The sequence below is a fragment of the Metabacillus indicus genome (genome assembly GCF_046603695.1).
In the GTDB taxonomy this organism is placed as follows: domain Bacteria; phylum Bacillota; class Bacilli; order Bacillales; family Bacillaceae; genus Bacillus_P; species Bacillus_P indicus.
The window spans coordinates 3,834,429-4,065,114 of the sequence record NZ_CP176757.1; the positions used below are offsets into that span (position 1 = coordinate 3,834,429).

A 230,686-nucleotide genomic window follows, 5' to 3' on the forward strand; every position below is an offset into this window, starting at 1 on the left:
CAAACAGATAAAGATATTAAGGTATACAGGTATTTCGGGCACGAATACACTCCTGCATTCCAGTCAGAAAAGCTTGGTTTCCTTCAAAAGCATCTGAAGGGTATTGAGGTCAGGGCCTAAAAAAAGCGGACAGCTATTAACAGCTGTCCGTTTTCTATATTTTAAGGTACAAAAAAATCATAGATGCTATCATCAGCAGCTGTGATTTTCACAATTATTCACGCGGATCACACATGCGAAACAATTAACATGCATTCCCCTTCAATCACAAATTCCTCCACTCCTGCCGGCAGAAGGAAATGAGCCCCCTTAGGCAGAGGATAGGAATCTTCTCCGTGGTGAAGCGTCCCTTCTCCATCAATCACACTGCACATCTGGAACGGATGCTTTTGTGTAAAGCTTGCTTTCCCTTGAATATCCCACTTATACACCGTGAAATACTGTTCTTTTACAAACGTAGTAATGGTCACGCCATCACACTCTTCTACTTTCTGTTCGGCGAGTCCGTCCACATGCGGGACCGTGCTCACCTCAATCGCCTTCTCCAAATGCAGCTCCCGCTTCTCGCCCTTGTCATCTGTCCGGTCATAATCATAAACTCGGTACGTCGTATCAGAGCTTTGCTGCGTTTCAAGTACAAGAGTACCTTCACAAAGCGCGTGGATGGTTCCACTTGGCACGTAGAAGAAGTCGCCCGGCTTAATCTTCACTCGGCGCAGCAGGGAATCCCATTCTCCGTTTTCCACCTTTTTCACAAGCTCTTCCTTTGAAGAAGCGGTGTGGCCGTAGATCATGTCGGCTCCTTCTTTGCAGTCGATGATGTACCAGCACTCGGTTTTGCCGAGCTCGCCGTTTTCGTTGGCGTGAGCATATTCGTCGTCAGGGTGAACCTGAACGGAGAGGTCGCTGTTTGCGTCGAGAATTTTAGTCAGCAAAGGAAACTTGCTTCCTTTCGCTCCCCCGAATAAGTCCCGGTGACCGTCCCACAGGTCGCCGAGTGTTTTTCCCGCATGTTCGCCGCCGGCAACGGTGCTTTGTCCGTTTGGATGACCGGAGATGGCCCAGCATTCTCCGACGGTTTCTGATGCGATTTCGTAGTTAAACTGATCTCTTAAAGCCGTTCCGCCCCAAATGCGGTCCTGGAAGTGCGGCTTTAAAAAGAGCGGTGAGTGATTCATTGACCGTTCATCCCCTTATGAAGTCTGCGAATCTATGAAATTCGTTCTTTACCCGTTACGGATTCAAGCACCTCATCCAGCTGCAATTCTGCGCATGCCATGGAGGTGTCCGCTACTCCGTAGTACATTTTAATGGTATTTCCTTCAACAATAGTCCCGCAGGAAAACACCACATTCCCAAAGAAGCCCTCTACTTCGTAGTCTGCTTCCGGTTCGAGAATCGGAAGCTCAGACCGGCCGATCACTTTAGACGGATCTTTTAAATCCAGCAAGGCCGCCCCCATGCAGTACCTATCTTCTATTGAAGCACCGTGATAAAGGATGAGCCAGCCCTCTTCGGTCTTGATTGGAACCGCTCCGCCCCCAATCCGTCCGTTGTCCCACTTGCCTTCCCGCAGCCCGAACAGGTGCTGATGATTTCCCCAGTAGAGAAGGTTATCTGATTCTGCCAGCCAAATTTCAGGCGATCCAGTCGCTTTCGGCACCGGCCGGTGAAGCGCATAATACTTTCCTCCGATCTTCTCAGGGAAGATAGCGACATCTTTGTTTTCCGGCGCGAAAATCATTCCATGCCTTGTAATGGATACAAAGTCTTCCGTTGATACCATGGACTCGCCTGCTCCAAGCGGTGAAACAGCTGTGAAATAAATATAGTATCTGCCGTCTAAATAAGTAATGCGCGCGTCCTCAAGTCCGAACGCCTCCAGCTGGTCGCCCGGATACACAAACGGTCCCTCATCCACCGTAAAATGACGGCCGTCTTTGCTGCGGGCAATCCGCAAGTAAGACAAGGACGTTAAGTAAACCCACTGGGCATCCCCTTTTAAGCGAATCACTCTTGAGTCTGAAAAATCATACGCCGGGTCACTCAAGGAAAATTCAAGAATATCAAGACTCCTGGTTTCATGATTATAAACAGGCGCTTTCACGCAATCTGCATCAGTGCTGATTGGCCGTTCCGCAACACGCAGAAGCATAATCGTTTCACCACGGTACGTCGTGACCCCTGCATTAAATGCGCCAATTACTTCAAACCCCTCGTGATACGGCTTCACATCTTCAGGCGCAATTAGAGGATTCTGTTCATAGCGGTATACATTCATGTCTTTCTCTCCTGTCTGAATTCGTTATGCTTCATATGGTAAAAATGGATCGTCGATTGTAATTTTCTGCGCTTCAGCGTCACTGATTCCAGCATAAAGATCCGCCGTGCCGTCTTCTTTCCTGACAAGCCCCCCGCTGAATACAACATCAGCCAAGTCAGGCCGTTTTGCTTCACCTGGGAGAAAATTATCTCTTACTGCAATCAGCGAAATATCTGAGAACGCTTCTGTTTCAGGATCCAGCACAAACGTCATCGGATAATAATGACGGTTTCCTTCTTCGTCAAAGCTTGCAATATGGCCTAGCACCCCGAGCAACCCGTTTGATAGGAGATGAACCTCGTTCACTCCTCCCCATTCGTCGTCTGTAAATTGACCTGAGAGAAGCGGCACATCATCAATCAGCTCCACCGTCAAATCTTCTAACCTGTCAATCTTGGCAAAGCCGATCTTTCCTCGTCCTCCCTTATCTCCCTGAGGACGGGTAAAGACTCCAATTCTATGATCTTTCAGCTCCACAAGGCGCAAATCCTTCATGCCATCTGGACCAACCGCAAATTTTGAAAGAGAGGAAATCGTTTTCCCTTTATAAAACACCGTTCTCCATCCCAATGCATCTTTTATCTCCGGATGCGGAAAGATTTCCACTCCTCCAAGCACCAATTCCCCGCCTATTCTCGTGAAAAATGGATCCTGCAGCTCAAAGACAGGCGAATTCGGACGTACCATCCATTCACCGCCTCGATTAACAAAAAAGTACACGTGCGAATGCTCGGTGTCCCTGCTTTCTACTCTGCCTGCAATCACAAGCTCCCCGTCATCTTCAAAAGGAGCCGTAATATTGTAAACGTCCCTGCTGCCTGTTCCAGAAAAGTGCAGCTTTTCGGCTCCGAATGCCTGTTTTCCCGCCTGATAGTCTGCGAGAAGCTCCCTGCAACTTTTCACATCCCTTTTAACTAGATGGTGTCCCATCTCCACAACCCTCATTTCCTGTAACGTTACAAAAATACTTTGTAACATTTCGTTAAGTTATTCCAAATATACAAGATACACAGTATTTTGACAAGCGCTTTCAATTCAGAAAATTCTAATTGACACATTTAACTAAACATGAAATAATCATGACAAATACAATTTGTAACGTTATATTTTATCTCTGTCACTTAAAATGATAGCGCTAACAACAAAAGGGGGATGAGGAGAAATGAAAAAGGGGTTATTTAAGAAGTTTGCAGCCGTATCAGCTACCGCTGCTTTATTAATCGGCTTGATCGGGTGCTCAAGTGAAGCAGGAACAGAAAAAACGGCAGACGGCAAAGTAGAGCTTAAGGTGGGAACCTGGGCAGGAGCTGCTGAGCTTCAGGAGTTTCAGGAGGTCGTTGACAAGGTCAATAAAGAATCTGACAGCTACAAACTGTCTATCCAGAGCATTCCCGCAGATTACTATAAAAAGATTCAAACGATGGCTTCAGCCAAACAGGCACCAGACTTGTTCTGGCTCTCTCAGGAATACATTCCGATGTACGCTGACTTAGGCGTCATCGCACCAATCGATGAAGCAGCAAAAGACGTAGATTTCGATGATTATTATGAAGGAGCTTTAAACATCGGCAAGTTTGATGACAAACTGTTCGGACTTCCATGGATCAACCAGCCGGTTATGCTCTACTACAACAAAAAGATGTTTGAGGAAAACGGCGTCGCTCTTCCTGATGGAAGCTGGACGTGGGAAGACTTTGACAAAGCCGCTTCTGCTCTGACAAAGGATACAAACGGCGACGGTAAAACGGATCAATTCGGAACGGTCATTGACGGCTGGCCGAATGTGGCCAACTGGATCTGGTCATACGGCGGAGAAATCATCACAGCGGATGGAGAAGTGAAAATTGATTCCTCTGAATCCATCGAGGGCATCAAGATGATGGATCAGTTAATCAATGAAAGCAAAGTAACACCGAACAAAACACAGGCACAGAATACTGGCGGACCTGAAATGTTCAAAACAGGAAAAGTTGCGATGTTCTTCGGAGGTGCCGGAGATGACCTTGAAAAACAGGTTGGCGACCAATTTGAAATTGGCATGACGCAAATGCCTGTCGGAACTGAAGAAGTCACGTCAAGCTGGATTGCACACACGGTGATGTCCAGTGCAACAAAGGACAAGGACGCAGCGGCAGACGCACTCATTGATCTGACAAACGCTGTTCACGATTGGAAGATCCTCCCTCCTGTTAAATCAAAAATTGACAAGGTGGCGGAAATCCGCCCTGAAAAAGAATATGCCCTGGAAGAAATGAAAAAGGGCTCTGAAATCTCAAGAGGCTTCAACAACCAGCCAAAGCAGAACGAAATCGACAATGCCATCTGGCTTCAGCTTTACGAACCGATTCTATTAAACAAAAAAGATCCTGAGCAGGCAGCGAAGGATGCTGCTGAAGAAATCAGAAAGATCGTCGGACAATAAATTGGAAAGCCCTCAGGCAAACGTCCTGAGGGCTGACTTCTAAAGAGGTTGATACGATGAAACAACGACTTGGCAAATACGAAGGCTACCTATTTATCTCCCCGTGGATACTGGGATTTTTCATCTTTACCGTTTTCCCGATCGGATTCGCTTTTTATATTGGCTTTACAGACTGGAATTCATTCACAGCGCCGACCTTCATCGGCTTTGACAACTATATTGCTTTATTCAACGATCCAAGCTTCCTTAACTCATTGAAAGTAACGGCCGTTTTCGCTGCATTCGCCATCCCGCTTGGCATTATCTCTTCCCTTACCATTGCAGCTGTCGTCAATATAAAAGTAAAAGGCATCTACATTTTCAGAACAGCCTTATACATGCCTGCCATCGTCTCAGGTGTTTCCATCGCCCTCCTTTGGCGCTGGATACTGGATCCTGAGTACGGATTAATCAATCTGTTATTATCATATATCGGCATTTCCGGCCCGAACTGGCTCGGAGATCCAAGCTGGGTGCTGCCTTCCTACATTATGATGGCCATCTGGGGCGCAGGCGGCGGCATGCTGACGTACCTTGCCGGACTACAGGACATCCCTGCAAGTCTGTATGAGTCAGCCGACATCGACGGAGCCAACTGGATGCATAAGTTCAGGCATATCACGATTCCAATGCTGAGCCCTGTCATCTTCTACAACCTGGTCATGGGCATCATTGGTTCCTTTAAAAAATTCAATGACGCTTATATTATCGGAGGCGCAGGCAACCAGGGCCAATTTTTCATGGTGTACCTGTACGAAAATGCGTTCAGCTACTACAAAATGGGCTATGCAACCGCTATGGCCTGGATGCTGTTCGTCATTATCCTGGTCCTGACGCTGCTCGTGTTCAGATCCTCCTCTCTATGGGTGTTCTATCAGGGAGAAGGCCAGGACGCAGCAAAAAAGAAAAAGCGCAAACTCTTCAAAACGAAACCAAAGCAATTGGACGCTTAAAAGCGCGGGCATCCCGCTGCCTGTCAGCCGGATTGGCTCCAGCCAGAACGCCTGCGCCTGTATAAGCCGCAACGATAAAGAAAGATGCAGGTGAAACAGATGAGCTTAACGATTCCTCAACGAAAACGAATACAGAATACCTTTGTTTATACCTTTCTGATCGCGACATCCATCGCTACCATCCTTCCGCTGTTTTGGATGATTTCCACCTCGCTGAAATCAGGGGACGTTGTCTTCCAGATTCCGCCGCAGTGGTTTCCGGAAACCCTGCAGTGGGAGAATTACAAACGCGCGGTCACGGATATTCCGTTCTTCCTCTACTTGAAAAATACGGTTGTCATTACAGGCTTCAGAATGTTTGCAGAGGTATTTGTCTCTGCCTTTGTGGCCTACGGCTTTGCCAGATTCAACTTTCCGGGCAAAAACATCTGGTTTTTCATCCTGCTGTCAACGATTATGCTGCCGGGTGAAATCACGATGATTCCGGTCTTTATCATGTTCAGCAAAATCGGCTGGATTGACACCTTCTATCCATTGATTGTTCCCGCTTTCTTTGGAGGCCAGGCAGTATTCATCTTCCTGCTGAGGCAGTTCTTCGCCTCAATCCCGAAAGAGCTGGAAGAATCCGCTCTGATTGACGGTGCGAGCCGCTTCCAGATTTTCTACCGGATTTTCCTGCCGCTTTCAAAGCCGGCGCTGATTACGATTGCCCTCTTTTCGTTCCAGGGTTCGTGGAACGATTTGCTCGGGCCGCTCATGTATTTAAACAGCTCGGACAAATTCACCCTGCAGCTCGGACTTGCGATGTTTAACGGCATGACCAAAGTCGAATGGGGACCGCTTATGGCCGCATCTCTGCTTGTCTTAATTCCGACCATCGCCATCTTTTTCTCCCTGCAGAAATACTTTGTTGAAGGCATCACCGTTACAGGTATAAAAGGATAAGGAGTTTTGCCGAATGATGAAGCAGCTGAACCAACAGACACTCTCACTGAAAATCCTCCAGTACGGCTACTGGTTTCTCGTCAGCAACCTCTTTTTTTCAATCAGTTTGCTACCAGCCGCAGCCGTGCTGATGATAGAATGGAACGAGAAAAACCTTCTCTTGTGGCTCATGCTCTATGTCAGTCTTCTCCCTGCCGGACCGGCGGCCGCCGCTCTTTTCGGCACTATGGGAAAGCTCATGCGCGAAGGAAACATCTCTGTCACATCGGATTACTTGAGAGCTTTAAAAGAAAACGGAGAGCACGCTATGATTCTATGGAGCGTCCTGCTGCTGATCAGCCTGTTTCTGCTCGCGGATATCACATTAGTAGAAGGAATGAATGAAATCTTCCGTTCGGTCCTATATGTTCTATTGATCTTAAATGTGATCATTATCTTTTATCTTTATCCTCTGCTGTCACGCTTTGACATCAGCAGGATGGAAGCTGTGCGGATTGCTGTCGGCCTTACTTTCCTAAGAATAAAAAACACGCTCTTAATCATGAGTGCACTTGCAGCTTGGGGCATCTGTGTCTACTTTTTTCAGCTTTACGCAATCACCCTGCTGCTCAGCCCGCTCTTTTACGCCATCATGACTATTCATAAAGGACTATTTGCAGAAATCGAAGAAAATACAGAAACTCTACAAAACACACAGGTGGTCAAATGAAGAAAATTACCATGCAGGACATTGCAGATAAACTGAACATATCTAAAAACACCGTCTCCCAGGCGCTCACCGGAAAACCAGGCGTGAGCGAAGAGACACGGATGCTCGTCCAAAAAACAGCAGATGCACTTGGCTACTCCTATCCAAGTACCAGAAAGAACAGCAGCATCGGACAGACAGGAACCATCGCTCTCATTGCCTCAATCAGAGCTTTCTCATTCAAAAGCTTCTTCGGAGAAATCTACCTGAGCATCGAAAAAGAACTCAAATCAAGAGGCATGAACCTGCTGATACACTCAGTCGATGAAGAAGCAGCAGAAACCCTCAAGCTCCCGTCCATCATCGAAGAAAAATCCGTCGATGGTGTCCTGATTCTGTCCCATCTCACAACCGACTATATAAACAAAGTGCTGGAAACCGGCTTGCCAACCGTCATGATCGACCATCACGACCCGCTCAACCAAGCAGACGCCATCCTTACCAATAACCGCTTCGGCGGCTACGAAATGGTACGGCACCTCATCGAACAGGGCCACAAAAGAATTGGCTTCATGGGAAACATCGACTACTCCCCAAGCTACCAGGAACGCTGGGAAGGCTACCAGCTCGCCCTAAGACGCCACGGACTCGAACAAAACAAACACTGGATGAACTTGCAGGCAGAAGAAAGCGAAGAAAACATTACCTCCTTCCTCTCAAACCTGGAGGACGGGAACAAGCCAACCGCCTGGTTCTGCGTCAACGACGGATTGGGTTTCCTGACCATGACAACCCTGCAGCGGCTTGGATACTCAGTACCCTCTGACGCAGCCGTAGCAAGCTTTGACAACGGTCAGCTGTCACAAATCGCAAACCCGAAAATCTCTACAATGGATATTGACTTGAATCTATTTGGAAGAAAAGCTGTCGAGCAGCTGTTTTGGAGAATGGAGAATAAAGAGGAGCCTTTTCAGGAGACGTTGCTGCCGGCTAGGCTGATTTTACGAGGGTCAAGCTTAACTAAATAGCAAAAGGGTAAGAGAGCAATCCCTCTTACCCTTTTGACTTTAAATATGAGAAACAATCAAACTGCAACTTCCATCAATCTCAAACTCATCTACCCCAGCCGGAAGAATAAAATGAGCGCCTTTTGAAAGAGTGTGTGTTTCGCCCTGATGAACAAGTTTACCATCTCCATCAATGACACTGCAGATCAGGAAAGGCTGCTCCTTTAAAAAAGATGCCTGTCCGTTCACTTCCCATTTGTAGACGGTAAAGTACTCTTCTTCTACAAAGGTCGTAATCGTCACATTCTTCAATTGAGCAACCGCCGGCTGTGCTTCGCGGTCCACATGAGGGACTGTACTCACCTCAATTGCCTTCTCCAAATGCAGCTCCCGCTTCTCGCCTTTATCGTCTGTCCGGTCATAATCATAGACACGATATGTTGTATCAGAGCTTTGCTGCGTCTCAAGAACAAGTGTGCCTTCACACAGCGCATGAATCGTTCCGCTCGGCACATAGAAGAAGTCGCCAGGCTTAATCTTTACGCGGCGGAGCAGAGAGTTCCACTCACCATTTTCCACCATCTTGACAAGCTCTTCTTTTGAGGAAGCGGTGTGACCGTAGATCATGTCGGCTCCCTCTTTGCAGTCGATGATGTACCAGCATTCGGTTTTGCCGAGCTCGCCGTTTTCGTTGGTGTGAGCATATTCATCGTCAGGGTGAACCTGGACGGAGAGGTCGTTATTAGCGTCGAGAATTTTTGTCAGCAAAGGAAATTTGCTTCCCTCAACTCCTCCAAAAATCTCACGGTTCTCGTCCCACAGCTGGCCAAGTGTTTTGCCGGCATGCTCACCGGATGCAATTATGCTCTGTCCGTTCGGATGAGCGGAGATTGCCCAGCATTCACCTGTTAGATCAGATGATATTTCGTAGTTAAATTGATCTCTCAATGAGGTCCCGCCCCAGATGCGTTCCTGGAAGACGGGGTTTAAAAACAGGGGTGACTGTGTCACGTTCGTTCCTTCTTTCTTTCCATCATTTTCCATGTGTTCTATACGGAAGCAGCAACGATGCTGTGTACTCTTTCCATAAGAGCATCTTGGATTGCTTTTAGTGACTCTTGGCTCTTCTCAAGTGAATCGCCCTTTACCCCAAAATAGAATTTAGCCTTAGGCTCTGTACCGGAAGGACGCAGAGTAAACCACGATTCATCTTCAAGGTAATACTTCAATACGTTGGATTTAGGAAGGTTGATCATCTCAGTGGTTCCGCTGATTGTATTAATCTTTTTACTAGATTCATAATCTTCTACAACCGACACCTTTAATCCCACTATTTCCACTGGTGGATTATCTCGGAAGGAATTCATAATAGATTGGATTTGCTCAGCGCCATCTTTCCCTTTCAGAGTCAATGACTGAAGAGATTCCTGATAGAATCCGTACTCTTCAAAAATCTCAAGCAAGCCTTCGTACATGGACATGCCCTTCGCTTTATAGTAGGCAGCAACTTCTGCCGCGAACAAAGCTGACTGAACGGCATCTTTATCACGAACAAAATCCCCAATCAAATAGCCGTAGCTTTCCTCATAGCCGAACTGATACACATACTCTCCAGATTTTTCGAATTCATTGATCTTTTCGCCAATGAACTTAAAGCCTGTCAGTGTATCAATCGTTGGAATGCCAAAGCTTCCAGCAATCGCACGTCCAATTTCAGACGTAACAACCGTCTTCACTACGACACCATTTTCAGGAAGCAAGCCCTTCGCTTTTTTCTGTGAAAGCAGATAATGTAGCATCAGCGCACCCATCTGGTTTCCTGTAAGAACGACATACTCTCCCTCACTGTTTTTGACCGCCACACCAAGACGGTCGGCATCCGGATCTGTTCCCATCAAAATGTCAGCATCTTGCTCTTTTCCGTATTGAATCGCCAGCTCAAACGCCTCATGCTCTTCCGGATTTGGTGACGTGACCGTTGAAAAGTCAGGATCAGGAAGCTCCTGCTCCTTGACGACTGTTACATGCTCAAAACCGAAGGACTCCAGTCCCCTTCTCACAAGCTTGTTCGCTGTTCCGTGCAAAGGAGTAAATACAATCTTCAAGTCGCTTCCGGCCGTTTCGTTCAGCTGAATCGTTTTCAGCTGTTGGAGGTAGGCAGCATCAACCTTTTCTCCGATGTAAACCAGTAATCCCTCATCAAGCAGCGTTTGCTCATCCGATACAGGAATCAAAAGCTCATTTTCAATTGCATCAATGTACGAGCTAATTTGATCAACCGCTCCTGGAGGAAGCTGCCCTCCATCCTCGCCGTAAACCTTGAATCCGTTATATTCAGGAGGATTGTGGCTTGCTGTAATGACAATCCCTGCAAAAGCATTCAGGTAGCGAACTGCAAAAGACAGTTCCGGAGTAGGTCGCAGCTCATCAAAAACATACGTCGTGACGCCATGATGGCCGAGCGTTTTAGCAACTTCCAGCGCAAACTCAGGAGACTTGTGCCGAGAGTCATACGCAACGACAACTCCTCTTGTTTTTGCAAGCTCACCTTGATCCTCAATGTACTTGGCCAGACCTTCCGTTGCTTTGCGGATGGTATACGTATTCAATCGATTCGTACCCGGTCCAAGCTCCCCGCGGATGCCGCCAGTTCCAAATTCTGCATTTTTATAAAAGGAATCTTCTGCTCGTTTAGGATCATGCTGGATGTGAAGAAGCGACGTTTTCAAGTCTTCCTCCAATTCATCAAAAGCCAGCCATTTTTCTAGTTGTTCGTTCCAGTTCATTGGTTTTTTGCCTCACATTTATCAATTTTGGACACAAGTAAATAAGGCTGCACCGGTAGGATGCAGCCTTTGAAAGATTCAGCCCTTTACTGGCACTCTTGTTTGATGCCAGTTCCAGGCGGTTGAAATGATTTGTTCCAGAGAGTATTCAGTTTTCCATCCAAGCTCTTTGTATATCTTGTCCGAAGAAGCAACAAGCCTCGCTGGATCACCAGCTCTTCTGTCAGCCATTACAACATTTGCTTTTTTACCGGTTACGTTCTCACACATCTCAACTACTTCTTTAACCGAATAGCCCAGACCATTGCCAAGGTTATAGGTAGCCGTCTCTTTCTTTCCTTCAAGCAACGCTTCCAGTGCAAGGATATGAGCATGGGCAAGGTCCGTTACGTGAATGTAATCGCGAATGCACGTGCCATCCTCTGTCTCATAATCTGAACCGAAAATAGAGATGCTTTCTCTCTGGCCAAGAAGATGCTGCAGGATTAATGGAATAAGATGCGTTTCTGGATCGTGCTCTTCACCAATCTTTCCTGACTCAAAGGCACCTGCTGCATTAAAGTAGCGCAGAACAACATATTTCAGGTCATTCGCTTTAGCAAGGTCAGAAAGAATATTCTCTACCATCAATTTCGACTGGCCGTAAGGATTAATCGGATTTGTCGCCGTATCTTCCGTAATCATGACTACATTCGGAATGCCATATGTAGCTGCTGTTGATGAAAAGATGAATTTGTTAATTCCAAACTCCAGCATGGTTTGAAGCAACGTGAGTGTGGAAGAAACATTATTCATATAATACTTCATTGGATTGGTTACCGACTCACCCACTAAGCTGCTTGCAGCAAAATGCATAACAGCTTCAATCGGATACTGAGAAAAAAGAGCCTTCAAGTCATCTTTATTTCCGAGATCACCTTCCACGAAAACAGCTCTTTCGTCCACTGCCCATCGATGTCCGGTTGATAAATTATCAAGAATAACAACCTCTTTTGATTTTAGCAGTTCTTTCACTACATGACTGCCTATATAGCCGGCGCCTCCGATGACTAAAATCATATTATAGCCCCTCCTTTTCAGTGTTCGCTTCTATCTCAAGAATATCAATTACACTCTCAGCCAGAAGCCCGACCTCATTCAGGTGTTCAAGTTTCGCTTTTTTAATGTATGTCTCTAAATTTAAGTCATCTAAATCTTCCCAAGTAATCAATTCGCACAAACGGTGAACCTCCAAATATGCAATGGTATTTTGATCTTCATTCATACCCGGTCGATTAATGATAGCCAGGGAAGTACCGTTTCCGGCCGCTTCGCTGATGGTTCCCCAGCCCGCTTTAGAAATCACTAAATCAGCCGCTGCCACAAAGTTTTGGACCTCTGTATAGGATGAAGGGATTTTATGTACATTTGGATGGTCAATCGTCATATTGCTCGATACGACAAAGATACAATTCTCTCGATTCCATAGGGGAAGTTTCGTGATATCACCCATATCAATTTTCATCCCAATTGGCAGAAATACAAGATGCTTGTCGCCTTGAGGATCGAGAGAGTCACGGATCCTTCTTACTTCTGTTTCACTTACTCTTCTGCTAAAAAAGCCAAATGACTGATTGTCTTTAGTGCCCCACTGAGGTTCCACACTTCCTGCTAATGAGAAGAAATAATCCATCTTATCATAACTGTCAGCAAAAGCCGCCAACAGCTCCTGATTGATGACATTCTTATAAGCAGTATGCCAGGTGAAATTGGAAATCCCCAGTGACGGTAACTGCAAGCTTTCAGCCACTTCCAAAGCAAGCGGTGAAATGTCAGAGATAATTAGGTCAACATCATAGTCTTGCAAAAACGCAGCTTCTGCAGAAACGACGTCCGGAAGAGTTTTTAAATAGTATCTGCAAGCTTCATTAAGAGCAGCTGAATCGATATCTAATGACTGTTCCTTCAGGACATAACCGACATCCGTCGAAGCACGATGATAAACAATCCTGTCTCCGTGCTCTTGCAGAGAATCCATTATAAAATCCATGGCGAAGGAGTTGCAGATCACAACTCTTACTTCACTATGATTCATCAGCTCCCGAATAAGTGCTGTGGAACGGGTGGCATGTCCATAGCCATATTCAGAAATATAGTAAGCAATGGTCTTCATCGTTTAGACAATAACCTGTGCCTGTGAGCTGTAGTAATGAAGAAGGATTTCTTCCCAGTCAGCATACAACCTGATAAAGTCTGTATCGACTACTTCTTTTCCTGTCTGCACTTCAATGAACTCAAGCTCTTTAATGGCGCGAATCGCATGCTTTTTCCCGACAGGTATATGAATGATGTCTCCTGCTTTAACACGGCGGATGCTGTCGTTTAGTACAAGTTCACCCTCACCGCGGACAATTGTCCAAACTTCATTTCGAAGGTTGTGATAGTGATAAGTAGAGTTCTTACCGGCATTGATGCAAATGCGTTTCGTCACCATTTCTTCGTTTTCATATTTTGCATAATCCAGAACCTTCGACCAGCCCCAGATTCGCTCTTCATACATAGGAGGGTTATTAAAACCGCCGATCAGATCCTTAATTTTTGGACTTGATGCCTTATCTGCAACCAGAATTCCATCCGGGCTGGCAGCCACTACAATATCAGATAATCCAACCACCGTAACTGGAATTTCCAGTTCATTAACTAAATGCGTGTTCTCTGAATCATTCGAAATAATCCCTTTTCCGATTTGAGCAGTAGCCATTTCTTCGGTAAGGGTATTCCATGTACCAAGATCCTTCCAGTATCCTTCATATGGAACAGCAACGATGTGTTTGGCCTTCTCTACTACCTCATAATCGAAGCTGATCTTAGGAAGATCGCTGTAGTGCGCAGAAAGAACATCATAAGTAATCGGCAGCTGCTTCGCCTCAAGAATATCAATCAGGTAGCGCAGTTTAAATGCAAATACGCCGCAGTTCCAGAGAGCATGCTGCTCGATCAACGTAACAGCCTTTTCCTCACTCGGCTTTTCCGTAAAACGCTCAACATGATAGAAACCATCCTCTTCTCTTTCAGGCACAATGTAACCATATTTAGATGAAGGGTACGTTGGTTTAACCCCAATTAAAGCTAAATCAGCATCGGAGCTTTGTAACACACTATCCAGTACCTTCACACGTTCAAAGAAGTTGTCATGCACGTACGGATCGACTGGCAGCACAATCACCGTTTCATCCAAATCTGTATGCTTTTCAGAAAATAAAAAAGAACCGGCAAGAGCAATCGCAGGGAAAGTGTCTCTTCGTTCCGGTTCAATAATCAAAGGTACATCCGTACCTAATTGAGTATAAATCATTTCAGTCTGTGTTTTTGACGTTGCGATCACAGCAGAATCAGACAACCCAACGGTCTCCAACTGATTCCATACACGCTGCACCATGGACTGGCGCGTGCCTTCCTGGTCCTCCAGCACTTTTAAAAACTGTTTGGATCGTGTGTCGTTTGACAGGGGCCAGAGGCGTTTGCCTGAGCCACCTGAGAGTAGTACTAGTTTCATATGGACCTCCTTATCAAATCTTCTAACAACTATAGTATATACTTTATACAAAAAACATTCTAAATATAATGTATTTATAATACCAGTGCATATTTGCAAGTTAAATCATGATGGTCTTCTTAACGGTAGTTTTCAGTTTTTAAAGTTACAACAATTTTATCACTTTACCGGGGTTTCCTACTATGACACTATTAGGCGGAAACTTACCACTTACAACTGCACCAGCACCAACTACACAACCATCTCCAAGTTCTGTACCTTTCAAAATTAGTGCATTACATCCTACAAAACAATTTTTCCCAATAATTATGGAGCTTGTGCCAATTTTTTCTTTAATGTCTGCATTACGATCTTCTGCTTCGATTGGGTGAAAATCATTGTCTAAAATTTTCGCATTACCACCAATTAAAGTATTTTCACCAATTACAATAAGCTTCCTCGCATAAATGGTTGCTCCGGAAATCCCCACATTATTACCAATCTCAATTTTAGCACCCGGTACTCTAGCTACTATAATAGTGCGAGAGTATAAACCTACTAAATTAGATAAGAAAGATGATTTGATAGTTACTTTTCTGCCTATATTAATACTTGCTCCTTTTTTGTTATATATTATCGGTAAACCTTGCAAACTTAAACCAGAGCCAAATTTAATCTTTAATAATCGCATAACTAGTTTGTAGTAGTTTGCGTTCATAATTAACCTCCTTGAACGGAAATAATTAAATGCAGTTTTAATGACAGTAAGAATAAATTATTGCGATTTATTCTTACTTGCAGCTATCTTATTAAAAATTGTTTTGAGAATTGACTTTATCAACGACAAGCTAAATTTAAACTCCTCTCTCCTACCGTAGACTACCATTAAAATTAGTGTTACTAAAATACTGGATATAGTAAAATTTAATATGAGATTTTCTATTAAAATCCCAGCCACTTTGTCAACGGTAATCATGGTAATGATACAGATTAAACTGTCTACGACATATGTTTTATAATAAGATAAAATTGACTTATTAAACCCATATTTAAATACTACGAAAGGTTCCCACCAAACGTTTGTAACCATATTACTTAGCAATGTGCCAATAAGGATCCCAAATATACCCATATTAAACACCGAAACTAAGATAAGAGAAATAAATAGATTAAATACCGCCTCTACTAGAGATTTCCATTTTATTTTCCAAAATAAACCGTATGAATTGATGTATACAATTGAAGGCTGCCTCATTTGTACTACATAAAAATTAATCACTATCATTAATACTATTTGTTGACTTAACAAATATTTTTCACCAATCCAAATTATTATAAACGGATTAATAAACACATAAAGGAATACCACAGAATAAAATGTCGTTACGAAATTTATAAAATAAACCTTTTTAAATATTTCGTATGAATGCTCTTTAGACCCAATAGCTGTTAAATTTCCAACGCTTGCAGTAATGGCCTCAATCCCTTGTAGTGTAACAGCTTTAAGGGTATTTGAAATTAACACATAGTTTGAATAAAGTCCAACGGAAGCTATACCGACATATGCTGATATAAGTAAATTGTCTGTTCCACTTACTACTACTGATCCTAACTTATGTGACATCATTGCTATGATATTTTTAGAAATTTCTCTTTTTTCTTCATTGTCAACCTTTGCTTTTTTATATTTTTTTAAGTACGGGTACATTTTATTTGCCTTTATAGAAATAAAAATATTAGATAGCAAAGTACACAGAATCTGTGTAACTAAATACAAATAAATATTCGACGTTAAGACTAGTAAAAATATCTGTAGGATATTTTGAATAATACTAAATAGAATAATGTTCAATTTATTGAGATAACCGTATTGATTAGCTATAATTATGGATCTTTTAAACGTAAAAAAATAGCTAATAACTGTATTAGCTAGATATAAAATATATAATCTCTCTAAATTGGATACCTCTGTATTTCCTTTAACCATTATTTCAAGAAATGGTATTATACTAATTCCTACCAAACCTATGAATAAACCTATAGAAATGTACAGTTTTTTATACAAGTTCATCAGTGCTGCAATTTTTATTTCGTTACCCTCTGCAATTGGTTTATACATTGAATAGACAATTGCTGTTCCAACACCTAATTCTGCAAGAGATAATATAGTTAGAATGTTTATAAATAAACCATTTATTCCTAAAAATTCAACACCTAAATATTTAATAAAAAAAGTTCTTGTTATAAAACTCAGAAGAATACTTAATAATTGCGCGGCTATTGCAACAGTCGAATTTTTAAAAGATTTGTAAGTTCTTGACCCATTCATTGCTCATTTTTTATCCCTTCTTTTAACTCATTCAATATCTTTATAAATTCATCGTAAAATGTATTTCTACAATAATACGAGTTTACTGTCTCTATAGCATTTCTTTCTAACTCGGTTCTTTCTATTGGATTGTTAAAGTAATATACTACCTTTTCTGCAATTTCTGATACAATATTTTCCGCGGTAAGTAGTACACCATCATTTCCTTTAAAAATTTCTGGAATACCACCTCTATTGGTTGTTATGACTAATTTTCCCAACGCCATAGATTCTATAATAGTTAAACCAAATGGTTCATTCCAAATGGAAGGCAATACAACTGTATCTGATATTTGTAAAGTATTCGCTAAATTCTCATGAGGAATATAACCCGTAAATTTAATTTTTGATTCTATGTCTTTAGCTTCGGCTTCAAGTTTTTTTACAAATTCTGTCTTATATTCAGAAGCAAACCAGGAAGAACCTATAACCATTAACTTTATGTTTGAATCTTCTATTAATTTAAATGCCTTTACAAGTTCCATAACGCCTTTTTCTTCAACTATTCTACCAACAAATGTTACTATGAAATCGTTCTTTCCAAACCCTAACTCTTTTCTAATTATATCTTTGCTAATTTTGGGGCTTAAAATAAATTCTTCAGAAACACAATTATACAAAATTTTTATTGGAGTACTAATATAACCATGATTATTCAATATCTCATTTTTTATATATTTGCTAACCGTAACTATACAGTCGTAATTTTCAAAAACATGTGAACTATATTCTTTTATATGACTATTATGCAAGTGTAAAATAAATTTTGCTTTTAGTATTTTATTAAAACTTCGTATAAAATTAGGCTTGTTTTCTATTATAATAAAATCATAATTGCTCTCACTGTTAAGGATTACCTTCTTTACTTTTTGTATATATATATAATCTTTAATTTTATTTATCAACCTTTGTATTCTACCAAATGAATTTGGTATCAAATTATTTAGAGTTTCAATAATAATACTTTTTTTAACGGTTATTAATTTGTATCCAATATTATCTGTATCGCCGATCTCCTTATCATAGCAACTAAATAAATCTATATTCAAATCTTTTTTTACACTATTCTCCATTAGAAGATCCTTGATTAATGTTTCAACAGCTCCACCTTTAATTGGTGGAACTGGCAATCTCCCAGGCGATATAATTCCAATTTTCATTTTTTTACCCCATTCACTTTAGTAAGCTTATAAAAGAGGAAAGTGCTTTTTCATTTAATAAAATACTACTTTGTGACGTATTACTTTTAATCAAGTTTAATGTTACAGGATCATTAATTAAAGAGAAGATTTTATTAACTATTTCGACAACCTCTTTCTCTACTATCCATCCATTATAGTTATTTTTTATTATGTTAGATGCAGAATCGTAGTTTGTAACGATACAAGGAGTCGAAACATACAAAGATTCAATCAGAACCATACTATATGCTTCATAATCAGATGTTTGGACAAAAAGATCTGCATGTTGCATAAAAGGAATAGGATTTTCTTTCCTTCCAACAAAATCTAATACATCATCTACTCCTAGCTGCACCGCTTTTTGCTTTAATTCAAGTAAATCAGGTCCATCCCCAACTACTGTCCATGTCCAATTTTGTAAACCCCTAATCTTTAGTAATTTACAACAATCCAGTATTCTGTCAATGCGTTTTTGTTGATTTTCTATCCTAGCTACTGTCACTAGATTAAACTTATTGACATCATAGGGAGAATACATAGATTTTTTTTCGTTAATACTAGGAAAATACAAAGTGTTAGTTATCACTTTTGATTTGTATTTGTAATCAAAAATAATTTCATCGAATATATCTTTACAAGCTTTACTAACATTTACTATATATTTAAAATTCCTGTATTTCTTTTCACAAATATCTCTTGTTAGACCATGCTCACGGGCATCATTATGTACCCATGCAATTTTACTCTCTGACTGTACACATTTATCTACGAAATCTTCGCAGCCACCGCTGTATACATCTCGATACATATCATTAGAAAAAGAAATTGCTATATCAAAATTATCTTTAAGCTTCATAAATTTTATACATGCCAAAAGTATTGGTCTATATCCAATTAATTTTTTTATTGTTTTAATTAAAATAACTCCTGCCATTTCAGTACGACTTAACTTTGCAGCCAAGTCCTTATAACCCATTAGGCAGTATTCAATAATCTTATTACCCTTAATAATTTTTACGTGTGACGGTATTTGTGTAGAAGGTGAAATATAGTTTCCAAGTACGCAAATATACACTTTATTATTTGTATCTCTTAAATTGTTAATAAGATTAAGAAGTGAAGACTCAATACCACCTATCCCTTTAAGAACACCTACGACAAATAAAATTTTCAACATAGCACCTCATTAAAACGTTTTGATTTTTTTTATTTTCCCATTCCTAACCATGTGAATTTCATTCATCATAACCAATAGGCTTATAAACAGCATATTTTTAGTAAAACTCCACAAAAGAGTCACCCATGTATAGCACATAGTGAAACTAAGCAAAACCGCAATCATAGTATATAAATATTTTTTGGAGAAATCTTTTGTTAATTTACTTTTGTAATCAAATATGACAAGCATTTTCATCAATATTACATAAAAGAAAATGGAGATAAGTGGGCCTAAAAATATTCCACCATAGAACAAACTAGTTGCAGATAACGGCAGCATTTGATAAGAATTTGTATGCATTTGATGAACAATAGGGCTACTTATAGTGTTTGGAAATATATTCAGTATAAATTCAAACCCTGGCAAATACGAAATAAAACAATTTAGGATAAAGTCTTTTATAAACGTAGAAAAAGGTAATGATTGACCGTGTGCATAATACGAATCATATCCTGACGCTAATGACCATGGACCCCCGACATATGATTCTATGGTATTTGATAGCTGCGCTAAGTTCATCTCGTTTTGAGAAGATTCTGTATAACTCACGCCAAACTGTTTAATGTAAATCATACTAATCATTATTAATGCAGTAATTGGTATTAATCCACCTACCATTAATTTTCTATACCGAGGGAACACTGCATATAAGACATAAATAGTAGCGATAGCCGTTTGTAGTACAAAGGACCTATTATACCCGAAAAATATCGACATATTTAAGAAGCCTACAATAATAGCAAGCAGAACCCATAATACATTATTACTTTTAGTATATTTTTTATAGAATAATACAGTAAGCATCATAAACATAAACATTTTTATTACTTGTATTGCTAAGATTCCAAAAGCATCAGTAGATGGATTTTCATACTTCTCTTCCATCGTAAAGAAGGTAACTGTTGACAGAACTTGTTGCAGATCTCTAGTTGATAAAACTACTAAAAATGCGAAAAAACCAATTAGCCCGAAAGCTGACATCCCCATATTCGATTTCTTCTCATCCAAAACATTAATTGTTTTGATTGCCTCCATCTTTTTGGAATAATATGATATAGCAGCAAAACATACAATAAGTTCTATTATTGACATAATTATCGCAAAAACATAACCGTTATATGATACGTTAATCATAGGCATTGTGATAGGCAGAGTGTTATATCTACCATTAGTTAACGCTATCATCAAAGGTAAGATATCATACCTTATAAACATAATTAAAAAGAATATTTTTAATGCAATTCCCCCTCTAGAATACATATAAAATCTATTAAATACTTGTATGCAAATTCCAAATACAGCTGGTAGTAAAAATAAACCTTCCAAACCTGTTCTAAAATTTATTTCTTCGAAGAATACAATTATAGAAATTACAAAAGAGGATATACTCAAAATATTATTCCATGCAAAACGAATAATCGAATAATTAGATACAAAATTACTACTGCTCATCTATCTACCTCATATTATAATATCTTATTTGGTTTTTGATTTTTCTGATTATTGATCTATCTAAAACTTTCTTGAGATTACTCTGAATTAAGCCATTAAGTTCTACATTATTTTCAAAGTTATAAAAAGATTGTCCGTCTAATTCAACGTTAAATCTTGCTGATGTTGGATCACAATGAGTTCCTGAACCATCAGTTCCGATATTTGAAACGTAGGATTTTGTAGGATAAACTGTATATCGGTTCTGGAAAGCTTGATTATAACACCATCTAATGGCCCAAGAATCTATCTTTCCAGCCATATGATGCCTAAGCATTTTATCAAGATCAGTCCCACCTTTACAAAAATGATGAATTTTTCGTAGATTCCATTTATAATTTTTATAGTCTTTTATTTCCCAGTCAATCGTGTTCCAGCGATCTAACCAAGTTGCCCAACCCCAACTAGAAGAACGACTTGCAAAAAAAACAGATTTATCATAAGAATATGGAATACTTATTGGAAATTTATATCCACTAATTGACCATATTTTTTCGTTTTCTTCGTAAAAATTTAATGCATCATTCATAAAATTCAAAAAAAACGGGGATACTAATATATCATCTTCTAACACAATAACTTTTCCGTGATTTTCTAATATATTTGTAACACCACCAATTACTGACTGTGCTAGACCCTTATTTTTCTCTGAGTATACTACGGTAACTTTTTTAAATCCCTCCGCTTTGGAAATAAACTTTCGAACCATTTTTACATTTTCTTCTTGACTTTCTCCTTTTGCAGCATCAGAAAAAATAAATAACTCAGTTTCTTTTGCAAGATTATTATTTTGTAAATATTTAATAGTTTTTATTGTATGATCAAGTCTGTTATATACAAAAAGGGCTACCGGTGCTAATTTTCCCATATTTTATTTATCTCCCATACATATTTATACTCAAATAATAAAGCTCCTTTAAGTTTAAAAATCATTAATAATAGTTTTGCGAATTTGATTTTGTTTAGGGTATACTACTGTGTTTTTTTCAATATTTCCTTTCACAGTGGCACCAGCCCCAATAACTGCACCGTCTCCAATCACAGTACCACGCAGTATTGTGACATTTGAACCTACCCACACGTTATTACCAATTATTACATCATCTAATAAATAATGATTGCCTCTCAAGTTGTTTAGATGACTATAGTTATGATCATGGTCCACAATAACAACATTTGGACCAAATAAGCAATCATTTCCTATCACCACATTTTTCATAACGGTAATTGTACAACCTTGGTTGAAAAAGCTAGTTCCAATTTTCAATTTTCCAGATTCGACTCTAATTGAAACATTTCGTCTTGTAAAGATACTGCTTCCTAATTCAATTACCCCTCTACCTATAGCTATTTCAGTACTAGGATGTAAGTTTTGTATTAGACCACTTTTTATTCTTTGGGGGTAAATTAGTTTTAAAATTACAAACCGCAAAACATTATAAATTAGAATAATTAATTTCGATGGTTTCTGCTTTATAATTTTTTTAAGTAGTTCACCCATTTCTTCCACCATTTATTATCTCCTCATATATCTTTAATAGTGTTTTAAGGTTTTTTTCTTTATTATGAGTTTCCTGAGCGTGTTTTTGAGCTCTGGCTCCAAACTTTTCTGCAATACTAATATTTTTAAAATACTTCTTAACATAATAAGCAAGCATATAAGGTGCATCTCCTTGATATATATATCCTTCTTTATTATGTTCTATCAGGTTCTTTACTCCACCTACGTCTGATGAAACACATGGAACACCCAGCAACATTGCTTCACCTAATGAATTTGGCGAATTCTCAATAGTAGAAGGTGAAACAAATACATTGCTTTTTAAAAATCTTTCTTTCATTTGCATTTCCGTGAGCTGGCCTGTAAAAGTTACTTTATCTTCTAATCCATTTTTTTTAATTAGTGATTTAATATACAGAGCAAAGGAAGATATTTTGAGCTTTGAGTATATGGAATCTGTTCTTGTTAAATCATTTCCCGCAATATAAAGATGAGTGTTTGGAAATTCTCTAATTATTTCTGGCAAAGCTTTGAGCATAAAATGAAGTCCTTTAATTGGTGTTGCAGCTTGACTCATAAAGATGGAGTGCTTTTCACATGATGCATGGTCCCAAGTTCCGGTATAGAATGAATCTCTTAGAGATTCATTGCAAAAATGGTATTTAACTCCAGGGTTTATTTCTTTTGTACACGCTTCGTCCCAATCGGTTCTTCCTATTACATGCCCTATATTTTTGATGGTTTCAATCTCAAATTTACCGCGCTCCTTTAACCTTTTCGATTGATTAAGAAGATTTCCTCTTGCTATATTACTAATAGAAAAGCTTTTGAGATTTTTATATGGAATGCCAGAGTTAAAGTGCATCCAATAGAACGAAGTTAGTCCTTGTATATTTACTACAGTTCTATCTGGCTTTTTAAAAGCTTTTGCAGCTACTAATGAATGGGGGTATTCTGTTCCGAAAATGTGCAGAATATCGGGATTAACTGAATTAACAATATTTTCAATCTGCTTTTCCATTAGAGGTGACGTTTTTAATTGATCCTCTACTGGTAGGAAACCAAAAACCTTTGGTTGAGAAAAAGCATAATAACTTATATTTCCGACCTTACCCTTTTTAGTTTCTTTAAGCCCCAATATGGGAAAACAGATGTGCAACTCTATATCTTTATTCATCTCCAAAGAGTTTGCAAAACCTATTAACCAACCACAAATATTTGGTACATTCACTTGCAAATCATTTGCTATTCTTGGAATTGGCACATTACATACCCATAAAATTCGTTTCATATCTTCACCTTGAACTTTCATCAACAAATTTCCAAATACTATTGCATTGAGCAATTATATTTTTTTGACTTATAATAAAATCTTTCGCTTCAGTGCCAATTCTTTTCCGAACACCTTCATCCATATCAAAAACTTTTTTTATTGTCTTAATTATGCTTTCTTCTGTCTCTTTTTCAATAATGAAAAGGTGGTTTAAGTAGTCAGATGGTATTCCTTTTAACTTAAACGACATTACGGGAATACCTGTAGCCATGTATTCGAATAACTTTGAAGGGAAACAGTAAGTAGAAGCTTTTTCCGAGGGTAACCTCATATTTATTAATAGAGAAGCATTCCGTTGCTTATTTAAGACATCCTGTCTAGATGGTAAAAACCCATAAAATTTTATTCTAGAATCTTTAATTGCACAATCTTTTATATAGTCTTCAGCATTTCCCCCACCTGTGAGCCAAAGTTCTAAAGTTGGATCATCGATTTTCATGAATGCATCTAATAGCATAGCAATGCCATATTGAAAATCAAGTTTTCCAGAATACATAATTGATTGTTTATCATAATCTATTTTTTTAACGGTATTAAATTTCTTTTCTGATTCTGATGCATTATACAACCCTTCCATTAGGATCCACTTATCATTTGTGATTTCTAAGAATTGGGCCATTTTTGATGCATATAGAATAAAACCATCAAATTTCTCCTGCATTCTTTTAATTTGCACAAAATCAATTTTTTTAAGAAAAGCTTTTATCTTACTTTGCCCTAAATCCATGAATTGTGGTAAATCTGTTACGATGAGATATAACTTTGCATTGGGTATGATTTTTTTTATCTCAATAGCCGTAGCCATTGCAGGAGATCTCATGGAATAAACAAAAATGATAAGCTCTTCGTTATTGTATCTCCCTTCAACCCAATTTCTTGCAGCTTTTTTCATCGCATTTTTACAAGTTATCCTATTTATATATTTATCATTTCTGTAGCCAACGCTAATATTTAATGCATTTTTATTATGTGACCACTTGACCTCCTTTACTGTTCTATCTTTATAGATAGGATACGGCGGCAGTACACTGCCATTGATGGAATCAAAAACAAGGCCTGTGACTTTTTCTAATCCAGTTAATATATTTTGTTGCGATACTTGTGCTGATGCCAGATTATATCCTTTTTCTGATTTGAGTTTAAATTCTTCTTCACTTTCTAGACAACCAATCCATAATAGTCTTTTATTTGACATTGATCTACTACCTTTCAACAGGATTTGATTTCTTTGATATACTTCATAATACTTACATCTTTAGTTAAATGATTCTCTAGATATTCTCTACCCGCTTTTCCCATCTCCACATATTCATTGCGGCTTATTGATAATATTCTATCAATATTCTTTTCGAAAGTATGATAGTCCCCTGGATTTGATACTATCCCACACTTAGTTTCTTCTATTATTAAACGTGCCTCTGATCCTTTCTCTAACACACCTAAAATTGGCTTTCCAGCCGCCATAATGCCATAAAGCTTACTTGGTACAGATACACCCTTAATTCCAGCTGCGGAAATGCACATTTGTATATCACATGCATTTAAACTATATACTAAATCCTTTTTTTCTTGGTATGGGATAAATAAGATATTTTCCATATTGTATTTATCTTTTAATTCAATTAACTTTTCTTTAACAGTACCCTCCCCTACAAAAACAAAGACGATTTCCTTGCCATCAATAGTTTTTACTCCTGCAGGGAATTTCCTTAGAACTCGCATTATATTTTCTAGATCATAATACAAACCAATGTTGCCAGAATACATGATGATAAATTTGTCTTCTAATCTATACTTTTTCTTAAAGTCTAATACTTTTCTATTATCTGTAGACAAAGGATAAATTTCTTTCTCGTCAATCCAGTTATTAACAAATGAGTGATTAGGTACTCTTTTGTTTATAAACCTCGCTTTTAATGTTTCAACCATATCTCGACCAACAACAATAACTTTATCAGCTTGATTACAACTAAATTTATCGAACCACATCATTGCATTCAAAATCATCTTATTTTTACTGTATCCAACAGCCATTGTCTGCTCGGGGTTGAAATCTTGAATGTTGTAAATGTATTTGGCACGTTTCATCCATTTGCCCCAAACGCCAAGTAAACCTCCTAAAATGGGAGGCTGAGAAATAGAAAACACATAATCCATATTACCAACTCTAAGTGTTGCAATCATTGCCCCAAAGTAATATGAAAAAATGTTTTTGACTCTACTATATTTATTGTTCTTTGAAAACTCAGGAACACGAATTCGAACAACATTCACACCATTAAGCTCTTCTTTATAAAACATTTTATTTTTATATTTAGATGCAATCTTTCCAGTATAAGATGGAACGACACAAATTATGGTAATATCAAACACTTCAAGCATACCTTCTGCCAATTCTTTTAAAATTTGTCCTGTGGAAGCTACATCAGGAGTATAATAGTGCGCATATATTAAAATTTTTTCTTTTTTTTTCATTTGAAATCTCTTTCCTATAAGTAGGCATACACTCAATGAAATAATTACAAAAAAACAGAATGCATGAACCTCTTTTAATTTGTATTTTTATATCGTTTTAGATAAGCGAAATATCCATATTATCTGATTTCTAAAGATAATCCTCCCCATAAAAAAAGAGCGCCTCTTATCGCCCTAGGTACAGCATCTTGCAAAACCAGGATCAAAAGAAGTTAGCCCTTAATAATTAATATCAGTATAAAATATATATAATCATGATTTAATCAAACATTCGTTTTATTTTCTCTTCCTTTTCAACCTTCTTCATATCTGCTTCAACCATAATTTGAACTAACTCTTCAAAGGAAGTTTTAGTAGGGTTCCAGTCCAATAAAGTTTTTGCCTTCGTCGGATCCCCCAACAATTGTTCTACTTCAGCTGGACGGAAGAACTTAGGATCAACTTCTACAATGACTTCACCAGTTGCTTTGTTGATACCTTTTTCCTCAACGCCTTGTCCTGTCCATTCAATCTCAATGCCAGTATGTTTAAATGCTAATTGAACAAACTCACGTACAGAGTGCATTTCACCTGTAGCGATAACAAAATCTTCCGGTTTATCATGCTGCAAGATTAACCACATGCACTCAACATAGTCTTTTGCGTAACCCCAGTCACGAAGAGATTCTAAGTTACCTAGCATCAATTTGTCTTGCTTTCCTTGGGCAATACGAGAGGCTGCCAAAGTGATTTTTCTTGTTACGAATGTTTCTCCTCGGCGTTCTGACTCATGATTAAACAAAATACCGTTTACTGCGAACATATTGTACGATTCACGGTAGTTTTTGGTAATCCAGAAGCCGTAAATTTTAGCTACCCCGTATGGAGAACGCGGGTAAAATGGCGTTGTTTCTTTTTGCGGCACTTCCTGTACTTTGCCGTATAGTTCAGAAGTAGACGCTTGATAGACGCGTGTTTTATCCGTTAAACCTAAAATACGAACCGCTTCAAGAATGTTAAGTGTACCTTTGGCATCAACATCTAGTGTGTATCCAGGCATGTCAAAGGAAACACGTACGTGCGATTGTGCTGCAAGGTTGTAAATTTCGTCTGGTATAATTTCACCGATAATACGGGTTACGTTTAATGCATCAGTAACATCACCGTAGTGTAGGTGGAAATTTGAATGGTTTAAGAACGCGCTTGCTCCTTCTTCTGTTAAAAGATCTTCTAATCGCTCTTGGTTATATGAAGAGCTGCGGCGGATTAATCCGTGTACTTCATAGCCTCTTTCAAGCAGAAATTCTGCCAAATATGATCCGTCTTGTCCTGTTACGCCTGTGATTAGTGCCTTTTTCATGATTGCCTCCAAGTTTAAGTTCTTATTGTTTAATTAGTTCGTTTTGCAAAAACCACGTATACGCTTTTTGTAATCCCTCATCAAGGGATGTAGTTGCTTTCCACCCTAAGCTGTTAATCCGGGACACGTCTACCAGCTTTCGTGGCGTACCGTCAGGTTTAGATGTATCGAAACGAATTTCGCCCTCAAACCCAACTACTTCTTTCACTTTTGCTGCAAGCTCACCTATCGGTAAATCGTCTCCGACACCGATGTTTACAATGTCATTGCCTACATAATTCTTCATTAAGAAAAGACAAGCATCTGCAAGGTCATCTGAATACAAGAATTCTCTCTTGGGTGAACCTGTTCCCCATACTTCAACAAATTCCGTTTTGTTATCCTTTGCTTCGTGAAACTTTCTAATAAGAGCCGGAAGAACATGTGATGTATGTAAATCAAAATTATCATTTTCACCATAAAGATTAGTAGGCATTGCAGAGATATACTTCGTGCCATACTGCCGATTATATGATTGGCACATCTTAATACCTGCAATTTTAGCAATCGCATATGGTTCATTTGTCGGCTCTAGCTCACCTGTTAAAAGATAGTCTTCTTTAAGAGGCTGTGGCGCCAATTTTGGATAGATGCATGTGCTTCCCAAAAAAAGAAGCTTTTCAACATTATTTTTATAAGCCGCATCAATCACATTTGTCTGAATCATTAAGTTATCTCTAATGAAATCTGCCGGATATTCGTTGTTTGCTACGATTCCGCCAACTTTCGCTGCTGCGAGGAATACGTAATTGATCTTTTCCTGTTCAAAGAAAGCATACACTTGCTTTGGATCCCGTAGGTCGAGTTCAGTACTAGTTTTATACACTAGGTTTGTATAACCTTCTGATTGCAATTTTCTTAAGATAGCTGATCCTACTAAGCCTCTGTGACCAGCCACATAAATTTTAGCGTGTTTTTCCATTTTCATTTCACCCTGTCCTAAAATGCATTTTTCGATCCAAATAGTACTATGACTGTTTTACATAGGATTTTGATATCTGTCATGACCGACTGATGTTTAATGTAATATAGGTCCATCTCAACCATTTCCTGAAAACCTACACTGTTTCTGGCACTGACCTGCCATACTCCTGTGCAGCCGGGCGTAACCAATAACCGCTGTTTATCATAATCCGTGTAATCAGCAACCTCTCTCGGGAGAGGAGGACGGGGTCCCACGAGACTCATATCACCCTTTAGAACATTAAACAGCTGCGGCAACTCATCAATGCTCGTTTTCCTGATGAACTTCCCAACCTTTGTTATTCTCGGGTCGTTTTTCATCTTAAACATCGCACCGGTTACTTCATTTAAAGAAAGCAAGTCTTTCAGTCTTTCTTCCGCATCGCTTACCATTGATCTAAATTTGAACATATTAAACTCTTCTCCATTTTTCCCTACTCGTTTCTGAGTGAAAAAAACAGGTCCTTTTGGATCTTCAAGCTTAATCAATATCGCTACAACAAGAAATAAAAGACTTAAAAGTATAATTCCAAGAAGTGCTCCTGTAACGTCCATAGAGCGCTTGACAAGTTTGTATGTAGACGTTGTTGTACCAAAATCAACTGCTGACTGATGATGCGGTGACTGTGCCGTACTTTCCTTTGCCCACTCTGACATTTCCGCGCCACTTCCTTAATTCGATAATTTTAGACTTTCCTGTTCAACCAGTTTTTGCATGAGTTCAACCAGATCATTTTTAAGGTCTTCATGCTGCAGGGCAAATTCAATGGTCGTCTGGATAAAGCCGAATTTTTCACCCACATCATATCGCTTCCCGGCAAAATCATAAGCGTAGACATGCTGCTGCTCGTTTAGTTTCTGAATTGCATCTGTCAGCTGAATTTCGCCGCCGGCACCTGTCTCTTGGTTTTCCAGAAGTTCAAAAATCTCAGGGGTTAAAACATAACGTCCCATAATTGCCAGGTTTGAAGGAGCTGTACCTTGCTTTGGCTTTTCTACAAACCGGTTTACTTGATAAAGCTTGCCTTCTTTATTCAAAGGATCAATAATACCATAACGGTGCGTTTGATCATCGCCAACCGTCTGAACACCGATGACGGACGAACCAGTATTGTCATATTCGTTAATTAGTTGCTTTAAGCACGGAGTTTCAGCTTGTACAATATCGTCCCCTAGTAATACTGCAAACGGTTCGTTCCCGATAAATTTACGTGCGCACCATACGGCATGCCCAAGACCTTTTGGTTCTTTTTGACGAATGTAGTGAAGGTTAATTCCAGATGAATGTCTTACTTTTTCAAGCAAGTCATACTTTTCTTTTTCTATGAGATTTTGTTCCAGTTCAAAGTTGTGATCAAAATGATCTTCAATTGCCCTTTTCCCTTTGCCTGTTACAATAATAAGGTCTTCAATTCCAGATTCGATGGCTTCTTCAATGATATATTGAATTGTCGGCTTATCGACAATCGGAAGCATTTCCTTTGGCATCGCTTTTGTTGCAGGTAAAAAACGAGTCCCTAAGCCAGCAGCTGGAATAATAGCCTTTCTTACTTTTTTCAATTAAAACGCCCCTTTTATTTAATTAACAGCAGTTAATTTCAACGTATTTATCGTTTTTCTTCCCATTGAGTGATACTCAAGATTGTGGTTCTTAACCACCTCAAGATCATAGCAATTACGGCCATCAAAGATAATAGGTGATTTCATTTCTTCCTGGAATACGTTCAAATCCAAGTCCTTAAATTCATTCCACTCTGTTAGAATTAATACAGCATCTGCATCCATTAAGGCTTCAGCTGCGTTTGAAGTATAATTCACTTTTGTATCCAGGATCTTTTTCGCATTTGACATTGCAACAGGATCATATGCGAAAACGTTAGCACCTTTTTCGATTAAGTGTTTAGAAATGACAATTGAAGCTGCTTCTCTCATATCATCTGTGTTTGGTTTGAAAGCTAGACCCAGAATCGCTATCTTTTTGTCTTTTAAACTTTCAAACCTGTCTTCTAGCTTATTCATCAGGATTTCCTGCTGTTTTTGATTAACCCGGACTACACCCTTTAATAGGTCAAAATCGTATTCTACATTTCCTGCAATCTGAATAAGTGCTTTCGTATCCTTTGGAAAACAGGATCCACCGTATCCTATACCGGCATTCAGGAACTGAGAGCCAATTCTGCTGTCCTGTCCCATTCCATTTGCTACATCTTCAACGTTTGCATTCAATTTTTCGCAGATGTTTGATATCTCATTAATAAAACTGATTTTTGTTGCAAGGAATGCATTTGCTGCGTATTTAATCATTTCTGCGCTGCGGATATCCGTCTTGAATATTGGAAGTCCGAATGGCTGGTTGATTTCTTCTAAGATCGCTACCGCTTTCTCTGAACTCGACCCAATGACAATTCGATCGCCATTGAAAGAGTCATAGATAGCAGATCCTTCACGCAAGAACTCCGGATTCGATACAATCTCAATTTTCACATCATGAACTAAGTGATTTTGGATGACATCTTTAATCCAGTCATTTGTTCCAACAGGAACCGTACTTTTTGTGACGACAACAACATCCTGATTCACTTGTGCAGCAATATCTTTTGCCACTAGCTCAACAAATGTCAGATTCGCTGAACCATCTTCTTTTTCGGGTGTGCCTACAGCGATGTAAATGACATCAGCACCATTAAAACCCTCAGCATGATTTGTAGTGAAAAACAATTTCCTTTCATTAATGTTCTTCAGCATGAGTTCATCCAGACCCGGTTCAAAGATTGGAGATATACCCGCTTTCATTTTTTCAACTTTTTTAGGGTCAATATCAATACATGTGACAGTGTGGCCAATCTCAGACAAACAGGTGCCAGTTACAAGACCGACATATCCAGTTCCTACAACTGCAATTTTCATGTTCATTCACCTTTTTCCTAACATTTATCATTTAAAATAGTTAACGGAAAAGCATTCTCACCGTAACAATCTTTCGTTAACCATCTTTATTATTAATAAAGTTGGGCATCAAACCCACCCTCACACCACACCTATGACGACAGGCGTCTAAGGTCTCTCACCCACAATGCAGCCGAGTGCCTCCTTTGATAATGGTGGAGGAGGCATCACCAGGTCTTTATTAAAAGATTCCCAAAAACTTCTTTTTCTTTATTTTCATCGGATCCATTCTGTAAGCTGTTAAGTTTTGTACTAGGAGTTCAGCATTTTCTTTAAACAGGTACTCTGCTTGCGACCCAAATTCTTTATTAAGAACGTTGTATCCATCAGTCAATCTGAACGGACGATTTTTTAAGCTGTGTACATCCGATGCAAGGAAATGGGCAAGCTGTGCTTCAACCAGCTGCAGGGTGAATTTTTTAATATTTTTCCCAAAATGTCCTGTGATGCTGGATGAAGTAATCTGTGTAAGTGTTCCTTTGCTGACAAGCTTGTAAAGAAGATCAGGGTTTTCAATGAATTCTGCGTTTCGTTCTGGATGAACGATAATTGGTGTGAGTCCCTTGAGCTGAACATCATACAGCATTTGTTCCGTGTATCTAGGTACGTGGCCGGATGGAAGCTCGATAAAAATATAGTTTGTATGATTAAGCGGCAGAATGACGTCGGTTTCTAATTCATTCATTAAGTCTCCATGAATTCGTGTTTCCTGCCCAGGCAAGATGGTTAGAGGAATGGTTTCATTTCGAAGTAGTGTATTTAGTAATTCAACATTTTTCAGAATACTTTGTTTGCCGTTTATGTATTTGCCGTTTTGATGATGGGGGGTGGCAATGATTGTCGTAATGCCCTCCTTAACTGCCGCCTTGGCAATTTGGATGGCTTCTTCAGCAGTCGCAGCCCCGTCGTCTACACCGGGTAATATGTGTGAGTGAATATCAATCATTTGAACCACCATCCATGACAATTGAATAGGTATTATGGTTCATAATACCCATTCGTAATTTAGAGTACTTTCGCGCTTTGAAAAAGGTTTTAACAAGTGGAAATATTTACCTTGTTGCGTAGTAATAGTATTGATTATCCTGCTGTTTTTTGTTATTCAAGACTGTCCCAATTATTCTGGCCTGAGACTGAAGCAGCGCCTCTTTCGCTTTTACTGCTCCTTCAAGCTCCGTTTTGCCGCTGCTTATGACGAGTACGACACCGTCAACTGCGTTAGACAGGATTTGTGCATCAGTTACGACTAATACAGGCGGTGTATCAAAAATGATTAGATCGTAGTCCATTTTCGCGTCTTCAATCAGCTGTTTCATGCCCTTTGATGCCAAAAGTTCAGACGGGTTAGGAGGAATCGGCCCGCTTGTGAGCAAGTAAAGGTTTTTCTGCTCTGTGTATTTAACCGCCTGTGACAAAGAAGATTGTCTCGTTAACACGTTTGTCAGGCCTGCGTGGTTGTCCACTTTAAATGTGTAGTGTGCGGTTGGTTTTCTTAGGTCTGAGTCTATTAATAGAACTTTTTTTCCCTGCTGGGCGAATACAACGGCTGTGTTTGCTGCGGTTGTCGACTTTCCTTCGCCCGGTCCAGCTGAAGTTACAATGATTGAGAAGATTTCTTCATCAACAGTTGAAAATTGGATATTGGTGCGAATGGTTCTGTATTGTTCCGCTACCGGCGATCGTGGTGTCGTCATGGATACCAGACTTCTGTTCTGCAGATGGAATAAGTGTTTACGATCTTTACGAGCCAACCGTCTCACCTCTTGTGTTTGAGATTTGTGTTTCAACGTTCTTTTGGTTTCTTTGTTCCTGTTCAATGTCTATGCGGGTTACTGCTCCTAATACGGGGAGGCCTAAATGTTTTTCAATGTCTTCTTCTGTTTTGATCGTGTTATCTAGGTATTCAAGAAGGAATGAAAGACCTACACCTGCCATAAGACCTACAACCAGGGCAATCGCAATGTTCATCAGCGGCTTAGGCTGGATCGGTGACGGATCCGTTCCGAGCTCTGCTTTCGAAAGAATGCTGACATTGTTGACATTCATAATTTTAGCAATGTCTTTTTGGAAAACCGTCGCAATGGTGTTGGCAATTGCTGCTGCCTGTTTAGGATCTTCGTCCTGCACAGAAATGTTCACGACCTGGGAGTCTTGCTCACTTCCAACTGTAACATTTGCATTTAATTGACCACTGGACATGTCCAGATTAAGTTGCTGGATGACCTTGTCTAATATCGCTGGACTCTTGATAATTACGTTGTAGGTATTGATCAGCTGTAAATTTGTTTGAACTTCATTATACTGTACTGCCTGCTGATCACTTTTCGCCTGATTTACGAGAATTTGAGTAGAAGATTGGTAGATTGGAGTAAGTACGAAAAAGCTGATAAGTCCGCTTGTAGCTGCTGCGATGGCTGTGATAATGATGATGAGTGAAAGACGTTTCCTTAGCGTTTGAAACAGCTCTTTCAAGCTGATGGTTTCTTCCATGGTGACCTCCGTTTGATATGTATTAGAAAAAGTACAAACAAATTATAATAAAAGACCTAGATGTTTGCTACAAATTATTACAGTAAAAGTGATATTTTTCTCATTTTTTATTATTAATCTGTTTTTCGTGAACAATAATGACAATTATAACAAGGATTTGTAAATTGTGTATGAATTTTTTACAAATTAAAAAGGAGACCCGCAAAAACGCGAATCTCCTGACGAATTATAAGTTATTTGCTAAAACGGTTACAAGTGCTGTCAGTGCGATTGTCAAAACCGGAATGGTTACCGTCATGACGCGCTTTCTAAGCTCTCTCTTCCGTTCCATTTCTTCCGGTGTAATCCATTGTCCCATTAAAAAAACCCCCTCGAAACTTGTCGACAAATGTCTAAATGTTTATGTCTTAATTATCGGTGAGGCCTTTCATAAGTTTAATAGAACTTTCGGAATAATAAGACGAAAAAAGTCCGCACTCTTTTTCTTGCGGACTTTTTTCGGTGTTCATTTATTAAGACGCATATACTTTTCTGAATTGGAGGATCAGCTCATCGAGCAGTTCTTTGGTGGTAATTTCATTTGAATGCTCGCCTTTCTGGTAGGCGCTCATTAAAATTTGCAGAAGTTCTTCTTGTTTCAAACTGTTTTCTTTCATTCTACAAATTTCCTTTCTCTTATTTTACAAAAATATACAACAAGCAGATTATACTGCGTTTTGTGTCGGCTGGCAACTATATTATAGCGTTCGTGTCGAACTAATGTTTATGTCCCCGAATTTTCTTTCCGCTAAACCTGAAATTGAAATGTTGTGGAAGGTTTTCTCCTTTTGGCAATTTCAGTTATAATAAAGAGATGTACTTACGATGGATATCAAAACATTTTTATTTTACATAAAACAAAAAGGAGCGGTACGCCATGCTTCAGCACGAACTGGATAAAGAACTGATCCTGCAAGCGGGTGAGCAGCTGCAGGATATGCTTTCGCCGAATTCGGAGGATGATCGGCAGCTGATGAAAAAGGGCTTGATGCTGTACCGGCAGGGCAGTGTTTATAATGTGAAGATTGACGGGCACACGGTGAAGGCGAATGTGCAGGATGTGACGCCTGTTCGGGTGGTGCTTGAGCTTGATTTTTTCACGATGAGTTCGTGCACGTGCCCAGCGGCTTTTCCATGCCGTCATGCTGCGGCTGCCTTTCTTTATTTATATGCAAGTACGGAAGCAGTCGGAACGTATATGGACGCCTGGAATACCAAGGCCCAGAAGGCGATTCTGGCCCAGTTGAAGCCTGCGAGCAAGCTGGTTCCTTCTGTGAGCTGGAAGGAAGATTCGCTTGAGAGCTGGCTGGCCTTTTTTGAGTTTGAATATGAACGCTGGGCGGAGAACCGCCCGCGGACCGTGCAGCAGCTTCAGAGCCTGTACAATCACTACTATCCTGCACTTAAGAAGAAGGCTCCGAAAGATGCAGATCTCAGGCGGTTTTATTTGATTCACGCGAATCTTGCCGTTCTGTTTCAAATGCTTCGTCTGCTTAATGAGACGAAGCCCGGGGAGCATTTGTTGCATAATGTGTATCATTCTTATCTTGAAGAGTGCATTGATACGATTACGTATGAACTCCGTGAGATGCGGAAGTTTGCGCTGCCGTTTTCGATTGACGGTTTGCTGAAGGATAGTATAGAAGTTTTCCGGAGACTTCTAGATGTGAGCGACTATATGCAATATGAACGACTGAGTGTATATCGCTCGCTTTGGACCGGCATTCTGAATCAGAAGAAGTGGGTAACCGAAGAGGCGGAGTGGCTGCAAGATAAGCAAAGCTCGGAGGTGAAGCCTGAGTACGGGCTTGCCCTTCTGCATATGGAGTATTTGCTTGGTAATGACGATGTCCTGTTTGAGAAAATGGAGATGTTTTCGAATGCGGGCTTTGTCGTTTTGTACGACTGGGTGGAGGATATTATTTCCCGGAAAAACTGGAAACGTGCCGGCAAGTGGTTTTCTCATATGCACGGAAAGATTGATGCGTATATCAACAGCGAGCTTCCATATGAAGAAAAGCGGAAAGCGATACGGTATTATCTTGATCTGCTCGCTGACTATTCGATGCAGTCAAAGGATGAGCGATTGTATGAGAATGCGTGCCGCGCTTCCCTCCCGTTCAGTTATGCGGAGTATCATCATTTCTTGGTTAATCGAAAGCAGTTTAAGACATGGGCGGAGCTGCAGCTGCTCCTTGGGTTTGAATTGTATGAGATCGACCGCGATTTACTGAAGGTTGTTGAGAAGGAAAGCCCGGAGTCGCTGCTGACTGTGTATCACCATGCGATACGCCATGAAATTGCCCAGAAAACGCGGAGCAATTATAAATTTGCCGTGCGGTACTTGAAAAAAGCGCGCACGTTATATAAGAAGCTGAAGAAGGAAAGTCAATTTGAGATCTATCTTGGGAAGCTTGCGCATGAGCACCGACGCCTGCGGGCTTTTCAGGAGGAGCTGAAGAGAGGAAAGTTGATTCATGCTGAATGATTTGAAGATCTCCGTTCACACCGAACAAATCGAGAATTTTCACTTTTACATCTGGTGTACGACAAAGGATGAGAAAGTGCTCGGCACCAATCATATGAGGCGCTATCTTTTCGCCTGGCATGAATCGTCTTTCTACGGATCAATGCTTGAGGACGTGAGCTATATCGGGGTCCCTTCTGTGCTCCTGTCGCCGTGGATGATGGTCGAGCTGATCGGAAAAGACACGACGAACTCACTTGCAGATGTTGAATACAGCGGAGATGCTGTCTCGCTGATCGATGCGGCTGAAGCGATATACGACTGTATCGTATCGGGCGATTTTATGCCGGATTATGAGCGCTGGAAAAGCGGTGCGTTCGGATGGCGCGATACGGCCGGTGAGCTTGAAGGGTTTACGGCTGACTGGCTGTCGGCTGCTGTAAATGATTTGATTGAACAGAACACTGACCTCGGCGTAGCGTGGGGCGATATAGTGAATACTTACAGCGCTGCCGAGACGTTTGAAGGTCATTTCTTGGATGAACGCGACTGGCTTGAGAAAATCGGCTACCTTGTTGATGATGCTCCGTTTACAATTGGCCTGCGGCTGAATGAGCCGGATTACGACGGGGATGACTGGAAGCTGGAATTGTTTCTGCGTGACCGGAAGAACCCGGATTCGTTTCACCTTTTCCAGGGGCTGAAGGATCTTCCTGCTCCATGGGGCAGTTATATGGACAGGATTGAACGAGAGCAGCAGCGCTTTGAGGAGATTGTGCCATGGCTGTCGTTTAAGAATGGAAACACGCATATATCAGAGGATGAGGCGTGGCTCTTCCTGACGAGCGCGAGTGAAACGTTTGTGAATACAGGCGTGGAGATCCTTCTACCGTCGTGGTGGCAGGTTGTGCGCGACTCTAAGGTCATGCTGAAGGCGAAGATGTCTTCCTCCCCTCGCGGCCAGTCCTTTGTCGGCATGAGCTCGCTGATCGACTTTAACTGGCGGTTTTCGACCAACGGTGTTGAGCTGAGCGAAGATGAGTTCATGCAGATGGTGAACGCGAACCGACGGCTTGTGAATTTTAAAGGACAGTGGATCAAGCTTGACCCTGCTTTTATCAAGCATGTGCAGTCGATTTTGAAAAAGGCGGAAAAAGAAGGCCTGCATTTTTCCGATATTCTGCAGCAGGAGCTTGCAGATACGCGCGATGATGAGGACGAGGTTATGGATGCGCGCGCGTTTGCGAATATACACATTGAGCTGAACAAGCAGATGAAGTCGATGCTGCGCCAGCTGACGCAGACAACAGATATTCCGAAGCACGATGTGCCTGCTTCCTTTAGAGGTGAGCTGCGTCCATATCAGCAGCAAGGAGTCGACTGGCTGCTGTTTCTCCGGAAGTTCAAGTTTGGCGGATGTTTGGCAGATGATATGGGTCTGGGGAAAACGATTCAGATGATTGCTTATTTTGCTTATGTCCTTGAGCATGAGAACATGAAGGCGCCATTTTTGATCATTGCACCGACCTCTGTTCTCGGCAACTGGCAGAAGGAAATTGAGAAGTTTGGGCCGGATATGAAGGTTCATCTCCACTATGGTCCGAACCGTGCAAAAGGTGAGGATTTTGCGGCGTCGATTGCCGGTGCCGATATTGTGCTGACGTCATACGGCCTGTCTCACGCAGATCACGAGGAGATTGCAACTGTTCCATGGAGCACGATTTGCCTGGATGAGGCGCAGAACATTAAAAACGCTCATACGAAGCAGTCGCGGGCCATCCGCAAGCTGAAGGGCCATCACCATATCGCCCTCACAGGAACCCCGATGGAAAACCGCCTGACGGAATTGTGGTCAATTTTTGATTTTATCAATACCGGATTTTTGGGCAGTCTGCATAGCTTTCATAAAAAGTTTGTGCTGCCGATTGAGAAGGACCGCGATCCGAAGATCATCGGCAACCTGCAGCAGCTGATCAAGCCTTTCCTGCTCCGCCGCACGAAGCGCGATGAGCAGGTCGCGCTGAATCTTCCTGAGAAACAGGAGCAAAAGGAGTACATCCCGCTCACCGTTGAGCAGGCATCGCTCTATGAGCAGCTTGTAAAGGATACTTTCGCGCAGGTCTCGCAGCTTGCAGGGATGCAGCGGAAGGCGCTTATTTTGAAGATGCTTGGGAAGCTAAAGCAGATCTGCAACCACCCTGCGCTTTATTTGAAGGAAGAGCGTGCAGCATCAGTGACTACGCGATCACATAAAATCGAGAAGCTGCTGGAGCTCGTCGGCGCGATTCGCGAGCAGGATGAGAGTCTGCTGATTTTCACCCAGTATATCGGGATGGGAGAAATGATTCAGTCGCTGCTTGAGCGCGAATTCGGCGAAAAGGTGCTGTTCTTGAACGGAAGTGTGCCTAAGGCTGCGCGCGATAAGATGGTGGAGCAGTTCCAGAACCGGGAGTATACGATTCTGATACTGTCCCTGAAGGCTGGAGGAACCGGTCTGAATCTGACGGCCGCCAATCACGTCGTCCACTACGACCGCTGGTGGAATCCCGCTGTCGAGAACCAGGCAACCGACCGCGCATACCGGATTGGCCAGAGCCGCTTCGTTCACGTGCACAAGCTAATCACAACCGGCACGATCGAAGAGAAAATCGACGTCATGCTGGACAAAAAACAGTCCCTGAATGATGAGATCATCCAGAGCGAAAGCTGGATCACCGAGCTTTCTACCGACGAACTCGAAGAGCTCTTTACCCTATCCATGAGCTAGGAGGCGCGCGACATGGCCAAGAAGAAAGAACAGGAAAAACCGAAAGAAAAAGACACCATGAGTCCCGAATGGCGCAAGCTGTATGAGCTGATTGGGAAGAAGGTTGGGAAATAGATTTGTGTGTGAGACCAGTTCCTTTTGGGGGCTGGTTTTTTGTTGAAAATTGAATGTTCATTAATATTTTTAAGACTTCTTCTAAAATGCTAAAAAAACGCATGGTTAATAACATGTAAAATAAAGGGAATATATTATCAGTGTCGAATTTTAGACTAGTGAAGTTAGGAGGAGCGTTCAATGTCCAATAAAATTAGAAGAAAAATTCATTTTTTTCATTTTGAATTTTTAGAGAGTAATCCTGGTTCCAATGCATTTATTCAACACTCTAAACCGATGGACACTATTAAAGAAATATCCCAGTTTCAATTTTTAGGAGAAAGAGCAGATTCAAGATTTAAATATCATTCGAATGGCGATGTAACTTTTTTAATAGATGCACATATAGACAGTGAAGTAATTAAAGGTAAATTCGCTATTTCAAGAAGAAGTGCTCTTCCAGAATTAGAAACCGGGGGACAATTGAAACCCTTAGATATTCCGATTAATAGTGGTTTAGCTGAAATTACTCATTTTATTTACTTTCCTAAACAAAAAGTAATTGGTGTAGAATTTAACTTTTATGGTCCTAGGGCTAGCAGCTTAAAGAATTATCTTTTAGAAAAAAGTAACTTATGTAGCATGCCTTTTGAATACATAGAATTAAATCCAATTCTTAATCAAGATCTTGATGTGACCTTACAAGATGTAGGGGAAGTAAATTTATTTACAATGGAAATATCCAGAAATGAGTTAGGGGTAGTAAATGAATTAAATCAAGATTTGCATAGTGCTTTTGAAGCTGCAGCAAAAGTGTCTGAAGATGCTGAATCAGTAGAAGTAATTTTACGTAAGAAAAAGTACTCTAGAGGTGGATTTAGGTTTCCGCTTTCCAAGAATAAACTTAAAGAATTCCTCTCAATAGGCGACAACAGACAAGCAATAAACAGACTTAAAATTAATGCCGAATCTCGATCGGAAGAAAATAATAAAACCTTTGATTTGTTGGAGGATAAGATGATTACTTCCAAAAAAGTCACTTCCATAGGGGGAAGAAGTAGGTCGGTAGATTCAAATAGTATGTTCGATAAAATTGAAGAGGCGTTTACTGAACTATCCCCAAATTTCAATTCGGAAAGCTGAGAAAGTATGTTTAAAATTTATAGAAGACACTTTTTGAAGATAGAACTTAGTTTATCAATTATATTGATACTAATAACAATTTTAATCGTTGGGAAATCGATAGGTTTTGATCATTTTACCGAGATGTTAGTAAGCATAAGAGCCACTTTGTATGGAACAATTGCAGCTGTAGCAGGTGCATTACTAGGGTTCGTTATCACAGGATTATCAGTTTTACTAACAGCTAATTCTACACCTCAATTGGATATGTTGCGAAAGAGCAAGCACTATAAAACAATCTTTAAAGTATTTTTTAGTACAAGTAGATTTCTAGGATTATTGCTTCTGTTTGCATTAGTTGGTTTAATTTTTGATAAAGATACGCATCCAATCTTAGTTTTGACTTACCTAACTTGCTGGGGGGTTATTATTGTTACCTTTAGAATTCTACGTTGCTTATGGGTATTAGAAAAAATTGTTGATTTATATATTCATAAAGAATTCTAGAATGAATTCGGCTTAGCGAGTTCAATTTTTATCAAGCAAAACAACAATGACGCTTAATAAAAGCGTCTATTTTTAATAAATGACCAGCCAGATCAATCCGGCCGGCCAAAGTGTGTGGGTAAACGGGGCATTCCTTGATTCTCTGTCTGTGAGGGAGGTGCAGCCTGTTCTTTACTGCGGCTGGGTTTGCTGCAGCTGCTGCGGTTTTTCGGTAACGGCCAGTTCGCGGGTTTGTCCGCCCATGAAGCGGACGGAATCGGCTACGACTTCGGTGACGTAGACGCGCTTGCCTTCTGAGTTTTCGTAGTTGCGGGTTTGAATGCGGCCGGAGACGCCGACGATGGAGCCTTTACGGCAGTAGTTTGCCGTGTTTTCTGCGGTTTTTCTCCAGAGGGTGCAGTTGACGAAGTCTGCTTCCATGACACCTGATGCGTTCTTAAAGGTGCGGTTGACTGCAAGTGTGATGTTGGCGACGGGGGCACCGTCTGCTGTGTAGCGCATTTCCGGATCTTTCGTTAAGCGTCCGACGAGCACAACTGAATTGATCACGTGATTCCTCCTTTCCTTAGCTTGCATGACCATTGTAACGGGTTTTTGAGCCAAGGAAAAATCGTGAAAATCAGATTTTGCCGGGAGATAATGAAGTTTTTACTTTAGGAAAATATCGTTTTGAATTGGATTAAGCGTCATTCATTTCGCATATAGCTATTTTTTATGAAGCTGAAAAAGATAGGATTGCTGATCACTGCCTGAAAATGTGATGCTTTGGAGAATGGTTTGAAAGGCCTTTGATGTCATGAGCTGTTCTTCGACAGGTTCCTGTTCATAGCGGTTTGTTTCATTCGTCCACATGTATGAGTGGATGGATAGGTGATTTTTAAATAAGTCCAATAGAATTCGGACCATTTGCTGCTTGTTTTGTGCTTCATAGAGAATTTCTACTGCGGATTCCCTGTTGACCTGAAAATGGTGGTGCTTTACTTTTCCGCAGGTGATTTCCCCTACTCTAAGTGTCATCGGCATGTCAGCCGGTCCCTCCCGCACAAATCCTCCTGATGCCTGAAGGTCTTTCACTGAAATGGTTTTAAGTTTGAAGGTTTCCACTGATCATCCTCTTTTCTTAAATGTTTACTATTCCAAAATAGCAAATGATAAAGAGTTTGAAAAACTCACATAATGGGTATATTTACTTATTTATTGTCAAAAAGTGTCATACATCTCTTTCATACTCGGTTATCCTCCTCTAGAAATGGTTTTCCTCCCTTTTTCTGTATATTCGGGCTTGTGTTCAGTTTTCGCACATTCATTCTTTTGCCCGTAAACTGAACAGTGGCGCCGGACCAGCTACTTTACGATATGAGTAAAGTGCTTGAAACACGGAAATGAAGGTGCTCCTGATGAAAGAACTGGAAACACTGAAGAAGAACATGAAATTCTACAGGCAGGAATACGGCTGGTCGCAGGAGGATCTGGCTGCGCGGATGAACGTGTCCCGCTCGGTTGTGTCGCGCCTTGAGACAGGGGAACAGGCACCAGAGCTCAATTATCTGATTTCACTTAGCAACGCGTTTGAAGTCAGCATCGATCAGCTGCTTGGCCGTGAAGATATTGAAAATACGATCCTGCATGAGGTTTATGAGCGGTATGAAACGAAGCACCAGCTATCTGAGATTGTAGAATATTTAGTAAAAACGCCTCAGATGCTTGAACAGCTCGAACGCCTGATGCTGATGAAATCCAAGAACCGGAAGCATGCGGAGAACGTCATTGTGCATGCGATTCAGGAGATACAGAAGATAATTGAATAATTCGGCTCATCCCTTCCTTTGGTGTCCCGCTCCCCTCGTATGGTATAATGTAACAATAACCATATGAGAACGATAAACTGGACCAAGGAGGGTGTTTATGAAAACGTTTAGACTTGTGGGACTGACAATTGAACTTGAGGGAGAAAACGGTGTAAGCTTTGACGAGATTTCCCTATCGGACGGACTGATTATCAACAAAGAAGACGGCGAAAATCATTGGATGATCGAAGCGCTGCTTCCGAAAGATCAGAATGAATACTTTGAATTGCTGTCAAAGCAGCAGGATGAACTCCGCCTCTATGTCACCATATCCAAAAAAACGAACAAGCCCGCGGAAATTATGGCAAACATCAAATCCATTATGGTCCTTGAAGAGCATATATCTGTTTTATTTGAAGGCCGCATGCTCGCCCGAAAATCAAAAAGCGAGCCGGAAAAAGTCCTTGGCGACCTGCTCACCAAAGGCATCCAGGGCGACGAACTCCTCCACGCCTTCAGACAAAAACTCAACGAACAGCGAGAAATCAACACCAAAAAGTCCCCTCAGCCATGAAGGGACTTTTTGTTTTGCCTATTTCATGTCGTTCTTCATATCTTCTTCCATGTGCTTCTCATCTTTTTGCATCTCATCTTCCATCTTGCCTTCATCTTCCTGCATATCCTCTTCCATATCCTGCTCCATGTCGTCTTCCGTCTCTTCCTCAGCCGGAGGCGTCTCGTCGTTCGGCACTTCCTCCTCCATATTGTTATCCTCCGGAGGCGCCGGATCCTGATCATCCTGACATCCCGCTGCAAGCATCATTGCGAGCAGAGATCCTGCTGCTAGCAGGTACCATTTCTTTTTCATGTTGGGTTGCTCCTTTCGTGGTGGTTTGTTCGGGGTTAGGGTGTGTTATTGTGGAGGATTTTATGTGAGTGCGGGCAGAAGATAGGCTCTGTTTCGGTAGGTGCCTGTGTGAGGGAGATTGAGGGAAGCTAAAAGTTTAGAGGCTGAAAAGGTAGAGGATACTTGTAGAAACTCCCTGACTTGTCTGTTTGTAATTGATGTGCCAAGTAAAAGAACATAATCGTCCAGCGTATTAAGATGCGCTGTTTTCGTAAGGCAGCCGCACTTTTTGCATGTCCACATGCCGCTGATCTTTCGCATCGGTATGGCGCTGCAAGATGTAGGGAACATGAAGGTTTTTCAGCTTTTTTGAAAGCTTGACGAGTTCTTTTTGGGCTATGAGCGGTTCCCTGTAACGTGTTCTAAGGAGGGTAATCTTCTCTTCAAGAGCGGCGGCGTGAATGACCGTCTTGACGACTATATCGGAGTAGGCGGGGATAGATTTGATGATGGTTGCAGGGTTGCTGATAACAACAAAAGAGTGAACCGGAATCCTGTATAGTTTCGCCCAGCTTTCCAGATAATGCGCTTGCCGTTTCACCTGAACAATCGGACACGAAAACGCCTCTTCCTTCCCGTTCAAGGTACGGATCAGCTGCCCGAACGGCTGATCAAAGCATAGTGTGCCGCTCATGTTCTTTACTTCCAGGATGACAAAGAATACAGGTGTAAGAATCTGTATATCCATTTGGTAAAATGAACTGTTCTGCTGCATTCTTATATCATATAAGACAAGAAATTCCTTGCTCAGCATCGGAGCCAAGTGATAGCCCACTGACTGCTCTCCTCGGTAGCCTGCCATCCTTCTGGCATATTCGTCCTCCACCCTGCGTCTTTCCCTGTGATGACTGGGCAGCCTTCTCAACAATGCCTCAAGCTTCCTGAGCCTAATTGACGGCTGCAATTCTTTTACGATCAACTTATCACTCCTTCGTTGAGTATTCACTTGTAGCAGTTCTCTGTTATGTTTGATAATCCTCTCTTCAGGTGAAACATTTTTGGTCGGTTTCCGGACTATACTTTGCCTTTTGCTTGATACTCAGTCTTTGTTACTTGCCTAAATGCCTCTTTTTCTTGATAAAGCAGACCCTTTACTTGCTGCAAACAGCTATTTACTTGAAAACTTCCAGACGCCTCCTAAATTCCAGTGTTATAACTACATATTCGCTCACTGCTCGAAGACGGTTTTGGGCATTCGGATCTTCAAAATTGGTTCGCGGCCAACACTTCGTCCTTTACTTGCCACTCAGCGTGGAATACTTGCCAAAATGCCTCTTTTTCTTGAAAAAGCAGACCCTTTACTTGCCGCAATCCGTTGTTTACTTGAAAACTTCCAGACGTCTCCTAAATCCCAGTGTTATAACTACGTATTCGCTCACTGCTCGAAGACGCTTTTGGGCATTCTGATCTTCAAAATTGGTTCGCGGCCAACACTTCGTTCTTTACTTGCCTCTCGGCGCGGAATACTTGCCTAAATACCTCTTTTTCTTGAAAAACTGACCCTTTACTTGCTGCAAACAGCTATTTACTTGAAATTTTCCAGACGCCTCCTAAATTACAGTGTTCAAACTACGTATATGATTCCTGCTCGAAGACGCTTTTGGGCATTCCGATCTTCAAAGTTGGTTCGTGGGCCACACTTCGTCCTTTACTTGCCACTCAGCGCGGAATACTTGCCTAAATACCTCTTTTTCTTGAAAAAGCAGACCCTTTACTTGCCGCAATCCGTTGTTTACTTGAAATATCCCAGCTGCCTCCTAATTTAGGCGAACAAAAAAACGACCCCACCCAGGATCGTCCTTCAAACCACTATTCTTTTTTCTCACCCAATGCAAACATCAGCTCAGTTTCACATACTACTTCACCGTTCACAGTAGCAACGCCTTTTCCTTTGCCGAGGGAGCCGCGTAGGCGGATGATTTCGACTTCAAGGCGGAGCTGGTCGCCTGGTGTGACTTGCTTTTTGAAGCGGCAGTTGTCGATGCCTGCGAAGAATGCGAGGCGGCCGCGGTTTTCTTCTTTGATAAGCATGGCGACGGCGCCTACCTGGGCCAGTGCTTCTACGATCAGGACACCCGGCATGACAGGGTATTCCGGGAAGTGTCCGTTGAAGAATTCTTCGTTTGCCGTTACGTTTTTGATTCCGATGGCGCGCTTGCCTTCATCGACTTCGAGGACTTTGTCCACAAGCAGGAACGGGTAGCGGTGTGGAATGATTTCTTTGATTTGATTGATGTCGAGCATTTTTAGGACCTCCTCCTAGTACAACCTAATAGTTCTATTATACACAAAAAGGAGGGGTTCGCCCTCCTTATTTTTCGGATTCTTTTTCGACCAGGTCGATGACGTGCTGCCACGTCTGTTTATCGAAGACATCTGATGGTTTTCCGTCGCCGAGTACACCGTATCCAATCATCGCGCCGCTGGTGACAGCAATGGCCATGAAAAGAAGCAAAAGAATAATGCGCAGCCAGATCGGAATCAGCCTGATTCTGATTTTAGGACTTTTTTCGCTCTTTTCTTCGCTTTTCTTGTTCTGTTTCACATGTTCACGAGACTGTTCGTTTGCACTCACTGTAAAAAACCCCTTATCTGACGCTATTGATTAACCCGAGCATTTGATCGCCCATGGTGATTGATTTTGAGTTCAGTTGATAAGACCGCTGCGCAATCATGAGGTCGGTCATTTCTTTTGACAGATCGACGTTGGACATTTCAAGGGCACCCTGTTTGATGCCGACTTGTTCCGGTTCCAGGAAGGCAACCGTTCCATTTGGAGCGATCTCTTTTAAAGCGTACCGATTTCCGCCCTGTTTTTCAAGCATTGTTTGCTGGGTAATTCCTACAATTCCAAGCTGAACCGTTTCTCCGGACGGATTTGCAGTCAATCTGCCGCCAGCTGATACGGTACTGTTTTTAAAAGAAGCATCCAAAAAAATCGGATTCTGATTCACATCTAAAACAGCGTGCCCCTCAGAAGTGACAAGCTGAAGACGTCCGTCTTGAGCCGGATTCAGATACAGTGCTCCATCTCTTGTATACTGAATTTCCCCGCCTGCTTCTACCTGCAGAAATTGTCCAGGCTTAGTCAGCGCAAAATCAAGCTCGCGGCCGGTTGTCTTAATACCTCCTTGTGAAAAGGCAGTCTGAGCCGTCAGCACCGCACCTGATCCGGAGCGCACACCAAGAGGAGTCGATCTCCCATCAAGGCTGTCATGCGGATCTCCATTATTCATTTGCTGATGCAGCAGATCAGAAAAGCCGGTTGTCGTGCGTTTATAGCCCTGAGTGTCGATGTTGGCCATGTTGTTTCCAATCAGGTCAAGCTGCTGCTGCAGCTGACCGAGTGTGTTTGATGCGGTGATCATAGATCGCAGCATACTTTTCCTCCTATCTGACTCTGCCGATTTCGTTGACGGCTTTGTCCATGCTTCTGTCGTAGGCCTGAAGCACTTTCTGGTTCGCTTCAAAGGCGCGGTAAGCGGTCATCATTTCTGTGTAGGATCTTGATACGTCCACATTGGATCCTTCAAGGAAGCCCTGTTTAAGCTGATAGGCAACGTCCGGGTTGCCGGCAGCCGCACCTAGTTCCGTTCCTTCCTCTGTCCGGTATAAACCGTTTCCTTCTTTCACAAGACCTGCTGTATTATCGGAAAAAAAGATACCAATCTGCGACTCTGCCGCACCATTTACTCTGACCGTGCCGTCCGGCAATATCTCAAACTCGTCAGATGCAAGGGCAATCGGCTGTCCGTCCGTTCCAAGCACAGGATTGCCTGCAAGGGAGAGCTGTCCGTTCTCGTTTCTTGTAAACTGCCCGTTACGCGTGTAGCGGACCTCGCCGTCCGGAAGCTGCACGCCGAACATCAGCGTGCCGTTTTCAGGCACAGCCGTTTGAAGCAAAGCTATATCTGTATTTAACCCAGTTTCGCGCAGGTCGCCCTGAGCAAACTGGGGAATCATTTCCTGAAGATAGACACCTGTGTTGATTGAGCCGACTTCTTGAGGCAGCTTGTTATCCTGCACTCTTTTCAGAAGCATTTCAGGAAACGCCTTGAGCGCAGCCTGATCTGTTTTATAACCGGGGGTATTGGCGTTTGCAATATTATTGGAGAGCATTTCCGTTCTCCGCTGCTGGGCGAGCATTCCCGCCGATGCAGTATAAAAGCCTCTTAGCATCGTTCCACCTCTTAAGAGTATTTAGGCAATTTTCTCTATTTTTCATTATAGCGGAGTTCACAGCTCCGCACAGTATAAATTTGTAAATCACATAAAGTTATGCTGCTACACTCTTAAAATCGGCTGGGAGGGCGAAAGGTTTAGGGGAATAGGTGAAAATGTTCTGTCTCCATAGTGATATAATCTGTTTATCTTATACATTGGGAGGACTGAAAAAATGAAGGATTCAGGAACCATTTTATCTGAAGTGAAATCTGATCCATCGCTTGAAAAAATGATACAAGATAGCAAAGAAGATTATACAAAAGGAAATACTTCTACAACAGCAGAACTGATCGACTTTCTAAGAAACAAAAAACACCAGCCCAAAGACTGATGTTTCTCACACATTATACAATTTTGCGTCTAGTCAGACGGTCAACGTTATCAAGCATGATGCCTGTGCCGATTGCTACACAGTCCATTGGGTTTTCTGCTATTAAGACAGGAACCTTTAATTCTTCTGCCATTAACTGATCAAGGCCGTTCAGGAGGGCTCCGCCGCCTGTTAAGATAATGCCGCGGTCAATGATGTCCGCAGAAAGTTCAGGCGGAGTGCGCTCAAGTACGCTTTTAGCCGTTTGAACGATGAGGGCTACTGATTCGCGCAGTGCGCCTTCAACCTCTTCAGAGTTGACTGTAATGGTTCTTGGCAGACCTGACACCATGTCACGTCCGCGAATAGCGATTTCCTCGTTGCGTGCGCCTGGGAATACTGTCGCGACTTGCGTTTTGATATCCTCAGCCGTACGTTCACCAATCAAGAGCTTGTACTCTTTTTTGATGTAGTTCAAAATTTCCATGTCGAACTTGTCCCCAGCCATCTTAATAGAAGAGGCGGTGACAATATCGCCCATTGAAAGAACTGCGACATCCGTCGTTCCACCGCCAATATCTACAACCATATTTCCGCTAGGCTGAAAAATATCCATACCGGCGCCGATAGCGGCAACCTTTGGCTCTTCTTCAAGAAATACGTCTTTTCCGCCGCTTTTTTCAGCAGCTTCCTTGATGGCTTTCTGTTCAACAGAGGTAATGTTCGTCGGACAGCAAATAAGCATCCGGGGTTTCGTAAATAAACCCTTTACATTTAATTTGTTGATGAAGTGCTTGAGCATCGCTTCTGTTACTTCAAAATCCGCGATGACCCCGTCTTTCAATGGACGGATCGCAACAATATTCCCAGGAGTACGTCCAACCATTCTTCTGGCTTCCTCGCCAACAGCAAGAACCTTGCCAGTATTCTTATCCAGTGCAACTACAGACGGCTCGTTCAGAACGATGCCTTTTCCTTTTACATGAATTAGTACATTTGCAGTACCAAGGTCAATTCCAATATCCCTTGCAAACATTCTTTCCATATCCTCCTTGCAATCTGATCCCAGCATTTCCTACTTTGTGCCCTAATTACATATTGTATCACAATTTACTAAAAAAAGGTTGAAATTGTAAAAGGTTTTGTAGGGATTTGTCGAAATTGCAAGAAAGACAGGCAGAATTCTTATTTCACAGGCTCTTCTTGTAAAATATCCTCTTTCCGGTACTTCAGCTTCGTCGCTTCCCCGCCCCTTAAATGACGGATGGATTTATGATAATCAAGAATTTCTTTTACTTCATTCGCAAGCTCTGGATTGATTTCAGGCAGCCTTTCGGTTAAATCCTTATGGACAGTACTTTTAGAAACGCCAAATTCCTTCGCAATCACGCGAACAGTTTTCTTCGTCTCCACGATATACTTTCCAATCTTGATAGTACGTTCTTTGATGTAATCGTGCACACCACTCGACCTCCCTAAAATGGATGTGAGAAGTGTGAAATGAGACTCGCACCAAGACGCAGCTGCGCCTATGTATAAAACTTACGATCCCTCACCTCAGACACTCTCTTTGTTAGGTTTGTAACATTTTATTAGCTTGGTTGAAGATATATGCTAAAAAGTCAAGAGGGACAAGGGATTTGTGCGAATTTTTTTATAATTTGTGTTTTGAGGCACTTTGAAATTGTATTTTAGGGCTCTGGCGGAGTGGGTATTTCCAAAGAAATTTGTCGAGGTTTTGAAAAGGGCACATTTATGAAGGATGCGCGTTGTTGTTTAGTAGACGTCTGGAAATTTTCTAGTAAACTGCTGTTTCCGGCAATTAACGGTTCTGCTTTTTCAAGTAAAAGGGGTATTCCGGCAAGTATTCCGCTTATTGGCAAGTAAACGTCCTGGATTGCCCTCACAACTCGTTTTCATGCGTTTGAATGCACAAAAACCCTCTTCGAGCAGGACACATGTTTAAAGGGTGCACAACGCCATTTAGGAGGCGTCTGGAAATTTTCTAGTAAACTGCTGGTTGCGGCAAGTAACGGATCTAGTTTTTCAAGTAACAGAGGTATTCCGGCAAGTATTCCGCGCGGTGAGGCATGTAAACGACCTGAATTGCCCGCACAACCCGTTTGCAAGGGTTTGAATGCACAAAACATTCTTCGAGCAGGACACATGTATAAAGAATGCACGCTGCCATTTAGGAGGCATCCGGAAATTTTCTAGTAAAATGCTATCTGCAGCAAGTAACAGATCTGCTTTTTCTAGAAAAAGAGGTATGCCGGCAACTAAACGCCAAGTATCTAAAAACAAACAAAAAAATAGTCTATCCCTAAGCGGATAGACAATCTATAGAGTGATGCTTATTATGCGTTTTTTGTGCTGATTGAAGCTTCGGACTGCTCGTCAGAGTTGCCTTTTTCTTTGCCCTCTTTACCAGCGTCTTCTTTTTCTTTGCCTTCTTCAGAACCTTTTTCATCTTCGGTTCCTTTTTCAGCATCTTCAGTGCCTTTTTCTTCTTCAGCACCTTTTTCTTCTTCAGCGCCCTTTTCTTCCTCAGCGCCTTTTTCTGCGTCTTCAGTACCTTCTTCTTCTTTAGCAGGTGCTTCTTTTTCAGCGTTGATTTCGTTCAATGCTGAAACTGGCTTATCCATGTAATCAACTGGATTTACTGCTGTACCGTCTTTGCGGATTTCAAAGTGAACGTGTACGCCATCTTCTTCGTGGATCAGGCTTTTTCCAGCTTGTCCGAGGATTTCGTTTTGCTCGACTTCGTCACCGGCTGCGACAGTCATGCTTGATAATGATTGGTAAACTGTAGTTACGCCGTCTTTGTGCTCGATTTCAATGACATTTCCGAGTAATGGGTCTTTTTCAGCTTTTGTAACTGTACCGCTTAGAGCAGCTGCGACATCGAATTCCTTGCCGTCTTCTCTTGCCAGGTCAATTCCTTTGCTAGGCTCGTACGTATTATTATAGGAAACGAGTGCTGCTTCTTGCTCTTCTGCTGTTGCATCTGCTTCATAGAAGCTGCGGATGACAGATACTGCATCTGCATCGGCTACCGGCATTGCGAAGTTTTCTACTGCTGAGTTCACTTCACGTGTCGGCTCATCCTGATACGATGTTCCATAATCACTTGGATCGTTTGCTGAGTTACCATTACCGATTGACTGGTACCATAACACGGCTGTCAAAATCAATGCTGCACTGACTAAGTAGATTGCTGGGAATACCCAACGCTTTCTGAAAAATTGTTGCATTTTTGAGTTTTGAGAAGTACGTTTAGTTTCTTCCTCTCTCATTTTATCATCACCTCAGCAATCATTCTGAACAGAATTCTGAAAATATATACATCCGCAGCTAAAAATTTCAAATAGTTATTTTTTGCTGCGGATTATAAAATTATGTATGGATTCTAAAATTTTTTCTGCACACGTGGTATACTATTTTCCATCAGCACGCTAAAGGAGCACGTTAATGAAGAAGCCGTTTTTTAAATGGGCGCTCACGATTGCCCCCATTCTCTATATGATCCTGATTTGGATTCTTTCAAGCCTCCCGGCGGATGCCATCATTAAGACGCCATTTTCGTTTGACCGCTTAATGAAGGAATCGCTTCACTTAATTGAATTCGGGATTCTCTACTGGCTCATCGCGCTGGCGTTTGCCGCAAACGGACGATGGACTGCAAAGGCAAGTATCCTCGCAGCCGCAATCTCCATTCTGTACGGGGCTACTGATGAAATTCACCAGTACTTTGTTCCGTACCGCTCCGCGACCGTGATTGATCTGGTCAAGGATGCCATTGGTGTACTTGTGTCTTTCTACATAATGAAGGTAACGTATTTTGCAGAGCGCCCTTCGTTTATTACCTCTCTTTTTAAAAAGTTAAATGATTCGGAGTGATCATCTATGAGTTTTCCTATTCGAAAAGCTGTCCGCAGCGACTTGCCTGCCATCGTTGAGATCTACAACTCGACAATCCAAAGCAGAGCGGTGACAGCAGACCTGACTCCGGTTACGGTTGCCGACCGTGAAGCCTGGTTCAACAACCACACGGACATGCGCCCGATATGGGTGATGACGGATGAAGACAAAGTGGTGGCATGGCTCAGCTTTGAATCCTTCCACGGACGGGCTGCCTACCAATATACCGCTGAAGTCAGCATCTATATTGATCAAAACGTGCGCGGAAAAGGCATCGGCACAACGTTTTTACAGGCTGCACTCGATGCATGCCCTGAGCTCGGCATCAAAACCCTGCTAGGACTTGTATTCGGGCACAACGAAGCGAGCCTGCGCCTGTTCAAGCGCTTCGGCTTTGAACAGTGGGCGAACATGCCGCGTGTTGCGGAGCTCGATGGAGTGGAGCGCGATTTAGTGATAGTAGGGAAACGAGTGGTTCAATAGGAAAACGCGCCTTTGGAGGGCGCGTTTTTTGTCTCCTTTTAGTTAAAAATCAGTGCAAAAACCCGCAGGACCCCTCCCGCGGGCAAAAACTCAATTTTTGGCTGTGTACAGGGCAATAAACGGTTCGGCGCTGCCGACTTTGGCGCCCTGGTAGTAGTAGCTGACGATGTCTTTGTACTTTTTGCCGTCCTGGGCCATGAAGTTGGCGCCGTATTGGCTCATGCCGACGCCGTGGCCGAAGCCTTTTGTGGTGATGACCACCTGGTCGCCTTTGAGCTGCCAGGCGAAGTCGCTTGAGCGGAGGCCGAGTTTTTCGCGGATTTCGCGGCCGCTGAGCTTTTTGCCGTTGAAGTCGACCTGGGCAACCCGTTTGCCGGACGTGCGCTCAATCACTTTGCCGACTTCTCCTCCCGAACCGAGCTTCACTCCGAGTTTTTTCTCAAAGTCACGTACGCTGATGACCGTTTGGTCGTGATATTTAGGGGATTTTTCATCCCACGGACTTTCTACGCTTTTTAAGTAAGGCAGGGCTGCCGTCCAGTATTCATCCGAGTTTTCGGTGTAGCCGTTGCTGGTCGAGAAAAAGGAGGCGTCGATCGGCTTATTATCATAAGTCAGGATTTGGCCCTGAGTGGATGCCACCGCATTGTAGATCTTTGTCATTTTCCAGTTATAATCCTTGCCCCACTGTTTTTTCAGCTGGTCGTTGTTTTTGTAAACCTGATGGGAGGTTGTGTCACTGACGACCGCTCCTTCAGGAACCTTCGGCAGCTTATCAAACATCATCTGCTTCACCACATACGTCCTCGCTGCGAGCGCCTGCGCCTTCAACGCTTCTTCTTCAAAATCAGCCGGCATTTCCGAGGCGACTACGCCGATGACATATTCTTCGAGCGGAATGTTTTCAATTTTCTCCGAGCTGCTTCGGTACACTGGTACATCGATCATGGATTTTCCAAGCATAAGCTGTTCACCCTTTTTGTTTTGAAGGTCTTCTGATAGTTCTCCGCTTGATGGATCGTTCATAAAGGGGGCTACGAGGAGTGTTGGGATCATTAATATGATGAGAAATAATCCGGCGAGTACTAAAACGATTGGTTTCAAAGATTTCATCTGGGCCTCCATATCCGATATGTCGTTTACCGTCTCTGTTCAATTCTATGGAGGTGGACAACCGTTTATGACTCCAAACATTGGAAAGTTCACGCACTTCTCTTATTCATTTCGGCATGCCGCGGCGATTTCCTTCGACAATCTCAGCGCTCTTTTTCACGATGAAAAGAACGAGTATGGCAGCAAGCGTCCCGGTTAGATCATAGAGCATATCGACGATTCTGCCGCTGCGGTTTGTGTACAGCTGAAGAAATTCTGATGAAACCGCAAGAAAGAGAGCCCAAAGAAGAGCCGTGCGCATACGATACAGAAACGCCATGATCAGTGTGAAAAAGAAGAAGTACAGCGCGTGTCCCGTCTTGGAAAATACATAAAATGTGCTTTGCCAATCGATATCCGCGGTCATCAGCAAATCTGAATAATCAGGATTGCTCCTGAAGATAAATCCGATATAGTCCCCAGTCAGAAGCGACTGCAGATCGCTCGTAAATGAAAACAATGAAAATGCGGTAATCAGGCAGCATGCAATGAAAAATTTCATTTCTTTCCCTCCTCCGCATTCATCGTGGTCATTTACGGTATTTTTTATAAGTATCTATGTATAAATCATAAGGAAAACACCCAAACTAATAAAGTCTTTCTTTTTAAGAAAAACAAAAAGAAACCGGAGTAGATCTACCCCGGCTTCCTGAAAAAATACGTATCAATTTATGCGTTCATGTCACTGACAGCTTTTTCTGATTTCACAGTGCTTTCTTCCGTGATGCGTTCAATGTCCGCACCGATGGAAGCAAGTTTTCCGTGGAAGTCTACGTAGCCGCGGTCAACGTGCTTAAGCTCCGTTACACGCGTGTAGCCTTCAGATACTAAGCCAGCAAGAACAAGTGCTGCACCAGCGCGCAGGTCTGTTGCTGCAACTTCAGCGCCTTGCATGTTGGCTGGACCATTGATGATGACAGAACGGCCCTCAATTTTAATTTCTCCATTCATGCGCCGGAATTCTTCCACGTGCATGAAGCGGTTTTCAAAAACCGTCTCCGTGATCATAGAAGTGCCTTCAGCTTTCAGCAGCAATGCCATCATTTGTGATTGCATGTCTGTCGGGAAGCCGGGATGCGGCATAGTCTTGATGTCAATGGCTTTTAGTTTTTCAGGGCCAATGACACGAAGTCCGTCTTCCTCTTCAGTGATTTGGATACCCATTTCTTCCATTTTCGCAATTAAAGATGCTAAATGTTCTGGCACAGCGCCGCGAACAAGCACATTTCCGCCTGTGATTGCTGCTGCTACCATGAATGTACCAGCTTCAATGCGGTCAGGAATGATGTGATGCTTAACGCCTGTCAGTTTTTCCACACCTTCAATGCGGATTGTTCCAGTTCCGGCTCCGCGCACTTTGCCGCCCATCGCGTTGATGTAGTTGGCAAGGTCAACGATTTCCGGTTCTTTTGCTACGTTCTCAAGGATGGTTGTTCCTTCAGCTAGAGCCGCAGCCATGATGATGTTTTCAGTTGCTCCAACACTTGGGAAATCAAGGTAGATTTTGGCGCCGCGAAGTCTTCCTTTGACTTCAGCGTCGATGAATCCGTTACCTACTTTAATTGTTGCTCCCATTGCTTCAAAGCCTTTTAAATGCTGGTCAATTGGACGTGATCCGATCGCACATCCGCCTGGCAGAGCCACGCGTGCACGGCCGTTTCTTGCTAGTAATGGCCCCATGACCAATACAGAAGCGCGCATTTTGCGCACATATTCAAAAGGAGCTTCCATATTTAGCTCGTTTGATGCATCTACAAACACTTGGTTATTTTCAAAGTGAACTTCTGCACCAAGATGGCGCAGCACTTCATTGATTGTATACACATCGGAGAGCGTAGGCACATCACAGATTATGCTTTTTTGTTCACTGGCTAATAAAGATGCAGCGATTACTGGTAAAACGGCATTTTTAGCACCTTCTACTTTTACAGTACCGTTTAACTTACGACCGCCGCGGACGATGATTTTTTCCAAGGTCTTCCCCTCCGCGTCCCAATTTCTATATATTAATATTCAGACGTTATGATTGGGGTTCCTACTGTAACGCTAGTATTACCGCCCAATCCTGCGCTTCTGAGCGCAATTTGAATGTTCATGCTGCCTGAGTCTGCCGGAATCACATGATTCCAATCCGTCGTGAGTGCGGATACTGATATGAACGACTTCTCTTTAAGCTGTTCCACCGGCACCGCGTTAAATTGTTTAAGCAAAGCTTCCACTTTAGGTTGCAAAACACTACTCATCTTATCATCAAGCTGTCCATTGACACAAGTGAAAATTGTAGGATTTTCATGGAAAATGTCGAAGCTTCTGGCCTGCGCATGCCCATAGATCTTCGCCCATTTTTTTCCGGAACCCTCTCCGCTCAGCTCATACAAGATATACGATTGCTGAAATCCATTTGTGTCGGTAGTTTGAATCTGGAGCTTTTCGGTAAATCCCGAATCCTTGTCGAAAAAGGTCCCTGTCATCTTATGTAGTTTGCCGTCCACACGGTCCTCGGACCACTTAAACTGACGAAATTGATTTTGGAAAAGTTTCACTGTATCTTCAAAAGAACGAGTCTCGTCTGAAACCATCTTCTTAGAATACATTGACCATTTTTTTACATCAATTCCCTGTGCTTCCATGCCCTCTACAATGGTTTCAAGCTCCGTTTCCTTCTTTGCTCCGAATGTCTGGTGTGCAGCAAATGCACCTGTAAAAAAAATAAGAAACATCATAATTGCAAGACTGACTTTTTTCATTATATCCCCACGTCCTCTCCCTAGTAACAGTGTTACCGTTTGAGACCGCGGCATACGTGGAAAAAGTCGTCATTGTTAGACAAGCTCGTGCTGTTCACTTCCTAATCTGTAGGACATATTCCCCTGTTGTCAGTTGCCTAAACGTACGAAAACAAAGAAAAGATGATTTCAGCATGCTTGTCTGATCTATTGGCTAAGTGAATTGGCTGTGTCAGTGTTGCAAGAAACCGGTAAAAAAGGCCCTAAAATAAAAAAGGGAGCTGGCGGGACCATATTAAATAATCAAGAAAAAAATTGCTGACTGCGCCTGAGATGGCGATCGTGAGCAGGATCAGCAGCGCACGCGCTTGCATGACCTTCCCTTTTTTCATGGCTTTTTCGATATGAAGCGCCTGCAGTGCCCACCAGGTAACCGGAATGAACACGAGGTGAGACATAAGGCCAAGCAATGCCTGCTGATTAAAATCAAGCATAGGTTAAAACAACTCCTATATGTAGCTATTTTTCGAAAAGAAGGCTTTTGCTTTTCTTCTTTTTAAAGCAAAAAAAAGAAGAGGCTTTTACACCTCCTCTATTATATAAAATTCTGTGCGTGAGTTGATGATTTTTTTGACAAGATTCGTGGCAAATTTATGAAATGTTTGCGTTTAGAAAATCAAACGCCGCACCCGGGAAGATTCCGAGTAGGATGGTCGCAGCGACGCAGACGGCGGTTACGATGATGAGCGGCGCGCTCCATGTGAACGGCTCGTCGGTTTCTTTTTTCCGGAAGAAGACCTGTGTCAGGATTCCGAAGTAGTAGAAGTACGAGATGACGGTTGCGGCGATCATGATGCTTGCCAGGACGATTTGCGGCGTGCTGTTTGTGAATGCGTTCATGAAGATGGTTACTTTTCCGATAAAGCCGGCTGTTCCGGGCAGTCCTGCGAGAGAGAGCAGGAAAATGGCGACGGCGATGCCTGCTGCCGGAGATCTGCGGTAAAGACCGGCAAAGGCCGAGATGTCTTCAGATCCTGTTTTGCGGGAGACAGCTTGAACGATAGCAAAGATTCCAACGTTCATGATGACGTACGCAAGCAGGTAGAACCAGATGGCATCAAAGTAGAAGTAGCCTCCAAACGCGACGAAGCCGACAAGGACGTACCCCGCATGGGCAATCGATGAATAGGCGAGCATGCGCTTGATGTTTTTCTGCATGAGGGCGACGGTGTTTCCGACAATCATGGTCACAGCGGCCAGGATCGCGATAAAGCCTTGAAGCGACTGGAGAATCGACTGCATGCCGCCTTCGTCTGGAATGTTCCCGAAGACGGAAAGGCAGATTCTTAAAATGATGACGAAGCCTGCCGTTTTTGAGACGACGCTCAGGAATGCCGTAACAGGTGTCGGTGCGCCTTCATAAACGTCAGGCGCCCACATGTGAAAAGGCACGGTAGCAATTTTAAAGGATAAGCCGACAAAGACGAGCAGAAATGAGATGGACGCTATGTAAACGTAGCCTGATTCCGTCAGCCCGTTCAGCTGAGGAATCATTTCAGACAGGCTCGTCGTTCCTGTCAGTCCGTAGATATAGCTCATCCCAAACAGCGTAATCGCCGTTGAAATGCCGCCGTTAATGACGTATTTCATGGCCGATTCGTTTGATTTTAAATCCCGCTTTCTGAGGCCGGCCAGTATATAGGAAGAAATGGACAGCAGTTCAAGTCCGGTGAACAGGGTGATTAAGTCCCTGCTTGAGGCCATCATCATCGCGCCGAGAAGGGCGGCAAGAAGCAGGTAATAAAATTCTCCCCGCTCTTTCATTCCCTCGCGCGGCTCATAGTCGATGGCGAGCAGAAAAATCAGCGCCCCCCCAAGGAGCAGGATAAATTTGAACGCTTTTGCGAAGGAGTCGAGGACAAAGGTGTCATAGAGAATGACGGCATCCTCTGCCCCGATCATGAGCGCAAGGCTGACAATCGCGCCGACAATTCCGGCAAGTCCAAGCCATCCGAGCCACCTGCGGCTGCTTCCCTCTTTCATGAAAAGGTCGACAAGCGACAGGATGAGGGCGGTCCCGAGAATGATGAACTCCGGCATCATCGCGCCCCAGTTATAGCTGAGCAAGGTTTCCATATCCATGATTCATCACCCTCCTATCCCTTTCATGATTGTTTCTATCGTCAGCTGCAGCGGGACGGAAAGTCCATTTGGAAACACGCCGATCAGCACAATCAGCAGCAGCAGAATGGAAACCGGAACGACTTCATGCCATTTCAGGTCATACAGTTTCTCATTCTTCTCCGCTCCAAACGTGATGGAAAGCACCGCTCTCAGCAAATAGGCAGCTGTCAGGATAATCCCGATCGCCCCTATTGCACCGAGCTCCGGATGCTGATCAAAGACACCCATGAACGCAGTCAGCTCGCTGATGAAGCCAGACATCCCCGGCAGTCCGAGCGACGCCATGGCTCCTGCGAGGAGAAAGCCGGCTGCAAGCGGCATCGATTTTGCAAGGCCTGAGAGCTTGCCGAGCTCCGTTGTCCCGGTTCGTTCCAATAGAACACCCACGAGGAAAAACAGCAGCGCTGAAATCAGTCCGTGCGAGACGACCTGAAAAATCGCCCCTTGAATCCCCGCTTGATTTAATGCGCCAAGACCAATGAGCACAATGCCCATATGCGAAATACTTGAGTAAGCAAGGACCATTCTGAGTTCGTTTTGAATGAGCGCAAGGAACGCGCCGTACAGCAGGTTCACAAGTCCGAGCACAATGACGATCGTGCCAAGCTTTGAAAACTCGGCAGGGAACAGTCCAAGTCCGAACTTGATCAAACCGTACGCCCCAATTTTCAAAAGAATGCCTGAATGCAGCATGACGATCGGCGGCGGCGCCTGAACGTGCACCCTGAGCATCCAAGTGTGCAGCGGGAAAATCGGCAGCTTTACGCCAAATGCAATAAGCAAGGCAATCAGCAGGCCAAGCCTGAAATCCTCCGACATCGGCCCGATCAGCTGAACATCCGGCGTCGTCATGAGCTGTGTGAGCAGCGCAAGATTGGTCGTTCCTGTTTTTGAAAAAAGAAGGACAATCACAATCAGCAGGATGGCAGACCCAAACCCGTTATATAGAAGAAACTGATAGGCTGCCTTTTCCCGCGCAGCGAAGCCCCACTTGCCGACGAGGAAGAACATCGGGATCAGCGTGATTTCAAAAAAGATGAAAAAGAGCACGAGATTCTGCGCAAGGAAAACGCCGAGCATTCCGGTTTCCAGAAGCAGAAGCAGCATGAAGTAGCCCTTCCAGTCCTTCTTTATCGAAACCGATGCGGCAGCAGCCAAAGCGGCAAGAATGGATGTTAAAAGCACCATGACAAGCGAGAATCCGTCCAGGGCAAGCTCGTAGTCGACCGTGAACACGCCGGGCTGCATCTCATGGTACTGGCCAAACGTGATCCAGCGGACCTTTTCAGAAAACCGCTCAAGCTCTTCCCCTCCAAGATACTGGGCAAACACAATGCCAGACAGCAGGACGGCAGGAAGAGTCGCGAGGAATCCAACCAGCTTCAGGGAGGATTCCTGATCGCGTTTCATAAATGAGAGTACGAGAATGCCGAGGACAGGCGAGAAAACAAGGGCTGTCAGCAAAATTGAAGTCATTATAAGTTCCCTCCTGTCACAGCGTACAGCACAAGCAGCAGGGCAAGCCCGACAAATGCAACCGTTCCGTACATCTGAACCTGCCCATTCTGCATTTTTGAACCGAGTGCCCCTGCAGAGCGGACGATTCCGGCCACTCCTTTTACGGCACCTTCTACAAGGAATTTCTCCAGGTACTTGCAGAGCATGCTGACCGTGTTCGTCAGCCAGACCACAGTGACACTGTAAAGCTCATCGATAAAGTATTTGTTTTTCAGGACCGAATGGATCATTGGCACGCGGGCTCTTGTTTTTTCCGGCGAAATGGAACCCTTATTGTACATGAGATAAGCAAGCAGAATGCCGAGCAGTGATACGGCAGTTGCAACAATCATGATCCAGGCCGGACCTTCGATATGCCCGTGGCCTAGCTGAGGCGCGCCTTCTGTCAGCCAGTCTCCGAGGAACGTTCCGAACCAAGGCGTATTGACGTAGCCTGAAAAAACGGCAAGTACGGCAAGCACGCTCATCGGAATCAGCATGGAAGACGGTGATTCATGAACAGATGCAAGTTCGGTTTTCGGACGTCCCGTAAAGACGAGGAAGAAGAGCCTGAACATGTAAAAGGCAGTAAAGAAAGCAGCAATGACCGCGAGCCAGAACAGCGCAGGGTTTCCATGCTCCCAGGCGGCGATGAGAATTTCATCTTTACTGAAGAAGCCTGAAAAGAGCGGAACACCGCTGATGGCAAGGGTACCGATTAAAAACAGCGGGCCGGTGAATTTGAGTTTTTTCCAAAGACCGCCCATCTCGTCAATGTTCTGAGTGTGGACGGCGTGGATGACGCTTCCGGCTGCAAGGAACAGCAGCGCTTTGAAAAAGGCGTGCGTCATCAGATGGAAGACGCCGGCGACATAGCCTGCAGAACCAAGGGCAAGCATCATGTAGCCGAGCTGACTTACAGTCGAATAGGCAAGCACCCGCTTGATGTCTTTTTGAACAAGCCCAATGCTTGCGGCAAAGATAGCGGTGAATGCGCCAATCGTTGCAACAACCAGAAGCGCCGTTTCACTTGCGGCAAACAGCGGATACATGAGGGCGACAAGGTATACCCCCGCTGCAACCATCGTAGCGGCGTGGATGAGGGCGGAAACCGGCGTCGGCCCCTCCATCGCATCAGGCAGCCACGAATGAAGCGGGAACTGGCCGGATTTCCCGATGGCCCCGATGAAAATCAGGATGCCTGTCAGGGTGATCATATCGAGTGAAAGCATACCATCTGCCACACTTGCAAAAATGCGGTCATATTCAAAGCTGCCGACCTGCCAGAACAGGAGCAGCATCCCGACAAACAGGCCGACATCGCCAATCCTTGTCATAATGAACGCTTTTCTCGCAGCAGCCTTCGCTTCTTCTTTGTAAAAGTAGAATCCGATCAAAAGGAAGGATCCGACGCCGACAAGCTCCCAGAAAATATAGAGCTGCAGCAGATTGGTCGTCATGACGAGCCCGAGCATGCTGAAGGTGAATAGGCCAAGATAGGCATAAAACACATGAAAACGGGGATCTCCGTGCATGTATCCTTTGGAATAAATATGTACAGCTAAGCTGACGAGCGTGACGATCACAAGCATCAGGGCATTCAGAGGCGTAATTTCAAAGCCTGCCGTAAGCTCCATGCTGCCGATTGTGAGCCACACAGCTTCTGCTTTATAGGTGTTTTGTGAGAACCGGTCTGCGAGCACCGCAAGAGCACCGGCGAATGAGAGGGTCATCAGGATGCCTCCCACATAGACGCTTCCTTCTTTCAGCCGTTTCCCGAACAGGAGCAGCACGAGAAAGGAGACAAGCGGAAACAGCGGGATGATCCAGGCGTATGGCATCATTGTATTCAATCCCCTTCTTGTTAGAGGTGTTAATGCTTCATAGATTCATAGTCATCAATATTGACAGATCTCCGGTTGCGGTAAAGGGCAAACAAGATGGCAAGTCCAACGGCCGCCTCCGCTGCAGCAATCGTGATCGTAAAAAGCGAAAACACCTGGCCGGTAATGGACGGAATCACTCCGTACTTGCTGAAGGCAACCAGATTGATATTGGCCGCATTCAGCATCAGCTCAATCGAGATCAAAACGATCACAGTGTTCCGCTTCGTCAGGGCCCCGTACAGTCCGATGCAAAAGAGAATCAGAGCGAGCACAAGAAAGGCTGATAATGGAATCGAGCTCATTTTTCGTCCTCCTCTTTTTCATCTTTTCTCGCGAGGATAATGGCCCCGATTAACGCCACAAGCAGGAGAACAGACGTCAGTTCAAACGGAATGACAAAGTGGGAATAAAGCGAGATTCCGATTTGCTCCGTATTTTTCACATGCAGATCTGCCTGCTCTTCCCCGAGCTGCAAATCATAGATTCCGAGATACATCACGAGGGCAAACGCCGCAATCCCAAGAAACACGATGAGCTTTTTTCCGATGCCGGCAGACGGCTCATCTTCGTCCTGATGACGCGTCAGCATGATCCCAAACAGCATGATGATCGTGATCGCACCCGAGTAAATCAGAATCTGGACCGCAGCCACAAACTCCGCCGAAAGAAGAACGTACAGACCGGCGATACTCACAAATGTGAACACAAGGGATACAACCATATGAACCACTTTCGTCACATTCAACATGAGAATGCCGCCGCCGATGGCCACCATGGCGAGTGCGACAAAGGCAACAAACTCTCCGGTTATACTCACACCTTATTCTCCTCCCTGATGTTCTCATCATTTTCATCGAGCCACTCCAGATTCTTAAACAGCTGGTCGCGGCTGTACTCGGCAAGCTCGAAATTGTTCGTCATCACAATCGCTTCTGTCGGACATACCTCCGTGCAAAGATCGCAGAGGATGCAAATTTCAAAATTAATATCGTACGTGTCGATGATCTTCCCTTTTTTCGCCGGATCAGGATGCTTCTTGCCAGTCAGCTCAATGCAGTCAGTCGGGCAAATAGCCGCACACTGATTGCACACAATGCACTTTTCCGGATAAAACTTCTGAATGCCCCGGAACCGGTCAGGCAGGGCAAGCGCCTCATTCGGGTAATCATACGTCACTTTCTTCTTCGTCAGGCTGTTCAGGGTATACGTCAAACCTTTTGCTAAACCTCGCATGTTATCACCCCTTGTTTGGTTGCTGATTGTTATATGGATTGCGGCTGGCACGCGGTTTACTTGCCGGGATCCCTGTTTTACTTGCCAGAATGCCTCTTTTTCTTGAAAAAATGTGCTGTTTACTTGCCAGGACAGCGGGTTTACTTGAATTTTTCCAGTTACCTCCTAATTCCAAGTGTCCGTCCGTATGTAAACTGCTATTTAAAGAAAATCTCCTTCACAATCGCTGTTACAAATATATTCGCGAGTGCGACCGGCAGGAGCACTTTCCAGCCGAACTCCATGAGCTGGTCGGCGCGGATCCTCGGGAAGGTGACGCGGAACCAGATCAGGATGAAGATCACAACGCTGAATTTCAGTCCGAACCAGATGGCGCCCGGGATGAAATCAAGAAAGGCAACAGGCTGCCAGCCGCCGAGGAAGAGCACAGTCGTCAGCGATGCCATGGCGAAAAAGTATACGTATTCCGATAGCATGAAGAACGCCCAGCGGAAGCCGGAATATTCGACATGGTAGCCGGCGACGAGTTCTGATTCTGCCTCAGGCAAGTCAAACGGTGTCCTGTTCAGCTCTGCGACAGATGCAATCAAGAAGATCAAAAAGCCAATCGGCTGCAGGAAAATAAACCAAACATTCTCCTGTGCATCGACGATTGTGTTCAAGTTCAGACTTCCGGATAAAAGCACGACGCCGATAACTGACATAACTAGCGGGATTTCGTAGGAAATCATCTGGGCAGCCGCCCGCATGCCGCCGAGAAGCGAGTATTTGTTGTTCGACGCCCAGCCGCCGGTGACAATGCCGATTGTCGTCAGCCCGGAAATGGCGATGTAAAATAGCAAACCCACTCCAAGATCCGCAAATTGAAAGGAATCTGTAAAGGGGATTGTTGAAAGTACGATAAAAGCAGGTGCAAAGGCAATGACAGGCGCGAGAATGAAAAGCGGTTTATCTGCAAGCTTTGGAATCGTGTCCTCTTTTATCAGGAGCTTCAGAACATCAGCCACTGTCTGCAGCAGGCCCCACCTGCCGCCTACCTGATTCGGTCCGATCCTGCCCTGCATGAAGCCCATGACTTTTCGTTCAGCCAGGATGCCGTAGGTGACAAATCCAAGGACAACGAACAGGAAAGCTGTTGCGAGTCCGAAAAAAATAGCGAAATTGCCGAGGCCTGGGGACGATTGCAGCAGATCCTGCACCATCAGCCGTCCACCTCCCCGAGCACGATGTCAATGGCGCCGAGAATGGTTATTAGGTTCGCCATGTTTTCTCCCTGAAGCAGCTTAGGCAGGATTTGCAAATTGTAAAAAGACGGACGTCTGAATTTCAGGCGGTACGGCTCTTTTTTTCCGTCACTGGCGATATAGCAGCCGATCTCGCCGCGCGGGGATTCAATCCGAACATACGCCTCTCCCTTTGGAGCCTTAATGATTTTCGGCACCTTAGCCATAATCGGCCCGTCACCGGGAAACTGTTCAACCGCCTGCTCCAGTATTTTCAGGGACTCCTCGATTTCAGCCATCCGGCACTCATAGCGGGCAAAAGCGTCGCCTTTTGTCCGGACCGGAACGTCAAAATCAAAACGGTCGTAGATGGAATACGGCTCATCTTTTCGGAGATCCCATTTCACGCCGGTACAGCGTAGATTGGCGCCGCTCAGGGAGTACTCAAGAGCCTCTTCTTTTGTATAAATACCGACTTCTTTAACACGGTTCAGGAAAATCTCGTTCCCTGACACGAGATCGTGATAGCCTTTCAGCTGCTCTCTCATGTAAGGAATAAACTCGGCGACCTTCTCGATCCAACCCTCCGGTGCATCCCACTTCACTCCGCCTACACGCATGTAGTTAAACGTCAGTCTCGCGCCCGACAGTTCTGTCAGCAGATTAATAATCATTTCCCGCTCGCGGAAGGCATATAAAAACGGGCTTACCGCCCCGATATCAAGCAAATACGTGCCCCACCATACAAGATGGCTCGCGACCCGGCCGAGCTCCATCGCAATGACGCGCAAATAATCCGCGCGTTCCGGAACCTGAATGCCAGCCATCGTCTCCACTGCGTGACAAATCACGTAGTTGTTGGTCATTGCAGACAGGTAATCCATTCGGTCTGTGTAAGGAATGATCTGCGTGTACTGCAGATTTTCCGCGAGTTTTTCCGTGCCTCTATGTAAATAGCCGATCACCGGTGTAGCCTCTTTAATGATTTCTCCGTCAATTTTTATGACCAGCCTGAATACGCCGTGCGTACTCGGATGCTGCGGGCCGACATTCAGGAGCATTTCTTCTGTCCGGATCAAAAGCTACACCTCCACATCATAAGGTTCATAATCTTTTCTGAGAGGATGCCCGACCCAGTCATCCGGCATCATGATTCTCGTTAAATTCGGATGGTCCGTAAAGCGGATGCCGAGCAGGTCGTAGGCCTCGCGCTCAGGCCAGTCCGCGCCTTTCCAAAGAGGCACAAGCGACTGGATTTCTGGCTGGTCCCGGTCAAGCTTCACCTTCAGCACAACGGTGTGCCTGTGTGTATAGGAAAAGAGGTACGCGTAGATTTCCATATGGGTCTGAAAGTCGGTTCCATGCAGTTCGGACACATAATCAAACTGTAATTCTTCCTGCTCTTTCAGCAGTTTTGCTATCGTAAAATAGGATTCTTTCTTTGCAGTAAGGGTAGGAACATCTTTCGACAGCCTATTGATGCCTGACTCTTCCAGGACACCCCGGCCAAGATGCGTTTCAATGACGTTGATGTATTTCTGCAGGATCGGTTCATTCGGTGAGGGTTCTTCTTGCTGCGGTTCTTCCTTGACTGCCATCTGCTTCGCTTTAGCAGCAGCGGCAGCCTTTGCCTTGGCAGCTGCAATCGCTTTTGCCTTTTCTTTCGCCAGGTCGTCTTCTGACAAGTTTTCACGGGATGCTTTTGCCTTTGCGGCTGCAGCGGCTTTTGCTTTGGCGGCTGCGACTGCTTTTTGCTTTGCTAATGCAAGGTCATCTCCTGATGATTCGCTTCCCCCCGCTTCTTTCGCTTTCTGCTTGGCGAGTGCGGCGGCTTTCGCCTTTGCTGCGGCAACGGCTTTTTGCTTTGCTAATGCGAGGTCGTCTCCTGGAGTATCGCTTTCTCCCGCTTCTTTCTCTTTCTGCTTGGCAAGTGCTGCGGCTTTTGCCTTTGCTGCTGCGGCAGCTTTTTGTTTTGCTAATGCCTTGTCGTCTCCTAAGGATTCGCTTTCCCCCGCTTCTTTCGCTTTTTGCTTCGCGATGGCTTCGGCTTTTGCTTTGGCGGCTGCGACAGCTTTTTGCTTCGCTAATGCCAGGTCGTCTCCTGATAATTCGCTTCCGCCCGCTTCTTTCGCTTTCTGCTTAGCGAGTGCGGCGGCTTTTGCTTTGGCGGCTGCGGCGGCCTTTTGTTTGGCTAGAGAGTCTTCGCTTGCGGGTGCGTTTCCGGCCTGCTTTTCAGCAAGCTTTTTCAGGGCAGCCTCCTTTGCCTTTTGAGCGGCTTCTCTCTTTTGCTGCTGGAGGTCCTTTTCATCGCTCATGGATTATCTCACTCCCTGTTTTTGCCTCGTAACGGATTTTTTCTTTCAACTTGTTGATTCCGTAGATGAGGGCGGCAGGATTAGGCGGACAGCCCGGGATATAGACGTCAACCGGCACGATCTGGTCGACCCCTTTTACGACGGCGTAGGATTTGATGTACGGTCCGCCTGCTGTTGCACAAGAACCCATGGCAATGACCCATTTCGGTTCAGGCATCTGGTCGTACAGACGTTTTAAGACCGGGGCCATTTTTTTCGTAACGGTCCCTGACACGATCATGACATCCGATTGCCGGGGCGACGTTCTGAAAAACGAGCCAAAACGGTCGAGGTCATAGTGTGATGAGCCGACACCCATCATTTCGATGGCACAGCATGCAAGGCCGAATGTCAGCGGCCAGAGTGAATTGCTTCTCGCCCAGCCCTTTAAATCCTCAAGTGTCGTCAAAAAGACGCTGCGCTTGAGTTCTTCCAATTCATCCTGAGGGATATTCGTTAGCTTTAAGTCCATTTCAGCACCTTCTTCTTCCATGCGTAGACTAGCCCGATCACGAGCATGATGACAAAAATAAGCATTTCAATCAGAGCAAAAACACCAAGCTTCTCATACGCGACAGCCCACGGATACAAAAACACCGTTTCTACGTCAAAAATGACAAACATCAGACCAAACATATAGTACCGGACGTTAAATTGAACGCGTGAATCATGAAATGGATCAATCCCGCTCTCGTAAGTAGTAGCTTTTGCCTCACTAGGCTTGTGCGGCCTCAAAACCCGGCCGATTCCAAGTGCCACGACCGGCAGCAGAATACCAAGCAGCAGGAAAACAACAACAATTAAGTAGTTATTCAAATAGACGTTGAGTGATTCCATCCCTTTCCCCCGTTATGTGAAAGTTGGTGAAACTTTTCTAATATTCAAAATGTAACCGCTAACATTATAACACTGTTGCCCAAAACGTGTCGATAAGGGATATTTTCATAAGAGCATATCCAGTTTCATCCTCTTTTGTAGCATTGCTGTAAGCTGCTCATTTATGGCCTTCAGGATGTTATACTAGCTCATGAATAAAAGACGCGAGGTGACAGAATGCCAGAATCATATCAGCATGACTTTGAAACAGATTACGGCAAAAATCTGCCTGTGTTTGAATCAGAAGAAGCGGCTAAAATCTATTTTTATGAACAGCGGAAAGAGAACTTGTCTCTTTTAGAAGATATATATGCAGAACTTGGCTTACCATTAACCTTTTCTCCAAAAAGTTTGATTGAACTTGAAGAAGTCTACTTTTCTTTTTTTAAAGAAAATAAATTCCGTGATTTTCAACTAACGGTTGCCGATCTTGAGGAATGCATGAGCATTTACTTTGGTGAGGTGGCAGTGATACATCTTGATCATGCTGCATGGGCTGTGAAGGAATACTCGTTCACAGAGAATGCGTATGTGTCAGGAATCCAGTGCGGGCGCACCGTCACGTACTTTTCAAATCTGTTTGAGAATCATTTTATGTCTGCGAAAGATGCGTCTGAGCAGAAGATATATGAGATGTATCAAAAATATGAGCGAAAAAGCAAAAAGCTGGGACCAAACTGAGTGTTTGGTTCTTTTTTGTGCGCGGGATTGTTAGACCCGGTTTTTGGATCGTTAGAATGCTGATTTGGATTGTTAGAGCACGAGTTTGGATTGTTAGGCGCTCAAATAGGCTCTCTATCAGCACTATTTTTTCAAAAAAGGAGCAAATCCGGCCGGAATAACGATTTCCGGCCGGATTCTTTTAGCATTCGACGGCCACTCTGCGCTTTTCTGCATTGGACTTGATCGCCGCTTCATTAACTGCGGTCAGGAACAGGGCATCCTCATTCGTAATGAATGGCGCTGCATCAGACAGGATCGAATCCGCCCATTGCTCCATTGGAATCGGCAATTCTTCAGGCAGATTCTCCACAATGCGGACGCCTTCTGCATTCCGAAGCTCAATTTTCCCGTCCTGAATCAGGAGACATCCTTCTGTTCCGTAAAGTTCCAGGGAAAACGGACTGCCAAATGAAACGAACGATGTTTCCAGGACGGCTGTGGCACCGTTCTCATACGTGACAAGCACCGAGGCCTGGTCCTCCACTTCCTTGCCGTATACATAATCAAAATGCGCGGAAACTTCTTTCGGTTTTCCCGCAAGCCGGTTCATTAAATAGATAGGATGTGCACCAAGGTCGATCAGCGCACCGCCGCCGCATTGCTCGGCGTTGTAGAAGTGTTCAGGCAGCCATCCCTGCGGATTTTCTGCTGTTGGAACCGATCCGTTATGGGCTACACGGCATCTCGCGTTTTTCACTTCTCCGAGCAGGCCTTCCTTTACCGCTTTTTCAGCATAAAGGTAATAGTCCGTGCTCAGTCTTGGCATAGAAACAACCAGGGAAACTCCTGCTTCCTCTACCGCCTTGAAAATTTCTTTGCAGTCTGCTGCTGTCAGTGCAAGCACTTTTTCTGTGAAAATGTGCTTACCGTGTTCTGCTGCCTTCACAATGACTTCCTTATGCATATTTGTCGGAGTGTCTACCACGACTCCCTTAATTTCCTGGTTCCCGAGAACTGCCTCGAGGCTCGCCTCAAACGGCACTCCAAGTTCATTTGCCCACTTCACTCCGCGCTCTTTGTCTTCATCCCAGACCATCGCAATTTCCACTTTCGAACTGTTATGTATATCCCGTGCATAATCAACGGCATGCACGTGCCACTTGCTCAGCATCGCTGCTTTTATCATGTCTGTTCCCTCCTAAACGTTGTCCCTATACTATTTCCGTTTCGCACCGCTGATTTCCTTTTCCTTATTTGGATAAAATGAAAAGAAAAGCGCACAAAAAGGTTTCCCGTCTGGATAAAAGAGGGAATATCCCTGTATGACTTCTAGGAGGAAAATGAATGAAACTGCATAATGGTTCACTTTATTGGCCAAAAACGATCAGCAGTACACAAAAATATCCCGAGCTCCGCGAATCCCTTACATGCGATGTTCTCATTGTTGGCGGGGGGATGTCCGGCGCCTTGTGCGCCCACACTCTTTCTGCCTATAATCTGAAAACCGTGCTCGTTGAAAAAAGAATTGTGGGAAGCGGAAGTTCGTCTGCCAACACCGGGCTGCTTCAATTTTCAAATGACAAAATGCTGCATGAATTTATAAAGGAAATCGGCAAGGATCAGGCCGTGCGTTTTTATAAGATGTGCTTAAAAGCGGTGGACGAGCTTGAGAAAACGGCAAGGAGCCTGTCTAAGCCGGTCGAATTTAACAGACGGAAAAGCCTGTATTATGCGAGCGACTCAGGAGATGTGTCAAAGCTGAAAAAAGAGTTCAAGGCGCTTTCCAAGCATGGGTTTCCAGTCTCTTTTTTAGAAGAAGATGAGATTGAAGAACGGTTTGGTTTTAAAAAGCCTGCTGCGCTTCTGACTGGCGGGGATGCAGAGGTAAATCCATACAAATTTGCTCAGACCCTGCTCGAAGATGCCCATACCCGCGGCGTGCAAATTTATGAGAACACGGCTGTTGAAGAGGGTGACCGCGAGGGAGAGTATGTCGTTATGCACACTCCGCACGGAACCATCCGGGCAAAGAATGTCGTTTACTCAACCGGGTATGAAACGATACCATTTGCCAAAAAGCTGGGTGCGGATGTAAACAGAACATATGCGATTGCCACAACACCTGTTGCCTCTTTAGAAAAGTGGGAGGATAAAAGCTTAATCTGGGAGACGAAACGGCCCTACTTTTATATGAGGACAACGGTCGACGGAAGAATCGTTGCCGGCGGACTTGATGAAGACAAGATGGAAGCTCCGAGCAATGATGACATCATCCGCGAGCGCGGCCGGCGCCTGCTAGATAAAATCAAGGAGCATTATCCTTCATATGACATGGAGGTCGACTCCGCCTGGGGAGCAAGCTTCGGCGAATCAGATGATGGCCTTCCCTTCATCGGACAGCATCCGAAAAAAGACAATATCTACTATTGTCTAGGGTTCGGCGGCAACGGCACGGTCTATTCGATGCTTGGAGCAGAAATCATCAAAGATCTGATTTTATACCAGTCCCATCCGGATGCAGACATTGTCCGGCTGGACAGATAGGGAAAGCTGCGGCTTTCCTTTTTTGTGTTTTTCTGCAGCAAAAAACCGGCACAAGGCCGGCTTTTCCATCATTTTTGCTTTTCATCATAATATTGAACGGGATACATGGAGCCTTCTGAGACCATTGTGTTGTCATCGATGTCTTCCGGATCCGGATGTCCCGCTTTTTCAACAGGGAATGAATCTGTGTTTTTGCGCGAGAAATAAGGAATTTTATTTTTCGTGCTTTGTACAAATTCCGTTACCTTTTCACGGTTTGCTTTGTCCTTCAGTAAATAGGATGTGACGCCGACTCCGACTGTCGAGATCGCAATGCCTGAAATTAATGCTTTTTGTCTCATGCTTGATGCTCCTTCCGTTTTGCATATTTTTAAGTGTTTCTTACTTTTACCCGCTTATCAAATTGCAAAACATGGGGGCTTACGATTTCAGGATCGATTCGGCACTTAAAGCCGTTTCGTTCATAAGGTCTGCGATTTTTTTATTATCATCACTGAGGGTTTCAATCGTCGCACTCATCTCCTGCATGCTGGCGGAGGCCTGCTCAATGATCGCCGCAAGTTCATTGGTTGAACGCTCGACATTTGCCGTGTTTGTCTCTACGTCACCAGAGATAGCTTCAAAGCCTGTGAAGCTTTCTGTCATATTGGCCAATTTCTCTTTCAGCTGCTGGAAATTCTCGTGGACTTCCCGGGTTGCCTCGAGGCTTGTCAGCAGGTTGGCGCTGCTTGCCGCCATTTTTTCTTCTGCTTCCCCGCTCGTTTGATTCACCTGTTTCAGATTTTCCGTGATTTTTTTATTGGCATCATTCGTTAATTCGGCAAGCTTGCGGATTTCCTGGGCAACGACCGAAAATCCTTTGCCGGCCTCTCCCGCTCTTGCCGCTTCGATTGATGCATTTAATGCCAGAAGATTTGTCTGTTCAGTAATCTGGCGGATTGTGTTTGTGAACTGATTGGTTTCTTCAATCTTCAGGTTCAGGTTTTTAAACGTCGTATTTAAAGCCGTCACGATTTGATTCAGTTCATTCATTTCTGTCATCAGCCTGCTCACTTTTTCACCGCTCCTGTCCGCAATGCGGCTGGCCTGTCTGGAGTCTTCGTTCAACAGGGAAGAAATCTCGTTCAGCTCGTTCATGGAAAGCATGTTGTTGTGGGCACTTTCCGCAATTTCACTGATTTGCTCGCTCTGGATCTGGCTGCCGGCAGAAACTTCATTAATGGCAATCGTCATTTCTGCCTGGGCGCGTGTATTCATCTGCACTCTCTCGTTCGCTTTGGACACACTGTCAGCAATCCGGGAAGCGGCCTGTTCAAGCTTATGTCTCTGTTCTTCTTTTCGGCCTGCTTCAGCTTCGGCATCCGCTATGAACTGCTGCAGGACCTTGAACTGTTTTTTATTCAGATGGATGAGCACGCCAAGCAGGACCCCTGTTAAAAGATAGGCAAGAACAATGGCGCCCATGCTGCCTGAAATGATTTCCTGTTCTGCAGAGGGCACCGATGCATTGACAAAAAGGGTCACTAGGCCAAGGCCAAATCCAGTTGCAAAAACTGTAGAGTAGTAAGGCACCGCTGAAAAAACGGCCTGAAAAAAGAGGACTGTAATAAGTGCAAGATTCGCGCCGGTTATAAAGACTGAGGCGCATGCAAGAAGATAAATCATCACAACAGTGAAGTACGGGAACAGCCTGTCCCTTTTCAAATAACGGAACAAAACATAAAAACCGATCAGTAGCACACAGTCAGCTGAATAGATCGGTACCTGCTCCATCTGCCCCGTGACCAGGACGTAAATCAGTGCAAATAAAGATGACGCTCCAAACGTAAACAGCATCAGCTTGTTTTTGCTCAATAAATCATCGTGTTTTACCTTTTCAATCGCTGTCATACATGTTCTCCCCTGTGTTCAAGTTGGTTTACTTACTATATCGACAGCGCTTACAGATTTTTTATATAACGAAAAAAAGAACTCCAAATGAAACTGGAGTTCCTTATCTTATTCCATTAAAGCCCATTTAACTGAAAAACTAATTTGATCTAACTGACAACATTTTTTTAAGTATTCTAATTTGACCTCTATGGTTAATTTCATCTTCAAAGACATGAAACCAGATAAAATAATGATTAGATGGATGGTTATCCCATAATCTATTTTCATACAGCCATTGATCATTTAATTTCGCAAATTCCCTTAGAGTTCTTTTTCGTACTTCTTCAAGTTTTGTAATGTAAAAATCTAAGGCGTTACCTCTAATATTTTGCCTCCCTTTTTCACCAAGATTATATGGGTCTCCCCATTCAGCCATCTCTTTTTGATTCGGGGTTCTACCATCAAAAATCTCGATTTGAAATCCCTTTTCAATTGCAGCAATATGTAATAACAATGCTCCTATGCTATTAGAATCCTTGTTTGGCAAAAAGTCTAACTCTTCAACAGTTAAACCATTTACAGCCTCTAAAGTTGTTTTTCTAGCATATTCCATCTGTGAAACCAAATGACCTATTTGATGTGTAAAACCTTGTAACTCAGTAATCTTATAATCCACTAAAAAAGCACCCACTTTTCTTTTTAATACAGATATAACTAGACTGCACAATTCCTTAATTTGAAAAGGCAATTACACTGTGCTGCAGAAACGAATTTTATATTTCTAGTCTATTTTCTAATATAGTTTTGACCCTATTACTTTCTTCATGCTTATTTATGTATTCAAAAAAACCAATTCGATTTCCCCAAGGGTCATTAAATGTAGACCATCTAACGGGGACTTCTTCTCTAGAAAATATTTCAAAAGAATCGACATTTAATTTTTTGCTCATTCTACTTTTTTCGTTTTCAATTGACAATACTCCAAAACGAATTGGTCCACTCCCTTCGGTCGTTGTGCCTTCAGAAACCTGAAGCCAGCACCCGGGAATAATCTCCCATTCCGCAAATCCTTCATGTGGTATAAAATCAGGGTCTTTATTTAATAAAACTTTGTACCACTTTAACCCTTCGGTAAAATCAGATACACGGACTTGATAAGTCACTTCAAAAATCAATGTATATTCCCTCCTTAATTGAAGAATTAAAACTATTCCTTGTTTAACATTCCTGCCCTCTAATTAAATAACTTATATTTCCATTTTAGCATAATCATAATATCCTGCTTTAATGATATAAATGAAAAAGCACACCATTATAACCGTTAAATGGTGTGCGGATTATTTTGCGCTTCACTGTCTTTCACCTTTGAGCCGTCCCTGTTACTCATTCAGCGCTTCTTTTTATTCCTGCTATAGATATCAAACCAAACCGCAAGAACCAGAATACTTCCTTTTACAATCAGCTGCCAGTACGCATCAATGTTCATGATGCTCATGCCGTTATCCAGGCTCGCCATTACGAGTGCTCCAATGATCGCTCCCGGGATGGTTCCGATTCCGCCCATCAAGCTTGTGCCCCCGATAACGCAGGCTGCGATTGCATCGAGCTCATACATGTTTCCTGCTCCAACGGTTGCCGCGTTAACACGAGCCGTCAGGACAAGACCTGCGATGGCTGCAAGTGTATTTCCAAGAACAAAAACGAGGAGAATTCTGCGCTTTATGTTAATGCCTGAGAGCACAGCGGCTTCGGGATTGCCCCCAATGGCATACACCTGTCTGCCGAATACCGTCTTTTTGGCGATAAAGTGAAAAAGAACAGCGAGTATGATGACCGTGATAAATGGCACCGGAATTCCCTGGTACTGATTCATCAAGTAAATGAACGTAAAAATCAGAAGTCCGAGGCCCACTGAAGCAATCAGCGTCCAGTTCATGGAAAGAACATCAAATCCATACTTGATGCGCGCGTTTCTTTGTCTGATCAAAAAGTACACGGCAAGGATAAACGCAATAGCTCCCATGATAAGACCTGCAGCAGGCGTCACATATCCCTGTCCGATGATTTTGAGGCTGGGTGAAAGCGGAGCTACCGTCATGCTTCCGGTTATACCGGTCAGTATTCCCCGGAAAATAAGCATCCCTCCGAGTGTGACGATAAAGGCAGGTACGGCCCTGTATGCAATCCACCAGCCCTGCCATAGACCAATCAGCGCACCCAATACCACTGTTGCAATAATAACGGGTATCGTATCCCAGCCAAGCCAGACGTTCAGGATCGCTGCTACGCCTCCCGTCAGTCCGACAAGCGAGCCGACTGAGAGGTCAATCTGTCCGGACACGATGATCAGGACCATTCCTATTGCAAGGATCGACGTTACGGACATCTGCAAAAAGAGATTGGATAAGTTCCGCGGGGTAAGAAAGGTATCATTTAAGACGGAAAATAAAATCCAGATGATGAGAAGGGCGCCAATCATGGAGTAAGCGCGGATATCGATTGTAAACAAATTGATTTTCTTTTCTTTTACTGCTGGCTGTTTCACGGTTTCGGGATTTGTGCTCATCCTGCAAGTCCTCCTGTCGCTGCTCTCATAATGTTTTCCTGGGTGGCATTTTCTGCATGGAATTCACCTGTGAATTTCCCTTCTGACATCACCAGAATTCTGTTGCTCATGCCAAGTACTTCAGGCAGCTCAGACGAAATCATGATGATGGCCACTCCCTCGTTTACGAGCTCATTCATAATGTGATAGATTTCAAGCTTCGCTCCAACGTCAATTCCCCTCGTCGGTTCATCAAGGATCAAAATTTTAGGTTTCGTCATCAGCCATTTTCCAATGACAACCTTCTGCTGGTTCCCCCCGCTCAGTGTGCCGGTGACTGTTTCAACAGATGGCGCTTTTATTCTCAGCTGTTTTAAATACTGGTTCCCGCTGCGGATTTCTTCATTCCGGTTGATGACGCCGAGGGATGAGACGCGCCTCAGGCTCGGAAGCGTCACGTTGTTCTGGATATCCATGTTCAGGACAAGTCCGAATTTTTTCCGGTCCTCCGATACGAGCGCAAGTCCGTTTTCGATTGCCTGCTTGACGGATTTGTTATTCGCACTCTTCCCGTCGATCTCCACACTGCCTTCTGAATAGCCCGCGTAAGCGCCGAACAAGCTCATCACAAGCTCCGTTCTTCCTGAACCCATCAGCCCTGCAATCCCAAGGATTTCTCCTTTTTTCACTTGGAATGAGACGGAATCAATGACTTTTTTCCCTGGCATATCAGGATGATAAACCGTGTAGTCCTCAACCTTCAGAATGGTCTCTTTCGGGTTTGCGGCCATACGGGGATAGCGGTCTTTGATTTCGCGTCCCACCATGTATGCGATGACTTTGTCTTCCGTGAGATCGGCCGTTTTTTGGGAAGTGACCGTTTTTCCGTCGCGGAGAACCGTGATCGTATCGGCAATATCAAACACTTCTCCGAGCTTGTGGGAGATGTAGATGCAGGTGACGCCCCGCTCCCTGAATTCTTTTAGGATCGCAAGCAGAATTTTGACTTCCTGTTCAGTCAGTGCAGCAGTCGGTTCATCTAAAATCAGGATCTTGGCCTTTTTTGAAAGAGCCTTTGCAATTTCGACAAGCTGCTGCTGGCCGATGCCGAGTGTTCCGGTAATTGTATCGGGGCTTACGCCTTTCAGACCGACCTCAGCAAGCCATTTCTCGCACATCTGAATCATCTTATTTTGATCGATAATGCCGAAGGTTGCGGGCTCATTGCCGAGAATGAGATTTTCTGCCACCGTCATTTGCCGGACAAGAGCGAGCTCCTGATAAATGATGGAGATGCCCGCTTTTTCTGCATCCTTAATCGTTTTAAAAGACTGCACTTCTCCGTCCAGCGTTATCTCGCCTGAGTAAGAGCCTGAAGGATACAGCCCGCTCAGCACCTTCATAAGCGTGGATTTTCCGGCACCGTTCTCTCCGCAGAGCGCATGGATTTCGCCTTTTTCCACTTGAAACGTGACGTCATCAAGAGCCTTCACGCCTGGAAATTCTTTCGTAATACTCGTCATTTCAAGAACAGATGACACGACTTCCCCCTCCAATTCATTAAAATGTCTAGAAAAAAATGCGGAATTATCGAGAATTCCGCATTTTTCAATGTATGGTACAGCTTTAAAGGTTTCACGCTTGCGTTGGGTATGCAGAGGATCGGCACTCGCCTGAGTGTTACCACTTTTGCATACCCAACGACTGGATTTGTGGCGGCACTTGCCTGAATGGTGCCACTTTCACATACCACCAGAAACGATTTGTGGCGGCACTCGCCTTAGTGATGCCACTTTTGCATACTTACAGACACGATTTGTGGCGGCACTTGCCTGAGTGATGCCACTTTTGCATACTCACAGACTTGATTTGTGGCGGCACTTGCCTGAGTGGTGCCACTTTTGTATACTCACAGACACGATTTGTGGCGGCACTTGCCTGAGTGGTGCCACTTTCACATACCACCAGACAAGATTTGTGGCGGCACTTGCCTGAGTGATGCCACTTTTGCATACCGACAGACACAATTTGTGGCGGCACTCGCCTGAGTGGTGCCACTTTCACATACCACCAGACCTGATTTGTGGCGGCACTTGCCTGAGTGGTGCCACTTTCACATACCACCAGACACGATTTGTGGCGGCACTTGCCTGAGTGATGCCACTTTTGGACACCCACAGACACGATTTGTGGCGGCACTCGCCGGAGTGGTGCCACTTTTGCATACCCAACGACTGGATTTGTGGCGGCACTCGCCGGAGTGATGTCACTTTTGCTTACCCACCGATTGGATTTGTGGCTGCGCCCTGGTCTTTCTTGTGCCCCAGCCCTTTACTTGTACACATCCTCTTTCTTATGAAACCCGTCTTTAATGATGGTGTCATCGATGTTGTCTTTGTTTACCGGTACCGGGTCAAGCAGAAGTGATGGGACATCGATTTTTCCATTGTTCACTTTACCGTTTGTTTCAACCTCTTCGCCATTGGCCATTTTCACTGCAAGGTCAGCAACGGTTTCTGCAATCAGGTTGATTGGCTTGTAAACCGTCATCGTCTGTGTGCCTTCTACGATCCGCTGTGCAGCCGCAAGCTCGGCATCCTGTCCTGAAACTGGAATCTTTCCTGCAAGACCTTGTGCAGCAAGAGCCTGAATCACACCGCCTGCCGTACCGTCATTTGCTGCTACAACAGCATCGACTTTGTTGTTGTTCGCTGTAAGAGCATTTTCCATATTGGCAAGGGCATTTGCCGGATCCCACTCTTCTGTCCACTGGTCATAGACGACTTTAATGTCGCCGCTGTCAATTAGAGGCTGCAGGACGTTCATTTGCCCCTTTTTGAAAAGATGGGCATTGTTGTCTGTATCCGCGCCTTCAATCAGTACATAGTTCCCTTTGGGAACTAGCTCAGTGATGGCTGTTGCCTGCATTTCTCCTACACGCTCATTGTCAAAGGATACATAGAGATCAACATCCGAATTTTTAATCAGACGGTCATATGAGATGACTTTCACATCTTCCTGGTGAGCCATTTCTACGATGGACGCGGCAACCTCAGCGTTATGAGGCACCACTACCAGAATGTCTACACCCTGGCTGATCAGGTTTTCAGCCTGTGCAATTTGTTTCGCATCGTCCCCGTTTGCTGATTGAACATTTACTTTTGCGCCAAGCTCCTCAGCTTTTGCCACAAATAGATCACGGTCGCGCTGCCAGCGTTCTTCTTCAAGCGTGTCCATTGAGAATCCGATGACAAGCTCATCATCCTTGCCCGCCTTTTCGCCGTCGCCTTTGGTTGGCTCTGAGCCGGAGCTGACACAAGCAGTAAGACCAAACACAAACATCATCAGCATTAGTAGCATTAACCCTTTCTTCATTTCCCCATTCCCCCTTGGAATTTCAATCTTACAAGACTAACTTTATCACCTTTGTAAGCGGTTTATTTAATGTGATTTCTGTACTTTTTTAAGATATATAGCATTATTTTCAGAATGATAGTAACCGCTTTCTTTTCTCCTAAAAAAGACTGTACCTCCAATTGTTTATTAGCGGTACAGTCTTTGCCGGTCAATGAGAATGAGCCTCTTCTTTTTCCTCATAAACATATGGCTGTGAAGGAGGATCTATTTTTGAGATTTCTTTAATTTGCAGATAGGGAATCTCAGTGGATGAATACACAGTAGTCTGCAGCTCTCCCGAGACACTGACCCACTGACGGTCGTTAAAATCCGCTGCATTTTCTGTCGCGGAAAAAAGACCGTATAACCCGTCATGTTCATCTTTGCAGCACGGATCACCGCTTCTTGCAACGACAAACTGTGTCTGTTTAAAATCCTTTTCCCGGTGGACAAATCCAGTCAGTTCAATCTGTTTCCCCTCAAATTCTTTCGGAAAACGGTCCAGAACATCCAGGACGGAGGTGTAATTTTCATTTGTAAGAATGATTGTATCCATCTTCAGTAGTTCATTTTTTTGATTCTGGTAATAATCATCCGGCTTCTCTTCTGCATGATGATCACCTTCAAGCTCAGGCTTATACTTTTCATCCAGCTCTTCCATATAGCTGTCCGGGTCTTCTAAATACTCTTTCGCATTTGCGAAAGGCTCTTCTGTTTTCTGTGCAGCTTCTTGCTTTTCCGGCTCTGCTTTTTCCGGCTGCATGCTCATTCCAAAAATTAAAACAATACTTCCTATTATGACAAGACCGATAGCGGCCATTAAGAAATTTTTCACTTGATTAACTCCCACTCCATTTATAAGAATTGCTCTTTACAGTGTAACAAAAAAGAAAGGAGTTTCGTTAAGAAGAAACTCCCAATCACTTATCTTTTTGTCCGATAGAGACCAGCGAATCCTTATACTGACTGGGAGATTTTTTGCATACTTTTTTAAATACTCTGCTGAAGTAGTTCGGGTCGTTATAGCCGACCTCAAAAGCAATTTCCTTTAAGCTGCGGGAGCCTTTTTCCATCAGCTTTTTTGCTTTTTCAATCCGGCATTTTGTCAAATAATCGATATAGCTGATGCCGAGTTCTTCTTTGAAAATCTTGCTCACGTACTGCGGAGATAGGTTAAATTCCTTTGCCATTGCCTCAAGCGACAAATCGGTGTGGCAGTTTTTCCTGATATGCTGCTTCATGCGGTTCGGGATATCCTCCTGAAGATTTTCAGTCACCCGCTTGTATTGGCTCATGACATCTTCCAGGATAAAATTCACTTCTGTTTTCATTTGCAAATAAGAGGCTGCGCTGAATGAAAAGACTGGCTTTCTGATCACAAAGCCCATTTCATCCAAGTAGCGAATCATTAATGTCATCGTGTCATAGACTTTTTGCTCTGCTTCAGCAAGGGGGTGCTGAAATTTCTCAAAATAAGCGGTCATTGCCTGAAAATGACTGCGCACTCCTTCCCACTCCCCGATCCGTAATTCCTCGAGAATCAGCTCTTCAATGTGGTGCATGTCTCTGTCTTTGATTCTTTCGTTGGAAATGATATCGCTGTAAAAGCTGTATCTTGCTTTAGAACCTGCTGATATAGAGGCACGGAGCGCTTCGTAGTACGACTGTCTGATTTGCTCGAGCGCAGGGTAGGCCTTGCCGATTCCAATCGCTGCTGATGCAGAAAATACACCGCTTAGGTTATGCAGGATTTTTTGCACGAGCGATACCGCGTTCCGGCGGTACTGGTGAATCTCTCCTTCTGCAAACACAATAATCGGCACCTGCAGGCCGGACATCGGCCCTACCCAGCCTTTTGTATGCAGCTGAATGGTCCGTTTCAGCTCTCCGTACATTTGCTCGAGCCGTCCGGTGAGCGTATCCTGGGAAAAGTGAATGAGGATCACATAGGATGGCTGCTTCTGATCAACATTCAATAGGCCCATGCATTCATGGAGATGAACGTCGTGAACATGGTCAAATAAAAGCTGTGTGACGAGGTCCGCCTCTACGATCGGTATCATTTTCTGCATGCGTTCTTCTGTTTGCTGCTTTCGTTCGGATTCGAGCCTGTCTTTTTTAATATCATCAATGACCTTTTGAATGGTAGAGAGAATGACCTCCCGCTTGCTCGGCTTCAGCAGATAATCCTTTACCCCGAGCCGCAGCGCCTGCTGGGCATAGTCAAACGTATCGTAGGACGATACAATCAGGATTTTAGCGTCCGGCACGATTTTCTGGATTTCCTTGATGGCTTCAAGACCATTGATGCCGGGCATTTTTATATCCATGAGCAGAATGTCAGGCTTATGCTCTGCCGCAAGTTCAATCGCTCTCCTGCCGTTTTCCGCCATCCCGACAATTTGAATGTCTCTGAATTCTGTTTCAATGATTTTCTTTAACGCAATTCTTTCAATCTCTTCATCTTCCGTGATTAAGAGCTTCATCTCTTTCACTCCTCTGAAGGAAATTTGACGGCGATGACAGTGCCCTCAGCAGACGACTGAATGTTCATCACATCCCGTTTATTTGTAAAAAGGCGCAGTCTCTGTACAACGTTTCTCAGGCCGATTCCGGTTGATTTGCTTTGAATGATCCCTGTCTGCTGCTCCGACAGCACCTGCTCCTTCACGGAATCCGTCATCCCAAGGCCATGGTCTTCCACGGAAACAACAACCTCTCCGTCCTCTCTAAACACCTTTATTCCAATGTATCCGCCTTCCTCAAAAGGCTCCACACCGTATTTAAACGCGTTCTCAACAATCGGCTGCAGAAAAAACGGCGGAACTTCATAGTCCAGGCAGGCTTCTTCAATTGTAAAATCATAGGAAATCCGTGATGAGAACCGCGCTTTTAAAATCGTCAAGTATTCCTTTACAAGTTCAAGCTCATCCTTGAGCGATACATTTTCATCAACACTTCGGAGGTTATACCTCAGAAGGTTTGCGACTGTCGATATTAAGTCGCTGGTCTCTAGGGCATTCTCCAAATAGGCTTTTTTCGACAGGGTATTCAGCGTATTGAACAGGAAATGCGGATTGATCTGATTGTGCAGCCTCTTTAACTCACTTTCTTTTAAAAGCAGCTGATACTCTTTGATTTCTTTTTCAAGCTTGGCTTTCTCCTGAATTTCGGCAACCAGCTCTTTGATGTTTTCACGCATTCTGTCAAACGTCTTGGCCAAAAACGATATTTCATCGTTGCTTTTAACCCTGATCGGATGATCAAAGTTCCCCGCCGCCACCTCTTTTGCCCCTTGAGTTAAAAGATAGATCGAGCGGGTGATGCCTTTTGAGAACCAGTACGAAAATCCAATCGAAATGATCAGAACGATCCCGAGAATCCAGAGGCCGAGAGACCGGAGCCTGCTTGTGACTTCAATCATCGATTCATAAAATTGCTTCTGATTCGTCAGTTCTTTTTTAAACAGCAGCAGCGTCGTTTCATCGATGAATTTGGAAATCTGCAGCGCTTCATCGTAGGCAGCCTGCGAGTTCTGGCGCTTATCGAGCTTATGCATCATCATCGTTAAATCCATCGCCTCAATCTGGCTGTCTAGCATGAAAATATAATCTGTTAAAGCAATCGCATTCGCCTGGTTTTTAAGCTGATCCAGCTTTTTTTTAGAGTCGTTCAGTCTTTTGCGGTGCATCTCATAGCTTGCCTGATTGGCAGGAGAAGGTGTGCTGACATACTGGCTGAGCTTTGCAAGCGCGGTCTGGCTAGTCGTCGAGACATGATTTAACAGCAAATACCGTTCAAGAATATTGTTGTACTCATAAATAGATTTCTGGTTAATATAGCTGATGGCTGTCCAGAAGGCGCCCATGATCATGATAATGATGAGCGACATCGTGAGGATTTTTCTCTGAATTCTCGTCACGGTCTGCTTCCCTCCGTCATGACCCCTGTTTTGGTGTAAGTCGTGACGGGCAGAGGCAGGTCCTTCTTTTCAAGCCATTTCACCATGGTTTCGACGCCTTTTTCACCCATTAAGGCATGACTGTGGCTGATTGTGCCTTCAATCTTTCCGCTCCGCAAAAGATTCATCGTTTCCTGGGTATTATCAAATGTATAGACCTTAAACCCCGAAAGGGCCGATCTCGCTTCAATTGTCCGGACGATGATGTCCCCGTCATCCACTCCCGTCCCTATCAGCACCTTCATGGACGGGTACTGATTGAGGAGCTCATTGGTCTGGTCCTCTGCATGCTGCTTATTGGTCTCAGCCAGTTTAATAGAGGATCCCTTAAGGCTGTCCATCAGCCCTTTCATTCTTTCGTTTTCAATAGATGTCACCATGTTCCCTTTGATGATGCCGATGGTTTCATTGACTGAAAGTGTCTTTTTTAAGTAGTTTCCAAGCTCGAGGCCGGTCTCATAGTGATTGGATCCGATGTAGGATTTCCGGAGACTGTCAGGCAGGTCAGCCATGATTGTCACCACCGGAATCCCCTGTACCGTGGCCTTTTGGATCGTCTCTTTAAAAGAAGCATCGTCAATGCCGAGCAGCAAGATGCCGTCAACCTTGGAGGAGATGGCCATATTCATCGCTTTTTGCAGCTCTTCGTTATCAGGCAGATTGGTCCCTTTAATGTCGAGGCTGACCTTAGCCTGAACGGCGGCCGATTCTACCCCTGTGATCACCTGATTCCAGTAGGCATCGCCAAGAAAGGGAGAGATCAGCACCAGCCGGTACCGGTACTCCTCCGCTTCAGCCTGCGCAGAAAACGATTGACTCGATTGATAGATTTGAAATAGCTGATAGATTGGAAAAAGAGAAAGAAGAATAAAAGCAAATAGAACCAGTTTTATACGACGTTTCATGAAATCACCATATTTATAGGACTTTTCATTCATTATAAGGGATTGGCCGGTATTGTAAACGCTTTTATTTTTAGCGTTGTGATCATATTTGGGGCTGCTGCTTTGGGAAACAGTCCAATTTTGAACGGGTACGGTCCAAAACAGGCTGCTAACAATCCAAACCAGTTGTTTAACAAGCCAAAACTGCCATCTAACAAGCCAAACTTATGCCCTAACAAGCCAGCGAGGAAACTAGTGGGGAATCCTTTCAAATTCAGCCCAAAACAAAAACCCCCGGGAATCCCGAGGGTTATATGTCAAATCTTATTCTGTGATACGTTAATACGATTCATTGCCCGGCGCAGTGCAAGCTCGGCGCGCTTGAAATCGATGTCGTCTTTGTTTGTGTTCAGACGTTCTTCAGCGCGGTCCTTTGCTGCTTGTGCACGAGTTAGATCAATATCTTCTACAGTCTCGGCAGCCTGTGCCAAGATTGTGACTTTGTCAGGCCGTACTTCTAAAAAGCCGCCGCTAACAGCCACGAGTTCCGTGGATTTTCCTGTTTTCAACCGGACTGCTCCGATTTGAAGAGGAGCTACCAGCGGAATATGACCTGGCAAGATTCCAAGCTCACCGCTTTGAGCTTTTACACTTACCATTTCGACGTCTGCATCGTAAACTGGGCCATCGGGAGTAACGACATTGACTTGTACTGTCTTCATACTCTATACCCTCCTGCGTCCCAAAATTAGACTTCTACACCCATGCTCTTCGCACTTTCGATTACATCTTCAATGCGTCCTACGAGACGGAATGCATCTTCAGGAAGATGGTCGTATTTGCCTTCAAGGATTTCCTTGAAGCCTTTAACTGTTTCTTTAACAGGAACGTAAGAACCTGCTTGACCAGTAAACTGCTCAGCAACGTGGAAGTTTTGGGATAAGAAGAATTGAACTCGGCGTGCACGGTGCACGACTAATTTATCTTCATCAGAAAGCTCATCCATACCAAGGATGGCAATGATATCCTGAAGTTCTTTGTAACGCTGCAGTGTTTGCTGTACTTGACGTGCAACCGCATAGTGCTCTTCTCCAACAATTTCAGGAGACAATGCGCGTGATGTCGAAGCAAGCGGATCCACCGCCGGGTAGATACCCATTTCAGATAGTTTACGCTCAAGGTTCGTTGTTGCATCCAAGTGAGCGAATGTTGTTGCAGGAGCCGGATCCGTATAGTCATCGGCAGGTACATAGATCGCCTGGATCGATGTAACAGAACCAACGTTAGTAGACGTGATACGCTCCTGAAGCTGACCCATTTCAGTTGCAAGTGTCGGCTGGTAACCTACCGCAGAAGGCATACGGCCAAGAAGGGCTGATACCTCTGAACCTGCTTGCGTGAAACGGAAGATGTTATCCATGAAGAAAAGAACGTCTTGTCCTTGGTCATCACGGAAGAATTCAGCCATTGTAAGACCTGTAAGTGCAACACGCATACGTGCGCCAGGCGGCTCATTCATCTGTCCGAATACCATGGCAGTCTTCTTGATAACACCAGAGTCTGTCATTTCATGGTAAAGGTCGTTTCCTTCACGAGTACGCTCACCTACGCCGGCGAATACAGAGATACCGCCATGCTCCTGAGCGATGTTGTTGATAAGCTCCTGGATAAGTACTGTTTTACCTACACCCGCACCACCGAAAAGACCGATTTTTCCGCCTTTGATGTATGGAGCAAGAAGGTCAACTACTTTAATTCCAGTTTCAAGAATTTCTACCTCAGTAGAAAGCTGATCGAATTTTGGTGCCTGTCTGTGGATTGGATCACGACGAGATTCAGCAGGAATTGCTGCATCCAAATCGATATTGTCTCCAAGTACGTTGAATACACGTCCAAGTGTAACGTCTCCAACAGGTACAGAGATTGCAGCACCTGTATCCAGTACTTCACTTCCGCGAACAAGGCCGTCTGTTGATGCCATCGCAACGGTACGAACTGTGTCGTCACCTAGGTGAAGGGCAACTTCCAATGTTAATTCTGACGCAGCTTCGCCTTCAGTGCGTCCTTGGAAAGTAACTTTAAGGGCGTTATAGATTTCAGGAAGCTGACCGCTTTGGAACTTTACGTCAACAACCGGACCCATAACTTGAGTAACGCGTCCTTTATTCATCGTTTTCCCTCCTAACTTGCTGTCTGAAAGCCCTTAATGGGCATAATTTCTATTCGAGTGCCGCAGCTCCGCCGACGATCTCCGTAATTTCCTGAGTGATCGCAGCCTGACGTGCACGGTTGTATGAAAGAGTAAGACTGTTGATAAGTTCTTTTGCATTGTCCGTCGCATTTTTCATTGCCGTCATACGGGCAGCATGCTCCGAAGCTTTGCTGTCTAAAAGTGCTCCGTAGATGAGACTTTCAGCATATTGTGGTAATAACACTTCTAAAATCTCTTCCTCAGAAGGTTCGAATTCATAAGATGTTTTCTTTGCTGATGTCACTTCAATGTCAGAAAGAGGAAGAAGCTTTTTCTCTGTTACGTCCTGCTGGATGACACTTACGAAATGGTTGTAGTACACATAGATTTCGTCAAATGTTCCATCATTGAACATATTTACAGTATTTGCTGCAAGATCTTTAATCTCGGCAAACGACGTGTCGTCTGCAATGCCTGTTACTTCAAGAGCGATTTGCACGCCTCGTTTCTTGAAGAATTCGCGTCCGATCTTACCCATAGCGATAACAGCATACTCATCTTTTGACGAATGGCGCTTTTGGATTGCCTGGTACACAGTACGAAGAACGTTACTGTTGAGAGCACCTGCAAGTCCGCGGTCAGACGTAATGACGAGGTAAGCCGTTTTCTTCACCGGACGGCTGACAAGCATTGGATGGGATACACCCGTGCTGCCAAGAGCGATGTTTGCAACCACCTCTTGAATCTTATCCATGTAAGGCACAAATGACTTCGCATTGTTTTCGGCACGGTTCAGCTTCGCTGCTGAAACCATCTCCATCGCCTTTGTAATCTGGCTCGTCTTCTTTGTTGAGGTGATTCTTGATTTAATGTCGCGTAATGATGCCAAAGGTTCTCACCACCTTTTTATAAAAATCAACCTGATTCATTTACGTGAAGATAAAGTATGAAGGCAAACCTTCATACTTTACCAAGTTTATTCAGAAATCGCGAATGTCTTTTTGAATGCCGTGATCGCAGCCTGGAAGTCGCTGTCTTCAGGAAGATTTCCAGTTGTGCGGATATGATCAAGCATCGCTTTATTGTTTTGCTCGAGGAATGAGAAGTACTCTTCTTCAAAGCGTTTGATATCTTCTACTGGAATGTCATCCAGGAATCCTTTAGTCAATGCATAAAGAATGGCAACCTGCTTCTCAACTGCAAGCGGTTTGTTCAAGCCCTGCTTTAGAACTTCAACAGTACGCGCACCGCGGTTAAGTTTAGCCTGAGTCGCTTTATCAAGGTCAGAACCGAATTGAGCGAATGCTTCAAGCTCACGGTATGAAGCAAGGTCAAGACGCAGTGTACCTGATACTTTTTTCATTGCTTTGATCTGAGCAGATCCTCCAACACGTGATACGGAAAGACCGGCGTTAACCGCTGGACGCACACCTGAGAAGAAAAGGTCAGACTGAAGGAAAATCTGTCCATCAGTGATGGAGATAACGTTTGTCGGGATGTATGCCGATACATCGCCCGCCTGTGTTTCAATGAATGGAAGAGCAGTCAGTGAACCTGCGCCTTTTGCATCACTGAGTTTTGCAGCACGCTCAAGAAGGCGTGAATGCAAGTAGAATACGTCACCAGGATATGCTTCACGACCTGGAGGACGGCGAAGGAGCAACGAAAGTTCACGGTATGCAGATGCCTGCTTAGTTAAGTCATCATACACAACAAGAACGTGCTTGCCGTTGTACATGAAATGCTCACCCATTGTTACACCTGCATAAGGAGCTAAGAATAATAGCGGTGCAGGCTGTGAAGCAGATGCCGTAACAACGATTGTGTAATCTAATGCGCCATTTTTACGCAGTGTTTCAACTACGCCGCGGACAGTCGATTCTTTTTGTCCAATTGCAACATAGATACAGATCATGTTTTCGTCTTTTTGGTTAAGGATTGTATCGATTGCTACAGATGTTTTACCAGTCTGGCGGTCACCGATGATAAGCTCACGCTGTCCGCGTCCGATTGGAATAAGAGCGTCAATCGCTTTAATTCCTGTTTGAAGCGGTTCATGAACAGATTTACGATCCATAACGCCTGGAGCAGGGCTCTCGATTGGGCGTGTATGTTTTGTTTCGATTGGACCAAGGCCGTCAACAGGCTGTCCCAGAGAGTTTACAACGCGTCCGATCAGTTCCTCACCTACAGGAACCTCCATGATGCGTCCAGTGCGGCGCACTTCGTCGCCTTCACGGATGTCTGCGTATGGTCCGAGGATGATGATACCCACGTTGTTTGACTCAAGGTTCTGAGCCATACCCATTACGCCGTTTGAAAATTCAACAAGCTCTCCAGCCATGACATTGTCGAGGCCATGAGCACGGGCGATACCGTCACCAATCTGGATAACTGTACCTACATCACTAACTTTGATATCAGACTGATAGCTTTCGATTTGCTTTTTAATCAGTGCACTAATTTCTTCTGCTTTGATGCTCATGAGTTTCACCCCTATCTACGATCTTTTTGCAACTAATTGTCGCTCTATACGTTCAAGCTTACCGCTTATACTTCCATCATAAATGCGATTGCCGATACGAAGCTTGACTCCGCCGATCAGATTCTGATCAATTACGTTTCTTAAACGAAGTGAAGTTTTGCCGATTTTTTTGGCAAACGTATCAGACAGCGCTGTTAATTCATCCTGATCAAGCAGCCTTACAGAGTAGACAATCGCATCCTCTGTGCCGCGCTCGTCATTTGCAAGTTTCACAAAATGCTCAGCAAGCTCAGGAATCACGCTGATTCGCTGACGCTCAATCAATAGAAGAACCGTACTTAAAACAGGTTGAGATAAAGAAGCGAACGCTTCACTCATCATGGATTTTTTCTTTTCTAGCAGCACTTTTGGATGTGTAAGCACGTTCAGTAATTCAGGATTCTCCGCTGTTACCTTCTGGATGACAAGCAGTTCCTCTTCAATCTGGTCAATCGTGCGGTTTTCCTTAGCGATTTGAAAAAGAGCCAATGCATAGCGAGCTGCAACTATTTCTTTACTCATCGACCTTCGCCTACCTCTTTGATATAATCGTGGATAAGCTTTTCTTGTTCTTTCTCATTCAATTCTTTTTCAATTACTTTCGTAGCAATTAAAATAGAAAGTGATGCAACTTGCTCACGGAGAGCTGTAATGGCCTGCTCTTTTTCCGTCGCAATTTCTTTAAGCGCAGATTGTTTGATGCGTTCTGCCTCTGAACGAGCTACCAGAATAATATCTTCCTTTTGCTTTTCACCAAGCTTCTTCGCACTCTCCACTAAACTTTGCGCTTCTGTTCTTGCCTGTTTTAAAAGTTCACGCTGTTCTTCAGCAAGCTTCTTTGCTTCCGCATGCTTTGCTTCAGACGCATTAATTTCACTTGCGATGTGCTCTTCACGCTGTTTCATGATGCCCATGACTGGTCCAAGAGCATATTTTCTCAGCAATGCGAGTAAGATTAAGAAGATAACCAGCTGGAATAAAATATCTCCAGTGTTTAATGTTAAACCTGCACCTGCTCCAACAACTAAGTTTGACGTTACCATTGCCCGGTTTCACTCCCTTCAAGTGTTCCATGATGGGTTACTATGAAAAAAAGCTCGAGATTGTACGTTTTGATTCTCGGCCGAATCTTTCCTGCATGAATATAAAAACATAAAGCAATGGCGAAGAAGGGTCAAACACGATCTTCGCCATTTATGTAGAGACAGGAGTCTCTTTATTAACTTCCAAGTACGATAAACGCGATAACTACTCCGATGATCGGAAGTGCCTCAACTAGTGCGATACCGATGAACATGATTGTTTGAAGCTTACCTTGAAGTTCAGGCTGACGAGCAACACCTTCTACTGTACGTGAAACGATAAGACCATTACCAATACCAGCACCAAGTGCCGCTAAGCCGATTGCAATTGCAGCTGCGATTAAATTCATTATTTAAATCCCCTCTCAAAATAGTAAAAGTTTTTTTAAACAGTTGTTACCTATTAATTAGTGGTCGCTGCTCACTTTGTGAGACATATAAACCATAGTTAACATGACAAAGATAAATGCTTGGATCGAACCTACAAAAATACTGAACGCCTGCCATACCATCATTGGAAGTGCGGCTGATACAGCGCCGAGCACGCCTGTTGTAGCAAGGCCAGCCAGAAGACCCAGAAGGATTTCACCAGCATAGATGTTACCGTAAAGACGAAGACCAAGCGTTAATGTGTTGGCAAACTCTTCAATGATCTTGATCGGGAAAAGAAACGCCATCGGACGGAAGAAATCCTTCCCATATTCAGATGTTCCTTTCATTTTCACACCGTAGTAGTGTGTAAGAGCCACGATCATGACTGCAAGAGTAAGTGTAATCGTCGGATCTGCTGTCGGTGATTTCCACCATAGCTCGTGGTTAACTGCAATTGAGAACGGCAGTCCCAGCATATTTGAGACAAATATGTACATTAACAGGGTAACGCCGAGCGTGAGAAATCGTCCGCCGGTATGCCAGTCCATTGAACTGTTGATGATTCCTTTAACGAAATCGACCACCCATTCAAAGAAGTTCTGCATGCCTGTCGGCTTCATCGCCATTCTGCGTGTTGACATTACCGCAATCAGAAATACGATAACACTGGCAACAGTGATCATTAAAACGTTGGATAAGTTAAAAGTAAGACCTAAAAACTCAACTATAGGAGCTCCGTGATGCAATAGATTCACCTCTCTTCCGGCTAAGCGCGTGAGTGTTGGAAAACATAATCTATCATAATGACGATATAAACTGTCATTAATCCAATAATGACACTAACCATATTCAGGTATTCCGGATACTTCATGGCAAGGAGTGCAGCGAGTCCCGCTGACGCAAGCCTTGTTGCCGTACCAAGTGACCTGACCTTCTTATTCTGCTGAACAGCCTCACCAAATTGCAGTTGTTTGCGGACCATTGACCATAAGTTAAACAAGCTGAGTGATGTTCCGAGCGCAAGCCCCAAAAAGACAGACTGATGCCCTGTGAATCCCCAGCCCAAGGCATAAAGAGACAGCAGGAGGAACATATATTTCCGGTATCTTCGGTACATCTGGTGCAAATCAAACATGAATGATTCAGTCTCCTGAAAAAAAGTGGTGGACAAGCTTGATCATGGCAGTAATTCCTGCTGCCAGGCCTATGAAAAGGCCGATGATCATAAAAAGCGGTTCAGTATGGAAATATCGGTCGAGCCATCTTCCTGAAAAGATGCCAATTAGTGTTGAACCGACTAGCTGAGACAGAATGCCTGTCATAAGGGCCATTGCCTGCATGGGATGACGCTCTTTTTTGCGCATTCGACCGCCTCGCTAATAGATTAATAAAGGGTTTATCTGGGGATAGAAACGGGTAATTGAAAGCGTTATGAAAACCTTATCATTTACCCTCGTCTAGCATACAATAGGCTCTATTTAATGTCAATTGCTTTAAAACCAAAAACTTGACAATCAAAAAAGCCTATCACAAAAAGTTCACAATTACTTAGTTTCCCAGTTTTCCCTTGGGATTTTCAAAGATAAGGTCCGTTTCAAACGTGTCTTCCCTGTCCCCTTTTCTGGCAAAAACGACTGCTTTGTAAAGCCCGTCTTCAAGACCCAGATCCTTTTGTCTGAACGTCTTTTTAACGGCCCCCTTCTGAAGATCCCTGCCCCAGTCCAGAAACGCCACAAACCTAAGTGTGTCCGGATCATAGAGTGCGATGCCCATTTCATCCGCGCCTCCCGGCAAGTACAATTCATACTGATAGACTCCTGCCGAATCTCCGAATCCGAACTCAAAGCCCATCACCCGCGGGTAATCCGGTTCATCCACTACAAACAAGTACGGAAGCTCCCTGACCGTTTCGTCGGCTTCTGCTTTAATCCATCCCTGATGCAGGCCTTTTTCCAGCTTGTTTGCATAGATATTCACTTTTACGTATACATCCTTTTTTCCGCCTGGTTCAACTGCCGTTTTCTCGGGCATGTCCCACTGCAGACCATTCTTATAGAAAGGATAGGAAAACGAATAGACGACTTCTTTGTCTGATTGATTATCCAGTGTCAGCTTTACCTTTTTCTGAGTGCTTCCCCCGCCTTTTGTAATAACCTGGCCAAACGACAGCGCCCCCGGATACATCAGTGCTTCTGTTTCAAGTGCCCTCATAACGTCTATTCGTCCGGCACCTTGTTCGATCGGCTGATAATAGTCCGCCTTTTTCCCGCTCAGAGGCTTGGATGAATTCATGAGGGCAGCCTTGATCTGCTCCGGTTTCCATTCCGGATGGGCCTGCTTGATTAGTGCGGCCGCCCCTGCCACATGAGGTGCTGACATACTTGTACCCTGGAGGCTTAAATACCCTTCTGGCACTGTGCTGTCAATCGCTACTCCAGGAGCTACAACGTCAGGCTTGATTTCCCATGTCCGGGTGACTGGGCCCCTTGAACTGAAATCAGCCATCTGATCTGATTCGTTCCGGTAAACCGTTCGGATCACCGGTTTTTCGTTCAGCTGTTTTTTCAGCCACAAGCCGTCCTCTTTTGAAATGGAGACAACCGGAATGTTTGCCGGAAGTTCAAGATTGCCCGCAAAGCTACCTTTCATATTGTTATAGATAACAACCGCTTTCGCGCCGATCTTTTCAGCAAAAAGAGCTTTTTCGGTAAAAGTGATTTTCCCGCGTTCAACAAGCACTACCTTCCCTTTCATGTCTGGAGAATACTGATGTTCCTCGCCAATTCCGGCAAATACCATCTCTTCTCCCTGGTGCAGCGTCCACTCTTTTGCACCAGCCATCTGAGTGACCGGTATTTCTCTCCTTGAGCCGCTTGCTGTGAGGTAGGGAATCCGCTGCGGAGGAGTTGAGGCGCCAACAGAAATAGCCTTGCTGGACGTCCCAGGCGAACCGACTGTCCAGACACCGGGACCGGAATTACCGGTGGATACAACCGCTGTGATGCCGTGCTCTACCGCGCGGTCAAGCGCAAGACTGGTCGGCCAGTCCGGTCCATTGACCATATTGCCGAGCGACAAATTCAGCACATCCACCTTGTCTTCAATCGCTTTTTCAATCGCTGCAATGACCTGTTCGCTTGTCCCAAAGCCTCCAGGGCCGAGTGCGCGGTATGCAATGATTTCCGCTTCAGGCGCTACCCCCTTCAGCCTGCCGTTTGCCGCAATAATCCCTGCCACATGTGTGCCATGGAGAGTTTCAGTGCCGTCAGTCGCTTTTGTCTCCATTGGATCATCATCACCGTCAATGATGTCTGTCCCGCCGGCATAGCTGCGGTATAAGTCGGGATGAGTATAATCAATGCCCGTATCAATGATGCCTACTTTTACTCCCTCTCCTGTCAGGCGGTGCTGCTTTGAATCAAAGAGCCCCCTCACATCGTCACCGCCTATGAACGGTACACTTTCTTCAAGATCCACCTGATAAGACGCGACCGGACTGGCATGGATAATATGTGGCTCCTTTTGGAGAGCCATTAAATCGTTATGGCTGCCTTCAAGCGAATAGCCGCTGAACACTTTTTCGAACGTCCGGCGGATTTTCACTCGGGGATAGTTTACTTTGATTTTTTCAGAGAAGTCCTGCGCATGAGCTTTCTCTACAATGATCATTACTGTTTCTGTGCGGCTGGGAGATACGTCCGGAATGGAAGGCACTTCCGGATAGGTTACTGCACTTGTATGTATTGGAAAAATGGAAGCCATGAGAAAAATAGAGAGAATGAATTTGCTTGTCATCACCGTCACCTCTCTTTTATCCTTCTCAAATGGGTATAAAAAAATCCCCCTTGTAAAAGGGGGATTTATTGTTCACTTAGTTCCAAACATACGGTCTCCGGCATCACCTAGGCCAGGAACGATATATCCGTGATCATTTAATTTTTCATCAAGTGCCGCGATGTAGATGTCGACATCAGGATGAGCTTCTTTCACAATTTCAACGCCTTCAGGAGCTGCAATCAAGCACATGAACTTGATGTTCTTGGCGCCGCGCTTTTTCACGCTGTTAATCGCCTCTACTGCTGAGCCGCCTGTAGCAAGCATTGGGTCGACGACGATGAACTCGCGCTCTTCTACGTCTGATGGAAGCTTCACGTAATATTCAACCGGTTTTAGCGTCTCCGGATCACGGTAAAGCCCTACATGTCCAACTTTTGCAGCCGGAATCAATTTAAGGATTCCGTCAACCATTCCAAGACCGGCACGCAGAATTGGAACAATCGCAAGCTTTTTGCCTGCAAGAACCATGGATTTTGCTACTTGTACAGGTGTTTCAACCTCTACTTCTTCAAGAGGCATGTCTCTTGTGATTTCAAACATCATCAGGCTCGCCACTTCATCAACCAGCTCGCGAAACTCTTTCGTGCCTGTTTTGACGTCGCGGATATATGTCAGTTTATGCTGTATAAGTGGATGATCAAACACGTAAACTTTGCCCATCAGCTCATCTCCTTTTCTAATGCACTTCAATAGATTTTACAGAAAAAGAAGAGCCGTTTCAAGGAGGATGGGAGATTTATTTTATGGGTTTATATGGATTGGCAACTTTCATAGAACATACACAATTTGAAAAACCATCTATGTTAACATAAAGCTATACTGGCTATACATTCACTTTTTTGGAGATGAACGATAGATGACAACCGGTTTTATCATTCTGACAATTGCAATTAGTTTGCTTAAAGTAATTATAGCAAGCCCGCCAACCTTCGTTGTTGAATGGCTGCTCGGCAAATTCGCCCTTCATTCCAAGCTCAGTGAAGAGAGCGCCACTGTAACCCTCAGTGGAAAGCGTTTAGAAGGCGAAGAAAAAACTCAATTTATCCGCATGTTTAATGAAGCAACATTTTTTGATAAATACAATGAATACAATCTGCCTGCAAGCAAAACGGGCACTCCTTTTATTATTGATGTAAATACGGGAAAAAGGGGTGTAACGCTGTCTGTGTATATTTACAGCGGCCATGCAGATGTATTCAAGCACGGGAAAAAGAAAACAGTGGCTTATAGCCTGCGGTCTGAGAGTCTGCAAGAATGTTGAATGCAGCAGCTGAAATGGCCATATTTATAACCTAGTCAAAGCTGCCGGCAACGTGTCCGGCAGCTTTTTTTTGCTTTGCAGCATTTAATTTTGAAAGCTTGAAACGGATGTTCCCGGTCCGCTTGCCGGAGTTGTGTAGACGTGGTTTGAGCCGCTTTCCCATACAACGTTTCCTGCGGCGTCTTTTTTAATAAATTTGAATTCGACTGAGCGTCCGGACGGCACACTTACGTCATAGTACCAGCTAGGATATTTGGTGATGACCTGGTTGTAGAAAGGTCCGACTGCTTTTGCGGCATCCCAGTTTCCAAGTTCGCTTACGTTTCCTACTATATAAATGGCCTGGCCGAGATTGGTGGAAGCGCCGTTTACAATAAAGCGGACGGATGACTGCTTGCCTGAAAGAACTTCAACCGGTCCGTACGTGCCGCTTGCCGCACCGCCTGATGTGACGACAGATACCTGGTAGTTTCCGGCTGATACAGCTGGAATTTTAACGGTGATTTCCGTATTGGACCATGAAACGACAGAGGCATTGACGGTTCCGAATTTCACAGTGCCTGCTGTGGACCCGAATGATTCCCCGCTGATGGTTACAGTTGTTCCAGGCGCTCCCATAACAGGTCCCACTTGTCCGATTGATGGGGCTGCTGCGCTTCCATTAAAGGAATAGACAGCTGCTTCTCCAGGCGAGAGGTCAAAAGCTGATACTGCTCCTCCGCTTCCTACTGAAATGCTGCTTCCTCCGAGGACTGCTGTGAGCTGATCAGTATACGTGCCCGCAGGAAGGGTTGATGTAAGGCCGCTGATGTTGTAAGATGCTGTTTTGCTTTTGTTGACCGCTGTTAAAACGACGTCTTTTCCGAATGTTCGTTCATAAACATAAACGTCGTTATTGATCCATTTTTCTTTTGTTTTTCCATAGCCTAACGCCTGATTGTTTTTGCGGAGAGCAGCAAGCTTGCTGATGATCTGGTAGGCTTTTGTTGTTTTGTTGAAGGATGTTTGCTTTTTACGGTTGTTTGGATCGCCGTTCCCTGTCATGTACTGCTCTGTTCCGTAGTAAATATTCGGTACACCGCGCGAGGTAAGCATCACAGCTAGGGCAAGGTCTGTATTTTTCACATCGGCCCCGTCAAAATGGAAACGGTCCATATCATGGTTATCAAGGAATGTCACCTGATCGGCGGTCTGCTCATACTTCGCTTCTGATTCTGCAATCATGGCATTAAAACCGTACCAGTTGTCAGAACCGTTGCGCAGCACCTGTCTCAGCTTCTGGCCGTAGCGGAAATCAAGCAGGGACATGCCTGTGCTGTTGGCAAAGTTATAGTAATTCTGATCAACTTCATTTTCTCCAAGGAACCATTCTCCGAAAGTAAACACCGGCTTGTGGCTGTAAATCGTCTCCATAAAGGTCTTCTGCCAGCCAAACGGCATATGTTTCACAGCATCGACGCGGATCCCGTCGATTCCCATATCAAGCCACAGTTTGACGGCATCTTTCATATACGTGTCGACAGTAGGATTCTGATGATTAAAGTCAGCGAGATCATAGAGATTCCTGTAGATTCCGTCTTCAATAGATGAAAAGTTTGTTCCGCCATTATGATGGAACAGCCCTTTTGTATCACTTGTATAGCCGCCGACAAGCGTGCCGTTGTCATAAAGCTTTCCGTTTTCCATATAGGACGGCGTATCCTCTGAAGCTGGCGATGTATGGTTCGGTGCAAAATCGATGATGACCTTTATCCCTTTCTGGTGAGCTGTGTTTATAAGTGTCTGAAACTCCTGCATCGTCCCGTAGAAAGGATTGGTCTTTTTAAAATCCCGTCCCCAGTATCCGTGATAGGAAGTTGTTCCCGCCGCATCATTCAGAACGGTATAGACATTTTCAACAGGCTGGGATATCCAAAGAGCGGTAATCCCTAGATCCGTGAAATAGCCGTCATTCAGTTTATTGATGATTCCCTGCCAGTCTCCCCCGCAGTATTTTCTGAGATTTGAACAGTCAGAGCTGAAAAGAGACCCTGTAGGATTGTTCGCCGGATTTCCGTCAACGAACCGATCCGTCATAATTTGATAGATGACATCATTTGAGTAATTGACTTTATTACTTATGGAAGCGTTTGCATAATGGTCTGTAAAAGGTCCAAAACTGCCTAACACAAGTGCTGCCGCAAAACCTAGACTTACCGCTTTTTTCAACATTTCCCCATCTCCCCTGCTAGTAATGATAAGAATACGAGATTTAACTGCCCTCCTTTTCCCAAAAATAAAACCCCGCTATTCATAATTGAATAACGGGGTTGTTGTCCGGAGACAATGCATGGCCCTCAAGTTAAGATGATCGCGCTCGCTGTTTTTATCTATCCTGATCGTAATAAGTTTTCAGAATATACACAAACTTCTATTTTCCTATTTTCTAAAAATGAAAGTTGTGTCCATTTGCCTATTCTTTTTTTGGCACAGATTTACAATTTCATGAAATTCATAGACTTCTACCTGCTTAACGTTTAAAATCATCAAAGAGTGTTTTTTAATAAGAGAGACATGAGGTGAATGGAATTTTGAATTTGTGGGAGATTTTTGTTGCAGTTGTACTTGGCATTGTTGAAGGATTAACAGAGTTTGCACCGGTATCTTCTACTGGACATATGATTATATTTGATGATCTGCTGTTTCAGTCCAAAGAATTGTATGGCCAGCAAGTTGCCAATACATTTAAAATTGTGATTCAGCTCGGATCCATTCTTGCGGTTGTCATCATTTTCAGAGAACGATTCATCAGCCTGCTCGGGCTTAAAAAAGAAACAGCAAAAGAAAAGCAGACAAAATTAAAGCTGTCTCAAGTGTTTGTCGGCCTGCTGCCTGCAGGAATCTTTGGTCTTTTGTTTGAAGACTATATTGATGAACATCTATTTTCCATTAACACGGTTTTAATCGGACTTGTCGTCGGTGCTTTCCTGATGATTGCGGCCGATTTTGTACAGAAAAAACGAACGGTTACAACTGAAACAGTGGACAAAATCACGTATAAACAGGCCCTTATGGTCGGCCTGATTCAGTGTTTATCGCTGTGGCCCGGTTTTTCCCGTTCAGGCTCTACGATTTCCGGAGGCGTCATGCTCGGAATGAACCACAGAACGGCATCAGATTTCACGTTTATTATGGCCGTGCCGATCATGGCCGGAGCAAGCGGGCTTTCCCTTTTGAAAAACTGGGAGTACTTCACCCTTGATGCCCTGCCGTTTTTCATTGCCGGGTTCATCAGTGCATTTGTTGTTGCCCTGATTTCGATTAAATTCTTCCTGGCCCTTATCAACAAAGTTAAGCTCGTGCCGTTTGCGATTTACCGTATCGTGCTTGCAGCCGTTATTTATTTCGTATTCTTGTAAGAGAAAAAGAGCAAATCCGCAGGGATTTGCTCTTTTTGTATGGAAAAATCACACGTATAAATCGAATTTAGCCGTAAGTGTTTCAACACGGTTTTTCGCTTCTTCGAGTTTCGCCTCGTCTTCATGGTTGCTGAGAGCAAGAACCATAATAGAAGCAATCTCGTCCATGTCCTCAAGACCGAAGCCTCTGCTTGTTACTGCAGCCGTTCCAATGCGCACGCCGCTTGTTACAAACGGGCTTTCAGGATCAAATGGAATCGTGTTTTTGTTCACTGTAATACCGACATCATCAAGTACTTTCTCAGCCACTTTTCCAGTCAGGCCAAGTGAGCGGACATCGATCAAAATGAGGTGGTTGTCCGTTCCGTCAGATACGAGATTCAGACCCTGGCTTTTCAGGCCTTCTGCCAGGCGGTTTGCATTCGCAATAATGTTTGATGCATACGTTTTGAACTCATCCTGCAGGACTTCTCCAAACGAAACAGCTTTTGCAGCGATCACATGCATAAGCGGACCGCCCTGAATGCCAGGGAAGATGGATTTGTCGATTTTTTTAGCATATTCTTCTTTGCAGAGAATCATACCGCCGCGCGGACCGCGAAGCGTTTTATGCGTTGTTGTTGTCACAAAATCAGCGTAAGGAACAGGGTTTTCATGAAGGCCTGCAGCCACGAGGCCTGCAATGTGGGCCATATCGACCATAAAGTAAGCGCCGACTTCATCTGCAATTTCACGGAATTTCTTGAAGTCAATGGCACGCGGATAAGCACTCGCACCTGCTACAATCAGCTTAGGCTTGTGAAGGCGTGCTTTTTCAAGGACGTCCTCGTAATTGATGCGGTGTGTTTCTTTATCAACGCCGTACTCAACGAAATTATACTGAACTCCGCTGAAGTTAACCGGGCTGCCGTGAGTTAAATGGCCGCCGTGTGAAAGGTTCATACCTAGAACAGTATCTCCATGCTCAAGAATCGTAAAGTAAACAGCCATATTCGCCTGTGCACCTGAATGAGGCTGCACGTTGACATGCTCAGCACCAAAGATTTCTTTCGCGCGGTCTCTTGCAATGTTTTCCACAACATCTACGTGCTCACAGCCGCCATAATAGCGGCGTCCCGGATAGCCTTCTGCATATTTGTTCGTTAACACAGAGCCCTGGGCTTCCATGACTGCTTCTGTTACGAAGTTTTCAGACGCGATCAGCTCAATTTTCGTGCGCTGGCGCTGCAGTTCATCCTGGATTGCTTCAAATACACTAGTATCCTGCTTGCTTAAATGTTTCATGCTAAGAATCCCCCTATCCAATTCAAACGATTTTGCTGACAGTTTCACATTTTCATTCATCTACATTGTACACGTTCAGAAAGCAGAATGTAATAGATTTATGCGTGATTTTCGTTCAATTGCGTTATTTTTGATAAAAAAGCACTAAAATAACGAATAAAACACTATTATATAATTTTATCGTTCGTATTTATCACGTACATTGTTTATTCTCTTTTTTTGAAGAAGAATAGACCGCTCTCTCTCCGCCAATCAGCTTGGGACGGGTTTTGGCCATCGTTACATGGGCATGTCCGACTTGATTTAAAGAGCTTCTCACCGGAACCGCCACATGCTTAAGGTGCATGCCGATAAAGGTATCACCTATGTCAATTCCGCCGTCTGCCTTGATAAATTCAACAACGGCAGGATTTTTAAAGACTGAATAGGCGTAAGTGGCCATCGCCCCTCCCGCTCTGCGGACAGGTGTCACCGTTACTTCATCAAGCCCGTGTTTTTCAGCCGTTTCCTGCTCCACCACAAGGGCCCGGTTTAAATGTTCACAGCACTGAAAAGCGAGATGCACGCCAGTCCGCTCTTTAAAAGCCTCAAGCTCTGAAAAGATCATCTCTGCCACTTGTTCAGTCCCTGCTGTACCAATCTTTTCGCCGATCACTTCGCTCGTGCTGCATCCGACCGCAAACACCATGCCGGGTCTGAAAGAGGACTGCTCCTCCAAGTCGGCAAGCATGGTTCCAAGCTGAACCTTCCACTCCTGAATGTCAGTCATTTTCTCTTCACCCTCAGAGCTTATTTTCAAACTCAGTGATTTTATTCACGCGGTTTTCATGCCGGCCGCCTTCAAACTCTGTTGTCAGCCAGATTTTCGCTATTTCGCGTGCAAGTCCGGGTCCGATTACGCGCTCTCCCATTGCAAGCATGTTGCTGTTGTTGTGCTCGCGCGTTGCTTTCGCACTGAACGTATCATGCACAAGCGCACAGCGGATGCCCTTCACTTTGTTGGCAGAAATACTCATGCCGATACCTGTTCCGCAAATCAGAATCCCGCGGTCAAATTCCCCGTTTGCCACTTTTTCAGCAACAGGAAGTGCATAGTCCGGATAATCAACAGACGTTTCGCACTCACAGCCGAAATCTTCATATGGAATATTCATCTCATCCATCAAGCTTTTTATTTCCTCGCGCAGTCTAAGACCGCCGTGATCAGATGCAATTGCAATTTTCATGAAAATACCCTCCACTTTGATTAGTCTTTGAGCTTATCCATTAATCGTCCAATCATCTTCTCCAGTTCTTCGCGTGTCATTCTGTACACATCAAGCGACCCGCCGAAAGGATCCATGACATCCCGGCGCGCAAGCTCATCTTCAGCCGTAAATTCTGAAAGCGTAAACGTTTTTTCAATTGCCTGCGGATACCTTTCAAAAATCAGCTCTTTATGGCTTTCTGTCATCGTCAAAATGTAGGTTGCCCATTTAATATGCTCCCCGTTCAGCAGAGACGACTGATGACTGCAGGCAATGCCCTTTTCATCGAGCGCCTGTTTGGCAAAATGCGAAGCATCGCTGCCGTCGCTTGCAAATACACCGGCAGACTTAACGGACAGCTGCCTGTCTTCTTTCATATGATTCAACAATGCTTCAGCCATCGGGCTTCTGCATGTATTTCCCGTACAAACAAAAAGGATATTCGTCATTCGTGTTCCCCCTTTTCTGTTATTATAACCTGAAAAACGCCGGGAACATAGTGACCGGGCTTCTTATCATTTTTGCATGAAAAAAATAGAAGTTATGCCGATTTTAACGCACAAAAAAAGCCCGTTTCCGGACCCTTTTCTACATTGGAAAAATAAGCTTCAGTCCAAAGCCAAGCAGGATACTGCCGCCAAGCGCTTCGCCGTATGTACCAAGCCAAGTTTGTACGCGTCTGCCAATCAGCAGGCCGGTCCACGTGAGAAGCATACTCACAACACCAAACATCAAAATGGTCAAAAGCGTTCTTGCCCCGTAAATCCCAAGCGTCAGGCCAACTGAAAAACTGTCTAAGCTGACACTCAGCGCGAAAAAAAGCAAGCCGAATCCAACTGGAGTGATCATTGATTCCTGGTCCTTTTTAAACGAGGCCAGAATCATCTGGACGCCAAGAATGATAAGCAGCGCCCCGCCTGCAAGCGAAGCAATATGGCCAAATGTTCCTGAGAGCACTTTGCCGATCCACATGCCGGCGAGCGGCATCCATATATGAAACAGGCCGATTGTCAGGCCAATATAAAAAATCTGCCGAAGCCTGAGTTTGATCATCCCCATGCCAAGTCCGACCGAAAATGCATCCATTCCAAGCGCAAATGCCATCATAAACAACGTAATCAGTTCGCCAATTAATGCTTCGAGATTCATATACAAGCCTCCCCGGACACGCCTCAATCAAACTTATGCATGTCCGGTAAGGCTTAGAACATTTCTATTTTCCGGTTTGGATCATTCGCCCTATTCCTTTATTAAACGGTGGCCTGCCGCCTTCATGAGCCTGTTCATCACTGCCTGGCCCACACCGGCTGATGAAAAACTTTCGCTGAAAATACAGTCTACATCCGTTTCATTAAATGCTCTTAGAACGTCATAAAGCTCTGAAGCGACTGTATGCATATCTGCTCTGCTTCCGCAGGAAAAGACCACATCTGCCTCATAGTTTCCTGCCGTCTCTTTTGCAGAGAGAACGCCGACTTTTTTCCCTTCGCTTTTTGCCTCGCTGATTAATCCCTGAAGGAAAGAAGGCGTGCCGTCAACAATCGTCATCGGTGCAGCGGGGGCATAGTGTGTATATTTCATTCCCGGTGATTTCGGCGCCTGTGTCTCGTCGGTCAGCGCCCGGTCAACGGTCACTTCTCCGATCAGTGCTTGGAGCTGTTCCTTAGTAACGCCGCCCGGTCTCAGGATGACAGGGATTTGCTGTGTACAGTCCAAAACGGTGGATTCCACGCCTACGCCTGTTGAACCGCCGTCTACGATTCCGGCAATTCTTCCATTTAAATCATCAAATACATGTGACGCGCGCGTCGGGCTTGGTTTTCCCGAGAGATTCGCACTCGGTGCTGCTACTGGAAGATTCGCTTCCTTTATAAGAGCAAGCGCAAGCGGATGATCCGGCATTCTCACTGCGACTGTATCAAGCCCCGCTGTTACACGGTCTGACAAACCGGCTTTTTTAGGCAATACAAATGTAATTGGCCCCGGCCAAAGAGCCTCAATCAATTTATCCACATAAACAGGCACATGCGCCGCAACTTCATGCAGCTGCTTAATGGATGCGATGTGGACAATCAGTGGATTATCACTCGGTCTGCCTTTCGCCTCATAGATTTTACCCACAGCTTCGTCCGATTTTGCGTTGGCGCCAAGGCCGTAAACGGTCTCCGTAGGAAAAGCAACAACCTCATTTTCCCTTAATTGTGCTGCTGCCTGTGCAATTTGTGGATAACTTGAAGATAAATCCTCCAAATTATCCACAATCCAAACATTTGTCTTCATTTTCCTTACTCTCCTGTCTAACATGTGAATAACTTAGTATTTCCCGCACTTTTCATTCATTCCTCATGAAAGTATAAAAGAACCCCTAAAAGAATACAAGCCTTATCCACAAAATGTGGATAAGGCGAGTGAATTAGTGGATAACTATGTGGATATATCCACATCAGGATGTTTTTGCCATCACTTCTGCATGTTCCTTGCTGAAAGACTCCTTAAAATGCGCTGACTGCAGCAAATGCTGCGGAATGTTCTTTTTTTCCACAGCCTGAAAGCCAATGATGCTTAGAAAATCAACTGCACTTCTGCTGTTTGCCACAAGGTAACAGCTCCCCAACCCCTTCTCTTTCGCGAGTGCATAAACACTTTCAAAAAGAGAAAGCAGGTGGGCCTGGTTCATAGACTCCGACACGGCAAGCGAGCGCAGCAGGCCGTCTCCGCCTACCGGTTCAACACCAAGCGTAGCTGTAATCTGTCCATCACTTTCAAGCAGGGCAAAATACTCCACAAACTCTTCGATTCCGTCCGATCTCAAGCCTGCTTTCTCAATAAACGCTTTTATAGCCTGTACATCCTTTTTTCCAGCAATTCTTAACTGATAGTACATCCAATCCCCCCGTTTTTCGTTTCTACTTCAACTCTATGACGAAAAATGATGGGATATGACCCGAGATATATTCCAGTATTGAAAAAAAGAGAGACGCACGGTCAAACCGTACGCCTTTCAGGAAAATACTCCTTCAAACCACTCTACTAAAAAGAATTTCACTTCTACTTGTTCTTTTTCCTCTTCTTCATCCACAATCAGGGAAGTCATCTCTTCAGATGCTTTTTCAACTGTCTCTTCTTCATCTGCAAGCAATGAAGCAAGCTCCTCAGATGCATCTGCCTCTTCAGCAGCAGGCGCTGCTTCTTCCTCAAGTTCAGCTGCCTGAACTGCCTGCCCGTTTGAAAAATCAAGGAAACATAGAGGCGGGAACAGTACACACCACCAGTTAGCGCCTTTTCCTTCGCCGAGCGTAATCAAAATCGCTTCATAATCACCGGCAGGGTAAATGTAGCTGCCGTACATCTTCGTCGGAAAGCTTACATTATTGAAATCAACCGTAAACTCCTGAACCATGTTCTCTCTCACAAGTGTCGCCTGGACAATCTTCTCAATCTCAGGAAGCCTTGACTTGATCAGCTCTCTTGCCTCTTCAACCGATGTCAGCTTCTCTACCCAAACAGTGATTTCCTTGTTTACCTCATCGCGGATCTTGCGCTTCAGCACCTGATCCTCTTCAGAATCACTATTTGCAAGAATCCGCAGGCGAATCGCCTCTTCCGGAATGACAACCGCCTCATTCACCTGCTGCGCACCAGCTGCAAGCGGCTCCTTATAAACGTTCATAACCGCCCCGATCATTAATAATGAAATATATATAAATGCCATATAATGTTTCTTCATTTTCATCACCATCCCCTTCTAGCAACCAGTATGGACAGGGAGGCAGAATCTTAAACTAGCTTTTTGAAAACTAGTAATCTATTTTTTTGGAGTGTTGTTTCGTGAATATGGGAGATTGAGCTGTCCTATGCAGTCCAGGAAGGCAAATCAAGTGAAAAAATCAACTGATAAATGCCCAAGATCTTGCTAGAAAAAGAGGTAGTTTGGGGTTGGGATGGGGTTTGGGTGTAAAAAAAATCGCCTCAATCATGAGGCGCTCCTTCTACAACAGCAAATACCATTCTGTCCTTGCCGTTGATGTCGTATCTAACTTCAGCCTGTGCGTGCGGAAGCTGTTCCAGCAGCAGCGCTTTAACGTCTTCGCCCTGTCCGGCTCCGACTTCGAATGCAATCAAGGCACGCGTACTGATGACGCGCGGGATGTCAGCTGCCAGTCTGCGGTAAAAGTCCAGTCCGTCCGCTCCGCCTGCAAGGGCGCGGTGGGGTTCATGGTCCCTTACGACCGGTGAAAGCTCAAGCACTTCTGCATCCGGGATATAAGGAGGGTTTGAGACAACCACATCCATTTTCGTTCCGCTTTCCATCAGCGGCGCAAGCAAGTCTCCATGCATGAATTCCACTTCAGCCCCAAGGCTTTCTGCGTTCATGCTTGCGACTTCGAGGGATTCTGGTGCGATATCGACAGCCCTTACTTTAAAAGCCGGATTTTCAAGTGCAAGGGAAATCGCAATGGCTCCGCTGCCTGTCCCAATGTCGGCTGCGGCAATCGTATCATAGCCTTTAAACAGGCTTTTCGCTTTAAGCAAAATCCCCTCAACCAGTTCCTCTGTTTCAGGGCGCGGAATTAACACTTCTTTATTGACCGTAAATGAACGGCCGTAAAACTCTTCTGATCCAATCATGTGCTGTACAGGAACTCCATCTGCATGACGGTGAACGTCTGCTTTGAATGGTTCCCAGACTCCGTCGGGCAGGTCCATCCTCAAGGAGGCAAGCATTTCCGAACGGCTCATGTTCAGATGGTGGCGAAGCAGGAGCTCTCCCGCATTATGATCACGCTCTGCTTCTGCCAAAAAAGAAGAAGCCCACTTCAGGGCTTCGTACACCTTAATCATGCTTAACGGTCTGCCTGGTCGAGTCTGCTTGACTGATCCTCTACGATTAGAGCATCGACAAACTCATCCAGTTTCCCCTGCAGAATTTGATCAAGCTTTTGGATCGTCAGGCCAATGCGGTGGTCTGTTACACGGTTTTGCGGGAAGTTGTACGTGCGGATCCGTTCTGAACGGTCACCTGTTCCAACAGCAAGCTTGCGGTTTTGATCGTATTCAGCCTGTGCCTCGCGCTGGAATTTGTCATATACGCGCGCGCGAAGTACTTTCATGGCTTTTTCTTTGTTTTTAATCTGTGACTTTTCATCCTGGCAGGACACCACTGTTCCTGTCGGCAAATGCGTCAGGCGTACGGCCGACATTGTCGTGTTGACACTCTGTCCGCCCGGTCCGCTTGAAGTAAATGTATCGACGCGGATATCTTTATCGTGAATTTCCACTTCCACTTCCTCCGCTTCCGGAAGGCAGACAACCGTCGCTGTGGACGTGTGAATTCTTCCGCCGGATTCTGTTTCAGGGACACGCTGCACACGGTGTGCACCGTTTTCATATTTTAGCTTCGAGAATGCGCCGTTTCCATTGATCATAAAGATGATCTCTTTATAGCCGCCGACACCGGTAGTGTTGGCTTCCATAACTTCTGTCTTCCACCCTTGAGCTTCGGCAAAACGGCTGTACATGCGGTAAAGGTCTCCTGCAAACAGAGCTGCCTCATCTCCGCCTGCAGCGCCGCGGATCTCCATGATAACGTTTTTGTCATCGTTCGGGTCCTTTGGAATCAGAAGAATCTTCAGGCGTGCAGCCAGGTCTTTCTCCTGTGACTGCAGCTCAGAAAGCTCCTCCTTCACCATGTCGCGCATGTCAGCGTCAAGCTTGTCATCAAGCATGGCTTTGGCGTCGTCAATCTGTTCTTTTACTGATTTATATTCACGGTATACGTCAACTGTTTCCTGCAAATCGGATTGTTCTTTTGAATATTCGCGGAGCTTCTTTGAATCGTTGATAATATCAGGATCCATCAGTAGTCCGTTTAGCTTTTCGTAGCGGTCTTCTACGGATTGTAAGCGGTCCAGCACGTTATTCACCTCTATTTTCGTCCATAACGTTATAATTATAGTATAGGTTATTGAAAGCGTCAAAAGCAAATTACGGGAAAAGCGGAGCCGACTGTTCAGGCCTGGCAGTCAGATAAGAAATCACACGGAAAGTCCGGGTTTAGACTTTTCGGGGGATTTTGTTCTGACAGAAGGACTAGGAGGCGGAGCTGGACAATAGAAAAGCGGAAGTGCTCGTTTAGCTCCGGGAGTCAGATAAGGAAGCGGCGGAAAAGGCGCTTTTTGCCTTTACCGACGATTTCGTTCTGACAGAGGAGTTGAGCGATGGAGCTGGACACAGAAAAGAAAGGACCAATACCATGAACATCAAAAAAGTGCACCACATCGCCATTATTTGTACAGATTATGAGGTTTCAAAGGATTTTTATGTGAACAAGCTTGGTTTTGGCATTCTAAACGAGGCTTACAGGGCAGAAAGAGATTCATACAAGCTTGATCTGGCTGTCAGCGATCACACTCAAATTGAGCTGTTTTCTTTCCCCTCCCCTCCTGAGCGCCCTTCGCGTCCCGAGGCGGCAGGTCTCAGACACCTTGCTTTCTCTGTTGAAAATATAGATGACGCAGTCGCAGAGCTGAATGCGCTTGGCATTGAGACAGAACCGATCCGGGTGGATGAGTTTACAGACAGGAAGTTTACGTTTTTCCAGGATCCGGACGGGCTGCCGCTTGAGTTGTATGAGGATTAAGTCGAAAGAGCTTGCGGAATTCGTAAAATCAGCACTTTCTTTGGCGAATTGATTCTTCTTTTGTCTGGCCGGAAGGGATCAGACTTTCTCTTATCGAACATGTTGATCATCGTGTTTTGTATGTTTCGGGAAAACTGGACAAGGGGGAATGGAGATGAATACAAGCCAGGTTGCCAAACTGCTGGGTGTTTCGCCGAAAACCGTTCAGCGCTGGGTGAAGCAGCTGAATCTTCAAATGGAGCGCAATGAGCTTGGTCATTACTTTTTTACAGAAGAGGACATTGGCACACTTCGTGATATTAAGGATCAGCTTAATCAGGGAATTCTTTTTCAGGAAGTAAAAGTAACGGAAAAAAAACCGCCTAGAAAAGCGGTCGTAAAAATAGCGGAAGCGCCCCCCGCTGATCTTAATTATGAAGAAATCATGCAAAAGCTTAAGGCACTGGATCAAAAAATCAGCAGCAAGGCAGACAGCGTCGTCTCCTATCAGCTGCTGCAGCACCGGAGAGAAATCGAAGAATTGAACAGCCGCATTGAAGAGCTTGAAGCTAAGGTAGAGACACTTGAAAAGCAGAAAGAAAAGCATCCGATGGAGCACGCGCTCGTGTTTGACCATGTAAAACCGCCTAAAAAACAAAAAAGAAGAAGTCTGATCAGTTCTCTTTTCAGCTTCTAAAAAAAACAAAAACTCGTTTAAACAGAAACGAGTTTTTTATTTTGCCTCCAAGTCGACGTGGACGTCATATCTCGGGATGATGTTCTGCATTTTTCTCTGAAGTTCTTTCTGTTTATCCGCCATTTCATGATCAGACATCTCTTTTGAGGACACAACATCCACGCTGATTTTCCCGCCGTTCATCGTGATGTTCTCAATTTTCAATGACGGGTCATTGCGGATGACCTCATGAAGCTTATCCATTTCATCCTCATTCTGCTCCCTGTTTTTGGACAGATTCAGAAAGTTCGGGTTCTGCTCGGTTGTTCCCCTGTTGTTTGAAACACCCTCCCCTGTCCTCTTCAGTTCGCTTCCTTTGTCTGATTCAGGCTGTATCTCTGATTGATTTGATGGATTGTCGCATGCCCCGAGAACCAGGATTAAAAAAAGGATCCATAACATTTTCATAAAAACACCTCCATTTGTAAGGTGCCCAAAAGAGTATGAAAAAAAGCTGCCCTTTGAAAAATTGGGGCAGCTTTCATCTTTATGACAAATTTTGAGTTTCCGGCTCTGATTGTTTTGACTGAGCCGGCTTTTCCGGCACCTCGTGGTGGTGGCGGCATCTTGGTTCGTACGATTCAGAAGCACCGACCAGTATGATCGGATCATGGTAGGATGCAGGCTTTCCGTTGATCAGCCTCTGCGTTCTGCTAGCTGGTGAACCGCACACTGAACAGACGGCCTGAAGCTTTGTGACAAGCTCCGCAACGGCCATTAACGCAGGAACGGTGCCAAATGGCTCTCCTCTGAAATCCTGGTCAAGCCCTGCAGCGATGACGCGGTAGCCCTGGTTGGCAAGTGATGTGATGACCTGGACAATTTCGTCGTCAAAAAATTGCACTTCATCAACCGCAATCACGTCTGTTTCTGGTGTAATGTATTTAAAAAGGTCGCTTGAAGAAGCAACGGCATGACTGATGACGGCCGTGCCATTATGCGAAACAACCTCATCTTCACTGTAGCGATTGTCGATGGCAGGCTTGAATACTTTCACTTCCTGCTTGGCAAACTGCGCACGGCGGACTCTTCTGATCAGTTCTTCAGATTTACCTGAGAACATGCTTCCGCAGATGACCTCAAGCCACCCGCTTTGTTTCATAACATACATGAAAACGGCCTCCCCCTTCATTTCTTAAACGTTGTTCTATGGCCCCGAGCCTTTTGCTGCTTTCTATCTTTAAATGAACGGAATGCCGTTCATTGTAAGGTTCCATATGTACATGGATACTGCTTATTATGGCTGTTTTTCCCAAAAATAGCGGGAAACGGCGTAAAAAAACAGGCAAGACAGAAATCTCGCCTGTTTCCTTCAATCTATAATTATTTAAGACCGTATTTTTTGTTGAAGCGATCAACACGACCGTCAGCAGAAGCGAACTTTTGACGTCCTGTGTAGAATGGATGGCACTCAGAGCAAACCTCGATGCGCACCTCGTCTTTTACAGAACCAGTTTCAAATTCATTTCCGCAAGCACATTTAACCATAACTTTTTTGTAGTTAGGATGGATAGCTGCTTTCATTCCGTTTCATCTCCTTCCGCCCTGATTCGTTTACCGAACCAGAGTTATCATTTCCAGAAGAGGTTCTTCCGGAAAAGCACATAAAAAAAGTATAACAAGCTTCCAGTTAATTTGCAACTAATTTTACAATCGTTTTCCGGAAACGCCTGCTGCCTTCCATTCCGCATCAAGAATGCTGAAGAATTCTTCGTTGGATTTAGAGTTGCGCAGTTTTTTCAGGAACTTTTCTGCAAAATCAGGCGAATCTGACATCGATTTGCGGATGGCCCACAGCTTCTCAAGGTGATCTTTCGGAATAAGAAGTTCTTCTTTTCGTGTACCTGAGCGGCGAATATCGATTGCCGGGAAGATGCGTTTTTCTGCAAGGGAACGGTCAAGATGAAGCTCCATATTGCCTGTTCCTTTAAACTCTTCATAAATTACATCATCCATACGGGAACCTGTATCAACAAGAGCAGTCGCAAGAATGGTCAGGCTTCCGCCCTCTTCGATATTCCGGGCAGCACCGAAGAAGCGCTTTGGACGATGGAACGCAGCCGGATCAATCCCGCCTGAGAGTGTACGTCCGCTTGGCGGAATCACAAGGTTGTACGCACGCGCAAGACGTGTAATGCTGTCCATAAGGATAATAACGTCCTTCTTATGCTCGACAAGGCGCATTGCTCGCTCAAGAACAAGCTCAGCCACCTTGATGTGGTTTTCAGGAACCTCATCAAACGTTGAGCTGACAACGTCTCCTGCTACAGAACGCTCAATGTCCGTTACTTCCTCAGGACGTTCGTCAATGAGGAGAACAATCAGTTCAGCTTCCGGATGATTTGTCGTCACGCTGTTGGCAATTTCTTTCAGCAGCATCGTTTTACCTGCTTTTGGAGGCGCAACGATAAGTCCGCGCTGTCCGAATCCCACAGGAGCAATCACGTCCATGATGCGTGTTGAAAGGTCGCTTGGTTTTGTTTCAAGGATGATTTGGCGGTTCGGATAAAGCGGCGTCAAAGCCGGGAAATGAACACGCTCTTTCGCAGACTCAGGGTCATCTCCGTTAACGGCTTCCACATGAAGCAGGCCGTAGTAACGCTCGTTTTCCTTTGGCGGACGTACTTTTCCGGACACCTTGTCCCCATTGCGCAAATCAAAACGGCGGATCTGTGAAGCCGAAATATAAATATCCTCAGAGCTTGGGGAATAGTTGATGGGTCTTAAGAACCCGAATCCTTCAGACTGAATGATTTCAAGAACGCCTTCCATGAACAATAAGTCCTCTTGCTCAGCGTTCGCTTTTAAAATGGCAAAAATCAATTCTTTTTTCGTCAGCTTGCTGTAATACGACACTTTGTAATGACGTGCAAGCTCATATAATTCTTTTAATTTCAGATGTTCGAGATTGGAAATAGAAACCTCGCTCATAACAGCACCACACTTTATAAATTATAAATACAGTTGTTCTTCCATCTATATGCGAGAAAAAAACTAGTAAATGGATCAGATATAGAGAAGAAAGAGAAGATAGGCTAGAAGTAGGAAAAGCAGTGTGAAAGGCAGCCCTTTCAATTTACGCAGCACTCTTTAGTTTTACCTTATTTGATGGATTTAATCAATATCTTTTGAGTTTTGAAACATGATTGAAACAAACGAAAAAACAGCCGGAAATAGAACAAACCATTTCTATACCCGGCTGTCTGCAGCTTGGCTGCGTTTTACTTTATGACAAGGTTCGGTTTTTTGCTTAGGCTGTGGGTTCCGTCGATGAAGCGGACGGTTCCTGATTTGGCACGCATGACGAGGGATTGAGTCGTTCCCGCGGTGCCTGTAAACTGAACGCCTTTCAGCAGCTCGCCGTCGGTAACGCCGGTTGCTGCGAAGATGGCGTCATCGCCTTTTACAAGGTCCTCCATGCGGAGAACTTTGCTTGTGTCGATGCCCATTTTCTCGCATCGTGCGATTTCTTCGTCATTTTGCGGAAGAAGCTTGCCCTGGATTTCTCCGCCGAGGCATTTTAGGGCAACTGCCGCAAGTACGCCTTCAGGTGCGCCGCCTGAACCGAACAGGATGTCGACTCCTGTGTGGTCAAAAGCTGTATTGATGGCACCTGCGACATCACCGTCATTGATGAGCTTGATGCGTGCGCCTGCATCGCGAAGCTCTTTAATGATATGCTCGTGTCTTTCGCGGTTTAAGATTGTGGCAACGACATCTTCCACATTTTTGTTTTTAGCTTTTGCAACCGCCTTAAGGTTGTCAATGATTGGAGCGTTTATATCAATGCAGCCTACTGCTTCAGGACCGACTGCAATTTTGTCCATGTACATATCCGGTGCATTCAAAAGGTTGCCGTGGTCTGCGATGGCGATAACAGCAAGGGCATTCCAGCCGCCGGAAGCAACGATATTTGTTCCTTCAAGCGGATCAACAGCCACGTCAACGCGCGGGCCATAGCCTGTCCCAAGCTTTTCACCGATATAAAGCATCGGCGCTTCATCCATTTCGCCTTCCCCGATTACAACCGTTCCTTTCATCGGAATGGTGTCAAAAACATCTCTCATGGCTGATGTTGCAGCGTCATCTGCTTCGTCTTTTTTCCCGCGTCCCATCCAGCGTGCAGATGCAAGTGCCGCTGCTTCTGTTACACGGACTAGCTCCATTGATAAACTTCTCTCCATTGTTTCTTCCTCCCCATGTATCCCCTGTTGTTATAGGTATCTATTTACTTAAGAACTTTGAAGCTGTTCTATTTCCTGTTCTGTCAGCTTTTCGCGCCAGATTGTCGCGCCAAGGCTTGTCAGTTTTTCTTCAAGCTGGCTGTATCCGCGGTCGATATGCTCAAGACCTGTTACCTCGGTTACACCTTCTGCCATCAGGCCTGCGGCAACTAAGGCAGCTCCTGCGCGAAGATCACTCGCTTTCACTTTCGCACCCTGAAGCTTTGTCGGGCCTGTAACAATAGCAGATCTGCCTTCCACTTTAATTTTGGCTCCCATTCTTCTGAGCTCATCAATATGCTTAAAGCGCGCAGAATAGATTGTATCTGTCACGACACTTGTTCCGGTAGACTTTGTAAGAAGTGACGTAAACGGCTGCTGCAGATCGGTAGGAAAACCAGGATAGACGAGTGTTTTAATATCTACAGCTTTCAGTTCCTTCTGTCCGCCGACTATCCAGATCTGTTCGTTGTTTGTTTCAACATGAATCCCCATCTCTCTGAATTTTGCAATGAGAGATTCAAGGTGAAGCGGAATAACGTTGTCAATCAGCACTTCCTGCGCCATGGCAGCTCCAATAATCATGTACGTGCCGGCTTCGATCCGGTCAGGGATAATAGAGTGTCTGCAGCCGTGAAGGCTTTCAACCCCGTCGATACGGATTACATCCGTTCCGGCTCCCTTAATTCTTGCACCCATGCTTGATAAAAGCGTGGCGACATCGATGATCTCAGGTTCCTTTGCTGCATTCTCAATAATGGTCTGTCCTTTAGCAAGCACAGCTGCAAGCATGATATTGATAGTTGCACCAACACTGACGACATCAAGATAAATGCGGGCCCCTTTAAGCTCCTCGGCACGCAGATAGATTGCGCCCTGTTCATTTGTGACCTGTGCTCCGAGAGCTTCAAAGCCTTTAATATGCTGATCAATCGGACGCGGACCAAGATGGCATCCTCCAGGAAGGCCGATCACTGCCTTTTTGAAGCGTCCGAGCATCGCTCCCATCAAGTAGTAGGAAGCACGGAGCTTTTTCACTTTTCCGCTTGGCAGAGGCATTGAAATCATTTCCGCAGGATTCACATACATCTCGTTATTCTTAAATTCTGCGGTTCCCCCGATTTCCTCAAGCAAGTCCTTTAAAATATGTACATCTGAAATATCGGGCAAACCTTCAATGGTGACGGGTGACTGTGCAAGTATTGTCGCCGGAATAAGGGCAACCGCACTGTTTTTGGCGCCGCTGATGCTTACCGTCCCTTTTAAAGGGTAACCGCCTGCTATTTTTAATTTTTCCATGATAGTCTCCTTTCTCAAAGAAGTTGGCTTTTCGATGTCTTGTCAGGTTTCGCCCTCTCAGTTTCTTTCAGAACTGAAAAGCCGGCTCCTTTTTTGAAAAGCCATCATGTTATGAGAATAAAATGGTGGTACTGTGACCAAAATCAAGCTGACGTTTCGGGTTGAGACGAAAGAGCAACAAAAAATGCCTCTTTTCAACAAATATTTTCCATTAATCCGACAAAGAATACAAGTTCAAGTTTTTTTTCTTTAACCTATTATGACATATGAAATTATTTTAGTGCACGATATGGTTCCTGTGGAGGCATGTAAATGAGGGTCATTGCCTGAATGGATGGAAGAATCGCATTGTTTTATTTATTGCGGACTGAGTTTCAATATTCTTCATGGTCTGCTTTTCTCATTCTCCAGCTCCGCTTTTCTAGTAGAGAATGGCAAGCCTAGGCTTGCCATTCCTGTTATCTATTTGTCTTGCAATCTATTGCTGTCTGCTGTTCCAGTCTGCCAGAAATTTTTCGATGCCCTGATCTGTCAGGGGATGTTTGCAGAGCTGTTTGATGACACTGAATGGAATGGTCGCAATATTGGCGCCGTGCAGCGCTGCTTCTGTCACGTGCATTGGATGTCTGATTGATGCCGCGATAATCTTTGATTCAATTCCGTGTAAATCAAAGATCTGTGCGATCGTAGAAATCAGCTCCATGCCATTTTGGCCGATATCATCAAGACGTCCGACAAACGGTGAAACATATGTCGCTCCTGCTCTTGCAGCAAGAAGCGCCTGGTTCGCGTTGAAAATCAGGGTCACATTCGTTTTGATGCCAAGGTCCGTTAAGGCTTTTACTGCTTTTAAGCCGTCCGGCGTCATTGGCACTTTCACTGTGATATTAGGGGCAATTTCAGCAAGCTCTTTGCCTTCTTCAATCATTTCCTCTGCCTTTAAGGAAATGACTTCAGCACTGACAGACCCGGATACGATTCCGGTAATCTCTCTAAGGCGGTCATGGAAGGATACATTCTCTTTAGCTACTAAGCTCGGATTTGTGGTTACTCCGGACAGGACACCGAGAGCCTGTGCTTCTTTAATTTCTTCGACATTTGCTGTATCAATGAAAAATAACATTCTGCCATCCTCCTAAGATATCAGAAAAATAGAACTTGTTTACGCTTACTTTCAATCAGAAAGGAAACCGCCTTTTCGTTTCCTGTGTATCAGAGGCGGTTTTCTATTTTAAAACAAATTATGCTCTACCAGCAGAACCGAATTCTTTCATCTTGCCTGCAACTGTTGCTTTGATTGCATCGCGAGCAGGTCCAAGATATTTGCGCGGGTCATATTCGTTCGGCTTAGCTGCAAGTGTTTCGCGGACAGCTTTAGCAGAAGCAATTTGGTTTTCAGTGTTTACGTTGATTTTAGCTGTACCGAAAGAGATTGCTTTTTGGATATCGTGAGTCGGGATACCCGTTCCGCCGTGAAGAACTAGAGGCATGCCAGTAGCTTTGCCGATTTCTTCCATCTCTTTGAAGCCAAGGTTAGGCTCGCCTTTGTAAGGGCCGTGTACAGATCCAAGTGCAGGAGCAAGGCAGTCGATGCCAGTGCGGTTAACAAGCTCTTCACACTCTTTAGGGTCAGCGTAGATAACGCCTTCTGCAATAATGTCGTCCTCTTGTCCGCCTACTGTTCCAAGCTCAGCTTCAACAGAAACGCCTTTTGAATGCGCATATTCAACAACTTTAGCTGTTGTTTCAATGTTCTCTTCAAATGGGTGGTGAGAAGCGTCGATCATTACAGATGTGAAACCTGCATCGATTGCTTCTTTACATTTGTCAAAGCTTGAACCGTGGTCAAGGTGAATCGCAACAGGAACTGTTACGTTCAGGTCTTCCATAAGACCTTCAACCATTTTTACAACTGTTTTGAAGCCGCTCATGTAACGTGCAGCGCCCTCGGATACACCAAGGATAACCGGTGATTTTTCTTCTTCAGCAGCTTGAAGAATCGCTTGAGTGAACTCAAGGTTGTTCAGGTTAAACTGACCTACAGCGTAACCTTCTTCTTTTGCTTTATTCAACATTTCTGTCATTGATACTAAAGGCATGTCGAAATATCCTCCCTATGCAGCTAATTTGCTAAACCCGAAAAGCTTACGTAACATCTAGCATGACCAGAACGATTGCAATGTATGTAATCTGATTAAAATGTACACGGGCTTTTCTCATTCACTAGCATACCAACTTCTGAGAAAAACGGCAACTTTTCGACATAAGTTTGCCGATTTAGGGAGGCTTCAGTTCGAGCGGATCGGAAGGTACTTGCGGACAGCGTCGCGGATCTCGTCAATATCAAACGGTTTTGCGAAATGCGTTAGAGCCCCAAGGTCTTTCGCCTCCTGAATCATGTCCAGTTCACCGTATGCAGTCATGATAATGACGCGGATATCCGGCTCGACCACTCTCATTCTTTTCAGGATTTCTATTCCATCCATACCAGGAATTTTCATATCAAGAAGCACCAGATCCGGCTTATGCTTGTCTACAATTTCCAGAGCCTGAAAACCGTTTGCTGCCTGGAAGGTCTGATATCCCGCTTTTTGAAACACTTCGTTTAATAAAATACGGATTCCATATTGATCGTCTACAATTAAGATTTTTTCATTCATCTTCCTGCACCTCTTCATATTTGGATTATCCAGCTATTCTGCCGGTCAGCATGTATTGCAAGGAACCAAAACGTCCGGAAAACTGCTTACATCATAAAAGCAAATAAGGCGCGAAACGCATGCCGGATTTGCCTTTCTTTAGTATAAAACAGTCCGGTGAAACATACGATAGTTATTCGGTTGTGTGTATTCTTATTCCTGCTTAAACTTATCGACAAATTTCTGAACCTGTCCGGTTAGGTATTGGCTCTCTCATTCGTTATAATGGAGTCGTAAAGGAGTGTTCAGACAGATGATGAAGATATTTATGACCCAGTTAACCGGCCATTTCAGCCGCATTCATGAGCAGGAAGAAGAAGCCATTGAAGACGGCGCAAGACTGCTTGCCCAGGCTGCAGTCGGAAGCGGCACGATTTATGTGCACGGCTTTGGAGAGCTTGATGGGATTACGCTCGAAGCGACATCAGGTTCAAACCCTCTTCCAAGTGCAAAGCCTCTTTTCCTTGAGGACGGCACGATGAATGAACTGACAGATGCTGACCGCGTGCTTCTTTTCTCGCACCGTTCAAATGACAAAGAAGCGGTTGAGCTTGCGAAAAAGCTTCGCGAAGATATGATTGGGACCACGGCAGTCTCCTGCTATATGAAAGAAGAACCTGGCGGCTTGGAAGAGCTTGCAGATGTCCATATTGATTCAAAGCTGAAAAAAGCGCTGATTCCGGATGAAGACGGCAGCCGCTACGGCTACCCCGCTCTGATGACATCCCTTTTTGCCTATTATGCCCTGAGTTTTACGATGAAAGAGATGGTAAGTGAGTACGAGTAAGAAAACAAAGCATTCATGTAAAAAACCCCTGACAGTCCGAACTGTCAGGGGTTTTGCTTTTATTATTTCTTTTCAGATGCTGTAAGCGATGCATTGATAAACTCGCGGAACAGCGGCTGCGGTCTTGTCGGTCTTGATGTGAATTCCGGATGGAACTGGGAAGCCACGAACCAAGGATGATCTTTAAGCTCAATGATTTCAACAAGTCTGCCGTCAGGGCTTGTACCAGAGAAGATGAAGCCTGCATCTTCCATAGCCTGGCGATATTCATTGTTGAACTCATAACGGTGACGGTGACGCTCATAGATCACTTCGTCCTGGTAAGCTTCAAATGCACGTGAAGACGTGTCAAGCTTAGCCGGGTAAAGTCCAAGGCGCAGTGTGCCCCCAAGGTCTTCGATGTCTTTCTGCTCAGGAAGCAGGTCAATGACAGGATATGGCGTAGCGACGTCAAGCTCAGAAGAATGTGCTCCTTCAAGGCCAAGAACGTTGCGTGCATATTCAATAGAAGCAACCTGCATGCCAAGGCAGATTCCAAAGAACGGCACCTTGTTTTCGCGCGCATATTGAGTTGCAAGAATTTTACCTTCTACGCCGCGGTCTCCGAATCCGCCTGGGACAAGGATTCCGTCTACATCAGAAAGAAGCTCCTGTGCATTAAGAGCATTTACTTCTTCTGCATTGATCCATTTGATGCTGATATCTGCATCAAACGCATAGCCTGCATGACGAAGAGCTTCAACCACAGAAATGTAGGCATCCTGAAGTTCAACGTATTTTCCAACGATGGCAATTCGCACGTTTTTCGAAAGGTTGGTTACTTTTTGAACAAGTTCAATCCACTCAGACATTTCAGGCTCGCGTGAATCAAGTTTTAAATGATCGCAAGTGATTTGATCAAGATGCTGTTCCTGAAGCGCCAATGGAATAGAGTAAAGCGTATCTGCATCACGGCACTCGATAACTGCGTTAGTATCAATGTCGCAGAAAAGAGCAATTTTGTCCTTCATATCCTGTGAAATCGGCATTTCTGTACGCAGAACAATCACGTTTGGCTGGATGCCGAGGCTTCTTAATTCTTTTACGCTGTGCTGTGTCGGCTTTGTTTTCATCTCGCCTGCTGCCTTGATGTAAGGAACAAGTGTACAGTGAATGTACATCACGTTGTCGCGGCCGATATCGCTCTTCATCTGACGGATTGCTTCAAGGAATGGAAGGGATTCGATGTCCCCTACTGTTCCGCCGATTTCTGTAATGACAACGTCTGCGTTTGTTTCTTTTCCTGCACGGAAGACGCGGTCTTTGATTTCATTTGTAATATGCGGGATAACCTGTACTGTTCCGCCAAGATAGTCGCCGCGGCGCTCTTTTTTAAGGACAGAAGAGTAAATTTTACCAGTCGTGACGTTGCTGTATTTATTTAAATTAATATCGATGAAACGCTCATAGTGACCAAGGTCAAGGTCTGTTTCTGCTCCGTCGTCTGTTACGAAAACCTCACCGTGCTGATACGGACTCATTGTTCCCGGATCCACGTTGATGTACGGGTCAAACTTCTGGATTGTCACCTTTAATCCTCTGTTTTTAAGCAAGCGTCCAAGAGAAGCAGCTGTAATCCCTTTACCAAGTGAGGATACAACGCCTCCTGTAACAAAAATATATTTTGTCATGTGTTCTTCTTCTCCCTTCAAAAGATGTATAAGATTAATGTGCACAAAAGAAAACATTCCCAATCGAATGGGAACGATTTATCTTTTATAAGTGTTGTCAGGGGGTCTTTCATGCCTAAAAAAAGGAAAAGCGCCTATGTCAGCCTGAAGGCTTAACTGCGCTAAAAAAAGAAAGCTCCCTTGCGCGTTGCGAAAGGGAGCATGGTATATATAAACCATTGGTATAGCTTTTAAAGAGCCCAAATAAGATTCTACCTAGTTGGCCCACTAAAGTCAAGACGATTATTTATCTTCTTCGTCTTCTTCAAGATCCTCATCAAGGTCTTCGTCAAGCTCTTCCTCGTCAAGATCGAAATCTTCGTCTTCAATGACTTCGTCGATTTCTTCTGCATCATCTTCGAGATCATCGTCTTCTAGATCGTCGTCCGTATCATCTTCATACTCTTCGATGTCATCGTATTCAAGTTCTTCTTCATCCACTTCATCGAAGTCTTCAAGCTCAAGCTCATCAACCACTTTTTTCGCTTTTTTCTTCTTAGGTTTTGCAACAGGCACAACCTCTTCTTCGATTTGCTCGTACGGGTACCAGCTGCGCAGTCCCCAAGTGTTTTCTCCAACACAAATATAACGGCCGTCGATGTTAAGATCTGTGTAGAATTGTGAAATTTTATCTTCTACCTGGCTTTTCGTAAGACCGATAATCTGGCTGATTTCTTTTACCAGGTCCAAGAAAACGTACGGCTGTTTCTTTTCAGTCATCAGGTCGTAGGCTACTTCAACCATTGACAATTCTTTAAGCTGGTCCTTAGAATATTGTGAAATACTCAAAGTGAGGCACTCCCTTTCTAGTCGTTCATCTATTTGTAGATAAGAGCAGGTTCTATTCTCATCTATTAAGAAATCCGGAAGTGAGATTGCTAGTACTGTCCGAATCCTATGTATTCAAGTCATACCATTCATTATAAACAAATTCTAACACTTTATGCTACCTTAATCTTCTTCCTTCTAATAAAATGGAATAATTTTTGTCAAAACTGCGCAGACTCTCGTTTTTAAAGTGTCTTTTCCAAAAGACTGTTGAACTTTGGTTTCAGTTGTACCCGTTCCCTTGCGCTCCAGTCACTTGCTTTCCGCTGCAGTTCACCGGAGTTTTGAGCATTATACTTTGACGGCTCCAACGACAATACTTCCAATTTGCAAGGTAATAGAAAAATCCGGACTATTTAAACCTCAGTCCGGATTAGTATTTGCAGTTACCTATCAGCGGCCATTATTCAGCTGCTTAAAGTTGTTCTGCAGTTCTTCAAGGCGCACTCTTCCTTGTTCGCGAAGCTGTTTGTTTTCGTCTTCGATGGCTTTTGTTTCGTGCATGCCTTTTAGGATGATGCTCCATGTTTCTTCGATTGTTTCCATTTTAATGCCGGGGCTTCCTGCAAGTCTTGCAATATCCACACTCTGTTTTGATATATTTTGTGCGTTTCGGAGAAGCATTTCATTTGTGCGCTTTTCAAGCTCGTTCATTGAATCTGCGACGAGTTTCTGTCTTTTGGCTGCTATGGCGTTGATCAGGCCGGTTTTAAAAATAGGAATCGTAGTGACAAACGCAGAATTGATTTTCCCGATCAGCTTTGTGTTCCCTCTTTGCAGGAGGCGGATTTGCGGTGCGGACTGGTAGGCTACCTGTTTGGCAAGTTCGAGATCATAGACCCGCTGTTCAAGCACCTCAATTGAGTTCCGCATCGTATCAAGCTCCATTTGGGCGAGCTGGTTGCCCTCCGCTGCTTTTGCTTCTAATGCCGGAAGCTGCTGCTTTAGTTCAGCTGCTTTCATATCTCCGGCGACAATGTATTTTTCAAGCTCCATGTAGTAGTTGAAATTCTGTTCATAAAGCTGCTCAAGCGTATTTGTTGAACGCTTCATCTCATCCTCGTATTTCACAATTTCAAGGTAGACTTTATCAATTTCGCCGCCCATTGTCTGATACTTTGACATGATTTTCTCCACCAGCTTCTGTCCGCGGCTGAAGAATTTTTTTATGCCCTTTTGCTCGGCAAAGTCTTTCGGATCAAAGCGGTCCATGATTCTCCCGAGGTGTTTCAGGAGGGCGCTTGATTCTTCCATGCTGCTTGACTTCATGGTGTTCAGGATTTTTCCTGAAAAAGCTGAAATTTCATCAGCAGGTGCTTTTCCGTATTCAAGGATTGCCACCTGGTTCTTGTGATCAATGCTCTCTGCAAGTTTTTGAACCTCAGGCTCTTTTTGAAGCTGAAGCTTCATATTGTTCGGTCCTTGTTCGAGAACCTCTTCCATCTGATCCGTTTTGCTGAGTCCAGGTACTTGAGACATACGCGAAATCCTCCTTTAATATGGTTTGGATGCCTGTTCAAACAGGTATTTCTTCTCGCATAAATAATGCTGCTTAAAAGATTTTCCGGATGAATTTCTTGAATTTCGACGGCTCCTGATAGACTTCATTAAAGCTCATTTCCTCCAGCCAGTGGCTGTCGTAATGCTTTTCATCGACAAAATTTTCAATGTCGTTGTGGCCGGGAGGATTGCAGATCACGATATCCAGTCCGAATTCATTCATCAGCAGAAGCATCGCAGCGTCTGAGCGCGTCATGTAGCCATTGTTTTCATTATTATAAAGAATGAGCCGGGGCACATGCTGGGAGTAATCAAAATTCTGCATCAGTTTTATCAGGCTTTCCGGAATATTCATCGCCTGATTGAACAGGTAAAGCTGCAGATCATAAGGACTTTCCTGTTCCAGCCTTTTAAGCTTTGGATCAGCACAATACCTTGAAATCGCATCAGCCAGCCCCTTTTGAAGGCCGGTCGGAAGGTTTGAATACTTCCACCAGTGGCTTCCCATCATTTTATCAGCCTGCAGCACTTGATTTTCGTTCAGGGCATTCTGGTAATGAAAATGCGGATTGCCTTTAGCTTCCCAAGTAAACGGAAAGTACTTGACGACAGCCGCATGTTCATAGTCAGCGAGGTCCTGAATTTTGCCCCAGTATGAGCGTCTGTTTTTTGTCACCCCGAAGATTTTCGAGAAAATAGCGGGTATATGAACCATGTTGTCCCGGACTTCAAAGTCTGGACGCAGAAATGCTCTTTCCTTTATAAGAATAAAAAGTTCATCATACGTTGTTTTCAGCGTCCGTGCATTGGGGGAATAATTTCTGAATTGCCATGGCTTATAAAGCATGGATTCGTCTGAATGAAGAACCTGGTCAATTTGTTTTGAAGCTTTGTATGCTACAGTTGATGTGCGCTCCGGCCTCACCTTTGGAAACGCTGTCAGTTCGTGAGTCCCCGGAAAACGGACGATTTTGCTGACCGCTTCTTCCGGATCTTCCTCCTTCAGGATATCTGTCCCCTCCGGATGGGCAATGATGACATCGCATCCGAACCGGATCAGGAAATGAAGGAAGAACTGTTCGCTTTTCGTTGCATTTCCGTACCAGAAAAACGCAGGCTGCCGGACGCCGTCTGTTTTTTGCAGCTCAGGATGCAGGTGGTTCCAGGTCCATTTAATCAAATCAACAATGATGCGCCGGAAATCAGCGCTGTCATTCGCTTTATCAAGAAAGAATCGCGAAAGCATGTGAATGACACAAGTCCGCAGGTGGCGGTTTAACTCCGGATCGGAGAGAACCGGAAGAAGGCGGTCTCTGTCCATAAAAGCAACAAACCGGTTCACGGAGAGCTTTTCGTTTTTATGCAGAAGCAGCAGGTTCTGTATCGCCTGAAATTTTTCCTGCGGGATGTTTTTATCCAGAGATTCACTTAGAAAATGCACACCGAGTTCTTCGTGATGAACAAGGTCAAATAGCATTTGATAGTATTCGTCATCTGTTAATGGTGTTCCAAGCAGCCTGACGGCGACTTGCGGAATTTTCACTTCAGAGGGAGTGTTCACATAATCCGGACGCTCAGGCAGCGGCATAAAAAGAAGAGTCTGCCAGTCTGTGTCCAGATGTTCTGCAGGCGCAGGCTTATATGTTCTGATCATCTCTCTTCCCTCCTCTGAAAATATATCTCCACGTTACTTTCCGTTTCGTCTTTTTTCGCCAAAGACTCGGCACATTCCTTCACTCGTAACCACCCATGTTTTTCCGAACTTCCGGATGGTGCCCGGCGGAAACTGATTGACCCTTTTTCTGAGGGCAGAATCATCAATTCCCCATTCCTTGCAGGCCTGAGCGGAACTCATTATATTTTCATCCAATAGATTGGTCTTCGTTTTTTCTGCTGTTACCAAGACGTTCACTCCAATAAGAACTGAAGAAAATCAGCCGTGAAGCCATAGGTACCCTGCTTCTATTGTACCACTTTATACAGGTAAATATTTCTATTTACTGTGGACAGGGTTGATTTTCGCCAGGACATTTTCCAGAATTTCCTCTGAAGCGAAGATTCCATTTTTCGACGTTCTCTGAATGGCCCCTGACAGTCTTGCGCCTGACTCGCCAAGTTCGCCGTGCAGCGGTGAAAAGGCAAGATCGGCTTCTTCAAGCATGCAAAGGTCAAGCAGGGAGTCGCCGGCTGTCATCACGGTTTTTGCACCGGCAGCTTCTTTCACATAGGCAACGGCATCCCATTTATTGATCGGTTTCGGCACAAAATACAGCTTTCTTCCCTGCAGTGAATGCTTCCATCCGTTACGGTCCGCCCAGAGAATAAACTCCTGAAGGCGCGCCTCGGGAATATTTCCGCGTTCGATAATGTTGTATAAAAAGAGATTCTCGGCATTTTTCTGCTTCAGCACCCAGTCATCAGAAGCAATCTCCTGAAATTTAAGGGAAACATCCTCCAAACTTGTGCACTCATCTTTCATGCGTGCTTCAAGATGCTGTTTCCACTCTTCGTCAAGCTTTCCCTCTTTGAAAACATGTCCGCCGTTGCTCGTTACAGCGTAGCGCGGAAGGATTTCCTGCTGAAAGATGGAGATCCGCCCGTATTGGGACGGGGTTCTGGTTGTTACAGGAACAAACGTCATCTGTCCGGCTATTTCCTTCAGCATGGAAATCGCTTTTTTCGTCATGAACGAAATTTCCTGGCCGTCGAGAGTTTCAATCAATTGAATATCCTCTTCGCCAACCGGTTCACGGAACGATCTTCTCGAATAAATGAGCGTCTGATCCAGATCACTTGCAAAAATCACAGCAGTACCTCCTAGTTTAAGGGCTTAATAATCCCGCAGCATGAGTAAGACATATTCTTATATTCGATGACAGGGACGTTCCGTTCTTTTGCCAGCAGGAAGATATGCTCGAGGTCTTTATTGCCTAAATCCTTCACAAGGATCTTCCATGGCACTCTTCTGAGCAGTACACGCGTCGTCTCTCCCACACCCGGCTTCACATGGTGGATGTTTTCAATGCCAAACTCGTCCTGAATTTGCTTTATATCCTGAATCCCTTTCCATGTCGGCGTCCGGTCCTCTTTATCAAGCATCGAAACCTGCTTTGAGATCTCCTCTTTCACATTAGGAAACTCTGAGACTACTACGTCAATGAAATGATTGGACACGTCTTCCGGCAGCAGTTCCTCGTAATACTTTGCACCATGGAAATCATCCGGACCGATGAAGTTATCATTCAGGACCGTTCTGCTGACCAAGCCTGATACAGTTGAGTTCAGGCAGGCGCTCGGAATCAGGAAATCCTCTCTTGTCCCGTAAATGTCCGTGCAATAACCGGGATCTGCAAGTACCGCAAGCGAGTCATCAATGGCAAGGCCGTGTTTGCTGTTGAATTCCTCCATCGCTTCCCTAAGCTCTCTTGTAATGGCTCCTTTTCCTGTCCAGCCATCCACAAACTGCACGCTTTCATCCGGATGGTTCCGGGCGATATAATTCATGGCGTTGGCATCAATGCCGCGCCCTCTCACAATGGAGACACTGTAATGAGGAACATCGATTTGATGCACCTCCTGCAAGTACCGCTTCATCAGAATTCCTACCGGAGTGCCTGCACGTGCAAGCGAAACGAGCACGATGCTTTTCCCCTTCAGTTTCAAAATCTGTTCTGACACCGTACCAACAGCAGCTGCAAGCTTTTGTTTATACATGTCTAATGAATGGTGAAAAAGCTGCAGATATTCATCAGTCGGCTTATATTCAATTGGAAGCATCTCAGAATAATGTGTTCCGCTCTGAACAGCCTGTTCCCGTTCGAGTGTTGATTTTTCAAGACTAATTTGGCTCAAGTCCTTCAGCAGGAAAACAACGTCCTTTTCTGAATAACTTCCCATTGCTGCCGGCTTCGGCAATTGCTGCTCCACCTTACTCATCAGATGCACTTCCTTTTTGGTTTGTACTGAAAAAAACAAAATGAATGACCGGAATAACAGATTTCAGCTGATTAAGCATCGTCTGCAATCTCTCTTCAGGAACAGAACGTTCGAAGAAGACAAAAACTTCATCATACTGGCCCTCTGTGACATTGTAGAAAAAGTTTGCTGTTTCCCCGTCTTCGGGATTTGAAAAAGGGAACGCGCTTTTCACGGCATAATCTTCCCTGCTCACAGGGTGAATCGGGCTTCTTGTCGTAGACTGATAAAAGATGCCGTCCCCCATGTAAGAGGCTGTTTTCATCGGAATGTACATAAATTCCCCTGTACCGAGACAAAGGGTTCTTTTTCCTTTTCTGGCGTCTCTCAGCCTCGCTGCCGCCTTCAGGCAATAAATATCTGCCTCCAATTGCTCTTCATCTGTCAGACCGAACCTTCCCGTATGCGTCACATAGGGTGAAGACAGCTGCTCTGACGCACATGACGTAAGGTCGCCTTCTTCCGGAGAAATGACGATCTGCATAATTTCTGCATCACGTGAAGACAGAGATTCGCTTCGGGATTTGCTTTCTGCAACCGGATCCCCGTTTGCTGTAATCAGTCCCGTTACAAGAGAAACCTCATGAATGACAATGCCAAGCCGTTTCTCTGTATCTCTGAATCTCTTTTGATCTTCCTCTGAACGCCAGTCGAGGATGGATACGACCGTATATTCGCCGCGCGGGAATTTTTCCTGAATCGATTCAATGATATTCAGCGCCGTTTTCCCTGTTGTGACTTCATCATCAACAAGAACGATCGGCCTCGTGTTATCAAAAAGCTTTTCATCTACATAGCACCGGTGTGAAGTGGCGTGAGAATGCTCCTCTTCAAAGTTAATAATAGATTCCAATCCAGACACCAGTTCTCTTGTCGTATGGAAAAAAGCTGCATTTCTGAAGTTCTCAAACACCGCATGGCCAAGGGCTGTCGCTGTTTCTGCAAACCCGATAAATAAAGCCGGTTCAGCTAATGAATGACGGTATTCGCTTTTCTTTACCTGTCCGCCCATCAAACCTGCAAGAATCTGATCCCGCTCCGGGTGCGTTTGTGCCTCAACGACTTCCATGTATCTGGCTGCAAGCGCCTGACCAGTAAGAAGAGCAAGCGAAGGATCAACAGGAATATGCTTGCCGAGAACGGTGCTGACAAACAGAAACGAGCGCTTTTTGTTAATGCGCGCTGCCATCTGAAAGAGCCTGTCCAGCGGAAGAAGATAAGGATTTCCGGTCAATTCGATGTCTACTGAAAGCTGACCCAGAAGGTCAAATGTATAGCTGTTCGTTTGCGGTTTCGCTGATAAGGTCGATAAATGATTGCTGCTCATGGAACACCCCGTATAGTTTAGATTTCAAGATGATTTTCCGCGCCCAATTGTAATGGGGTTTAATTTCATTCATTTTGTTTGAAAATTCGCTTCGGATCACACCGTTGTAAGACTGCGCCTGATCGAGGATGGAGGATGCGTCCAAATATTCCTCTCTTGTGACCGCGTTCAGCGCATTGACGATTTTAATATGAAGCGGATGTATGATTGTTTTTCCTACAAGCCCGTTCGTATTATCCAGAACGATTTCATGAATAAGTCCGTCGTCATAACGGTCGATGAGATTCGCTCTGAATTCAAGTCCTTCATGGCCATATGCCTGCTGGAAAGGGGTTTGTCTGATCTGCGGCTTTAAAATCCGCTGTCCGCCCCCAAAATACTCCCACACCGGACCTGAGATGACGTACTCTTTTTCACAGCGGCCGAAAACATTGATAATGTCTGTAATGCAGTCCCTGATAACTGAAATATCGTAGATGGTCGTATCCCTGCTTCGCCTGATTCCAAACAGACCGGACAAGTCTGTGCCTCCAAGCCTTACATTCAGCACATACTCATAAAAATCATCAAGAATCGCTTTAATGCCAAGCAGTTCGTTCATCCGTGTTTCTTTATAAATAATTTCTTTTGTTTCAAGAATCGGCATTCCGTAAAGCGTCACAGAAGAATCGGATGCGATTTCCTGCAGCGCCGTGTAATACCCTCTTCCGTTTTCAGATGTGAATTTCGGAAAGACAAATCCGCTGATCAGCTGAATGTGATGCTTAAGCTTCCGGGCCACCCGCTGCATCTGTTCCCGGCTTCTGATTCTGATAAAAATAAGCGGAAGATTTCTCTGGTCAAACTGCCCTTTCAGCACACTGTCTGAAATAGTCCCGATTTGGCTGACGGTATTTGCTTCTGCTGTCTCAACTTCTGTATCGCCGATGGAATCTTCAAGACAAATGACCATCGATGTCAGTCCTTCGTGCTTTCCATTAAGAAATTTACCAGATAGTACATCTCCTGCAATGGCTGTCCGGCTGCCAGGCATATAAAGAGTAGCGCCCAGAGCATAGGCAAGCATTTCCCGTTCGGTCTCCTTAGAAAAGTGAATCGGCTCATATAAAAAAATCTCGCTGCGTTTTTCCTTGCTTAAATACTGAAAATGTTTCAAGATTGTTCCTCCATTCAGGGACCGTGCGTGATGTACTAAGTGGTAAATGCCTTATTAAAAGCGGAACCTTCCGTTTAGCTCCGACAGACAGAAAAGAAATCACCCGAAAAGTCCGCTTTTAGACTTTTTGGGGGATTTTGTTCTGGCGGAGGAGCTGGAAGGTGGAGCTGGACACTATTAAAAGCGGAATCGCCCGGATGGCCGGGCGATTCGCCGCCTTGCTGTTCTTTCAAAGCTTTGAAAAAGGCGCGTTGTTTTATAAAAACAACGCACCCCTTCATGTTTATTTACACTTCTGCAATTAAACGTCCAAGCCGTAGTCTTTTACAAGTGAACCAAGACCGCCCTGGTAGCCGCTTCCGATTGCATTGAATTTCCACTCTGCGCCGTGACGGTAAAGTTCGCCTACAACGACTGCAGTCTCAATAGAGAAGTCTTCTCCCAAGTCATAGCGGATAAGCTCTGAGTTGCTGTCTTCGTTCAGGATGCGCACGTAAGCATTGGAAACTTGTCCAAAGTTCTGGCTGCGTGCTTCTGCATCATGAATTGTGATTGTGAACGCAATTTTGCTGATAGAAGCAGGAACTTGTGAAAGGTTAACTTTGATGACTTCATCGTCACCAGAACCTTCGCCTGTACGGTTGTCGCCAGTATGCTCAACTGATCCGTTTCCGCCAACAAGGTTGTTGTAAAAAATGAAATCTGCTTCGCTTGCTGCTTTGCCGTTTTCATCCAATAAGAAAACAGATGTGTCAAGGTCAAAGTCATTTCCGCCGTCATACTTGTTAGTATCCCAGCCAAGACCGACCAATACTTTTGTTAAACCAGGGTTTGTTTTTGTTAAATCGATTTTCTGACCTTTAGATAAGCTGATTGCCATTTTGAATTCGACTCCTTTTATCCTGTTATTTTTTATGTCTTTCAGAATCCCGTGTCAGGATTCCGGAAAGAAATTATGCGTGACGGTTTGCAATTTCTGTAATAGAAGCGTCTTTTGTTCCAGAACCGACTGCTGCGAATTTCCACTCGCCGCCATGACGGTAGATTTCTCCCGGGATAAGGGATGTCATATCTGAGTAATTGTCGCTTAAGTTATAGTGTACAAGCTCTGTGCGGCTTGCAGAATCCACTACACGGATAAAGGCATTTTGAATCATGCCGAAATGCTGTTTTCTTTGGACAGCCTGATAGATGTTTACAACAAACACAAGTTTGTGAACATTTGCAGGAACCTTGCTCAGATCGATCAGCACTTGCTCATCGTCTCCATCGCCGTCTCCTGTCAGGTTGTCTCCGGTATGTTTAACTGAACCGCATTTGCTTGTCAGGTTGCCAAAATAAATGACGCTCTTTTTATCAAGCAGACGGTCGTTTTCATCAAGCATCAATACTGAAGCATCGCAGTCAACGTTGCTTCCGCCGCCTCCGAAGAGTCCGCCAAAAAGCCCGCCGCTTTTTTGCTGGACAGGATCCCATCCTAGTCCGACCATGATATTTTTAAGACCGGCATTTCCTTTTGTCAGATCGATTTTCTGACCCTTTTGCAGTGTAATTGCCATTTCTTCACTCTCCCTTTCTGGGTAATGGGGAAACTTGCAAACAGAGACCTGAGCCATACTTCTTTATGTATTATTCGGTCTATTGTCACGATAACGTGACCACAAGTCTTATACTACCAATATCTGAGCAAATTTCAACTAAAAACCTTTTACAGGTCCGCACTATTTCATACGTTTTAAAAGAGGAAAAGTTTCATAGAAGCTAAGATAAAATAATTTCCTTTTCCAGGAAAGTTGCTTTTATATCAAGCTTTGTCTCCTGCTTTTCTACTTTTTCGCCGAGCAGCAGTTTTACAGCCAGATACGGGAAGTTCACTCCGGAGAGGCAGCTGAAATACAGGCCGCCCGACATCCGCGGATTGATTTCAAGCAGCTTCGGAAGCCCCTGGTTATATTTGACCTGGATATTAAAAATGTAGTCCAGCTTAAACTCCTCAGTGAAAGCCTCTGCAAGCTCGATTAATTCTTTGTTGTTTTCAAGAATCCGGATTCTTCCTCCGCCTTTCCTGCGAGGCACCGCTGCGATGAGTTCGCCACTTTTGGCAAGGCAGTCAATGCTGTATTCTTCTCCTTCGAGAAACTCCATGACCATAAGCTCCGGGAACTCTCCGGCAGCCTTCAGCCCGTCATAGACTCTCTGAAACGGAATCCGGTAGCTCGGCGCCATCACTTCTTTAAGGGGATCAACATTGTCATCAATGATTCTAAACCCGTATCCTCCCTCTCCGACCACAGGCTTATAGCAGACACCCAGTCCTTCGTTTTTCAATTTTTCATATGTATCTTTAAATTCTTCGGGTGTTTTTGCTGTATAAAAGGAAGGGATCTCAAACAAGCCCTTTTCCCTGCAAATCTCGTAAAAATCATCTTTATTATCTATTGCCTCAAGCAGCTCAGCGTCTCTATTGACTAATACCTTTACACCGAGCTCTTCAAACTTGTCCAGCGCTTTTGCAATCGGCAGCATTTTATATCTTGGAACGAACAGCTGAATGCCATGTTTACGGCAGAAATCCAGGCAGTACTGAACGTACTCCCCGTCTGTATCAAACTTGGGCTCAACCTCTGAGTAATCGCAGTTTGCAAGCATGACATGGTCAGCATCCGGGTGTGTGCCGTACACTTCAAACTTAATCCCGTCTTCATTATTCCGGATCATGTCAATGTAATGATAGGCAACCGAGAACCAGCGGTTGAACCAGATTTTATATGTACTCATTTTTCAGAAAAACCCCTCTCTTCGGAACAGTCCGAAGTTTTCTATTTCTTTCATTTTACATAAAACGGGAAGATAAGTCATTGGGAAAAAATTTCTTTGAGAGTAGTGGCATTAATCCTGTAATTCTTCTTTTTGATGGTTCTATTCTTCCCTATTAGTGCCATCAAACAAAACATTCTTCTTTTTGATGGTACTGCTCTCCCGGATAAGCACCATCAACCAGAACATTCTTCCTTTTGATGGTACCGTTCTCCTTTATAAGTGCCATCAACCAGTACAGTCTTCCTTTTTATGGTTCTATTCTGCACGATAAGTGCCATCAACCAGTACAGTCTTCCTTTTTATGGTTCCGTTCTCCTTTATAAGTACCATCAACCACAACATTCTTCCTTTTGATGGTACCGTTCTCCCTTATAAGTGCCATCAACCAGTAAATTCTCCCTTTTGATGGTTCTGTTCTTCGAGATAAGTGCCACCAACCAAAACATTCTTCCTTTTGATGGTTCTATTCTCCCCGATAAGTGCCATCAACCAATACATTCTTCCTTTTGATGGTTCTATTCTCACCGATAAGCGCCATCAACCAGAACATTCTTCTTTTTGATGGTTCCGTTCTCCCGGATAAGTACCATCAACCAGAACAATCTCCCTTTTGATGGTTCTATTCTCCAGGATAAATGCCATCAATCCAAGAACTTCTCTTCTTGATGGCACCATTCTCCAAAATCAGTAATCTCCTAACACAAAAAGAAGCTCCCCGCTAAACCGGGAAGCTTCCTGTTTCTACATATTTCTGCGGTACTGTCCGCCTACTTCATATAGTGCCTGTGTGATCTGGCCGAGACTTGCGTAGTTGACGGTCTCCATCAGTTCAGCAAAGATGTTCTGGTTGTGGATGGCAGCCTGCTTCAGTTTTTCGATGGCTGCATCAGCTTGAGCGGCATTGCGTTCCTGGAATGCTTTCAAGTTTTGAATCTGTGTTTCTTTTTCTTCTTTAGAGGCCCGGGCTACTTCCATGTTGTCAACGGATTCTTCAGATGGCTTGTTCGGATTGATATACGTGTTGACGCCGATGATCGGGAGTTCTCCTGAATGCTTCTGCATTTCATAGTACATGGATTCATCCTGGATCTTTCCTCGCTGGTACTGGGTTTCCATTGCACCGAGCACTCCGCCGCGCTCGTTGATGCTGTCGAATTCTTTAAGGACAGCTTCTTCTACAAGGTCTGTCAATTCTTCAATGATGAAGGAGCCCTGAAGCGGATTTTCGTTTTTGGCGAGTCCGTGCTCTTTTGTGATGATGAGTTGAATGGCCATGGCTCTGCGGACCGATTCTTCTGTCGGTGTCGTGATAGCTTCATCGTACGCATTTGTGTGCAGAGAGTTGCAGTTATCCTGAAGGGCCATTAGAGCCTGCAGCGTTGTGCGGATATCGTTAAAGTCGATTTCCTGGGCGTGCAGGGAACGGCCGGATGTCTGAACATGATATTTCAGCTTCTGGCTCCGTTCGTTTGCCCCGTATTTTTCCCTCATAACGGTTGACCAGATGCGGCGTGCCACACGTCCGATGACGGTGTATTCCGGATCAAGGCCGTTGCTGAAAAAGAAAGAGAGGTTCGGCGCAAAATCATCGATTTTCATGCCTCTGCTTAAATAGTATTCGACATACGTAAACCCGTTTGCGAGTGTAAACGCAAGCTGTGAAATCGGGTTCGCTCCCGCTTCTGCAATATGATACCCGGAAATGGAGACAGAGTAATAGTTTCTCACTTTTTCATTTATAAAGTACTCCTGGATATCCCCCATCATTTTCAGGGCAAATTCTGTTGAGAAGATGCAGGTATTCTGTCCCTGGTCTTCTTTCAGAATATCCGCCTGAACCGTTCCGCGGACGGTTTGAAGGGTTCTTTCCTTCACCTGCCCCATCTCTTCTACTGTCAGCTCGCGTCCAAGCTCAGTCCGCTGCTTTTCGGCCTGCTGGGCAATAGCCGTGTTCATGAACATGGCAAGGATGATGGGTGCAGGTCCATTGATTGTCATTGATACAGATGTGGCCGGCGCGCACAAATCAAAGCCTGCATACAGCTTTTTCATGTCATCAAGCGTACAGATACTTACTCCGCTCTCGCCGATTTTCCCGTAGATGTCAGGACGGTATGCAGGGTCTTCCCCGTAGAGTGTAACAGAGTCAAAGGCCGTGCTCAGGCGTTTTGCCGGGTCATCCTTTGAAAGGTAATGAAAACGGCGGTTCGTCCGTTCCGGCGTTCCTTCCCCTGCAAACTGCCGCTTCGGATCTTCTTCCGCCCGCTTGAACGGGAAAACGCCGGCTGTATACGGGAATGCTCCAGGTACATTTTCTTTGTAGACCCACTTTAGAATTTCCCCGTAGTCTTTGTATTTTGGAAGCGAGACTTTCGGGATGGCGAGTCCTGACAGGGAAACCGTCTTTAATGATGTCACAATTTCTCTGTCGCGGATTTTTGTCACAAACTGATCCGTTTCATATTTCTCCCTGAGCTCTCCCCAGCCTTCAAGGATCCGCTTTGATTCCGGAGAAAGTTCCTCTTCCGTTTTCTTTTTAATCGCTTCAAGTGAGGCAATCACCTCAGGTGCCCCGTTCTCCTCTTTGACACTCTCAATGGCGCCCTGAATCTGGAACAGTCTTCTGGCAGTATCAGCCTGATATTCGGCACTTTTGTGGTAGTTCCGGACAGATTCGCTGATTTCTCTTAAATAGTAGCGGCGGTCTGTCGGAATGATGACATTCTGTTTTTCAACATCTTTGACAATAGGCAGACTTGAAGACCAGTTTTTATTTTTCTTTTTGTTGATAAGGTCAAGCAGGGCTACAAACAGGGTGTTTGTGCCGGGATCGTTGAACTGGCTTGCAATCGTTCCGTAAACCGGAAGATCCTCAGCCGGACTTTCAAACAGCATATGGCTGCGCTGGTACTGCTTTTGCACCTGGCGCTTTGCATCCTGTGATCCTTTACGTTCAAATTTATTGATGACAATCAAGTCCGCGTAGTCGATCATGTCGATTTTTTCAAGCTGGGAAGGCGCACCGAATTCGCTTGTCATGACATACATGGACATGTCGCAAATCTCAGTGATGGCAGCATCCCCCTGCCCGATTCCGCTCGTTTCTACAATAATCAAATCATAGCCGGCTGCTTTCACAACGGCGATGGCATCATGGATGGCAAGCGACAGTTCTGATCTTGACTGTCTCGTCGCAAGACTTCTCATATACACGCGCGGTGAGAAAATCGCATTCATCCTGATTCTGTCACCAAGAAGAGCTCCGCCTGTTTTCTGTTTTGTCGGGTCAATGGAAATGACGGCAATCTTAATTTCAGGCACTTCATTTAAAAAACGTCTGATTAATTCATCAGTCAGTGAACTTTTTCCTGCTCCGCCGGTACCGGTAATCCCAAGGACAGGTGCATCAGATGAAAGCTGCTTGACCTCTGAAATGACTTTTTCTGCTGCCGCTGCCGCTTCCTGCCTGCTGCCGATTTGCGATTCAGCAACCGTGATCAGTTTTGCGATTGCTCCGGCATCGCCTGTTTTCAGCTTCTCCATCTCATCCTCAAGCTTTGCAGCTGTCTGGAAATCGCATTCTTTCATCATGAGTTCAATCATGCCCTGCAGACCGAGCTCTCTCCCGTCCTCAGGAGAAAAAATGCGGGCAATCCCGTATTCATGCAGCTCCTTGATTTCACGCGGAAGGATGACCCCGCCTCCTCCGCCATAAAGCCTGATATGTGAAGCGCCTCTTTCTTTTAAAAGGTCATACATATATTTGAAAAACTCCACGTGCCCGCCTTGATAAGAAGAAATGGCGATTCCCTGCGCGTCTTCCTGGATCGCTGCATTGACGATTTCTTCAACCGAACGGTTATGTCCGAGGTGAATGACTTCTGCGCCGCTCGCCTGGAGAATTCTCCTCATAATGTTGATCGATGCATCGTGTCCGTCAAACAAACTGGATGCCGTTACAAAACGAACGGCATGTTTCGGTTTATAGGTTTCCTTTGTATGCATGCTGGCCGCATCCCCTTTATTGTCGTTATTCCGGCTGATTTCCGCTTTTTTGTATCCCCCGCAGAATCAGCTTGGTCTGAACTTCAATGTATTCCTCAAGCGTATAGTTCCTCTGAAGGGCCCACCTTCTGAAGCCCCACATTTGTCCCTGAACGAAGATGTTGTGGGCAAGCAGCTGTCTTTCCGTTGCTGTAAGCGAGATTTCCCCTTTATCCGCACAGCCTGCTATCACCTTTTCAAACATCCCGACCATTTCAATTTCTTTTTGAAGCACATAAGGAAGCGCGTCACGGGACAGTGACTTCGCTTCCTGGTACATGACGAGAACCTCATCCTGCATCTCATCCACCACTCTGAAGTAGTTTGCGATGGCAAGCTTGAGACTCTCAATTGTTCCAAGCTTCATGTCGATGTTTTTCTCCAGCCTGTCGCGCACCTGATCATAGATCGTATCGCAGACCAGGTAGAGGACGTCTTCCTTCTGCCTGATATATTCGTAGAGCGTGCCGATGCTGAAGCCTGCCGCTTTGGCAATTTCCCTTGTGGTTGTGCGGTGGAATCCCTTTTGTTTAAAAAGATGAACCGCCCCTTTAATCATCTGGTCACGCCGCTTTTCCACAAGCCTCTCATCTTTGACAGAGGCATGCACTTCCCGTTTAGACATGTTCCACCGCCTCCCTGTTTTGGCCCCTTTATTTTGTCAGCATGCGCGAAATGACAAGTCTCTGAATCTCCTGAGTGCCTTCATAGATCTGGGTAATCTTCGCATCTCTCATGTAGCGTTCAACCGGATAATCCTTCGTATAGCCGTAGCCGCCGAATACCTGAACCGCTTCTGTCGTGACTTTCATAGCCGTATCTCCGGCAAACAGTTTGGACATGGCTGATTCTTTTCCGTACGGAAGGCCCTCAGACTCAAGCCATGCAGCCTGATAGGTTAATAGACGCGATGCTTCAATTGTTGTCGCCATATCAGCAAGTTTAAAGCCGATACCCTGCTGCTGCGCAATCGGCTTGCCGAACTGCTGGCGCTCTTTTGCATAGGCAACAGATGCATCAAGGGCTCCCTGTGCGATTCCGACAGCCTGGGCAGCGATGCCGTTTCGGCCGCCGTCAAGAGTCATCATGGCAATTTTAAAGCCTTCGCCCTCTTGACCGAGAAGGTTTTCTTTTGGAACGATGCAGTCTTCAAACATGATTTCTGTTGTAGGTGATGAGCGGATGCCGAGCTTGCTTTCTTTTTTGCCGACGGAGAAGCCTTTAAAGTCCTTCTCGACGATGAATGCGCTCGTTCCTTTATGCTTGCTTGAAGGATCTGTGACGGCAAAAACAACATACGTATCTGCTATGCCGCCGTTTGTGATGAAAATTTTCGATCCGTTAAGCACATAATGATCGCCGTTCAGTTTGGCAGTTGTTCTCATGCCGCCGGCGTCTGATCCGGAACCGGGCTCTGTCAGTCCGTAAGCGCCGATTTTCTCTCCTTGTGCCATTGGTTTTAAGTACTTTTGTTTTTGCTCTTCTGTACCGAATTTGTAAACCGGCCAGCCTGCAAGCGATGTGTGGGCAGAAAGTGTTACTCCGATGGAAGCGCACACTCTTGAAAGTTCTTCTACGGCTATGACGTATGCCAGGTAGTCGCTGCCGATGCCGCCGTACTCTTCCGGCCATGGGATTCCTGTCAGGCCTAGTTCAGCCATTTTGTCGAACAGCTCACGGTCGAAGCGCTCTTCTTCGTCGCGTTCTGCAGCTGTAGGCTCAACCTCGTTTTTAGCGAAATCTCTTACCATTTTGCGGATCATTTCATGTTCATCTGACAGTTTGAAAAACATTGCGTTCATCTCCCGTGTTCATTTATTGGTTGTTAATTCAGCATTGTTAATTTGGTGTTCTGGAATCGTTCCTTTCCGCTCCAGGAACTTGCTTTCCGCGGGGAGGGATGGGAGCCTCCTCGGCCAGCCTGCGGGGTCTCCCATTCCCTCTTCATCCCGCAGGAGTCAAGTTCCTTCCGCTGCAATCCACTATTGTGCAAGTGCAAACAGAAAGCGTCCACCTTTACGAAAATATCCTTCTGCTTTACCCCTTAGTTAAATGCTTGCTGATGACGATTCTTTGAATCTCGCTCGTGCCTTCGTAGATTTCGCAGACTTTGGCATCGCGGAAGTAGCGTTCGACGGGGTAGTCTTTTGTGTAGCCATAGCCGCCGAAGACCTGGATGGCTTCTGTTGCTGTTTCCATGGCTGTTTTTGAGGCGAACAGCTTTGCCATGGAAGCTTCTTTGCCGCACGGCATGCCGTTTTCTCTCATGAATGCCGCTCTGTATGTCAGCAGTTCTGATGCCTCGACGGCTGTCGCCATGTCGGAAAGCTTGAAGCCGATTCCCTGCTGGGATGAGATCGGCCTTCCAAACTGGACGCGCTCTTTTGCGTATTCAACCGATTTTTCAAAGGCGGCCTGGGCAATACCGAGAGACTGGGCAGCAATTCCGATGCGCCCGACGTCAAGGTTGGCCATCGCAATTTTGAAGCCTTCGCCTTCTTCGGCGAGCAGATTTTCAGCAGGCACTTCAGCATCTTCAAAAGAAAGCTGAACCGTTCTTGAACCGTACAGACCCATTTTATGTTCGTCTTTTCCGATGACAAGGCCTTTTGTGTTTTTCTCGACGATAAATGCAGAAATCCCTTTTAGGCCCGCCTCAGCGTTTGTAGAAGCGAAAACAATGTACGTATCTGCTTCCCCGCCGTTTGTAATAAACACTTTTGAACCGTTCAGAATGTAGGTGCCGTCTTTTTTGACTGCTTTTGTTTTGAGGCTGCCTGCATCAGATCCTGATCCCGGTTCAGTCAGGCAGAATGCGCCGAGGTACTCGCCGCTTGCAAGCTTTGGAATGTACTTGTTTTTCTGCTCTTCCGTTCCGAAATAAAGGATCGGATTTGTTCCAACCGATGTATGGACGCTCAGGATGACCCCGACTGTCGCACTGACCTTTGAAAGTTCATGAATGGCAATAATGTAGGATGTAAAGTCCATTCCGGCTCCGCCGTACTGCTCCGGCACAGGGATACCCATCAGGCCGAGAGATCCCATTTTCCGGAGAATGTCCCGGGGGAATTCTCCCTTTTCCATCCTTTCGACAAACGGTTCGATTTCAGCCTGGGCAAAATCCCTGACCATTTTCCTCATCATTTCCTGTTCTTCCGTGAAGCGAATATTCATATCCCGTCCCCCTGTGATGTCCATCTACCCTTCGTATGAATAGAATCCTCTGCCTGTTTTGCGTCCGAGCCAGCCAGCTTTCACATATTTTCTGAGAAGCGGACATGGGCGGTATTTGTCGTCGCCGAAGCCTTCGTGCAGCGTTTCCATAATGTAGAGGCATGTATCAAGACCGATAAAGTCAGCAAGCGTCAGCGGCCCCATCGGATGGTTCATGCCAAGCTTCATCACTTCATCAATCGCTTCCTTCTCTGCCACCCCTTCATAAAGCGTATAGATCGCTTCATTGATCATCGGCATCAGGATGCGGTTTGAAACAAATCCAGGGAAATCATTGACCTCAACCGGGATTTTATTCAGCGTTTTCGTCATATCTTCTATCGACTGATACACTTCATCTGCTGTTGCAAGGCCCCGGATAATTTCAACAAGCTTCATGACAGGAACAGGATTCATAAAGTGCATGCCGATGACTTTTTCCGGACGGTTTGTTGCTGCTGCAATTTCCGTGATCGGCAGGGAAGAAGTGTTTGTTGCGAGAATCGTCGTTTCCGGCGTGATTTTATCAAGCTTTGCGAATATGTCTGTTTTGATCGCCATGTTCTCGACAGCTGCTTCAATGACAAGGTCCGTCCCGGCTGCGTCCTGCAAATCTGCTGACGGCTTGAGCCTGCTTAAGATCTCCTGTTTCTGATCTGCTGTGAGCTTCTGCTTATCTACCTGCCGCTGAAGGTTTTTTTCAATAGAGGCGAGTCCTTTTAAAACAAATTCCTCTTTCAGGTCGTTGACTAAAACGTTATATCCTGCCATTGCGCAAACCTGCGCGATGCCTGACCCCATCTGTCCTGCCCCGATTACCATTACGTTTTGAATACTCATCGATATCCCTCCTGCATTTAAACTTCCACCATAATCGCGTCGCCCTGGCCTCCGCCGCTGCAGATGGCCGCAATGCCGATGCCGCCGCCGCGACGTTTCAGCTCGTGAATCAATGTGATGATAATCCGCGCTCCGCTTGCCCCGATCGGGTGTCCGAGTGCCACAGCTCCGCCGTTTACGTTCACTTTCTCAGGGTCAAGACCGGCAAGTTGATTGCTTGCAAGAGCAACCGCCGAGAACGCCTCGTTTATTTCAAATAAATCGATTTCTTCAAGCTTTCTGCCCGTTTTCTTTAAAAGCTCAAGAATGACAAGACCTGGCGTCTTTGGAAAATCCTTCGCTTCAAGGGCAATCGCCGTGTGGCCAAGGATTGCTGCCAGCGGCTGCTTTCCTTCTTTTTGAGCCCGTTCCTCGCTCATGAGAACAAGAGCGCCTGCCCCGTCATTCACTCCAGGGGCGTTGCCCGCTGTAATCGTCCCTGCCTGATTAAAAACGGGAGACAGCTTTGAAAGCCTTTCGATTGAAGTATCTTTTCTTGGTGCTTCGTCGTGCTGAACGATGACAGGATCTCCTTTTCTCTGCGGTACAGGAACAGGAATAATTTCTTCTCCAAGTTTTCCTGACTCAATGGCAGCGGTGGACCGCTCATGGCTTCTGAGCGCCCATGCATCCTGTGCTTCTCTTGAAATTTCAAGCTCTGATGCCGTTTCATTTCCGTAGGTTCCCATATGCACACCTGTAAATGTGCACGTCAGTCCGTCATGCACCATCATGTCCTGAACCTTTGCATTTCCCATGCGAAGGCCCCATCTTGCTTTTGGCATCATGTACGGCGCATTGCTCATCGACTCCATCCCGCCTGCAACAATGACTTCCTCGTCGCCTGCACGGATAATCTGGTCGGCGAGCGTTACGCTTCGAAGGCCGGAAGCACAGACTTTATTGATTGTTTCGGTTTTCACTTCCCACGGCATGCCTGCGTGTCTTGCTGCCTGGCGGGAAGGAATCTGCCCCTGTCCGCCCTGAAGTACAGAACCCATGATGACTTCATCTACTTCCTCTGCTTTTACGCCAGCACGCTCTAACGCTTCTTTAATGGCGATGCCGCCAAGCTGCGATGCTGTCAGCGTGCTCAGCCCTCCGCCAAATTTCCCAAAAGGTGTGCGCACTCCGCTTACAATGACTGTCCGGTTCATCGTTCATCATCCCTCCGTATTTTTATAAAAGATTTGTAGAAAGCGGTTACAAAATTGCCGATTGAACGCTCGCTCAGTATGGGTCCAGCCAAGAAGGTGAAACGAAATCCGTCTCACCTTCCTATTTGGACTATTGGCTGTTCACACTTTAAGCGGCACTTTCTTTTCCTTCTCCAATCACTGCTTTTTCAAGCAGCTCTGCCACATCATACGTGCTGACTGTCTCTTCAACTTCTTTTGCTTTCGTTCCGTCGCTGAGCATGGTCAGGCAGTAAGGACATCCGGAACTGATGACAGTCGGATTCACTTCAAGCGCCTGGTTCGTTCTCGCCACGTTAACACGCGAACCGGCATCCTCTTCCATCCACATCAAACCTCCGCCGGCTCCGCAGCACATGCCTGTTTCCCGGTTCCGGTTCATCTCAACAAGCTTTACGCCCGGAATGGCTTTTAATATTTCGCGAGGCGGCTCATACACTTCGTTATAGCGGCCAAGGTAGCAGGAATCGTGGAACGTGATCGTTTCCTTCACTTCATGCTTTGGAACAAGCTTTCCTTCCTTCACTAATGATGCAAGCAGCTCTGTATGATGGTATACCTCTGCTTCAAGCCCAAAGTCAGGATATTCATTTTTGAAAATGTTATAAGCATGCGGATCAATTGTGACAATCTTTTTGATCTCATTTTTCTGGAATTCATCAATGTTTTTCGTCGCAAGCTCCTGGAACAAAAATTCGTTTCCAAGACGGCGCGGCGTGTCTCCAGAGTTCTTTTCCTTGTTTCCAAGAATGGCGAACTTCACTCCCGCTTCGTTCAGAAGCTTTGCAAATGAAAGGGCGATTTTCTGGCTTCGGTTGTCATAAGATCCCATAGATCCGACCCAGAACAAGTATTCAAATTCTTCGCCTGCCTTGTTCATTTCTTTCACCGTCGGAACATGAACATCTTCGCGTGCCTCGCGCCAGTCTTCACGCTCTTTGCGGTTTAGTCCCCACGGATTTCCCTGGCGCTCAATGTTCGTCATGGCGCGCTGGGCATCTGCGTCCATTTTTCCTTCAGTAAGAACAAGATAACGGCGCATATCAATAATTTTATCAACGTGCTCATTCATTACCGGACACTGATCCTCACAGTTGCGGCACGTTGTACATGCCCAGATTTCCTCTTCTGTGATGATTTCGCCGATCAGGCTCGGATTATAGGCAAGCGATGCTGCAGCTTCCTGTGACCCCTGTCCCTGGGCCATCGCAGCAAGCTGGTTTCCCTTCGTATCTGCAAATGCATAGGCAGGAACCCATGGTGACATTGATGTGACGGCAGCGCCTTTTTCGGTTAAATGGTCGCGAAGCCTTAAGATCAGGTCCATCGGCGACAGCATTTTGCCTGTTCCTGTTGCAGGACACATATTCGTACAGCGTCCGCACTCTACGCAGGCATATAAGTCAATCAGCTGCGTCTGTTTGAAATCTTCAATTTTACCTACCCCGAAAGTCTCCTGAGTCTCATCTTCAAAATCAATTTTCTCAAGCTTTCCAGGATTCGAAAGACGTCCGAAATACACGTTGGCCGGTCCTGCGAGCAAATGTGCGTGTTTTGACTGCGGTACATAGACAAGGAATGTTAAAAGGATCAATAAATGAACCCACCATGAAATGTAAAAGATGACGGCAGCTCCCGTTTCACCGACAAAGCTAAGCAGATATGCAAAGCTTGATGCGATCGGTTCTGTCCATGTCAGCTCATGATTGTGCCAGATGAGGTTCATTCCGTTTCCAAGAAGAACAGAAAGCATAAGCCCGCCGATGAAAATCAGGACAAGACCCGCTTTGAAGTTCTTTTTAAGACGGACGAGCCTTTCTATGTATCTGCGGTGAAACGCCCATACAACCGCAACAAGAATCATCAGCGTGACGATTTCCTGGAAGAATGTAAATCCTGGATACAGCGGCCCAAGCGGCAGATGCGCATCCGGAATTAACCCTTTAATAATAAAATCAAGCGCCCCAAACTGGACAAGGATAAATCCGTAGAAGAACATGACGTGCATGATTCCGCTCTTTTTATCCTTTAATAGCTTTTTCTGGCCGAAAACATTCACCATAATGTTTTTCAGCCGCTCATTTAATCGCTGATCAAACTCCTGTTTTCGTCCGAGCTTGATATAAGCCATGCGTGAACGGATCAGGTATACAAACAAACTGACTCCGTAAGCGGTTACAAGTATGAATGCCAAAAAGTTGACCCATAGCAGTGCGTCCACTGTCTCTCCCCCGTTTCTGTGATGAAATTTCCCGTTTCCCCATGATTTCAAATACTTTAAATCCATTTAATTTTCAGAATTTAACCTATACTTACATGATAATAATGAATGAGCATTCAGTCAATGATTTTCACTCAATCTTCCCCTGATAATTTTTCATCCCGACGTAAAAGATAAAAGATAGATGAATTCATGGAGGGGTTGGAATGAGCGGCATTCTTTTTTTCACAGCGGTTATGGTTATTCTTGCTGTCATTCTCTCTATGGACTTTTATTTTGGTCGCAGACAGCATATAAAAACAGCGGCATCAACTGTCTTTCCTAAAAGAAAAAGTAATTTGGAGCTGTTCACAGTCGGCCAGCACTTTTATGAGCGGCTTTTTGAAGATATTGAAAATAGCACCCATTCCGTTCATGTGCTATTTTATATTATAAAAAATGATCCCGACAGCGAGTCCTTTCTTTCCCTCCTGCAGAAAAAAGCGGAACAGGGAATCAGCGTGCGCCTTCTTGCTGACTATGTCGGCAGCCATGAACTTGAAAATAAGAAAATCCAGCAGCTGAAAGAAAGCGGCATTTCCTTTGCTTTTGCCCATAGACCGAAATGGCCCTTCTTTTTTTACAGCTCACAGACAAGAAATCACAGAAAGATCACAGTTATTGACGGCAGAACCGGCTACACCGGAGGCTTTAATATCGGAAAAGAGTATCTTGGCAAAGATCCGAAGTTTGGCTTTTGGAGAGATTATCACCTTCGGGTTACAGGTGAAGGTGTCCGGGATTTGCAGCGGCAGTTTTTGACAGACTGGAATGCTGCGTCTGATGAGCAGCCTGAAGAGGATAAGGGGCTTTTCCCTGCTCTGTCACAAGGCCGGTTTGAGCACAGGTTTCTTACGACTCCGGGCATGGAACTTGAAAAGAATTTTCTCACTTTCATTAAAGAGGCCAAAAAGGAGCTTCTGATTTGTTCTCCCTATTTCATTCCCGGGAAGAAACTGATGAAAGAGCTTTTGAACGCAAGGAACCGCGGAGTTTCCGTCAAAATCATGGTGCCGATGAAGGCTGATCACCCGCTTGTGAAAGAGGCGTCCTACCCTTACTTCGGTTCCCTGCTTGAGGCAGGCTGTGACATTTATCAATATTATTATGGATTTTATCATGCGAAAGTCATTGTCGTTGACGACGGCTTCTGTGATATCGGGACAGCGAACTTTGATAAGCGGAGCCTGTTTTTAAATGACGAATTAAACTGCCTGGTTTATGACAGTTCCTTTGTTAAGGAGGTAAAGCTTACTGTGGTGGAGGATATGAAGAGGTCTGCGAAATTAACCCTCGACCATTATAACAGCAGATCTGTCCGGCAAAGGGTGATGGAGAAGACCGCTTCCTTCGTATCTTATTTCTTATAAAAGCGGCGAAAGGAGAATATCATGGAGATCCGTTTCGGCTATGTATCAAATGCTCTCAACTTATGGGACTGTTCCCCCGCAAAAACGATGACTTTTGCCCGCTATTCAAAGCTTGACCGCGAAGAAGCCGAACAGGCGCTTCACACTGTTGCAAAGCAGAACCTTGAGCATACGCTGCGCATTCTGCATTACAGCGTGGCCCATGAAATTCCGCTCTACCGTTTCTCATCTTCCCTTATTCCACTTGCTACCCACCCTGAAGTAAAGTGGGATTTTCTGACGCCTTTCGGCGGTCTTTTGCAGGAGATCGGCAGTTTAGTGAGAAAGAACAGTCTCCGGGTAAGCTTTCATCCTAATCAGTTCACCCTGTTTACGAGCGACAAATCGCATATTACAGAAAATGCCGTAGCTGATATGCAGTATCACTATGATCTTTTAAAAGGGATGGGTCTTGAGGATGAGGGGTTTATCAACATTCATGTCGGCGGGGCATATGGGAACAAAGAAACGGCGACAGAACGCTTTCACCGCAATATAAAAAAGCTTCCGGCTGAAATTAAAGCACGGATGACCCTTGAAAATGATGATAAAACGTATACAACATCCGAAACACTGGCAATCTGCGAGAAGGAAAATATCCCGCTCATGTTCGATTATCATCACTACTTCGCCAATAAAACCGATGAGGATGATCTTGAGGAGCTGCTGGTCCGGTTTGCGCGAACGTGGGACGGCACCGGGAAAAAACCGAAGATCCATATATCTTCCCCAAAATCAGAGAAGGAGCTCAGAGCCCATGCCGATTATGTGGACCTCGATTTCATCATGCCTCTTTTGAAAAAGCTGAAAGAGATGGATTTGGACAGTGATTTTATGATTGAAGCCAAACAGAAGGACCGTGCCGTTTTGAGGCTTGTAGAAGAGATTTCCGCCATCCGGGGTGTAAAGCGAATGAGCGGAGGATCTGTTGTGTGGTAGGATCAGTCGGCTTACGCCCCCTGATCCTCTGTTTCTTTATCAAACAAAGTTATATAGGCGGCCCATGACATGAAGGCTGCAACAAGGCAAAACAGGGCCGCAGCGCCTGCAAGAAGATATTCGCCTTCTTTGAATGCAGCATACGTCGCATACCCCATCAAAACAGTGAAAAACGGCGTCATAATCAGCATCGCATAGTCTCCTGCTATTGACCTCGCTTTATACCGGTTTTTCCCCCACATCAAGTACAGAATACCTGCAAGAACCGCAAGAAAAACCGCGCATGCCGCTGCATATCCCATTACTCCCGCTGAACTATTTTTTATCAGCCCGTCCGCTGTCACCCATCCAAGAAACAGGATTAATATCGTTCCCGGAATTTTCATCATGGAAGAAAGACATCCCATCTTCATGACCTCCTTTATGTATTCTGTTGATTTCATACCTCACCCTCATACAGTTTAAAACCTTTTTCAGGAAATTTAATGGGTGGATGGTACTGGATTTTGGCATATTTCAACAAAATACCGCTTAAAGCAAATAAAAAAGAACGGCCATCAGCCGTTCTTTCATACTTACATCTTTTCAGGAGCAGATACTCCAATCAGAGTAAGTGAGTTTTTCAATGTAATTTGTGTTGCTCTCATTAAAGCGAGACGCGCTTTGCTCTTCGCTTCGTTTTCAGGGTCAAGCACTTTTTCTGCGTTGTAGAAGCTGTGAAGCGCAGATGACAGATCATAAATGTAGTTCGTGATTCTGTGCGGGATACGCTTTGCAGCTGCTTCTGTTACTGCCTGCGGGAATTCGCCGAGTTTTTTCAGCAGCTCTACTTCTTTTTCAGATGTTATATCGTTAAAGTTCTGAACATCTTCGTATGAAAGTCCCTGCTCTGCCCCCTGGCGCAGCATGCTTTCGATGCGGGCATGTGCATATTGGGCATAGAATACCGGGTTTTCGTTCGACTGTGATGCTGCAAGGTCCATATCAAAGTCCATGTGAGTATCAGCGCTTCTCATCGCGAAGAAGTAGCGTACAGCATCAAGTCCTACTTCTTCCATCAGATCGCGCATCGTCACAGCTTTGCCTGTTCGTTTGCTCATTTTCATCTTTTCGCCGTTTTTATATAAGTGAACGAGCTGGATGATTTCAACTTCCAATGTGTCTTTTTCATATCCAAGAGCTTCAATTGCCGCTTTCATGCGCGGAATGTAGCCGTGATGGTCAGCGCCCCAGATGTTGATCAGCTTTGTAAATCCGCGGTCAAGCTTATCTTTGTGGTAAGCGATATCCGGCGTTAAATACGTGTAGGAGCCGTCATTTTTAATTAGCACGCGGTCTTTATCATCGCCGTATGCCGTTGAACGGAACCAAGTCGCTCCCTCTTCCTCGAAAATATGTCCTTTTTCGCGGAGAACAGCAAGAGCAGCATCAATTTTCCCGTTTTGGTAAAGAGAGGTTTCTGAATACCAGACGTCAAACGGCACGCGGAATGCATCCAGATCCTTCTTCAGTTTATCCATCTCGAATTTCAGGCCGTACTCACGGAAAAACGCAAGACGCTCTTCTTTGCTTTCTGACACGAACCGGTCACCGAATTCTTCAGCAAGCTTTTTGCCGATATCAATGATGTCCTTGCCGTGATAGCCGTCTTCAGGCATCGCCGCGTCCTGGCCGAGAGCCTGCAGATAGCGCGCTTCAACTGACAGAGCGAGGTTGTTGATCTGGTTGCCTGCATCGTTGATGTAATACTCGCGTGAAACATCATAGCCTGCTTTATCAAGAATGTTGCACAGGGAATCTCCGACCGCTGCACCGCGCGCGTGGCCCAAGTGAAGCGTGCCTGTCGGGTTGGCTGATACAAACTCAACCTGAAGCTTTTCATTGTTGCCGATGTTCACTTCGCCGTAGGCCTCTCCTGCTTCTAAAATAGACGGGATGAGATCCGTAAGGTACGAATTATTCATGTAAAAATTGATGAAACCTGGTCCGGCAATTTCAATTTTTTCGATTGATGCCTTTCCTTTATCAAAAGACGCTACAATGCTTTCTGCAATCGCACGAGGTGCTTTTTTTGCAACACGCGCAAGCTGCATCGCCATGTTTGTTGAATAGTCGCCATGCGCTTTTTCTTTCGGAAGCTCTAAAATCACATCTGGAATCTGGCTTTCTTCTGCAAGTCCAGCCTTAAGTACTGATGCTTTAATTTCGTCTTTTAACCGTTCTTTAACCTGCTCAACGATGTTCATCCTTTTTCCTCCCTAAACATGATCGTTAACATATGTGAATGCGAATCTTCTTCGCCGATTTGAAGTTCATATTGAACACGGATGATGCCGCCTGCGTTCCCGTCAGTCATCCTGACAGAAATGGCTTTTGTCCTCGTTTCAAGCCTGAGCTCCCCGAACTGCGTCCTGTAGTTTGTCATGGTGTCCACATCTTTTACAAAGCGCTGTTTCATGGAGACTGCCCCGGACCTCATAATAAACACTTCATCATCCCTGAATTTGACGACTGTTTTTACTTTTCCGTACTCGTGTTCCTCGTGATAGCTTAAATAGGAGGCGTTATTTTTTACATAGTGCTCGCCGGAAGTAAAAAGCTCCAGGTTTTCTGTGTCCCCGCCCTGATTGATCTCCGTTTTTACGATCACTTGAACTGGTTTGCTTGCCGTCATTGTCACACATCCTTATAAAAGTATCCGCTATTAACTTATCCAGTATAAAGATTTCGGGCAGAAAATTCAATAGAAGGCAAGTAGTAGTTATCATCGTTGACGTTCTGGGGTCATTTATACCCAAAAATGAAAAAGCTCCAGTTTTGAACTGGAGCTTTTCTCATTATGGGCGCTTTTGCACCCAGCCTAAAATCATTTCACGAAGCAGTTTGCTTGCTGTATTGGCGGTCTGTTCAGAGTTGTCGTAGATAGGAGCGACTTCTACGAGGTCTGCGCCGACAACATGAATGTCAGAGCCGGCAATCGCATGAATGGAAGCAAGCAGCTCTCTTGATGTAATGCCGCCTGCATCAACAGTTCCCGTTCCAGGTGCGTGTGCAGGGTCCAAAACATCGATGTCGATTGTGACATAAACCGGACGTCCCGCAAGAGTCGGAAGGATTTCCTTCAGCGGCTCAAGCACTTCGAATTTCGAGATGTGCATGCCGTTTTCCTTAGCCCACTGAAACTCTTCCCTCATGCCTGAACGGATGCCGAAAGAATACACATTCGACGGTCCGATCAGATTGGCTGCTTTGCGGATCGGCGTTGAGTGGGAAAGAGGCTCCCCTTCGTACTCTTCGCGAAGATCCGTATGGGCATCCATATGGATAATCGCAAGATCCGGATATTTTTTGTACATCGCTTTGATGACCGGCCATGAAACGAGATGCTCTCCGCCCATTCCAAGCGGGAACTTATCCTCTGCCAGTACTTTATCAATAAAATCTTCAATGATATCAAGGCTGCGCTGCGCGTTGCCGAACGGAAGCGGAATGTCCCCTGCATCAAAGTATTTTACTTCTTCAAGCTCGCGGTCTAAATACGCGCTGTATTCTTCAAGACCGATTGACACTTCGCGGATGCGCGCTGGGCCGAATCTTGAACCGGGACGGTAGCTTACTGTCCAGTCCATCGGCATGCCGTAGAGGACGGCTTCGCTGTCTTCGAATGTCGGGTGGCTTTTAATAAAAACGTTGCCTGAATAGGCTTCATCAAATCGCATTTGTGTTTCCTCCTGATTATTTGATTAGATCTGCTACAAATTTCGGCAGGACAAACGCTGCTTTATGAAGCTCTTTTGTGTAATACTTCGTTTCGATCTCATGGAAGCGGTCTTCGCTCACTTCAAGCGGATCATATTTTTTCGATCCAAGTGTGAACGTCCAAAGTCCGCTTGGGTATGTCGGGATGTTTGCTGTGTAAAGACGCGTAATCGGGAAGATTTCTCTTACATCGCGCTGCACGTTGCGGATCAGGTCAGGCGTGAACCAAGGGTTGTCTGACTGTGCAACAAAGATGCCGTCTTCTTTAAGGGCTTTTGAAATTCCAGCATAGAAGCCTTTAGAGAAAAGGTTCACAGCAGGTCCTACAGGCTCCGTAGAATCAACCATGATGACATCGTATTCGTTATTGCTCTCTGCAATATGCATGAATCCGTCGCCGACTTTTACCTCTACGCGCTCATTTTCAAGCTCTCCGGCAATTTCAGGCAGGTACTTTTTAGAGTACTCGATTACTTTTCCGTCAATATCAACAAGCGTCGCTTTTTTCACGCCTGGGTGCTTCATAATTTCACGGATTACCCCGCCGTCTCCTCCGCCTACAACAAGAACGTTTTCAGGATTCGGGTGTGTAAATAGAGGTACGTGAGCAACCATTTCATGATAGACGAATTCATCTACCTGTGAAGTCATGACCATGCCGTCCAAAAGAAGCATGTTGCCCCACTCTTCTGTTTCGACCATGTCAAGCTTCTGGAATTCTGTCTGCTCTGTATGTAAAGTGCGGTTAATTTTAATCGTAATGCCGAAGTTTTCGGTTTGTTTTTCTGTAAACCAATGTCCTCCCATATTAAAACTTCCTTTCTATATATAGTTTCTTTTAAAGCTACAGTAACGATTATTCCCTAATCGGTCATTCTGATTCGCCAAATTTCGAGTTCAAAACCTCACGGAAAAGTATAGATGAATCTAGCAAAATTGCAAGAAGAATTTTAATAGAAAAGGTTTAAAAAGACTGAGATTTTCTCATACTGATTATCAGGAAATGTTGCGGATTTCACGTATTCCGAAAAGATGCAGAAATGAGGTGGGGAACATGGAGGTTATGACGCCGCGGAGAATGCGCATAACTATCAAAGCAGTACGAGCTGCTTTTTTCATCAGTCTTATTGCCATTTTTACAGGGTCAGTCTTGCTCGGCACCGTCATGCTTACGGCAAAATGGCAGGGTGCTCCTTCCCTGGCCGTTCAGCAGTCTTCCATTATGTATGCAGGTGACGGGTCTGAGATTGCAAGAACCCATCACGGCGGCAAACGGTACTGGGTGAATCTCGAAGAAATGTCCCCTTCCCTGCTGGCAGCGACAGTGGCTGTCGAGGACAGGCACTTTTACAGTCATCACGGGTTTGACTATAAACGGATCGCCGGTGCTGCGCTTGCAGATTTAAAAGCAATGGCAAAGGTTCAGGGAGCGAGCACGATTACCCAGCAGTACGCACGTAACCTTTATCTTGGACACGATAAAACATGGAAGCGAAAACTGTCTGAAGCTTTTTACACTATACGCCTTGAGCTGAATTACAGCAAAGAAGAGATTCTGGAAGGCTATTTAAATACGATTTACTACGGCCACGGGGCATACGGGGCTGAAGCTGCCGCCAGGTATTATTTTGACAAAACGGCCGCAGAATTATCCCTCGCTGAAGCAGCAATGCTTGCAGGAATCCCTAAAGCGCCAGGCTCTTATTCTCCTTTTGACAATCAGGAGCGGGCGAAAAGCAGGCAGGAACTGATCTTGAAAACGATGGTGAACCAAGAGCTTATCACACAGGCAGAAGCAGATAAAGCCTATAATGAACCTTTAAAATACAGAGCAATTGAAGCTGTTAAAGCACCCGAAGCAGCACCGTATTTCCAGGATGCTGTTATGAAGGAGCTGTCTGAAAAGCTCAACCTTGACAGAGTCACAATTGAAACGCGGGGTTTGCGGATTTTTACGACCCTTGATCTTGAGATGCAAAAAATCGCAGAGCAGAAGATGGCAGACATCATTGATGAGGATTCAGCCATTCAGGCGGGATTTATGGCCATGGACCCGAAAACGGGGCAGGTAAAGGCGCTGATCGGCGGCAGAGACTACGCAGCAAGCCCCTTCAACAGGGCTACACAGGCTAAGAGACAGCCCGGTTCGACAATGAAGCCGTTTCTCTATTATGCCGCAGTGAACAAAGGGTTCACCCCTTCTACCCTGCTGAAAAGCGAGCCGTATACGTTCAAATTTGAGGACGGTAAATCGGTTTACAAGCCAAGCAACTATAACGGCTATTATGCAGACGGCGACATCACCCTTGCACAGGCCATTGCGCTTTCAGACAACATCTATGCTGTGAAAACACACCTTTTCCTTGGCATGAATGAGCTGATTGACTCGTCCAAAGCACTGGGCATTACAAGCAGGCTGCAGAAGGTGCCGTCACTTGCTTTAGGCACGTCTCCCGTAAAGCTTTCCGAAATGGTCGGCGGATACGGGATGCTTGCAAACGGCGGCAAGCAAATCGAGCCTTCCTTCATCAAAAGAGTGGAAGATGCAGAAGGAAACGTCATTTATCAGAAGGAAAAAACGGGTGAACAAGTACTGAACGCAGAAGCAGCCTTTGTCACATCCCATTTGATGACCGGAATGTTTGATGAGCAGCTGAATGATTATACATCCGTTACCGGCCACGCAATCATCCCGAAACTTTCGCGGGAATATGCAGGAAAATCCGGTACAACTAAGACTGACAGCTGGATGATCGGCTATGCCCCGCAGCTTGTTGCTGGTGTCTGGACAGGCTATGACAAAGACCAGACGATCGATGCAGTAGCAGAACGCAGCTATGCCAAGGACATTTGGGCAGGGTTTATGGAAGAAGCGCTGAAGGATGAGTCAGTGAAGGCTTTCTCTCCTCCTAAAGGCGTCATTGGCGTCTACATCAATCCGAAGACCGGCAAGCTCGCATCAGACAACTGTCCGGCTAAGAGGTTCGCTTATTTCGTAAAAGGCACAGAGCCGACGGAGTATTGCACAGATCACTTAGAAGACGGGAACAGCACTCCTCAAAAAGGGGAAGAAAAGCAGGAAGAAACGTGGTACAAAAAAGTATGGAAATGGTGGGACTAGGCATCAGCCGCCCCTACTAGATGAAAAACCCCGGACCGCCCATGGTCCGGGGTTTTTCGTGTCCTAGCTTTATAAGCTATCTTCAGTTTACTAAAATCGAAAGAATTTGACAATTTGTTCACAGGAACGTCACAGGATTGTCACGATTCCCCAAGCCCTGTTTTCAGCTCCGCACCGGAGTTGTTCCACATATCTGCATTGTGGTTCTTCAAAAAGTTCATCAGCACTCCTTTAGAAGGTACATCCATGTGATCAACCATAATATGGCGCTTAAGCGATTTATCCATCTTGTTTACGTGTTCAGGGAGCGACTTATAGCCTCTTCTGATTTCACGGTCGACCGTCATTTCACAAGCCGTTACGCCAGCGTAGTACGGCCCTTCTGCTTTGCGGTCAATGGTCACCCATACGAGCCAGAACGGCTTCCCGTTCGGCACATCCTCCTTGTTCGGAAGAAACTTAATACCCTTTTCAACCGTGCTTCTCGCATGCATCGCACCGATGTCGACAAAAGCTTCCCCCTCATTTACATCTATAAACACAGGAGAAATATTCTCAAGGCTCAGTGCACCGACCCCATAGCCGCCGTGGCCGTCAGTCGGATCGTTTTTGATGATATTGAACGCAACCTTTTTCTTTTTCTTATCTTGCTCCATTTAGATAACCTCCTAGAAAAACGGGGTGAGTATTGTTTGAAAAACCGTCAGCACAGCATCCGTTCCATATGAAAACGCCGGCTGAATCGTGTATTCGTCAAGCGGTGTCAGAACTAAAATCAAAAAAACAACAATCCCGTAGTTTTCAAACTGCGTCATTTTCGCCCGGATGCGCGAAGGCGCCAGATCTTCAATGATCCGGTATCCGTCAAGCGGCGGAAACGGAAACAGGTTGAAAATGAACAGGGTAATATTTAATCCCACAAGGATGTTAAAAAACTGCTCCAGACTTTCTGCCATACCTGATGACAAACCGGTCAAAACCCCTGTACTCAAAAGTATATACCATAACGCCAGGCCAATAAAAGCGACGAGCAAATTGCTGAGGGGCCCGGCAGCCGATACGAGAATTCCGGCAAGCCGCGGCTTTTTAAAATAAAACCGGTTGACCGGAACCGGCCTCGCCCACCCGAAGCCCGCAATAAATATCAAAATCGTCCCGAACGGATCAAGATGCTTCAGCGGCGACAGTGTCAGCCTTCCCTGATTCTTTGCAGTAGGATCTCCAAATTTAAAGGCTACATACGCATGGGCAAACTCATGCACCGAAAACGCAATGGCAAGCACAATCACAACGTACGGAATGAGCTCTAAATCAAACGCCAAAAATTCCACCAATCATTCTCCTCGCTAAACATTCTATTCTCCTTCAAGTATACTATAGAAGAATCCACCTAGAATACAAAAAGGAGAGTGTGACAATGCCATACGTAACTGTAAAAATGCTTGAAGGCCGCACAGAAGACCAGAAAAAAGCACTAGTTGAAAAAGTAACTGCAGCTGTATCCGAAACAACAGGCGCTCCTGCGGAGAAAATCGCTGTATTTATTGAAGAAATGAGCAAAAATCATTATGGAGTTGGCGGAAAACGCCTCAGCGATCAGTAAGCAAAAATCCCCCGGCAGAGCCCGGGGGATTTTCTATTGAAAAGCCTTCGTACGAATCGCCTCTATGTACTCATACGCCTGGCCGATTTCTTCTTCTGTATATTTCTGCTTGCTCTTAAGCGTAAAGACCTTTTCTTTCACTTCCTCTTTTTCAAGGGAATCAAAGTACAGAACGGTAGAGACAAGCTCGAGGAATCTGGCAGACTGGTCGTTTAAATCCTGCATGCATTCCTGCATCGGCGGCATGTCCGGCTCATAATTGGCAAGAAACTCTTCGCCCGACTCTGTCAGGGAATAGCGGTACTGAAAATATCCGCCTTTTTTCTCGTGCATTTCATTCAGAAACCCGAGATTGCAGAGCTCTTCAATCCTTAGCGTCAGTTCCTCTGAATATGGTCCGTAAAAGTGAAAATCATACTTTTCATAAAAAGGAAGATTGATCTTTTTGGCTATGTAGATCATCTTCTGCAGCTTTTTCCGTCCGGTAATCTCACCCGAAGAAGAAAAGACCTTCATCAGCTTTGCGTGTTCATTCAGCAAACCCCAACACTCCTAACCTTGTATTTTCACAGTATCTCTCTCTTTTTATTGTGTACTGAAGCGGCCCGCTCCCGGCCTAAACATTCAGCAATTCCATAATCCGTTTCTTCGCTGTTCGTTTTGATGACATATCCTTTATGAGATCTAATGGAAAATACAGCTTGTGGTCGGTTCTGCGCTTTCCTGATATCGCATCTACAATCTCCGACTGGCGGGAAAGCTCCCGCAAATCCCCGTTTGGCAGCTGCAGATGAATCGGAAGACGCTCCTCTTCCTCTCCCGGACGGTAAAAATCGTAAGGAAGATCAGACGATGAATCCACTACAAGATAATAGTCAGGGTCGATGCCTGCTTTTTTAAACAAAGCTGTAAGCTCCATCAGCTTCTTCATTTCCACTGTTGCAGCAGGATTAAACTCCGCATATTGAAACAGATTCCTGTTCATGAACCTTCTGCAAAGGTCGCTCAGAATCGGATCCGCTTCCTCCTGCCACTGCTGGAAATAATACATCACAACGGACTCATCAAGCTTCAGATAATCCTCCGTGGTGACTTCCTCTTCAAAAATAGAATAAAAGTGGACCGGGTCCTGCCTGAATGTGTAATAGTCTTTGTGAAGCTGCTTGGCACGGTGCAGAATTTTTGTCAGGATAACCTCTGCACTCCGTGTGACAGGATGAAAATACACCTGCCAGTACATCTGATATCTGCTCATAATGTAATCTTCTACAGCGTGCATCCCGCTTTGCTTAATGACCACCTGATCTTCGCGCGGCCTCATGACCCTGAGTATCCGCTCCATATCAAAATGTCCGTAGCTGACTCCTGTAAAATAAGCATCCCGCTGCAGGTAATCCATCCGGTCGGCGTCAATCTGGCTCGAAATGAGGCTGACGACCTGCTTATTCTCATACGTTTTGCCGATCACTTCGGCCACCTTTTTCGGGAAATCGTCACCCATCTGGCGCAGGACGGCGTTCACTTCTGTATCACCCGTCAGAATCTCCCGTGTAAATTGTTCATGATCCATGTGAAACACTTTTTCAAATGAATGCGAAAACGGACCGTGCCCCAAATCGTGCAGAAGGGCTGCGCAAAGCGAAAGAAGCCTGTCGTCATCATTCCACTCAGGACGTCCTTTAAACACGTCATCTACGATTCTCCGCACAATTTCATAGACTCCTAAAGAATGATTAAACCGGCTGTGTTCTGCTCCGTGGAAGACAAGGTAGGTCGTTCCGAGCTGTCTGATCCTGCGGAGCCTTTGAAACTCTTTCGTTCCAATCAGATCCCAAATCAGCTTGTCCCTTACATGGATATATCTGTGTACCGGATCTTTAAACACTTTTTCCTCAGAAAGCTTTCCGCTAATGGCCACTTAAAGTTCCCTCTTCCATCTTGACTTGTATCCATTATATCGATTTGGAAATGATGGCTTCAACCATTATTTTCAAAATGAATCCGATAAAAAAATCACCACTGCAGGATGTGCCAATGGTGATATTATTTCTTCAATTTTGTTTCAATTTTAACGATCAGCTCGTCCTCATTCGGAGCTGATAGCGGACGGTTATTAACAAACGCAAACGATTTTTTTCTGCCTGGACCGCAGTATGACTGGCACCCGATGTCAATTTTCGCATCAGGATCCACTTTTTTCAGGCGCGGCAGCAACGTCTTCATGTTGGTTGCCTGGCAATCGTCGCATATTCTGAATTCATTTGCCACTGTCTTACAACCCTTTCCTTCTGTGAATCACGTTCAAACACTATTTGGTATTTTACAGCTATTTGAACGCCAATGCAAGCCGGGGGAAATAACTTCTAGAAAGAATCCCTTTTCGGAAAATCTACTATCCTTGTAAAGTTTTTGTATAAAACCCGCCCAATCTGGCCAGAATGGTAACAAGAAAATACACAACTATTTATCTAATGAAAAGCGGATGCACATTTTATCTGCTTCGCATCTTAAGAAATTATTCTATCTACACTTTTATTAAGGGAGTTGGAACACATGAAACAGCGACAAGACGCCTGGTCAGAAGAAGATGATCTGTTATTGGCTGAAACCGTCCTCCGCCATGTGCGTGAAGGAAGCACGCAGCTGAATGCCTTTGAAGAAGTAGGAGACAAGCTTAACCGCACGTCGGCCGCCTGCGGATTCCGCTGGAACGCCGTTGTCCGCCATAACTATGAAAAAGCGCTTCAGCTGGCAAAAAAACAGCGCAAGCAGAAAATGCGCGCAGCCGGAAAAGGCCAGCCTGCCAAAAAGCAGCTGCTCTACTCTCCGCCTGAAACAGAGACTGTACCTGAGGAAACCCATACGGCTGTCTATGAACAAGAAGAACTGCCTGCTGTGACACACCCTGCCTACCAGGAAGATGTGCACATGGAAGAAACCTATGAGATTCCATTTACAGCCCGCAGACCTTCTGTACCTTCGGTGACTTCAGCACCAGCCGAACTGACCATGAACCAGGTCATTTCATTTCTAGAATCATATTCTCAGTCAAACGAGCACGTAAATGCACTGAAACTTGAGAATGAGAGATTAAAGCGCGAAAACTACGAGCTTTCCATGCGGAACCAGGACCTTGCTGTAAAAGTATCACAGCTCGAGCAGGATACCGTCATGGTGCAGGAAGATTACGAAACACTCATGAAAATCATGAACCGTGCAAGAAAGCTTGTCTTATTTGAAGAAGAAGAGCGTCCGGCCACAAAGTTCAAAATGGACCGGAACGGCAATTTGGAGAAGCTGGCGGAGTGATGCAAAAGATGTCCTGATGGGGCATCTTTTTTAGTTCTAGATACAATTTACGGGATATTTACCACCAAAAGGGAAAAGGTGCTTGAAAAAGAGTTTTGGAGCACTAACGGCGGATCGTGTTGGGGCGTTAGTGTTGTTAAGAGTGGTTTGGAGCACAAACTCTTTTCTGGGAAGATGCGTTAGTGCTCTTAAAACTGGTTTGCAGCACAAACTCTTCTCTCGGAAGACGTGTAAGTGTTCTTAAACCTTGTTAGCAGCACAAACTCTTATCATGAAAGACGTGTAAGTGTTCTAAAACCTTGTTAGCAGCACAAACTCTTATCAGGGAAAACGCGTTAGTGCTCTTAAACCTTGTTAGCAGCACAAACTCTTATCAGGAAAGACGTGTAAGTGTTCTAAAACCTTGTTAACAGCACAAACTCTTATCAGGGAAAACGCGTTAGTGCTCTTAAACCTTGTTAACAGCACAAACTCTTATCAGGGAAAACGCGTTAGTGCTCTTAAACCTTGTTAGCAGCACAAACTCTTATCAGGGAAAATGCGTTAGTGCTCTTAAACCTTGTTAACAGCACAAACTCTTGTCAGGGAAAACGCGTTAGTGCTCTTAAACCTGATATCTGCAGCACAAACTTTCGTACAGCTAAGACGAATACGAAAAAAACAGGCAAGATCCCCTCCTGCCTGCTTTTTGCCATCTATTGAACTGTCCCAAATACCTTCTCATTTCTGTCATACATCCGAAGCAGGTTTTTTTCAAACAGCACCTGCTCATCAACAGAAAGGGATGCTGAGTAGATTCTGCCGCTCAGTTCCTTCAGTGTCTTCAGAAAAGAAAGCATCAGCGACTGCACCGTGATGCCGTCCTGAAGCAGCTCGCTTAATGAAGCCATTGTTTCCGGAACAATTTCGGGATACGCAAATTTTGTCTGCTCTCCTTTTTTGGCAAGTTCATAAAACCTGCGGATGAGCTCAGCACGCTCTGAACCGCTTCCATCTGCACACAGATAGATCTGAACGGCAATTCCTCCGCGCAGTCTGCGCTGCGAGATCCCTGCGAACTTTTTCCCGTCAATGCTGAGGTCATAGCTGCCTGGGCAGTACGAGCCGGTTATCTCGCGGGCTTCAATCTCCGCATTGTAGGGCTTCAGCATCCGTTTGATCAGATCCCACATCGTGTCATAGCCGCGGTTTATATCAATTCCTTTATCTGTTTCAGGAAAAATAAGCGAAATGTTGAGGACACCCTCATCAAGTACAACAGCGAGACCGCCGGAGTTCCGGACGATGACCCTGTAGCCCTGCTCCTTCAGAAAAGCTATGCCATCCTGCAAATAAGGAAGCTTTGTGTCCTGAATGCCGAGTACAACCGTTTTGTGGTGCACCCATGTTCTCGCCGTTGCAGGCGATGTGCCGTTTCCGACAGCAGCGCATAAGGTGTCATCCATGGCAAAGGACTGCCTCGCATCAAAATGCGGCCCGAGACTGGACTGGTCGACAATTTTCCATTCATCCTGTTTCAGCAATGTTTCAAAAGACATCTTCGTAGACTCCTTAGCGTTTATAAACATGTTCATTATAGCATGTGATCAGAAAAAAGAGACAGCGGCCGCTGTCTCTTTCCGTACGATTAGATTGCCTGTCCGGCAGTAATCAATGCAAGTTTGTATACATCTTCTGCGTTGCATCCGCGTGACAAGTCGTTAACCGGTGCATTCAGTCCCTGCAGGATTGGGCCTACTGCTTCAAAGTTGCCCAGGCGCTGAGCGATTTTGTAGCCGATGTTGCCTGCTTCAAGGCTTGGGAAAACAAATACGTTAGCGTCGCCTTTAAGAACGGAGTCCGGAGCTTTAGAAGCTGCCACGGAAGGTACGAACGCAGCGTCAAATTGGAATTCGCCGTCAAGCACAAGCGTCGGGTCCATTTCTTTTGCAATTTTCACAGCTTCTGCTACACGCTCTGTTTCAGGTGATTTAGCTGAGCCTTTTGTTGAAAAGCTGAGCATCGCCACTCTTGGCTCAATGTTGAACATGTCTGCTGTTTTCGCGCTTTCGATGGCGATTTCAGCAAGGTCCTGGCTGTCTGGGGCAATGTTGATTGCGCAGTCTGCAAAGACATATTTTTCATCGCCGCGCACCATGATGAACACGCCTGATGTTTTTTTGATGCCTTCTTTTGTTTTAATGATTTGAAGAGCCGGGCGAACAGTATCTGCTGTAGAATGCGCCGCGCCGCTTACAAGTCCGTGTGCTTGCCCTGTGTAAACAAGCATTGTGCCGAAGTAGTTTTCATCCAATAGAATCTTTTGAGCCTGTTCTTCTGTCGCTTTTCCTTTGCGGCGCTCTACAAAAGATGCCACAAGCTCATTCATGCCTTCAAATGTCTGAGGATCATAGATCTCAACACCTTCAAGTGTAAGATTCAGTTCATTCGCTTTTGCTGTGATCTCATCTTTGCTTCCGACAAGAATCGGCACGAGAATGCCTTCTCCGGCAAGACGGTTTGCAGCTGTAAGAATACGCTCATCCGTTCCTTCAGGGAAAACAAGTTTCAGCTCTTTTCCTGATACTTTCTCTTTTAAAAGACTAAATAAATCAGACATTCCAAAACCTCCTAATTTGTTAAAAACAAACACTCTACAGACAAGGATACTCCACTTTCAGGCAAATTCAAACAAGCCGGGACCAATGCAGCGCTTACACGACAAATTCTTTATTTTCTAAATAGACAAACATTTTTACCTTTAAACATCCTTATTTAATATGTGCAGCAGAGTCTGATTTCATTATTCCATGGACAAACTGTGGTATAGTAAATAGCGTAAATAAGTATGATGAAACGGAGTGAACGTACATGAGTGAAGCTGCACAAACACTTGACGGCTGGTATTGCCTGCACGATTTCCGCGCAATGAACTGGGCGCTCTGGAAAACGGCAAGCAGCGATGAACGCCAGTCAGCCATTTATGAGTTTCAGGGTTTGCTTGAAAAATGGGGACTTGCAGATGAGCAGAAGCAGGGAAGTCAGGCGCTGTACTCAATCGTCGGACAAAAAGCCGACTTTATGCTGATGATTTTGCGCCCTACGATGGAAGAACTGAATGTCATTGAAACAGAGTTTAATAAATCAAAGCTTGCTGATTACACTCTCCCGACCTTCTCTTACGTATCAGTTGTGGAGCTGAGCAACTACCTGCCTGCAGGAGAAGATCCGTATCAGAATCCGCAGGTTCTTGCCCGTCTGTATCCTTCCCTTCCTGAAGCGAAGCACGTCTGCTTCTACCCGATGGATAAACGCCGAAACGGCGAAGACAACTGGTATATGCTTCCGATGGAAGAACGCAAAAGCCTGATGCGCAGCCACGGCATGATTGGCCGTCAGTATGCCGGCAAAGTGAAGCAGATCATTACAGGATCTGTCGGATTTGATGATTTTGAATGGGGTGTTACGCTCTTTTCAGATGATGTGCTTCAATTCAAAAAGCTTGTATATGAGATGAGATTCGATGAAGTGAGCGCGCGCTACGGCGAGTTTGGCACATTCTTTGTCGGAAATATTCTTCCTGAAGATAAATTGTACAGCTATTTCCATATTTAACGTTCACAAGCTCTTGCCGGATCAGGCAGGGGCTTTTTTTGTGTCATAACGCTTATTTTCCGTTCATACCTATAAATGAGTGAGATTGATCTTTCATCCAGTCACACTGCTTCTTTGCGCCATCGCGGGGCAAATGATTCTGGTGTTTATTCAATTCTTACTGATTAAGGAGGGTTATTATGAATTCAGGTTTCAATCAGTTTGGAGCAGGCTTTAATCCTTATGGATATGATTACCGTCAGCAGCAGCCGCAGTTCGGGCAGCAGCAGCAATTTGGACAGCAGCAGGGCGGCGGACAGCAAGGTATGCAGGGCGGGCAGCAGCAGACTCCGACTCAGGCACAGGGCGGGATGCTGCCGCTTGAAGAATCATATGTCGAAAACATTCTGAGGCTTAACCGCGGAAAAGTTGCGACGATCTACATGACATTTGAAAACAGCAAAGAGTGGAACTCAAAAATCTTTAAAGGCGTGATTGAAGCGGCCGGCCGCGATCATATCATTCTGAGTGATCCGAAAACGTCTAAAAGGTACCTGCTTTTGACCATCTACCTTGATTACATTACGTTTGATGAGGAGATCGCCTATTATTATCCATACGATATGACGTCATATTCGCCTAGATAAGGTCAGATCTTTAGAGCATATACCGTGTATGCTCTTTTTTAGCCTTTCCAGTAATAGAGGTCGTCTTCGCCTGTATCGTCAGGCGATACGTCCTTTTGCTTCTCCTGTTTAAAAAGCGCAATGGTTTCCTGTTCTGCCTGTGAAACCGTACTCTGCACTGGTTTGGGCTCTTCTTTCACAAGTGTGTGAACATAGCTCTCCATAATGCTCGTCCTGTCCTCATATCGCTTTAAAAAAGCCGATACGGCGAGCAGAAGGCTGCCTCCGATTATCAGGTAAACAAAAATCGACAGGCCGGGAAGCATCTGAATATAAAAAAGTCCGTACGGCTCGTAATACTGCTGGTTCTCTTCTGTCATCGTTTTATAGATGGTCGAAACAGAGCTCAACCCTCCGGCAAGCCCTCCAATGATCATGATACCCGCAATAATCGTCAGTATTTTCTTCACTCTTCTCCCGCCTTCCTTTTTCATTATTTTACCATGAAGCTGAATTTTAAAGGTAGCAAAAAGGCGGTTAGAACTCTTCTCTCCGAATAGGCCGGCCTCATGAAAAAAGCCCCGCCTCAGGCGGAGCTCTTCAACACAAATTACAGGAATTTCACGGCTGCAATGATAATTATTACCCAGGCAATAAGGAATGAAAGTCCCCCAAGCGGAGTGATGGCACCAAGAACACTGATTTGCGTAACAGCAAGAACGTACAGGCTTCCCGAAAACAGCAGAATGCCGATAAACATCAGCCATCCCGCCCAGTTCAGCATGCCTGCCTGCGGAAGCTTGTCCATGAGAAATGCGATGACAAACAGGCCGCCTGCGTGAAACATCTGATAGGTGACGGCTTTTTCCCAGATGTTCAAGTATCTCTCAGGAATTTTCCCTTCAAGTCCGTGTGCGCCGAATGCACCGAGTGCCACTGAAAGAAAAGCATTTGCTGCAGCAAGTATTAAAAATAGTTTCACAATTATCTTCTCCCCAATTTTAAAATCTGACATCTGCTTTCATCTTACCTTAACGCACCTGCAAAGCAAAGACAGGACGCGTATTCGTCAACGGATAATTAGAAATCAAAAAGGGAATCGCCGCAGTCTTCCTCTTCTTTTTTCTTATTGAAGGATGAGGCGCCCATCATCTTCTGCAGCTGAAGAGCATCCATTTCTAAAGGCTTTGATGACTGCAGTTTCGGCTTGAACGGTTCTGAAGATTCCCCGCTTTTTTCGTCAAGGACAAGATCGCACAGAGTCTTAACAGCGAGCAGGCGCTCTCTTACTTCTGACTCGCTTGATCCATTCATCGCCATGCGGACCTCTTTTTCCATTTTTGCAAGCAGCTTTGAAATATGAATATCCATTATCGTTCCTCCATTATCATTTTTTGAGCGTATATTTTAAGCAATTTTCACCTGAAGATCTTTTTACCTCAACAGATGGCCTTGCAGCTGATTTAAAGCCGAAAGCCCTGCATCCGTTAGGAAATTGTCTATCCCAGGTCACGTAGTAATGTGCACATTTTAAACAGTTGATCTGCTGAACGTTCATCTGATATCCTGCCTTTTTCTTTTTCCTTGCCCCCTATTATAGCAGGAGTTATTGCACACCGCCTGCAAAAAAGAGGTTTACATTACGAGTCCGGGTGATAAATAACTAGTATTACAAATAGGAGAGTGATTGAATATGAAACCGACAGTAAAAGAATACACAAATGATGAAGTACTGAAGCAGGATGTAACTGAGCTGAAAAATCAGGGTATTGATAAGCAGGATATTTATATTCTCTCACACGACGACGAGCGCACCAACCGTGTAGCAGGCAATGCGGACGCCAACACAATCGGACTTTCTGAAATGGGTCTAGGCAGCGCAGTAGGCAACATTTTCAGCAAAAAAGGAGACGAGCTCCGCACAAAGCTTGAAGAAATCGGATTCAGCAAGGAAGAAGCTGAGCGATATGAAGAAAAGCTTGATGAGGGTAAAATTCTTCTGATGGTGACAAACCGTGACCGTGTAACCGGCGGAATTTAATGGCTGACAAAAAGGAGGTGCAGAGGCACCTCCTTTTTTCATGCAGAGCGCCTGGGAACGGATGGTCCAAGGCGTTTACTCTTATTCTATTTCCCAATCAATTTCATCCCGACCCAGTTTCCGCAGTGCTTCGTTTGTTTTTGAAAACGGTTTGCTTCCGAAGAACCCTCTGCGTGCAGAAAAAGGACTTGGATGAGGCGACTCAATGATGACATGCCTGTTTTCATCAATTAGCTCTTTTTTGGCCGCTGCATGCTTTCCCCATAGAATAAACACAACCGGCTGTTCCCGTTCGTTCAAAAGCTCAATGATCCGGTCGGTAAAGGTCTCCCATCCCTGACCTTTATGGGAGGCAGCCTGTCCCTTCCGCACGGTGAGGACCGTATTCAAGAGGAGCACACCTTGGTCTGCCCATTTTTCGAGGCAGCCGTGATCCGGAGGCTCGCATCCGAGATCATCTTTCAGTTCGAGAAAAATATTGCGCAGTGAAGGAGGCTGCTTCACTCCTTTTTGCACAGAAAAACTCAGCCCGTGTGCCTGGTTCGGCCCGTGGTATGGGTCCTGACCGAGGATAACGGCTTTCACATTCTCGTAGGATGTTGCATCGAGAGCATGAAAAATATCATTCATGGGAGGGTAGACAGTTTCAGATGCGTATTCCTCTTTCAGGAATTCTCTCAATTTTGCATAATAGGATTTTTCAAATTCGGGTTTAAGCCACTGCCACCAGCCGTCGTGAAGAAGCTGTTTCAATTGTGTTTCCCCCAATCACATGCAGGTTTCTTCTACTAATGAAATCAGTTTTTTCAGCATGGAAACTGAATCTTCAAGTGTTAAAGAATAGAAGCGCTTTGTTCCTTGCTGTTCAGTGACAACCAGTCCCTGATCTTTTAAGATTTTCAGATGGTGGGAAATAGCCGGTCTTGAAAGTCTGGACTGATCCGCAATTTCGTTGACGGTCAGCCGCTCTGTTTCTGCCAGTAATAAAATTATATCCTGTCTCGCGGGATCTCCGAGAGCATGGAATAATGGGATGCAAGATCGAAATGTATCAATTGCCTGATCTCCCATTCACTTCACACCTTTCTTACGCACGTTCCTGTGTTTTTCTCACAACCCCTGTTACCGTTTTGCGGGGCATAAACCGTACGGCTGCTGCGAGCATTTTATTTTTTAGTCCAGGGATAATAACAGTTTTCTTCTTGTGCAGCCCTTTATAAGCCGCGTCCGCCACCTCTTTGACATCCATGACCCCGCTTTTGAAAAGCTTGGACTGGCCGAGGTTGGCACGGTCGCTGAAACCGGTTTTTGTCGGTCCGGGGCAAAGTACGGAAACACTGACCCCTGTCCCTTTAAGTTCGTTTTCTATGGCTTCACTAAATGATAACACATATGCTTTTGTGGCGTAATACACAGCCATAAGGGGCCCCGGCTGAAAGGCCGCTGTCGACGCAACATTGAGAATATGACCGGAACCTCTGGCGGCCATATCGGGTGCAAACAGCTTGGCAAGCAGCGTAATGGATTTAATATTAAGGTCAATCATATTGAGCTCTTCTTCAGCAGATGTGCGGACAAATTCTCCGTATAGGCCGAATCCTGCGTTGTTGACGAGCACATCTACCTGTACACTTTCAGCCTTCAGTTCTTCGTACAGTTCCCGGACCTGGTTCATATCGCTTAAGTCTTTTCTTTTCACAATGACAGGTGCAGGCTTAAGTTCTTCTGCAAGCTTCTGTAATATCTCTTCGCTGCGCGCAGCCAGGACTAAGCGGTATCCATCCTGTGCATATTTATAAGCAAGTTCTTTTCCAATGCCATCTGATGCTCCTGTAATCAATACTGTTTTCATTTATTAAGGTCTCCTTCTGTTTGTTTGTTTAAATGTTTAAACATATAATATATTGGATGTGCAAAAAAGTCAAACAACACAAAGAAAAAACTCCCGCATAGCAGGAGTTAAACCAGTCTTGACCGAATCGGCCTGCCGTCCCAGACAATCCGGCTTTCGGCCTCTCTCTTTTTCAGCTCCGGCTCTTCGAGGAGCACAAAGAAGTTTTTTTGCGGAAGCTTTCCAAGCCCGTGTTTTTCACAAAGGACTTCAAGAAACGACTGTCTTTTTTCATTAAGGGAAAAAGACTGATGGCTGCCGCCTGCAGAGAAGGCATAGATGACGCTTGCCACCGGAACCCGTTTCACGGAAAATGCTTCAGACACTCGCAGGAAAAAATCCCAGTCCCAATAATTGTGGACCTCCGGATCAAAATAGCCAATCTCACTGTGAATGCTTTTTAAATATAGACTGCCCGACGGCACATAGGTTGAAAAGCGCCTCATCTCATCCGGATCATATGTATAGGCAAACAGCCTCCTGCTTACAGGCAGACGGACATGATTCTCTTCTTCAAACGTAACAATTTCCACATCTGAATAGACAAACTGAGCACCGTCTGAAAGTTCCCCGGCCATCCGCTCAAAATGTCCGGGAGTGAAATAATCATCGTCATCACTGAGCATGATGGCATCACCGGAAGCAGCCTCAATCCCGGCATTCCTCGCATGAACATGCCCGCAGTTCTCTCTCAGATCAACCACCTTTATAGGTAATTCATGATAAAACTCCTTCAGGGAGTCAACTGACTCTCCACCATCATTCACAATAATAATTTCTTCCGGCATCCGTGTCTGGCCGGAAATAGATTCCAGCAGATCCGCCAGTGCATATAACCGGTTGTACGTCACAATAACAATCGAAATTCGCACGCTTATCCCCCTCATTTCTGTTGGTTTCTTTAATCCATTAAACCATAAACGGGCATGGGATGCTTATTGGCAGTCGAATTTAGCAGACCATCTTGTTGCAATTTTCGCTTTAAAGTGACACTTTCAAACCAAGTGTATTGGAGCGGAAGGCACTTGACTCCTGCGGGATGAAGAGGGAAGTGGAGACCCCGCAAGCGAAGCTGAGGAGGCTCCACTTCCTCCCCGCGGAAAGTAAGTGACTGGAGCGGAAAGGAACGTATACGAATAGAAATTAAACAATAAAACAGCCTTTTAGAAAGCTTGTTTTAAAAACGAAGACACGGGGTAAATATAAACCATCAGCACAAAAGGAGAGATCGATTATGAAGACATTCGTTGTTGAAAACGGCGTACAAGCCACCGAAAAAATCAATCACCTTGAAGTTGAAGGGTTCACAAAGGATGATATTTATCTATTCGCCCATGACCCGAACCGTTCTAAGCATCTTACATCGGGAACAGATACGGAAAGCGTAGGCGTTTCAGAACAAGGCGTCTTCTCGTCTATGAAAAACGTATTCCGTTCACGCGGAGATGAGCTGCGTTCTAAAATGGCCTCACTTGGCCTGACGGAAAATGAAGCAGCACACATGGAAGAAGAACTCGATAAAGGCAAAGTTGTCATTATCGCCCAGCAGTAATCACGCAATCTATATTCCCCCTACTCAATATAGATGTGAGGCGTGTCTCGTCCAGACGAGGCACGCCTATTTTTTATTTCTCACGGAACAATTATGCGCTCCACTGCGTCTCACGAATAGAATGAACGGTAAAGAAAGACTTCCTTTATCAGCATTCGACAAGAAGATTCTACACATTCCTCAAATCCAGTCTGGTAATCTTTTCTTGTATTCATTTAAAAGGGGACTAGAGAGAAATGAAAAAATGGCTGTTCGCGTTCATCACGGCTTTCTTCCTGTTTTCTCAAGCTTCAATTCCGGCAAAAGCCGACGGCATTCCGCAGCTTATCATCATCAACAAAAGCACCAATAAACTGGCCTTTTTTGACAATGGAAAGCTCATACGCGTCTTTCATGTCGCTACCGGCAGAGACAATTCCTTTACGCCGGAAGGGACCTTTCCAATTGTCAATAAGATCAAAAACCGCCCTTACTACAAAGAGAACATTCCAGGAGGAGACAGCCGCAATCCTTTAGGCGACAGGTGGCTCGGCCTCAGGGCACTTGGGACGGAGGGCACCACTTACGCCATTCACGGCAATAACAACGCAAACTCCATCGGAACCTATGCCAGTGCAGGCTGCATCCGCATGCACAATGAAGAAATCCGTTATCTCTTTGACCAGGTTCAAACCGGCACATCTGTTATTATTCTGCACTCCACTCACTCCTTTGAAGCAATCGCCGCAGCAAACACCTATCCAAATTCCCTGCCTGCAGATTCACCTCCTGCAGATGATGAAAAGGCGCCGGCTGAGAAACCTGTGCCAAAACCGAAGCCTGCTCCAAAGCCGGAGCCAAAACCGGAACCAAAACCGGAACCAAAACCCGAGCCTGCCCCCGAAGACCCTCTCTCATGCATCAAAAGCAAGCTGCAGGGCCGCATATACTTCCCTGACATTCATGTAAAAATGGATGTATCATGTTCTGCTCAAGCCGGCGGGTCCTAATCGCCGGCTTTTTGCATGGAGAAATGACAGACACGCTTACAGCCATTCCTCCAACATGGCTAACCTTTTTTGAAATTGTTATAATAGGAGAGAAGATACGCTTAATCACCCGGATGGAGGTACACATACTTATGACAATGAAAAAAGCCCTAACGTTCGCCGGATCAGACAGCAGCGGCGGTGCCGGCATTCAGGCAGATTTAAAAACCTTTCAGGAGCGCGGCGTTTACGGAATGACAGCGTTGACCGTAGTAGTTGCGATGGACCCTGCAAACGAGTGGCATCACCAGGTATTCCCTGTGGAGCTTGAAACCATTAAAGCTCAGGCAGCCACAATTGTGGAAGGCATCGGCGTTGACGCCATGAAAACCGGCATGCTCCCTACAGTTGATATTATCAAGCTTGCGGCCGATACGATAAAGAAATACGATGTGCAAAATGTTGTTGTGGATCCTGTTATGGTCTGCAAAGGAGCAGACGAAGTGCTTTATCCTGACCTGGCGGATGCCCTCAGAGAGATTCTGACTCCGCTTGCGACAGTCGTCACGCCAAATTTATTTGAAGCAGGACAACTGAGCGGAATTGGTACAATTACAACTGTTGATCAAATGAAAGAAGCAGCTGTAAAGATTTTTGACCTGGGCCCGAAATTCGTCCTTGTAAAAGGCGGCGGCAAACTGGATCATGAAAAAGCAGTGGACGTGCTCTACGACGGAAAAGAATTTCAGATTCTTGAAGGCGAGCGCATTGACACATCTTACACGCACGGAGCAGGCTGCACATACTCGGCAGCGATTGCGGCTGAACTTGCAAAAGGAGCTTCCGTTAAAGAAGCCATCTACACAGCAAAAGAGTTCATCACGGCAGCCATCCGTCATTCCTTCCCTCTGAATGAATACGTAGGACCGACAAATCATGCGGCATTGCGTTTGCATGGAGATAAGTAATTCATGAAAAAATCACCCGGCGGATGCCGGGTGATTTTGTTTTGTTTGATATGCTGTGGGCATGGCTTTTTGCTGCCCTATTTTACCGCCACACCGTTTTATAGGGTGCCCTTTTCACTTTTTGCTGCGCCATATTTCGGCCGCGCCAATTTAAAGGGTACCATTTTCGCTTTTGGCTGCCCTATATTTCAGCCCCACCATTTTATAGGGTATCATTTTCGCTTTTGGCTGCCCTATATTTCAGCCCCACCATTTTATAGGATGCCATTTTCGCTTTTTGCTACCCCATATTTCAGACCAGCCAAATTACAGGGCACCATTTTCACTTTTTGCTACCTCATATTTCAGCCCCACCACTTTATAGGGCACCATTTTCACTTTTTGCTGCCCCATAACCCAGCAGCACCTGATTACAGAGCTCTAATTCCATCAGAAACCTGTCACCCTAGTTCATCACAGCTCCCACTTCTTCAAATCAAAAGCCGCCTCTCCCTCTGCAGAGACCACAATGGTTTTTTCATCCGGTTCCGGGAAAAATCTTGCTGTGAACACTTCTTCTCCGTCATTGATAAAGACTTCAATGGAGGAGGTGTCAACAAATACATGAAGGCTGGAAAGGTGCTCTAACCGGCACTGTCTTGATTCCGGCTGTCCATCAGCATAGCTTGTGCGAGTCAGCGTAAAGACTTTCTCCTCACTGGAATAGTGAAGAACCGCATTGTTTTTAATGGAAACGGAAAGGCCGGAACTGACTTCAAGGTTCTCAAGCTTCAGTTCAAAAACAGTTCCAGACGTGTGGTGCTGCTCTCCTGCCTGCACCCTGATGCCAGGCGCTGCTTCTTCTGTTTTCCTCAACGCTTCAAGCTCTTCGACCGGCTGCTGAATCAGTTTTCCGCCACGCATCGACAATTTCCTCGGAAATGCCATGTTGTGTATCCACTTATGCTGGATGGTTGGATGCTTGTCTTCCGCTTGGTCCGGCACGCTCATCCAGGCGAACAGCAGGCGTCTGCCCTTCTCGTCTTCTGTTGTTTGCGGCGCATAGAAGTCAAAGCCTCTGTCAAGCTCGGTGAAGTCGCCGTGCGTCAGTTTAGCCGACTCATAATCAAGCTTCCCGGAGAAGTAGCCGGACTGGTAGACATTCTGATACAGCATCCCCTGCGGCTTGAGGCCTTGAGGCGAGACGATCAGAATGTCTTTGCCGTCAAGATGAAACAGATCCGGGCATTCCCACATATAGCCGAATTCACCAAGCTGCTCTGTATGAGAACCCGCCACGTCGCCTAAATAGGTCCATTTCATGAGATCCTCAGAAGAGAAAATGGCTGTTCGGCCTTTAAGATCAGTGGTTTGAGCACCGACAACCATGTACCACTTTCCATCATGCTCCCACACTTTCGGATCGCGAAAATGGGCGGTATAGCCTTCCGGAAGCTCAGCTACAACGCCTTTTTTCTCAAAATGAAGACCGTCTTCAGATACGGCCAGACATTGATAGGTCTCCCGCTCTCCGTTCTCGTCCTTTACATTACCTGTATAAAAGAGATGCATTTTACCGAAAGCGTCCACTGCACTGCCTGAATAGCAGCCGTTCTTTTCATACCATTCACTCGGTGCGAGCGCAATCGGTTCGTGCTTCCAGTTCACAAGATCCTGAGATGTGTAATGTCCCCAGAATTTAGCACCATGCCCTGTCTTAAACGGCATCCACTGATAAAAAAGATGATAGACTCCCTTCCACTGAATGAAGCCGTTCGGATCATTCAGCAGACCGACAGGCGGCATAATGTGGTGCTTAAGACGATATGGATCGCTTTCAACCAATTCTTTATTCATTTCCGCTTCTAAATAGGCGGCTTCTTTCAGTTCAGCGTCCCTCTTTGTCACATCGCTTCAGCTCCTTATCCCTTTTTCAGAATGTCTTCTACTTCGCCAAGAGTCGGCAAAGCGGTCATAGCCCCTTTTACAGATGCAGCAAGGCCGCCCGATACACTGGCAAATCGGCCGATTCGCTTCAGTTCATCCGCATTCAGCTCACCCGGATGCGTTTCAAGCTCGTGCAGCTGATAAAGGATGCCCGATACGAAGGCGTCTCCTGCACCTGTCGTATCGACTGCATTCACCCTCATCGCGTCGATTTTGACTGCCCCATTCTTTGTAAATGCATAGCTGCCTTCGCTTCCCATAGTGATAAACAGCAGCGGAATGTTATAAGCAGCCAGTTTCTCTACACCTTTTTCAATGTCAGATTCACCTGTCAAAAATTCAAGTTCTTCCTCTGATATTTTGATCAGATCCGCCTTGCCGAACATAGATAAAATCGTCTCTTTAGCTGTCTCTTCGTTTTCCCACAGGCTGAGCCTCAGATTGGGATCGTAGGAAACAATCATTCCGTTCTCCCGTGCAAGTTCGACCGCCTTGACTGTCGCACTTTTTGAAGGCCCGCTGATCATCGAAATCGATCCGTAGTGAAGAATTTTGCTTTCAGCAAACAGGGACACATCTAAATTCTCTTCATGCAAAAACCGGTCTGCGCTCGGATCAATGTAGAAATCGAAGGACCGCTCGCCGCCTTCTGCGAGCGTGACGAAAACCGCCCCCGTCTTCGCTTCTTTTGTCAGAAGCATCTGGTCTGTGTTCACACCGAAAGACTGAAGTGTTTCCTTTAAAAAAGTTCCAAGCACATCATCCCCGACTTTGCCGAGGAAAGAGGAAGGCGCACCCAGTCTTGCAAGTCCGACTGCTACATTTGCCGGAGCACCTCCTGGGCTTTTCTGATACACAAGGTTTTCAGAATCAACCGGTATAAAATCAATCAGCGCTTCTCCAAGACTGATTATTCCTTTTTTCATCGCACTCATACCTTTCTGTTTTGAAAGGAAAAACAGGCAAGGTTACGGACCCTGCCTGATTTTCTTTTCCTTACTCATTCTTCTTTTAAACCCAAAATCCTACTTCTTCTCTTCCTCTTTTATGCCAAGAAGCATCGTGGCAATAAAGGCACCTGCAACCGCAATGGCAAAACCGATGAGGTAGTTCACGACGGCAGCCGTTCCAAACGGCGCCACAATGGCAATCATCGGGATTCCTGTGAGTCCGTACGCATTTGCTGCCACATTTGTGAAAACAACATAAGCACCGCCAAGTGCTCCGCCGATCATTCCGCCGATGAATGGATTGCGGTAGCGCAGATTCACCCCGAATATAACAGGCTCTGTAATGCCAAGGAAGGAAGAAAAAGCACCTGGAAGGGCAATTTCTTTCGTTTTCGCTCTCTTCGTCATGAAGAAAACGGCAAGACCCGCTCCTCCCTGCGCTACGTTCGCCATCGACCAGATCGGGAGCAGGTAGTTTTTGCCGAGGTCAGCAAGCAAACCTGCTTCTATAGCATGGAAGCTGTGATGCACGCCCGTTAAAACGATGAGAGAATACGTTCCTCCAAAGATCAGTCCGGCAAGGAAGCCTGCCGTATCATACACATATGTGAGAGCTGTTGTAATCCCTGATCCAAGACCGCGTCCAAGCGGGCCGATGGCAATCAGTGCGATAAAACCTGTCGAAATGATGGTAAGGAACGGCGTGACAAGCAAATCAATTGAGTTTGGCACCACTTTTCGCAGTCCTTTTTCAATTTTGCTCATCACGTAAACAGCTAGCAGGATAGGAATAACAGTCCCCTGGTACCCGAGCATCGCAATGTCCATGCCTGCAAAATTCAAATATTCCGGTTTAGCTTCTGCAAGTCCCCACGGATTTAATAGTGACGGGTGAGTCAAAATCCCTCCGATTACGGCCCCAAGGTACGGATTCGCCCCAAACTCTTTAGAAGCACTTACGCCGATCAGGATCGGCAGAATGATAAAGGCTGCACTCGAGAACATATCAAGAAGCACAATGAAGGCACTGTCGGCACTCACCCATTCGAACGCTTTCATCATGCCCAGAAGCCCCATTAACAGACCGCTTGCGACAATCGCCGGAATAATCGGCACGAAGATATTTGAAAGGGTTTTGGCAAATCGGGCAAAAGGATTCATCTTCTGTTTAACAGCATCAGAATGCGAGACATTCTCTGTTTCCTGAACGCCTAAATGCGGCTGAAGCTGTTCGTACACCTTGTTGACATTGCCTGTTCCAAAGATAATCTGAAATTGTCCGGAGCTTGCAAATGCTCCTTTTACTCCTTCAAGCTCTTCAATTTCCCCTTTATCAGCCTTGCTGTCATCCTGCAGGACCAGACGAAGACGTGTCGCACAGTGTGTTGCACTGATAATATTGTCTTTCCCGCCAAGGAGCGGAACCAACTTTTCAGCAGTATCTTTATAATTCATACCTTTCTCCTCCTTTTTTAAATAGAAAAAGACCTAAAACTTATAAAGGTATCATAGACAGAGTGTCTCCAATGATCTCTTTACAAATTTTAGGTCTTGCCTGCATAACCAGTCACAATCCCGGATATGAAGTTAAGTAATACGCTTTCATTGTAGGGGATGAAAACGCTCCGGTCAAGAAAAAACTATTCGCTCAGCCTCTGAATATGGAGAGTAATATATCCCATTTCAGATTCTGGAAACTGCATGCCGTATTCCTTTTTCAAATAGTCCGCTATTTTCTCAGAACATGCATAGGCGAAGCTGTAGGTTTTCTGAATCATCTGCAGCATCTCCCGGTCCATCACGTGGAAATCTTCGTTCTGCTCAAGCCGGTTTAAAGCAAATCTCAAATGCGTCAGCAGGCGCTGATAAGATATGGAATCCTTGCTCAAGTTCACACCAAAGTGGCGTTCAATCATATCAATTGATTCCTGGATAATGGCCGTATGCCTGATTGTCACTTTCATGTCTGCAGCGTCCAGTTTGGCTGTATGAATGTGGAGTGCTATGTGGCCCGCTTCATCCTCAGGGAGGGAGATTCCAAGCTTTTCTTCTGCCCGTTTAATCGCCCACTGTCCGATTTCAAATTCATTTCTATACAGCACTTTAATTTCGCTCAGCAGCTTATTCTGAATGGCATAGCCATTTTGAATCCGTTCGACTGCAAATGATAAGTGGTCCGTCAGGGCAATGTGGATATGATTGCTCAGCGGAGACATCAATCGGCCTTCTGCGTAGCTGATAATCTCTTCGGCAAGCTCGATGTGCTCTTCCGGAACCATCTGCAGCAGCTGCTGGAACTTTTCATTTTCTTCCTTCATCACAAAGATCTTCTCCACTTTGCTTTTTGGAATGATGTCATTTTTCTTTTTTTGAAAAGCTATTCCCGGTCCCATGACAATTTTCTCCTGGTCCCCGTCCCGGACGACAGCAGCATTATTGTTCAAAACTTTGTAGATTCTCACGTGACACGACCCTCTCCTGCTAATAGTCTCTTTATCATGACAAAAATGACGAAAAATCTCAAATTTCATCATTCTGTGTAAATATCTTGTAAACGTTTTTAAAATATTTGTCAAATTATAAGATATTCACACGATCTTCCACACTTCGACACAAGTTATCAACAGAAGTTATCAACATATCCACAATTTCTATCCACATTTTGTGTGGGTACAACTGTTCGCTACTATATATATAGAGTCCCGAACTTTATTCACAGGGGTGTTGATAACCCAAAATGCTATTGTGAATGATTTAAAATTGATGCAAATCGAAGCTGTTTGTGCACATCTCTCAAAATCTAAAAAGGCACAAAAAAAAGGGGCTCCTATGACAGGAATACCCCTCCGTACACAAGCGCACCCGTAATCACGTAAGCAGGATGCACCTTCCATTTTTCCAAAAGCAGCAGGCTGATGATAAACAGAAAAAGCGTATGCCAAATGCCAGATCCTTTCGCAGAGTTATCCAAAAACTGATACGTCATCACTCCAAGCATGACGGCGATGACAGGTCTGACAACCGCTGAAAGACGCTTTACCTGAGGAGATTCTTTGTATTTCATCAGGATGTTTAAAAGGAACAGCATAAGGATCAGCGAAGGGGCAATGGTGGCAAACAGCCCGACTGCTGCACCAAGCCATCCTCCCTGCTGATAACCGATCAGGCCGGCCATTTTTGTGGCAATGGGACCGGGCAGCGCATTGCCGATCGCCAGTGTTTCACTGAATTCATTCACCGATTGCCATTCGTAGCGGTCGACCACTTCCTTTTCTATTAACGGAATGGAAGCAGGGCCCCCGCCGTATCCGAGGATGCCGGGCAGGAAGAAGGCAAGAAAGATGTGAACATAAATCATGATGGCATCCCCTTTTGATCCGATTTCCGCCGGGGTTTATATAAAACCGCCCAAAGAAGAAGCGCACCGATAATGATACCTGGATGAATATGAAGAAATTCCATGAGGATCAAAGCTGACCCCATAAGCAGAATGGTCTTAAACATCCCGAATGACTGGGAGGATTTTTTTGAAAAGTCCCAAGTAAGTGTCAGGAGCATCACAGCTACAACTGGCAAAACGGCCTGCGACATTCCCCTCACCCACGCCTCATCTTTATAGGCGTTCAGTGTTGAAAGCAGGAGTATCATCAATATAACTGTCGGCAGGGCTGTGGCAAGGACCGCATTCAGCATGCCGGCCACCCCTCCGACACGGTACCCGATATAACCGGCCATTTTCGTGGCAATCGGTCCGGGAAGTGTGTTGCCGAGGGCCAGAACATCTGAAAACTCGTCGTCATCCATCCATTTAAATGTACTGACCACTTCCTTGTGAACAAGCGGAATTGTGGATGGGCCTCCGCCAAATCCGAGCATGCCGGACCTGAAGAAGGCGATAAATAAATTCCGCTGCAGGATCAGCGGCGTCTCTTTTACCACGATGCAACGACCCCGTCTGCTCTGGATTCTGTTCCGCCGGACAGCACGCCCGTTTCAGGATCTCTCCATATAATCTGTCCGCGCCCAAAAGCTCCTTTATCAACAGCAACCTGGATTTGGTGGCCTTTTCTCGTGAGAGCCTGCGCAAGATGGGAAGGAAAATGCGGCTCTACAAGCACCTTTTTCCCCTCCATCCACTGCCAGCGCGGTGCATCAAGTGCAGCCTGCGGATGAAGACCAAAGTCGATTGTATTCATGACAACCTGCATATGCCCCTGCGGCTGCATATAGCCCCCCATTACACCAAAGGGACCAACCGCGTCATTCCCTTTCGTCAAAAACCCTGGAATAATCGTATGATACGTCTTTTTACCCGGCTTCAGGGCATTTGGGTGTGTTTCATCAAGGGAAAAATCATGCCCGCGGTTCTGCATTGAAATGCCGGTCCCCGGAATGACCACTCCTGAGCCGAATCCCATATAGTTGCTCTGAATAAACGAGACCATGTTTCCTTCTCCGTCTGCAGCGGCTAAATAAACGGTTCCGCCTTTGACAGGCTCATAGGCGGAAGGCTCCACAGCATGCTCTTTGATCTCGGCTCGGCGCTGCTCTCCGTAAGCATCACTGAGCAGTTCTTCTGTCGTGATTTTCATCTCTTTCGGGTCGGTTATGTATGCTTTTCCATCTGTAAACGCAAGCTTCATGGCCTCTATTTGTTTATGATAGGTTTCAAGGCTGTCTTTTTCGCGAATATCAAATCCTTTTACAATATTTAAACCAAGGAGCGCGACAAGACCCTGTCCGTTAGGCGGGATTTCCCAGACATCATAGCCCTTGTAGCGGACGGAAATCGGATCTACCCACTCAGCTTCATAGGAAGCGAGATCCTCTTTTGACAAGTATCCGCCCTGCTCCTGAATAAACGAACTGATTTTATCCGCCAGATTTCCCCGGTAAAAGCTTTCTCCTTCTGTTTCGGCTATTTCCTTCAGTGTGGCAGCATGCCTAGGCGAGCGCCATACTTCTCCAATTTTCGGAGCACGGTGATCAGGTGCAAACGTCTCGAACCACGCTTCAAATTCGGGACCGGAAAGGGTACGCTTGAATTTCTCATAAGCCAGTGACCAGTATTTCCCGAGAATCGGTGTGAGCGGATATCCTTCTTCCGCATAGCTGATTGCAGGTGCCAGCACTTCCTGCAGGGGCAGTCTTCCAAATCTCTTTGACAGCTTCGCCCAGGCGGACGGGGCACCGGGAACGGTAATCGGGGTCACCCCATAGACAGGCATTTCAGTATGTCCCTTTGCTTTAACGGCTTTGATGGAGAGGGAAGAAGGCGCAGGACCGCTTGCGTTTAACCCGTACAAACTGCCATTCGTCCAGACAAGAGCGAAGGCATCTCCGCCAATCCCGTTTGATGTCGGTTCAAGGACCGTGAGTGCTGCCGCTGTCGCAATAGCCGCGTCAATGGCATTTCCTCCTTTTTTCAATATATCGAGCCCGGCCTGTGCAGCAAGAGGCTGCGAAGTGGCAACCATGCCTTTTTTTGAAAAGACCGTCTGCCTTTCAGACGGGTATGGATGGTAAAGATAATCAAACTGCATAACTAACCTCTCCTTATTTGACAATGCAAATCATGTCGTTTCTCTAAAGTATATCTGAAAACGTTAAATATTCAATCTATTAAGCCTTTGTGTACATCCGCTATAAATCGATTTTAAGTTCCATTTTCTGCGTTTCACGTGGAACAATCTTCAGCAAAATGATCCTTTTTCACACAGAAAAATCCGGCAGGAATCTGCCGGATTTGATTATTTCGATAGTATTTTTACAAATTCTTTCGCGGTGTTGACGCTTGACTGCGGATTTTGTCCGGTCACAAGCTTGCCGTCTACTTCTGTATGGTCTGTGAATTTCGGTGCTCTGATAAATTCGGCTCCAAGATCAACTAATTTTGATTCAAGCAAAAAGGGCATATACTGATCGAGCTTTGTGTCTACTTCTTCCTCGTCTGTAAATCCTGTCAGCCGCTTTCCTTCTACTAAAGGCTTTCCGTTTGAAAGAACGGGTCCGACAAGTCCTGCAGGTCCGTGGCATACGGCACCGATTGCTTTTTCAGACTCAGCGAAATGCACCAGGAGCTCCTGCAGTTTTTTGTTATCCGGGAAATCAAACATCGTACCATGGCCTCCAGGGAGGAAAATCCCGTCATACTCTTCGCCGATTACTTCATCGAGATGGACCGTTTGCTTCAAGATCTGTCTTGCTTCCTGCCACTGATCCTCATTCACGCCCTCTAAGCTGTTCGGGTCAAGCGGAACGTTCCCGCCTTTCGGACTCGCCGCTGTCACTTCATATCCGTTTGAAGTGAACTCTTCATACGGCTCTGCAAATTCAGAAAGCCAAAGGCCTGTTTTATAATCATCGGTTATTTTATCTGCTGTTGTCACGACTGTAAGAATTTTTTTTGCCATATTTACCGCTCCTTTTAAAAGTGTCATTCGCAGTAAGTTTTCCCGGCTTATCTTTTATTAAACCCTTTTGTTTCCGTAAACTCTTTCATGTACATTCTCGTCGGCTTGGAAAGCATGGAAGCCATTTGACCTGTCCATGTATCGCTGCGCTTGCCCGAAGTCCGCTCACGGTAATACTCCGAAATAAGCTCGTTATACTCTTTCAGCTCTTTTTTATAGACATTCTCATCCGTTTCATACACATCTTCATGATAAACATGCTCAAAATGAATTCTCGGTTTTTTATCCGGATTTTGTGCCGGATATCCGACAGCGAGTCCAAATAGCGGCAGCACTCTTTGAGGGGTTTTAAGGAGTTCAGACACTTCCTTAAGGCTGTTTCGTAAGCCTCCAATATAGACGGCTCCAAGCCCCATTGACTCAGCAGCGATGACGGCATTTTGAGCTGCAAGAGCTGCATCAATAACAGCGACCATGAACTTTTCTGTGCTTTCAAGGGATTCGTCAATCGTGACGCCTTCCATTTCAGCAAGCACATCATGCCTGTGCAAATCCGCGCAAAAAACAAAGAAATGTCCGTTCTCCTCTACATATGGCTGATTGCCGGCAAGCTCTGCAAGCTTCTTCTTCGTTTCCGGATTCTTGATCCCAATAATAGAATAAGCCTGGATGAAGCTTGATGTGGATGCAGCCTGAGCACTTTCAACAATCGTCCGGATCTGTTCTCCGCTTAACGCTCTGTCCTCGAATTTTCTGATTGACCTGTGTGACAGCAGGGTTTCAATGGTCTGGTTCATAGGATCCATCTCCTTTTTGTTCGTTGTTCTTATCTTACCTAAGTTTCACCTTTTTTGCAGAGACTAGGCTTAGTGAACACTTTTACAGGGTAAAAAAAAGGAGAAAATACAGGAAATTTGCTTAAAGGCATTGGCTTTTCTGCCTGTTTGCATTAAAATAACACAGGTTACATAAATATGTACTTTTACGTAAGGAGCATCCAAATTGACTTCACAGACAAAAAACAACCTTAAATTCATTCTTCCTTCCCTGCTGGGAATTCTTTTATTTATGGTACCGATCAGCTATAAAGGCGAAGTAACCATTCCAATAGCCATTTTCTCTGGCATGCTGCAGAAGGCGCTTGGCCCTTCGCTTCCGGCCATTATGACCGTCATCATCATTCTTACACTTGTTGGGACACTTGCAGCCAAATGGATGAAACCGGACTTTGTTGCAAAGAGCCCGTTCTTTACAGCCTTGTTTGATGTCCCGGTTATCTGGGTGATTGCACGCGTACTTGGCGCCATTTTCGCCGTGCTTACGCTCTTTAAGGCAGGCCCGGAATGGATCTGGTCTGAAAATACCGGAGGCCTTCTGCTGAATGATCTGCTTCCGATTTTGTTTTCCGTTTTCTTTTTTGCAGGGTTGCTTCTGCCTTTGCTGTTAAACTTCGGGCTGCTTGAACTTTTCGGTTCATTGCTCGCTAAATTTATGAGACCTGTTTTTAAGCTTCCCGGCAGATCTTCTGTCGATTGTGTTGCTTCCTGGCTTGGAGACGGAACCATCGGCGTTCTGCTGACAAGCAAGCAGTATGAAGAAGGCTTTTACACAAAGCGGGAAGCCGCTGTCATCGGGACGAGCTTTTCAGTTGTTTCCATTACATTCAGCCTTGTCGTCATTTCGCAGGTTAACCTTGGCCATCTGTTTGTGCCCTTTTATTTGACTGTAACTTTAGCAGGCGTGATTGCCGCTCTTGTACTTCCGAGAATACCTCCGCTTTCTTTAAAAGCAGATACGTATTACCACGGACAGGAGGAGCAAATTTCAGAAGCGGTGCCTGAGGGCTATACGCCATTCAGCTGGGGCTATAAACAAGCTTTGAAAAGGGCTGAAAAAAACACAAGTACAGCTTCTTTTTTCCAGGACGGGGCAAAAAACATTCTGGATATGTGGATGGGTGTAGCACCGATTGTTATGGCTCTTGGCACCGTTGCGCTGGTCGTTGCTGAATATACGCCTGTTTTTGACTGGCTTGGCATGCCGTTTATCCCGCTGCTCGAACTGATGCAGATCCCTGAAGCACAGGAAGCATCCAAAACACTTGTTGTCGGATTTGCCGACATGTTCCTTCCAACTGTTCTTGCTGCCGATATCACTAGTGAGATGACTCGTTTCATTATTGCCTGTGTATCTGTCACACAGCTTATCTATATGTCGGAAGTGGGCGGGCTGCTGCTCGGATCTAAAATTCCGGTTTCCTTCAAGGATCTCGTGATTATCTTCCTGCTTCGAACACTGATTACATTGCCGGTGATTGTGGGTATTGCTCATATTTTATTTTAAAAACGTTAAAAGACCGTCTGGGATCTCCAGACGGTCTTTTGCTGTTTATCAGCCATCTTATACAGTCAGCGCCATTTTCTCAAGCTCCGCCTTCAGCACCTTCGCAATTTCAAGCATGCCGTATTTGCCGGCCTCTGCCTCTGCGTCTCCATTGTAATTTGTGTTGGTATTAATATCATATGTGTAGATCTCGCCGTTGGCATCGCGGATGAATTCAATACCTGCCACTTTAACGTTATTTGCTTTCAGCATCGATTCGTATTTAGATATGATTTCGTCATTCACGTCATCAACAATCTGGAATTTTGGTTTGGCTGGTGATTCTTCTCCAACCGGGCAGAAAAGATCGCCAATCTGGCAGGCGTCCGCCGGGCAAAGCTCAAAGCCTTCTGACGTGTCTACACGCACAGCATACAGGAATTTGCCGTTTACAAATTCACAGCGGGTAATATACGGCTCAGGAGCCTGAATGTATTCCTGTATGAGAGTGATGCCGTCAACCGGTTCCTCAAAATCAGGGCCGTCCACATACTGCTTCAGTCCTTCAATGGAATGGAAAAGCTGAACACCAAGCCCTTTTCCTGCACGATTATGCTTTGTAATGAAAGGTTTCCCTTCGAACTGGGCCGCTGCATTCAGTACAGCTTCTCTTCCAACGGCAGCTATTGTTTTTGGGGTTTGAATGCCATGTTCATTTAAGGCCATATATTGAGCGACCTTGCTGACTTCAAGCTGTATGGCGCGGCTGCCGTTATAGACTTTGCGGTTATGCCGCTCCAGCCAGTACAGCACAGACGCAGCAAGTTCCGGTGCATACCTGTGGCCTCTCGTATGGGAAGAAGCGCTCATGCGATTATAGAAGATTCCTTCTGGCGGTGCTTCAGAAAGGTCCACCAGCCCCTGATCGAGATGCCATTCTTCATAAGGCACATTCAACTCTTTCAGCCTTTTCGTCAAATGATCTGTCCACTCTGTATTTTCATGAATAATATACACTTTGCTCATTACACATATCCCCCATCCTGATGCACTTAAATTAGCCTAATCCTACTATATCCATCAATTATCTGTCAATTTAAAATACCCTGTCAGTTACTGGCATGGACAAAGAACAGGTTCTTATGCGGGCCGTCCCAAATTGAATAAGAGTAAGATTTTTTATTTTTAGAAAATTTAATTAAAAGAAATAGTTAGAAACACTGGAATTTTAACCCTGATGTGATATACTAATTGTAACAAAACGTTCACAAAGTATTTTCTTGTTTGTCACATTTTCAATTATGTAAGCGTTGACAATAAACTAAAACGGGAGTTGTTAAACATGGATGTATTCTTCGTCTATTTGCTCATTGTAAGTGCTACGCCGCTCTTCTTGTGGGATCAGCGAAAAAGCCTGGCGCTCCTTCATATACCGTTCATCTTAATGCTGTGGGTTTACTTCGGAATGTTTGCCACAATGGAGCTTGCCATGCCGCTTCACATTATCGGGGGTTCCCTCTTCCTGGTTAACCTGGTGTTCGCCCATGTTGCAGCCTACTTGATTTACGCTAAGCCGATCTTAAAGCGCAAAGCCGATCCTAAAAGCAATTTGGATATCATCAAATAAAAAAATCCCGGACACCAAAGTCCGGGATTTTTTCTGTTTATTAATGATCGTTCATTACCCATACAGATCCAAGAACTGTTACAACGGCAACAAAGATCGCGAATGCTGTATTGACAACCTGTACGTTTCCGCTTTCTGATTCCGTCATGTGCATGAACATGAAGAGCTGAATGCCAGCTTGAAGGAATGCGAGAGTGAAAACAACAGCTATTTTAATAGATAATGAAAAGTCAGTATATAATCCAATCCAAAGTGCGACGATTGTCAGTACAATCGAGGAGATAAACCCAATCACGTGACTCCACGGAAAGTGGTTATGATCCCCTGCTGTTTTTTGCTGATTAGTGGCCATGCGGACTTAATCCTCCCATCATAAGGAGCAGGTATACTCCCGAAAAGATGAAAATCCAGACAACATCAAGGAAATGCCAGTAAAGACTTGAGATGAACAGCTTGGCTGATGTTTGAGGAGTTAATCCTCTTTTCTTTACTTGCATCAAGATGAAACTGATCCAGAATATCCCGATGGTGACGTGAAGTCCATGGGTTCCTGCAAGAACAAAGAATGCTGACCACATTGCACTTGACTGCAATGTAGCACCATGGTGAACATACTCTACAAACTCATATATTTCGTAACCGACAAATCCAAGTCCAAGGGCCAATGTGATGATTGTCCACATGATGACGCCTTTTTGGTTGTGGCGGCGCAACTCGTGAATTGCAAGGCCACATGTGAAACTGCTTGTAAGCAACAGGAACGTCATGATCAAGACGCCTTCAATCTTAAACAGATCAGTCGGCAGCGGGCCGTCTGCTGTCATCGGCGCAAGAACGAAGTAAGTCGCAAACAGCGTTGCAAACAGGGCAATTTCAGCACCAAGGAAGATCCAGAAGCCAAGAATATTCAACCTTCCTATTTCAGATTGATATTCAAGAGGCACACTCGGATCATGTTCTTCATGATGATGTGCATGTTCCATCATTCACGCCTCCTTTACACAGATATTTTTTGTTCTGTTTCTTTAATTTCTTCAACACTTACATAGTAGCCATGATCTTCTTCAAACGAACGAAGGATCATGCAGGCAAAGATTCCGATTAAACCGGCAATGGCAGGAATCCACCATTCAAAGACAAGAGCGAAACCGCTGATTCCAAAGAACATGGACATGATGAACGGTCTGCCTGAGTAGTTAGGCATGTGAATCGGCTTGTACTCAACTTCTTTTTTCTTGCCTGTTTCTTTTTCTTCCATTTTCATTTGCCAGAATGCATCAAGACCCTTTACCTCAGGTGTAACCGCAAAGTTGTAGTGAGGCGGAATCATTGTAGTTGTAGACCATTCAAGCGTACGTCCGTCCCAAGCATCTCCAGTTTGCTCGCGTGGAGAGTAGCGGAAGCTGTAGTAGATGTTGTATACAAGAACAACGAATCCAAGGGCCATTCCAATTGCACCAATGGATGCTACCACGTTAAGCCCCGTCCATCCGTCTGCAGCGCCATACGTTGAAATACGGCGTGGCATGCCGGCGAGTCCAAGGAAGTACATTGGGAAGAAACAGATGTTAAAACCGATCGTGAACAGCCAGAAGCTGACTTTCCCGATTTTTTCGTTTAGTTTGTGTCCGAACATCTTCGGATACCAGAAAATCAGACCTGCGAAACATGCGAACACGGTTCCGGCGATCAATACGTAATGGAAGTGAGCAATCAGGAAGTACGTATTGTGGTACTGATAGTCTGCTGCTGCCATCGCAAGCATAACCCCTGTTACCCCGCCGATGACGAAGTTAGGAATAAACGCAAGTGACCAGAGCATTGGTACAGTAAATCTGATTCTTCCTTTGTAAAGCGTGAAGAGCCAGTTGAATATTTTAACACCCGTCGGTATGGCGATCGCCATTGTTGTGATGGAGAAGAACGAGTTAACAAGTGCTCCTGAACCCATCGTGAAGAAATGGTGAACCCAAACGACGAAACTTAGACCAGAGATTGCAACGATGGAGACAACCATCGCTTTGTATCCGAACAATGTTTTACGTGCAAACGTTGAGATGATTTCTGAGAAAATCCCGAACGCAGGCAGGATAACGATGTAAACCTCAGGATGGCCCCAAATCCAGAACAAGTTCGCCCAAAGCATCGGCATACCGCCGTTTTCAAGGGTGAAGAAAGCTGTTCCGAACAGCCTGTCAAATGACATCAGCGCAAGCGCAACTGTCAGTACAGGGAAAGCGAACACGATAATCAAACAAGTGATTAAAGATGTCCAAGTGAACATCGGCATGCGCATAAGCGTCATACCAGGCGCACGCATCTTCAAGATCGTGACCATGAAGTTAATACCTGTCAGGAGTGTACCGATACCGGCAACCTGAAGGCCAAGAAGGTAGTAGTTCTGTCCAGGTCCGGGACTTGCCTCGTTGCCTGCGAGAGGCGTGTAGCTCGTCCAGCCTGCATCAGGTGATCCGCCGATAACAAATGAAATGTTAAACAGCATCGCACCGACAAAGAATGTCCAGAAACTTAATGAGTTAAGATACGGATAAGCAACGTCGCGCGCTCCAATTTGCAGAGGAACAACAACGTTCATTAGACCAATCAAAAACGGCATCGCCATGAAGATAATCATGATCGTTCCGTGAGTCGTGAAGATTTCATTGTAATGCTGCGAATTCAGAAACTCTGAATCTGGCAATGTCAGCTGGGCGCGCATTAAGAGAGCATCTACTCCCCCGCGGAACAGCATCAGAATGGCAGCAATGATATACATGATTCCAAGCTTCTTATGGTCGACAGTCGTAATCCAGTCTGTCCAGAGCCATTTCCACTTTTTAAAGTAGGTAAGGCCTGCCACAATGGCGATGGATGTAAGCAGTATTGAGATTTGGGCGCCGAGTATCAGCGGGTCTCCCATTACAATAAATTCATCCCATTTCATAGTTGATGTTTCCTCCCTTCTCAGTGAGAATGTTCTTCTTCAGTCTTTTCGTCTGACTGATGCTCAGAATGATCTGCACCCTCATGTTCAGAATGTTCTGAACCATGCCCTGTGTGACCTTCTGATTTTTGAGTATGATCAATGTTCATTTCTTTATTTGGATCGATTTTCTCCAAGTGCTCGACTTCATCGTGCTTGTGAAGCTCATAACCGGACTGTTCGCGGACTCTCACTGCATATTCAGAGTCTGTTGAATGGTCCACCCACTCAAGGTGAGTGTTGGAGAATGTCATTTCTCCAGTTGTTCCAGGAATCATAAGCTGATCATACTGATCCTGCGTAAGCTCAGGTGCAGAACCTTTTGTTTCTTCAGCCCATTTCTCAAACTCTTCTTCAGGCATGGCTTCTACATCGAATGTATGTCTTTCAAAGCCTTTACCCGTGAAGTTCGCGTTGCGTCCTGCATACGTTCCAGGCTCATCTGCCTGCAGGTATAGCTTAGTCTGCATGCCGGACATCGCATATTTCTGTCCTCCAAGCTGCGGAATCCAGAAAGCTGTCATTGTATCAGCAGAAGTAAGCTTGAACAGGACAGCACGGTCTTCAGGAATGTTTAAGTAGTTAACAGTCTCAATTCCCTCTTCTTCATAAGAGAAAATCCATTTCCAGTCAACCGATGTTGCATGTATAACCAGAGGCTCCTTATCTCTAGATGATTCAGGCGGCTCTTCAAGTGCATAAATAGTTTGAACGGTCGGAACAGACAGAGCAATTACGATCAGAATCGGAATAACTGTCCAGACAATCTCTAAGAATTTGCTGCCTTCCATTTCAGGCGGCTCATATTCAAGGTTGTCTTTTCGCTCACGGTATTTAATGACAATGAGGGTAAACAGAACAAACACAACAGCTATAATGAAAAGCATAAAACCTATCGACAAAAGAATAAGGTCACTTTGTGCAGCTGCAACAGGTCCTTTCGGATCCAGGATCACATAGTTGCTGCATCCGCCCAGAAAAAAGACAGAGAGTAATAGACCTAACGCATAAAACGGTTTAAACAGCTTGAACACCAGGTTCACCTTCCTTCCTAATTAATGGCATGACTATTATGCATGCTTTTTGCAAAAAAAGCACGTTTAAATTATGGCAGAAAAACGATGTTTTCGTTTTCTTTTCCTCTATATGCTAGCAGAGCAGGCTTCATCATGTGAGTACCCTTCATCAAATGTCACGAACATTTCATCAGTCGTTCAAACAAATGTCACATTTTCATCATACTTTAGTCATATTTATTCCAGTCCTTTCTTTTAATGGAATTGAAAGTGTTTTTATTAAAAATTTTGCTTTTTAAGGATAAATAAGTAAAGAGAGCATCAAACCTCTTTTTACCCTTGCCGCAGAAGGGGTAAACTCTGCAATATGTTCAAACTCTCAGACTTTGTATCTAGTTTGGGAAGGGGTGCTTTTAAAACGGCAAGAGCATTGGCGGATTCCAAAAGTTAGGCTATTCAGCATACTCCGTCAGGCATTTGCTTACCCTCTCATATCGTTTTTCGATTTGGCAGGGTACGATTCCGGTGTTTGCTTACCCTCCCATATCGTTTTACGGTTTAGCAGGGTACGATTCCAGCTTTTGCTTACCCTCCCATATCGTTTTACGATCTGCCAGGGTACGATTCTCTCATTTGCTTACCCTCCCATATCGTTTTTCGGTTTGCCAGGTTACGATTCTCGCTTTTGCTTACCCTCGCTTATCGTTTTTCGGTTTCCGAGGGTAAGCAAACCACCGCTCACACCCCTTCCCCGCTCATAAAAAAGCAGCCCCGGATTTCCGGGACTGCTGCATGTCAGTCAAACTTCAGCTTGGACAGGGCATCTGCCAGAGCGGGGTTTGATAATTCATCATTCTGTTTTTTCATGTAGTTTGCGACTTCTTTTTTGGACACTTTTGTGTTCTGGGTTTTCTTTTTGCGTTCCGTAAAGGAGGAGAGCTTTTCGCGGTGGCCGCATTTGCACAGGAAGAACTGCCCGTCTCCCTCGCCGCGAAGCTCGAGCTTCTTATGGCATACTGGGCATCTGGCATTGGTTGTGCGCGCGATACCTTTTCTGTAGCCGCACTCCCTGTCCTGACACACGTGCATTTTCCCTTTTTTGCCGTTCACTTCAAGAAGAAGCTTGCCGCACTCAGGGCATTTTTTGCCGACGAGGTTATCGTGCTTAAAGGTTTTGCTGCTGTTTTTCACTTCCTGGACAACCGCTTTTGCATAGCCCCTCATCTCCTGGACGAAGGCCTGCTTTGCAAGCTTGCCTTTGGCGATTTGTGTAAGCTTTTGTTCCCACTCCGCTGTGAGGGCAGGCGATTTCAAGTCTTCCGGCACAAGCTCGAGAAGCTGTTTTCCCTTGGAAGTGACGAAAAGTTCTTTTCCTTTTTTCTCAACTAAGAAGCTGTTGAACAGCTTTTCAATAATGTCAGCCCGGGTTGCCACGGTCCCAAGACCGCCGGTTTCGCCGATGACTTTCTTTAGATCTGCATTCCCGGACATATATTTTGCCGGATTTTCCATCGCTGAAAGCAGGAAAGCTTCATTGAAGCGGGAAGGAGGCTTTGTTTCTCCTTTCGTCTGAACAAGTGACTGAACGCTCAGCACGTCACCTTTGTTCAGAACCGGAAGCTGCTGCTCTGGAAGGCCGTCCTTATCGTCTTCCTCTTCATACTCATACACTTCTTTCCACCCTTGAGAGAGGACCGCTTTTCCTTTCGCAAGGAAGGTCTCATCTCCAATCCTGCACGTGAGCGATGTTTGCTCATATTCAAAAGCCGGGGAGAGAACGGCAAGGAACCGCTTGACGACTAAATCGTAAATTTTTCTCTCTTTGTCGCTGAAGGCAGATGAAATAACCGTTTCTTCCGTTGGAATAATGGCGTGGTGATCAGAAACCTTGCTGTCATCCACAAATGACGAATTCGCCTTGATTGGCTTTTGGAGAATCTTCATCGCTGCTTTAGCATATGGTTTTACTCCGCAGGCTTTTACCCGTTCTGCAAGTGTATCGACAAGGTCTGAACTTAAAAAGCGCGAATCTGTTCTTGGATAGGTCAGCACTTTATGCTGTTCATAGAGCTTTTGCATGATGGACAGCGTTTCTTTAGCCGAGTAGCCGAACCGCTTATTCGCGTCCCTCTGAAGCTCTGTCAGATCATACAGGGCGGGAGAAAACGTCTTTTTGCGGGCTTTGTCCGCCGACACAATGACAGCATTCTTCCCTGAAAGCCCTTTTGCCAGAGCGTCCACTTTCTCCTGTTGAAAGGATTTGATATCCTTCGTTTTTGCATCCTGCCAGACGAGATGCAGCCCTTCTTTTGTCTGGGCTTTCAGACCGTAATACGTTTTCGGATCGAACTGCCTGATTTCTTCTTCGCGCGCTGCAATAATAGCAAGCGTCGGCGTCTGAACCCGGCCTGATGACAGCTGGGCATTGTGCTTCGTAGTGAGCGCACGGGTTGCATTCATCCCGACGATCCAGTCCGCCTCCGCTCTAGCTTCAGCTGAATGGAAAAGAGGCTCATAGTCTTTTCCGTTTTTCAGCTTTTTGAATCCTTCTTTAATGGCTTTATCGGTCACAGATGAAATCCACAGCCGTTTAATCGGTTTATGGACATGTGCTTTTTCTATAATCCACCGCGCAACAAGCTCGCCTTCCCGTCCGGCGTCTGTCGCGATGACGATTTCTGTTACGTCCTTGCGGTTTAATACAGCCTTTACCGCGTGGAACTGCTTGCTTGTCTTTTTTATCACAACGAGTTTCAGCTCGTTTGGAAGCATCGGCAAATCTTCCATCTTCCACGTTTTGTAGGAATCACTGTACGCTTCAGGATCCGCGTGTGTAACAAGATGGCCAAGAGCCCATGTCACAATATATTGGCTGCCTTCAAAATATCCGTTGCCTTTTTTTCCGCACTGTAACACTCTTGCAAGGTCCCTTCCGACAGAAGGCTTTTCTGCAAGTACTGCAATTTTTCCCATAGTCACATTCCTCGCTTTCATTCGATAGTATATCGTATCACATCTTCACACTGAAGGTTTTGTACCACTCTGGCTCGCACTGGTCAAAATCTGAATGGTCTGCTGCAATCATGTTGAGCCTTGAGAGCATCTCATCCATCAGATGCGGCGTTTCTCTTTTCGTCCAGACAACGGCTGAAAAGATGCTCATTGCTGCATAGACACTGTACAGCGCCCAAAAATCATGCGGAATGCCGTCTTTAAAGTAACCGTCAATCTGTCCTGCCGAAAAGGGAACACTTACTTCCCTGCTGAACAGGGCCACTTTATAGAAATCATGATATGGATCACCAAAATCATGGCGGTTAAAGTCAATGCAGCCCGCATATTTCCTGTCTTTCACAATCAGATTTGCGGGATGAAAATCATCGTGCTGAAAAGTGCGCGGACGGCCTTTGAGCAAGTGAAGATGTTGATCAATAAATTGACCGGCACGGTCACCATACTCAAGCTGGATGTCGAGCCCAACATATGCGTCCGCATATCGCTGATGCTTGGCAGAAGCGGCCTCATACCATGTGTGAGGCGACGGCGGCGCCGGGATTGCATGCAGAGCATGCAGCTCAAGGCCGGCCTTAAAGCCAATCTCGTACTGCTCGCTGACAGTAAGCCCGGGAAGTACGTCCAAAGCTTCTTCACCCTCAATATAACGGACGATCATATAGCAGATATTCAAAGATTCAATGATCCCGAAATCAACAGGGCCTGATGACTGAACACCGCGTTTTTCAGCTTCTTTTAGCATTTCATATTCTTTAAGCTTAGAAGCCTGCTGATTCAAATCTGCCGTGCGAATGACATATTTCTTCCCGTCTTCGTCCACTGCAAGATACTTATTATCATATGAGAACCCTTTTTCTATTTGATTTATGGTTTTGAAGCTGTCAAAATAGCTTTCTAAATCCCGTTCCATACCCATCCCCCTGTCCTGAAAAAAACAAGATTTCTCTCATATGTTACCATATTCAGAGACAGGAGGCTGTTTAGCACGAACACTGAAAGTGAGGTTCAGTCATGCACGCTGAAGTACAGAATTACTTTTCAAAAGCAAATATTAACCACCTGGCAGATATGGTTCTGCTGCGCAAGAAGATACTTGCTGCCCTTCCGTTTGCGGAGGAGGGCTTTCAATACGGATTTCCGGTCTATTCGCTTTCGGGCGAACCTGCTGCAGGCTTTGCAAGCCGGGAAAAAGGTCTGATGTTTTATTTAATGGATCCCGGAATCGTTGCCCCATACCATGAAGACCTTGCAACGAGAATTACAGGAAAAACCTGCATCATCCTGAAAGAAAACTCTGATACGCCTAAAAGCATTATCCTCGACTGCATTGACCGCATGCTCGCGGACGTAAGAAGCAAACACCTTTCCTAGCTGCGGCACCGCAGTTTTTTTCCCGTTTTCAGACAACATAGTGCCATAATGTTCCGCTTCTGCGGTATAGCTTAAACAACCCGGATTTAGTATGATGGTAGAATGAAACGTTTAGAAAGCAGCGGAGGGTTAAAAAGAACATGAGTTTACTTACAATTGATAAATTAGGCCATACGTTTGGCGACCGTACTTTATTTAAAGATGTATCCTTCAGGCTTCTGCCGGGTGAGCATGTAGGCCTTGTCGGAGCGAACGGCGTGGGGAAATCGACGCTGATGAACATCCTGACAAAAGAATTGATCCATGACACAGGAAAAGTCGAGTGGACACCCGGTGTTCACTACGGATACCTTGATCAGCATACTGTCCTTTCAAAAGGGAAGACGATCAGAGACGTTTTACGGGACGCATTCCTGCCCCTGTATAAAAAGGAAGAAGAGTTAAACGAAGTCATCGCGAAGATGGGAGATGCCTCTCCTGAAGAGCTTGAAGATCTTCTTGAAAAGATGGGGGAAATTCAGGATCACTTGGACGCAGGAGGCTTTTACTCGCTTGATATGAAGGTTGAGGAAGCGGCACGCGGGCTCGGCCTCGATGCCATCGGACTCGACCGCGACGTATCAGCCCTGAGCGGCGGGCAGCGGACGAAGGTTCTCCTTGCAAAGCTGCTGCTTGAACAGCCTGAAGTGCTTCTTCTGGATGAGCCGACGAACTACCTTGATGTTGAGCATATTAACTGGCTCAGCAATTACTTGAGAGAATATCCTCATGCATTCCTTTTGATTTCGCATGATACGGAATTCATGAACGGGATTGTTGATGTCATTTTCCATCTTGAGTTCTCAAAGCTGACGCGCTACACAGCAACTTATGAAAAATTCCTGGAGCTTGCGGAAATCAACAAGAACCAGCACATTAACGCGTATGAGAAACAGAAGGATTTCATTAAAAAACAGGAGGATTTCATCGCTAAAAACAAGGCACGCTATTCCACAACCGGACGTGCAAAAAGCCGCCAAAAGCAGCTTGACCGCATGGAGCGGATTGACCGCCCTGAGACAGCGATGAAACCGACATTTGAATTTAAAGAATCCCGCGGAAGCAGCCGTTATGTCTTTGAAGGAAAAGACGTCGAAATCGGCTATACGCAGCCTCTGCTTCCAAAACTTACGATGACGATCGAACGCGGGGAAAAAATCGCAATCGTCGGCTGCAACGGGGTCGGAAAATCCACCCTGCTTAAAACAATTTTAGGAAAAATCAAGCCTCTTGGCGGGTCGATCCAGCTTGGAGACTTCCTTTATCCTTCTTACTTTGAGCAGGAAGTAAAAGCGGAAAACATTACGCCGATTGACGACGTGTGGAGTGCTTTCCCTGGCCTTGACCAGCATCAGGTTCGGGCGATGCTCGCACGTGTCGGCCTGAAAAATGAACACATTTCCCGTCCGCTTAATCAGCTGAGCGGAGGCGAACAAGCAAAGGTGCGCCTGTGCAAACTGCTTCAGAACGAATCAAACTGGCTGCTGTTTGACGAGCCTACGAACCACTTGGACGTAACAGCGAAAGAAGAGCTGAAACGAGCCATTAAAGCATACAAAGGGACCGTTGTCCTTGTCTGCCATGAACCTGACTTTTATGAAGACTGGGTCACAAAGGTCTGGAATGTAGAAGAATGGGCGGAGCAGTCTCAATTGTAATAAAAATCCGGCACATCGGTGTGCCGGATTTTTTTGTTTATGACTTACAACGTTACACCTTCACAGACTCCTGCACAGCTGCCTTCGGGTGGACATCAAGGCTTCCTGTATACTCAACCGTTCCGATTTCACAGTTTTCACCAATTGAAATATCCTTTCCCCTGACAAGCTTGGCTTTTGTATTCTGAAGGCGGATTGTATCTCCTTCAATAACCTCTGTTTGAAGATAAGGGTCTGAATTCAGAAAACGAAACAGGCGGCGGAACAGGCTAAATGATTTTTCGACACTCACAGTGATCGTTTCACCGCCAATTTCTTTCACTTTTGAATAGTGATCCATGCAAATCTCGATCTGATCCGCACTGAGCAGTCCGCCGATATGAATCACTCCGCTTGAACGGAAGCTCTCTGCTTCACAGTCTTTTGATGCACTCAGCAGTCCCGTTACTTCCACACGCTCTGCTTGAATCTTTCCCATCACTTTTGCAGACCCGTTCACTTTAAATTCCCCGGCCGTCAATTCTTTCAGCATTTTTGCAGATCCGTTCACCGTAAATTCTTCTGCAGAAACCGTTTCTTCAAACTTTGTGCTGCCGTTGACTTTGAGCAGTTTTGTTTCGATCTTCCCCTTTAACGTTGAAGATCCGGAGATTTTAATCTGCTCTGCAAGAACAGATCCTTCCATTTTACCGGAACCGTCAATTTTCAGGCTTTCACATTCAACGTCCCCATGGATCTTTCCGCTTCCGCTGATGGATACATCCTCATACTGTCCGCCGCCTGCAGAACCGGATCCATTTATTTTTAAATCATGCCGTTTCGTTGCCTGTTCCATTTTTCCCATCCCCTTATTATTAAATGGTCGAAAGCCGTTTTTTCAACTGATTTACCTTGTCTTCCAAATTGATCCTCACAAGCATTTCCGCTTCCGCAATGACCTCAGAAGGCGGGCTGATGATCACCCATATGGTGACCCCGTTCTTTTGAAATCCGACCAGTTCACTCGTTTTATGCTCAGTCTCCCTGTACCTGCCCGCCAAAAATCCAAGCATTTCTCTGCACTGATCATCATTGAGCTTTACCCGGAGGTCTTCTGCGAGCGAAAGAAAAAGAATGGAGTGGAAATCATAGCTTTCACCCCCGAAAAGATCACCAAATGCTCTCAATGTCTGGGGCTTCAGAAACTTCACGAGCAGATCTTCCTTCATCGTCACTTCCGCAGGCTTCGGTGAAAAAAACGCCGACAATTCGTCAAGGGAATATTCATCTTTCATTCCTTTTATCGCTTCCACACGTTCAAGAATCTTCTCTTTCGGAAAAAACGTCTCCTGGCCGGTGTAGCTTGATTTCTTTATAAACCATTCTTCAGGAATGATGTTTTTCCTCTTCCATCTGTAAAGCTGGCCATAAGAAATTCCGGTTTCATCAAGCAGTTCTTTTTTTGAAATAACCTCTTGTTCCAAGTCAATCCTCCTTTCGTAAAACATTGTTACGTTGTCTAGTTTGAATGTAACATAACGTTGTTACGCTGTAAATATATTTTTGGTTTTTTTTGTAAGGATTTCGTTTTCTTGTGGCCAATGTTGTTCAAAATCGTAACCGGTCATTTCAAAAAAAATAACGGAATCCGTATCTGGATTCCGTTAAATCATAGCTGTCCCAAGAGCCTGCTCAGATAAACTGATCAAGTCATTGTCTTTTTGGTCGATTCCGTAGAGCAAAAGCAGGGATAGTGTATAGATTCCTTTAAATCTCGCAAGTTCTGCAGTTGCGGAGCTCACGTTACCGTATATCTCAAAAAACACCTTTCTTGCATGGGGAGTGAAAAATCCGTAAACCGCCGAGAGATCAACTGCCGGATGCCCGATATGAAGATCTCCCCAATCAATTATACCTGAAAGGGAACCTTCTTCGTCTAGGAGAACATTGCGAATGTGCAGGTCCCCGTGTACCAGGCAATTGGAGCTGTCCTGCTTCAAAGGCTTCTGTTTTTCCACATATGTTTTCAGCTGCTTTACAATTGGACTTTCCGGAAGGAGATCACTTAGCTTAGCTGCCGTCTCCCTCAACATTGGGGTGCGCTTGTTCATATCAAGTCTTCCAAGTGTGTCCGGCTCAGCACCGGAATTTTCAGCTGTCTCAACAGGGATGGCGTGCAATGCTTTTAAGAAATACGCGAGCTTTTGCGCATTCTGGTTTTGCTGTTCCCCATTCCATTTAACCGGCGTTTTTCCAGGCACATGCCTGTAGCCAAGGTATGGCCATTTATAGCCGCATCCGGGATTTCCGCTGAATAAGGGGACTGGAACAGCCATTCCAAGACCTGCGAGAAGAGGAAGCACGCTCTCCTCTGTCTTCAGCAGGTCAACCGCTATTTCTCTCCGTGGAAACCGGAAAACATACTGGCCGTTGACTTTGAAAACCGTATTGTCAAATCCATACCCGAGCAGCTCGGCATGAACCGGATGCAGTTCGGGAAAATCCTTTGATATAAGCTTTTCTGCGTGATCGACTGTAATAGTCTGGTCCGGTGCCCATGGATTTGCCATCGTTATCTCCTCGTTTTAAAACGGCGCGGCTGTTCTCTTTTTTCTTTTTCAGGGCGATACACCTGATCTTTATTTTTCGGCTGCGAGGTATATTCAGAGGAAGGAATGTCAATCACTTGCCTTGGCAGCTTCATGCCTATGCCCTTTTCAACCGTATTCAGGTCGTCCATATCTTTTGGAGCGGCGAATGTAATCGCCATACCTTCTCCTCCGGCACGTCCTGTTCTTCCAATGCGGTGGATATAGGTTTCTGCATCCTGGGGCATATCATAGTTGTAGACGTGAGTGATTCCTTCTACGTCAATTCCGCGTGCGGCAACATCTGTTGCGACCAGATATTGAATTTTAGCTTCTCTGAAAAGCTTCATGACTTTTTCTCTTTTCGCCTGAGAAAGATCTCCGTGAAGCTCTTCTGCTTCATATTTCCGGGCTTTCATCGCATCAATCAGTCTGCCGGCCCTTATCTTTGTCCGGCAGAAAATAATGGCAAGGAAGGGCTGCTGCTCGTCAAGAAAGCGGAACAGGGCTGCCTGTTTGGCTCTGTCATTCGTTTCAATCACAAGCTGATTGATTTTTTCGACCGTAACCTTCTTTTCCTGCACCGTGATTTCTTTCGGGTTCGACATGTATTGTCTGGAAAGTTCTTTCACTTTTGGCGTGATCGTGGCTGAGAAAAGCATCGTCTGGCGGGACTGGAAGGTTTGGGATACGATGTCTTCGATATCTTTATGGAAGCCTGCGAGCAGCATTTGATCCGCTTCATCAATGACAAGCATGGAAACGCCGGACAGATCGATGGTCTCTCTGCGGATGTGGTCGAGAATTCTGCCAGGCGTTGCAACTGCAATGTGAATGCCGCGGCCAAGCTTTTTTATCTGCCTCTCAACATCCTGTCCTCCGTAAACGGCGAGGATTCCGAATCCTCCAAGTCTGTCTGTCAGCTTCTTAATTTCCGCCGTTATTTGAATGGCAAGCTCTCTTGTCGGGGCAAGAATGAGTGCCTGCAGTTCATTCCGCTCCACCTCTATTTTTTCAAGAATTGGAAGGACGAACGCAAGGGTTTTTCCCGTTCCTGTTTGTGCTTTTGCAATAAGATCCAATCCTTCGAGTGCAGCAGGAATTGTCTTCTCCTGTATAGGTGTAGGTGCTGAAATTCCCTGGCGTTTAAGGGCGGCAGCTGTTTTTTCTGAGATTCCTAATTCTGAAAACGTCATTCTAATTTAGTTTCCTCTCTATTCTCCGTCTTTTCTTAGATTCTTATTGTACACTTCCGGACTGGTAAATAAAACAGCAGCTATTTCCCAGAAAATATCAGGATCTTTTCACAGCTTTCATTTTCAGCCCGTTCTTTACACGCAATGAAACAAGCGGTTCAGGCTGAAGCTCTTCGTCCGGAGAAGTGAGCTCAAGCTTGTATTTCCTCAAAACAGTGGCAGAAATTAAGACAGCCTCCATCATGGCGAACTGGCTGCCGATGCACCCCCTTGATCCTCCTCCAAATGGAAAAAAGCCGTACAGGGGAATTTCTTCTCCGCTGTCTTTTGAAAATCTGCCTGGATTAAATGTTTCAGGGTCCCTGAATAACGCCGGATTCCGGTGCATTACATACGGACTGATGAGAAAGATCGATCCTTTTTGAAAATGGTTTCCTGCAATTTCAACATCCGTTTTTGCTTCACGCAGGATAATCCAAGCCGCAGGATAGAGCCTGAGCGTTTCCTGCACGACCTGCTGCGTGTAGGGAAGGGCCTTCATTGATTCAAAAGTCAGCTGTCCCGCATCCTTTATTTCTGCCAGCATCTTTTCTTCCACTTGCGGATGCTTGGCCAGGACAGCAAAAATCCACGTCAGCACGTTTGCGGTCGTTTCATGGCCGGCTATTAAGATCGTGACAATTTGGTCTCTCAGCTCTGTTCTTGTCAGCGGCTCTCCCTTTTCATCCGCTGCCTGAAAGAGGAGGCTCAGCAAATGGCCGCTGCCCTGATTTTTCGCGCCCTTTTCAATAAGCAGGTCCGCGAGTTCATCAAGGGTTTTTACACCGCGTTTATATTTTCGGTTTTGCGCAGTGGGAAGAAAATCGGGCGGGGAAAAAGGTGTAAGAAGAGATTGGGCCGTTTTCTCAATGATATCGCTTACCGCTGATGCCACAGGATTTGTCTCGTTACTGAGCCTTTCTCCAAACATGGTCTGAACGATAATCCGAAGAGTCAGATTCATCATGTCCTCATGAATGGATCTTGTTTCACCATCCCTGTAAGAAGAAAGCAGTTCTTCCGTCATGGAAACGGCTGTATCTGCATACTCAGCGACTTTCCGTTTATGAAAAGACGGCTGCATGAGCTTTCGCTGACGCTTGTGCACTTCTCCTTCACTCGTCAAAACACCGTTTCCAAGCGTTTTTCCCAGCGTTTTTGAAGAAGAGCCTTTTACAAAAGCCTCCTCTTTTAACGTCAGGATCTGTTTGACAGCTTCTCTTGAATGAATGATATAGGATGTATTTTTTGACTTGGGGTTAATGGCGACAATTTCTCCGAGAGTATGTGTCCTGTATAAAAATTCAAGGGGATCTTTGCGAAATTTGAGGTAGTTCTGCAGCTGGGTTCCAGGTATTTTAGCAATCATCGGAAAATCCTCCTAATTGATTGATTATATGACCAGTATACAGCAGAACGCTGCATGCACGAGAGAAAGAAGCGTCCCCAAGAGAGAGTTCTATTGTTCTCTGTGAAAAGGTAGTATAATATGAATGAATGATTAAAAAGGAGGATGTCCCATGTCCGAGAAAAAAATGACCCTTCAAGAGGCGATCAAACAAAAGCTTGAAAGCAAGAAGCAGGCACAGGCAAACGGCCAGGCTGGCGCTAAAGGTTCAAACCAGACCAAGAGCATGAAAAGCCAGGTGTCAAAGAAAACAAATAATCAGCGCAGAAGAATGGGCGTCTGATGAACGGCCAGAACAGGGAACACGTTAAGCCCGGCATGTCCGTTCAAATTGTCTTAAAGCAGGACCAGCGAAGCGGCAAGCTTACGCCTGGTATCGTAAAAGACATTTTGACAAATTCCCCCTTTCACCCTCACGGCATTAAGGTAAGACTTCAGGATGGACAAGTTGGAAGAGTCAAGTCAATTGATGCTCAATAATTTCCATTGCTGCAGCGGCATGTTTTCATTGAACTTTCATCATCCCTCACTCAAAAACAGCACTCCTCAATGAAATAAATGCTCTTTCTCATGCTAAAAAAGCTAACCTCTGAAGGTTAGCTTTTTTATTTGTTCATTTTTTCCAAAAACCCGCCAATCAGATCGTCTGCCGTTTCCTCTTTCTCTTCTTTCTCAGAGGAGGCTGCTGTTTCCTGAAGGGCTTTTTCCCAGTCAAAATCATCGAGGCCCTGATTTGCATCAAAGTCTTCTTCATGTTCTGGATCTGAGTCCAGACGAGCACTCGGTACTTCCTGCAAATAGAGCGCCTCGTCAATATCCAGCGATTTGCTCGTAAAGGAGGCAAGCAGGGAAGCGGCTCTTACCGGATCTGCAAGGATCTGATAAACAATGCTTCCAAGCAGCGCTTCAGAATGTTCATGCTTTATCCAGTCTCTTTGAGCTTTGCTGAGCTTTTGCGGAATGGGGATGGTGATGCTTTCTTTGTCTTTGACAAAAGAATCACTGACGCCCTGTGTGACGAATTCCGCAATCTTGCTTGAGAAATTCCTTTTTTCTGTCTCTTTCAGCTTCTGCAGCTGTTTGATAATATGCTCAGGGGTATCTGAGGGGATACGGAATGTGATTGCCTGTCCCCTCTGAATACCTGATGAACCGCCCTTATTCATATGACCACCCTATTTATTTGGCAGTAGCTGCTTTTTTATCTTCACTGCTTTTATCTTTGTTTTCCTTGCGGTAAAAATCAAAAATCAGCTTGTAATAAGCATTTGCCATCATCCAGATGCTTTCATTTTCATCTTCAAAGAAGTCGATATTGTAGCCGTCAAGATTGTTGTTCAGCGTTTTAAGGTAATCTTTCAGCACAACAGCTCCTCCGCCGACAAAGTAGCAGATCTCAGTCTGAGAGTTCTTTTGCCATACATTGCGCAAGTGACGGTACTGCTTTTTGGCAAGGTCAAGAAGGATGCGGTCTGTGATGTCATGGACGCTTGTGCGGCTTCCTCTTACATAAATGTGGTTGCGGTCCTGTTTTTTCGTAATAATCTCGACTACATCACGGCGGCTGTCTAGCTCTACACCGTGCTTAGTGCGGATTTCCTCACGGATCGCTTCAAGAGATTCAACAACACCAAGATTAAAGCCCTGTGCTTTGTCGTCATCCACGTTGCGGTTTTTAATAACAGCGATATCTGTTGATAATCCGCCGATATCCTGAATGATGATGCGCTTGTCGATCAGGTCTTTATTAATGATGTTTAGATCTTTATCCATCACCAGGTTAATGTAGGCAGCAAATCCTTCAGGATAAACTTTCACTTCATCAAACTTGATGTTGACTTTTAAGCCCTGATATTTAGGTGTGATTAAAAATTCAACCTGATGCACATTTCCAAGAAGCTTTGAACGGTAGCCCACATCTTTTCCTTCTTTTGCTTCTCTAAGCGGAAGGCCGGTTCCCAGCGTGTAGTTGGCATCAATCACTTTATTGTTTCTGCGGAACACTTTTTCATTTTCAGGTTTCACGGCATCAAGAGCAATAGAAGCAAAGAGCATAACAAGAGTCTGGTCTTCTTCTGATTTGCTGCTTCCTGGATCAAGCTCAGAAGCATTGTCGCTTTTTGTCGCAAGAGAACCCACGCGGTAAATCGCATTGTTATCTTTCAGGGCAGGGGAGTGCACTCTAATATGAATGCCGTCCAGCGGGTCTTTGCTGTCCAGTTCTTCAATTCCAATAACAGGGCGGTCTTCAATATCCCTTGCGATCACGTTTGGTATGTATAGTTGAGATTCGTATTTTCCAAAGATTGCTTTTACGGCATCATTGCCGACATCAATTGCTGCAATTCTAGATTTCGTCATATCAGTCATTCCTTTCCTTTCATGAATTAGTATAAAAATCCAATCACTTAAAGAGTATTAAAGTTTACTAGATTCGTCAATAGAAGAAGGGCGATTACAAAAATGTATACATGTAAACAAATCTGTCTACAAACGTATACAAATTCGTATACAACCATCACAATTTGTATACATCCCTATACATCAACATGCGTACGAATTTGTACACTTGTAAACATTATTTGCATACAATAGATTACATTTCGTTTACAAGTAAACGAATAGTGTATACATGTAAACACTAAAGAATGGGTGCTGAAAAACTGTTCAAATAAACGGATGCGCACACAGTCGGATTTCAGCGAAACATGCTGCCAAAAAAACAGGATTTTACCAGGTTGCTGTCGAAATAAACAGATTCAAGAAGAAAAAGGAGAGCGAATATGCCGTCAACATTTCCATTGATTGAAACGGACCGGCTCAGACTGAGAAGCATCGATCAATCTGACGCTGAACAAATCTATCAAACCTTTTCAAAAGAGGAAGTAACAAGGTATTACGGGATGAATGTCTTTAAAACAAAAGAGGAAGCAGAGGCCCTGATACACAGCTTCAAGCTTGGCTACCAGTCAAACAGGCTCATACGCTGGGGAATTGAGTTAAAAGACTCCGGCACATTGATAGGCACATGCGGGTATCATTCCCTGTCCCCAAAATACAAGCGCGCTGAAATAGGCTACGAGATCTCACGTGATTACTGGAGAATGGGCTACAGCATAGAGGCTATAAAGGCTATTTTGTCCTTTGGCTTTGAAAAAATGGGACTGATTCGCGTTGGGGCTGTAGTCATGATTGAAAATACCCCTTCCAGAAGCGTTCTTCAAAAGCTTGGGTTTAAAGAGGAAGGAAGACTGAGAGATTATATTATCCAGGACGATAAACCCTATGACGTGATCATGCATTCCATCCTGAAAGAAGAATGGCAAAAAAGCGGATTCCAATAAGGATACCGCTTTTTCACAATGGCTTTATTTCTGACTGGGGCGGCTGTTCAAACCACCCGCGCCGAATCATCAGCTGTGTGCCATCTTCCGTAAAGAGCATAATATCTTTCATGATCAGCAGATAATGGGCCCCTACATCCCTTCTCATCGACAAAGATAAACTCCTTCCAATCAGTGATATGGCAGCGCCTGTTGATGCTGTAATCATGAACATAATCAGCTTTTCAGAAAACGGACATACCTCTGAATCCGTCACCTCAAGCGATACTGGAATCGTTCCCAGATGGCCTTCTTTCTTCAGCAGAAGATTAAAGACATCCACCTGTTTTTCAGCGAGCTTCTTCGCCCTTATTAAGTAGTTTTTAATTTCTTTGTCTTTCATGCATTGAAGGAAGCCCTTAAGCAGCAGAATACCGATATAATTGCGCTCGATAATAAAAAACGCTTCGCCAAGTTCATACGAATTAAGCGGTCTTCTTTCACCAAACCAGCCGGTCAAATAGGAGTTGTTTTCAACATAATGCACGCTGTCTGGATAGGTCATTTTCGGAGGGCGGTCATAAATCCCCTTAGAAAGCATTAAATCGACGGACATTTTATACAAACCTGTTACCTTCTGCTGCACTTGTATAAAAAACGCAAGCAGATCAGTTCTGGCAACATTCGTAATGAGTGTTGAGACGCTGACAAGAGTAAGCTGGCTTGTACGGTACACATAACTCAGCGCGTACAGATCTGTATATAAGGGTGGGGCAGACAAATCCACGTCTGCATCTGAAAAACCGTCTGGAACAGGATAGTTTTCACCCTCTAAAAAGCGTTTTACCGTTTCCAGATTAGATGCTGAAAGCTGCATCGCTTCTTTAACTAATGGGGCAATCTCCTCGTCCTCCATATGGACCATAAAATGCTTTAAAAAGCATAAAGATGCACTTTCCTGCATATACGTGGTCCACAAAGCGGAGATTTCAGGAGCTGTTAAGTTAATGTTGTGATGAGCCATGTGCAGTAATCTCCCTGTACCGGATTTTCTATTACTATTTCGTAAGAGCATTTATTTTATGCGAAAATAAAACCGGTCTAAAAAGACCGGCTCACCGTTTTTCTATAAACACCACTTTTAAATAATTGCCTTCTTTGTACTCTTTGATCGTCTTAAAATCATCAGGAAGAGAATATTCCTCAAGTACCCTGTAAGACTCGCCCCTCTCCTTAAAGGCAGCATCAATAAAGCCCTTAAACTTTTTCATAGAAAATGTACTGCAGTTTGTCGAAGCAACGATGACACCCTTATCTGAGGTCAGTTCGACAGCATCCTTCAGCAAGTCTTTATAGTCCTTAGCCGCACTGAAGGTAACCTTTTTTGACCTTGCAAAGCTTGGCGGGTCAAGAACCACCATATCGAACTTCAGCTTTTTCTTCACGGCATACTTGAAATAGTGAAACACATCTTCCACGATGATGTCCTGTGCTTCATAGTCGATGCCATTGATGCTGAACTGCTCGATTGTTTTGCTCATGCTGCGGTTCGCCAGGTCTACGCTTGTTGTTTTAACAGCTCCTCCAAGTGCTGCATAAACAGAAAAAGCACCCGTATAAGAAAAGAGGTTCAGCATTGTTCTTCCTTGTGCATACTTGTCTCTGATGGCTTTTCTGACCTCTCTCTGATCCAAAAAGACACCCACCATAGCTCCGTCGTTCAAATACACGGCAAACTTAACGCCATTTTCCTTCACAATCAGAGGAAACTCAGGCTGTTCCCCTTCCACATAGCTGTCTTCATCCACCACTTGGCCCTTTGTATCAAATCTTTTTTTCTGATAGATGCCTGCAGGTTCAGCGTACTTTTTCAGGGCATCCAGGATGGCTGTCCGGAACTGATAGATGCCTTTGCTGTACCATGTCAGCAAATAATAGCCGTTAAAGACATCAATCGTTAATCCGCCTATACCGTCACCCTCACCGTTAAACACGCGAAAAGCTGTTGTATCCGTGCTTTCGAACAGCTGCTTTCTGTAAGAGAGGGCGGTTTTTAGTTTTTCATCAAAAAAGGCCTGATCAATGGGTTCACCTTCTTTATGAGTCAGGATCCAGCCGGCTCCTTTATTCTGCCTGCCATAATAGCCCAAGCCAATAAATTGACGCTGCTCATCAAGGAGCCTGATCAATTCCCCTTCTTCTTTCAGAGCGGAGGGATTTACAAGAGCATCTTTAGGGATAAGCGGGCTGCCGCTTTTCATTTCATTTGCGTATTTTCGTTTGATCAAAATGGTTTTTTCCATGTCATGTTCCGTCCAATCTTTTGTGAATTCTTTTACCCATACTACATGAAACTCAGGTCACTTGCCAGAATGCCCAAAGAAGGCCCCTGAAAAGAATTTTTAAACAAAATGTTTCTTTTTAAAAAAGCCGGGGAATAACAACGAATAGAAACAGCAATACACAAAACCACACTGAAAGGATGAATGAAAATGGGCATTATTTTATACTTAATCGTCGGCGGTTTAATCGGCTGGCTGGCAGGAATTATTTTAGGGAAAAACGTTCCGGGAGGCATTATCGGAAACATCATTGCTGGTATTATCGGAGCATGGATCGGCGGAGAGCTTCTTGGTTCATTCGGCCCTTCATTAGCAGGAATTGCAATTATTCCGGCATTGCTTGGAGCAATCATCTTCGTATTCTTGTTAAGCCTTGTTCTTCGCTCAATGCGCAAAACAGCATAATAAGAGAACTGGCATCCGCTGACTGCGGATGCTTTTTCTATGGAAAAAAGCATAAATAAAAGGCCCTGCTATGCAGGGCCTCACATGTATTAATAAGTTGTGCGTCTTCCTTTGCGCTTGTTCAGCATCTTTTTCACAATCGGATAGACGATAGGTGCATATTTAATTGCTTTTCTAATTAAATTCTTCAAATCGATCTCCTCCTCTTTCTGTTTAGTTTCCCACTTTGGCTTTTTAATAAACGCTTCAGCCCTCAAAGTAGAGGTGGTAGTGATTTCTGCAGCCCGGGTTAAAGTCCGATTTGCAGGAATGGCATTCATACCCGCTCTCCATGTTTCCTTTATGGTGAGTTCGGACCGGCAGTTTCCGCAGAAGATCGCTTTCGCATCGAATTCTTCTTTGTTCCACACCTCATGAGCATGATCTGACAGCTCCCTGTGACAATCAAAGCAGGCATAATAGGTCCCGCAGCATTTAAATTTTATCGCAATGATATCTTTTTCAGTTGAGTAGTGGCTGCATCTTGTGTTGCGGTCAAGACCAACACCCTTAATCTTCATGTATGCTTCACGCTCCTCAGAATGGCTTACAGGGGGTTTTAGTTGATTATGCGGGTCTTTTTACTTGCCAAGGAAAAATGACTCAAGAGGGTACCCTGCAGCGCTCTATGGAATAAGCACAATTTTTCCTGTGCTTTTTCTGCTTTCAAGGAGACGGTGAGCATCAGCACCTTTGTTTAATGGGAAAATGGAGGGGTCTTCCAGAGCAAGTGATCCGGAGGTAATCCATTGAAACAGTTTGTTCGACCGTTTTAGACGTTCATCCCGAGAAGTAAGGACGTTCCAGAGGTCTCCTCCGGTCAGCGTTTTTGAGGTATCCATCAGCATTCTCGGATCGATGTGAACAGGATCTCCTCCTGCCATTCCGTAGAAAACTACTGTGCCTCCTGTTCTCACTGCCTTAAAGCTGTCCATAATGGTGGACCCGACTGATTCATAAACAACGTCAGCACCTCTCCCATTTGTTGCGTCCAAAATTTCCTGTACCCAATGATCACTGTATAAAAAGGCATCTCGGGCTCCAATTCTTTTAGCAACCGCTGCTTTTTCAGGGGTCGAAACAAGCGCTATTGCCTTTCCGCCGAGTATACGAATCATTTGGGTAAGAAGCTGGCCTACACCTCCTGCAGCTGCATGTACGACGCAAACATCTCCTTCTTGAATGGCATAGCTGTCTGAAGTCAAATAGTGAGCTGTCAGTCCCTGCAGCAAAACACTTGCTGCTGTTTCAAAAGAAATATCTTCCGGCAGCGGAATGACTTTATCTGAAGGAGCGGCAGTCAGTTCTGCGTTTGAATAAGGAACGTCGGCAAAGCCGACACGGTCACCTTTTCTTATATGGGTAATGTTAGAGCCGGCTTCCTCTACAATTCCTGCTCCTTCATAGCCAAGAATAAAAGGCGGGGAGCCTTCTAAGTGGTAATTTCCTTTTCTGCGGTAAACATCTGCAAAATTTAAGCCGACAGCCTTCATTCGTATGAGTACTTCGTCAGGGCCAATGACCGGTGCCTCAACATCTGCCATCTTGAGAACCTCTGGTCCGCCGAATTGATTGAATACTAATGCTTTCATAGGGTCAATCCTCTCTGTTCAACTGTTTTCTACAGTGTACCAAATTCTGAAGCCATAAAAAAAGACAGCCGTATTACCGGCTGCCTTCAATAGCGTCTGCTTTTTTGCTTTGAGTCATTTTAGGAATCAGAATTCCGATAATAAGCAATACCCCCACTGCAATCAAAAGGATATAAGTCATCAGCAGTCCTGTGTTCCCGCTTTGCTGCTGTTCTTCTTCGGTACTGATTGTCCCTGACGCCTGATCTGTGCTTTCCGAGAACAGCCCCATTTGCTCCGCTTTGGATTTAATGGTGTTGTTCTCTTTTGTGTATTGAGTGAAAAGGCGGTCTTTCAGTTCATCCTCAGCATCTCTTCCAGGTTTTTGAAAGGTTAAGTCTTTTTGTTCTTCCGGAATTTCTTTTCTTTTTTCATAGAGACCTTTTTCGTGAAGGTACTCCGTGTTTTCCTTGCGCTCTTTTTCCTCATAGACGTTCGGGTCAAGCTGATTGAGATCTGTCTCAGCAAGCACTGCTGTCCCGCCTGATAAGAGAAGGCAGAGCAGCAGAGCAGCCGCTGAGAGTGTTCTACATGTCATGCGCATGATCCTGATCAGCCTGTTCATTTGTGTTTTTAAACGCATTGACGACAAACGGCAGAATGGTCAGGACAAGGATGATGCCTGCGAGTACCAATATCCCTTGTGTAAACAGGTTTTGAGCATCGTATTGGATTGATATATACACTTTTGACATCGGATCTTCGTAGTTGAAATTCGGCGCAGCCAGTGCAAGCAGCGGGCTTACAAAGAATGCGACAAGTCCTACGCTTGCAACCCATCCTAAGAAGTTGCTGAACAAGAAAGCCGTCCGGACAACCGTTGAGGCTGCGAATACAAGCAGGATGGTGAAGATGGACCACTGAATTGCCCGTTCATTCGTCAAGGTGTAAATATTTAGACCAAATACACTGATAATCAGCCCTACAAGGAGGTTCAGAAGTGTAAACATAGAACCTCTGACAAGCATCGGAGCCGTTTTGAAATAGTTGCTGAAGTAGCCGATCAGCAGACTGCTGATCAAGATAATGACCAAGATCACGACAGGAGGAACAGCTTTCGCCTGCGCTGCCGGTGCATCTCCGCTGATTTGAAGCGGATTTGCAAGGTGTTCGTACACATAGCCGTTATTCTGTCCGTCTACAAATGTGTTGCCGAGGATGCTGAACACATCATCCCTTACAAGCTGGGTAGACGCTACGTTTGTTGCCCATTTTTCATTCAGGACATCTGCTTCAGACTGAACCTGATTCACTTTTTGCTGGAGGTCGTCCGTACTGCTTACAACCGTATCCTGTCTCTCGCCAAGTGAATTCACAAGCTCTGTCATCATTGCAATTTCCTGTCCAATCGTTTGCTGATTAGAAACAAGAGTTGTCCCGTCCGAGTTTTCAAGAGGCAGTCTTGAAGTCGTATCGCCTGATTCCTGAACCTGGCTTAGAACCTTTGCTGCGCTCTCTTCCATCGCAGTCAGCTCTTCAAGGATGGCTGACTGCTGCGTCTCAAGCTCTGCACTGTACTCGTCCATGAAAGCAAGAGCGGATGCCTGAAGGTCTTCCATTTGCTTTTCTGCCTCGGGAAGTTCCTGATTCAGTTTATCCCAGGCTCCCTGCTCCTCTGAATTGATGGACAGGATGGTATTGACTTTCGTCTTTTGCCATTCATCTGAAAGGACGGCATCTTTAGCCGGCACTGAAGGGTTGTTTAATCTCGAAACGGCTGCTTCATATTGAGCAAGAACCGTGTGATAGCTTAATACTTCATTCATTGAACCGTTTTTGATTGGTTCATTAAATACTCCTTCAAGCTTTTGTTTTCTTTCAGCCGGCAGGGCGTCTAAAATCGTCTGCTCCTGGGACCGGATTGCTGCTGAGCCTGAATTTACGTTATCGTTCAGTTTTTTCAGGCGTTCTTCAAGTGCAGTAATCTGCTCCTTGAGCAGCTGGTTCTCATTTAAAAGCTCTGTATTTTTAGCAATAAGGGCATTGTAAAGCTCTAAAAGCTTGTCATACTCGCCTTTCCATGAGTTCTCATTCTCTTTAGCCTGTATGGCCTGTTCGACTTCAACTAGCTGAGCTGAAAGGCCGTCTAATTGGCCGATGACCTCATCCACTTGAAGGGGTCTAGGCTCAGGCACTGTTTCAAGAAGGGCTTTCAGAATTTTCAGCTGTTCAGAAATGGCAAGAATTTTAGCCCGCTCTTCTTCCATATTGGCCGTGTTTCCTTCACCCGGCCCGCCTGGCTGCGGCGTTTCTCCGCCATCGCCCGGAGGCTGTTCTCCTCCGTCGCCCGGTTCTTCTTCAGAACTCCCGCTGATTGCCTGTCTTAGAGGAACAAGCTCTCCTTCAAGACGGTTCAGCGTATCCTGATTTTCTTTCAAGATAAACATGTCCACATAATCGTTGTGAACGGCTGCAAGTTCTCTTTCCTGACGCTCTGTCTGGCTGAGTCTTACATTTCCGAGGTTTTCGGCTGCTGCCTGATTTTGATCAAGCTTCTGCTGCATAGTCGTCATATCAGAAGCAAGCTTGTCTCCTTCAGCCAAAAAAGCAGCCTGAGCCGCATCCTGCCTTTGATCAACATCAGATGTACCGCCCTGGATGCTGTTCAGGCTCTCCTCTTGAGCCAGCGTCAGAAGCTGCTGCTGGTCTTCTTGATACGCTTGGTATCTCTCGACATATTCAACGAAAGCAGCAAGGCTTTTTTCAAATTGTTCAGCAGAATTCCTGCGGTCAGGATTCTCTTTTTCCGCCTGCTCAATAGTTGACTTCAGCTGCTCAAGCATTTGCTTTTGCTGCGTCAGTTCTCCGGCCAAATCTTTTGAGCTTGGTTTGTAAAAATTAAGCATGGCATTTTGAAAGGCGATTTCTTTCTCAAGAATACGGTCAAATTCCTGACGCACATTTTCCATATCCTGAGAAACGTAGCTCCAGTAGAGAGATGACATTTGCTTGTTTACACGGTTTGTCGCGTCTTCAAGCTCGCGGAGCACTCTCTGTCTGTTTTCAGCATTCAGCTGGTTTTGAACAGTATATTCAAATTCCGCTTTTGAAGGCTGCTGCTGATCATAGGTCAGAATGTTAGTTGAAAAGTTGGACGGGATGTAAATAACGGCATCATATTCTCCGTTTTTCAATCCGTTGACAGCAGCGCTTCGTCCAAGAATCGTCCACTTATATTGTGACTCATCATCAAGGATTGCCGCGACTTCTTTTCCGAACTGTACGGGCTCAGAATCGGACTTTTCTTCCTCTTCCACTTTCTCTGCTCCCGTATCTTCGTTGACAACGGCAATATTCCGGGTCGCGTTTTCTCTCACTTCAAGAGGGTTGTCCCCGATAAACTGAAAGAAAAGCGCGGGTACTGCCAAAATCAGCAGCACCGCAGCAATCATTTTTATCGTATGTTTTCGTTGATCTGTCATGTGTAGATCTTCCTTTCAATGGCGCAAAGAGGAATTTGAATTTTCGTTTCTTTGCCGTTTTCCACATAGTATCCAAATCCAGGGTGTATTTCGCTCTCTTTTCTGCTGTATGGCAGAGTGTACAGCGTTTGCTCTGATTTTTTCATAAGGATCAGAGCCTGTCTGATTTGCTTGATTTCCGTCGTAAATGAATCAAATCCTTTTGTCAGTTCATTGTTGTTGCCGGAAATAATGACGTTAAAGCCAAGATGGCTGTAGTTTTTCATAAAGCGTGACAGCCTTTCCTGAAGCATGCTGTCAAGCGACTGCTGAAACCTTGCATATCCGTCGACAACGAGCATGACAGGCGAGAAGGCCAGATTGTTTACCGCCCCTTGCTGGATCGCTGTCAAATAAGTGCTTTCCCTCTCTTTGAACAGTTCTTCTGAAGCATCCAGCCATGCTGTAATCTGCTCTTTTGTATCAAGGTAGGATATCTTGTCCTCTGTGGCATAACTTGAAAGCCCGCGGTCAATCGAATCAAAGACCCCGATTGAATCCGTTGCCTGCAGAAGAGCCGTATTAAGCACAACTTTGAGAACATTGGTTTTGCCTTTTTGCGTCTGGCCAATAATGACGCAGTGCTTCGTTTTGGCCAGATTGATGCTGACAGGCTGGACATGCTCCTCGTCCAGTCCGATTGGAATGACTCCTGTTTTTTGAGAGCCATCTGTAAATTGAGTGAAATTGACCATAGAAAGCTCTGCAGGAAGCATAGGAATCGCGCGCGGAAGTTTCGCTCCGCTGTATTTCTCTTTGAGCATGCTGATGTCTTCCTTGATGGCATCAAGAAGCTCATAATCATCCCTGCCGTCAGCAGGAAGGAACATTTGCGAGAAGAATACTGACTCTTTTTTGATAATGGCCCTGCCCGGAACAGGCTCTGGGGCAAACGGAATTTTGCCCACTGCCATATAGGTTTCGGTCGTATCCATCAGGTAGTGCAGGATCTTGGTCTTCATGCTGTTCATCAGCGACTGGCGCATCGATTGAACTCTCGTAGCCGTGAAGATCATATAAATGCCGAGTGACTGGCCGTCACGCGCAAACTGGATCAGCTGCGCCTCGAGCTCCTGCATTTCTTCCTTGACCAGATCAAAATTATCAATGGTGATGTACATAAGAGGCAGTTTATGGCTGCTCAGGGAGTTGTACATCTTGATGCTGCTGACTTCCTGCTGCTGGAACAGCTGCTTTCTGCGCGAAATCTCATCGCGCACGATCCGCATGAACTTATCGATTTTAAGCTCTTGATCAAGCTGGAAATAGTCGGCTGTATGCGGCAGCTGTCTGAGCGGCAGAAGCGTTCCATTGCCGTAGTCAATCACATAGAAGTGCGCTTCCTCAGGGCTCAGCTTTGAGGCAATGCTCATTAGAAGAAGCATCACGGTGTGTGATTTGCCATAGCCTGATGAACCGAAAATGGCCACGTTGCCGTCGTCCATCAGCTGATAGGCAACTGGTGTCTGACTTTGCTTTTCAGGCTCATCCACAAGCCCAATGAAGATTTCATGCTGATCCTCTGCGCCGTACTGATGGCGCGAGATTCTTGCTTCGAGTGGAGGCAGCCACGGGCTTCTGAGCTTTTTGATGCCCATTTGATGCTGCAGCGCCTCAATTTTATCGACGATCACTTCAATTTCAGACTCAGAATCCTTCTTGCTTTGCTCAGCAGACTGGAGGTTTGAAAGCGGCTGAAGACCTAAATCCGTTACGATCGCCACCTCATCCTCTGATTCAGATGTTTCCTCGAGATAAGGCGCTCCTGACCATGCAGACTGGAACAGCTCGTACACTTCGTTGTTTCCGACCTGCAAATAGCCGCGGCCTGTAATCGTAATGGAGGCTGCATCTGCATTTTTCAGGATCTCTTTACTGTCGCTTGCATCCTGAACTTTCAGCGCCACGCGGAACCTTGCGTTGCTCCAGATTTGATCATCAATGACCCCGCCCGGTTTTTGGGTTGCGAGGATCAGATGGACACCGAGGCTTCGGCCGATACGGGCTGCACTGACAAGCTCACGGATAAAATCAGGCTCTTCGCTTTTCAGCTCGGCAAATTCGTCTGAGATTAAAAATAAGTGCGGCAGCGGTTCTTCCGCCTGATTGCGTTTGTAAAGCGTCGTGTAGTCGTTGATGTGATTGACCTGATACTGATCAAACAGCCTCTGGCGGCGCTTCAGCTCGCTCTTGATGGAAGCAAGAGCACGTGCGCTGAAATTCTTGCTGCCTTCAATATTTGTAATTGTTCCAAGCAGATGCGGCATATTTTTAAATGGCTGGGCCATGCCGCCCCCTTTATAGTCAATAAGCAGAAAAGCCACTTCATGCGGATGGAAATGAACCGCAAGAGACAGAATGTAGGTCTGAAGGAATTCACTTTTTCCTGAACCGGTCGTTCCGGCAAGCAGTCCGTGCGGTCCATGGGCTTTTTCATGAAGATTCAATTCGACGACATCTTCTTTTCCTTTAAGTCCTACCGGAACCGCCAGGGATTTTGCTGATTCTCTCGTCAGCCAGTTCTGCTCAATCGGAAGCTCGTCCACTTCTTTGACATTCACCATTTCAAGGAAGGACACGCTTTTCGGAATCGAATTCGTCATGCCGATCTGGTGGTCCAGTGTTCTCAGCATCCTTGCAAATGACTCATTGCCTTCCCGGTCATGCGAATCGAGCCTGAACGGAATAGAGGCCGCTTTTTTCTCCTGTATGAGAATATCGCCTTCCTGGTCGTTCACATAGCGGACAAGGGTATGAATGTTATCTGAAAGACTTTCTTTCGCCTCAGCCGCAAAAATAACCGAAATCCCGAGATGAGAGAATTCACCCTCAAGATATTCCAGGATGACATGGTCTGAGATAAGCTGCTGATTGGTAATGACGAAAATCAGGTGCGGGGCAAATCTTGTTTTTTCATTTTTCTCTTCCAGATCGCGCTCTCTCAGGATCTCATAAATGGATGTGAGCAGCTGATCCCTTGTCTGTTCATTGTAGATCATGCCCTTCGCATAGGCATGAGGAAGCTGAAAATGCGGGAGCCATTTCATCCATTCCCACGTTTTGTACTCTTTTTCGTTAAAAATAAAGACGAAGCGCACGTCATGGTAGCTCTGGGAAAAAGCGAGCTGTCCGATCAGCTGATGAAGCTCCTTTTTGATAACGGCTTCCTTCCCGATCAGCCCCATCGCTCCCTGTGAAAGATCCACACTGACAGGCACATCGCGGACCTCTTTATAAACCTTCTCCATCTGCTGGGACTGCTCAAGCAGATCATCTACTTCGCGGTTGGCCATATCGTTAGAACTCAGTGAAATTTCATAGCTGGATTTAACGGTTCCCGTTCCAATGCGGAGCTCCAAAAAGTCCGTGCTCTCAGGCGTTCTTTCCCAAATCCGGTCAGAAAGCTGCTGTGTCATATACTTCATCTGCTCAAAAGACGGAAAATGAAAAGAGAGAACCTGGCGCTGCTTTTCAGACACTTCCTGAAGCTCGTGCCGCTTTGACTCCAAATATTGCGTGTAGACGCGAAGTCTGCGTTCCTGACGTCTTTTCGTCGTGCTTTTATCTCTGAAATACTGCGCAGTTGACGTGATCAAAGTCATCACGAACATCACCATCGAAATGATGATGAAAATCCCCCGCGGCGCAACAAGCGCCACAATTCCCATTGCAATCATCATGACAAGAGGAGGAAGGATGATCAGCCACAGGCTGCGCGAGTGATCATCACTCTCCTGGGAAGGAAACGTGAGATTCACCTTATCCTTCGGCAATTCATAGATCATCCGCGGCGTCCTGCGGTATATTGGATATTTTTTGCTCATTTCAGAGCGCGGTTTTTCCGTTTTCGGAAGGGAGGACTTAAAGGCTTCAAAGCTTGTCATCTGAAGAAGGTCCTCCTCTAGAAGACGCACCGTCATAAACGGCCAGAAGAGAAGGTCACCTGTCTCAAGCGGCGTGATGCTGTCGATTTTCCGGCCGTTCAAATAGACCGTTTCATCACCCGGCTCGACCTTCCAGCTGCCGTTTGTCCTGACCAGGCTCAGCTTGTTTTTTCCAAGCACCGCTGACTGGCTTTCTTTGAAAATGTGAGCATCTCTGCCAACTGCCGAGAACGAAACCTCTTTCTTTGAACCTACGAATCTTGTCTCTGAAACTTCTTCTGCTGCTGTGAAAAACACCGTCAGCTTTTCTCCGTTATCCTCAAATACAACCGGTTCATCAGGGGAAGCCGCGCCAATCTCCCGGTCTTCCTGAAGAATGGACAGACCACTCTTATTGTCCTGTTTCACAAGCTTAAGCGGACCGGATGAAAACGGAAAATTTCTGATCGTCAATGTATGCTGGATATCAGGACCGATTGTAACCGGCCTGAATGATTCATCGTTCAGCTGAAGCTGCTGATAGGAATCCCCGTGGAAAACCCATAACGTACTCATGATTTCACCTCCTGTTGCTATGATCAGTTAGAGCCGGAACCTGCAGGCTTTTCTGCAGGAGCCTTTGCTTTTGCAGCTTCCTCTTTTGCTTTTGCCTCCTGTGCAGCCTGCTGTTCTTCTGCTTCCTTCTGCTGCTCTACCTGTTCCTGTGCCTGCTGTTCTTCTTCAAGCTTTGCTTCTTCTTCTTTCTTTTGAGCTTCCTGCTCTTCTTCGTACTGCTCTATTTCAGCTCGTATCTTTTCAAGCTGCTGCTGTTTTTCCTCGCTGTCCAGTTCACTGTCAGCTTTAATTTGCTCTTCATATTTGATCAAACCGAAAATGATTAAATCCCGTTCTTCAAGGTTTCTTGCAAGGTCAAGGGCTTCTTTAGCTTCACCTCTTCCGACATGAATCCAGTACTCAAGGTACTGGGGATCGGACTGCAGCGTCACCCGGTTTTTCAGCATTTCCTTCTGATCCTCTGTCAGCGATTCGTTCACAACATAAGAGGATGCGAGCTGATACTTAACGACAAGCGGCATCTCATCGATGCTGTAGCCTTCAAGTGTGCTGACAACCTCACTGAAGTTGTTGCCCAAGTAATGTTCATTGCTCGCGACAAACGCTTCCTGTTTAGGATTCAGGGAAAAAAGGGAATAAGCTGTATAAGCAAGGGCTGGTACAAGCAGGATCAGAAAGCCCAGTGCAACATACCGCGTCATCTTCCACTTTTTCTGTGGGATAGTCACAAGTGCTGCATTTCGTCTGTCTATTTCCTTCATGTTTTTTTCAATCAGCTCAAGGAGCTGTTCATATGTATCTGCTGAAAGAATCTCTTTCGGAACAGGCGGTACATCTAACGTTTCGTTAAATTTCAAATACTGCTCGAACGAATATTTCGAATCCACTGCAGCCGCCACGGACGCTTTAACCTCCCGCAGCAGCTGTGCGCTGTCCTGTTCATAGGGAGGAATGCTCTCCATCACGCCGTAGTGGAGAAAGTACGGGGTAAAGCTCTGGTCAAAAAGAAGATTCTCGGGACAAACAATGAGATGAATCCGTGAAAGTGAGTGATTTTTTACCTTTTTTACCAGCTGATAGGAAAAATTCCACTTGCTTCGTTCATCTTTTTTATTTAAACTGGAAAAACCCAAATAAGTCTTAGGCGGCTGAACATGAACCCTCAATTCATCTTCAGCCAGTGTCACATCACGCTTAATAGACGGGTCCATTTCTTTGATCATTTCAATCTCTGATACGTGATCAAGCTTTACTTTTTCTGTTTGAAAGACGAATGTATAGCCGTCTTTCTCTTTTTCGATGACAGCATCAAGCTGCTGCTCCAAATATGCCGGTTTTTTTTCTGACATTGAGAATGACTCCTTCATAGGATTTCAAATCGGTCTCCTGTTGTAATTCCGCATTCTACAAGCTTATGGTTGCCTGATAGGACAATTTGCTTATTGGGAACGCGCACCCAGTACCCTTCTCGAGGTGGGTCAGAAATGCATTTTGCCTGCCACACAATATCCACTGCTTTTTTCACAGAGTGATAGTTCGACAGCCTCAGATCAAATGTCTCTCCTGTATAATGCTTCAAATCTATCGTCACTTCTATATACATGCCTTTTCACCTCAAAAATGAAGAAGCGCCTTCATCTAAAATAGAATCGGCGCTCCTTTTTAGCACTTCACTAAATTGTCTTTCAGATGCTATTAGCCGCGGATTTGGCCAGCAATGTTTGCATCCGCTTCTTGAAGAGCGTGTGCTGTTTTGTCCAATTGTCTTGAGATATCTTCTACAAGATTCTGCATTTGCACGAAAGAAGGCTTAAGCTCCTCGTATTGGTCTCTGAAAGCGTTGCTCGCTTCCCCTTCCCACATAGCCTGAAGCTGACCGATCATGCTGTCTAGACGGCCGATAAGAAGTCCTAGCTCTCCACCCTCGTTGCTGTAGCGTTTTGACATATCGACAAGTTCTGCTGGTGTTACGCGAATAATTCCTGACATCATTATCTCTCCTTTTACATGAATTTACATTAATTGTATAAACAAAGACCATAGAGGTCAATTGTTACTTGGGTGATACTAGTAAAATGGTACAAACTATCTACTAATATGTAAGAGAGGAAAAAAATCTCACTACTAGTAAAATCTATTTATAAATACCCACTATTAAATGGATAATAAACCTATTATAAGGAAAAAATTTAATAAAAATTCCAGTTTATAGTTGGTAAGTCCTTTGTACTTCCTGATACTTAATGTCTCATTTAGTGAAATATGGTGTCGGATTAGCTTACTGGTTCTTTTTTATCATAGCGGATCGTTACGCTCTGAGTGCGGATTTCTTCTATTAAAGAAGTGTATTGGTTCGAAAGCATGTGATTCATATAGGTATACTGATTGACAGCATGTTCGTTCTCCCGCTGAAGCTGACTCAGCTCTTTAAACACTTCATCAATGAACAGGGCGGAGCTGCCTGCGAGTTCATTTGTGATATATGAAGTCAGAGCTGCATCTTCAGAAGCGATTTGGTTCAGCTGGGCATTGATATGCTCTGCTTTGCCGGGATGTTCCGAAATCGAATCAAACCGGTGCCTTTTAAAGACCTGGTTCATCAAAATAACCCCTTTCTATCTCAGCTCAAAAATGGCGGCAATGTCCCTTTCTTCATCAAACATTTTTTCAATTGAGGTTTTAATGGAAGTCACGAGCCTTCTTCCTTTATCAAACTGATACTGAAAATGATGCACAGCTTCCTCCATGCGGTCAGCAAATGCAGGAGGTAGAGGCGGAATGTGCTCATGGACCTGAATGCTGCTGATCTCTGAGTCCTCAAGGTTAAACACACTTCTGAAAGCGCGGGGGTTTGTCTCCATATCCTGAATCTGACTCAGGAGATGTCTTTTTCTCGTCTCAAAATCATCAAGAAATACGGCATCATAAGCAGCCTGATATCGCTTAAGTGATTCCTCCCGGTCTTCATAGCTGTCCATCCCCCTCTGATAAATACGTACCGAAGAGGAAAGATTCACTTCAATTTTCTTCCCGTCTGCACCTGTTTTATAAAGAATAAGGTTTCCGCCTTCATAACGCCTTCCTTTTTTCGCAAGCGCGTTTGAAACCTGCTGCAGGCTGTGACCCTCGACCGCCGCCCCGAAATCAAGCTTCGCTCTGTCAATGGCAGCAAAGATCTTGTCGAACCTGTCCATTAGCCCGTTGATCTTAGAATCGATTGCTTCAAACTGCTCCTTAATATCCTTGATGTTTTCATAGAACGTAAAGGGATTGAGAGTAAGCAGCTCCTCCATCGTGCTCATGCTCATCAAATCTGTTATCATCGAACGGATTTCAATCACATCACTCTCCATACCCGCGAGCTCACCCTCAATGACCGAAATCTCCTCGCTCGTTAAATCCGTGAAAATGCTGAGAATGACCGGTATGTTCTCAGCAAGCACAGGCAGCTGCTCGATGAAATCTCTTAAACTCACAGCCATCTCATCAAACTTCTTCATCGTCTCCCAGGCAGAATCCAGCGTATCAACAGGATTATCCGTGATGCTGAAGCCCTCCCACTCGTCCTTTAAATCCTGCAGCAAGACAAGATCAATTCCCGTCATCGCCTTAATCAGTCCGTCGTAGCCTCCTGCCTTGTACGCAGGGGCATACTTCACAAGAAACTTCTGCATCTCATACAGATCCTCATCCGAAAGATTCGCAATCCGCTCCCTGATACTCTCAAAATTAGGATTCGAATCCAGCATAGTCCGGCTCCCCAAATCCAAAAATCCGCGCAGCTCAGAAGCAGCAAAGAGCATATCCTCCTCATTCGTGAGGTGGTGGATGTTCTTGCCTTGTTCTTTGTAGTAGGATTCGGCGAAGGCTTTCAGGTCTTTGGGTGGGATGGTGTAGATTTGGTCGAAAGCGTTTGGATTTAAATTGAAGTTTAAAAACAATTTATCTTTAAAGGGAACATCAATAGCAGCTAACTGATACGCACTGGGAGGAGCATCATTTATTGCATAGACCCTTTCATAAGATCCTGTTAGAATACCGAGCATTTGTATTAAATTTCCTCCCAAAGAATGCCCAATACCGTATATTTTATTTTCAACAACAATTTGATTCTGGTTTGATTCAAACTTTTTCACTTCTTCATTTATTATGTTAGAGAATAACTTTGCATCTCTATATTGGTTCGTTTCTTTACCAGCATAGATACCCAAGGAATTATAAATCCAATCTAAAGGGCTGCCGCTTTCTTCTTTTTTTAATTTCTCGGCGTTTTCGCTACCTCTAGTAATAATATAAGTTTGATTAATACCTTTTTCAGCATCATAAAAGTGTATTGCTGTACCGTCGAATCCTGAATCTTTACCTTCCTTTTTTAAATCATCAAACTCCTCCATGTTATCTGAATAAAATATTCGAATATTTTTAGGAGGCGCAGTTCCAGTTTCTTCAATGATTATTTTCCTTACTTCATCTATATTAAATGTATTGCTACCGCCATATTCTAATTGTGCTAACCTTGCGCGGAGTATATCACTGTTTAGAACTTCTTCATTTTGCATTCCCTCACCTCAATACTACTTTATAAAGTTTATTGATTTCATCATTAATAGGGCTTTCTCTTCTTCATCCTTGTCGATAATTTCGCATGAATCAGTCGCTTTCTTACAAGTCGTCTGATAAAAAAATTGTATTCCTTTTTCGCTTTTTTGAGATTGAACATAGGCAAAGTAACTATAGAATTTAACTTTCTTGTTCGTTTCTTTATGGGTAAGTTCTTTTTTACCCTTACTATAGAAAATGATGTTGTCACCAGCTTTAATTTCTCTAAAATCTGTTTCGTATCCAGTATGCTCTGATAATAATTCAAGATTAAATTTAATATCTTTAGTAGAAGGTTTATCTTCGTATGTGACAGTGATATATCTTGATAGATTTTTGTCATCAACACTTTCACCAAAATTATATGTTTCAAAGAAATCATCTTGAGAATCATATGCGGTTGATGCAATCTTTGCGTTTACAGGAAACAACATTGTATACCCCTTAGTCTTTGACTCAAATGTATAATATCCCTCTTCTGTTTCCTCCGCTGATTTCATAAATCCTCTAGTAAACTCATCTTTAAAAGCTTCTGTCTCAGGCATAGATTGTTGTTCTACTTTACCGTTATCCTTTTCTTTAGTCATTCCGCAGCCTCCTGTAAATGCAAGCATAGTCGTTAAAAACAGCAGTAATACTTTTTTCATTGTGTGTGGCTCCTCTCCGGAGTTAAAATTTAATAATATTCAAGATCTGATTAGTATTTCTTAAGAAAATAATGAGTGGGTCTGTATATCATTTAAACTCTACTGATTCTACAATTCTATTTATTTTTTCTTTTTCTCCTGGACCGGGTAATTCGCAGGAAGTCTCTTTATTTGTACACCTGCTGTGGTAATTAAGGCTTACTGCCTTATTAGATCCATCAGATGCTATATAGGCTACATATGAATAATAACCGTTTTCTTCATTTCGTTTTTCTCCAAAGTATATTGTCTTTTCACTGCTTTTGTATTCTTTGTAGTCTCCTTCATAACCTGACACATCTGAGAGGATTCCAAGATTTATTTGAATATCATCTGTATCTAAACTGTCTTCAAAATTTACCGTCATAAAGTATGAAATGCTCTCTTTATCTACCTCTTCACTGTAGCTTAGAGCCTCATATGAGCTTTTAATCTGTTCATAATCCATAGTAGAGATCTTTGCGTTGACCGGGAACAGCATCGTATACCCCTTGGTTTTTGACTCAAAGGTGTAAAATCCATCTTCTGTTTCTTCATCTGACTTCATAAATTCTCTAGTAAATTCATTTTTGAATGCTTCGGTATCCGGCAGTCGGTCCCCAGGCAGAGAATCCTTGCTGCAGCCGGAGGAAATAAGAAGCAGGCAGGTTAGGGTAAGGGTTATTATTCCTCTCAAATGGTGTCAGACTCCTTTGCTATTCTCATTTCTCCAGAAATTCTATTGAAGATAAAATGGTGTCTTTCTCCTTTTCAAATGCAGCATGATCAAATTCACATCCCTCTTCCAGACAGGTCCCTTCAAATTTTAAAGTGATTCCCATGGACTTCTCAGGGTATTTGATGTAAATCAAATGGGTGTAAAATTCCTGACCTTCTACTGTGTCCAGGTTCTTCGCTTCGTAAAGCTCGTTTCCATTGAGCATACGTTTTTTGAACGCCCCATCGTACCCGATGCGATTAGACTGCAATTGCAGCAGACTTTCAATGTCACTTGCTGATGAACCTGTATCAAAGGTCAGTTCTCCTGAAATGCCGGCCGGCTCTTTTTTCTCTCCAAAACGAACAACCTCAAAGTCGTTTCCGTTTCTTTCGTAGCCCACCTCCGCCATTTTTGCGTTTTCAGGAAACCAAAAAGTGTACTTCCCTGTTTTTGAATGAAAGACATGGTACCCGTCTTCCGTTTCCCCACCTTCCTTTATAAACCCCAGCGTAAACTCATCCTCAAAAGCTTCCGTATCAGGCACCTTCTCCTCTGAGCATCCCGCAGCAAGCAAAACAAACAATATAATATAGAAATAACGCATGATAGTCTCCCGTATTTCAATTTCCTTAATTTACAATTTACACATACCAATTCCCCAGTGGCGGGTGTGATGAAACTCCTTTATTATCTCTTTTTTCCAGAAATGAGAAAATCCCGCATTGTTCCTAAAATGCGGGATGGGACTTTCTTCTTTAGTTTCGTTTGAATTCGATCGGGCCTTCGTCCATTTTGAAGGTGCCGTCCGGATAAAGCATGGGGGATCGTTCGGATCCGCTTTTTGAATAGGTTTCAACATGGCTGACGCTCATGCTGGCCGGATCCGTAAAGTCCAGGTGGGCAATGGCGACCCAGTAGGAGAACCAGTTTTTGTGAAAGAGAGGGGCTGTGACGACCTGACCCTGGTGGTTGTCGACGACTGCCCGCGCTTTCATGGATTTGAAGCTGCCGAATCCGTTTGAGATGGCGCTGTATGCGGCAAAAAGGGCGTAGCGCAGTTCTTCAGTTTTATGAATGATGATCGTTTCGCTGCCTGCTATTTTCGAATCGCCGTCAAGCGTGATGAACGGTGCCTGGTTCGCCTTGCCGAGTTCCTTATAGTAGACTTTTCCGGACTCACCGTTTTTCAGGTCGTAAAAGCAGTAGAGGTCGAGGTCTTTTTTGCTGTCCCATTTGAGGACTGTTGTGACTCTGGCTGATTTTTTGATGGAGACTGTCTGCTTTTTTTCAAGATTAATCTTAAGGGGCTGGACGGGTTCGGGTTCTTTAGCAGGCGGTTCCTCTATGGCGGCGGCTGCTTCCCCCTGCGGCTCGTCTTTTACCTCTATGCCGAAATTTGCACACAATCCTTCGAGGCCATTGTGAAAACCGCTGCCGATGGCGCTGAATTTCCACTCTCCGTTATGAGCATAAAGCTCGCCTGCCACAATCGCCGTTTCAAGAGACAGCTCTTCTCCGCATTCAAACCGGATAAGCTCGGCACCGGAGGCATCTGCAACCTGGAGATAGATACCGCTCACATCTTTGAAATGATGGCCGCGTTCAGTACCTTCGTGAATGGTCAGTGTAAACGCTATTTTCCGGACATCACCCGGGAGGGAGGAGAGGGAGATCTTCACTTCTTCCTGACTCCCTCCGCTTCCTTTAGAGTGCTCGACTGCTCCGTTTCGGCTGAGCTGCTGTCCGTAAAAGATAAAATCCTCATCTTGTCCGCATGTTCCGTTTACCCCGAGCAGAAAAGCCGCTCCGTCAATTTCCATGTCCGGATTTGCTGATTGAAAGCCCAGTCTGACCGTCAGACGGTCAATCTGTTTTCCTTTCGTGACATCCGCTTTTTGTCCCCTTTGTACAAGCACGTTTTCTCCTCCTATTTGTCTGCAAGCTGCAGAAGGGATTCTTTTACTGTCTGCACCCCTTTAATACAGTCAGGCAGAGAGGTCCACTCTTCCGGAGAGTGGCTTTTTCCGTTTTGGCTCGGCACGAAAATCATGCCGGACGGAACGTATTTTCCAAGTGTCATCGCATCATGCCCTGCCCCGCTCGGCAGTGAGAGCGTTGAAAGGCCGCTCTTTTCTGCCGCCTGCCGGATGATGTCCTGAATGTCATCCGGGACAATGACCGGCGCAATGGATATTCCGTCTCTGATTTCAACTGTTAAACCGCGGGATTCTGCAATGGTCTGTGCGGCTTCCTTCATTGATTGTATCACAGCATCCCGGGCCTCACGGTCGATATCCCTTACATCAGCCACTGCTTCTGTCCGGCCGGAAATCACGTTTGTGCCGTTTGGAAAAACGTTCAGTTTGCCGACTGTCGCAACAGCCGTTTCGCTGAATCTTCGGGGCATTTTTTCAACAGCCAGAATGAATTCGGCTGCCGCGGCTACTGTATCTTTCCGGAATTCCATCGGCGTGTTCCCTGCGTGGTCTGTTTCGCCGATGAACGTGAAGGATGTCCAGGAAGGACCGGCAATGCCGCTGACAACGCCAATGTCCTTCCCTTCTGATTCAAGCCGCTTTCCCTGCTCGATGTGAAGCTCGAGAAAGGCATAGATTTCTTCAGGAACTCTCACATCCTCAGCTATCCTGTCAGGCTGATGGCCGTTCCGGATCATTTCATCATATAAAGAGCTGCCCTGTTCATCGTAAAAGGTTTTATAATCCTCGGGGCCCGCTTCCCCCATCATCGCCCTGCTGCCGAAAATGCCGTTTTTAAACCTGGCTCCTTCTTCGTCCACAAAAACCGCGAGTTCAATGGAGCGCTTAAGTTTGCCGTTTTTCGCAATGGCTTTCATGGCAAGCAGGCTGCTCAGGCAGCCGAGCGGACCGTCAAACGCCCCTCCGTTCGGCACGCTGTCGAGGTGGGAGCCTGTCATCACAACGGGAAGCTCAGGCGACGTTCCGCGAAGGGTGCCAAACAGGTTGCCCACAGCATCCTCCTTCACCTCAAGACCTGCTTCCTCCATCCATGAACGAAACAGTGTTTTTGCTTTGTTCTCTTCATCTGTATAAGGAAATCTTGTAACTCCGCCTTCTGGTGTTTTTCCTATTTCAAATAGGGCAGACAGTTTTTCTGCAAGCTCCAGAGGATCAATTCCTTCATAAGAAGGGGTCTGATCCAGTTCCTTCAGCAGTCGTTCTTTTGAAAACATGCGCTCAGCTCCTATCAGTTATTTAAATGAATGTCTGCACCCGGACCGAGCGGAATGCCGAGGTAGTACCAGGCGATAAAGAACAGGATCCAGGCAATTCCGAAAAAGATCGTGTATGGAAGCATCACGGAGATAAGGGAACCGAGACCCATGTTTTTATCAAACTTCTTGGCACCGGCAAGCAAAATGGCAAAGTATGCAAACATCGGCGTGATTGGGTTTGTGATGCTGTCCCCGATACGGTAGGCCACTTGTGTGAAGGCAGGATCATACCCAAGAAGCATAAACATCGGAACAAATACCGGTCCTACAATGGCCCATTTAGCCGATGCGCTTGCAATGAACAGGTTCAGCGTACCACAAAACAGGATAAATCCTATCAGCAGCGGCAGTCCTGTGAGTCCGAGGCCTTTGAGTAAATCAGCACCTGAGATAGCCATGATGATTCCAAGGTTGCTCCAGTTGAAATAGGCAATAAACTGGGCCGCGAAAAAGGCGATTGCCATATACATGCCCATTGTTCCGAGCGATTTGGCGATTTCCTGTGCGATATCTTTATCCGACTGAATCGATTTTGTGGCTATGCCATAGGCAAGGGCCGGGAACAGGAAGAGACCCATGATGATCGGCACAAGTGAATTCATAAACGGTGATGTAATGACCGCACCGTTTTCCCCGCGCAGCCAGCCGTTTTCAGGAACGATGGTGATGGCAACAAGCAGCAGGAAGACAAGTGTGGCTGCACCCGCATAGCGGAGCCCTTTCGCTTCCTCAGGCGACAGCTTGTCCATCGGCATACGCGGTCCTTTGTATTCAGGAAGGCGCGGTTCTACAACCTTTTCTGTCACCCAGATGGCAAGCGGAACGAAGAACAAGCATGACCCTGCAAGGAAATACCAGTTCATCGCAGGATTGGTCTGGAAGTCCGGGTCAACAATCTCTGCTGCTGACTGTGTGAAGCCTGCAAGCAGGGCATCAAGCATGTTCACAATCAAGTTCGCACTGAAACCTCCAGCAACAGAAGCATAAGCGACGACCATACCTGCAATCGGATGTCTTCCAACACTCATGAAGACAAGCGCGGCGATCGGAGGCAGCACGATAAACCCTGCATCCCCTGCCATATTGGCAAGAAGACCTGCAAATACGATAGAAAACGTAATGATCCCCTTTGGTGCTCCGAGCACAAGCTTTCGAAGGAGGGCTGAAATCAATCCAACTCCTTCTGCAAGCCCAACACCGATCATGGTCACGAGCACAAGGCCAAGCGGCGGGAATTCCGCGAAATTTTTCACCATATTCGTCATGATTTTCTGAAAGCCTTCTTTCGTCAGAAGACTGACAGCCTCCACTGTTTCTTTTGTGGCAGGGTTAACTGCCTTAACACCCAGTACGGATGCAAGGTGTGAGGCGAGGATAACGATCACCGCAAATAAAATAAACAGGGTGACCGGGTCGGGAAGTTTGTTCCCCGCTTTTTCTACTCCGTCAAGCATTCGGTTAAAGATGCCGCGGTTCTTCCTGTTTTGCACTGATGATGTGATTGGTTCCATAGACACCCTCCTGAATACTGAAAATTTTAATATTTCTTATTATAAAGTTTTCTTCTGTTTGCGCAACCTTAAAAAGCCTTTTCGGAAGCGCTTAATCCCTTGTCCCGCAGGCGAGCATATTCTTTTTGAAAAATTCTGCTTCATTTTCAAAAATATAGGGTAGAAAGTAGGATAACAGATACAACACAAGAAAAGGGGAATTCGGGATGGAACAGAATCACACGATGATGCAGTTTTTTGAATGGCATGTAAGGCCAACCGGCACACATTGGAACAGACTGAAGGAGCTTGCGCCTGAGCTGAAGGAAAGGGGCATTGACTCTGTCTGGATTCCGCCGGTAACAAAAGGGCAGTCCGGGGATGATGTCGGATACGGCGTCTATGATCTGTATGATCTCGGCGAATTTAATCAAAAAGGCAGCGTCCGTACAAAATACGGCCTGAAAAAAGAGCTGATCGCCGCCATTGAAGCGTGCCATAATGTCGGCATTAACGTATACGTGGACCTCGTCATGAACCACAAGGCCGGGGCGGATGAAACCGAGCTGTTTAAAGCCATTGAAGTGGACCGGGAAAACCGGACAGAAGAGCTGTCCAAACCTAAAAATATTGAAGGCTGGACGAAATTCACCTTCCCTGGAAGAAAGGGAAAGTATTCTGATTTCGAATGGAATTTCGAGCATTTTAACGGGACAGACTATGATGCAAAAAATGATAAAATCGGTGTATTCAAAATCGTCGGGGACAACAAAGACTGGAATGACAATGTCGACAGCGAGTTTGGAAACTATGACTATCTGATGTTTGCAAACCTTGATTATGACAATCAGGACGTTCAGGATGAGATGATTTCATGGGGCAAGTGGCTGGCGGATACGCTGAACTGCAACGGCTACAGACTCGATGCGATCAAGCACATCAACCATGAATTTGTTCACAGGTTCGCAGAAGAACTGTATGAAGACCGCGGCGATGACTTCTTTTTTGTCGGGGAGTTCTGGAAGTCCGACTTAAAGGCATGCCAGGATTTCCTGGATAAAATCAATTACAATATGAGTCTCTTTGATGTGTCTCTTCATTACAAGCTTCATGAAGCTTCGCAGGCAGGGAAGGATTTTGACCTCTCAACAATCTTTGAGGATACGCTTGTAGGATCCCACCCGAATCATGCGGTCACATTTGTTGATAATCATGATTCCCAGCCGGATGAAGCGCTTGAATCATGGGTAGAGGACTGGTTTAAACAAAGTGCCTACGCGCTGATCCTGCTCCGCGAACACGGCTACCCGTGTGTTTTCTACGGAGATTATTACGGAATTGACGGGGACAACCCTGTGGAAGGAAAAAGGGAAGCGATTGACCCGCTCCTTTATGTGAGACGAACGAGAGCCTACGGCGAGCAGGAGGATTACTTCGATCATCCGAACACCATCGGCTGGGTGAGACGCGGTGTGGATGAATTTGAGCGTTCCGGCTGTGCGGTCGTCATTTCAAACGGAGACGACGGTGAAAAACACATGTGCGTCGGTGAACACCATGCAGGCGAGGTATGGGTCGACATGACCGGCACGCGCGAAGAGCACATTACCATTGAGGAAGACGGCTTTGCGGTTTTCCCTGTGAATGGGCAGAGTGTATCTGTTTGGGCGCGTCCAGAAGAAGATGTAGAATAAATATAAAAACAGCCGGTCTCTCTTGAGATCGGCTGTTTTTTGGATGAGATTTGGAAAAATTCAAGTAAATCTGTATGCATGGCAAGTAATGTGCCTTGTTTTTCAAGTAACGCTGATTCTTTTTCAAGTAAGACGTGGATTTTTTCAAGTAAATGTATCTCTGCGGCCCAACTGAGCTAATTTCCAATAAAAATGCTGCAGATCTTCGTGCTAAACCGCGTCCAAAATCATCGTTACCTTGAAAAGATCGCCATCAACATCAATCTCAAGCTGGCCACCATGCAAATCGACTATCGATTTGGCAATCGTCAGGCCAAGACCGGATCCTTCTGTATGACGTGATGAATCCCCGCGCTTGAACCGTTCAAACAGCTCATCCGTGTTCTCGCTCAGCTCGTATTTTGTCACGTTTTTAAACGAGATGACCGCCTGGCTGCCTGACTGCTTCATGGTGATATAAACGCGCGTGTTTTCCATGGAGTATTTAAGAATATTTCCGAGCAGATTTTCAAACACTCTCCACATTTTCTGCCCATCGACTACCGCATACACCGGTTCATCCGGATATGTTACCCGAAAATGCAGACCTGATTCACTGATCGCTTCGTTGTACTCGGCAAGCGCCTGCTGCAGAAGCTGGGAGACGTCAACCTTCTGTTTGATGAGCTCAATGCTGCCGCTTGCCATTTTTGAAGCTTCGAATAAATCTTCAATCAGGATCTTCAGGCGCTGGGACTTGCGGTCAATGATTTCTACATAAGAGGTTCTTTCATCCTCAGTAAGATTCGGATTTTTCAAAAGATCCGTGTAGCTGATAATGGATGTGAGCGGTGTTCTGAGGTCATGGCTGACATTTGTGATCAGCTCCGTTTTCAGACGCTCGCTTTTCACCTGCTTCTGCTGCGACGTTTTCACGCCGTGCTTTAAAGCATTCATATTTGACGCAAGTGCCGCAAGCGCTGACTTCCCTTTTACAGGCAGGTCTGTTTCCAGGTTGCCGAGCATAATCTCATTTGAGTTCGCGACAATCTGATTAAAATAGCCGATCCTCTTAAACATGAACAGGACAGCCGGAATGCCGACCAGGAAAAGAGCAGGAACGTAAATGAGCACAAACACCGGCTCTATAAGGATGGCTATTGCGCCGATACCAGAGCCAAATACAATTCCGAGCAGAATGACAAGCTGAATACCTACCTTTTGAATAAGAAAAGCATCCGCAACCGCTTTTGATATTCGATAAAGAAGAGTCGTTTTCCATTCTTTTTTCAGACTTTCTTCAATTTTAAATTGCTGGATAAGAAGGAAGGATTGAATGATCAGAGCAGAGATGAAGCATGCTCCTAAAATCAGAAAGATAAAGGAATAGAGCCACTCATATCCATAGCGGAACGGATAGTAGTCGATTACTCCAAACAGGGAAACCAAGCTTCCGATAAGCGCGATACCGGCAAGCACAAACCTGACATCCAGCGGCAGGCGGTTGTATCTGTCAGACCAGACGCTTTTCAGAATCGGATCAAACAGACGGCGTCTTCTTAAAAGAAGAACACTGATCAACAGCGCCAACGCTCCGCTTATAGAGTGGACATAGTAGATCGTCTGTGATTTTTGAAAATCACGCAGTTCGATCATGGTTTCACTGTCTGACGGTGCGTTTTTAGGCAGGGCAATCTGGCCTGTGAACTTCTTTTCCTGCAGACCGTCAAATGAATTCAAAAATTCTCCGTTGCCGAAATAGTTGAAACCATCAGTCGCATAAATATATCCTCTTGCTCCTGAATAGTTTTCAACATGATACATGTCTTTCTTAGTAAAGAATGCTTTTGGATCATCCTGAGCGGATAGTGGCAGGTTTGTATAAACCTCTTCTGAATCGAGGCTTTTTAGATAATAGACAAACTGTTTTTTATTTGCCTCAAATTCCGGTTTAGGATATTTATAGATTTCTTCAAAAAACCGGTCAATTTCTTTCTGTTTTTCCGCCAGAATTTTTCCCCTGACATGCTCATCATCTTTGAAATTCATGGTGATGTCCGCAATCTTTTTATTCTTTTCTTCCGTCAGGACCTTTTCAACCTCGGTGTTGCCGTTTTCCTTGGCAGTTGAAATATCCGCATCATACTGCCCTTCAATATTCATGATCTGCTCGCTTAAACTTCCGTATCTGTAGCGGTGTTCCTCAATCTCTTCCGGAGAAACGGTGATGTTCTTTTTGGCTTCTTCTTTTGTCAGGCCGTTCAGTTCATATAAGCTTAAAAGATTCGCAAAGTAGTTTACCCGCTCCTGATATTCAACAGATTGAAAATAGTTTTTGAATAAGTATTTATCTCCATTGGCTATGCCGGTAAAAACCCCGCTGATTCCGTAGGTCAGCATCATGATGATGAAAAAAAACGCCAGACTACTTTTCCATTTTGTACCCAATTCCCCATACCACCTTTAAATATCTAGGATTTTTAGGATCAATCTCAATTTTCTCTCGGATTTTGCGGATATGCACAGCAACCGTTTTTTCGGCGTTATACCCGGGTTCATTCCAAACGCGCTCGTAAATCTCATTAATAGAAAATACACGTCCCGCATTCAGCATCAGCAGTTCGACAATGCTGTATTCAATGCGGGTCAGCTTGACGCTCTCGCCGTTTACCGACACTTCTTTGGCTGATTGATCCAGGGTCAGTCCGTTCAAATCAACGGTTTTCTGAGCACCTTCATACGTTCCGAGTGTCACAAAGCGCCGCAGCTGGGATTTGACTCTCGCAATCAGCTCCATCGGGTTGAACGGCTTTGTCACATAATCATCCGCTCCGACCTGCAGGCCGAGAATTTTATCGGTATCTTCGCTTTTTGCACTTAAGATGATGATTGGTATATTCTTTTTCTCTCGGATTTTAAAGGTTGTGGAAATACCGTCAAGACGGGGCATCATGATGTCCAGCAAGATAAGATGAATCTGGTGTTCGTTCAGTTTTTCAAGGGCTTCAACTCCGTCTTTTGCCTTGATGACGGTGATATTTTCATTTTTAAGGTAGATTTCTATCGCATCACGAATTTCTTTTTCATCATCTACGACCAGTACGTTGTAATTTGTCATTTTTTCTCACGCTCCTTTCAAAAGTATAGCTAAACCGGGTGAATAACTATAGTGTAATTGGAAATTCTTAATAGGCAGTCAGTGGAATTATTAAGTATTTCTTAAATTCTTGCTGTTTTTGGATAAAGTAGTCCTTGTATTCGGATGAACATGTTCCTTTCCGCTACAGTCACTTGCTTCCGCGGGGAGCACCTGGAAACGATCCCTTCTTGAACTTGCCAACCACTCCTCAACTCTTTTTAAATGGCAGGCTGTATTTATGATCATTGTCGATTCCAAATCGTACCCGTTCCCTTGCGCTCCAGTCACTTGCTTTCCGCGGGGAGCGCCTGGAGCCTCCTCGCTGCGCTTGCGGGGTCTCCAGTGCACTCTTCATCCCGCAGGAGTCAAGTGCCTTCCGCTTCAGTCCACTGGGTTAAAAGCTGTAAAAAACTTCCACTTAAAAAAGCCCCCTCAAGAGGGACCCTCAACTCCTATTATTCTTTTTCGTCCCCGATACATAAGGGTTTCCGCTCACCCAGAATCTCCATGGGTACCCCACTGCATCTCCGCTGTTGTCAATGCCAATCCGCGGGCCTGCCGATATGCTGTCAGGGCTAATGCCGTTTGCTATGTATAAAGGACTTTCCCACAGCGGATGGCCGTAATCCGCCATTGTGATGCCGAGTGCTTTCGTCAGTTTGCCCGGTCCGTTTGTCAGGTCCTGGTTTCTTTTAGCTCCGGGGCGTCTTTTTTTCATCCGCTCTTCTCCGGTGACCGGCTCGACCGCCCGGATCAGCACGGCTTCAGGAGCATCCTTCTCCCCGCTCACAACGTTCACGAGGCAATGGGTATGCATAACGTAAGTATAGGCATGCCCAGAGAGACCGAACATCACTTCTGTTCTTGCCGTCCGGCGGTTATTAAAGCTGTGGGCTGCCCGGTCTCCCGGTCCGATATAGGCTTCCGTTTCGACGATGATGCCTGCAGCTGTTCCTTCAGCCATTTCTTTCACGAGAATTTTCCCCAGCAGCTCCTCTGCAAGCTGCAGTGTCGGCATCAGGAAAAACGATGATTCTACCGGTTCAAATTCCATATTTCTTCCCTCCATCTATCTGTCTCTCTTACCTTACCCAAAACATGAAGATGACTTCAAGCTTTACTGAACCGCATTTTTCTTAATATAATTAATTATCAGTAATCAGCAAAGGGGACAGGATATGATACAGGCAGCGATTATCGGCTTGGGAGCCATCGGACAACGCGTATTGAGCAGCTTTATAAACCATCCGGAAATCAGGATTTCAGCAATTTGCGACCGGAATCCTGACGTTACACGTGAAACATCAGAAAAAACAGGAGACGTTCTGTCATTTACTGACCATGTTCATCTTTTAAAGGAAGCAGATGTCGACCTGGTCTACATAGCCGTTCCGCCGAAATTCCATCACCGGATTGCAGCAGATGTAATGCTTGCCGGAAAACATGTATTATGCGAAAAGCCGCTGGCCAATTCGCTTGAGGAAGCAGAAAGTCTGGCAGCACTGGCTGATGAAAAAGGCATCGTTCACGCCATGAATTTTCCTCTTCTATACAGTGCCGGCAGCAGCACCTTCGCATCGCTTATAAAAGAAGGCTATATCGGAAAACTTAGACGCCTTGAACTGAAGATGCATTTCCCTGCATGGCCGCGCCCGTGGCAGCAAAATGAATGGGTTGCCGGCAAAGAGCAGGGAGGGTTTGTGCTCGAAGTCGGGGTTCATTACATTCATCAAATTCAAAGGATCTTCGGACCTGTTACTGTTTTGGACAAGTCCGTTCAATACCCCGGAGATCCGAACTCATGCGAAATCGGCATCCTAGCCAGGCTCCAGCTTGAGGACGGTACACCCGTTGTTATAGACGGACTGAGCGGGATTGCCGGAGACGAAGAGATCCGCTTCACTGCCTACGGTACAGAGGGGACACTTTCCCTGCTCAACTGGGCCGATCTCGAAGGCGGAAAGCTTGGAGAAAAGGTGCTGCCGATTGAAGCAGACGAGAGTCTTTCCGGCTCACTTGTTTTGGAGCTTACAAAAGCGCTCAAAGGAGAAAAAGCAAATCTTGCAGACTTTCACGAAGGGCTTCATGCCCAAACCGTTTTGGAACAATTAAGAGGAGAGTGACAACTCATGAAACAAGAGATCATTGAACGTTTTACATCCTATGTAAAAATCGACACACAATCAAATGACAGCAATGAATCCTGCCCGTCAACAGAAGGACAGCTTACACTCGGGAAAAAACTTGTGGAAGAACTGAAGGCAATCGGACTGGAAGATGCCGCTATGGACGAGTTTGGATATGTGATGGCTACGCTTCCGGCCAATACAGACAAGCAGGTTCCGACTATCGGCTTCCTTGCGCACACAGATACAGCCACTGATTTCACAGGGAAAAATGTGAACCCTCAGATTCACGAAAACTATGAGGGAGGGGACATTGCGCTGAGCGATGAAGTTACCCTGTCTCCAAAGGATTTTCCGAATCTTGTAAACTATCAGGGCCACACTCTGATTACGACGGACGGCACGACTCTTCTCGGAGCAGATAACAAAGCAGGCATCGCTGAGATCATGACAGCCATGGATTATCTAGTGAAAAACCCGGATATCAAGCACGGCCGGATCAGAGTCGCCTTTACACCGGATGAAGAAATTGGCCGCGGCCCCCACAAGTTCGATGTTGCGGATTTTGACGCCAAGTACGCTTATACAGTGGACGGCGGTCCTCTTGGAGAGCTTCAGTATGAAAGCTTTAGTGCAGCCGGTGCATCAATCACCATTAATGGAACGAACATTCACCCTGGAACGGCCAAAGGAAAAATGGTCAACTCCATCAAGATCGGCATGGAGCTGCAAAGCATGCTGCCGGCGGAGGAAGCGCCTGAGCTTACTGAGGGATATGAGGGTTTCTTCCACCTCCTATCTTTCAGCGGAGATGTGGAACAGACAAAACTGAGCTATATTATCCGGGATTTTGACAAAGAGGTCTTCCTGCAGAAAAAACAAACGATGGCAGACGCCGTTGCCAAACTGAAAGAGAAATACGGAAGCGACCGCATCCTGCTTGATATGAACGATCAGTATTACAACATGAGAGAAAA

226 protein-coding genes (2 of these 226 only partly in view) are annotated in these 230,686 nt (G+C 45.1%); 45 read left to right on the forward strand and 181 right to left on the reverse strand.

Annotated features, from left to right (window positions below):
- Positions 1-120, forward strand: partial view of an acetylxylan esterase gene (locus ACK1LH_RS19500; RefSeq protein ID WP_411334035.1) — the final stretch only. It extends 858 nt beyond the left edge of the window; 120 of the gene's 978 nt are visible here — the last part of the coding sequence; the start codon falls outside the window, past its left edge; the stop codon is at positions 118-120.
- A 107-nt stretch (positions 121-227) separates the two neighbouring features.
- On the opposite strand, the gene manA (ACK1LH_RS19505) is transcribed toward ACK1LH_RS19500, so the two are convergent.
- The 3 genes from manA (ACK1LH_RS19505) to ACK1LH_RS19515 are packed head-to-tail and all read right to left on the reverse strand — an operon-like array spanning position 228 to position 3,253.
- Complete coding sequence (manA, locus tag ACK1LH_RS19505) at positions 228-1,178, reverse strand: mannose-6-phosphate isomerase, class I (protein ID WP_411334037.1); 951 nt, start codon at positions 1,176-1,178, stop codon at positions 228-230.
- Between the two features lie 32 nt (positions 1,179-1,210).
- A complete protein-coding gene (locus tag ACK1LH_RS19510; protein ID WP_411334038.1) occupies positions 1,211-2,281 on the reverse strand; it encodes a glycoside hydrolase family 130 protein in 1,071 nt (356 codons plus the stop codon).
- Between the two features lie 24 nt (positions 2,282-2,305).
- A complete protein-coding gene (locus ACK1LH_RS19515) occupies positions 2,306-3,253 on the reverse strand; it encodes an MTP-1 family protein (RefSeq protein WP_411334039.1) in 948 nt (315 codons plus the stop codon).
- Positions 3,254-3,485: 232 nt separating this feature from the next.
- On the opposite strand from ACK1LH_RS19515, the gene ACK1LH_RS19520 reads away from it, so the two are divergent.
- From ACK1LH_RS19520 to ACK1LH_RS19540, 5 genes are all read left to right on the forward strand, one after another.
- Positions 3,486-4,745 (forward strand): extracellular solute-binding protein, encoded by a 1,260-nt coding sequence (locus tag ACK1LH_RS19520; RefSeq protein ID WP_411334041.1) that lies wholly within the window; start codon positions 3,486-3,488, stop codon positions 4,743-4,745.
- Between the two features lie 56 nt (positions 4,746-4,801).
- Complete coding sequence (locus tag ACK1LH_RS19525) at positions 4,802-5,737, forward strand: carbohydrate ABC transporter permease (RefSeq protein ID WP_411334043.1); 936 nt, start codon at positions 4,802-4,804, stop codon at positions 5,735-5,737.
- A 99-nt stretch (positions 5,738-5,836) separates the two neighbouring features.
- The gene (locus tag ACK1LH_RS19530) at positions 5,837-6,682 is read left to right on the forward strand and encodes a carbohydrate ABC transporter permease (protein WP_411334045.1); all 846 of its coding nucleotides are present in this window, start codon (positions 5,837-5,839) and stop codon (positions 6,680-6,682) included.
- Positions 6,683-6,695: 13 nt separating this feature from the next.
- Positions 6,696-7,391 carry a DUF624 domain-containing protein gene (locus ACK1LH_RS19535; protein ID WP_411334047.1) on the forward strand — a complete coding sequence of 232 codons (696 nt, stop codon included), beginning with the start codon at positions 6,696-6,698 and terminating at the stop codon, positions 7,389-7,391.
- Positions 7,388-8,398, forward strand: a complete 1,011-nt coding sequence (locus ACK1LH_RS19540; RefSeq protein ID WP_411334049.1) for a LacI family DNA-binding transcriptional regulator — start codon at positions 7,388-7,390, stop codon at positions 8,396-8,398. The genes ACK1LH_RS19535 and ACK1LH_RS19540 overlap by 4 nt, the downstream gene beginning before the upstream one ends.
- 39 nt (positions 8,399-8,437) lie before the next feature.
- Here ACK1LH_RS19540 and manA (ACK1LH_RS19545) read toward each other — a convergent pair whose 3' ends face one another.
- The 25 genes from manA (ACK1LH_RS19545) to ACK1LH_RS19665 all read right to left on the reverse strand — a co-directional run bounded on the left by manA (ACK1LH_RS19545) (position 8,438) and on the right by ACK1LH_RS19665 (position 34,678).
- The gene (manA, locus tag ACK1LH_RS19545; protein ID WP_411334050.1) at positions 8,438-9,388 is read right to left on the reverse strand and encodes a mannose-6-phosphate isomerase, class I; all 951 of its coding nucleotides are present in this window, start codon (positions 9,386-9,388) and stop codon (positions 8,438-8,440) included.
- 38 nt (positions 9,389-9,426) lie between these two features.
- Positions 9,427-11,163 (reverse strand): phospho-sugar mutase, encoded by a 1,737-nt coding sequence (locus ACK1LH_RS19550; protein ID WP_411334052.1) that lies wholly within the window; start codon positions 11,161-11,163, stop codon positions 9,427-9,429.
- Between the two features lie 78 nt (positions 11,164-11,241).
- Positions 11,242-12,222 carry a UDP-glucose 4-epimerase GalE gene (galE, locus tag ACK1LH_RS19555; RefSeq protein ID WP_411334054.1) on the reverse strand — a complete coding sequence of 327 codons (981 nt, stop codon included), beginning with the start codon at positions 12,220-12,222 and terminating at the stop codon, positions 11,242-11,244.
- Position 12,223: 1 nt separating this feature from the next.
- On the reverse strand, positions 12,224-13,315 hold the full coding sequence (locus tag ACK1LH_RS19560; RefSeq protein ID WP_411334056.1) for a glycosyltransferase: 1,092 nt from the start codon (positions 13,313-13,315) through the stop codon (positions 12,224-12,226).
- Positions 13,316-13,318: 3 nt separating this feature from the next.
- Positions 13,319-14,698: a sugar phosphate nucleotidyltransferase gene (locus tag ACK1LH_RS19565; protein WP_411334058.1), complete on the reverse strand. Its 1,380-nt coding sequence runs from the start codon at positions 14,696-14,698 to the stop codon at positions 13,319-13,321.
- A gap of 145 nt (positions 14,699-14,843) precedes the next feature.
- Positions 14,844-15,395, reverse strand: coding sequence for an acyltransferase (locus ACK1LH_RS19570; RefSeq protein ID WP_411334059.1), 552 nt, complete (start codon positions 15,393-15,395; stop codon positions 14,844-14,846).
- A 57-nt stretch (positions 15,396-15,452) separates the two neighbouring features.
- Positions 15,453-17,006, reverse strand: coding sequence for a lipopolysaccharide biosynthesis protein (locus tag ACK1LH_RS19575; RefSeq protein WP_411334061.1), 1,554 nt, complete (start codon positions 17,004-17,006; stop codon positions 15,453-15,455).
- Positions 17,003-18,205, reverse strand: a complete 1,203-nt coding sequence (locus ACK1LH_RS19580) for a glycosyltransferase family 4 protein (protein WP_411334062.1) — start codon at positions 18,203-18,205, stop codon at positions 17,003-17,005. Before ACK1LH_RS19580 ends, ACK1LH_RS19575 begins: the two co-directional genes overlap by 4 nt.
- A 13-nt stretch (positions 18,206-18,218) precedes the next feature.
- Positions 18,219-19,400 carry a glycosyltransferase gene (locus ACK1LH_RS19585; RefSeq protein ID WP_411334064.1) on the reverse strand — a complete coding sequence of 394 codons (1,182 nt, stop codon included), beginning with the start codon at positions 19,398-19,400 and terminating at the stop codon, positions 18,219-18,221.
- Positions 19,401-19,412: 12 nt separating this feature from the next.
- A complete protein-coding gene (locus ACK1LH_RS19590) occupies positions 19,413-20,897 on the reverse strand; it encodes a hypothetical protein (RefSeq protein WP_411334066.1) in 1,485 nt (494 codons plus the stop codon).
- Positions 20,898-20,901: 4 nt separating this feature from the next.
- On the reverse strand, positions 20,902-21,804 hold the full coding sequence (locus ACK1LH_RS19595; RefSeq protein ID WP_411334068.1) for a sugar transferase: 903 nt from the start codon (positions 21,802-21,804) through the stop codon (positions 20,902-20,904).
- A gap of 54 nt (positions 21,805-21,858) precedes the next feature.
- A complete protein-coding gene (locus ACK1LH_RS19600; RefSeq protein ID WP_411334069.1) occupies positions 21,859-22,449 on the reverse strand; it encodes an acyltransferase in 591 nt (196 codons plus the stop codon).
- Positions 22,430-23,749, reverse strand: a complete 1,320-nt coding sequence (locus ACK1LH_RS19605) for a glycosyltransferase family 4 protein (RefSeq protein ID WP_411334071.1) — start codon at positions 23,747-23,749, stop codon at positions 22,430-22,432. Before ACK1LH_RS19605 ends, ACK1LH_RS19600 begins: the two co-directional genes overlap by 20 nt.
- Complete coding sequence (locus ACK1LH_RS19610; RefSeq protein WP_411334073.1) at positions 23,733-24,965, reverse strand: glycosyltransferase; 1,233 nt, start codon at positions 24,963-24,965, stop codon at positions 23,733-23,735. Before ACK1LH_RS19610 ends, ACK1LH_RS19605 begins: the two co-directional genes overlap by 17 nt.
- A gap of 14 nt (positions 24,966-24,979) precedes the next feature.
- Complete coding sequence (locus ACK1LH_RS19615) at positions 24,980-26,245, reverse strand: glycosyltransferase family 4 protein (protein WP_411334075.1); 1,266 nt, start codon at positions 26,243-26,245, stop codon at positions 24,980-24,982.
- Positions 26,246-26,504: 259 nt separating this feature from the next.
- Complete coding sequence (gene gmd, locus ACK1LH_RS19620) at positions 26,505-27,584, reverse strand: GDP-mannose 4,6-dehydratase (protein ID WP_411334076.1); 1,080 nt, start codon at positions 27,582-27,584, stop codon at positions 26,505-26,507.
- Positions 27,585-27,606: 22 nt separating this feature from the next.
- Positions 27,607-28,545, reverse strand: a complete 939-nt coding sequence (locus ACK1LH_RS19625) for a GDP-L-fucose synthase family protein (RefSeq protein ID WP_411334077.1) — start codon at positions 28,543-28,545, stop codon at positions 27,607-27,609.
- 17 nt (positions 28,546-28,562) lie between these two features.
- The gene (locus ACK1LH_RS19630) at positions 28,563-29,243 is read right to left on the reverse strand and encodes a sugar transferase (RefSeq protein ID WP_411334078.1); all 681 of its coding nucleotides are present in this window, start codon (positions 29,241-29,243) and stop codon (positions 28,563-28,565) included.
- 15 nt (positions 29,244-29,258) lie between these two features.
- A complete protein-coding gene (gene galU / locus ACK1LH_RS19635; protein WP_411334080.1) occupies positions 29,259-30,146 on the reverse strand; it encodes a UTP--glucose-1-phosphate uridylyltransferase GalU in 888 nt (295 codons plus the stop codon).
- Between the two features lie 18 nt (positions 30,147-30,164).
- On the reverse strand, positions 30,165-31,493 hold the full coding sequence (locus ACK1LH_RS19640; protein ID WP_411335128.1) for a UDP-glucose dehydrogenase family protein: 1,329 nt from the start codon (positions 31,491-31,493) through the stop codon (positions 30,165-30,167).
- 220 nt (positions 31,494-31,713) lie between these two features.
- Positions 31,714-32,478, reverse strand: coding sequence for a tyrosine-protein phosphatase (locus tag ACK1LH_RS19645; RefSeq protein ID WP_411334081.1), 765 nt, complete (start codon positions 32,476-32,478; stop codon positions 31,714-31,716).
- Between the two features lie 106 nt (positions 32,479-32,584).
- Positions 32,585-33,226: a CpsD/CapB family tyrosine-protein kinase gene (locus ACK1LH_RS19650; protein ID WP_411334082.1), complete on the reverse strand. Its 642-nt coding sequence runs from the start codon at positions 33,224-33,226 to the stop codon at positions 32,585-32,587.
- A 46-nt stretch (positions 33,227-33,272) separates the two neighbouring features.
- Positions 33,273-34,022 (reverse strand): YveK family protein, encoded by a 750-nt coding sequence (locus ACK1LH_RS19655; protein WP_411334084.1) that lies wholly within the window; start codon positions 34,020-34,022, stop codon positions 33,273-33,275.
- A 226-nt stretch (positions 34,023-34,248) separates the two neighbouring features.
- Positions 34,249-34,380, reverse strand: a complete 132-nt coding sequence (locus tag ACK1LH_RS19660) for a hypothetical protein (protein WP_411334085.1) — start codon at positions 34,378-34,380, stop codon at positions 34,249-34,251.
- Between the two features lie 154 nt (positions 34,381-34,534).
- Positions 34,535-34,678, reverse strand: coding sequence for a hypothetical protein (locus tag ACK1LH_RS19665; RefSeq protein ID WP_282033702.1), 144 nt, complete (start codon positions 34,676-34,678; stop codon positions 34,535-34,537).
- 260 nt (positions 34,679-34,938) lie between these two features.
- Here ACK1LH_RS19665 and ACK1LH_RS19670 point away from each other — a divergent pair, with 260 nt between their 5' ends.
- The 4 genes from ACK1LH_RS19670 to ACK1LH_RS19685 all read left to right on the forward strand — a co-directional run bounded on the left by ACK1LH_RS19670 (position 34,939) and on the right by ACK1LH_RS19685 (position 41,017).
- Positions 34,939-36,549: an SWIM zinc finger family protein gene (locus tag ACK1LH_RS19670; protein WP_411334086.1), complete on the forward strand. Its 1,611-nt coding sequence runs from the start codon at positions 34,939-34,941 to the stop codon at positions 36,547-36,549.
- A complete protein-coding gene (locus ACK1LH_RS19675; protein WP_411334088.1) occupies positions 36,539-39,295 on the forward strand; it encodes a DEAD/DEAH box helicase in 2,757 nt (918 codons plus the stop codon). The genes ACK1LH_RS19670 and ACK1LH_RS19675 overlap by 11 nt, the downstream gene beginning before the upstream one ends.
- A gap of 294 nt (positions 39,296-39,589) precedes the next feature.
- Positions 39,590-40,531 carry a hypothetical protein gene (locus ACK1LH_RS19680; protein WP_203289125.1) on the forward strand — a complete coding sequence of 314 codons (942 nt, stop codon included), beginning with the start codon at positions 39,590-39,592 and terminating at the stop codon, positions 40,529-40,531.
- Between the two features lie 33 nt (positions 40,532-40,564).
- Complete coding sequence (locus tag ACK1LH_RS19685) at positions 40,565-41,017, forward strand: DUF2613 domain-containing protein (RefSeq protein WP_203289126.1); 453 nt, start codon at positions 40,565-40,567, stop codon at positions 41,015-41,017.
- Positions 41,018-41,188: 171 nt separating this feature from the next.
- On the opposite strand, the gene ssb is transcribed toward ACK1LH_RS19685, so the two are convergent.
- A complete protein-coding gene (gene ssb / locus ACK1LH_RS19690; protein WP_203289127.1) occupies positions 41,189-41,566 on the reverse strand; it encodes a single-stranded DNA-binding protein in 378 nt (125 codons plus the stop codon).
- A 156-nt stretch (positions 41,567-41,722) separates the two neighbouring features.
- The gene (locus tag ACK1LH_RS19695; protein ID WP_203289128.1) at positions 41,723-42,121 is read right to left on the reverse strand and encodes a hypothetical protein; all 399 of its coding nucleotides are present in this window, start codon (positions 42,119-42,121) and stop codon (positions 41,723-41,725) included.
- A 293-nt stretch (positions 42,122-42,414) separates the two neighbouring features.
- On the opposite strand from ACK1LH_RS19695, the gene ACK1LH_RS19700 reads away from it, so the two are divergent.
- Together ACK1LH_RS19700 and ACK1LH_RS19705 are read left to right on the forward strand one after the other, a co-directional pair.
- Positions 42,415-42,825 (forward strand): helix-turn-helix domain-containing protein, encoded by a 411-nt coding sequence (locus ACK1LH_RS19700; protein ID WP_203289129.1) that lies wholly within the window; start codon positions 42,415-42,417, stop codon positions 42,823-42,825.
- Positions 42,826-42,922: 97 nt separating this feature from the next.
- Entirely contained in the window at positions 42,923-43,378 is a 456-nt protein-coding gene (locus ACK1LH_RS19705; protein ID WP_203289130.1) for a YwpF family protein, read from the forward strand.
- A gap of 18 nt (positions 43,379-43,396) precedes the next feature.
- Here the strand turns inward: ACK1LH_RS19705 and ACK1LH_RS19710 are convergent, their stop codons facing one another.
- The 6 genes from ACK1LH_RS19710 to ACK1LH_RS19735 all read right to left on the reverse strand — a co-directional run bounded on the left by ACK1LH_RS19710 (position 43,397) and on the right by ACK1LH_RS19735 (position 47,890).
- A complete protein-coding gene (locus ACK1LH_RS19710; RefSeq protein WP_029284941.1) occupies positions 43,397-43,672 on the reverse strand; it encodes a hypothetical protein in 276 nt (91 codons plus the stop codon).
- Positions 43,673-43,904: 232 nt separating this feature from the next.
- On the reverse strand, positions 43,905-44,630 hold the full coding sequence (locus ACK1LH_RS19715; protein ID WP_411334092.1) for a nuclease-related domain-containing protein: 726 nt from the start codon (positions 44,628-44,630) through the stop codon (positions 43,905-43,907).
- Between the two features lie 890 nt (positions 44,631-45,520).
- Positions 45,521-45,955, reverse strand: a complete 435-nt coding sequence (gene fabZ, locus ACK1LH_RS19720) for a 3-hydroxyacyl-ACP dehydratase FabZ (RefSeq protein ID WP_203289131.1) — start codon at positions 45,953-45,955, stop codon at positions 45,521-45,523.
- Between the two features lie 67 nt (positions 45,956-46,022).
- Positions 46,023-46,256 (reverse strand): DNA-directed RNA polymerase subunit beta, encoded by a 234-nt coding sequence (locus tag ACK1LH_RS19725; RefSeq protein WP_411334094.1) that lies wholly within the window; start codon positions 46,254-46,256, stop codon positions 46,023-46,025.
- 43 nt (positions 46,257-46,299) lie between these two features.
- The gene (locus tag ACK1LH_RS19730; protein WP_411334096.1) at positions 46,300-47,091 is read right to left on the reverse strand and encodes a flagellar hook-basal body protein; all 792 of its coding nucleotides are present in this window, start codon (positions 47,089-47,091) and stop codon (positions 46,300-46,302) included.
- 10 nt (positions 47,092-47,101) lie between these two features.
- Positions 47,102-47,890: a flagellar hook-basal body protein gene (locus ACK1LH_RS19735; protein WP_411334098.1), complete on the reverse strand. Its 789-nt coding sequence runs from the start codon at positions 47,888-47,890 to the stop codon at positions 47,102-47,104.
- Positions 47,891-48,107: 217 nt separating this feature from the next.
- Between ACK1LH_RS19735 and ACK1LH_RS19740 the strand changes: the two genes are divergently transcribed.
- Positions 48,108-48,266 carry a hypothetical protein gene (locus tag ACK1LH_RS19740; RefSeq protein WP_411334099.1) on the forward strand — a complete coding sequence of 53 codons (159 nt, stop codon included), beginning with the start codon at positions 48,108-48,110 and terminating at the stop codon, positions 48,264-48,266.
- Positions 48,267-48,279: 13 nt separating this feature from the next.
- Here the strand turns inward: ACK1LH_RS19740 and ACK1LH_RS19745 are convergent, their stop codons facing one another.
- The 3 genes from ACK1LH_RS19745 to ACK1LH_RS19755 form a co-directional block, all read right to left on the reverse strand.
- Positions 48,280-49,281 (reverse strand): rod shape-determining protein, encoded by a 1,002-nt coding sequence (locus ACK1LH_RS19745; protein ID WP_029284955.1) that lies wholly within the window; start codon positions 49,279-49,281, stop codon positions 48,280-48,282.
- Between the two features lie 149 nt (positions 49,282-49,430).
- Positions 49,431-49,706 (reverse strand): sporulation transcriptional regulator SpoIIID, encoded by a 276-nt coding sequence (spoIIID, locus tag ACK1LH_RS19750; RefSeq protein ID WP_029284957.1) that lies wholly within the window; start codon positions 49,704-49,706, stop codon positions 49,431-49,433.
- Positions 49,707-50,602: 896 nt separating this feature from the next.
- Positions 50,603-51,541, reverse strand: a complete 939-nt coding sequence (locus tag ACK1LH_RS19755; protein WP_411334101.1) for a peptidoglycan DD-metalloendopeptidase family protein — start codon at positions 51,539-51,541, stop codon at positions 50,603-50,605.
- 175 nt (positions 51,542-51,716) lie between these two features.
- On the opposite strand from ACK1LH_RS19755, the gene ACK1LH_RS19760 reads away from it, so the two are divergent.
- Both ACK1LH_RS19760 and ACK1LH_RS19765 read left to right on the forward strand, forming a co-directional pair.
- Positions 51,717-52,145 carry a VanZ family protein gene (locus tag ACK1LH_RS19760; protein WP_411334103.1) on the forward strand — a complete coding sequence of 143 codons (429 nt, stop codon included), beginning with the start codon at positions 51,717-51,719 and terminating at the stop codon, positions 52,143-52,145.
- Positions 52,146-52,151: 6 nt separating this feature from the next.
- Positions 52,152-52,649 carry an N-acetyltransferase family protein gene (locus ACK1LH_RS19765; protein ID WP_320154832.1) on the forward strand — a complete coding sequence of 166 codons (498 nt, stop codon included), beginning with the start codon at positions 52,152-52,154 and terminating at the stop codon, positions 52,647-52,649.
- A 90-nt stretch (positions 52,650-52,739) separates the two neighbouring features.
- On the opposite strand, the gene spoIID is transcribed toward ACK1LH_RS19765, so the two are convergent.
- The 16 genes from spoIID to ACK1LH_RS19845 all read right to left on the reverse strand — a co-directional run bounded on the left by spoIID (position 52,740) and on the right by ACK1LH_RS19845 (position 67,741).
- A complete protein-coding gene (spoIID, locus tag ACK1LH_RS19770; protein ID WP_411334105.1) occupies positions 52,740-53,762 on the reverse strand; it encodes a stage II sporulation protein D in 1,023 nt (340 codons plus the stop codon).
- A 106-nt stretch (positions 53,763-53,868) separates the two neighbouring features.
- Complete coding sequence (locus ACK1LH_RS19775) at positions 53,869-54,303, reverse strand: VanZ family protein (protein WP_411334107.1); 435 nt, start codon at positions 54,301-54,303, stop codon at positions 53,869-53,871.
- A gap of 167 nt (positions 54,304-54,470) precedes the next feature.
- Positions 54,471-55,775 (reverse strand): UDP-N-acetylglucosamine 1-carboxyvinyltransferase, encoded by a 1,305-nt coding sequence (gene murA, locus ACK1LH_RS19780; protein WP_320154835.1) that lies wholly within the window; start codon positions 55,773-55,775, stop codon positions 54,471-54,473.
- 32 nt (positions 55,776-55,807) lie between these two features.
- Positions 55,808-56,548 carry a YwmB family TATA-box binding protein gene (locus tag ACK1LH_RS19785; protein ID WP_411334109.1) on the reverse strand — a complete coding sequence of 247 codons (741 nt, stop codon included), beginning with the start codon at positions 56,546-56,548 and terminating at the stop codon, positions 55,808-55,810.
- Positions 56,549-56,790: 242 nt separating this feature from the next.
- On the reverse strand, positions 56,791-57,021 hold the full coding sequence (locus ACK1LH_RS19790) for a DUF1146 family protein (protein WP_029284972.1): 231 nt from the start codon (positions 57,019-57,021) through the stop codon (positions 56,791-56,793).
- A gap of 157 nt (positions 57,022-57,178) precedes the next feature.
- On the reverse strand, positions 57,179-58,669 hold the full coding sequence (gene nuoN / locus ACK1LH_RS19795; protein WP_411334111.1) for an NADH-quinone oxidoreductase subunit NuoN: 1,491 nt from the start codon (positions 58,667-58,669) through the stop codon (positions 57,179-57,181).
- A 6-nt stretch (positions 58,670-58,675) separates the two neighbouring features.
- Positions 58,676-60,187: a complex I subunit 4 family protein gene (locus ACK1LH_RS19800; protein ID WP_411334113.1), complete on the reverse strand. Its 1,512-nt coding sequence runs from the start codon at positions 60,185-60,187 to the stop codon at positions 58,676-58,678.
- Positions 60,187-62,052: an NADH-quinone oxidoreductase subunit L gene (gene nuoL / locus ACK1LH_RS19805; RefSeq protein ID WP_411334114.1), complete on the reverse strand. Its 1,866-nt coding sequence runs from the start codon at positions 62,050-62,052 to the stop codon at positions 60,187-60,189. Before nuoL ends, ACK1LH_RS19800 begins: the two co-directional genes overlap by 1 nt.
- Before the next feature lie 29 nt (positions 62,053-62,081).
- Positions 62,082-62,396: an NADH-quinone oxidoreductase subunit NuoK gene (gene nuoK, locus ACK1LH_RS19810; RefSeq protein WP_029283405.1), complete on the reverse strand. Its 315-nt coding sequence runs from the start codon at positions 62,394-62,396 to the stop codon at positions 62,082-62,084.
- Positions 62,393-62,905, reverse strand: a complete 513-nt coding sequence (locus ACK1LH_RS19815; RefSeq protein ID WP_203290395.1) for an NADH-quinone oxidoreductase subunit J — start codon at positions 62,903-62,905, stop codon at positions 62,393-62,395. Before ACK1LH_RS19815 ends, nuoK begins: the two co-directional genes overlap by 4 nt.
- A 2-nt stretch (positions 62,906-62,907) precedes the next feature.
- Complete coding sequence (gene nuoI, locus ACK1LH_RS19820; protein WP_029283402.1) at positions 62,908-63,327, reverse strand: NADH-quinone oxidoreductase subunit NuoI; 420 nt, start codon at positions 63,325-63,327, stop codon at positions 62,908-62,910.
- 197 nt (positions 63,328-63,524) lie between these two features.
- Positions 63,525-64,529: an NADH-quinone oxidoreductase subunit NuoH gene (gene nuoH / locus ACK1LH_RS19825; protein ID WP_411334116.1), complete on the reverse strand. Its 1,005-nt coding sequence runs from the start codon at positions 64,527-64,529 to the stop codon at positions 63,525-63,527.
- The gene (locus ACK1LH_RS19830; RefSeq protein ID WP_411334117.1) at positions 64,529-65,629 is read right to left on the reverse strand and encodes an NADH-quinone oxidoreductase subunit D; all 1,101 of its coding nucleotides are present in this window, start codon (positions 65,627-65,629) and stop codon (positions 64,529-64,531) included. The genes nuoH and ACK1LH_RS19830 overlap by 1 nt, the downstream gene beginning before the upstream one ends.
- Positions 65,630-65,632: 3 nt before the next feature.
- Complete coding sequence (locus tag ACK1LH_RS19835) at positions 65,633-66,865, reverse strand: NADH-quinone oxidoreductase subunit C (protein ID WP_411334118.1); 1,233 nt, start codon at positions 66,863-66,865, stop codon at positions 65,633-65,635.
- On the reverse strand, positions 66,855-67,376 hold the full coding sequence (locus ACK1LH_RS19840) for a NuoB/complex I 20 kDa subunit family protein (protein ID WP_029566618.1): 522 nt from the start codon (positions 67,374-67,376) through the stop codon (positions 66,855-66,857). Before ACK1LH_RS19840 ends, ACK1LH_RS19835 begins: the two co-directional genes overlap by 11 nt.
- Positions 67,367-67,741, reverse strand: coding sequence for an NADH-quinone oxidoreductase subunit A (locus tag ACK1LH_RS19845; protein WP_029566617.1), 375 nt, complete (start codon positions 67,739-67,741; stop codon positions 67,367-67,369). Before ACK1LH_RS19845 ends, ACK1LH_RS19840 begins: the two co-directional genes overlap by 10 nt.
- Positions 67,742-67,957: 216 nt before the next feature.
- Here ACK1LH_RS19845 and ACK1LH_RS19850 point away from each other — a divergent pair, with 216 nt between their 5' ends.
- A complete protein-coding gene (locus ACK1LH_RS19850) occupies positions 67,958-68,461 on the forward strand; it encodes a hypothetical protein (protein ID WP_411334120.1) in 504 nt (167 codons plus the stop codon).
- 181 nt (positions 68,462-68,642) lie between these two features.
- On the opposite strand, the gene ACK1LH_RS19855 is transcribed toward ACK1LH_RS19850, so the two are convergent.
- Complete coding sequence (locus ACK1LH_RS19855; protein WP_411334121.1) at positions 68,643-69,629, reverse strand: Gfo/Idh/MocA family protein; 987 nt, start codon at positions 69,627-69,629, stop codon at positions 68,643-68,645.
- A 158-nt stretch (positions 69,630-69,787) separates the two neighbouring features.
- Here ACK1LH_RS19855 and ACK1LH_RS19860 point away from each other — a divergent pair, with 158 nt between their 5' ends.
- Positions 69,788-70,987, forward strand: a complete 1,200-nt coding sequence (locus ACK1LH_RS19860) for an NAD(P)/FAD-dependent oxidoreductase (RefSeq protein WP_411334122.1) — start codon at positions 69,788-69,790, stop codon at positions 70,985-70,987.
- 68 nt (positions 70,988-71,055) lie between these two features.
- Here ACK1LH_RS19860 and ACK1LH_RS19865 read toward each other — a convergent pair whose 3' ends face one another.
- The 23 genes from ACK1LH_RS19865 to upp all read right to left on the reverse strand — a co-directional run bounded on the left by ACK1LH_RS19865 (position 71,056) and on the right by upp (position 94,311).
- The gene (locus ACK1LH_RS19865) at positions 71,056-71,328 is read right to left on the reverse strand and encodes a hypothetical protein (protein ID WP_029566613.1); all 273 of its coding nucleotides are present in this window, start codon (positions 71,326-71,328) and stop codon (positions 71,056-71,058) included.
- 79 nt (positions 71,329-71,407) lie between these two features.
- Complete coding sequence (locus ACK1LH_RS19870) at positions 71,408-72,877, reverse strand: methyl-accepting chemotaxis protein (RefSeq protein WP_411334123.1); 1,470 nt, start codon at positions 72,875-72,877, stop codon at positions 71,408-71,410.
- 139 nt (positions 72,878-73,016) lie between these two features.
- The gene (locus ACK1LH_RS19875) at positions 73,017-73,535 is read right to left on the reverse strand and encodes a DinB family protein (protein ID WP_029566611.1); all 519 of its coding nucleotides are present in this window, start codon (positions 73,533-73,535) and stop codon (positions 73,017-73,019) included.
- Positions 73,536-73,632: 97 nt separating this feature from the next.
- The gene (locus ACK1LH_RS19880) at positions 73,633-74,034 is read right to left on the reverse strand and encodes a VOC family protein (protein WP_411334124.1); all 402 of its coding nucleotides are present in this window, start codon (positions 74,032-74,034) and stop codon (positions 73,633-73,635) included.
- 212 nt (positions 74,035-74,246) lie between these two features.
- The gene (locus ACK1LH_RS19885; protein WP_411334125.1) at positions 74,247-75,425 is read right to left on the reverse strand and encodes a sugar ABC transporter permease; all 1,179 of its coding nucleotides are present in this window, start codon (positions 75,423-75,425) and stop codon (positions 74,247-74,249) included.
- Positions 75,422-76,945 carry a xylose ABC transporter ATP-binding protein gene (locus tag ACK1LH_RS19890; protein WP_411334126.1) on the reverse strand — a complete coding sequence of 508 codons (1,524 nt, stop codon included), beginning with the start codon at positions 76,943-76,945 and terminating at the stop codon, positions 75,422-75,424. The genes ACK1LH_RS19885 and ACK1LH_RS19890 overlap by 4 nt, the downstream gene beginning before the upstream one ends.
- A gap of 790 nt (positions 76,946-77,735) precedes the next feature.
- Entirely contained in the window at positions 77,736-78,779 is a 1,044-nt protein-coding gene (gene xylF, locus ACK1LH_RS19895) for a D-xylose ABC transporter substrate-binding protein (RefSeq protein ID WP_411334127.1), read from the reverse strand.
- 190 nt (positions 78,780-78,969) lie between these two features.
- A complete protein-coding gene (locus tag ACK1LH_RS19900) occupies positions 78,970-79,635 on the reverse strand; it encodes a hypothetical protein (protein ID WP_051827359.1) in 666 nt (221 codons plus the stop codon).
- 85 nt (positions 79,636-79,720) lie between these two features.
- Complete coding sequence (locus tag ACK1LH_RS19905) at positions 79,721-81,286, reverse strand: response regulator (RefSeq protein WP_411334128.1); 1,566 nt, start codon at positions 81,284-81,286, stop codon at positions 79,721-79,723.
- A gap of 5 nt (positions 81,287-81,291) precedes the next feature.
- The gene (locus ACK1LH_RS19910; RefSeq protein ID WP_411334129.1) at positions 81,292-82,722 is read right to left on the reverse strand and encodes a sensor histidine kinase; all 1,431 of its coding nucleotides are present in this window, start codon (positions 82,720-82,722) and stop codon (positions 81,292-81,294) included.
- Entirely contained in the window at positions 82,719-83,666 is a 948-nt protein-coding gene (locus ACK1LH_RS19915; RefSeq protein ID WP_411334130.1) for a substrate-binding domain-containing protein, read from the reverse strand. Before ACK1LH_RS19915 ends, ACK1LH_RS19910 begins: the two co-directional genes overlap by 4 nt.
- 296 nt (positions 83,667-83,962) lie before the next feature.
- The gene (locus tag ACK1LH_RS19920) at positions 83,963-84,367 is read right to left on the reverse strand and encodes a F0F1 ATP synthase subunit epsilon (RefSeq protein ID WP_029283365.1); all 405 of its coding nucleotides are present in this window, start codon (positions 84,365-84,367) and stop codon (positions 83,963-83,965) included.
- Between the two features lie 26 nt (positions 84,368-84,393).
- Entirely contained in the window at positions 84,394-85,815 is a 1,422-nt protein-coding gene (gene atpD / locus ACK1LH_RS19925) for a F0F1 ATP synthase subunit beta (protein ID WP_029283363.1), read from the reverse strand.
- 49 nt (positions 85,816-85,864) lie between these two features.
- Positions 85,865-86,725: an ATP synthase F1 subunit gamma gene (gene atpG / locus ACK1LH_RS19930; RefSeq protein ID WP_029566602.1), complete on the reverse strand. Its 861-nt coding sequence runs from the start codon at positions 86,723-86,725 to the stop codon at positions 85,865-85,867.
- A gap of 87 nt (positions 86,726-86,812) precedes the next feature.
- The gene (atpA, locus tag ACK1LH_RS19935) at positions 86,813-88,321 is read right to left on the reverse strand and encodes a F0F1 ATP synthase subunit alpha (RefSeq protein ID WP_282033674.1); all 1,509 of its coding nucleotides are present in this window, start codon (positions 88,319-88,321) and stop codon (positions 86,813-86,815) included.
- Positions 88,322-88,336: 15 nt separating this feature from the next.
- Positions 88,337-88,882 (reverse strand): F0F1 ATP synthase subunit delta, encoded by a 546-nt coding sequence (locus ACK1LH_RS19940; protein ID WP_029283358.1) that lies wholly within the window; start codon positions 88,880-88,882, stop codon positions 88,337-88,339.
- Positions 88,879-89,403, reverse strand: a complete 525-nt coding sequence (gene atpF / locus ACK1LH_RS19945; RefSeq protein WP_029283356.1) for a F0F1 ATP synthase subunit B — start codon at positions 89,401-89,403, stop codon at positions 88,879-88,881. Before atpF ends, ACK1LH_RS19940 begins: the two co-directional genes overlap by 4 nt.
- A gap of 176 nt (positions 89,404-89,579) precedes the next feature.
- Positions 89,580-89,792: a F0F1 ATP synthase subunit C gene (gene atpE / locus ACK1LH_RS19950; protein WP_029283354.1), complete on the reverse strand. Its 213-nt coding sequence runs from the start codon at positions 89,790-89,792 to the stop codon at positions 89,580-89,582.
- A gap of 57 nt (positions 89,793-89,849) precedes the next feature.
- Entirely contained in the window at positions 89,850-90,560 is a 711-nt protein-coding gene (gene atpB, locus ACK1LH_RS19955) for a F0F1 ATP synthase subunit A (protein ID WP_029566599.1), read from the reverse strand.
- A gap of 20 nt (positions 90,561-90,580) precedes the next feature.
- Entirely contained in the window at positions 90,581-90,949 is a 369-nt protein-coding gene (locus tag ACK1LH_RS19960) for an ATP synthase subunit I (protein ID WP_029283350.1), read from the reverse strand.
- A 7-nt stretch (positions 90,950-90,956) separates the two neighbouring features.
- Positions 90,957-91,178 (reverse strand): AtpZ/AtpI family protein, encoded by a 222-nt coding sequence (locus ACK1LH_RS19965; RefSeq protein ID WP_029566597.1) that lies wholly within the window; start codon positions 91,176-91,178, stop codon positions 90,957-90,959.
- Between the two features lie 184 nt (positions 91,179-91,362).
- Positions 91,363-93,609, reverse strand: coding sequence for a S8 family serine peptidase (locus tag ACK1LH_RS19970; RefSeq protein WP_411334131.1), 2,247 nt, complete (start codon positions 93,607-93,609; stop codon positions 91,363-91,365).
- A 72-nt stretch (positions 93,610-93,681) separates the two neighbouring features.
- Positions 93,682-94,311, reverse strand: coding sequence for a uracil phosphoribosyltransferase (gene upp, locus ACK1LH_RS19975; protein ID WP_029283345.1), 630 nt, complete (start codon positions 94,309-94,311; stop codon positions 93,682-93,684).
- 196 nt (positions 94,312-94,507) lie between these two features.
- Between upp and ACK1LH_RS19980 the strand changes: the two genes are divergently transcribed.
- Positions 94,508-94,912: a YfmQ family protein gene (locus ACK1LH_RS19980; RefSeq protein ID WP_029283343.1), complete on the forward strand. Its 405-nt coding sequence runs from the start codon at positions 94,508-94,510 to the stop codon at positions 94,910-94,912.
- An 84-nt stretch (positions 94,913-94,996) separates the two neighbouring features.
- On the opposite strand, the gene ACK1LH_RS19985 is transcribed toward ACK1LH_RS19980, so the two are convergent.
- Positions 94,997-97,123, reverse strand: a complete 2,127-nt coding sequence (locus ACK1LH_RS19985) for an alpha-amylase family glycosyl hydrolase (protein ID WP_411334132.1) — start codon at positions 97,121-97,123, stop codon at positions 94,997-94,999.
- Between the two features lie 365 nt (positions 97,124-97,488).
- Here ACK1LH_RS19985 and ACK1LH_RS19990 point away from each other — a divergent pair, with 365 nt between their 5' ends.
- The gene (locus ACK1LH_RS19990) at positions 97,489-98,310 is read left to right on the forward strand and encodes an undecaprenyl-diphosphate phosphatase (RefSeq protein WP_035319403.1); all 822 of its coding nucleotides are present in this window, start codon (positions 97,489-97,491) and stop codon (positions 98,308-98,310) included.
- Between the two features lie 48 nt (positions 98,311-98,358).
- Here the strand turns inward: ACK1LH_RS19990 and glyA are convergent, their stop codons facing one another.
- The 10 genes from glyA to prfA all read right to left on the reverse strand — a co-directional run bounded on the left by glyA (position 98,359) and on the right by prfA (position 106,756).
- Positions 98,359-99,594: a serine hydroxymethyltransferase gene (gene glyA, locus ACK1LH_RS19995; protein WP_029283339.1), complete on the reverse strand. Its 1,236-nt coding sequence runs from the start codon at positions 99,592-99,594 to the stop codon at positions 98,359-98,361.
- 193 nt (positions 99,595-99,787) lie between these two features.
- Positions 99,788-100,363 carry a TIGR01440 family protein gene (locus ACK1LH_RS20000; RefSeq protein ID WP_411334134.1) on the reverse strand — a complete coding sequence of 192 codons (576 nt, stop codon included), beginning with the start codon at positions 100,361-100,363 and terminating at the stop codon, positions 99,788-99,790.
- A gap of 13 nt (positions 100,364-100,376) precedes the next feature.
- The gene (gene rpiB / locus ACK1LH_RS20005; protein WP_029283335.1) at positions 100,377-100,820 is read right to left on the reverse strand and encodes a ribose 5-phosphate isomerase B; all 444 of its coding nucleotides are present in this window, start codon (positions 100,818-100,820) and stop codon (positions 100,377-100,379) included.
- Between the two features lie 20 nt (positions 100,821-100,840).
- Positions 100,841-101,290, reverse strand: a complete 450-nt coding sequence (locus tag ACK1LH_RS20010; protein WP_029283333.1) for a low molecular weight protein arginine phosphatase — start codon at positions 101,288-101,290, stop codon at positions 100,841-100,843.
- Positions 101,291-101,429: 139 nt separating this feature from the next.
- Positions 101,430-101,990 (reverse strand): manganese efflux pump MntP family protein, encoded by a 561-nt coding sequence (locus tag ACK1LH_RS20015; RefSeq protein WP_029283332.1) that lies wholly within the window; start codon positions 101,988-101,990, stop codon positions 101,430-101,432.
- A gap of 90 nt (positions 101,991-102,080) precedes the next feature.
- Positions 102,081-103,121, reverse strand: a complete 1,041-nt coding sequence (locus ACK1LH_RS20020; protein ID WP_411334135.1) for an L-threonylcarbamoyladenylate synthase — start codon at positions 103,119-103,121, stop codon at positions 102,081-102,083.
- Positions 103,122-103,284: 163 nt separating this feature from the next.
- Positions 103,285-103,725 (reverse strand): GNAT family N-acetyltransferase, encoded by a 441-nt coding sequence (locus tag ACK1LH_RS20025; RefSeq protein WP_411334136.1) that lies wholly within the window; start codon positions 103,723-103,725, stop codon positions 103,285-103,287.
- Between the two features lie 117 nt (positions 103,726-103,842).
- Entirely contained in the window at positions 103,843-104,568 is a 726-nt protein-coding gene (gene spoIIR / locus ACK1LH_RS20030; protein ID WP_029283326.1) for a stage II sporulation protein R, read from the reverse strand.
- Between the two features lie 242 nt (positions 104,569-104,810).
- Positions 104,811-105,680: a peptide chain release factor N(5)-glutamine methyltransferase gene (gene prmC / locus ACK1LH_RS20035; protein ID WP_029283324.1), complete on the reverse strand. Its 870-nt coding sequence runs from the start codon at positions 105,678-105,680 to the stop codon at positions 104,811-104,813.
- 5 nt (positions 105,681-105,685) lie between these two features.
- Positions 105,686-106,756 (reverse strand): peptide chain release factor 1, encoded by a 1,071-nt coding sequence (gene prfA, locus ACK1LH_RS20040; protein ID WP_029283322.1) that lies wholly within the window; start codon positions 106,754-106,756, stop codon positions 105,686-105,688.
- A 338-nt stretch (positions 106,757-107,094) separates the two neighbouring features.
- Between prfA and ACK1LH_RS20045 the strand changes: the two genes are divergently transcribed.
- The gene (locus ACK1LH_RS20045; protein ID WP_029566587.1) at positions 107,095-107,481 is read left to right on the forward strand and encodes a VOC family protein; all 387 of its coding nucleotides are present in this window, start codon (positions 107,095-107,097) and stop codon (positions 107,479-107,481) included.
- 154 nt (positions 107,482-107,635) lie between these two features.
- Complete coding sequence (locus ACK1LH_RS20050) at positions 107,636-108,157, forward strand: MerR family transcriptional regulator (protein ID WP_029566586.1); 522 nt, start codon at positions 107,636-107,638, stop codon at positions 108,155-108,157.
- A gap of 36 nt (positions 108,158-108,193) precedes the next feature.
- On the opposite strand, the gene ACK1LH_RS20055 is transcribed toward ACK1LH_RS20050, so the two are convergent.
- The 9 genes from ACK1LH_RS20055 to ACK1LH_RS20095 form a co-directional block, all read right to left on the reverse strand.
- On the reverse strand, positions 108,194-108,604 hold the full coding sequence (locus ACK1LH_RS20055; protein WP_029566585.1) for a hypothetical protein: 411 nt from the start codon (positions 108,602-108,604) through the stop codon (positions 108,194-108,196).
- A gap of 79 nt (positions 108,605-108,683) precedes the next feature.
- The gene (locus tag ACK1LH_RS20060) at positions 108,684-109,307 is read right to left on the reverse strand and encodes a thymidine kinase (RefSeq protein WP_029283314.1); all 624 of its coding nucleotides are present in this window, start codon (positions 109,305-109,307) and stop codon (positions 108,684-108,686) included.
- A gap of 212 nt (positions 109,308-109,519) precedes the next feature.
- The gene (rpmE, locus tag ACK1LH_RS20065) at positions 109,520-109,720 is read right to left on the reverse strand and encodes a 50S ribosomal protein L31 (protein ID WP_029283312.1); all 201 of its coding nucleotides are present in this window, start codon (positions 109,718-109,720) and stop codon (positions 109,520-109,522) included.
- 123 nt (positions 109,721-109,843) lie between these two features.
- On the reverse strand, positions 109,844-111,127 hold the full coding sequence (gene rho, locus ACK1LH_RS20070; RefSeq protein ID WP_029283310.1) for a transcription termination factor Rho: 1,284 nt from the start codon (positions 111,125-111,127) through the stop codon (positions 109,844-109,846).
- A gap of 290 nt (positions 111,128-111,417) precedes the next feature.
- A complete protein-coding gene (gene glpX, locus ACK1LH_RS20075) occupies positions 111,418-112,380 on the reverse strand; it encodes a class II fructose-bisphosphatase (protein ID WP_029283308.1) in 963 nt (320 codons plus the stop codon).
- A gap of 48 nt (positions 112,381-112,428) precedes the next feature.
- On the reverse strand, positions 112,429-113,718 hold the full coding sequence (locus ACK1LH_RS20080) for a UDP-N-acetylglucosamine 1-carboxyvinyltransferase (protein ID WP_029283306.1): 1,290 nt from the start codon (positions 113,716-113,718) through the stop codon (positions 112,429-112,431).
- Between the two features lie 478 nt (positions 113,719-114,196).
- On the reverse strand, positions 114,197-114,841 hold the full coding sequence (gene fsa / locus ACK1LH_RS20085; RefSeq protein ID WP_411334141.1) for a fructose-6-phosphate aldolase: 645 nt from the start codon (positions 114,839-114,841) through the stop codon (positions 114,197-114,199).
- Between the two features lie 118 nt (positions 114,842-114,959).
- A complete protein-coding gene (locus tag ACK1LH_RS20090; RefSeq protein WP_029283302.1) occupies positions 114,960-115,817 on the reverse strand; it encodes a class II fructose-bisphosphate aldolase in 858 nt (285 codons plus the stop codon).
- A 189-nt stretch (positions 115,818-116,006) separates the two neighbouring features.
- Positions 116,007-116,378, reverse strand: a complete 372-nt coding sequence (locus tag ACK1LH_RS20095) for a response regulator (RefSeq protein WP_029283300.1) — start codon at positions 116,376-116,378, stop codon at positions 116,007-116,009.
- Positions 116,379-116,670: 292 nt separating this feature from the next.
- Between ACK1LH_RS20095 and ACK1LH_RS20100 the strand changes: the two genes are divergently transcribed.
- Positions 116,671-117,204 carry a DUF2529 domain-containing protein gene (locus ACK1LH_RS20100; RefSeq protein WP_411334143.1) on the forward strand — a complete coding sequence of 178 codons (534 nt, stop codon included), beginning with the start codon at positions 116,671-116,673 and terminating at the stop codon, positions 117,202-117,204.
- Positions 117,205-117,266: 62 nt separating this feature from the next.
- Here ACK1LH_RS20100 and ACK1LH_RS20105 read toward each other — a convergent pair whose 3' ends face one another.
- From ACK1LH_RS20105 to ACK1LH_RS20145, 9 genes are all read right to left on the reverse strand, one after another.
- The gene (locus tag ACK1LH_RS20105; protein WP_029283296.1) at positions 117,267-118,874 is read right to left on the reverse strand and encodes a CTP synthase; all 1,608 of its coding nucleotides are present in this window, start codon (positions 118,872-118,874) and stop codon (positions 117,267-117,269) included.
- A 282-nt stretch (positions 118,875-119,156) separates the two neighbouring features.
- Entirely contained in the window at positions 119,157-119,702 is a 546-nt protein-coding gene (gene rpoE, locus ACK1LH_RS20110; protein ID WP_411334145.1) for a DNA-directed RNA polymerase subunit delta, read from the reverse strand.
- 432 nt (positions 119,703-120,134) lie between these two features.
- Positions 120,135-121,220 (reverse strand): toxic anion resistance protein, encoded by a 1,086-nt coding sequence (locus tag ACK1LH_RS20115; protein ID WP_029283292.1) that lies wholly within the window; start codon positions 121,218-121,220, stop codon positions 120,135-120,137.
- Between the two features lie 73 nt (positions 121,221-121,293).
- Positions 121,294-122,895, reverse strand: coding sequence for a YceG family protein (locus ACK1LH_RS20120; protein WP_029283290.1), 1,602 nt, complete (start codon positions 122,893-122,895; stop codon positions 121,294-121,296).
- A gap of 33 nt (positions 122,896-122,928) precedes the next feature.
- The gene (locus tag ACK1LH_RS20125) at positions 122,929-123,144 is read right to left on the reverse strand and encodes a helix-turn-helix domain-containing protein (protein ID WP_051827358.1); all 216 of its coding nucleotides are present in this window, start codon (positions 123,142-123,144) and stop codon (positions 122,929-122,931) included.
- 90 nt (positions 123,145-123,234) lie between these two features.
- Positions 123,235-124,047 (reverse strand): HAD family hydrolase, encoded by an 813-nt coding sequence (locus tag ACK1LH_RS20130; protein WP_029283286.1) that lies wholly within the window; start codon positions 124,045-124,047, stop codon positions 123,235-123,237.
- Between the two features lie 11 nt (positions 124,048-124,058).
- Positions 124,059-125,177: a cysteine protease StiP family protein gene (locus tag ACK1LH_RS20135; protein ID WP_411334148.1), complete on the reverse strand. Its 1,119-nt coding sequence runs from the start codon at positions 125,175-125,177 to the stop codon at positions 124,059-124,061.
- Entirely contained in the window at positions 125,170-126,543 is a 1,374-nt protein-coding gene (locus ACK1LH_RS20140; protein WP_411334149.1) for a phosphoribosyltransferase family protein, read from the reverse strand. Before ACK1LH_RS20140 ends, ACK1LH_RS20135 begins: the two co-directional genes overlap by 8 nt.
- A complete protein-coding gene (locus ACK1LH_RS20145) occupies positions 126,482-127,699 on the reverse strand; it encodes an HpcH/HpaI aldolase/citrate lyase family protein (protein ID WP_029283280.1) in 1,218 nt (405 codons plus the stop codon). Before ACK1LH_RS20145 ends, ACK1LH_RS20140 begins: the two co-directional genes overlap by 62 nt.
- A 161-nt stretch (positions 127,700-127,860) precedes the next feature.
- Here ACK1LH_RS20145 and ACK1LH_RS20150 point away from each other — a divergent pair, with 161 nt between their 5' ends.
- Entirely contained in the window at positions 127,861-128,004 is a 144-nt protein-coding gene (locus ACK1LH_RS20150) for a hypothetical protein (protein ID WP_161781215.1), read from the forward strand.
- On the opposite strand, the gene ACK1LH_RS20155 is transcribed toward ACK1LH_RS20150, so the two are convergent.
- The 10 genes from ACK1LH_RS20155 to ACK1LH_RS20200 all read right to left on the reverse strand — a co-directional run bounded on the left by ACK1LH_RS20155 (position 128,001) and on the right by ACK1LH_RS20200 (position 142,075).
- The gene (locus ACK1LH_RS20155; protein ID WP_029283278.1) at positions 128,001-128,579 is read right to left on the reverse strand and encodes a TerD family protein; all 579 of its coding nucleotides are present in this window, start codon (positions 128,577-128,579) and stop codon (positions 128,001-128,003) included. The genes ACK1LH_RS20150 and ACK1LH_RS20155 overlap by 4 nt on opposite strands.
- 73 nt (positions 128,580-128,652) lie before the next feature.
- Positions 128,653-129,258, reverse strand: coding sequence for a TerD family protein (locus ACK1LH_RS20160; protein ID WP_029283276.1), 606 nt, complete (start codon positions 129,256-129,258; stop codon positions 128,653-128,655).
- A gap of 202 nt (positions 129,259-129,460) precedes the next feature.
- Positions 129,461-130,477, reverse strand: coding sequence for an ATP-grasp domain-containing protein (locus tag ACK1LH_RS20165; RefSeq protein WP_029283274.1), 1,017 nt, complete (start codon positions 130,475-130,477; stop codon positions 129,461-129,463).
- A gap of 783 nt (positions 130,478-131,260) precedes the next feature.
- Positions 131,261-134,524, reverse strand: a complete 3,264-nt coding sequence (gene icmF / locus ACK1LH_RS20170; RefSeq protein WP_411334152.1) for a fused isobutyryl-CoA mutase/GTPase IcmF — start codon at positions 134,522-134,524, stop codon at positions 131,261-131,263.
- Between the two features lie 25 nt (positions 134,525-134,549).
- Positions 134,550-135,188 (reverse strand): TetR/AcrR family transcriptional regulator, encoded by a 639-nt coding sequence (locus tag ACK1LH_RS20175; RefSeq protein WP_029283270.1) that lies wholly within the window; start codon positions 135,186-135,188, stop codon positions 134,550-134,552.
- 28 nt (positions 135,189-135,216) lie between these two features.
- Positions 135,217-136,356: an acyl-CoA dehydrogenase gene (locus ACK1LH_RS20180; RefSeq protein ID WP_029283268.1), complete on the reverse strand. Its 1,140-nt coding sequence runs from the start codon at positions 136,354-136,356 to the stop codon at positions 135,217-135,219.
- 244 nt (positions 136,357-136,600) lie between these two features.
- Positions 136,601-137,740: an acyl-CoA dehydrogenase gene (locus ACK1LH_RS20185; RefSeq protein ID WP_411334153.1), complete on the reverse strand. Its 1,140-nt coding sequence runs from the start codon at positions 137,738-137,740 to the stop codon at positions 136,601-136,603.
- A gap of 24 nt (positions 137,741-137,764) precedes the next feature.
- Positions 137,765-138,619, reverse strand: coding sequence for a 3-hydroxybutyryl-CoA dehydrogenase (locus ACK1LH_RS20190; RefSeq protein ID WP_029283264.1), 855 nt, complete (start codon positions 138,617-138,619; stop codon positions 137,765-137,767).
- A 17-nt stretch (positions 138,620-138,636) separates the two neighbouring features.
- Complete coding sequence (locus ACK1LH_RS20195) at positions 138,637-139,815, reverse strand: acetyl-CoA C-acetyltransferase (RefSeq protein WP_411334154.1); 1,179 nt, start codon at positions 139,813-139,815, stop codon at positions 138,637-138,639.
- A gap of 148 nt (positions 139,816-139,963) precedes the next feature.
- Positions 139,964-142,075 (reverse strand): (Fe-S)-binding protein, encoded by a 2,112-nt coding sequence (locus ACK1LH_RS20200; RefSeq protein WP_029566577.1) that lies wholly within the window; start codon positions 142,073-142,075, stop codon positions 139,964-139,966.
- A 206-nt stretch (positions 142,076-142,281) separates the two neighbouring features.
- Here ACK1LH_RS20200 and cls point away from each other — a divergent pair, with 206 nt between their 5' ends.
- Positions 142,282-143,484, forward strand: coding sequence for a cardiolipin synthase (gene cls, locus ACK1LH_RS20205; RefSeq protein WP_411334156.1), 1,203 nt, complete (start codon positions 142,282-142,284; stop codon positions 143,482-143,484).
- Between the two features lie 21 nt (positions 143,485-143,505).
- Entirely contained in the window at positions 143,506-144,462 is a 957-nt protein-coding gene (uvsE, locus tag ACK1LH_RS20210) for a UV DNA damage repair endonuclease UvsE (protein ID WP_411334157.1), read from the forward strand.
- Between the two features lie 11 nt (positions 144,463-144,473).
- On the opposite strand, the gene ACK1LH_RS20215 is transcribed toward uvsE, so the two are convergent.
- The 5 genes from ACK1LH_RS20215 to speE form a co-directional block, all read right to left on the reverse strand.
- Entirely contained in the window at positions 144,474-144,905 is a 432-nt protein-coding gene (locus tag ACK1LH_RS20215; RefSeq protein ID WP_411334159.1) for a hypothetical protein, read from the reverse strand.
- 132 nt (positions 144,906-145,037) lie between these two features.
- The gene (argS, locus tag ACK1LH_RS20220) at positions 145,038-146,708 is read right to left on the reverse strand and encodes an arginine--tRNA ligase (RefSeq protein ID WP_029283252.1); all 1,671 of its coding nucleotides are present in this window, start codon (positions 146,706-146,708) and stop codon (positions 145,038-145,040) included.
- Entirely contained in the window at positions 146,705-147,136 is a 432-nt protein-coding gene (locus tag ACK1LH_RS20225; RefSeq protein ID WP_029566572.1) for a DUF1934 domain-containing protein, read from the reverse strand. The genes argS and ACK1LH_RS20225 overlap by 4 nt, the downstream gene beginning before the upstream one ends.
- Positions 147,137-147,299: 163 nt before the next feature.
- Positions 147,300-148,181 (reverse strand): agmatinase, encoded by an 882-nt coding sequence (gene speB / locus ACK1LH_RS20230; protein WP_320155327.1) that lies wholly within the window; start codon positions 148,179-148,181, stop codon positions 147,300-147,302.
- Positions 148,182-148,197: 16 nt separating this feature from the next.
- A complete protein-coding gene (gene speE / locus ACK1LH_RS20235) occupies positions 148,198-149,028 on the reverse strand; it encodes a spermidine synthase (RefSeq protein ID WP_029283247.1) in 831 nt (276 codons plus the stop codon).
- Between the two features lie 247 nt (positions 149,029-149,275).
- Between speE and ACK1LH_RS20240 the strand changes: the two genes are divergently transcribed.
- Complete coding sequence (locus tag ACK1LH_RS20240; protein ID WP_029283245.1) at positions 149,276-151,342, forward strand: transglycosylase domain-containing protein; 2,067 nt, start codon at positions 149,276-149,278, stop codon at positions 151,340-151,342.
- A gap of 140 nt (positions 151,343-151,482) precedes the next feature.
- On the opposite strand, the gene ACK1LH_RS20245 is transcribed toward ACK1LH_RS20240, so the two are convergent.
- Positions 151,483-151,998 carry a YwhD family protein gene (locus ACK1LH_RS20245; RefSeq protein WP_029283243.1) on the reverse strand — a complete coding sequence of 172 codons (516 nt, stop codon included), beginning with the start codon at positions 151,996-151,998 and terminating at the stop codon, positions 151,483-151,485.
- Between the two features lie 12 nt (positions 151,999-152,010).
- Positions 152,011-152,676, reverse strand: a complete 666-nt coding sequence (locus ACK1LH_RS20250) for a site-2 protease family protein (protein ID WP_029566569.1) — start codon at positions 152,674-152,676, stop codon at positions 152,011-152,013.
- A gap of 83 nt (positions 152,677-152,759) precedes the next feature.
- Between ACK1LH_RS20250 and ACK1LH_RS20255 the strand changes: the two genes are divergently transcribed.
- Positions 152,760-152,945: a 2-hydroxymuconate tautomerase gene (locus ACK1LH_RS20255; RefSeq protein WP_029283238.1), complete on the forward strand. Its 186-nt coding sequence runs from the start codon at positions 152,760-152,762 to the stop codon at positions 152,943-152,945.
- 33 nt (positions 152,946-152,978) lie between these two features.
- Here the strand turns inward: ACK1LH_RS20255 and ACK1LH_RS20260 are convergent, their stop codons facing one another.
- The 3 genes from ACK1LH_RS20260 to ACK1LH_RS20270 form a co-directional block, all read right to left on the reverse strand.
- A complete protein-coding gene (locus tag ACK1LH_RS20260; RefSeq protein ID WP_029283236.1) occupies positions 152,979-153,485 on the reverse strand; it encodes a YwgA family protein in 507 nt (168 codons plus the stop codon).
- A gap of 76 nt (positions 153,486-153,561) precedes the next feature.
- Positions 153,562-154,863, reverse strand: a complete 1,302-nt coding sequence (locus ACK1LH_RS20265) for an HD domain-containing protein (RefSeq protein WP_029283234.1) — start codon at positions 154,861-154,863, stop codon at positions 153,562-153,564.
- A gap of 125 nt (positions 154,864-154,988) precedes the next feature.
- Positions 154,989-155,213, reverse strand: a complete 225-nt coding sequence (locus tag ACK1LH_RS20270; RefSeq protein ID WP_029283232.1) for a DUF1450 domain-containing protein — start codon at positions 155,211-155,213, stop codon at positions 154,989-154,991.
- A 285-nt stretch (positions 155,214-155,498) separates the two neighbouring features.
- Here ACK1LH_RS20270 and ACK1LH_RS20275 point away from each other — a divergent pair, with 285 nt between their 5' ends.
- The gene (locus ACK1LH_RS20275) at positions 155,499-156,254 is read left to right on the forward strand and encodes an RsfA family transcriptional regulator (protein WP_411334161.1); all 756 of its coding nucleotides are present in this window, start codon (positions 155,499-155,501) and stop codon (positions 156,252-156,254) included.
- A 695-nt stretch (positions 156,255-156,949) separates the two neighbouring features.
- On the opposite strand, the gene ACK1LH_RS20280 is transcribed toward ACK1LH_RS20275, so the two are convergent.
- Both ACK1LH_RS20280 and pta read right to left on the reverse strand, forming a co-directional pair.
- Entirely contained in the window at positions 156,950-157,792 is an 843-nt protein-coding gene (locus ACK1LH_RS20280; RefSeq protein ID WP_203289190.1) for a biotin/lipoate A/B protein ligase family protein, read from the reverse strand.
- 89 nt (positions 157,793-157,881) lie between these two features.
- A complete protein-coding gene (pta, locus tag ACK1LH_RS20285) occupies positions 157,882-158,853 on the reverse strand; it encodes a phosphate acetyltransferase (RefSeq protein ID WP_029283225.1) in 972 nt (323 codons plus the stop codon).
- A 251-nt stretch (positions 158,854-159,104) separates the two neighbouring features.
- Between pta and hemQ the strand changes: the two genes are divergently transcribed.
- On the forward strand, positions 159,105-159,848 hold the full coding sequence (hemQ, locus tag ACK1LH_RS20290; protein WP_029283224.1) for a hydrogen peroxide-dependent heme synthase: 744 nt from the start codon (positions 159,105-159,107) through the stop codon (positions 159,846-159,848).
- A gap of 179 nt (positions 159,849-160,027) precedes the next feature.
- Positions 160,028-160,474: a spore coat protein GerQ gene (gerQ, locus tag ACK1LH_RS20295; RefSeq protein ID WP_029283222.1), complete on the forward strand. Its 447-nt coding sequence runs from the start codon at positions 160,028-160,030 to the stop codon at positions 160,472-160,474.
- Between the two features lie 38 nt (positions 160,475-160,512).
- Here the strand turns inward: gerQ and ACK1LH_RS20300 are convergent, their stop codons facing one another.
- The 3 genes from ACK1LH_RS20300 to ACK1LH_RS20310 all read right to left on the reverse strand — a co-directional run bounded on the left by ACK1LH_RS20300 (position 160,513) and on the right by ACK1LH_RS20310 (position 161,824).
- A complete protein-coding gene (locus tag ACK1LH_RS20300; protein ID WP_411334165.1) occupies positions 160,513-160,923 on the reverse strand; it encodes a hypothetical protein in 411 nt (136 codons plus the stop codon).
- Positions 160,924-161,063: 140 nt separating this feature from the next.
- The gene (locus tag ACK1LH_RS20305; RefSeq protein ID WP_411334166.1) at positions 161,064-161,435 is read right to left on the reverse strand and encodes a DUF423 domain-containing protein; all 372 of its coding nucleotides are present in this window, start codon (positions 161,433-161,435) and stop codon (positions 161,064-161,066) included.
- Positions 161,436-161,533: 98 nt separating this feature from the next.
- On the reverse strand, positions 161,534-161,824 hold the full coding sequence (locus ACK1LH_RS20310) for a YwdI family protein (protein ID WP_029566560.1): 291 nt from the start codon (positions 161,822-161,824) through the stop codon (positions 161,534-161,536).
- 322 nt (positions 161,825-162,146) lie between these two features.
- Here ACK1LH_RS20310 and ACK1LH_RS20315 point away from each other — a divergent pair, with 322 nt between their 5' ends.
- The gene (locus ACK1LH_RS20315; RefSeq protein ID WP_029566559.1) at positions 162,147-162,494 is read left to right on the forward strand and encodes a general stress protein; all 348 of its coding nucleotides are present in this window, start codon (positions 162,147-162,149) and stop codon (positions 162,492-162,494) included.
- Positions 162,495-162,575: 81 nt separating this feature from the next.
- Here the strand turns inward: ACK1LH_RS20315 and ACK1LH_RS20320 are convergent, their stop codons facing one another.
- The 4 genes from ACK1LH_RS20320 to ACK1LH_RS20335 form a co-directional block, all read right to left on the reverse strand.
- Positions 162,576-163,247, reverse strand: coding sequence for a uracil-DNA glycosylase (locus ACK1LH_RS20320; protein ID WP_029283210.1), 672 nt, complete (start codon positions 163,245-163,247; stop codon positions 162,576-162,578).
- Between the two features lie 15 nt (positions 163,248-163,262).
- Entirely contained in the window at positions 163,263-163,565 is a 303-nt protein-coding gene (locus ACK1LH_RS20325) for an ArsR/SmtB family transcription factor (RefSeq protein WP_029283208.1), read from the reverse strand.
- Positions 163,566-163,581: 16 nt separating this feature from the next.
- Positions 163,582-164,346 carry an SDR family NAD(P)-dependent oxidoreductase gene (locus ACK1LH_RS20330; RefSeq protein ID WP_411334168.1) on the reverse strand — a complete coding sequence of 255 codons (765 nt, stop codon included), beginning with the start codon at positions 164,344-164,346 and terminating at the stop codon, positions 163,582-163,584.
- 107 nt (positions 164,347-164,453) lie between these two features.
- Positions 164,454-165,257, reverse strand: coding sequence for a glycosyltransferase family 2 protein (locus ACK1LH_RS20335; RefSeq protein WP_411334170.1), 804 nt, complete (start codon positions 165,255-165,257; stop codon positions 164,454-164,456).
- A gap of 362 nt (positions 165,258-165,619) precedes the next feature.
- Here ACK1LH_RS20335 and ACK1LH_RS20340 point away from each other — a divergent pair, with 362 nt between their 5' ends.
- From ACK1LH_RS20340 to ACK1LH_RS20350, 3 genes are all read left to right on the forward strand, one after another.
- Positions 165,620-165,937 carry a general stress protein gene (locus ACK1LH_RS20340; protein ID WP_035207519.1) on the forward strand — a complete coding sequence of 106 codons (318 nt, stop codon included), beginning with the start codon at positions 165,620-165,622 and terminating at the stop codon, positions 165,935-165,937.
- Positions 165,938-166,173: 236 nt separating this feature from the next.
- Positions 166,174-166,926 (forward strand): L,D-transpeptidase, encoded by a 753-nt coding sequence (locus tag ACK1LH_RS20345; RefSeq protein WP_411334171.1) that lies wholly within the window; start codon positions 166,174-166,176, stop codon positions 166,924-166,926.
- Between the two features lie 131 nt (positions 166,927-167,057).
- Complete coding sequence (locus ACK1LH_RS20350; protein WP_029283198.1) at positions 167,058-167,873, forward strand: bifunctional hydroxymethylpyrimidine kinase/phosphomethylpyrimidine kinase; 816 nt, start codon at positions 167,058-167,060, stop codon at positions 167,871-167,873.
- 453 nt (positions 167,874-168,326) lie between these two features.
- Here the strand turns inward: ACK1LH_RS20350 and ACK1LH_RS20355 are convergent, their stop codons facing one another.
- The 9 genes from ACK1LH_RS20355 to nfsA form a co-directional block, all read right to left on the reverse strand.
- Entirely contained in the window at positions 168,327-169,760 is a 1,434-nt protein-coding gene (locus ACK1LH_RS20355) for a glycoside hydrolase family 32 protein (protein ID WP_411334172.1), read from the reverse strand.
- A gap of 14 nt (positions 169,761-169,774) precedes the next feature.
- Positions 169,775-170,725, reverse strand: a complete 951-nt coding sequence (locus tag ACK1LH_RS20360; RefSeq protein WP_029566555.1) for an aminoimidazole riboside kinase — start codon at positions 170,723-170,725, stop codon at positions 169,775-169,777.
- Between the two features lie 99 nt (positions 170,726-170,824).
- Positions 170,825-172,204, reverse strand: coding sequence for a sucrose-specific PTS transporter subunit IIBC (locus ACK1LH_RS20365; protein ID WP_029566554.1), 1,380 nt, complete (start codon positions 172,202-172,204; stop codon positions 170,825-170,827).
- A gap of 185 nt (positions 172,205-172,389) precedes the next feature.
- Entirely contained in the window at positions 172,390-173,211 is an 822-nt protein-coding gene (locus ACK1LH_RS20370) for a PRD domain-containing protein (protein WP_029566553.1), read from the reverse strand.
- Positions 173,212-173,576: 365 nt separating this feature from the next.
- Entirely contained in the window at positions 173,577-174,107 is a 531-nt protein-coding gene (locus ACK1LH_RS20375) for a chromate transporter (RefSeq protein WP_203289196.1), read from the reverse strand.
- Positions 174,104-174,667 carry a chromate transporter gene (locus ACK1LH_RS20380; RefSeq protein ID WP_203290401.1) on the reverse strand — a complete coding sequence of 188 codons (564 nt, stop codon included), beginning with the start codon at positions 174,665-174,667 and terminating at the stop codon, positions 174,104-174,106. The genes ACK1LH_RS20375 and ACK1LH_RS20380 overlap by 4 nt, the downstream gene beginning before the upstream one ends.
- A gap of 14 nt (positions 174,668-174,681) precedes the next feature.
- A complete protein-coding gene (locus ACK1LH_RS20385; protein ID WP_411334175.1) occupies positions 174,682-176,292 on the reverse strand; it encodes a gamma-glutamyltransferase family protein in 1,611 nt (536 codons plus the stop codon).
- A 207-nt stretch (positions 176,293-176,499) separates the two neighbouring features.
- Entirely contained in the window at positions 176,500-177,162 is a 663-nt protein-coding gene (locus ACK1LH_RS20390) for a type 1 glutamine amidotransferase domain-containing protein (RefSeq protein WP_411334176.1), read from the reverse strand.
- Between the two features lie 47 nt (positions 177,163-177,209).
- A complete protein-coding gene (gene nfsA, locus ACK1LH_RS20395; RefSeq protein ID WP_029566547.1) occupies positions 177,210-177,959 on the reverse strand; it encodes an oxygen-insensitive NADPH nitroreductase in 750 nt (249 codons plus the stop codon).
- A gap of 271 nt (positions 177,960-178,230) precedes the next feature.
- On the opposite strand from nfsA, the gene ACK1LH_RS20400 reads away from it, so the two are divergent.
- Positions 178,231-179,505 carry a YjiH family protein gene (locus ACK1LH_RS20400; protein ID WP_411335129.1) on the forward strand — a complete coding sequence of 425 codons (1,275 nt, stop codon included), beginning with the start codon at positions 178,231-178,233 and terminating at the stop codon, positions 179,503-179,505.
- A 57-nt stretch (positions 179,506-179,562) separates the two neighbouring features.
- On the opposite strand, the gene ACK1LH_RS20405 is transcribed toward ACK1LH_RS20400, so the two are convergent.
- Positions 179,563-180,510, reverse strand: a complete 948-nt coding sequence (locus ACK1LH_RS20405) for a RimK family alpha-L-glutamate ligase (RefSeq protein WP_411334177.1) — start codon at positions 180,508-180,510, stop codon at positions 179,563-179,565.
- Between the two features lie 316 nt (positions 180,511-180,826).
- Here ACK1LH_RS20405 and ACK1LH_RS20410 point away from each other — a divergent pair, with 316 nt between their 5' ends.
- Complete coding sequence (locus ACK1LH_RS20410) at positions 180,827-181,111, forward strand: spore morphogenesis/germination protein YwcE (RefSeq protein ID WP_029283175.1); 285 nt, start codon at positions 180,827-180,829, stop codon at positions 181,109-181,111.
- A gap of 40 nt (positions 181,112-181,151) precedes the next feature.
- Here the strand turns inward: ACK1LH_RS20410 and qoxD are convergent, their stop codons facing one another.
- The 6 genes from qoxD to ACK1LH_RS20440 form a co-directional block, all read right to left on the reverse strand.
- Positions 181,152-181,463, reverse strand: coding sequence for a cytochrome aa3 quinol oxidase subunit IV (gene qoxD, locus ACK1LH_RS20415; RefSeq protein ID WP_029283173.1), 312 nt, complete (start codon positions 181,461-181,463; stop codon positions 181,152-181,154).
- Positions 181,453-182,094, reverse strand: a complete 642-nt coding sequence (qoxC, locus tag ACK1LH_RS20420; RefSeq protein WP_203290403.1) for a cytochrome aa3 quinol oxidase subunit III — start codon at positions 182,092-182,094, stop codon at positions 181,453-181,455. Before qoxC ends, qoxD begins: the two co-directional genes overlap by 11 nt.
- Positions 182,095-182,108: 14 nt before the next feature.
- Entirely contained in the window at positions 182,109-184,055 is a 1,947-nt protein-coding gene (gene qoxB / locus ACK1LH_RS20425) for a cytochrome aa3 quinol oxidase subunit I (RefSeq protein WP_029283169.1), read from the reverse strand.
- 20 nt (positions 184,056-184,075) lie between these two features.
- Positions 184,076-185,128 (reverse strand): cytochrome aa3 quinol oxidase subunit II, encoded by a 1,053-nt coding sequence (gene qoxA / locus ACK1LH_RS20430; protein ID WP_081414221.1) that lies wholly within the window; start codon positions 185,126-185,128, stop codon positions 184,076-184,078.
- A gap of 777 nt (positions 185,129-185,905) precedes the next feature.
- The gene (locus ACK1LH_RS20435; protein ID WP_411334179.1) at positions 185,906-188,083 is read right to left on the reverse strand and encodes a DNA topoisomerase III; all 2,178 of its coding nucleotides are present in this window, start codon (positions 188,081-188,083) and stop codon (positions 185,906-185,908) included.
- A 37-nt stretch (positions 188,084-188,120) separates the two neighbouring features.
- The gene (locus tag ACK1LH_RS20440; RefSeq protein WP_051827355.1) at positions 188,121-189,035 is read right to left on the reverse strand and encodes an aminoglycoside phosphotransferase family protein; all 915 of its coding nucleotides are present in this window, start codon (positions 189,033-189,035) and stop codon (positions 188,121-188,123) included.
- A gap of 101 nt (positions 189,036-189,136) precedes the next feature.
- Here ACK1LH_RS20440 and ACK1LH_RS20445 point away from each other — a divergent pair, with 101 nt between their 5' ends.
- The gene (locus ACK1LH_RS20445; protein ID WP_029283161.1) at positions 189,137-189,496 is read left to right on the forward strand and encodes a DUF1801 domain-containing protein; all 360 of its coding nucleotides are present in this window, start codon (positions 189,137-189,139) and stop codon (positions 189,494-189,496) included.
- 140 nt (positions 189,497-189,636) lie between these two features.
- Positions 189,637-191,193, forward strand: a complete 1,557-nt coding sequence (locus ACK1LH_RS20450; protein ID WP_411334180.1) for an ABC-F family ATP-binding cassette domain-containing protein — start codon at positions 189,637-189,639, stop codon at positions 191,191-191,193.
- 52 nt (positions 191,194-191,245) lie between these two features.
- Here ACK1LH_RS20450 and ACK1LH_RS20455 read toward each other — a convergent pair whose 3' ends face one another.
- The 5 genes from ACK1LH_RS20455 to ACK1LH_RS20475 all read right to left on the reverse strand — a co-directional run bounded on the left by ACK1LH_RS20455 (position 191,246) and on the right by ACK1LH_RS20475 (position 196,364).
- Positions 191,246-192,028 carry a polymer-forming cytoskeletal protein gene (locus ACK1LH_RS20455; protein WP_282033627.1) on the reverse strand — a complete coding sequence of 261 codons (783 nt, stop codon included), beginning with the start codon at positions 192,026-192,028 and terminating at the stop codon, positions 191,246-191,248.
- A 19-nt stretch (positions 192,029-192,047) separates the two neighbouring features.
- Complete coding sequence (locus ACK1LH_RS20460) at positions 192,048-192,656, reverse strand: DUF4004 family protein (protein WP_029566544.1); 609 nt, start codon at positions 192,654-192,656, stop codon at positions 192,048-192,050.
- Positions 192,657-192,836: 180 nt separating this feature from the next.
- Entirely contained in the window at positions 192,837-193,742 is a 906-nt protein-coding gene (locus tag ACK1LH_RS20465; RefSeq protein ID WP_029566543.1) for a phosphotransferase, read from the reverse strand.
- A gap of 2 nt (positions 193,743-193,744) precedes the next feature.
- Entirely contained in the window at positions 193,745-194,956 is a 1,212-nt protein-coding gene (locus tag ACK1LH_RS20470) for a DEAD/DEAH box helicase (protein ID WP_282033624.1), read from the reverse strand.
- Between the two features lie 97 nt (positions 194,957-195,053).
- Complete coding sequence (locus tag ACK1LH_RS20475) at positions 195,054-196,364, reverse strand: cytochrome P450 (RefSeq protein ID WP_411334182.1); 1,311 nt, start codon at positions 196,362-196,364, stop codon at positions 195,054-195,056.
- A 151-nt stretch (positions 196,365-196,515) separates the two neighbouring features.
- On the opposite strand from ACK1LH_RS20475, the gene ACK1LH_RS20480 reads away from it, so the two are divergent.
- Both ACK1LH_RS20480 and ACK1LH_RS20485 read left to right on the forward strand, forming a co-directional pair.
- Complete coding sequence (locus ACK1LH_RS20480; RefSeq protein WP_168713773.1) at positions 196,516-196,686, forward strand: hypothetical protein; 171 nt, start codon at positions 196,516-196,518, stop codon at positions 196,684-196,686.
- Entirely contained in the window at positions 196,686-196,883 is a 198-nt protein-coding gene (locus ACK1LH_RS20485; protein WP_029283146.1) for a YwbE family protein, read from the forward strand. Before ACK1LH_RS20480 ends, ACK1LH_RS20485 begins: the two co-directional genes overlap by 1 nt.
- Positions 196,884-197,008: 125 nt before the next feature.
- Here the strand turns inward: ACK1LH_RS20485 and ACK1LH_RS20490 are convergent, their stop codons facing one another.
- Positions 197,009-197,569 carry a hypothetical protein gene (locus ACK1LH_RS20490; RefSeq protein WP_029283144.1) on the reverse strand — a complete coding sequence of 187 codons (561 nt, stop codon included), beginning with the start codon at positions 197,567-197,569 and terminating at the stop codon, positions 197,009-197,011.
- 13 nt (positions 197,570-197,582) lie between these two features.
- Positions 197,583-198,764, reverse strand: coding sequence for a ParM/StbA family protein (locus ACK1LH_RS20495; RefSeq protein WP_029283142.1), 1,182 nt, complete (start codon positions 198,762-198,764; stop codon positions 197,583-197,585).
- Positions 198,765-199,186: 422 nt separating this feature from the next.
- On the opposite strand from ACK1LH_RS20495, the gene ACK1LH_RS20500 reads away from it, so the two are divergent.
- Entirely contained in the window at positions 199,187-199,747 is a 561-nt protein-coding gene (locus tag ACK1LH_RS20500) for a GNAT family N-acetyltransferase (RefSeq protein WP_029283140.1), read from the forward strand.
- Positions 199,748-199,760: 13 nt separating this feature from the next.
- Here ACK1LH_RS20500 and ACK1LH_RS20505 read toward each other — a convergent pair whose 3' ends face one another.
- Positions 199,761-200,750 carry a DUF3231 family protein gene (locus ACK1LH_RS20505; protein ID WP_029566541.1) on the reverse strand — a complete coding sequence of 330 codons (990 nt, stop codon included), beginning with the start codon at positions 200,748-200,750 and terminating at the stop codon, positions 199,761-199,763.
- A 91-nt stretch (positions 200,751-200,841) separates the two neighbouring features.
- Positions 200,842-202,029 (reverse strand): class I SAM-dependent rRNA methyltransferase, encoded by a 1,188-nt coding sequence (locus ACK1LH_RS20510; RefSeq protein WP_029283136.1) that lies wholly within the window; start codon positions 202,027-202,029, stop codon positions 200,842-200,844.
- A gap of 189 nt (positions 202,030-202,218) precedes the next feature.
- Here ACK1LH_RS20510 and ACK1LH_RS20515 point away from each other — a divergent pair, with 189 nt between their 5' ends.
- Complete coding sequence (locus ACK1LH_RS20515; protein ID WP_029283135.1) at positions 202,219-202,473, forward strand: GlsB/YeaQ/YmgE family stress response membrane protein; 255 nt, start codon at positions 202,219-202,221, stop codon at positions 202,471-202,473.
- 89 nt (positions 202,474-202,562) lie between these two features.
- Here the strand turns inward: ACK1LH_RS20515 and ACK1LH_RS20520 are convergent, their stop codons facing one another.
- From ACK1LH_RS20520 to ACK1LH_RS20595, 16 genes are all read right to left on the reverse strand, one after another.
- Complete coding sequence (locus ACK1LH_RS20520; protein WP_411334185.1) at positions 202,563-203,033, reverse strand: CHY zinc finger protein; 471 nt, start codon at positions 203,031-203,033, stop codon at positions 202,563-202,565.
- Positions 203,034-203,138: 105 nt separating this feature from the next.
- Complete coding sequence (locus ACK1LH_RS20525; RefSeq protein WP_029566540.1) at positions 203,139-204,104, reverse strand: quinone oxidoreductase family protein; 966 nt, start codon at positions 204,102-204,104, stop codon at positions 203,139-203,141.
- A gap of 73 nt (positions 204,105-204,177) precedes the next feature.
- A complete protein-coding gene (gene essA, locus ACK1LH_RS20530; protein WP_411334187.1) occupies positions 204,178-204,681 on the reverse strand; it encodes a type VII secretion protein EssA in 504 nt (167 codons plus the stop codon).
- Positions 204,671-207,565: a type VII secretion protein EsaA gene (gene esaA, locus ACK1LH_RS20535; protein ID WP_029566538.1), complete on the reverse strand. Its 2,895-nt coding sequence runs from the start codon at positions 207,563-207,565 to the stop codon at positions 204,671-204,673. The genes essA and esaA overlap by 11 nt, the downstream gene beginning before the upstream one ends.
- Entirely contained in the window at positions 207,562-212,043 is a 4,482-nt protein-coding gene (essC, locus tag ACK1LH_RS20540; protein WP_411334189.1) for a type VII secretion protein EssC, read from the reverse strand. Before essC ends, esaA begins: the two co-directional genes overlap by 4 nt.
- A 23-nt stretch (positions 212,044-212,066) precedes the next feature.
- Entirely contained in the window at positions 212,067-213,392 is a 1,326-nt protein-coding gene (gene essB / locus ACK1LH_RS20545) for a type VII secretion protein EssB (RefSeq protein ID WP_029283124.1), read from the reverse strand.
- Positions 213,393-213,406: 14 nt separating this feature from the next.
- Entirely contained in the window at positions 213,407-213,646 is a 240-nt protein-coding gene (locus ACK1LH_RS20550) for an EsaB/YukD family protein (RefSeq protein WP_029283122.1), read from the reverse strand.
- A 92-nt stretch (positions 213,647-213,738) separates the two neighbouring features.
- The gene (locus tag ACK1LH_RS20555) at positions 213,739-214,032 is read right to left on the reverse strand and encodes a WXG100 family type VII secretion target (RefSeq protein ID WP_029283120.1); all 294 of its coding nucleotides are present in this window, start codon (positions 214,030-214,032) and stop codon (positions 213,739-213,741) included.
- A 284-nt stretch (positions 214,033-214,316) separates the two neighbouring features.
- Positions 214,317-214,643, reverse strand: coding sequence for a primosomal replication protein PriC (locus ACK1LH_RS20560; protein WP_029283118.1), 327 nt, complete (start codon positions 214,641-214,643; stop codon positions 214,317-214,319).
- A 15-nt stretch (positions 214,644-214,658) separates the two neighbouring features.
- Positions 214,659-216,602 carry a DUF6792 domain-containing protein gene (locus ACK1LH_RS20565; RefSeq protein WP_411334191.1) on the reverse strand — a complete coding sequence of 648 codons (1,944 nt, stop codon included), beginning with the start codon at positions 216,600-216,602 and terminating at the stop codon, positions 214,659-214,661.
- Between the two features lie 15 nt (positions 216,603-216,617).
- Positions 216,618-217,289: a hypothetical protein gene (locus ACK1LH_RS20570; RefSeq protein ID WP_411334193.1), complete on the reverse strand. Its 672-nt coding sequence runs from the start codon at positions 217,287-217,289 to the stop codon at positions 216,618-216,620.
- An 88-nt stretch (positions 217,290-217,377) separates the two neighbouring features.
- The gene (locus tag ACK1LH_RS20575; protein WP_411334194.1) at positions 217,378-218,004 is read right to left on the reverse strand and encodes a hypothetical protein; all 627 of its coding nucleotides are present in this window, start codon (positions 218,002-218,004) and stop codon (positions 217,378-217,380) included.
- Between the two features lie 25 nt (positions 218,005-218,029).
- Entirely contained in the window at positions 218,030-218,632 is a 603-nt protein-coding gene (locus ACK1LH_RS20580) for a hypothetical protein (RefSeq protein WP_411334195.1), read from the reverse strand.
- A gap of 151 nt (positions 218,633-218,783) precedes the next feature.
- Entirely contained in the window at positions 218,784-219,944 is a 1,161-nt protein-coding gene (locus tag ACK1LH_RS20585) for a TerD domain-containing protein (protein WP_029566528.1), read from the reverse strand.
- An 11-nt stretch (positions 219,945-219,955) separates the two neighbouring features.
- Entirely contained in the window at positions 219,956-221,239 is a 1,284-nt protein-coding gene (locus ACK1LH_RS20590; RefSeq protein ID WP_029566527.1) for a Zn-dependent hydrolase, read from the reverse strand.
- 14 nt (positions 221,240-221,253) lie between these two features.
- A complete protein-coding gene (locus tag ACK1LH_RS20595) occupies positions 221,254-222,792 on the reverse strand; it encodes an AbgT family transporter (protein ID WP_029566526.1) in 1,539 nt (512 codons plus the stop codon).
- A gap of 206 nt (positions 222,793-222,998) precedes the next feature.
- Here ACK1LH_RS20595 and ACK1LH_RS20600 point away from each other — a divergent pair, with 206 nt between their 5' ends.
- Positions 222,999-224,465: an alpha-amylase gene (locus ACK1LH_RS20600; protein ID WP_029283087.1), complete on the forward strand. Its 1,467-nt coding sequence runs from the start codon at positions 222,999-223,001 to the stop codon at positions 224,463-224,465.
- Positions 224,466-224,675: 210 nt separating this feature from the next.
- Here the strand turns inward: ACK1LH_RS20600 and ACK1LH_RS20605 are convergent, their stop codons facing one another.
- The 3 genes from ACK1LH_RS20605 to ACK1LH_RS20615 form a co-directional block, all read right to left on the reverse strand.
- Positions 224,676-226,892, reverse strand: coding sequence for a histidine kinase dimerization/phospho-acceptor domain-containing protein (locus ACK1LH_RS20605; RefSeq protein ID WP_411334196.1), 2,217 nt, complete (start codon positions 226,890-226,892; stop codon positions 224,676-224,678).
- Positions 226,870-227,562: a response regulator transcription factor gene (locus tag ACK1LH_RS20610; RefSeq protein ID WP_411334198.1), complete on the reverse strand. Its 693-nt coding sequence runs from the start codon at positions 227,560-227,562 to the stop codon at positions 226,870-226,872. Before ACK1LH_RS20610 ends, ACK1LH_RS20605 begins: the two co-directional genes overlap by 23 nt.
- Positions 227,563-228,028: 466 nt before the next feature.
- Positions 228,029-228,637: a DNA-3-methyladenine glycosylase gene (locus ACK1LH_RS20615; RefSeq protein WP_411334200.1), complete on the reverse strand. Its 609-nt coding sequence runs from the start codon at positions 228,635-228,637 to the stop codon at positions 228,029-228,031.
- Between the two features lie 124 nt (positions 228,638-228,761).
- On the opposite strand from ACK1LH_RS20615, the gene ACK1LH_RS20620 reads away from it, so the two are divergent.
- Both ACK1LH_RS20620 and pepT read left to right on the forward strand, forming a co-directional pair.
- Positions 228,762-229,706: a Gfo/Idh/MocA family protein gene (locus ACK1LH_RS20620; protein ID WP_411334202.1), complete on the forward strand. Its 945-nt coding sequence runs from the start codon at positions 228,762-228,764 to the stop codon at positions 229,704-229,706.
- 6 nt (positions 229,707-229,712) lie between these two features.
- Positions 229,713-230,686: the 5' portion of a peptidase T gene (gene pepT / locus ACK1LH_RS20625; RefSeq protein ID WP_411334204.1), read on the forward strand. The gene runs 256 nt beyond the window's last position; 974 of the gene's 1,230 nt are visible here — the first part of the coding sequence; it begins with the start codon at positions 229,713-229,715; the stop codon falls past the right edge of the window.

What these genes read in the sequence shown, in the direction of transcription:
- manA (WP_411334037.1), bottom strand. Translation starts at nt 1,178, where the DNA reads ATGAATCACTCACCGCTCTTTTTAAAGCCGCACTTCCAGGACCGCATT.
- ACK1LH_RS19510 (WP_411334038.1), bottom strand. Translation starts at nt 2,281, where the DNA reads ATGAATGTATACCGCTATGAACAGAATCCTCTAATTGCGCCTGAAGAT.
- ACK1LH_RS19515 (WP_411334039.1), bottom strand. Translation starts at nt 3,253, where the DNA reads ATGGGACACCATCTAGTTAAAAGGGATGTGAAAAGTTGCAGGGAGCTT.
- ACK1LH_RS19520 (WP_411334041.1), top strand. Translation starts at nt 3,486, where the DNA reads ATGAAAAAGGGGTTATTTAAGAAGTTTGCAGCCGTATCAGCTACCGCT.
- ACK1LH_RS19525 (WP_411334043.1), top strand. Translation starts at nt 4,802, where the DNA reads ATGAAACAACGACTTGGCAAATACGAAGGCTACCTATTTATCTCCCCG.
- ACK1LH_RS19530 (WP_411334045.1), top strand. Translation starts at nt 5,837, where the DNA reads ATGAGCTTAACGATTCCTCAACGAAAACGAATACAGAATACCTTTGTT.
- ACK1LH_RS19535 (WP_411334047.1), top strand. Translation starts at nt 6,696, where the DNA reads ATGATGAAGCAGCTGAACCAACAGACACTCTCACTGAAAATCCTCCAG.
- ACK1LH_RS19540 (WP_411334049.1), top strand. Translation starts at nt 7,388, where the DNA reads ATGAAGAAAATTACCATGCAGGACATTGCAGATAAACTGAACATATCT.
- ACK1LH_RS19550 (WP_411334052.1), bottom strand. Translation starts at nt 11,163, where the DNA reads ATGAACTGGAACGAACAACTAGAAAAATGGCTGGCTTTTGATGAATTG.
- galE (WP_411334054.1), bottom strand. Translation starts at nt 12,222, where the DNA reads ATGATTTTAGTCATCGGAGGCGCCGGCTATATAGGCAGTCATGTAGTG.
- ACK1LH_RS19560 (WP_411334056.1), bottom strand. Translation starts at nt 13,315, where the DNA reads ATGAAGACCATTGCTTACTATATTTCTGAATATGGCTATGGACATGCC.
- ACK1LH_RS19565 (WP_411334058.1), bottom strand. Translation starts at nt 14,698, where the DNA reads ATGAAACTAGTACTACTCTCAGGTGGCTCAGGCAAACGCCTCTGGCCC.
- ACK1LH_RS19570 (WP_411334059.1), bottom strand. Translation starts at nt 15,395, where the DNA reads ATGAACGCAAACTACTACAAACTAGTTATGCGATTATTAAAGATTAAA.
- ACK1LH_RS19575 (WP_411334061.1), bottom strand. Translation starts at nt 17,006, where the DNA reads ATGAATGGGTCAAGAACTTACAAATCTTTTAAAAATTCGACTGTTGCA.
- ACK1LH_RS19580 (WP_411334062.1), bottom strand. Translation starts at nt 18,205, where the DNA reads ATGAAAATTGGAATTATATCGCCTGGGAGATTGCCAGTTCCACCAATT.
- ACK1LH_RS19590 (WP_411334066.1), bottom strand. Translation starts at nt 20,897, where the DNA reads ATGAGCAGTAGTAATTTTGTATCTAATTATTCGATTATTCGTTTTGCA.
- ACK1LH_RS19595 (WP_411334068.1), bottom strand. Translation starts at nt 21,804, where the DNA reads ATGGGAAAATTAGCACCGGTAGCCCTTTTTGTATATAACAGACTTGAT.
- ACK1LH_RS19600 (WP_411334069.1), bottom strand. Translation starts at nt 22,449, where the DNA reads ATGGTGGAAGAAATGGGTGAACTACTTAAAAAAATTATAAAGCAGAAA.
- ACK1LH_RS19605 (WP_411334071.1), bottom strand. Translation starts at nt 23,749, where the DNA reads ATGAAAGTTCAAGGTGAAGATATGAAACGAATTTTATGGGTATGTAAT.
- ACK1LH_RS19610 (WP_411334073.1), bottom strand. Translation starts at nt 24,965, where the DNA reads ATGTCAAATAAAAGACTATTATGGATTGGTTGTCTAGAAAGTGAAGAA.
- ACK1LH_RS19615 (WP_411334075.1), bottom strand. Translation starts at nt 26,245, where the DNA reads ATGAAAAAAAAAGAAAAAATTTTAATATATGCGCACTATTATACTCCT.
- gmd (WP_411334076.1), bottom strand. Translation starts at nt 27,584, where the DNA reads ATGAAAAAGGCACTAATCACAGGCGTAACAGGACAAGACGGATCATAT.
- ACK1LH_RS19625 (WP_411334077.1), bottom strand. Translation starts at nt 28,545, where the DNA reads ATGGAAAAACACGCTAAAATTTATGTGGCTGGTCACAGAGGCTTAGTA.
- ACK1LH_RS19630 (WP_411334078.1), bottom strand. Translation starts at nt 29,243, where the DNA reads ATGTCAGAGTGGGCAAAGGAAAGTACGGCACAGTCACCGCATCATCAG.
- ACK1LH_RS19640 (WP_411335128.1), bottom strand. Translation starts at nt 31,493, where the DNA reads ATGAAAATTGCAGTTGTAGGAACTGGATATGTCGGTCTTGTAACTGGC.
- ACK1LH_RS19645 (WP_411334081.1), bottom strand. Translation starts at nt 32,478, where the DNA reads ATGATTGATATTCACTCACACATATTACCCGGTGTAGACGACGGGGCT.
- ACK1LH_RS19650 (WP_411334082.1), bottom strand. Translation starts at nt 33,226, where the DNA reads ATGACGACACCACGATCGCCGGTAGCGGAACAATACAGAACCATTCGC.
- ACK1LH_RS19655 (WP_411334084.1), bottom strand. Translation starts at nt 34,022, where the DNA reads ATGGAAGAAACCATCAGCTTGAAAGAGCTGTTTCAAACGCTAAGGAAA.
- ACK1LH_RS19660 (WP_411334085.1), bottom strand. Translation starts at nt 34,380, where the DNA reads ATGGGACAATGGATTACACCGGAAGAAATGGAACGGAAGAGAGAGCTT.
- ACK1LH_RS19665 (WP_282033702.1), bottom strand. Translation starts at nt 34,678, where the DNA reads ATGAAAGAAAACAGTTTGAAACAAGAAGAACTTCTGCAAATTTTAATG.
- ACK1LH_RS19670 (WP_411334086.1), top strand. Translation starts at nt 34,939, where the DNA reads ATGCTTCAGCACGAACTGGATAAAGAACTGATCCTGCAAGCGGGTGAG.
- ACK1LH_RS19675 (WP_411334088.1), top strand. Translation starts at nt 36,539, where the DNA reads ATGCTGAATGATTTGAAGATCTCCGTTCACACCGAACAAATCGAGAAT.
- ACK1LH_RS19680 (WP_203289125.1), top strand. Translation starts at nt 39,590, where the DNA reads ATGTCCAATAAAATTAGAAGAAAAATTCATTTTTTTCATTTTGAATTT.
- ACK1LH_RS19700 (WP_203289129.1), top strand. Translation starts at nt 42,415, where the DNA reads ATGAAAGAACTGGAAACACTGAAGAAGAACATGAAATTCTACAGGCAG.
- ACK1LH_RS19705 (WP_203289130.1), top strand. Translation starts at nt 42,923, where the DNA reads ATGAAAACGTTTAGACTTGTGGGACTGACAATTGAACTTGAGGGAGAA.
- ACK1LH_RS19710 (WP_029284941.1), bottom strand. Translation starts at nt 43,672, where the DNA reads ATGAAAAAGAAATGGTACCTGCTAGCAGCAGGATCTCTGCTCGCAATG.
- fabZ (WP_203289131.1), bottom strand. Translation starts at nt 45,955, where the DNA reads ATGCTCGACATCAATCAAATCAAAGAAATCATTCCACACCGCTACCCG.
- ACK1LH_RS19730 (WP_411334096.1), bottom strand. Translation starts at nt 47,091, where the DNA reads ATGCTGCGATCTATGATCACCGCATCAAACACACTCGGTCAGCTGCAG.
- ACK1LH_RS19735 (WP_411334098.1), bottom strand. Translation starts at nt 47,890, where the DNA reads ATGCTAAGAGGCTTTTATACTGCATCGGCGGGAATGCTCGCCCAGCAG.
- ACK1LH_RS19740 (WP_411334099.1), top strand. Translation starts at nt 48,108, where the DNA reads ATGAAGGATTCAGGAACCATTTTATCTGAAGTGAAATCTGATCCATCG.
- ACK1LH_RS19745 (WP_029284955.1), bottom strand. Translation starts at nt 49,281, where the DNA reads ATGTTTGCAAGGGATATTGGAATTGACCTTGGTACTGCAAATGTACTA.
- ACK1LH_RS19755 (WP_411334101.1), bottom strand. Translation starts at nt 51,541, where the DNA reads ATGAGAGAGGAAGAAACTAAACGTACTTCTCAAAACTCAAAAATGCAA.
- ACK1LH_RS19760 (WP_411334103.1), top strand. Translation starts at nt 51,717, where the DNA reads ATGAAGAAGCCGTTTTTTAAATGGGCGCTCACGATTGCCCCCATTCTC.
- ACK1LH_RS19765 (WP_320154832.1), top strand. Translation starts at nt 52,152, where the DNA reads ATGAGTTTTCCTATTCGAAAAGCTGTCCGCAGCGACTTGCCTGCCATC.
- spoIID (WP_411334105.1), bottom strand. Translation starts at nt 53,762, where the DNA reads ATGAAATCTTTGAAACCAATCGTTTTAGTACTCGCCGGATTATTTCTC.
- ACK1LH_RS19775 (WP_411334107.1), bottom strand. Translation starts at nt 54,303, where the DNA reads ATGAAATTTTTCATTGCATGCTGCCTGATTACCGCATTTTCATTGTTT.
- ACK1LH_RS19785 (WP_411334109.1), bottom strand. Translation starts at nt 56,548, where the DNA reads ATGAAAAAAGTCAGTCTTGCAATTATGATGTTTCTTATTTTTTTTACA.
- ACK1LH_RS19790 (WP_029284972.1), bottom strand. Translation starts at nt 57,021, where the DNA reads ATGCTTGATTTTAATCAGCAGGCATTGCTTGGCCTTATGTCTCACCTC.
- nuoN (WP_411334111.1), bottom strand. Translation starts at nt 58,669, where the DNA reads ATGGATATGGAAACCTTGCTCAGCTATAACTGGGGCGCGATGATGCCG.
- ACK1LH_RS19800 (WP_411334113.1), bottom strand. Translation starts at nt 60,187, where the DNA reads ATGACTTCAATTTTGCTGACAGCCCTTGTTTTCTCGCCTGTCCTCGGC.
- nuoL (WP_411334114.1), bottom strand. Translation starts at nt 62,052, where the DNA reads ATGATGCCATACGCCTGGATCATCCCGCTGTTTCCGCTTGTCTCCTTT.
- nuoK (WP_029283405.1), bottom strand. Translation starts at nt 62,396, where the DNA reads ATGAGCTCGATTCCATTATCAGCCTTTCTTGTGCTCGCTCTGATTCTC.
- nuoI (WP_029283402.1), bottom strand. Translation starts at nt 63,327, where the DNA reads ATGCGAGGTTTAGCAAAAGGTTTGACGTATACCCTGAACAGCCTGACG.
- nuoH (WP_411334116.1), bottom strand. Translation starts at nt 64,529, where the DNA reads ATGGTGCAGGATCTGCTGCAATCGTCCCCAGGCCTCGGCAATTTCGCT.
- ACK1LH_RS19835 (WP_411334118.1), bottom strand. Translation starts at nt 66,865, where the DNA reads ATGAGCGATGAAAAGGACCTCCAGCAGCAAAAGAGAGAAGCCGCTCAA.
- ACK1LH_RS19840 (WP_029566618.1), bottom strand. Translation starts at nt 67,376, where the DNA reads ATGGACTTAAAGCTAACGAATATCCCTCAGGATGAATTGGAAGAACTC.
- ACK1LH_RS19845 (WP_029566617.1), bottom strand. Translation starts at nt 67,741, where the DNA reads ATGGAATCACTCAACGTCTATTTGAATAACTACTTAATTGTTGTTGTT.
- ACK1LH_RS19850 (WP_411334120.1), top strand. Translation starts at nt 67,958, where the DNA reads ATGCCAGAATCATATCAGCATGACTTTGAAACAGATTACGGCAAAAAT.
- ACK1LH_RS19855 (WP_411334121.1), bottom strand. Translation starts at nt 69,629, where the DNA reads ATGATAAAAGCAGCGATGCTGAGCAAGTGGCACGTGCATGCCGTTGAT.
- ACK1LH_RS19860 (WP_411334122.1), top strand. Translation starts at nt 69,788, where the DNA reads ATGAAACTGCATAATGGTTCACTTTATTGGCCAAAAACGATCAGCAGT.
- ACK1LH_RS19865 (WP_029566613.1), bottom strand. Translation starts at nt 71,328, where the DNA reads ATGAGACAAAAAGCATTAATTTCAGGCATTGCGATCTCGACAGTCGGA.
- ACK1LH_RS19870 (WP_411334123.1), bottom strand. Translation starts at nt 72,877, where the DNA reads ATGACAGCGATTGAAAAGGTAAAACACGATGATTTATTGAGCAAAAAC.
- ACK1LH_RS19885 (WP_411334125.1), bottom strand. Translation starts at nt 75,425, where the DNA reads ATGAGCACAAATCCCGAAACCGTGAAACAGCCAGCAGTAAAAGAAAAG.
- xylF (WP_411334127.1), bottom strand. Translation starts at nt 78,779, where the DNA reads ATGAAGAAAGGGTTAATGCTACTAATGCTGATGATGTTTGTGTTTGGT.
- ACK1LH_RS19905 (WP_411334128.1), bottom strand. Translation starts at nt 81,286, where the DNA reads ATGAAGCTCTTAATCACGGAAGATGAAGAGATTGAAAGAATTGCGTTA.
- ACK1LH_RS19915 (WP_411334130.1), bottom strand. Translation starts at nt 83,666, where the DNA reads ATGAAACGTCGTATAAAACTGGTTCTATTTGCTTTTATTCTTCTTTCT.
- ACK1LH_RS19920 (WP_029283365.1), bottom strand. Translation starts at nt 84,367, where the DNA reads ATGAAGACAGTACAAGTCAATGTCGTTACTCCCGATGGCCCAGTTTAC.
- atpD (WP_029283363.1), bottom strand. Translation starts at nt 85,815, where the DNA reads ATGAATAAAGGACGCGTTACTCAAGTTATGGGTCCGGTTGTTGACGTA.
- atpA (WP_282033674.1), bottom strand. Translation starts at nt 88,321, where the DNA reads ATGAGCATCAAAGCAGAAGAAATTAGTGCACTGATTAAAAAGCAAATC.
- ACK1LH_RS19940 (WP_029283358.1), bottom strand. Translation starts at nt 88,882, where the DNA reads ATGAGTAAAGAAATAGTTGCAGCTCGCTATGCATTGGCTCTTTTTCAA.
- atpF (WP_029283356.1), bottom strand. Translation starts at nt 89,403, where the DNA reads ATGGTAACGTCAAACTTAGTTGTTGGAGCAGGTGCAGGTTTAACATTA.
- atpE (WP_029283354.1), bottom strand. Translation starts at nt 89,792, where the DNA reads ATGAATTTAATCGCAGCTGCAATTGCAATCGGCTTAGCGGCACTTGGT.
- ACK1LH_RS19960 (WP_029283350.1), bottom strand. Translation starts at nt 90,949, where the DNA reads ATGTTTGATTTGCACCAGATGTACCGAAGATACCGGAAATATATGTTC.
- ACK1LH_RS19965 (WP_029566597.1), bottom strand. Translation starts at nt 91,178, where the DNA reads ATGCGCAAAAAAGAGCGTCATCCCATGCAGGCAATGGCCCTTATGACA.
- ACK1LH_RS19970 (WP_411334131.1), bottom strand. Translation starts at nt 93,609, where the DNA reads ATGACAAGCAAATTCATTCTCTCTATTTTTCTCATGGCTTCCATTTTT.
- upp (WP_029283345.1), bottom strand. Translation starts at nt 94,311, where the DNA reads ATGGGCAAAGTTTACGTGTTTGATCATCCACTTATACAGCATAAACTG.
- ACK1LH_RS19980 (WP_029283343.1), top strand. Translation starts at nt 94,508, where the DNA reads ATGACAACCGGTTTTATCATTCTGACAATTGCAATTAGTTTGCTTAAA.
- ACK1LH_RS19985 (WP_411334132.1), bottom strand. Translation starts at nt 97,123, where the DNA reads ATGTTGAAAAAAGCGGTAAGTCTAGGTTTTGCGGCAGCACTTGTGTTA.
- glyA (WP_029283339.1), bottom strand. Translation starts at nt 99,594, where the DNA reads ATGAAACATTTAAGCAAGCAGGATACTAGTGTATTTGAAGCAATCCAG.
- ACK1LH_RS20000 (WP_411334134.1), bottom strand. Translation starts at nt 100,363, where the DNA reads ATGACTGACATTCAGGAGTGGAAGGTTCAGCTTGGAACCATGCTTGCC.
- rpiB (WP_029283335.1), bottom strand. Translation starts at nt 100,820, where the DNA reads ATGAAAATTGCAATTGCATCTGATCACGGCGGTCTTAGACTGCGCGAG.
- ACK1LH_RS20010 (WP_029283333.1), bottom strand. Translation starts at nt 101,290, where the DNA reads ATGACGAATATCCTTTTTGTTTGTACGGGAAATACATGCAGAAGCCCG.
- ACK1LH_RS20015 (WP_029283332.1), bottom strand. Translation starts at nt 101,990, where the DNA reads ATGAATCTCGAAGCATTAATTGGCGAACTGATTACGTTGTTTATGATG.
- ACK1LH_RS20020 (WP_411334135.1), bottom strand. Translation starts at nt 103,121, where the DNA reads ATGAAGACAAATGTTTGGATTGTGGATAATTTGGAGGATTTATCTTCA.
- ACK1LH_RS20025 (WP_411334136.1), bottom strand. Translation starts at nt 103,725, where the DNA reads ATGTACTATCAGTTAAGAATTGCTGGAAAAAAGGATGTACAGGCTATA.
- spoIIR (WP_029283326.1), bottom strand. Translation starts at nt 104,568, where the DNA reads ATGAAGAAACATTATATGGCATTTATATATATTTCATTATTAATGATC.
- ACK1LH_RS20045 (WP_029566587.1), top strand. Translation starts at nt 107,095, where the DNA reads ATGAACATCAAAAAAGTGCACCACATCGCCATTATTTGTACAGATTAT.
- ACK1LH_RS20050 (WP_029566586.1), top strand. Translation starts at nt 107,636, where the DNA reads ATGAATACAAGCCAGGTTGCCAAACTGCTGGGTGTTTCGCCGAAAACC.
- ACK1LH_RS20055 (WP_029566585.1), bottom strand. Translation starts at nt 108,604, where the DNA reads ATGAAAATGTTATGGATCCTTTTTTTAATCCTGGTTCTCGGGGCATGC.
- ACK1LH_RS20060 (WP_029283314.1), bottom strand. Translation starts at nt 109,307, where the DNA reads ATGTATGTTATGAAACAAAGCGGGTGGCTTGAGGTCATCTGCGGAAGC.
- rpmE (WP_029283312.1), bottom strand. Translation starts at nt 109,720, where the DNA reads ATGAAAGCAGCTATCCATCCTAACTACAAAAAAGTTATGGTTAAATGT.
- rho (WP_029283310.1), bottom strand. Translation starts at nt 111,127, where the DNA reads ATGAGCGAGGTTTCTATTTCCAATCTCGAACATCTGAAATTAAAAGAA.
- glpX (WP_029283308.1), bottom strand. Translation starts at nt 112,380, where the DNA reads ATGGAGAGAAGTTTATCAATGGAGCTAGTCCGTGTAACAGAAGCAGCG.
- ACK1LH_RS20080 (WP_029283306.1), bottom strand. Translation starts at nt 113,718, where the DNA reads ATGGAAAAATTAAAAATAGCAGGCGGTTACCCTTTAAAAGGGACGGTA.
- fsa (WP_411334141.1), bottom strand. Translation starts at nt 114,841, where the DNA reads ATGTTATTTTTCATTGATACAGCAAATGTCGAAGAAATTAAAGAAGCA.
- ACK1LH_RS20090 (WP_029283302.1), bottom strand. Translation starts at nt 115,817, where the DNA reads ATGCCTTTAGTATCAATGACAGAAATGTTGAATAAAGCAAAAGAAGAA.
- ACK1LH_RS20095 (WP_029283300.1), bottom strand. Translation starts at nt 116,378, where the DNA reads ATGAATGAAAAAATCTTAATTGTAGACGATCAATATGGAATCCGTATT.
- ACK1LH_RS20100 (WP_411334143.1), top strand. Translation starts at nt 116,671, where the DNA reads ATGATGAAGATATTTATGACCCAGTTAACCGGCCATTTCAGCCGCATT.
- ACK1LH_RS20105 (WP_029283296.1), bottom strand. Translation starts at nt 118,874, where the DNA reads ATGACAAAATATATTTTTGTTACAGGAGGCGTTGTATCCTCACTTGGT.
- ACK1LH_RS20115 (WP_029283292.1), bottom strand. Translation starts at nt 121,220, where the DNA reads ATGTCTCAAGTACCTGGACTCAGCAAAACGGATCAGATGGAAGAGGTT.
- ACK1LH_RS20120 (WP_029283290.1), bottom strand. Translation starts at nt 122,895, where the DNA reads ATGATCAGAACATATAAGCCTGCGCCTGCAGAACATCTGGACACAGAC.
- ACK1LH_RS20135 (WP_411334148.1), bottom strand. Translation starts at nt 125,177, where the DNA reads ATGAGTAAGGTGGAGCAGCAATTGCCGAAGCCGGCAGCAATGGGAAGT.
- ACK1LH_RS20140 (WP_411334149.1), bottom strand. Translation starts at nt 126,543, where the DNA reads ATGAGCAGCAATCATTTATCGACCTTATCAGCGAAACCGCAAACGAAC.
- ACK1LH_RS20155 (WP_029283278.1), bottom strand. Translation starts at nt 128,579, where the DNA reads ATGGCAATCAGCTTATCTAAAGGTCAGAAAATCGATTTAACAAAAACA.
- ACK1LH_RS20160 (WP_029283276.1), bottom strand. Translation starts at nt 129,258, where the DNA reads ATGGCAATTACACTGCAAAAGGGTCAGAAAATCGATCTGACAAAAGGA.
- ACK1LH_RS20165 (WP_029283274.1), bottom strand. Translation starts at nt 130,477, where the DNA reads ATGAGTACATATAAAATCTGGTTCAACCGCTGGTTCTCGGTTGCCTAT.
- icmF (WP_411334152.1), bottom strand. Translation starts at nt 134,524, where the DNA reads ATGCATACAAAGGAAACCTATAAACCGAAACATGCCGTTCGTTTTGTA.
- ACK1LH_RS20175 (WP_029283270.1), bottom strand. Translation starts at nt 135,188, where the DNA reads ATGTCTAAACGGGAAGTGCATGCCTCTGTCAAAGATGAGAGGCTTGTG.
- ACK1LH_RS20180 (WP_029283268.1), bottom strand. Translation starts at nt 136,356, where the DNA reads ATGTTTTTCAAACTGTCAGATGAACATGAAATGATCCGCAAAATGGTA.
- ACK1LH_RS20185 (WP_411334153.1), bottom strand. Translation starts at nt 137,740, where the DNA reads ATGAATATTCGCTTCACGGAAGAACAGGAAATGATGAGGAAAATGGTC.
- ACK1LH_RS20190 (WP_029283264.1), bottom strand. Translation starts at nt 138,619, where the DNA reads ATGAGTATTCAAAACGTAATGGTAATCGGGGCAGGACAGATGGGGTCA.
- ACK1LH_RS20195 (WP_411334154.1), bottom strand. Translation starts at nt 139,815, where the DNA reads ATGAACCGGACAGTCATTGTAAGCGGAGTGCGCACACCTTTTGGGAAA.
- cls (WP_411334156.1), top strand. Translation starts at nt 142,282, where the DNA reads ATGAGCGGCATTCTTTTTTTCACAGCGGTTATGGTTATTCTTGCTGTC.
- uvsE (WP_411334157.1), top strand. Translation starts at nt 143,506, where the DNA reads ATGGAGATCCGTTTCGGCTATGTATCAAATGCTCTCAACTTATGGGAC.
- ACK1LH_RS20215 (WP_411334159.1), bottom strand. Translation starts at nt 144,905, where the DNA reads ATGAAATCAACAGAATACATAAAGGAGGTCATGAAGATGGGATGTCTT.
- argS (WP_029283252.1), bottom strand. Translation starts at nt 146,708, where the DNA reads ATGAACATCGTTGAGCAGGTTAAAGAACGGTTAAAAGACGAAATTAAA.
- ACK1LH_RS20225 (WP_029566572.1), bottom strand. Translation starts at nt 147,136, where the DNA reads ATGACGGCAAGCAAACCAGTTCAAGTGATCGTAAAAACGGAGATCAAT.
- speB (WP_320155327.1), bottom strand. Translation starts at nt 148,181, where the DNA reads ATGCGATTTGATGAAGCCTATTCAGGCAACGTTTTTATTAAAAGCCAC.
- speE (WP_029283247.1), bottom strand. Translation starts at nt 149,028, where the DNA reads ATGGGAGGACATTGGTTTACAGAAAAACAAACCGAAAACTTCGGCATT.
- ACK1LH_RS20240 (WP_029283245.1), top strand. Translation starts at nt 149,276, where the DNA reads ATGGAGGTTATGACGCCGCGGAGAATGCGCATAACTATCAAAGCAGTA.
- ACK1LH_RS20245 (WP_029283243.1), bottom strand. Translation starts at nt 151,998, where the DNA reads ATGGAGCAAGATAAGAAAAAGAAAAAGGTTGCGTTCAATATCATCAAA.
- ACK1LH_RS20255 (WP_029283238.1), top strand. Translation starts at nt 152,760, where the DNA reads ATGCCATACGTAACTGTAAAAATGCTTGAAGGCCGCACAGAAGACCAG.
- ACK1LH_RS20275 (WP_411334161.1), top strand. Translation starts at nt 155,499, where the DNA reads ATGAAACAGCGACAAGACGCCTGGTCAGAAGAAGATGATCTGTTATTG.
- ACK1LH_RS20280 (WP_203289190.1), bottom strand. Translation starts at nt 157,792, where the DNA reads ATGTCTTTTGAAACATTGCTGAAACAGGATGAATGGAAAATTGTCGAC.
- pta (WP_029283225.1), bottom strand. Translation starts at nt 158,853, where the DNA reads ATGTCTGATTTATTTAGTCTTTTAAAAGAGAAAGTATCAGGAAAAGAG.
- hemQ (WP_029283224.1), top strand. Translation starts at nt 159,105, where the DNA reads ATGAGTGAAGCTGCACAAACACTTGACGGCTGGTATTGCCTGCACGAT.
- gerQ (WP_029283222.1), top strand. Translation starts at nt 160,028, where the DNA reads ATGAATTCAGGTTTCAATCAGTTTGGAGCAGGCTTTAATCCTTATGGA.
- ACK1LH_RS20310 (WP_029566560.1), bottom strand. Translation starts at nt 161,824, where the DNA reads ATGGATATTCATATTTCAAAGCTGCTTGCAAAAATGGAAAAAGAGGTC.
- ACK1LH_RS20315 (WP_029566559.1), top strand. Translation starts at nt 162,147, where the DNA reads ATGAAACCGACAGTAAAAGAATACACAAATGATGAAGTACTGAAGCAG.
- ACK1LH_RS20325 (WP_029283208.1), bottom strand. Translation starts at nt 163,565, where the DNA reads ATGGGAGATCAGGCAATTGATACATTTCGATCTTGCATCCCATTATTC.
- ACK1LH_RS20330 (WP_411334168.1), bottom strand. Translation starts at nt 164,346, where the DNA reads ATGAAAACAGTATTGATTACAGGAGCATCAGATGGCATTGGAAAAGAA.
- ACK1LH_RS20340 (WP_035207519.1), top strand. Translation starts at nt 165,620, where the DNA reads ATGAAGACATTCGTTGTTGAAAACGGCGTACAAGCCACCGAAAAAATC.
- ACK1LH_RS20345 (WP_411334171.1), top strand. Translation starts at nt 166,174, where the DNA reads ATGAAAAAATGGCTGTTCGCGTTCATCACGGCTTTCTTCCTGTTTTCT.
- ACK1LH_RS20350 (WP_029283198.1), top strand. Translation starts at nt 167,058, where the DNA reads ATGACAATGAAAAAAGCCCTAACGTTCGCCGGATCAGACAGCAGCGGC.
- ACK1LH_RS20360 (WP_029566555.1), bottom strand. Translation starts at nt 170,725, where the DNA reads ATGAAAAAAGGAATAATCAGTCTTGGAGAAGCGCTGATTGATTTTATA.
- ACK1LH_RS20365 (WP_029566554.1), bottom strand. Translation starts at nt 172,204, where the DNA reads ATGAATTATAAAGATACTGCTGAAAAGTTGGTTCCGCTCCTTGGCGGG.
- ACK1LH_RS20375 (WP_203289196.1), bottom strand. Translation starts at nt 174,107, where the DNA reads ATGATTTATGTTCACATCTTTCTTGCCTTCTTCCTGCCCGGCATCCTC.
- ACK1LH_RS20385 (WP_411334175.1), bottom strand. Translation starts at nt 176,292, where the DNA reads ATGCAGTTTGATTATCTTTACCATCCATACCCGTCTGAAAGGCAGACG.
- ACK1LH_RS20390 (WP_411334176.1), bottom strand. Translation starts at nt 177,162, where the DNA reads ATGGCAAAAAAAATTCTTACAGTCGTGACAACAGCAGATAAAATAACC.
- nfsA (WP_029566547.1), bottom strand. Translation starts at nt 177,959, where the DNA reads ATGAACCAGACCATTGAAACCCTGCTGTCACACAGGTCAATCAGAAAA.
- ACK1LH_RS20400 (WP_411335129.1), top strand. Translation starts at nt 178,231, where the DNA reads ATGGTACCGATCAGCTATAAAGGCGAAGTAACCATTCCAATAGCCATT.
- ACK1LH_RS20405 (WP_411334177.1), bottom strand. Translation starts at nt 180,510, where the DNA reads ATGAGCAAAGTGTATATTATTCATGAAAATACAGAGTGGACAGATCAT.
- ACK1LH_RS20410 (WP_029283175.1), top strand. Translation starts at nt 180,827, where the DNA reads ATGGATGTATTCTTCGTCTATTTGCTCATTGTAAGTGCTACGCCGCTC.
- qoxD (WP_029283173.1), bottom strand. Translation starts at nt 181,463, where the DNA reads ATGGCCACTAATCAGCAAAAAACAGCAGGGGATCATAACCACTTTCCG.
- qoxC (WP_203290403.1), bottom strand. Translation starts at nt 182,094, where the DNA reads ATGGAACATGCACATCATCATGAAGAACATGATCCGAGTGTGCCTCTT.
- qoxB (WP_029283169.1), bottom strand. Translation starts at nt 184,055, where the DNA reads ATGAAATGGGATGAATTTATTGTAATGGGAGACCCGCTGATACTCGGC.
- ACK1LH_RS20435 (WP_411334179.1), bottom strand. Translation starts at nt 188,083, where the DNA reads ATGGGAAAAATTGCAGTACTTGCAGAAAAGCCTTCTGTCGGAAGGGAC.
- ACK1LH_RS20440 (WP_051827355.1), bottom strand. Translation starts at nt 189,035, where the DNA reads ATGGAACGGGATTTAGAAAGCTATTTTGACAGCTTCAAAACCATAAAT.
- ACK1LH_RS20445 (WP_029283161.1), top strand. Translation starts at nt 189,137, where the DNA reads ATGCACGCTGAAGTACAGAATTACTTTTCAAAAGCAAATATTAACCAC.
- ACK1LH_RS20450 (WP_411334180.1), top strand. Translation starts at nt 189,637, where the DNA reads ATGAGTTTACTTACAATTGATAAATTAGGCCATACGTTTGGCGACCGT.
- ACK1LH_RS20455 (WP_282033627.1), bottom strand. Translation starts at nt 192,028, where the DNA reads ATGGAACAGGCAACGAAACGGCATGATTTAAAAATAAATGGATCCGGT.
- ACK1LH_RS20465 (WP_029566543.1), bottom strand. Translation starts at nt 193,742, where the DNA reads ATGGCAAATCCATGGGCACCGGACCAGACTATTACAGTCGATCACGCA.
- ACK1LH_RS20470 (WP_282033624.1), bottom strand. Translation starts at nt 194,956, where the DNA reads ATGACGTTTTCAGAATTAGGAATCTCAGAAAAAACAGCTGCCGCCCTT.
- ACK1LH_RS20475 (WP_411334182.1), bottom strand. Translation starts at nt 196,364, where the DNA reads ATGATTGCTAAAATACCTGGAACCCAGCTGCAGAACTACCTCAAATTT.
- ACK1LH_RS20480 (WP_168713773.1), top strand. Translation starts at nt 196,516, where the DNA reads ATGTCCGAGAAAAAAATGACCCTTCAAGAGGCGATCAAACAAAAGCTT.
- ACK1LH_RS20485 (WP_029283146.1), top strand. Translation starts at nt 196,686, where the DNA reads ATGAACGGCCAGAACAGGGAACACGTTAAGCCCGGCATGTCCGTTCAA.
- ACK1LH_RS20490 (WP_029283144.1), bottom strand. Translation starts at nt 197,569, where the DNA reads ATGAATAAGGGCGGTTCATCAGGTATTCAGAGGGGACAGGCAATCACA.
- ACK1LH_RS20495 (WP_029283142.1), bottom strand. Translation starts at nt 198,764, where the DNA reads ATGACGAAATCTAGAATTGCAGCAATTGATGTCGGCAATGATGCCGTA.
- ACK1LH_RS20500 (WP_029283140.1), top strand. Translation starts at nt 199,187, where the DNA reads ATGCCGTCAACATTTCCATTGATTGAAACGGACCGGCTCAGACTGAGA.
- ACK1LH_RS20505 (WP_029566541.1), bottom strand. Translation starts at nt 200,750, where the DNA reads ATGGCTCATCACAACATTAACTTAACAGCTCCTGAAATCTCCGCTTTG.
- ACK1LH_RS20510 (WP_029283136.1), bottom strand. Translation starts at nt 202,029, where the DNA reads ATGGAAAAAACCATTTTGATCAAACGAAAATACGCAAATGAAATGAAA.
- ACK1LH_RS20515 (WP_029283135.1), top strand. Translation starts at nt 202,219, where the DNA reads ATGGGCATTATTTTATACTTAATCGTCGGCGGTTTAATCGGCTGGCTG.
- ACK1LH_RS20520 (WP_411334185.1), bottom strand. Translation starts at nt 203,033, where the DNA reads ATGAAGATTAAGGGTGTTGGTCTTGACCGCAACACAAGATGCAGCCAC.
- ACK1LH_RS20525 (WP_029566540.1), bottom strand. Translation starts at nt 204,104, where the DNA reads ATGAAAGCATTAGTATTCAATCAATTCGGCGGACCAGAGGTTCTCAAG.
- essA (WP_411334187.1), bottom strand. Translation starts at nt 204,681, where the DNA reads ATGACATGTAGAACACTCTCAGCGGCTGCTCTGCTGCTCTGCCTTCTC.
- esaA (WP_029566538.1), bottom strand. Translation starts at nt 207,565, where the DNA reads ATGACAGATCAACGAAAACATACGATAAAAATGATTGCTGCGGTGCTG.
- essC (WP_411334189.1), bottom strand. Translation starts at nt 212,043, where the DNA reads ATGAGTACGTTATGGGTTTTCCACGGGGATTCCTATCAGCAGCTTCAG.
- essB (WP_029283124.1), bottom strand. Translation starts at nt 213,392, where the DNA reads ATGTCAGAAAAAAAACCGGCATATTTGGAGCAGCAGCTTGATGCTGTC.
- ACK1LH_RS20550 (WP_029283122.1), bottom strand. Translation starts at nt 213,646, where the DNA reads ATGTATATAGAAGTGACGATAGATTTGAAGCATTATACAGGAGAGACA.
- ACK1LH_RS20555 (WP_029283120.1), bottom strand. Translation starts at nt 214,032, where the DNA reads ATGTCAGGAATTATTCGCGTAACACCAGCAGAACTTGTCGATATGTCA.
- ACK1LH_RS20560 (WP_029283118.1), bottom strand. Translation starts at nt 214,643, where the DNA reads ATGAACCAGGTCTTTAAAAGGCACCGGTTTGATTCGATTTCGGAACAT.
- ACK1LH_RS20565 (WP_411334191.1), bottom strand. Translation starts at nt 216,602, where the DNA reads ATGCAAAATGAAGAAGTTCTAAACAGTGATATACTCCGCGCAAGGTTA.
- ACK1LH_RS20570 (WP_411334193.1), bottom strand. Translation starts at nt 217,289, where the DNA reads ATGAAAAAAGTATTACTGCTGTTTTTAACGACTATGCTTGCATTTACA.
- ACK1LH_RS20580 (WP_411334195.1), bottom strand. Translation starts at nt 218,632, where the DNA reads ATGCGTTATTTCTATATTATATTGTTTGTTTTGCTTGCTGCGGGATGC.
- ACK1LH_RS20590 (WP_029566527.1), bottom strand. Translation starts at nt 221,239, where the DNA reads ATGTTTTCAAAAGAACGACTGCTGAAGGAACTGGATCAGACCCCTTCT.
- ACK1LH_RS20595 (WP_029566526.1), bottom strand. Translation starts at nt 222,792, where the DNA reads ATGGAACCAATCACATCATCAGTGCAAAACAGGAAGAACCGCGGCATC.
- ACK1LH_RS20600 (WP_029283087.1), top strand. Translation starts at nt 222,999, where the DNA reads ATGGAACAGAATCACACGATGATGCAGTTTTTTGAATGGCATGTAAGG.
- ACK1LH_RS20610 (WP_411334198.1), bottom strand. Translation starts at nt 227,562, where the DNA reads ATGACAAATTACAACGTACTGGTCGTAGATGATGAAAAAGAAATTCGT.
- ACK1LH_RS20615 (WP_411334200.1), bottom strand. Translation starts at nt 228,637, where the DNA reads ATGGAATTTGAACCGGTAGAATCATCGTTTTTCCTGATGCCGACACTG.
- ACK1LH_RS20620 (WP_411334202.1), top strand. Translation starts at nt 228,762, where the DNA reads ATGATACAGGCAGCGATTATCGGCTTGGGAGCCATCGGACAACGCGTA.